Annotated in this window: 214 protein-coding genes, 21 pseudogenes, 3 riboswitches and 1 other annotated feature (2 of these 239 only partly in view); of the genes and pseudogenes, 178 read left to right on the plus strand and 57 right to left on the minus strand. The window is 34.8% G+C overall.

Going from position 1 to position 230686, the window contains the following annotated elements; translation table 11 throughout:
• Window positions 1–40, plus strand: a pseudogene (locus tag AC0OM3_RS08690) (hypothetical protein) (its annotated part extends 245 nt beyond the left edge of the window); the annotation flags it as partial.
• Between the two features lie 222 nt (window positions 41–262).
• On the opposite strand, the gene AC0OM3_RS08695 reads toward AC0OM3_RS08690, so the two are convergent.
• The 3 genes from AC0OM3_RS08695 to AC0OM3_RS08705 form a co-directional block, all read right to left on the minus strand.
• Window positions 263–1720: an FAD-dependent oxidoreductase gene (locus AC0OM3_RS08695; RefSeq protein ID WP_000371166.1), complete on the minus strand. Its 1458-nt coding sequence runs from the start codon at window positions 1718–1720 to the stop codon at window positions 263–265.
• A 321-nt stretch (window positions 1721–2041) separates the two neighbouring features.
• Window positions 2042–2257: a hypothetical protein gene (locus AC0OM3_RS08700; protein ID WP_157405320.1), complete on the minus strand. Its 216-nt coding sequence runs from the start codon at window positions 2255–2257 to the stop codon at window positions 2042–2044.
• A gap of 602 nt (window positions 2258–2859) precedes the next feature.
• Window positions 2860–3183 carry a winged helix-turn-helix transcriptional regulator gene (locus AC0OM3_RS08705; RefSeq protein ID WP_001072961.1) on the minus strand — a complete coding sequence of 108 codons (324 nt, stop codon included), beginning with the start codon at window positions 3181–3183 and terminating at the stop codon, window positions 2860–2862.
• Between the two features lie 124 nt (window positions 3184–3307).
• Here AC0OM3_RS08705 and AC0OM3_RS08710 point away from each other — a divergent pair, with 124 nt between their 5' ends.
• The 6 genes and pseudogenes from AC0OM3_RS08710 to AC0OM3_RS08735 all read left to right on the plus strand — a co-directional run bounded on the left by AC0OM3_RS08710 (window position 3308) and on the right by AC0OM3_RS08735 (window position 8570).
• Window positions 3308–3841: an NAD(P)H-dependent oxidoreductase gene (locus AC0OM3_RS08710; protein WP_000855231.1), complete on the plus strand. Its 534-nt coding sequence runs from the start codon at window positions 3308–3310 to the stop codon at window positions 3839–3841.
• A 143-nt stretch (window positions 3842–3984) separates the two neighbouring features.
• Entirely contained in the window at window positions 3985–5478 is a 1494-nt protein-coding gene (locus tag AC0OM3_RS08715) for a class I adenylate-forming enzyme family protein (RefSeq protein WP_003302073.1), read from the plus strand.
• 144 nt (window positions 5479–5622) lie between these two features.
• Window positions 5623–6185, plus strand: a pseudogene (locus tag AC0OM3_RS08720) (GNAT family N-acetyltransferase).
• A complete protein-coding gene (locus AC0OM3_RS08725; protein ID WP_474211455.1) occupies window positions 6182–6886 on the plus strand; it encodes an SDR family NAD(P)-dependent oxidoreductase in 705 nt (234 codons plus the stop codon). Before AC0OM3_RS08720 ends, AC0OM3_RS08725 begins: the two are co-directional and overlap by 4 nt.
• A complete protein-coding gene (locus AC0OM3_RS08730) occupies window positions 6883–7659 on the plus strand; it encodes a GNAT family N-acetyltransferase (RefSeq protein WP_002164109.1) in 777 nt (258 codons plus the stop codon). The genes AC0OM3_RS08725 and AC0OM3_RS08730 overlap by 4 nt, the downstream gene beginning before the upstream one ends.
• Before the next feature lie 11 nt (window positions 7660–7670).
• Window positions 7671–8570, plus strand: coding sequence for a PhzF family phenazine biosynthesis isomerase (locus AC0OM3_RS08735; protein ID WP_000849333.1), 900 nt, complete (start codon window positions 7671–7673; stop codon window positions 8568–8570).
• Between the two features lie 83 nt (window positions 8571–8653).
• Here the strand turns inward: AC0OM3_RS08735 and AC0OM3_RS08740 are convergent, their stop codons facing one another.
• Window positions 8654–8863 (minus strand): hypothetical protein, encoded by a 210-nt coding sequence (locus AC0OM3_RS08740; protein ID WP_000801650.1) that lies wholly within the window; start codon window positions 8861–8863, stop codon window positions 8654–8656.
• Between the two features lie 84 nt (window positions 8864–8947).
• Here AC0OM3_RS08740 and AC0OM3_RS08745 point away from each other — a divergent pair, with 84 nt between their 5' ends.
• The 6 genes and pseudogenes from AC0OM3_RS08745 to AC0OM3_RS08770 all read left to right on the plus strand — a co-directional run bounded on the left by AC0OM3_RS08745 (window position 8948) and on the right by AC0OM3_RS08770 (window position 14060).
• A complete protein-coding gene (locus AC0OM3_RS08745; RefSeq protein ID WP_001022436.1) occupies window positions 8948–9697 on the plus strand; it encodes a Nif3-like dinuclear metal center hexameric protein in 750 nt (249 codons plus the stop codon).
• A gap of 187 nt (window positions 9698–9884) precedes the next feature.
• Window positions 9885–10723, plus strand: a pseudogene (locus tag AC0OM3_RS08750) (aminoglycoside phosphotransferase family protein).
• A gap of 41 nt (window positions 10724–10764) precedes the next feature.
• Window positions 10765–10881: pseudogene (locus AC0OM3_RS08755) on the plus strand (DUF7010 family protein); the annotation flags it as partial.
• A gap of 28 nt (window positions 10882–10909) precedes the next feature.
• Window positions 10910–11734, plus strand: a complete 825-nt coding sequence (locus tag AC0OM3_RS08760; protein ID WP_000788155.1) for an MBL fold metallo-hydrolase — start codon at window positions 10910–10912, stop codon at window positions 11732–11734.
• 15 nt (window positions 11735–11749) lie between these two features.
• Window positions 11750–12316: an SGNH/GDSL hydrolase family protein gene (locus AC0OM3_RS08765; RefSeq protein WP_474211459.1), complete on the plus strand. Its 567-nt coding sequence runs from the start codon at window positions 11750–11752 to the stop codon at window positions 12314–12316.
• 367 nt (window positions 12317–12683) lie between these two features.
• Window positions 12684–14060, plus strand: a complete 1377-nt coding sequence (locus tag AC0OM3_RS08770) for a S8 family peptidase (RefSeq protein WP_046945742.1) — start codon at window positions 12684–12686, stop codon at window positions 14058–14060.
• Window positions 14061–14218: 158 nt separating this feature from the next.
• On the opposite strand, the gene AC0OM3_RS08775 is transcribed toward AC0OM3_RS08770, so the two are convergent.
• Window positions 14219–14635 (minus strand): SRPBCC family protein, encoded by a 417-nt coding sequence (locus tag AC0OM3_RS08775; protein WP_000332042.1) that lies wholly within the window; start codon window positions 14633–14635, stop codon window positions 14219–14221.
• 232 nt (window positions 14636–14867) lie between these two features.
• On the opposite strand from AC0OM3_RS08775, the gene AC0OM3_RS08780 reads away from it, so the two are divergent.
• From AC0OM3_RS08780 to AC0OM3_RS08815, 8 genes and pseudogenes are all read left to right on the plus strand, one after another.
• Window positions 14868–15929: an oxidoreductase gene (locus tag AC0OM3_RS08780; RefSeq protein WP_000176634.1), complete on the plus strand. Its 1062-nt coding sequence runs from the start codon at window positions 14868–14870 to the stop codon at window positions 15927–15929.
• A 32-nt stretch (window positions 15930–15961) separates the two neighbouring features.
• A complete protein-coding gene (locus AC0OM3_RS08785) occupies window positions 15962–16699 on the plus strand; it encodes a GntR family transcriptional regulator (protein ID WP_000146278.1) in 738 nt (245 codons plus the stop codon).
• 275 nt (window positions 16700–16974) lie between these two features.
• A complete protein-coding gene (spxA, locus tag AC0OM3_RS08790; protein ID WP_000236190.1) occupies window positions 16975–17370 on the plus strand; it encodes a transcriptional regulator SpxA in 396 nt (131 codons plus the stop codon).
• Window positions 17371–17417: 47 nt separating this feature from the next.
• Window positions 17418–17552, plus strand: a complete 135-nt coding sequence (locus AC0OM3_RS08795; protein ID WP_000573530.1) for a BA3454 family stress response protein — start codon at window positions 17418–17420, stop codon at window positions 17550–17552.
• Window positions 17553–17741: 189 nt separating this feature from the next.
• On the plus strand, window positions 17742–18155 hold the full coding sequence (saiR, locus tag AC0OM3_RS08800; RefSeq protein WP_001083465.1) for an Rrf2-family transcriptional regulator SaiR: 414 nt from the start codon (window positions 17742–17744) through the stop codon (window positions 18153–18155).
• A 125-nt stretch (window positions 18156–18280) separates the two neighbouring features.
• On the plus strand, window positions 18281–18616 hold the full coding sequence (locus tag AC0OM3_RS08805; protein ID WP_000987461.1) for an IDEAL domain-containing protein: 336 nt from the start codon (window positions 18281–18283) through the stop codon (window positions 18614–18616).
• A 7-nt stretch (window positions 18617–18623) separates the two neighbouring features.
• Window positions 18624–18761 (plus strand): annotated as a pseudogene (locus tag AC0OM3_RS08810) (DUF3888 domain-containing protein); the annotation flags it as partial.
• Window positions 18762–19717: 956 nt separating this feature from the next.
• A complete protein-coding gene (locus AC0OM3_RS08815) occupies window positions 19718–21037 on the plus strand; it encodes an aromatic amino acid transport family protein (protein ID WP_001014169.1) in 1320 nt (439 codons plus the stop codon).
• A 164-nt stretch (window positions 21038–21201) separates the two neighbouring features.
• Here the strand turns inward: AC0OM3_RS08815 and AC0OM3_RS08820 are convergent.
• Window positions 21202–21336, minus strand: a pseudogene (locus AC0OM3_RS08820) (VOC family protein); the annotation flags it as partial.
• A 482-nt stretch (window positions 21337–21818) separates the two neighbouring features.
• Between AC0OM3_RS08820 and AC0OM3_RS08825 the strand changes: the two are divergent.
• The 3 genes from AC0OM3_RS08825 to AC0OM3_RS08835 all read left to right on the plus strand — a co-directional run bounded on the left by AC0OM3_RS08825 (window position 21819) and on the right by AC0OM3_RS08835 (window position 24278).
• The gene (locus AC0OM3_RS08825; protein ID WP_000402471.1) at window positions 21819–22190 is read left to right on the plus strand and encodes a DUF1304 domain-containing protein; all 372 of its coding nucleotides are present in this window, start codon (window positions 21819–21821) and stop codon (window positions 22188–22190) included.
• 502 nt (window positions 22191–22692) lie between these two features.
• Window positions 22693–23208 (plus strand): heme-degrading domain-containing protein, encoded by a 516-nt coding sequence (locus tag AC0OM3_RS08830; RefSeq protein WP_116777641.1) that lies wholly within the window; start codon window positions 22693–22695, stop codon window positions 23206–23208.
• A 470-nt stretch (window positions 23209–23678) separates the two neighbouring features.
• A complete protein-coding gene (locus tag AC0OM3_RS08835) occupies window positions 23679–24278 on the plus strand; it encodes a nitroreductase family protein (RefSeq protein WP_000158943.1) in 600 nt (199 codons plus the stop codon).
• 331 nt (window positions 24279–24609) lie between these two features.
• On the opposite strand, the gene AC0OM3_RS08840 is transcribed toward AC0OM3_RS08835, so the two are convergent.
• A complete protein-coding gene (locus tag AC0OM3_RS08840; RefSeq protein ID WP_001000104.1) occupies window positions 24610–24927 on the minus strand; it encodes a winged helix-turn-helix transcriptional regulator in 318 nt (105 codons plus the stop codon).
• Between the two features lie 302 nt (window positions 24928–25229).
• Here AC0OM3_RS08840 and AC0OM3_RS08845 point away from each other — a divergent pair, with 302 nt between their 5' ends.
• The 15 genes and pseudogenes from AC0OM3_RS08845 (at window position 25230) to AC0OM3_RS08915 (ending at window position 45151) form a co-directional block, all read left to right on the plus strand.
• Window positions 25230–25967: a GTP cyclohydrolase II gene (locus AC0OM3_RS08845; protein WP_000258860.1), complete on the plus strand. Its 738-nt coding sequence runs from the start codon at window positions 25230–25232 to the stop codon at window positions 25965–25967.
• Window positions 25960–27063, plus strand: coding sequence for a bifunctional diaminohydroxyphosphoribosylaminopyrimidine deaminase/5-amino-6-(5-phosphoribosylamino)uracil reductase RibD (gene ribD / locus AC0OM3_RS08850; protein WP_474211468.1), 1104 nt, complete (start codon window positions 25960–25962; stop codon window positions 27061–27063). The genes AC0OM3_RS08845 and ribD overlap by 8 nt, the downstream gene beginning before the upstream one ends.
• A gap of 59 nt (window positions 27064–27122) precedes the next feature.
• Entirely contained in the window at window positions 27123–27716 is a 594-nt protein-coding gene (locus AC0OM3_RS08855) for a 5' nucleotidase, NT5C type (protein ID WP_151522588.1), read from the plus strand.
• A gap of 335 nt (window positions 27717–28051) precedes the next feature.
• Complete coding sequence (locus tag AC0OM3_RS08860; RefSeq protein WP_474211470.1) at window positions 28052–29479, plus strand: methyl-accepting chemotaxis protein; 1428 nt, start codon at window positions 28052–28054, stop codon at window positions 29477–29479.
• A 43-nt stretch (window positions 29480–29522) separates the two neighbouring features.
• Window positions 29523–29738, plus strand: a complete 216-nt coding sequence (locus AC0OM3_RS08865; RefSeq protein WP_002164104.1) for a hypothetical protein — start codon at window positions 29523–29525, stop codon at window positions 29736–29738.
• A 364-nt stretch (window positions 29739–30102) separates the two neighbouring features.
• Entirely contained in the window at window positions 30103–32331 is a 2229-nt protein-coding gene (locus AC0OM3_RS08870) for a putative mucin/carbohydrate-binding domain-containing protein (protein ID WP_474211473.1), read from the plus strand.
• A gap of 166 nt (window positions 32332–32497) precedes the next feature.
• Window positions 32498–34195 carry a M4 family metallopeptidase gene (locus AC0OM3_RS08875; RefSeq protein ID WP_474211474.1) on the plus strand — a complete coding sequence of 566 codons (1698 nt, stop codon included), beginning with the start codon at window positions 32498–32500 and terminating at the stop codon, window positions 34193–34195.
• 261 nt (window positions 34196–34456) lie between these two features.
• Window positions 34457–34914: pseudogene (locus tag AC0OM3_RS08880) on the plus strand (glucose-6-phosphate dehydrogenase).
• 381 nt (window positions 34915–35295) lie between these two features.
• The gene (zwf, locus tag AC0OM3_RS08885) at window positions 35296–36780 is read left to right on the plus strand and encodes a glucose-6-phosphate dehydrogenase (RefSeq protein ID WP_474211475.1); all 1485 of its coding nucleotides are present in this window, start codon (window positions 35296–35298) and stop codon (window positions 36778–36780) included.
• Between the two features lie 39 nt (window positions 36781–36819).
• Window positions 36820–38814 carry a transketolase gene (tkt, locus tag AC0OM3_RS08890; RefSeq protein ID WP_089149230.1) on the plus strand — a complete coding sequence of 665 codons (1995 nt, stop codon included), beginning with the start codon at window positions 36820–36822 and terminating at the stop codon, window positions 38812–38814.
• 112 nt (window positions 38815–38926) lie between these two features.
• Window positions 38927–39820 carry a phosphogluconate dehydrogenase (NAD(+)-dependent, decarboxylating) gene (gene gnd / locus AC0OM3_RS08895; protein ID WP_001195925.1) on the plus strand — a complete coding sequence of 298 codons (894 nt, stop codon included), beginning with the start codon at window positions 38927–38929 and terminating at the stop codon, window positions 39818–39820.
• 109 nt (window positions 39821–39929) lie between these two features.
• Window positions 39930–40598 (plus strand): fructose-6-phosphate aldolase, encoded by a 669-nt coding sequence (fsa, locus tag AC0OM3_RS08900; protein ID WP_000667679.1) that lies wholly within the window; start codon window positions 39930–39932, stop codon window positions 40596–40598.
• 388 nt (window positions 40599–40986) lie between these two features.
• A complete protein-coding gene (gene gntP, locus AC0OM3_RS08905; protein WP_001057596.1) occupies window positions 40987–42312 on the plus strand; it encodes a gluconate permease GntP in 1326 nt (441 codons plus the stop codon).
• Between the two features lie 109 nt (window positions 42313–42421).
• A complete protein-coding gene (gene gntK / locus AC0OM3_RS08910; protein ID WP_474211478.1) occupies window positions 42422–43963 on the plus strand; it encodes a gluconokinase in 1542 nt (513 codons plus the stop codon).
• Between the two features lie 120 nt (window positions 43964–44083).
• Window positions 44084–45151, plus strand: a complete 1068-nt coding sequence (locus tag AC0OM3_RS08915) for a lactonase family protein (protein WP_000782213.1) — start codon at window positions 44084–44086, stop codon at window positions 45149–45151.
• Between the two features lie 66 nt (window positions 45152–45217).
• Here AC0OM3_RS08915 and AC0OM3_RS08920 read toward each other — a convergent pair whose 3' ends face one another.
• Window positions 45218–45394, minus strand: a complete 177-nt coding sequence (locus tag AC0OM3_RS08920; RefSeq protein ID WP_001162791.1) for a DUF1272 domain-containing protein — start codon at window positions 45392–45394, stop codon at window positions 45218–45220.
• A 195-nt stretch (window positions 45395–45589) separates the two neighbouring features.
• Here AC0OM3_RS08920 and AC0OM3_RS08925 point away from each other — a divergent pair, with 195 nt between their 5' ends.
• Both AC0OM3_RS08925 and AC0OM3_RS08930 read left to right on the plus strand, forming a co-directional pair.
• Complete coding sequence (locus AC0OM3_RS08925; protein WP_000181433.1) at window positions 45590–46411, plus strand: pentapeptide repeat-containing protein; 822 nt, start codon at window positions 45590–45592, stop codon at window positions 46409–46411.
• 19 nt (window positions 46412–46430) lie between these two features.
• Window positions 46431–46967 (plus strand): hypothetical protein, encoded by a 537-nt coding sequence (locus AC0OM3_RS08930; protein WP_474211481.1) that lies wholly within the window; start codon window positions 46431–46433, stop codon window positions 46965–46967.
• 18 nt (window positions 46968–46985) lie between these two features.
• On the opposite strand, the gene AC0OM3_RS08935 is transcribed toward AC0OM3_RS08930, so the two are convergent.
• Window positions 46986–47870 carry a DMT family transporter gene (locus AC0OM3_RS08935; protein ID WP_000814728.1) on the minus strand — a complete coding sequence of 295 codons (885 nt, stop codon included), beginning with the start codon at window positions 47868–47870 and terminating at the stop codon, window positions 46986–46988.
• 321 nt (window positions 47871–48191) lie between these two features.
• On the opposite strand from AC0OM3_RS08935, the gene AC0OM3_RS08940 reads away from it, so the two are divergent.
• On the plus strand, window positions 48192–48977 hold the full coding sequence (locus tag AC0OM3_RS08940) for a glycosyltransferase family 2 protein (protein WP_071732485.1): 786 nt from the start codon (window positions 48192–48194) through the stop codon (window positions 48975–48977).
• On the opposite strand, the gene AC0OM3_RS08945 is transcribed toward AC0OM3_RS08940, so the two are convergent.
• From AC0OM3_RS08945 to AC0OM3_RS08965, 5 genes are all read right to left on the minus strand, one after another.
• Window positions 48946–49869 carry an NAD-dependent epimerase/dehydratase family protein gene (locus AC0OM3_RS08945; protein ID WP_000758366.1) on the minus strand — a complete coding sequence of 308 codons (924 nt, stop codon included), beginning with the start codon at window positions 49867–49869 and terminating at the stop codon, window positions 48946–48948. The genes AC0OM3_RS08940 and AC0OM3_RS08945 overlap by 32 nt on opposite strands.
• Window positions 49866–51089 carry a class I SAM-dependent methyltransferase gene (locus AC0OM3_RS08950; protein WP_000435767.1) on the minus strand — a complete coding sequence of 408 codons (1224 nt, stop codon included), beginning with the start codon at window positions 51087–51089 and terminating at the stop codon, window positions 49866–49868. Before AC0OM3_RS08950 ends, AC0OM3_RS08945 begins: the two co-directional genes overlap by 4 nt.
• A 12-nt stretch (window positions 51090–51101) precedes the next feature.
• Window positions 51102–52157 carry a CDP-glucose 4,6-dehydratase gene (rfbG, locus tag AC0OM3_RS08955; protein WP_474211485.1) on the minus strand — a complete coding sequence of 352 codons (1056 nt, stop codon included), beginning with the start codon at window positions 52155–52157 and terminating at the stop codon, window positions 51102–51104.
• A 1-nt stretch (window position 52158) separates the two neighbouring features.
• The gene (rfbF, locus tag AC0OM3_RS08960; protein ID WP_000648807.1) at window positions 52159–52926 is read right to left on the minus strand and encodes a glucose-1-phosphate cytidylyltransferase; all 768 of its coding nucleotides are present in this window, start codon (window positions 52924–52926) and stop codon (window positions 52159–52161) included.
• A 115-nt stretch (window positions 52927–53041) separates the two neighbouring features.
• A complete protein-coding gene (locus AC0OM3_RS08965) occupies window positions 53042–53815 on the minus strand; it encodes a glycosyltransferase family 2 protein (RefSeq protein WP_000750968.1) in 774 nt (257 codons plus the stop codon).
• Between the two features lie 256 nt (window positions 53816–54071).
• Between AC0OM3_RS08965 and AC0OM3_RS08970 the strand changes: the two genes are divergently transcribed.
• The 4 genes from AC0OM3_RS08970 to AC0OM3_RS08985 all read left to right on the plus strand — a co-directional run bounded on the left by AC0OM3_RS08970 (window position 54072) and on the right by AC0OM3_RS08985 (window position 57140).
• Entirely contained in the window at window positions 54072–54479 is a 408-nt protein-coding gene (locus tag AC0OM3_RS08970) for a MerR family transcriptional regulator (RefSeq protein WP_000285638.1), read from the plus strand.
• 119 nt (window positions 54480–54598) lie between these two features.
• Window positions 54599–55927 carry a hemolysin family protein gene (locus AC0OM3_RS08975; RefSeq protein ID WP_000402275.1) on the plus strand — a complete coding sequence of 443 codons (1329 nt, stop codon included), beginning with the start codon at window positions 54599–54601 and terminating at the stop codon, window positions 55925–55927.
• A gap of 52 nt (window positions 55928–55979) precedes the next feature.
• Window positions 55980–56393, plus strand: a complete 414-nt coding sequence (locus AC0OM3_RS08980; protein WP_000613879.1) for an ATP synthase subunit I — start codon at window positions 55980–55982, stop codon at window positions 56391–56393.
• A 198-nt stretch (window positions 56394–56591) separates the two neighbouring features.
• Entirely contained in the window at window positions 56592–57140 is a 549-nt protein-coding gene (locus tag AC0OM3_RS08985; RefSeq protein WP_000938438.1) for a DUF2179 domain-containing protein, read from the plus strand.
• Window positions 57141–57261: 121 nt separating this feature from the next.
• On the opposite strand, the gene AC0OM3_RS08990 is transcribed toward AC0OM3_RS08985, so the two are convergent.
• On the minus strand, window positions 57262–57501 hold the full coding sequence (locus AC0OM3_RS08990) for a DUF3923 family protein (protein WP_000747686.1): 240 nt from the start codon (window positions 57499–57501) through the stop codon (window positions 57262–57264).
• Between the two features lie 76 nt (window positions 57502–57577).
• Window positions 57578–57973, minus strand: coding sequence for a hypothetical protein (locus AC0OM3_RS08995; protein ID WP_074593361.1), 396 nt, complete (start codon window positions 57971–57973; stop codon window positions 57578–57580).
• 279 nt (window positions 57974–58252) lie between these two features.
• Here AC0OM3_RS08995 and AC0OM3_RS09000 point away from each other — a divergent pair, with 279 nt between their 5' ends.
• Window positions 58253–59167: a tetratricopeptide repeat protein gene (locus AC0OM3_RS09000; RefSeq protein ID WP_001024460.1), complete on the plus strand. Its 915-nt coding sequence runs from the start codon at window positions 58253–58255 to the stop codon at window positions 59165–59167.
• Between the two features lie 54 nt (window positions 59168–59221).
• Here the strand turns inward: AC0OM3_RS09000 and AC0OM3_RS09005 are convergent.
• Window positions 59222–60079: pseudogene (locus tag AC0OM3_RS09005) on the minus strand (IS3 family transposase).
• Between the two features lie 200 nt (window positions 60080–60279).
• Between AC0OM3_RS09005 and AC0OM3_RS09010 the strand changes: the two are divergent.
• Window positions 60280–62787, plus strand: a complete 2508-nt coding sequence (locus AC0OM3_RS09010) for a collagen-like protein (RefSeq protein WP_474211490.1) — start codon at window positions 60280–60282, stop codon at window positions 62785–62787.
• 20 nt (window positions 62788–62807) lie between these two features.
• The gene (locus AC0OM3_RS09015) at window positions 62808–64859 is read left to right on the plus strand and encodes a collagen-like protein (protein ID WP_474211493.1); all 2052 of its coding nucleotides are present in this window, start codon (window positions 62808–62810) and stop codon (window positions 64857–64859) included.
• A gap of 73 nt (window positions 64860–64932) precedes the next feature.
• Here AC0OM3_RS09015 and AC0OM3_RS09020 read toward each other — a convergent pair whose 3' ends face one another.
• Complete coding sequence (locus AC0OM3_RS09020; RefSeq protein ID WP_000945243.1) at window positions 64933–65076, minus strand: hypothetical protein; 144 nt, start codon at window positions 65074–65076, stop codon at window positions 64933–64935.
• A 96-nt stretch (window positions 65077–65172) separates the two neighbouring features.
• Window positions 65173–65315, minus strand: a riboswitch (cyclic di-AMP (ydaO/yuaA leader).
• Window positions 65316–65353: 38 nt separating this feature from the next.
• Window positions 65354–65815 carry a GNAT family N-acetyltransferase gene (locus AC0OM3_RS09025; protein ID WP_000601237.1) on the minus strand — a complete coding sequence of 154 codons (462 nt, stop codon included), beginning with the start codon at window positions 65813–65815 and terminating at the stop codon, window positions 65354–65356.
• A 209-nt stretch (window positions 65816–66024) separates the two neighbouring features.
• On the opposite strand from AC0OM3_RS09025, the gene AC0OM3_RS09030 reads away from it, so the two are divergent.
• Both AC0OM3_RS09030 and AC0OM3_RS09035 read left to right on the plus strand, forming a co-directional pair.
• Window positions 66025–66273: a GlsB/YeaQ/YmgE family stress response membrane protein gene (locus AC0OM3_RS09030; RefSeq protein ID WP_000539713.1), complete on the plus strand. Its 249-nt coding sequence runs from the start codon at window positions 66025–66027 to the stop codon at window positions 66271–66273.
• 63 nt (window positions 66274–66336) lie between these two features.
• A complete protein-coding gene (locus AC0OM3_RS09035; RefSeq protein WP_000411481.1) occupies window positions 66337–67458 on the plus strand; it encodes an AI-2E family transporter in 1122 nt (373 codons plus the stop codon).
• 29 nt (window positions 67459–67487) lie between these two features.
• Here AC0OM3_RS09035 and AC0OM3_RS09040 read toward each other — a convergent pair whose 3' ends face one another.
• Complete coding sequence (locus tag AC0OM3_RS09040) at window positions 67488–68645, minus strand: 1-deoxy-D-xylulose-5-phosphate reductoisomerase (protein WP_474211499.1); 1158 nt, start codon at window positions 68643–68645, stop codon at window positions 67488–67490.
• A gap of 137 nt (window positions 68646–68782) precedes the next feature.
• Window positions 68783–68996 (plus strand) — a binding site (T-box leader).
• 44 nt (window positions 68997–69040) lie between these two features.
• On the opposite strand from AC0OM3_RS09040, the gene AC0OM3_RS09045 reads away from it, so the two are divergent.
• A complete protein-coding gene (locus tag AC0OM3_RS09045) occupies window positions 69041–70039 on the plus strand; it encodes a tryptophan--tRNA ligase (RefSeq protein ID WP_474211501.1) in 999 nt (332 codons plus the stop codon).
• Between the two features lie 8 nt (window positions 70040–70047).
• On the opposite strand, the gene AC0OM3_RS09050 is transcribed toward AC0OM3_RS09045, so the two are convergent.
• A complete protein-coding gene (locus tag AC0OM3_RS09050) occupies window positions 70048–70494 on the minus strand; it encodes an NUDIX hydrolase (RefSeq protein WP_000540455.1) in 447 nt (148 codons plus the stop codon).
• A gap of 17 nt (window positions 70495–70511) precedes the next feature.
• A complete protein-coding gene (locus AC0OM3_RS09055) occupies window positions 70512–71351 on the minus strand; it encodes a DUF2785 domain-containing protein (RefSeq protein ID WP_000355446.1) in 840 nt (279 codons plus the stop codon).
• Between the two features lie 123 nt (window positions 71352–71474).
• On the opposite strand from AC0OM3_RS09055, the gene AC0OM3_RS09060 reads away from it, so the two are divergent.
• From AC0OM3_RS09060 to AC0OM3_RS09080, 5 genes are all read left to right on the plus strand, one after another.
• Entirely contained in the window at window positions 71475–72197 is a 723-nt protein-coding gene (locus AC0OM3_RS09060) for a GNAT family N-acetyltransferase (protein ID WP_474211502.1), read from the plus strand.
• Between the two features lie 48 nt (window positions 72198–72245).
• Window positions 72246–73085: a hypothetical protein gene (locus tag AC0OM3_RS09065; RefSeq protein ID WP_033673078.1), complete on the plus strand. Its 840-nt coding sequence runs from the start codon at window positions 72246–72248 to the stop codon at window positions 73083–73085.
• A 90-nt stretch (window positions 73086–73175) separates the two neighbouring features.
• Window positions 73176–74195: a tyrosine-protein phosphatase gene (locus AC0OM3_RS09070; RefSeq protein WP_000437783.1), complete on the plus strand. Its 1020-nt coding sequence runs from the start codon at window positions 73176–73178 to the stop codon at window positions 74193–74195.
• A gap of 325 nt (window positions 74196–74520) precedes the next feature.
• Entirely contained in the window at window positions 74521–75231 is a 711-nt protein-coding gene (locus tag AC0OM3_RS09075) for a YjjG family noncanonical pyrimidine nucleotidase (protein WP_000875941.1), read from the plus strand.
• A 287-nt stretch (window positions 75232–75518) separates the two neighbouring features.
• Window positions 75519–76484 carry a tubby C-terminal domain-like protein gene (locus tag AC0OM3_RS09080; RefSeq protein WP_000955116.1) on the plus strand — a complete coding sequence of 322 codons (966 nt, stop codon included), beginning with the start codon at window positions 75519–75521 and terminating at the stop codon, window positions 76482–76484.
• 78 nt (window positions 76485–76562) lie between these two features.
• On the opposite strand, the gene AC0OM3_RS09085 is transcribed toward AC0OM3_RS09080, so the two are convergent.
• On the minus strand, window positions 76563–76763 hold the full coding sequence (locus tag AC0OM3_RS09085) for a helix-turn-helix transcriptional regulator (RefSeq protein ID WP_000896301.1): 201 nt from the start codon (window positions 76761–76763) through the stop codon (window positions 76563–76565).
• Window positions 76751–77110, minus strand: a complete 360-nt coding sequence (locus tag AC0OM3_RS09090) for a DUF3796 domain-containing protein (protein WP_000859206.1) — start codon at window positions 77108–77110, stop codon at window positions 76751–76753. Before AC0OM3_RS09090 ends, AC0OM3_RS09085 begins: the two co-directional genes overlap by 13 nt.
• A gap of 179 nt (window positions 77111–77289) precedes the next feature.
• On the opposite strand from AC0OM3_RS09090, the gene AC0OM3_RS09095 reads away from it, so the two are divergent.
• From AC0OM3_RS09095 to AC0OM3_RS09115, 5 genes are all read left to right on the plus strand, one after another.
• Complete coding sequence (locus AC0OM3_RS09095) at window positions 77290–77484, plus strand: hypothetical protein (protein WP_000935864.1); 195 nt, start codon at window positions 77290–77292, stop codon at window positions 77482–77484.
• Between the two features lie 86 nt (window positions 77485–77570).
• Window positions 77571–78296 (plus strand): ABC transporter ATP-binding protein, encoded by a 726-nt coding sequence (locus tag AC0OM3_RS09100; protein ID WP_000570206.1) that lies wholly within the window; start codon window positions 77571–77573, stop codon window positions 78294–78296.
• Window positions 78289–79947 (plus strand): putative ABC transporter permease subunit, encoded by a 1659-nt coding sequence (locus tag AC0OM3_RS09105; RefSeq protein WP_000036868.1) that lies wholly within the window; start codon window positions 78289–78291, stop codon window positions 79945–79947. The genes AC0OM3_RS09100 and AC0OM3_RS09105 overlap by 8 nt, the downstream gene beginning before the upstream one ends.
• 57 nt (window positions 79948–80004) lie before the next feature.
• Window positions 80005–80763 (plus strand): SDR family oxidoreductase, encoded by a 759-nt coding sequence (locus tag AC0OM3_RS09110; protein ID WP_002164101.1) that lies wholly within the window; start codon window positions 80005–80007, stop codon window positions 80761–80763.
• A gap of 337 nt (window positions 80764–81100) precedes the next feature.
• Entirely contained in the window at window positions 81101–81829 is a 729-nt protein-coding gene (locus tag AC0OM3_RS09115) for a hypothetical protein (protein ID WP_000782526.1), read from the plus strand.
• A 63-nt stretch (window positions 81830–81892) separates the two neighbouring features.
• Here the strand turns inward: AC0OM3_RS09115 and AC0OM3_RS09120 are convergent, their stop codons facing one another.
• On the minus strand, window positions 81893–82831 hold the full coding sequence (locus tag AC0OM3_RS09120; RefSeq protein WP_000810166.1) for a hypothetical protein: 939 nt from the start codon (window positions 82829–82831) through the stop codon (window positions 81893–81895).
• A gap of 71 nt (window positions 82832–82902) precedes the next feature.
• Window positions 82903–83379: a hypothetical protein gene (locus tag AC0OM3_RS09125; RefSeq protein ID WP_001056360.1), complete on the minus strand. Its 477-nt coding sequence runs from the start codon at window positions 83377–83379 to the stop codon at window positions 82903–82905.
• A gap of 281 nt (window positions 83380–83660) precedes the next feature.
• Here AC0OM3_RS09125 and AC0OM3_RS09130 point away from each other — a divergent pair, with 281 nt between their 5' ends.
• Entirely contained in the window at window positions 83661–84719 is a 1059-nt protein-coding gene (locus AC0OM3_RS09130) for a pyruvate kinase (RefSeq protein ID WP_000151072.1), read from the plus strand.
• Between the two features lie 50 nt (window positions 84720–84769).
• On the opposite strand, the gene AC0OM3_RS09135 is transcribed toward AC0OM3_RS09130, so the two are convergent.
• Window positions 84770–85051, minus strand: a complete 282-nt coding sequence (locus AC0OM3_RS09135) for a DUF1292 domain-containing protein (protein WP_003301955.1) — start codon at window positions 85049–85051, stop codon at window positions 84770–84772.
• A 154-nt stretch (window positions 85052–85205) separates the two neighbouring features.
• Window positions 85206–85889, minus strand: a complete 684-nt coding sequence (locus AC0OM3_RS09140) for an NAD(P)H-dependent oxidoreductase (RefSeq protein ID WP_000185710.1) — start codon at window positions 85887–85889, stop codon at window positions 85206–85208.
• Between the two features lie 129 nt (window positions 85890–86018).
• On the opposite strand from AC0OM3_RS09140, the gene AC0OM3_RS09145 reads away from it, so the two are divergent.
• On the plus strand, window positions 86019–86399 hold the full coding sequence (locus AC0OM3_RS09145) for a winged helix-turn-helix transcriptional regulator (RefSeq protein ID WP_000340575.1): 381 nt from the start codon (window positions 86019–86021) through the stop codon (window positions 86397–86399).
• Between the two features lie 92 nt (window positions 86400–86491).
• Here the strand turns inward: AC0OM3_RS09145 and AC0OM3_RS09150 are convergent, their stop codons facing one another.
• The 3 genes from AC0OM3_RS09150 to AC0OM3_RS09160 all read right to left on the minus strand — a co-directional run bounded on the left by AC0OM3_RS09150 (window position 86492) and on the right by AC0OM3_RS09160 (window position 89063).
• Window positions 86492–87091: a hypothetical protein gene (locus AC0OM3_RS09150; protein ID WP_000914246.1), complete on the minus strand. Its 600-nt coding sequence runs from the start codon at window positions 87089–87091 to the stop codon at window positions 86492–86494.
• Window positions 87092–87312: 221 nt separating this feature from the next.
• A complete protein-coding gene (locus AC0OM3_RS09155; protein WP_000870307.1) occupies window positions 87313–87624 on the minus strand; it encodes a hypothetical protein in 312 nt (103 codons plus the stop codon).
• A 161-nt stretch (window positions 87625–87785) separates the two neighbouring features.
• Window positions 87786–89063 (minus strand): histidine--tRNA ligase, encoded by a 1278-nt coding sequence (locus tag AC0OM3_RS09160; protein WP_000425969.1) that lies wholly within the window; start codon window positions 89061–89063, stop codon window positions 87786–87788.
• 345 nt (window positions 89064–89408) lie between these two features.
• Between AC0OM3_RS09160 and ybaK the strand changes: the two genes are divergently transcribed.
• Complete coding sequence (gene ybaK, locus AC0OM3_RS09165) at window positions 89409–89885, plus strand: Cys-tRNA(Pro) deacylase (protein ID WP_000710851.1); 477 nt, start codon at window positions 89409–89411, stop codon at window positions 89883–89885.
• A 467-nt stretch (window positions 89886–90352) separates the two neighbouring features.
• Window positions 90353–91180 carry an endonuclease I family protein gene (locus AC0OM3_RS09170; RefSeq protein WP_000672179.1) on the plus strand — a complete coding sequence of 276 codons (828 nt, stop codon included), beginning with the start codon at window positions 90353–90355 and terminating at the stop codon, window positions 91178–91180.
• Between the two features lie 146 nt (window positions 91181–91326).
• Here the strand turns inward: AC0OM3_RS09170 and AC0OM3_RS09175 are convergent, their stop codons facing one another.
• Entirely contained in the window at window positions 91327–92757 is a 1431-nt protein-coding gene (locus AC0OM3_RS09175; RefSeq protein WP_001166982.1) for a YfcC family protein, read from the minus strand.
• 199 nt (window positions 92758–92956) lie between these two features.
• Between AC0OM3_RS09175 and rraA the strand changes: the two genes are divergently transcribed.
• The 7 genes from rraA to AC0OM3_RS09210 all read left to right on the plus strand — a co-directional run bounded on the left by rraA (window position 92957) and on the right by AC0OM3_RS09210 (window position 100643).
• Window positions 92957–93436, plus strand: coding sequence for a ribonuclease E activity regulator RraA (gene rraA / locus AC0OM3_RS09180; RefSeq protein ID WP_000266038.1), 480 nt, complete (start codon window positions 92957–92959; stop codon window positions 93434–93436).
• A gap of 339 nt (window positions 93437–93775) precedes the next feature.
• Complete coding sequence (locus AC0OM3_RS09185) at window positions 93776–95638, plus strand: DUF4430 domain-containing protein (RefSeq protein ID WP_001241050.1); 1863 nt, start codon at window positions 93776–93778, stop codon at window positions 95636–95638.
• 57 nt (window positions 95639–95695) lie between these two features.
• A complete protein-coding gene (locus tag AC0OM3_RS09190) occupies window positions 95696–96529 on the plus strand; it encodes a DUF4430 domain-containing protein (protein ID WP_474211517.1) in 834 nt (277 codons plus the stop codon).
• A gap of 22 nt (window positions 96530–96551) precedes the next feature.
• A complete protein-coding gene (locus AC0OM3_RS09195; RefSeq protein WP_002164100.1) occupies window positions 96552–97430 on the plus strand; it encodes an energy-coupling factor transporter transmembrane component T in 879 nt (292 codons plus the stop codon).
• On the plus strand, window positions 97403–99064 hold the full coding sequence (locus tag AC0OM3_RS09200; protein ID WP_033672705.1) for an ABC transporter ATP-binding protein: 1662 nt from the start codon (window positions 97403–97405) through the stop codon (window positions 99062–99064). The genes AC0OM3_RS09195 and AC0OM3_RS09200 overlap by 28 nt, the downstream gene beginning before the upstream one ends.
• Entirely contained in the window at window positions 99037–99738 is a 702-nt protein-coding gene (locus tag AC0OM3_RS09205; protein WP_000044903.1) for an ECF transporter S component, read from the plus strand. The genes AC0OM3_RS09200 and AC0OM3_RS09205 overlap by 28 nt, the downstream gene beginning before the upstream one ends.
• A 182-nt stretch (window positions 99739–99920) precedes the next feature.
• Window positions 99921–100643, plus strand: coding sequence for a YwiC-like family protein (locus AC0OM3_RS09210; protein WP_000779974.1), 723 nt, complete (start codon window positions 99921–99923; stop codon window positions 100641–100643).
• A gap of 30 nt (window positions 100644–100673) precedes the next feature.
• Here AC0OM3_RS09210 and AC0OM3_RS09215 read toward each other — a convergent pair whose 3' ends face one another.
• A complete protein-coding gene (locus tag AC0OM3_RS09215) occupies window positions 100674–100865 on the minus strand; it encodes a hypothetical protein (protein WP_000554032.1) in 192 nt (63 codons plus the stop codon).
• Between the two features lie 131 nt (window positions 100866–100996).
• Window positions 100997–101095: riboswitch (SAM riboswitch) on the plus strand.
• A 100-nt stretch (window positions 101096–101195) separates the two neighbouring features.
• Between AC0OM3_RS09215 and AC0OM3_RS09220 the strand changes: the two genes are divergently transcribed.
• The 4 genes from AC0OM3_RS09220 (at window position 101196) to AC0OM3_RS09235 (ending at window position 103056) form a co-directional block, all read left to right on the plus strand.
• Window positions 101196–101453, plus strand: a complete 258-nt coding sequence (locus AC0OM3_RS09220; protein ID WP_000171476.1) for a hypothetical protein — start codon at window positions 101196–101198, stop codon at window positions 101451–101453.
• A gap of 264 nt (window positions 101454–101717) precedes the next feature.
• Window positions 101718–102107 (plus strand): SWIM zinc finger family protein, encoded by a 390-nt coding sequence (locus tag AC0OM3_RS09225; protein WP_474211521.1) that lies wholly within the window; start codon window positions 101718–101720, stop codon window positions 102105–102107.
• Between the two features lie 23 nt (window positions 102108–102130).
• The gene (locus AC0OM3_RS09230; RefSeq protein ID WP_001101654.1) at window positions 102131–102706 is read left to right on the plus strand and encodes an NAD(P)H-dependent oxidoreductase; all 576 of its coding nucleotides are present in this window, start codon (window positions 102131–102133) and stop codon (window positions 102704–102706) included.
• Window positions 102703–103056 (plus strand): hypothetical protein, encoded by a 354-nt coding sequence (locus AC0OM3_RS09235; RefSeq protein ID WP_001006484.1) that lies wholly within the window; start codon window positions 102703–102705, stop codon window positions 103054–103056. The genes AC0OM3_RS09230 and AC0OM3_RS09235 overlap by 4 nt, the downstream gene beginning before the upstream one ends.
• A 40-nt stretch (window positions 103057–103096) precedes the next feature.
• On the opposite strand, the pseudogene AC0OM3_RS09240 reads toward AC0OM3_RS09235, so the two are convergent.
• Window positions 103097–103223 (minus strand): annotated as a pseudogene (locus tag AC0OM3_RS09240) (TIGR00366 family protein); the annotation flags it as partial.
• A 123-nt stretch (window positions 103224–103346) separates the two neighbouring features.
• Between AC0OM3_RS09240 and AC0OM3_RS09245 the strand changes: the two are divergent.
• Window positions 103347–104714, plus strand: coding sequence for a short-chain fatty acid transporter (locus tag AC0OM3_RS09245; RefSeq protein ID WP_000682890.1), 1368 nt, complete (start codon window positions 103347–103349; stop codon window positions 104712–104714).
• Between the two features lie 147 nt (window positions 104715–104861).
• Window positions 104862–105010, plus strand: a pseudogene (locus tag AC0OM3_RS09250) (IS4 family transposase); the annotation flags it as partial.
• A 443-nt stretch (window positions 105011–105453) separates the two neighbouring features.
• On the opposite strand, the gene AC0OM3_RS09255 reads toward AC0OM3_RS09250, so the two are convergent.
• From AC0OM3_RS09255 to AC0OM3_RS09265, 3 genes are all read right to left on the minus strand, one after another.
• On the minus strand, window positions 105454–106713 hold the full coding sequence (locus tag AC0OM3_RS09255; RefSeq protein WP_000768745.1) for a serine hydrolase domain-containing protein: 1260 nt from the start codon (window positions 106711–106713) through the stop codon (window positions 105454–105456).
• Window positions 106714–106813: 100 nt separating this feature from the next.
• Window positions 106814–108013, minus strand: coding sequence for an MFS transporter (locus AC0OM3_RS09260; RefSeq protein ID WP_001190318.1), 1200 nt, complete (start codon window positions 108011–108013; stop codon window positions 106814–106816).
• Between the two features lie 15 nt (window positions 108014–108028).
• Window positions 108029–108445, minus strand: a complete 417-nt coding sequence (locus tag AC0OM3_RS09265; protein ID WP_000343675.1) for a MarR family winged helix-turn-helix transcriptional regulator — start codon at window positions 108443–108445, stop codon at window positions 108029–108031.
• 189 nt (window positions 108446–108634) lie between these two features.
• Here AC0OM3_RS09265 and phaZ point away from each other — a divergent pair, with 189 nt between their 5' ends.
• The 24 genes and pseudogenes from phaZ (at window position 108635) to AC0OM3_RS09385 (ending at window position 124710) form a co-directional block, all read left to right on the plus strand.
• Entirely contained in the window at window positions 108635–109537 is a 903-nt protein-coding gene (phaZ, locus tag AC0OM3_RS09270) for an intracellular short-chain-length polyhydroxyalkanoate depolymerase (protein ID WP_000594871.1), read from the plus strand.
• 61 nt (window positions 109538–109598) lie between these two features.
• A complete protein-coding gene (locus AC0OM3_RS09275; protein WP_000549500.1) occupies window positions 109599–109826 on the plus strand; it encodes a hypothetical protein in 228 nt (75 codons plus the stop codon).
• 112 nt (window positions 109827–109938) lie between these two features.
• Window positions 109939–111135, plus strand: a complete 1197-nt coding sequence (locus AC0OM3_RS09280) for an MFS transporter (RefSeq protein ID WP_000062798.1) — start codon at window positions 109939–109941, stop codon at window positions 111133–111135.
• Window positions 111119–111319, plus strand: coding sequence for an NETI motif-containing protein (locus AC0OM3_RS09285; protein WP_000166303.1), 201 nt, complete (start codon window positions 111119–111121; stop codon window positions 111317–111319). The genes AC0OM3_RS09280 and AC0OM3_RS09285 overlap by 17 nt, the downstream gene beginning before the upstream one ends.
• 598 nt (window positions 111320–111917) lie before the next feature.
• Window positions 111918–113153 carry a CapA family protein gene (locus tag AC0OM3_RS09290; RefSeq protein WP_000887606.1) on the plus strand — a complete coding sequence of 412 codons (1236 nt, stop codon included), beginning with the start codon at window positions 111918–111920 and terminating at the stop codon, window positions 113151–113153.
• Window positions 113154–113201: 48 nt separating this feature from the next.
• A complete protein-coding gene (locus tag AC0OM3_RS09295; protein ID WP_000241985.1) occupies window positions 113202–113933 on the plus strand; it encodes a M15 family metallopeptidase in 732 nt (243 codons plus the stop codon).
• Window positions 113934–114534: 601 nt separating this feature from the next.
• Window positions 114535–114957: a hypothetical protein gene (locus AC0OM3_RS09300; RefSeq protein ID WP_000883461.1), complete on the plus strand. Its 423-nt coding sequence runs from the start codon at window positions 114535–114537 to the stop codon at window positions 114955–114957.
• Window positions 114958–114983: 26 nt separating this feature from the next.
• Window positions 114984–115289, plus strand: coding sequence for a WXG100 family type VII secretion target (locus tag AC0OM3_RS09305; RefSeq protein WP_000014535.1), 306 nt, complete (start codon window positions 114984–114986; stop codon window positions 115287–115289).
• Window positions 115290–115311: 22 nt separating this feature from the next.
• Complete coding sequence (locus AC0OM3_RS09310; RefSeq protein ID WP_000514127.1) at window positions 115312–116031, plus strand: DUF5081 family protein; 720 nt, start codon at window positions 115312–115314, stop codon at window positions 116029–116031.
• Window positions 116031–116357, plus strand: a complete 327-nt coding sequence (locus tag AC0OM3_RS09315) for a hypothetical protein (protein ID WP_001198196.1) — start codon at window positions 116031–116033, stop codon at window positions 116355–116357. The genes AC0OM3_RS09310 and AC0OM3_RS09315 overlap by 1 nt, the downstream gene beginning before the upstream one ends.
• 32 nt (window positions 116358–116389) lie before the next feature.
• A complete protein-coding gene (locus AC0OM3_RS09320; protein ID WP_000382716.1) occupies window positions 116390–118018 on the plus strand; it encodes a hypothetical protein in 1629 nt (542 codons plus the stop codon).
• 7 nt (window positions 118019–118025) lie between these two features.
• Window positions 118026–118418 (plus strand): immunity 22 family protein, encoded by a 393-nt coding sequence (locus AC0OM3_RS09325; protein WP_000997785.1) that lies wholly within the window; start codon window positions 118026–118028, stop codon window positions 118416–118418.
• Window positions 118419–118533: 115 nt separating this feature from the next.
• Complete coding sequence (locus AC0OM3_RS09330) at window positions 118534–118716, plus strand: hypothetical protein (RefSeq protein WP_014481648.1); 183 nt, start codon at window positions 118534–118536, stop codon at window positions 118714–118716.
• 67 nt (window positions 118717–118783) lie between these two features.
• Window positions 118784–119158, plus strand: a complete 375-nt coding sequence (locus AC0OM3_RS09335; RefSeq protein ID WP_033672702.1) for an immunity 22 family protein — start codon at window positions 118784–118786, stop codon at window positions 119156–119158.
• Between the two features lie 588 nt (window positions 119159–119746).
• Window positions 119747–119884 carry a hypothetical protein gene (locus tag AC0OM3_RS09340; protein WP_074625239.1) on the plus strand — a complete coding sequence of 46 codons (138 nt, stop codon included), beginning with the start codon at window positions 119747–119749 and terminating at the stop codon, window positions 119882–119884.
• On the plus strand, window positions 119869–120654 hold the full coding sequence (locus tag AC0OM3_RS09345; protein WP_000391698.1) for a recombinase family protein: 786 nt from the start codon (window positions 119869–119871) through the stop codon (window positions 120652–120654). The genes AC0OM3_RS09340 and AC0OM3_RS09345 overlap by 16 nt, the downstream gene beginning before the upstream one ends.
• A gap of 155 nt (window positions 120655–120809) precedes the next feature.
• A pseudogene (locus AC0OM3_RS09350) lies at window positions 120810–121352 on the plus strand (IS110 family transposase); the annotation flags it as partial.
• Window positions 121353–121706: 354 nt separating this feature from the next.
• Window positions 121707–121835, plus strand: a complete 129-nt coding sequence (locus AC0OM3_RS09355) for a hypothetical protein (RefSeq protein WP_000517810.1) — start codon at window positions 121707–121709, stop codon at window positions 121833–121835.
• A gap of 3 nt (window positions 121836–121838) precedes the next feature.
• The gene (locus AC0OM3_RS09360) at window positions 121839–122357 is read left to right on the plus strand and encodes an SMI1/KNR4 family protein (protein WP_098205079.1); all 519 of its coding nucleotides are present in this window, start codon (window positions 121839–121841) and stop codon (window positions 122355–122357) included.
• A gap of 80 nt (window positions 122358–122437) precedes the next feature.
• Entirely contained in the window at window positions 122438–122617 is a 180-nt protein-coding gene (locus AC0OM3_RS09365; RefSeq protein WP_050551993.1) for a hypothetical protein, read from the plus strand.
• A pseudogene (locus AC0OM3_RS09370) lies at window positions 122581–122798 on the plus strand (DNA/RNA non-specific endonuclease); the annotation flags it as partial. The gene AC0OM3_RS09365 and the pseudogene AC0OM3_RS09370, both read left to right, overlap by 37 nt.
• A 12-nt stretch (window positions 122799–122810) precedes the next feature.
• Window positions 122811–123206, plus strand: a complete 396-nt coding sequence (locus tag AC0OM3_RS09375; protein ID WP_000673073.1) for an HNH endonuclease — start codon at window positions 122811–122813, stop codon at window positions 123204–123206.
• 15 nt (window positions 123207–123221) lie between these two features.
• The gene (locus AC0OM3_RS09380; RefSeq protein WP_001052205.1) at window positions 123222–123662 is read left to right on the plus strand and encodes an SMI1/KNR4 family protein; all 441 of its coding nucleotides are present in this window, start codon (window positions 123222–123224) and stop codon (window positions 123660–123662) included.
• A 721-nt stretch (window positions 123663–124383) separates the two neighbouring features.
• The gene (locus AC0OM3_RS09385) at window positions 124384–124710 is read left to right on the plus strand and encodes a DUF3895 domain-containing protein (RefSeq protein WP_001071901.1); all 327 of its coding nucleotides are present in this window, start codon (window positions 124384–124386) and stop codon (window positions 124708–124710) included.
• A 110-nt stretch (window positions 124711–124820) separates the two neighbouring features.
• Here the strand turns inward: AC0OM3_RS09385 and AC0OM3_RS09390 are convergent, their stop codons facing one another.
• A complete protein-coding gene (locus AC0OM3_RS09390) occupies window positions 124821–125528 on the minus strand; it encodes a DNA alkylation repair protein (protein WP_474211530.1) in 708 nt (235 codons plus the stop codon).
• Window positions 125529–125731: 203 nt separating this feature from the next.
• On the opposite strand from AC0OM3_RS09390, the gene AC0OM3_RS09395 reads away from it, so the two are divergent.
• From AC0OM3_RS09395 to AC0OM3_RS09480, 18 genes and pseudogenes are all read left to right on the plus strand, one after another.
• Window positions 125732–126220, plus strand: a complete 489-nt coding sequence (locus AC0OM3_RS09395) for an antitoxin YezG family protein (RefSeq protein WP_474211789.1) — start codon at window positions 125732–125734, stop codon at window positions 126218–126220.
• A 103-nt stretch (window positions 126221–126323) separates the two neighbouring features.
• The gene (locus AC0OM3_RS09400; RefSeq protein WP_000451796.1) at window positions 126324–126698 is read left to right on the plus strand and encodes an immunity 22 family protein; all 375 of its coding nucleotides are present in this window, start codon (window positions 126324–126326) and stop codon (window positions 126696–126698) included.
• 127 nt (window positions 126699–126825) lie between these two features.
• Window positions 126826–127164, plus strand: a complete 339-nt coding sequence (locus AC0OM3_RS09405) for a DUF4064 domain-containing protein (protein WP_000831724.1) — start codon at window positions 126826–126828, stop codon at window positions 127162–127164.
• Window positions 127165–127265: 101 nt separating this feature from the next.
• The gene (locus AC0OM3_RS09410; RefSeq protein ID WP_000587855.1) at window positions 127266–127595 is read left to right on the plus strand and encodes a hypothetical protein; all 330 of its coding nucleotides are present in this window, start codon (window positions 127266–127268) and stop codon (window positions 127593–127595) included.
• A 56-nt stretch (window positions 127596–127651) separates the two neighbouring features.
• A pseudogene (locus AC0OM3_RS09415) lies at window positions 127652–128609 on the plus strand (DUF3994 domain-containing protein).
• A 155-nt stretch (window positions 128610–128764) separates the two neighbouring features.
• Window positions 128765–129223 carry a hypothetical protein gene (locus AC0OM3_RS09420; RefSeq protein ID WP_474211531.1) on the plus strand — a complete coding sequence of 153 codons (459 nt, stop codon included), beginning with the start codon at window positions 128765–128767 and terminating at the stop codon, window positions 129221–129223.
• A 338-nt stretch (window positions 129224–129561) separates the two neighbouring features.
• Entirely contained in the window at window positions 129562–131361 is a 1800-nt protein-coding gene (locus AC0OM3_RS09425; RefSeq protein WP_033690217.1) for an S-layer homology domain-containing protein, read from the plus strand.
• Window positions 131362–131718: 357 nt separating this feature from the next.
• The gene (locus tag AC0OM3_RS09430) at window positions 131719–132567 is read left to right on the plus strand and encodes a DnaD domain-containing protein (RefSeq protein WP_157405318.1); all 849 of its coding nucleotides are present in this window, start codon (window positions 131719–131721) and stop codon (window positions 132565–132567) included.
• A 75-nt stretch (window positions 132568–132642) separates the two neighbouring features.
• Complete coding sequence (locus AC0OM3_RS09435; protein WP_474211533.1) at window positions 132643–135033, plus strand: penicillin acylase family protein; 2391 nt, start codon at window positions 132643–132645, stop codon at window positions 135031–135033.
• Between the two features lie 553 nt (window positions 135034–135586).
• Complete coding sequence (locus tag AC0OM3_RS09440) at window positions 135587–136414, plus strand: helix-turn-helix transcriptional regulator (protein WP_000762816.1); 828 nt, start codon at window positions 135587–135589, stop codon at window positions 136412–136414.
• A gap of 293 nt (window positions 136415–136707) precedes the next feature.
• Window positions 136708–136947, plus strand: coding sequence for a cupin domain-containing protein (locus AC0OM3_RS09445; RefSeq protein WP_000997182.1), 240 nt, complete (start codon window positions 136708–136710; stop codon window positions 136945–136947).
• Between the two features lie 201 nt (window positions 136948–137148).
• Window positions 137149–138216, plus strand: coding sequence for a glycoside hydrolase family 113 (locus AC0OM3_RS09450; RefSeq protein WP_000739766.1), 1068 nt, complete (start codon window positions 137149–137151; stop codon window positions 138214–138216).
• A gap of 89 nt (window positions 138217–138305) precedes the next feature.
• The gene (locus tag AC0OM3_RS09455; protein WP_000670803.1) at window positions 138306–138497 is read left to right on the plus strand and encodes a DUF378 domain-containing protein; all 192 of its coding nucleotides are present in this window, start codon (window positions 138306–138308) and stop codon (window positions 138495–138497) included.
• A gap of 211 nt (window positions 138498–138708) precedes the next feature.
• On the plus strand, window positions 138709–139791 hold the full coding sequence (gene serC / locus AC0OM3_RS09460; protein ID WP_033690219.1) for a 3-phosphoserine/phosphohydroxythreonine transaminase: 1083 nt from the start codon (window positions 138709–138711) through the stop codon (window positions 139789–139791).
• A gap of 12 nt (window positions 139792–139803) precedes the next feature.
• On the plus strand, window positions 139804–140976 hold the full coding sequence (locus AC0OM3_RS09465) for a 3-phosphoglycerate dehydrogenase family protein (protein WP_000490256.1): 1173 nt from the start codon (window positions 139804–139806) through the stop codon (window positions 140974–140976).
• Window positions 140977–140989: 13 nt separating this feature from the next.
• Window positions 140990–142237: a DUF1015 domain-containing protein gene (locus AC0OM3_RS09470; protein WP_474211537.1), complete on the plus strand. Its 1248-nt coding sequence runs from the start codon at window positions 140990–140992 to the stop codon at window positions 142235–142237.
• 144 nt (window positions 142238–142381) lie between these two features.
• Window positions 142382–142891 carry a DUF4303 domain-containing protein gene (locus AC0OM3_RS09475; RefSeq protein ID WP_002164097.1) on the plus strand — a complete coding sequence of 170 codons (510 nt, stop codon included), beginning with the start codon at window positions 142382–142384 and terminating at the stop codon, window positions 142889–142891.
• Window positions 142892–142963: 72 nt separating this feature from the next.
• A pseudogene (locus AC0OM3_RS09480) lies at window positions 142964–143101 on the plus strand (enoyl-CoA hydratase); the annotation flags it as partial.
• A 213-nt stretch (window positions 143102–143314) separates the two neighbouring features.
• Here the strand turns inward: AC0OM3_RS09480 and AC0OM3_RS09485 are convergent.
• On the minus strand, window positions 143315–143710 hold the full coding sequence (locus AC0OM3_RS09485) for a DUF3224 domain-containing protein (protein WP_000454095.1): 396 nt from the start codon (window positions 143708–143710) through the stop codon (window positions 143315–143317).
• Between the two features lie 473 nt (window positions 143711–144183).
• Between AC0OM3_RS09485 and AC0OM3_RS09490 the strand changes: the two genes are divergently transcribed.
• The 4 genes from AC0OM3_RS09490 to AC0OM3_RS09505 all read left to right on the plus strand — a co-directional run bounded on the left by AC0OM3_RS09490 (window position 144184) and on the right by AC0OM3_RS09505 (window position 148204).
• On the plus strand, window positions 144184–144825 hold the full coding sequence (locus AC0OM3_RS09490; protein WP_046946107.1) for an ATP F0F1 synthase subunit alpha: 642 nt from the start codon (window positions 144184–144186) through the stop codon (window positions 144823–144825).
• Window positions 144826–145156: 331 nt separating this feature from the next.
• Window positions 145157–145996 (plus strand): YitT family protein, encoded by an 840-nt coding sequence (locus AC0OM3_RS09495; protein ID WP_000747488.1) that lies wholly within the window; start codon window positions 145157–145159, stop codon window positions 145994–145996.
• A gap of 152 nt (window positions 145997–146148) precedes the next feature.
• Entirely contained in the window at window positions 146149–146826 is a 678-nt protein-coding gene (locus tag AC0OM3_RS09500) for a response regulator transcription factor (RefSeq protein WP_000781961.1), read from the plus strand.
• Window position 146827: 1 nt separating this feature from the next.
• The gene (locus AC0OM3_RS09505; RefSeq protein ID WP_000839516.1) at window positions 146828–148204 is read left to right on the plus strand and encodes a sensor histidine kinase; all 1377 of its coding nucleotides are present in this window, start codon (window positions 146828–146830) and stop codon (window positions 148202–148204) included.
• Between the two features lie 98 nt (window positions 148205–148302).
• On the opposite strand, the gene AC0OM3_RS09510 is transcribed toward AC0OM3_RS09505, so the two are convergent.
• Window positions 148303–149562 carry an MFS transporter gene (locus AC0OM3_RS09510; RefSeq protein ID WP_000353364.1) on the minus strand — a complete coding sequence of 420 codons (1260 nt, stop codon included), beginning with the start codon at window positions 149560–149562 and terminating at the stop codon, window positions 148303–148305.
• 69 nt (window positions 149563–149631) lie between these two features.
• Window positions 149632–150255 (minus strand): ArsR/SmtB family transcription factor, encoded by a 624-nt coding sequence (locus AC0OM3_RS09515; RefSeq protein ID WP_014895296.1) that lies wholly within the window; start codon window positions 150253–150255, stop codon window positions 149632–149634.
• 185 nt (window positions 150256–150440) lie between these two features.
• Between AC0OM3_RS09515 and AC0OM3_RS09520 the strand changes: the two genes are divergently transcribed.
• Both AC0OM3_RS09520 and AC0OM3_RS09525 read left to right on the plus strand, forming a co-directional pair.
• Window positions 150441–151505: an ABC transporter permease gene (locus AC0OM3_RS09520; protein ID WP_000477754.1), complete on the plus strand. Its 1065-nt coding sequence runs from the start codon at window positions 150441–150443 to the stop codon at window positions 151503–151505.
• A complete protein-coding gene (locus AC0OM3_RS09525; RefSeq protein ID WP_000202593.1) occupies window positions 151505–152176 on the plus strand; it encodes an ABC transporter ATP-binding protein in 672 nt (223 codons plus the stop codon). Before AC0OM3_RS09520 ends, AC0OM3_RS09525 begins: the two co-directional genes overlap by 1 nt.
• A gap of 48 nt (window positions 152177–152224) precedes the next feature.
• Here the strand turns inward: AC0OM3_RS09525 and AC0OM3_RS09530 are convergent, their stop codons facing one another.
• On the minus strand, window positions 152225–153337 hold the full coding sequence (locus AC0OM3_RS09530; protein WP_474211544.1) for an LPXTG cell wall anchor domain-containing protein: 1113 nt from the start codon (window positions 153335–153337) through the stop codon (window positions 152225–152227).
• 150 nt (window positions 153338–153487) lie between these two features.
• A complete protein-coding gene (locus tag AC0OM3_RS09535) occupies window positions 153488–154069 on the minus strand; it encodes an ATP-binding protein (protein ID WP_000826986.1) in 582 nt (193 codons plus the stop codon).
• A gap of 215 nt (window positions 154070–154284) precedes the next feature.
• Between AC0OM3_RS09535 and AC0OM3_RS09540 the strand changes: the two genes are divergently transcribed.
• The 5 genes from AC0OM3_RS09540 to AC0OM3_RS09560 all read left to right on the plus strand — a co-directional run bounded on the left by AC0OM3_RS09540 (window position 154285) and on the right by AC0OM3_RS09560 (window position 160552).
• On the plus strand, window positions 154285–155205 hold the full coding sequence (locus AC0OM3_RS09540; RefSeq protein WP_002164096.1) for a class I SAM-dependent methyltransferase: 921 nt from the start codon (window positions 154285–154287) through the stop codon (window positions 155203–155205).
• Between the two features lie 209 nt (window positions 155206–155414).
• Complete coding sequence (locus AC0OM3_RS09545) at window positions 155415–156956, plus strand: serine hydrolase domain-containing protein (protein WP_000797426.1); 1542 nt, start codon at window positions 155415–155417, stop codon at window positions 156954–156956.
• A 195-nt stretch (window positions 156957–157151) separates the two neighbouring features.
• Window positions 157152–158384, plus strand: coding sequence for a DUF4073 domain-containing protein (locus AC0OM3_RS09550; protein WP_000754275.1), 1233 nt, complete (start codon window positions 157152–157154; stop codon window positions 158382–158384).
• Between the two features lie 356 nt (window positions 158385–158740).
• Window positions 158741–159736: a D-cysteate sulfo-lyase gene (cuyA, locus tag AC0OM3_RS09555; protein WP_001046608.1), complete on the plus strand. Its 996-nt coding sequence runs from the start codon at window positions 158741–158743 to the stop codon at window positions 159734–159736.
• A gap of 261 nt (window positions 159737–159997) precedes the next feature.
• A complete protein-coding gene (locus AC0OM3_RS09560) occupies window positions 159998–160552 on the plus strand; it encodes a hypothetical protein (RefSeq protein WP_001201801.1) in 555 nt (184 codons plus the stop codon).
• A gap of 130 nt (window positions 160553–160682) precedes the next feature.
• Here the strand turns inward: AC0OM3_RS09560 and AC0OM3_RS09565 are convergent, their stop codons facing one another.
• The gene (locus tag AC0OM3_RS09565; protein WP_000373143.1) at window positions 160683–161276 is read right to left on the minus strand and encodes a hypothetical protein; all 594 of its coding nucleotides are present in this window, start codon (window positions 161274–161276) and stop codon (window positions 160683–160685) included.
• Between the two features lie 427 nt (window positions 161277–161703).
• Here AC0OM3_RS09565 and AC0OM3_RS09570 point away from each other — a divergent pair, with 427 nt between their 5' ends.
• Entirely contained in the window at window positions 161704–163182 is a 1479-nt protein-coding gene (locus tag AC0OM3_RS09570) for a DHA2 family efflux MFS transporter permease subunit (protein WP_000005138.1), read from the plus strand.
• Window positions 163183–163916: 734 nt separating this feature from the next.
• Complete coding sequence (gene cypD / locus AC0OM3_RS09575) at window positions 163917–167114, plus strand: bifunctional P-450/NADPH--P450 reductase (protein WP_131250133.1); 3198 nt, start codon at window positions 163917–163919, stop codon at window positions 167112–167114.
• A gap of 211 nt (window positions 167115–167325) precedes the next feature.
• Here cypD and AC0OM3_RS09580 read toward each other — a convergent pair whose 3' ends face one another.
• Window positions 167326–169437 carry a TerD family protein gene (locus AC0OM3_RS09580; RefSeq protein ID WP_474211554.1) on the minus strand — a complete coding sequence of 704 codons (2112 nt, stop codon included), beginning with the start codon at window positions 169435–169437 and terminating at the stop codon, window positions 167326–167328.
• 673 nt (window positions 169438–170110) lie between these two features.
• Here AC0OM3_RS09580 and AC0OM3_RS09585 point away from each other — a divergent pair.
• From AC0OM3_RS09585 to AC0OM3_RS09595, 3 genes and pseudogenes are all read left to right on the plus strand, one after another.
• On the plus strand, window positions 170111–170539 hold the full coding sequence (locus AC0OM3_RS09585) for a DUF5412 domain-containing protein (protein ID WP_000022535.1): 429 nt from the start codon (window positions 170111–170113) through the stop codon (window positions 170537–170539).
• 430 nt (window positions 170540–170969) lie between these two features.
• The gene (bla, locus tag AC0OM3_RS09590; protein ID WP_000636470.1) at window positions 170970–171920 is read left to right on the plus strand and encodes a class A beta-lactamase; all 951 of its coding nucleotides are present in this window, start codon (window positions 170970–170972) and stop codon (window positions 171918–171920) included.
• Between the two features lie 45 nt (window positions 171921–171965).
• Window positions 171966–172301: pseudogene (locus AC0OM3_RS09595) on the plus strand (ABC transporter permease); the annotation flags it as partial.
• Between the two features lie 242 nt (window positions 172302–172543).
• Here the strand turns inward: AC0OM3_RS09595 and AC0OM3_RS09600 are convergent.
• From AC0OM3_RS09600 to AC0OM3_RS09610, 3 genes are all read right to left on the minus strand, one after another.
• Window positions 172544–174325, minus strand: a complete 1782-nt coding sequence (locus AC0OM3_RS09600) for a helix-turn-helix transcriptional regulator (protein WP_000886409.1) — start codon at window positions 174323–174325, stop codon at window positions 172544–172546.
• A 115-nt stretch (window positions 174326–174440) separates the two neighbouring features.
• On the minus strand, window positions 174441–175019 hold the full coding sequence (locus AC0OM3_RS09605; protein WP_000836847.1) for a sensor domain-containing protein: 579 nt from the start codon (window positions 175017–175019) through the stop codon (window positions 174441–174443).
• 307 nt (window positions 175020–175326) lie between these two features.
• On the minus strand, window positions 175327–176664 hold the full coding sequence (locus tag AC0OM3_RS09610) for an erythromycin esterase family protein (RefSeq protein WP_463713447.1): 1338 nt from the start codon (window positions 176662–176664) through the stop codon (window positions 175327–175329).
• A gap of 360 nt (window positions 176665–177024) precedes the next feature.
• Here AC0OM3_RS09610 and AC0OM3_RS09615 point away from each other — a divergent pair, with 360 nt between their 5' ends.
• The 3 genes from AC0OM3_RS09615 (at window position 177025) to AC0OM3_RS09625 (ending at window position 180531) form a co-directional block, all read left to right on the plus strand.
• Window positions 177025–177903: a CPBP family intramembrane glutamic endopeptidase gene (locus AC0OM3_RS09615; RefSeq protein WP_000924285.1), complete on the plus strand. Its 879-nt coding sequence runs from the start codon at window positions 177025–177027 to the stop codon at window positions 177901–177903.
• Window positions 177904–178523: 620 nt separating this feature from the next.
• Window positions 178524–179969 (plus strand): L,D-transpeptidase family protein, encoded by a 1446-nt coding sequence (locus AC0OM3_RS09620; RefSeq protein ID WP_001064078.1) that lies wholly within the window; start codon window positions 178524–178526, stop codon window positions 179967–179969.
• 346 nt (window positions 179970–180315) lie between these two features.
• On the plus strand, window positions 180316–180531 hold the full coding sequence (locus AC0OM3_RS09625) for a hypothetical protein (protein WP_001104104.1): 216 nt from the start codon (window positions 180316–180318) through the stop codon (window positions 180529–180531).
• Window positions 180532–180724: 193 nt separating this feature from the next.
• Here AC0OM3_RS09625 and AC0OM3_RS09630 read toward each other — a convergent pair whose 3' ends face one another.
• Both AC0OM3_RS09630 and AC0OM3_RS09635 read right to left on the minus strand, forming a co-directional pair.
• Entirely contained in the window at window positions 180725–182098 is a 1374-nt protein-coding gene (locus tag AC0OM3_RS09630; RefSeq protein WP_002164094.1) for a sensor histidine kinase, read from the minus strand.
• Window positions 182095–182769, minus strand: coding sequence for a response regulator transcription factor (locus tag AC0OM3_RS09635; RefSeq protein ID WP_001264528.1), 675 nt, complete (start codon window positions 182767–182769; stop codon window positions 182095–182097). Before AC0OM3_RS09635 ends, AC0OM3_RS09630 begins: the two co-directional genes overlap by 4 nt.
• A gap of 270 nt (window positions 182770–183039) precedes the next feature.
• Here AC0OM3_RS09635 and AC0OM3_RS09640 point away from each other — a divergent pair, with 270 nt between their 5' ends.
• From AC0OM3_RS09640 to AC0OM3_RS09650, 3 genes are all read left to right on the plus strand, one after another.
• Window positions 183040–183510, plus strand: a complete 471-nt coding sequence (locus AC0OM3_RS09640) for a SadB/YajI family lipoprotein (RefSeq protein WP_001233661.1) — start codon at window positions 183040–183042, stop codon at window positions 183508–183510.
• Between the two features lie 20 nt (window positions 183511–183530).
• A complete protein-coding gene (locus AC0OM3_RS09645; RefSeq protein WP_000912127.1) occupies window positions 183531–183854 on the plus strand; it encodes a PepSY domain-containing protein in 324 nt (107 codons plus the stop codon).
• 1026 nt (window positions 183855–184880) lie between these two features.
• On the plus strand, window positions 184881–186956 hold the full coding sequence (locus AC0OM3_RS09650) for a serine hydrolase domain-containing protein (protein WP_474211568.1): 2076 nt from the start codon (window positions 184881–184883) through the stop codon (window positions 186954–186956).
• 314 nt (window positions 186957–187270) lie between these two features.
• Here AC0OM3_RS09650 and AC0OM3_RS09655 read toward each other — a convergent pair whose 3' ends face one another.
• Both AC0OM3_RS09655 and AC0OM3_RS09660 read right to left on the minus strand, forming a co-directional pair.
• The gene (locus AC0OM3_RS09655) at window positions 187271–187594 is read right to left on the minus strand and encodes a hypothetical protein (protein ID WP_000528641.1); all 324 of its coding nucleotides are present in this window, start codon (window positions 187592–187594) and stop codon (window positions 187271–187273) included.
• 135 nt (window positions 187595–187729) lie between these two features.
• Entirely contained in the window at window positions 187730–188122 is a 393-nt protein-coding gene (locus AC0OM3_RS09660; RefSeq protein ID WP_046946095.1) for a VOC family protein, read from the minus strand.
• Between the two features lie 111 nt (window positions 188123–188233).
• On the opposite strand from AC0OM3_RS09660, the gene AC0OM3_RS09665 reads away from it, so the two are divergent.
• The 14 genes and pseudogenes from AC0OM3_RS09665 (at window position 188234) to menA (ending at window position 203198) form a co-directional block, all read left to right on the plus strand.
• Complete coding sequence (locus AC0OM3_RS09665) at window positions 188234–190543, plus strand: AAA domain-containing protein (protein WP_474211571.1); 2310 nt, start codon at window positions 188234–188236, stop codon at window positions 190541–190543.
• A 75-nt stretch (window positions 190544–190618) separates the two neighbouring features.
• Window positions 190619–190720: riboswitch (SAM riboswitch) on the plus strand.
• Between the two features lie 88 nt (window positions 190721–190808).
• Window positions 190809–192014: a M20 family metallopeptidase gene (locus AC0OM3_RS09670; RefSeq protein WP_151522532.1), complete on the plus strand. Its 1206-nt coding sequence runs from the start codon at window positions 190809–190811 to the stop codon at window positions 192012–192014.
• Window positions 192015–192338: 324 nt separating this feature from the next.
• Window positions 192339–193595 (plus strand): MDR family MFS transporter, encoded by a 1257-nt coding sequence (locus tag AC0OM3_RS09675; protein WP_196477541.1) that lies wholly within the window; start codon window positions 192339–192341, stop codon window positions 193593–193595.
• A 167-nt stretch (window positions 193596–193762) separates the two neighbouring features.
• Window positions 193763–194068, plus strand: coding sequence for an arsenical resistance operon transcriptional regulator ArsR (arsR, locus tag AC0OM3_RS09680; RefSeq protein ID WP_000046013.1), 306 nt, complete (start codon window positions 193763–193765; stop codon window positions 194066–194068).
• 60 nt (window positions 194069–194128) lie between these two features.
• Window positions 194129–194566 (plus strand): ArsI/CadI family heavy metal resistance metalloenzyme, encoded by a 438-nt coding sequence (locus AC0OM3_RS09685; RefSeq protein ID WP_001270988.1) that lies wholly within the window; start codon window positions 194129–194131, stop codon window positions 194564–194566.
• 18 nt (window positions 194567–194584) lie between these two features.
• Complete coding sequence (arsB, locus tag AC0OM3_RS09690; protein WP_000826587.1) at window positions 194585–195625, plus strand: ACR3 family arsenite efflux transporter; 1041 nt, start codon at window positions 194585–194587, stop codon at window positions 195623–195625.
• A 25-nt stretch (window positions 195626–195650) separates the two neighbouring features.
• Window positions 195651–196055: an arsenate reductase (thioredoxin) gene (arsC, locus tag AC0OM3_RS09695; protein WP_474211577.1), complete on the plus strand. Its 405-nt coding sequence runs from the start codon at window positions 195651–195653 to the stop codon at window positions 196053–196055.
• Between the two features lie 311 nt (window positions 196056–196366).
• A pseudogene (locus AC0OM3_RS09700) lies at window positions 196367–197022 on the plus strand (uridine kinase family protein).
• Between the two features lie 321 nt (window positions 197023–197343).
• Window positions 197344–198327, plus strand: a complete 984-nt coding sequence (locus AC0OM3_RS09705) for a phosphotransferase (protein WP_474211578.1) — start codon at window positions 197344–197346, stop codon at window positions 198325–198327.
• 55 nt (window positions 198328–198382) lie between these two features.
• The gene (locus tag AC0OM3_RS09710) at window positions 198383–198982 is read left to right on the plus strand and encodes a DJ-1/PfpI family protein (protein WP_089149284.1); all 600 of its coding nucleotides are present in this window, start codon (window positions 198383–198385) and stop codon (window positions 198980–198982) included.
• Window positions 198983–199349: 367 nt separating this feature from the next.
• A complete protein-coding gene (locus AC0OM3_RS09715) occupies window positions 199350–200099 on the plus strand; it encodes a metal ABC transporter ATP-binding protein (RefSeq protein WP_000343000.1) in 750 nt (249 codons plus the stop codon).
• Window positions 200096–200962, plus strand: coding sequence for a metal ABC transporter permease (locus tag AC0OM3_RS09720; protein WP_474211581.1), 867 nt, complete (start codon window positions 200096–200098; stop codon window positions 200960–200962). Before AC0OM3_RS09715 ends, AC0OM3_RS09720 begins: the two co-directional genes overlap by 4 nt.
• Window positions 200963–200979: 17 nt before the next feature.
• The gene (gene mntA, locus AC0OM3_RS09725; protein WP_000769183.1) at window positions 200980–201915 is read left to right on the plus strand and encodes a manganese ABC transporter substrate-binding protein/adhesin MntA; all 936 of its coding nucleotides are present in this window, start codon (window positions 200980–200982) and stop codon (window positions 201913–201915) included.
• A 371-nt stretch (window positions 201916–202286) separates the two neighbouring features.
• Window positions 202287–203198: a 1,4-dihydroxy-2-naphthoate polyprenyltransferase gene (menA, locus tag AC0OM3_RS09730; protein WP_000526084.1), complete on the plus strand. Its 912-nt coding sequence runs from the start codon at window positions 202287–202289 to the stop codon at window positions 203196–203198.
• Window positions 203199–203296: 98 nt separating this feature from the next.
• Here the strand turns inward: menA and satA are convergent, their stop codons facing one another.
• Entirely contained in the window at window positions 203297–203854 is a 558-nt protein-coding gene (gene satA / locus AC0OM3_RS09735) for a streptothricin N-acetyltransferase SatA (RefSeq protein WP_001050463.1), read from the minus strand.
• Window positions 203855–204249: 395 nt separating this feature from the next.
• Here satA and AC0OM3_RS09740 point away from each other — a divergent pair, with 395 nt between their 5' ends.
• The 9 genes from AC0OM3_RS09740 to AC0OM3_RS09780 all read left to right on the plus strand — a co-directional run bounded on the left by AC0OM3_RS09740 (window position 204250) and on the right by AC0OM3_RS09780 (window position 217099).
• Complete coding sequence (locus AC0OM3_RS09740; RefSeq protein ID WP_474211592.1) at window positions 204250–205092, plus strand: polysaccharide deacetylase family protein; 843 nt, start codon at window positions 204250–204252, stop codon at window positions 205090–205092.
• A gap of 348 nt (window positions 205093–205440) precedes the next feature.
• Window positions 205441–207033 carry a spore germination protein gene (locus tag AC0OM3_RS09745; protein WP_474211594.1) on the plus strand — a complete coding sequence of 531 codons (1593 nt, stop codon included), beginning with the start codon at window positions 205441–205443 and terminating at the stop codon, window positions 207031–207033.
• Window positions 207030–208217, plus strand: coding sequence for a Ger(x)C family spore germination protein (locus AC0OM3_RS09750; protein ID WP_000052108.1), 1188 nt, complete (start codon window positions 207030–207032; stop codon window positions 208215–208217). Before AC0OM3_RS09745 ends, AC0OM3_RS09750 begins: the two co-directional genes overlap by 4 nt.
• A gap of 27 nt (window positions 208218–208244) precedes the next feature.
• Window positions 208245–209333 carry a GerAB/ArcD/ProY family transporter gene (locus AC0OM3_RS09755; protein ID WP_033690224.1) on the plus strand — a complete coding sequence of 363 codons (1089 nt, stop codon included), beginning with the start codon at window positions 208245–208247 and terminating at the stop codon, window positions 209331–209333.
• A 365-nt stretch (window positions 209334–209698) separates the two neighbouring features.
• Entirely contained in the window at window positions 209699–210061 is a 363-nt protein-coding gene (locus tag AC0OM3_RS09760; protein WP_474211596.1) for a Na-translocating system protein MpsC family protein, read from the plus strand.
• Window positions 210062–210706: 645 nt separating this feature from the next.
• Window positions 210707–212239, plus strand: a complete 1533-nt coding sequence (locus AC0OM3_RS09765) for an NADH dehydrogenase subunit 5 (protein ID WP_474211598.1) — start codon at window positions 210707–210709, stop codon at window positions 212237–212239.
• Complete coding sequence (locus AC0OM3_RS09770) at window positions 212239–214845, plus strand: DUF2309 domain-containing protein (RefSeq protein ID WP_474211600.1); 2607 nt, start codon at window positions 212239–212241, stop codon at window positions 214843–214845. The genes AC0OM3_RS09765 and AC0OM3_RS09770 overlap by 1 nt, the downstream gene beginning before the upstream one ends.
• A gap of 63 nt (window positions 214846–214908) precedes the next feature.
• Complete coding sequence (locus AC0OM3_RS09775) at window positions 214909–215430, plus strand: carbonic anhydrase (protein ID WP_001086240.1); 522 nt, start codon at window positions 214909–214911, stop codon at window positions 215428–215430.
• Between the two features lie 451 nt (window positions 215431–215881).
• Window positions 215882–217099 carry an NAD(P)/FAD-dependent oxidoreductase gene (locus AC0OM3_RS09780; RefSeq protein WP_208905662.1) on the plus strand — a complete coding sequence of 406 codons (1218 nt, stop codon included), beginning with the start codon at window positions 215882–215884 and terminating at the stop codon, window positions 217097–217099.
• Between the two features lie 76 nt (window positions 217100–217175).
• Here the strand turns inward: AC0OM3_RS09780 and AC0OM3_RS09785 are convergent, their stop codons facing one another.
• Complete coding sequence (locus AC0OM3_RS09785) at window positions 217176–217745, minus strand: DUF3841 domain-containing protein (protein WP_208905661.1); 570 nt, start codon at window positions 217743–217745, stop codon at window positions 217176–217178.
• Window positions 217746–218055: 310 nt separating this feature from the next.
• Between AC0OM3_RS09785 and AC0OM3_RS09790 the strand changes: the two genes are divergently transcribed.
• The 5 genes and pseudogenes from AC0OM3_RS09790 to AC0OM3_RS09810 all read left to right on the plus strand — a co-directional run bounded on the left by AC0OM3_RS09790 (window position 218056) and on the right by AC0OM3_RS09810 (window position 222229).
• Entirely contained in the window at window positions 218056–218481 is a 426-nt protein-coding gene (locus tag AC0OM3_RS09790; RefSeq protein ID WP_001061039.1) for a MarR family winged helix-turn-helix transcriptional regulator, read from the plus strand.
• Window positions 218482–218486: 5 nt separating this feature from the next.
• Window positions 218487–219308 (plus strand): annotated as a pseudogene (locus AC0OM3_RS09795) (SDR family oxidoreductase).
• 72 nt (window positions 219309–219380) lie between these two features.
• Window positions 219381–220812 (plus strand): annotated as a pseudogene (locus AC0OM3_RS09800) (cryptochrome/photolyase family protein).
• 147 nt (window positions 220813–220959) lie between these two features.
• Window positions 220960–221415: a TspO/MBR family protein gene (locus AC0OM3_RS09805; protein WP_000749728.1), complete on the plus strand. Its 456-nt coding sequence runs from the start codon at window positions 220960–220962 to the stop codon at window positions 221413–221415.
• Between the two features lie 103 nt (window positions 221416–221518).
• A complete protein-coding gene (locus tag AC0OM3_RS09810; RefSeq protein WP_061884352.1) occupies window positions 221519–222229 on the plus strand; it encodes an alpha/beta hydrolase in 711 nt (236 codons plus the stop codon).
• A gap of 88 nt (window positions 222230–222317) precedes the next feature.
• Here the strand turns inward: AC0OM3_RS09810 and AC0OM3_RS09815 are convergent, their stop codons facing one another.
• A complete protein-coding gene (locus AC0OM3_RS09815; protein WP_061884351.1) occupies window positions 222318–222683 on the minus strand; it encodes a YxeA family protein in 366 nt (121 codons plus the stop codon).
• Window positions 222684–223237: 554 nt separating this feature from the next.
• Between AC0OM3_RS09815 and AC0OM3_RS09820 the strand changes: the two genes are divergently transcribed.
• Window positions 223238–224776, plus strand: a complete 1539-nt coding sequence (locus tag AC0OM3_RS09820) for an alpha/beta hydrolase (protein WP_000516855.1) — start codon at window positions 223238–223240, stop codon at window positions 224774–224776.
• 116 nt (window positions 224777–224892) lie between these two features.
• Here AC0OM3_RS09820 and AC0OM3_RS09825 read toward each other — a convergent pair.
• A pseudogene (locus tag AC0OM3_RS09825) lies at window positions 224893–225045 on the minus strand (acyl dehydratase).
• Between the two features lie 112 nt (window positions 225046–225157).
• Here AC0OM3_RS09825 and AC0OM3_RS09830 point away from each other — a divergent pair.
• The 6 genes and pseudogenes from AC0OM3_RS09830 (at window position 225158) to AC0OM3_RS09855 (ending at window position 230261) form a co-directional block, all read left to right on the plus strand.
• Window positions 225158–225544 (plus strand): YflT domain-containing protein, encoded by a 387-nt coding sequence (locus AC0OM3_RS09830; RefSeq protein ID WP_000277579.1) that lies wholly within the window; start codon window positions 225158–225160, stop codon window positions 225542–225544.
• Window positions 225545–225629: 85 nt separating this feature from the next.
• Window positions 225630–226031 (plus strand): hypothetical protein, encoded by a 402-nt coding sequence (locus tag AC0OM3_RS09835; protein ID WP_000683207.1) that lies wholly within the window; start codon window positions 225630–225632, stop codon window positions 226029–226031.
• Between the two features lie 35 nt (window positions 226032–226066).
• Window positions 226067–227092, plus strand: coding sequence for a ParM/StbA family protein (locus tag AC0OM3_RS09840; RefSeq protein WP_000839438.1), 1026 nt, complete (start codon window positions 226067–226069; stop codon window positions 227090–227092).
• A 291-nt stretch (window positions 227093–227383) separates the two neighbouring features.
• Window positions 227384–228334 (plus strand): magnesium transporter CorA family protein, encoded by a 951-nt coding sequence (locus AC0OM3_RS09845; RefSeq protein WP_000388920.1) that lies wholly within the window; start codon window positions 227384–227386, stop codon window positions 228332–228334.
• A 459-nt stretch (window positions 228335–228793) separates the two neighbouring features.
• Window positions 228794–229163: pseudogene (locus AC0OM3_RS09850) on the plus strand (MarR family transcriptional regulator).
• Window positions 229164–229382: 219 nt separating this feature from the next.
• The gene (locus AC0OM3_RS09855) at window positions 229383–230261 is read left to right on the plus strand and encodes a LysR family transcriptional regulator (protein ID WP_474211610.1); all 879 of its coding nucleotides are present in this window, start codon (window positions 229383–229385) and stop codon (window positions 230259–230261) included.
• 317 nt (window positions 230262–230578) lie between these two features.
• Here AC0OM3_RS09855 and AC0OM3_RS09860 read toward each other — a convergent pair.
• A pseudogene (locus AC0OM3_RS09860) lies at window positions 230579–230686 on the minus strand (amidohydrolase family protein); its annotated part runs 570 nt beyond the window's last position; the annotation flags it as partial.

The raw sequence follows: 230686 nt of genomic DNA on the forward strand, positions 1-230686 counted from the left end.
TTTATCTTTATGGATGCTTATCATACTTTATATGAAATAGAGAAAAATATTTTTGATTATGAGAGTATGTAGGTGGGAGTTTTTTGTAGTACATCAGAGCGGAATTTTATAGTTAACTGTAAGTTTAATATTTTTCCCTTGTGGACATGTTTTTATAAATAGTGAGATGGGCAAAACGAAAAGAATCCTAAATAAATAGGATTCTTTTCGTTTTATAAAAGTGAATTTATATTGTATCACTAATACGGTTGATAATCGTTTTTCAGGAATATTCCCAGTTATCTATCTTGGTATACTCAATGTCGGCAATGTGACCATCTGGTCGAATCAAAATGGTATCTATATTTTTTAACTCAGAATCTTGTATTTCTCCTACAACTACCTTTATGTGCGAATCAATATTCATTTTATTTATCTTATCTATATAAGAAGGGTGTATTAATAAAATAAAGTTACCATCTTTCATTAATTCAAAGAGTTTATAACTTTTCTTATTTAGAGAAGAAATAGTGAGATTTGTACATCTTTTTCCTATCAATGGATGTCTTTCTGTATCGTGCATCGATGAATACATTACCCCTAACCCACTTACTCTTTCAGATAAATCGTGATTTATCTCGGGATATGTAAGTAAGTGCGAAAATAAATCCCTTAATTCCATTCCTGCGTTTGAAAAGTTTATCATTAATTGTTCTTGCGCTTGTACTTCCTTGAAAAATTGTTTTCCCACAGCATGTCTTTCAATATGATAACTTTCTAATAGACTTTCATATTTTTTTTGTTTTATTGCGAGCCCTAATTTCCAGCCTATATTAAAAGCATCTTGTAGGCCTACATTCAAACCTTGTCCTCCAGCAGGGAAATGAATATGTGCTGCATCCCCTGCTAAGAATACACGCTTATGTTGATAAGTATTTGCTAGTTTGGTTGCATTGCCAAAACGAGAAAGCCATATTGTGCTCTTAATTTGAAGATGTTCACCTGTAATACTATAAATACTATCTATAAACTCTTTTTCTGTAACAGCAACATGAACGGGTATTGTCTGATTCTTAGGATCAACAATTGCAAAACGAAATACATCAGGTGTAATAGGTACCATCATTAATATCCCATTTATATTAGAAGTAGATAAAAATGGAGTATCTGGTATATTTTCTAAAATAACATCACCTAATATAGCAGTAGTTGTTGTGTTTGTTCCATTAAACGGTATATTTGATAATTCACGAACTTTACTTCTTGCTCCATCAGCTCCTATTACATATGGAACTTCTATTTTATATATTGTTTCTCTTTGTTCTATTTCTAGTTGTACGAATGTTTCATATTGTTTTAAGTCTTTCAGAGTATGCCCACGTTTAATGACTACACCTAATTCTAATGCACGTTCTTCTAATATTTCTTCTGTAATAGATTGGGGAATAAAAAGTGTATACGGAAAATCAGTATTTAAATTTTTAAAGTTTAATCTTGTATCTAAGGCAGCAAAATGACTTGTATTTAATTTCTTGCCTCTAGCTAAAAATCGATCTGCAATACCTCTCATAGCCATCAATTCTAAGGAGCGGGGGTGTAGTGTGAGTGCTCTAGAATTTCGTACCCGGTCTAATCTTCTCTCTAAAACAACAACTTTTACGCCTTGAATAGCTAATTCACATGCTGCCATAAGCCCAACTGGACCACCACCAACTACCGCTACATCATAATAATTGTCCATATCATGCCCTCCATTTATTTAATTGTTTAAGAGCTAATGTAAAAAATTGTAAATAGATTTATAAATGCTATCTATTGTACATATATAATTATACTTCATTTTAGTTTCCTTGGAAACTAAAATGAAGTTCCTAGGAGAAGTCTACATAGTTGTAGTTAAAGCTATATAGCGTGTCTGCAGCAGTAGCCATTGGGTAGCATTGATATGTAATGGCGTTTGCATTAAAGGCTGTAGCTTCTTATGCTTGTGCTATTTTTACTAAAAATGCTACTGCTATAGTTCCATGTGGGAGTTGTAAAGGTCTTTCCGCTATTCGTAGTTTTAATGAGGTAGTAGTGGTTTTAACTCGACTTCAAATAATTCACTTTCCATTTCATTAAGTGCATACATTGATACAGGATGTGGAGAGGTATTAGATAAGATTTGTGATGAAAGAAGTTCTCCTGATGATGAGTAAAATGTAACAAACACTTGTGAAAATGGAGGGACCATAATGATTACACGGTCAGTTTTTTGTAACGTATTAACCAACTCCAAAATAATATAGTTTTATAAAAAATAATAGATAAATATAAAGATATTATTATGGGTACTTTTCTGATAGTGAATTAAGAAAATTAATAAACTCTTTATTTTATTGTAAATAATTTAAGAGCACACAAATATGCGCGCTCTTAGAGTAGAAAGGTAGTTTTCTATGAGTAGGGAGTCCCCATATAATAAAATATGCTTGTACAATTCAAATGTGAGAAGTTTTTTATAAAAATGCTATTTGGTAAGTCTATGTGAAAAATCAGCTTGTACAGGAATTCTTTGCAAAGTATTTTGTGTGCAGTCATGATTATTAAAGTTGATGAGAACTGTTATTCGACTAATAAAACCACATCTCAAATTGTTGACTATATGTCTAACAACTAGGATGCGGTTCAATTAATAAAAAATGTCCGAGTAAAATATAAGGTGAAAAGTATAGGATACTTTTGTTATAAAGATATAGATGAATGTTATTGTTTTTTACTTCTGAAAGATTTGGGGTTCTAAATTACGAGTTGTTGGAGTCCCTCTAATATAAAATTTCAGTAGAAATATTGAACTACTAATATGAATGTAGAATATTTAATAAAGACGGTAATGTTTTTTTAGTCATGTAATCTTTTCATTTGATGATCTTTCCCCCATTCACATAATTCATCCATAATTTGCATTAAAGATTTTCCGTATTCACTTAGTGTGTACTCAACCTTTGGTGGAACTTCTTGATATGCAGTACGATGGATAATACCATCAGCTTCAAGTTGCCGAAGTTGTTGTGTAAGAACTTTTTGCGTAATGTTTGGAATTTCTCGTCGGATTTCATTTGTTCGCATTTTTCCATCTATTAAGACACATAAAATATGAACTTTCCATTTTCCACCGATTACATCGAGTGTAGTTGCAATTGGGCAGTCATCATTTTGATTCATATAACACCTCCACAGGTACTTTAAGGTTCCTATAGCACTTTAAAGTACGTACTTTTCAATTATATGTGACTCATTCATACTAATACGTAAAGGGTTGAATAATTTATAAAGGGGATGAAAAAAGATGAAAACACTTGTAATTGTAGCACATCCTGATATTGAAAAATCAAAAATTAATAAAAGATGGATTGAAGAACTTGAGAAATATTCGGATGAAATTACGGTGCATGAATTGTATAAAGTGGCACCGAATTGGGAGTTTAATATTGAAGAAGAGCAAAAGTTATTAGTAGAACATGACAGATATATATTTCAATTTCCGCTTTACTGGTACAGCTCACCACCATTATTAAAAAAATGGTTCGATGATGTATTAACATATGGATTTGCGTACGGATCTAAAGGAGATAAAGTGAAGGGGAAAGAATTTGGTGTAGCTATTTCTATAGGTGGATTAGAAAAAGACTATGAAAATAGTGGAATTACAATGGATGAGTTGACGAAACCATTCCAAGCTACATGCTTATACACAGGTATGGAATTTATACCTTCCTTTTATTTATATGGTGCAGAATATAAACTAAGTGATGAAGAGATTGATAAAAGTGCACCTGAGTATGTGCAATATGTGATGAACAAGAAGTATTCTAATATATAATGGGAAATAGCCATTTACTTGTAAAGTAAATGGCTATTTTATATTCTTCTTATATTCACTAAGTGTAATCTTTAGTAAATTAATAGTTAATCTGGTAAAATAAAAAACCTAACATATATAAAGGGGAGTTTTACTTGAGAACGATGCGACAATTATTACAAAAGAGAGCAATGCAATCACCAAGTTTGGAAGCGCTTGTAGGGGGGAAGAAAAGATATTCGTTTCAGCAATATAATGAACGAGTAAATCAGTTTGCACATTATTTGTTACATAATGGTGTGCAAAGAGGAGATCGTATAGGAATACTATGCAAAAATAATCACCCATTTCCAAGCGTTATGATGGCAAGTTTAAAAATTGGAGCGGTATTTATTCCGCTAAATCATCAGCTGACTGTTTATGAATTAGAAACGATTGTAAAAGAAGCGAAATTAAAAGTGTTAGTTATTGATGAAGAATTTAGTGAAGTGTTATTAAAGGTTGATGCTGTTAAAGAAATTCCTTATGTAATTCAAACGACAAAAGAAGGCTTTGGTTCATTTGAATTAGAGTTGCAAAAACAGCCAACGACAGAACCGAACGTAGAAGTTCATGAAGAAGACGATGCCATTTACTTGTTTACATCAGGAACGACTGGACAGGCGAAAGCATGTGTAATTGGACATAAAAACTTACATCATTATTTTGCTGAAATTGCGGGACAAAGAGAAATCCCAGCAGGTGAACGCTTTTTATCTGTGCATCCATTGTTTCATATGAGTGGCGTGCTTTCTATTTTAAATTGTATTTATCATGGCGTTACGATGATCTTCTTAGCTGATTCGAATCCTGCTCTTATTTGGGATAAGATTGAAGAAGAGAAAATTACTACGATGCTTGCTTTCCCAGCCGTTTATAGCTACATGCTTGATGAACTACATAAAAAAGAACGTAACATTTCAACCTTTAAAGTAGCACAAAGCGGTGGTACAAAAGTGCCAGAAACACTCATTCAAAAATATATGGAAAAAGGCATATATATGGTGCAAGGCTATGGTAGTACAGAAGGTTGGGTTGTAACCTCATGGCATCCAATGATGGGAAAAGAAAAGATGTCTTCTGTAGGAAAGACCTTGAAAAATGTAGAGGTGAAAATTGTTCATCCGGAAACAGGACATGAACTAACAACAAATGAAGTTGGAGAGATTCATGTGAAAAGTCCATACATGTTTAAAGGATATTGGAATAATGAAAAGGCGACAAAGAAGGTAGTAAAAGATAACTGGTTTAACATGGGTGATGCTGGCATGATAGATGATGATGGATTCCTGCATATTATGGGAAGATATAAAGACGTTATTATACGCGGTGGTGACAACGTATATCCAGATCAGGTAGAAGATGTTATTCATGAAATACATGGTGTTTTAGAAGTTGCAGTAGTTGGAGTTCCAGATGACTTTTGGGGAGAGGTTCCAAGAGCTTATCTTGTGAAGGATAGCGAAACAACATTAACAGAAGAAAGTATTCTTCAGTATTGCAAAGAGAAATTAGCAAGTTATAAAATACCAGAAGTAGTATTCATAGATGAGTTGCCGAAAAACGCTTTAGGAAAAGTGTTGAAGAGGGAATTACGAGATGCAGTTCTTGTGAAATAGAAAATTATGAAACGATGGAGAACCCAGTTATGTATAAAGCATGACTGGTTTTTTATGTATCAAAAACATAATAATTTACTAGATTTTGTATTTTGTGTAAGATGATAAAGAATATTCAATTAATAATTCGAGGGATGAAATTAAATGAAGCTACCGTTATTAGAAGTAGAGACGGATAGACTCATTATTCGTCCATTTCAAAAAGGTGATTATGAAAGTTGGTTAGATGGATTTAACAAGAGACTGCCATCGCAGTATAAATATGACGATTGCTATCAAGTTCTGGCATCATCAACAAAAGCATGGTTCACGGAATGGGTAAGAGGTTTTGATGAAGCAGCACATAGAGATGAGATGTATGTATTAGGCATTTTTCGTAAAGAAGACGGAGCTAAATTGGAAAGCTAGAGCTAATAAAAATTTTACGTATGGACTATCAATGGGCGATGATGGGATACTCGATACATAATCAATATTGGAGAAATGGATATGGTGTTGAAAGTGTGAAAGCTGCGTTACCGTTATTTTTTAGTAGCCTTGATTTTCATAGAATCGAATTACATATATGTGTTGATAATGAGCCATCAGTGCGTCTTGCGGAAAGAGCAGGCTTTTCATTTGAATGCAAGAGAGAGGCGTTTTCATTAGAGAATGGTAAGTGGATGGATTTTCTTATTTATTATAAAAATAAGGAGATGAATATATGAGAGTGTTTATTACAGGTGGCAGCCGCGGGTTAGGATTACAGTTAGTAAAAGTATCTTATGAAAATGGGCATATCGTTTATCCATTAGTTAGAACTGAGGTTGCGGTAACGCAATTGAAGCAAATATTTAGTGGTAGATGTTTTCCTATAATGGCAGACTTATCGGCTGATGAGAGTACGGAGCAAATTAAGAAGCAGCTTGAGGAATATACAGAGTATGTTGATCTAGTTATAAATAACGCTGGCATTACTGGGAAGGAGACTGAGATTTTACATACAAATTCAGAAGAGTTAACGAACTTATTTAATATTCATTGCTTAGGTGTAATTCGGGCTGTAAAAGGTACATATGTGGCGTTGGCTAAATCGAATCATCCGAGAATAATAAATGTGTCCTCTCGATTAGGATCATTACATAAAATGGCGAACAAAAAGTTTCCGCAAGGCCAGTTCTCATATTCATATCGAATTGCTAAAGCTGCACAAAATATGTTAACACTCTGCTTACAACAAGGGTTTGAGAATAAAGGAATTCGTGTAACTGCCATTCACCCAGGAAAATTAAAAACTGATATTGGTGCCTTTGATGCGAATATGACTCCGGCTGAAGGAGCAAAAAATATATATGATTGGGTAATAGATTCAAATGAGGATATTTCAGGAAAGTTTATTAAGCCTGGTGTGGGGGAATTGAAGTGGTGATATACGATCTTGCAATCATTCAGAATCTATTTGGCCCTTCTAAAAAAGTATTAAATGGCTTACCAAATGCAGTAACGATTGAAGAGATAGAAGAGAATGTTCTTTATGATGTACAAACTTATAAAGAAAAGATAAGTAGATTTGAAGAAGTTTGTTTTAATTGGGAGTTAAAAAGAGCGAGTATTGTATTAAACAAAAGGTTTAGTAGTTATAAATCAAGTGTGAGAGTGTTACTTGATGCCGGTTTTTCTTTGTATGCCGCAAAGATAGAAGTATGTAGAGAATTGAACAATGTAGAAGGACCTGAAAGACAATATACATATCGATCAATAGCAGAAGGAACGTTAGCGGAAAAAGAATTTAAATATATTTGGGAACAATGTATGTCGGGTTCAGGGAATCAAACTTCAATTTTAACTATCGATGAGCATTTTTATTCAGTGCAAACAGAGTTAGGTACGGGCTGGGAAAAGTCATGTATTGTTTTTTATGATAAAAATGAGCCGATTGGTATGTCCATACCGCATATAGAAACTGGAACAGAAAGTGAAGGACGATTATTTTATTTTGGGGTAATGCCTTATTATCGCGGGAAAGGAATTGCTTCCCATATGCATCTTCAATCGTTGCATATGTTAAAGGAAATGGGGGCTACTTATTACATTGGAAGCACACATACTTCAAATGAAAAGATGCAGAGGATATTTTGGAGAAATAATTGTTCGTTGAAAACGAAGATAGAGCTTTATTATAAAATCTTTAAAGAAGGTTAGGAGAAAAGAAAATGAAGACTATAAACGTATTTCATTACGACGCATTTACGAATAAACCAAATAAGGGAAATCCAGCAGGTATTGTATTAGAAGCAGGTGGGTTAACGGAAGAGGAAATGCAAATTATTGCTGAAAAAGTTGGATATAACGAAACAACTTTTGTTCTTTTCTCAGAAGTAGGAGATATAAGAATGCGCTATTTTACACCTGGTTTTGAAATGGATTTATGTGGTCATGGGACAGTAGGGACGATATTTGCCTTGCGCGAAAAAGGTTTATTAGAAGAGAAAAGTAACCTTACGATTGAAACGAAGGCTGGGATTTTACCGATACAAATAGGTGTAAATGAAAATGGAGAAACCTTTATTAAAATGAGACAGGCAGCACCTCAGTTTAAAGAGTTTACAGGTTCAAAAGAAGAATTAGCTCAAAGTATCGGTTTAGAAGTAAATGATTTAGATGTAAGTTTACCGATTGTATATGGAAGTACTGGTAATTGGACTGTAATTGTACCGATTAAAAATCTTAATGCATGTGAGAGAATGACACCTAATAATGCTGCATTTCCATCAGTATTAAAAGAAATACCTAATGCTTCTATTCACCCCATTTGTCTAGAAACTTATGATGAACTAGCACAAATGCACGGCCGTCATTTTTCATCAGCTTACGCTGGGACGACTGAAGATCCAGTGACAGGAACAGCTTCAGGTGTAATGGGAGCGTATTATGCGGAGTATTTAGAGAAAGATTTTGAACATGAATTGGGTTTAATCGTTGAGCAAGGACAGGAAATAAATAAAGATGGTCGTGTAACTGTTTATGTAACGAAAGGGATAGAAAACGAAAAGTTACAAATAGATATTGCTGGAACAGCGGTGTATGTAAAAGAGTTTGAAATTTCGATATAAAGTGAAACTTTAATCAGTGGGGGTCTTACTGCTCGGTGAATAGCGCGATAAAAAAGAAAGCCCGGAATACATCCGGACTTTCATTATCTGTTCAATACTTCAATGTACGAAGCATCTCCAGTTGTTCTTAAAGCGGAGCGGAAATTATTATTTTCTAACGCCTTAGCAACTTGTTGTAACTGCTGTGCATCATCATGATGAATAAGTAAGCTGTCAGCACCGCTTTCCTCTATATGAATGTGTTCGACATTTCCGATTGCATCATGTACAGCTTTTAAAAATTCAGGTTTCATATTGTCCTCCTATATGTATGTAACGTTGTAATTTAGTATTTCCTTATTTATGAAATATAAAAGTAAATGAAAGGAGAAATAAAAATGAATATAAAGCAGTTTAAAGAACATATAACATCACTATTTGGAGAGCATCTTCATAAATATGGCGATGATGAATATGGTTTTACTTATATAAGTAAAGAAGAGTTTCACAAAATCGGTTACACAACAAATTTAACGTTAGAAACTATTGAAGAAGCGTATCGAAATGGAGTCGATATGATAGTTACACATCATGCGCCGTGGAGTTTTTTATTTGGTATGGAAGAGGCTTGTATTGAGAAATTGAAGCAATATGAAATGAATCATTTTTGGATTCATTTGCCGTTAGATTTTGTAAAGTTTGGCACGTGTACATCGTTATTTAACGAAATTGGGATAGATACAATACTGGAATATTCAACCTATGAGGAAGAAGAACTACCGGGAATAGGAGAATATAAAGAAGCGATTCCTTTTTCAAACTTAGTTGGAAAACTTGAAGAAAAAATGGAAGAGAAAGTGAAGAGCTGGAGAAATCACGATAAACTAGTAAAACGGATTGCGATTTTAACCGGTGCAGGAAACAACACAAATTTGATTGAGCGTGCATTAGAGAAAGGGTGTGACACGTACATAACCGGTGAAAAAACATTATATACAGTTCAACATGCGAAATTTAAAGGAATTAATTTAATTGTAGGCAGTCATACGTTTACAGAAGTGTTTGGTGTAGAAAGTTTGGCTCATAAGTTAAAAGAAAGAGATAATTCAATAGAAATTACTAGATTAAATGAAGATCATTTGGAGTGAAGAAATCACATCGCATTACCATAAATGGAATGAACTATATAATGGAATATTGAAGGAAGCAGTTGCAATGAAATAAAATTATTTTTTGTTATATTAAGATTTTTAGGGGGAATTCCCTTATGTTTGTCAAATAATAGTAAAGTTGTCTTTTGAATTAAGGGAATATTCGGAGTTGAAGGGTGAGAGAATGGACATTTCAATAATCACTGCACAACTAGTTAAGGAAAAAGTTGTTTCACATTATCCAAATAGCGTAAAAGCATTAAACGGGGGAACGACAAGTACTATATATTTGTTAGATGAACAAACGTTATAAAGTTGAATGAATCGGATGTCATACGTGAAGAAGCTTATTTTCTTCAGTTTTATAAAAAGGACGAATTATTTCCAAAGCTTTTATATAAGGAACCTTTAAATCGCTATATTGTTTACTCATTCCTTGAGGGCACAACTTCTTGCAAACTAGGCCATAAACGGAGTGTTCTTTGTAAACTTGTAAAGAAAGTTATCAATAAGTATGAAGTAGCTACAGAGGTTGATGGCTGGGGATGGAAAGAAAATCCGGTTCAATCTTGGAATGAATTTTTAACAACAAATGTGATAGAAGCTCATGAAAATGTAAGATGTTACATAAGTGAAGAAGAGTATAGAACGGTTCTTAAGTTAGCAAATAGGGACGCTGGAATAAATCAGCCGTTTTTATTACATGGTGATCTTGGATTTCATAACTTTATATTTAAAGAGAATGAGCTGCATGGTGTAATTGATCCTTTACCATTGTTAGGAAATCCTATATATGATTTAATTTATGCGTTCTGTTCAACCCCGGAAGATTTAACAAAAGAAACAATCGATTATGCGATGAAACAATGTGTATTTCATAAAAAAGACCGTGATTTATATGAAGAAATAGTCATAGGATTATATTTGCGTATAGATACATGTTTACGGCACCACCCGAAAGATTTAGAAGATTATTTAGAAGCTTGGCGTTATTGGATGGGTGAGGTTGAGGTGACTTTATAGTACAAATATTTTGGGGGAGATAGTGAGATGAATGTTGCAGAAGCGAAAAAGGATTTACTGTAATGCCATTATTGGTTACAGTTGTCTATTTACTTACTTTTATAAGTTTATTAATTGAAAATAAAAAAGTAGATCATTATCAACAAAAATCAGCTTAATAAAAATATAGGGATAGGGGAAATTATTATGAAAAATTTCGTTTGTACAACGTGCGGTGTGCAGTATGCAGCGAGTGTAGATGAACCGGTGAGTTGTCATATTTGTGATGAAGAAAGGCAGTATGTGAATCCGAAAGGGCAGTCTTGGACGACTTTAGAAAATTTGCAAACAGATGATACATATAAAAATGAAATAATCAAAGAGGAAAATGGACTTTATAGTATTACGACAAAACCAGGATTTGCGATCGGTCAAACGGCATTTATAGTGAAAACAGAGTCATATCGTTTACTATGGGACTGCATTACGTATTTAGATGAAACGACAATTGCGAAAATAAAAGAGCTTGGTGGATTAGATGCAATTGCATTGTCTCATCCTCATTATTATTCAACGCAAGTAGAATGGGCAGAGACATTTGATGTACCAATTTATATACATGAAGATGATAAAGAATGGGTGATGCGCCCAAGTAGTCGTATTATTTATTGGTCTGGTGAGTCTTTACAATTAGCGGATGGGATTACTGTACATCGTCTTGGAGGACATTTTAGTGGTGGTTCTGTATTGCATTGGGAAGAAGGTAATGATGGAAAAGGGATTTTGTTAACAGGTGATATTATTCAAGTCGTAGCAGATGAGAAGTGGGTAAGCTTTATGTACAGCTATCCAAACTTAATTCCATTACCAGCGAGAAAAGTGGAAGAAATGGTGAACCGAGTGAAGCCGTTACAGTTTAATCGTTTATACAACGCTTTTCATCGAGTAGTAAAAGAAAATGCAAATGGGGCAGTTGAACGTTCTGCTGAAAGATATATAAAAGCAATAGAAGGAAAGTTGTTTCATACGTAAAAGGAGAGTAGCTTAATGAAAACGTTAGTATGTTTTGGAGATAGTATTACAGCTGATGAAACATTTTTTGATGGAATGCCGAGATTAACACCACGTTTGCAAGAGATGTTTCCGAAATGGAAAGTAGTGAATGCAGGTGTTCCAGGGGATAATACATTGGATGCGTTAAATAGGATTGAAGAAGATGTAATATCATATAAACCAGATTTCGTAACAGTTTTTCTTGGTACGAATGATGCAGTTTCTTTTTCTCAAGTGTCATTACAAGCATATAAAGAAAACTTAGAGAAGATTGTGAACCATATTTCATCAGATAAAGTACTACTGATTAGTCCTGCACCAGTTGATGAAGAAAGACAGCGTAATAGAACAAATAGAGTGCTGGGTCAGTATGCAGACGTGGTGGAGAAAGTGGCGAGGGAAACAGGAAGTTATTTTCTAAACGTATTCGCTGAAATGATTCAAGAACGGGATTATAAAAGATTTGTAGAAAATGATGAAAAAGATGGATTACACTTTGGACCAGAAGGCTATGAGTATGTAGCGAGGTTAATTGGTGAAAAGTTAAAAGGAATGTTATAAGGAGCAAAGCACTTAGTGCTTTGCTTTTTCGTATTTCTTTCGCAGTCCATAAACTTATTGATCGCTGTAATTTGGACAGATATTTTGCTTTTTTATGTGCGTAAAAGGCTAATGCTGTTTTAAAGTAATATAAATTTATTTTTTAAAATTTATATTTCGTAGTTGAAAATCAATAAATGTGTAACTATAATGGTTACAGTGAGTTTGTTGTTTTGAAATATACACATTGAATTACAAGAATGAAAGGAGTTTTTATGTAAATCAAAAAGTTATAAAATCTATTAATTTTTATAATAAGATAAAAAGCATTTCGGTTCATACACATTATTAAATATGTTAATTCTAATAGAAAACTAGAGGTGGAAAGATGAAAAATTTTAAAGGTATGTTGATATCATCACTTGCAATTACAACTTTTGCTGGAGTAGGTACGACATTTGTAACAAATACAGTACATGCTGCTAATAACGATTCTAGTAAAATACAAGTTCGTTCTAATAAGAGTATAAACACAACGCCTAGCTCGAGATTGCCTGTATTATCAGTGAATCCTTATGATGATCGTAGATTTTCGAGACAGGGATATCTTGAAGAGGCACCTTTAGGAATTAATGCTCCTTATGCTTGGGGAATTAAAGGAGGAGATGGTCAAGGAGCAACCTTTGTAGATTTGGAAGAAGGCTGGTTATTAAATCATGAAGATTTAGTCGGTCAAAATATTGAATTTATGTCTGGAAAAATGAGTAATGATCTTTCTCACGGTACTTCAGTTCTAGGTGTTGTTTCTGCAGCTGACAATGGGATTGGGAACATTGGGATTGCACCAAAAGCAAAGGCAAAAGTAATTTCAGTGATTCGAGATAATGGGAGAATCGATGTAAGAGATGCTATTTTAAGTGCCGTAGATTCTTTACAGGCTGGAGATGTTTTATTAATAGAAGAATCCTTTAAATATGATGGATATGGAGATGACCCTTTACCAGTAGAAGTATACCCGAGTATATTTAACGCAATTCGCAAAGGTACAGATAAAGGCATTATTATTGTAGAAGCAGCTGGTAATGGTGGGATTGATTTAGATGAATTTAAAGACCGTAATGGTAAACAGATTTTAAATCGAAATAGTCCAGACTTTAAAGATTCAGGAGCTATTATAGTTGGAGCATCTACTGCAAGAGTTCCTCATAAACGTTTAGGTTTCTCTAACTATGGTAGTAGAATTGATGTATATGGTTGGGGAGAGTATGTTGATACATTAGATACATATCAAAATCAAAATAGTAAAGGACAAAAAGTTACAGATCAGAATATAATGAATCGTTATACTTCTAACTTCCGTGGTACTTCTAGCGCTTCGCCTATAATTGCTGGGGCTGCTGTATCAATTCAAGGGATTGCTAAAGAACATTTAGGTAAGGCATATACACCAAAAGAATTGAGAGCAATTTTAAGTAATCCTAATACAGGCACAAAGTCTAATAACCCATCATCTGATAAAATAGGGGTTTTACCAGATTTAAAAGCGATTTTGTCTAACCTTGGATTTCATAGTGATTTGACTACCAATGATCCTATGGTATTTCCAGATAACGTAGAAAAAAATGAAGGAAAAGAAAATTCAACTTTCGTATTTCCAGGTGAAGAAACAAAACGAACCGGGGATAAAAATTCAACTGTAAACTTCCCAGAAGAAGATTTAAAACAGGAGGAAAAAGAAGAGGGATTAATTGTTTTTCCGGATTAATAAAAATACTACCTTCCATTTGGAGGTAGTATTTTTTATTTCGTGTAATTAACAAGAGTGCATGAAATTTGTATTTGTTTATCTTTCATAATGAATTTAACCACAAAATCGAATATTTGACTGTTAATTAACTTTCTCGTCTCAATCAATTACATGAATTAATCTAGAAATGCTTGCTGCAATGCTTTCAGTCCATCGCTGTAGATACCATGAAACAGATTTATTGCCTCTTCAACACTAACCTCAACAGGAGTGAACGTACCAGACCACTCTACTAATGATGTGTTACTTTCAGTACCTTCTTTAACTTGGATTGTAGATAAATAATTAGTGACCGGGAACGGTGCATTCATGATTGAATACATGTAGTAGCGTTCCTTATCATTGAATACTTCTAAGCGTTCTATAATTGTTTCACCCTCTGGATTAGCTAGATGACGTACACGACCGCCTTCGGTTAATTTACTACTAGGTATATAAGGTAACCAGTCTGGAAGGGAGTTGAAACCTCCGATTAATTGCCATACTTGTTCAGGTGATCCAAAAATTTCCATAGATATAGTAGTATATGCCATGTTCATTACGCTCCTTTTCATCCCGGTATTTACGGGTAAATAATCAGTAGGGGATAAACCGCCCCACTGATTAAAGTTTCACTTTATAGGTCCATAACTTATAGTGAGAATGAATTTTATCGTGGATTTTTTATTTAATATATAATTATAAAGTTAAAACTATATACTTTTAATGATTAAATTATATAATAAATATAGAAACGAAAATTTATGAGCAAGGAAGTTGAAAAATATGACATTAACAATGGGCTTTATTGGATTTGGAAAGTCAGCTAACCGCTATCACTTACCTTATGTAAACACACGTAATAATATAAAAATAAAAACGATTTTTGTACGGCAAATAAATGAAAAATTAGCGGCTCCATATGAGGAAAAAGGTGTTTACTTCACTACTGATTTGGATGAATTGTTGAATGACAAAGAAATTCAAGTGGTGACGGTCTGTACGCCAGCACATACGCATTACGAATTAGCGAAAAAAGTTATACTTGCTGGAAAATCAGTTATCGTTGAAAAACCATTTTGCGATACAGTGGAACATGCGAAAGAATTATTAGCTTTAGGACGAGAAAAAGGTGTAGTAGTTATGCCTTATCAAAACCGCCGTTTTGATGGTGATTTTTTAGCTGTGAAGCAAGTAGTTGAACAAGGATTCCTTGGTGATATTATTGAGATTGAATCACATATTGATTATTTCCGTCCTGGTTCAATCACTCATGAAGCTCCAAAAGAAGAAGGTTCATTTTATAGTTTAGGTATTCATACGATGGACCGCATGATTTCACTATTCGGCCGTCCAGATACGGTGACATACGATATTCGTAATAATGAAATGGAAGGTGCGGTTGATAACTATTTCGATGTTGGTTTACATTACGGAAATCAGTTGAAGATTAAGCTGAAAACAAACCATGTCGTAGCAAAAGATTATCCACGCTTTATCGTCCATGGAACAAATGGATCATTTATTAAATACGGTGAAGATCAGCAGGAAAATGATTTGAAAGCGGGGATTATGCCTGAGAGTGCAGGGTTTGGTGAAGATTCACCGATGTACTATGGAGTTGCTAAGTATCGTAATGCAAATGGTGACTGGATTGAAAAACAAATTAAAACGCCACTTGGTGATTACGGTCGTTTCTATGATGCCGCGTATGAAACAATTATAAATGGTGCACCAAAACTTGTGAAAGACGAAGAAGTGGTAACGAATATTGAAATCTTAGAAAATGGATTTGCTGCCCCATCACCTTCAGTTTACAAACTTGAGGCTTTACATTTGAATGAATAGAAGAGAGTTTGCAGTATAAAGGAGGTATGGAAATGGCAAGCGGATCAACACAAGTAAAATACCTCGGCATTTATCAAAAGATTAAACAGCAAATTTTAGACGGTGAATATAAAATCAACGAAAAAATTCCGAGTAGCCCCGTCCTTGCTGAAGAATTTGGTGTTTCAGCCCTTACTATTAAGAAAGCGCTGGATCTATTAGTTAGAGATGGCTACATTATCCGCCGGCGCGGAAGTGGAACAGTGGTGCAAGATTGGCGTCAACAGGAAAAGGCACGAATGATTCAAACTTTAACGGGTACGAAAGCTGTATACGGCAGTGAGGTAGAAAGTAAAATTATCGAGTTTGCGATTGTTGGGGCTGATGAAGTAGTTGCTGAGAAATTGGGAGTTTCAATCGGTGATTTCGTCTATAAAATCATTCGCCTCCGCATCATTCACAGCATTCCGACGATTATGGAGCATACATGGATGCCAATTTCGGTTATCCCAGGTGTTGAGGCTTCTGTTTTAGAGGAGTCGATATACTCACATATTCAAAATAAACTTGGTCTTGAAGTAGGGACATCTGTTGTCAGGGTTAAAGGAATTCGCCCAGATGATAGGGAAAAGCAGTTTATGAACTTAACAAATCAGGATTTCCTAATGCGAGTTGAACAAGTAGCTTATTTAACGGATGGACGAACTTTTGAATATTCTTATGCAGATCATCTACCCGAAACCTTTGAGTTTGAAACAGTCATTACTGCAAAAAATTATAAAGAGATATAAAAATCGGTTGAGGCAAGTATTGTCTCAACTGCTCCTATTATAAGTTAATAGAATGAATCCAAGACTTAACATTTGATTTATAGAACTGTAAAGTTTAAAATTACAGTATAGTTTTTAGAAGTGAGTTGTTATCGTCTGTAAAATGTAGATAAATTAAATATTCTCGAATAAATAATATTGCTTGTATTTGATTCTAAACTGTAATTTTTTTTAATACATTTCAATAAACGATGTTTAAAATGTACGTTTCATAACATTAAAGGAGTGAGTTAAATATGGTAATTCTATATACAACAGCAAGCTGTGCCTCATGCCGAAAAGCGAAAGCATGGCTTGAAGAGCATCAAATTGATTATATTGAAAAAAACATCGTATCAAATTCTATGACAGTTGATGAGCTTAAATCAATTCTTCGTTTAACTGAAGAGGGGGCTACTGAAATTATTTCAACTAGATCGAAAACTTTTCAGGACTTAAATATAAATATTGAGGAGCTCTCGCTCAATGAATTTTATACATTAATAATTGAGCATCCACTAATGTTACGTCGCCCAATTATGCTGGACGAGAAAAGATTGCAGATTGGTTTTAATGAGGAAGAAATTCGTAAATTTTTACCACGTAGCGTTCGAACGTTTTTGAACATTGAATTGCAAAAATTGGCCAATTAATAAGTAGTATTTTTTAGAAAAAGTTTTTTGAAAGGAGGAAGCAGAAGATGATTGAAGTATGTGTTACAGTTAATTATAATGATAGAAATTATCAAACAAATGTTATTGTGAGTAAAGATACGATTTGGACAAAAATTGAACAGTTGGCAGAAGAACAAGTGAAGAAACAGTGGAGTGTTTAATTTTATTTTCAACTTAAAAAGCTAAATGAAGTTATCAGATATAGGTGGGACCGGATAGAATATAAGAGAATTAATTTTTTATGGCAAGAAGTATTCTATATGTTTTAACGTTCTAACCTATCTGTAATATTTATGGCTACAGTATGTTAATATATGAAAAACAATATTTTGAATCGTAGGAGGAAAATCATGAACAGCGACTTTACCTTGGCCATTCACAGTTTAACTTATTTAGCTTTACAGCCAGACCGGATGTCAACAAGTAATGCTATTTCAGAAAGTGCAGGTGTACATCCAGTACGTATTCGTAAAGTGCTAAGTTTGTTAAAAAAACATAAATTTATACAATCGAAAGAGGGAACTGGTGGAGGTTTTATTTTCGCTCGCGATTTAGATGAAATTAATCTTTGGCATATTTATCAGATAACCTCTGAAGGTGCTTTGCAGCCGAAGTGTCCGGAATCAAACAATCAGTGTGTTGTAGGTTCGAACATGCGAAAAGTTCTTTTCGCTATTTTCTTAGGTGCTGAAGAACATCTAGGTGAATACTTAAAGAATTATACAATGAAAGAAGTTGTTGACCTTATCAATCAAGAGCGTTAAGGGGGCTTAATTATTATATAGCCGTGAGTTCTTAACACTTAAATGTAATGAAAAATATTACAGTATAATTTGTTTTTATATCTTTTTTATCGTCACAAAAAATATTTATAAGAAGGTGAAACGGTATGATGTCAAATAATAATCATGTTTTAAAAGTAGGAGATTGGGTTCGTGGAATATCAAATGAAGGTGAATTAATAGTTGGTTATATTGTATCACTTGATGATGTGGAGGATATAGTTACAGTTAGTATTGTGAAACGTGACGGCAAGTACACAATAAACGAAGCGATTTTACTCTTTAGTAAACACGTTAACAAACTCCCTGAATCAAAGGTAATAAATAAGGAACAAATCCTTTATCTTATAGATCTTGCATTATTAACAGGGGATGAAGAATGGTTTATCGAGCTTTCTTCAAAATTAAACTCGATAAAAGAGCTAGTTAATGAGGGATTTTAAAATTTAAACTTTTGAGGGTGCACACAATCCGCCTTATGGAGAGGACGCAATTACTTTTCGCATAAAGGGAAACGATGTAAAAACGATTCATTACAAACATAGAGATATTCCTGAAGAAGAGCCGAACAAATTACAATTAAGATGATATTGAATTGATTTGTTTGTGTATTCCTGATAACGATAATTATGTAAATGAGCTGTCCATATGGGGCAGCTTTTTTGTTTTTTGCTCAGTGTAGCTTTTTAAATTGTATATGAATTCAATATTGATAATATATATCCTGAAATTTGGTTTATGTATTTTTGGTTTTTTTCTTTTTACCTACATTAATTATTTATTACAATATCTTTTATGTTTAAAATAAAATTTTTTGATAAAAGTGGATATAAGTATCTTTATAATAAATCACCTAGAAAGATAATGTATTATTGTATTTTTTTACTAACTAATTCAGCTTTAAGCTATAAAAACAATGGCTACATGCTAACTGTAAAATATTATCTGTATAAAATTATTCCACTTTAATATTTCTGAAAATATAAAAATATTAATTTTATAAATATACACGTTATAATGAGGGCGTCGAGAGAAATTTTATTATCTCTGGAGAAAATATAAAAAATGCGATTCTTAGTAAGAAAGGTGTGTGATTAGAGGCGAAATGTATGTAATGTGCTTCAGTGGCTTGTGTAAGCAATATCATCAGTGCTACCGAAGTTATGAAGGTAATGTATAGAATTGAGAAAGAAATGCCTCGCAAATTAAGAGAGGCCGGTTTAGCTAAAATTACTGTTAAAAGTAAAAAAGAGAAACCATTAAAGTAATACACTGTTATTAGAAATGTTGCAACGTATTTATGAAGTCTATTCTATATTGTTCTCTTAAGGGGTCTTTATATAAAGAGCGGATATTACGAGTAAACTTTTTTGTGAACGCTAACAATTATATTAGGACGCTAATTAGTGAATGTTTCAATTTGGATTCATTATGATGAAGGACATACAATGTGGGGCAACTTGTAAGGAATTCATTTTCCAGAAAGGGAATATTTGTTAGATGCAAAGAGAGATGCAGGAATAGATACAAGGGGGAGTTATTATATGAACGGGAATACTGCAAAGAAAATAGAAGTTCAAGCTGAAAATACCGCACTAAAAAATGAGCAATATGCAGATCCGAAAAAGTGGCATAAGCAGGATACTACATGGGCACTGAGTCTATTTGGAACTGCAATTGGAGCAGGGGTGCTCTTTTTACCGATTAATGCAGGTTCAGGTGGTTTATTATCTTTACTACTAATTACATTACTTGCATATCCAGTTATGTACTACTCACATAGGGCGCTTGCTAAAATGATATACGCTTCTAATTCTGCTGATGAGGGGATCACAGGTACAATTAGAGAGTATTTCGGAAATAAAGCGAGTATCATTTTTAACATCGTATATTTCGGTTCAATTTATACAATCGTGCTAATGTATTCGGTTGCGCTTACAAACACTGCAAGTAGTTTTATCGTGCATCAATTGCACATGCCAGAACCTCCAAGAGCTATTTTATCACTTGTATTAGTTCTTGGTCTTATCGCTATACTGAATTTTGGTCAAGATATTACTGTAAAGGTAATGAGTATGTTAGTGTATCCTTTCATAGTTTCTCTACTTTTTATCGCAATATCTTTAATTCCACAGTGGAATACGTCAATGCTTAGTTTTTCAGCTGTTTCAACTGCTTCAACAGGAACAGGCTATTTTGGGACGATATTGATGATTCTACCAATCATCGTATTCTCATTTAATCATTCACCTATGATTTCATCATTTGTTGTGAAACAGAGAGCTACGTATGGAATCGAAGCCACTGATGCTAAATGTGCGCAAATACAAAAGGTTTGTTATATCATGACATTCGCTGTTGTTATGTTCTTCGTTTGGAGTAGCGCATTGAGCTTGACTCCAGATGATATAAAAATGGCAAAAGAACAAAACTTATCAATTCTTTCATATCTTGCTAATGAGCTTAATTCGCCTGTAATCACTATTGCAGCTCCAATTATTGCTTTTGTGGCTATTACAAAGTCTTTCCTTGGCCATTATATCGGAGCATTTGAAGTAATGCGTGACATGATTATTAAGTTTGGTAAATCACGTGGAAAAGATATTGAAGAAAAAACAATTAAGACAGTAATCCTTACTTTTGTTGTATTATCATGCTGGTTTGTTGCTTATACAAATCCAAGTATTCTTGGACTTATTGATTCTCTAAGCGGTCCTTTAGTTGCTGCTATCTTATGTCTATTACCGATGTATGCGATTCAAAAAGTGCCAGTACTAGCTAAATACAAAGGGAAAATGAGCAACGTATTTGTTATTATTGTAGGTGTACTTACTGTCTTAGCAAGTATTAAGTCATTATTCTAATTCATTATTATTCGTATTAGTGTAAAAATAGTTAACATGAAAAACTTTTTGGACAAACTTCTCACATTGGAGAGTTTGTCCTTTTTTAGTCATTCTATCAACTTGCCGACAAACAGCCACCTTCCAGGCAGAAGGTGGCTTGTTTCGGTATTAATTTATTTTAACTATTCATGTCTGAATGGCCTTTTTGGAGCAATTAGCTCTAAATTAGTACCATCTGGATCGGGGAAGTAGGCAACTCCCCTACCAAATCCAGTTTTCTAGCCGTCTTCTTGAAAGATAATTGGTTCGTCATCTGGGTGCTATCCTATGCCCATCAAGCTAACAAAATGGATTGCTTCTGAAACAAAAAATGATTTTTATTACTATAAAAAACGTAAAGTATCTGTTTTTAGAAAAAATTAATTTTTATAAATTGATGGAGATATAACTCAATTCTTTTATATATTTAGTTAAATATGATTGTTAGAATGAACTTAAAGTAATTATGATTTCTAGAAATGCAAACTGATGTTTTGAATTGGTTTAAAGTTGCTGGAACAAAATAAAACCAATTGAGCAAAAAAACTTGCAAAAATAAAAAGAGAGGTGTATATTAATTGATGTATCAATAATTGATATATCAATTAATGTTTTGACAAGAAAGAAAAGGAACATTTTATGAAGGAAATGTTCGTAAATATCAGTGGAGAAGAACGCAAAATACTTATTCATGTTCTATTACAGATGCAAAAAAATGTGGAGAATATTAAAGAATAGAGAGTGTAGGGGGCAGAATAGTGTGGAAATAATCGCAGCTATTTTAGTCGGGATCGTAGCATTAGAACATTTGTTTATCATGATCCTTGAAATGTTTTTTATTGATTCAAAAGTAGCAAAACGTGCTTTCAAATTACCGAAGCATTTAGAAGGAGATCGAAACGTAGCCATTATGTTTGCAAACCAAGGTTTATATAATGGATTTTTAGCGGCTGGTCTCATTTGGGGACTTGTACTTGGGCTCAATCCAATTGGTTATATGGTCCAATTATTTTTCGTGATTTGTGTGGTGATAGCAGCTATTTTCGGAGGTTTCACATCTAATAAATCAATTATTGTGAAACAAGGACTTCCAGCTGTTTTAGCACTGGTTGCCCTTTTATGTATAATATAGAATCAAATTTTCTCAATAAAAGAAATCATTTTTGAAAAGAATACGCTATTCTTTCTTTAGAATTATAGGAAAGGATGGCGTTTTTTGTATGTCTATTTCTATATGTAGTGAATTATAACTATTCTCTCAAGGGACTCAACTGCTTTTCAGCTTTTGGATATATTTTCATCCATCTTTGTTTCCTCCTATTGTTGGATAGTGTAATAATTGATAAAAATTTTGATGAAATTGGATTATAACGATTGATCAAAAAAGTTAGTGATTAAAAATATTATTCTTTAGTACATACATTTTTAAGATGTTAAATATATTTCATAATAGTCTCTGTAAGATAGGGATAAGTAGAATAGTACTTTTTATAACTTTGAATGTCATTCATAATAGCACCAGTAAGAAGAAAACAAGCTTTACGGTACTACTAGTTACCAAAGATGTTACAGTAGTTTATTTAGAATCAAATTGATTGAAAGGTTGTACCATATGGCCTAATAATTTCGAAAAAATGTCGGTGTGGCATAAAACAATTATGGAGGTTAAAGATATGAGTACTTCAAATTTGAATGAAATAAGTAAACAAATTTTAAAAGAGGAGGAAACACTTCAATTTTCCTCTTTTACAAATGAAGATGCCTTGCAAATAGGTTTATTTATCGTTGAAACAGCGAAGAAAGAGGGGAAATTGATTGCTGTTGATATAACGAAAAATGGTGTGCAATTATTTCATTTCAAGATGACAGGGACAAATGAGGAAAATACGAAATGGATTGAGCGTAAAAAACGAGTCGTTTCCCTACATGATCGTAGTTCGTATTATATGCAGATACAAAGTGAAATAACTGGAATTTCATATAATGAAAAATATCTTTTAGATACTTCGGAATATGCTGCGTTTGGTGGATGCTTTCCTATCAGAATAAAAAACGTAGGGGTTATTGGAATGATAACAGTTTCAGGATTACCACCAGAAGAAGATCATGAATTGGTTATAAGAGCGGTGAAAAATCAGTTGAATCAGTAATGAAAGTATTTTTATACTTTCATATTAGATAATGGAGTATTATAAGCAATTACTAATATGCAAATCCTTATGAGATGTTAATTATTAAATAAGTGACCAGTATGGTTTCTACTACAGTTCGTTAGTAATATTTAGTTAAATTTAAAATGTAAAAAGCCAGGTAATGCATTATTCATGCTACCTGGCTTTTTAACTATCAATTTAAGCTTATTTTCATGTTTGTGTAAATATGAAACAAGCAGGATACATGAATAGAGAATGGGTAAAATAATACCGAATGATGATTAGATTTTATGAATGATGTTATAAGGCTTTTTTAGGGAAACTGAAGGAAGCAGTGTGTTTAGATTTAGAATGACTGGCAATGGGTGATAGGAAGTTCAATGATTCAAAAATGAACTCATTTAAACGCATATTATCTTTGAGATGTATCCTTTTGAAGAATATTAAAACTTAGGAGGAATGGAATTATGACAAAAGATTTCTATACTGCACTGAAAGAAAGACGTACTTACTATGGAATTAACAAAGAGGTACAAGTATCGGATGAAAAAATTAAAGAAATTGTGGAGTTTGCTGTGAAATATACTCCATCAGCTTTCAATTCTCAAACTGCGCGATTAGTTGTATTATTTGGTGAAGCTCATGATAAATTATGGGATATTACAACTGAAACATTAAGAAAAGTAGTTGGAGATGGAGAATTCTCAGGAACGCAACAAAAAATGGATTCTTTTAAAGCTGGTTATGGAACAGTACTATTCTTTGAAGATGAGGCTATCGTTAAATCGCTTCAAGAAAAATTTGTTGCATATGCTGAAAACTTCCCAATTTGGTCACACCAAGCATCAGGTATGCACCAATTAGTCGTGTGGACAGGTTTAGAAGCAGAGGGATTAGGGGCATCTTTACAACATTATAATCCATTAATTGACGATGAGGTAAAACAAGAATGGAATGTCCCTGCTAATTGGAAACTAATTGCACAAATGCCATTTGGTAATCCAACAGCTGCACCAGGTGAAAAAGAATTCCAACCACTTGAAGAGCGTGTGAAATTTCATAAGTAATATTCGAATGTAATAAAATAGAAATTTAATCAGTGGTGGTCTTACTGTCCGCAAATAGCAGGAGAAGCTAACTGTATTGTAAAAATAAAACTGTTTAGTAATAAAAAAACTTATTCGTTTTTTTATTAATCGAGTATGTATGAATAAAAGATTTTAAAACACTATTTTAATCTGTAAGGTAACAAGGTGATCGTTTTGATCACCTTGCTTTATTTCTTACATTTTATTTATTAAAAAACGCTAGCTTTTCATAAATGCTTGAAAAATTAGCGTTTTAATAATAGGTATCTGTAATTTGATACTTAAAACTATATACGAAAAAGCTTTTATGTTATTCCTCAAGTTCTATCCATTCCTGTGACCATTCTTCTATTCCGCGAATAATAGCTTCTAAAGCAAATCCTTTTTGAGTTAAAGAATATTCTATACGAACTGGTGTCTCAGGAAAGACTTTACGTTCGACAATTCCTTCTAGTTCTAATTCTTTCAATCTTTCTGAAAGTAATCTTCCGCTAACAGGAAGAGAAGATTCAAGCGTACAAAAGCGCTGAGATCCAGAAAAAAGTTGATAAATAATTAGTGCTGTCCATCGTTGACTAAAAAATTTCATTCCTTTTTCAAAGCGAGGGCATAATGTAGAATCATTCATTTTCCTTCACCTCCTAAAATAAATTATATAACATCTTACTATTAGTAACAAATGTTTTTATAATTAATTACTTGACGTAAATTAATTACGAATGTATACTCACTTACATAAAGTAACTAAGTTGTTTTATGTAACTAAAACTCTTTTCTTTAAATGGCCAAAGTTGTAATGATACATATTGCATATAAGCTGAGAGAAAAAAGAATAGCATCTGTAAAAACACTTACGTTGTGTAAGTTAAACAATAAAAAATATAACAATGGAAGAGAATTTTAGAGATTCTCTATACTAGGAGGTACCTAATGGTTACAACAGATACAATTCATATGTTAGAAGATAAAATTCAATTTATACATCAAGATGGAAAGGATATTTATTTAGTAGGCCCTATCAAATTGCCAATTAATTTATATGGGGAGACTAAAGTTTTTCAATGGTATTCTTGGTTACAATGTAGTGAGGGTACAAATAGTGTAGAAGGAATTATCGAAAAACTCTCATCTATTAATTTAGCTGATATGCAGCAATCTAGTGTACTTGTATATGGTGATTTTGAGAATTCTGAAGATGCCCTAATTCGTATGCATAGTATTTGTCACACCGGTGATATCTTTGGTAGTAAACGTTGTGACTGTGGATTCCAATTAAAGCAGTCTTTACAAATGATTACAGAACATGGTTCAGGCGCATTATTTTACTTAGCGAATCATGAAGGAAGAGGAATTGGCTTGTTTAGTAAAGCTATGACGTACCTCTTGCAAGAAAATGGGTTAGATACAGTAGAAGCTAATCTGAACCTAGGTTTTGAAGATGATGTTCGAAACTATGATGATACAATTGAAGTATTAAAAGCGCTACGCTCAAAACCTGTAAAACTTATTACAAATAATCCGAAAAAATTAGAAGCGTTACAAAAAGCTGGATTAAATGTTACGAGTCGTGAACCGTTATGGGGTGATGTCTCAGAGTTTAATGAGAAATATTTGCAAACGAAGATTCAGCGTTCTGGACATTTTGAAGGGGGACACTTACATGCTTGAGCATGAATTGTATATGAAGCTAGCACTAGAAAATGCCAAGGCTATGAAGGGACAAACGACTCCAAATCCATTGGTTGGATCTGTAATTGTAAATGATAACCGAATTGTAGGGGTCGGAGCACATATGAAGGCTGGAGAACCACATGCTGAAATACATGCGATACGTATGGCGGAAGAACAGGCGCGTGGTGGTACAATCTATGTAACTCTTGAACCTTGTTCTCATCATGGAAGAACAGGGCCTTGTGCAGAAGCAATTGTACAAGCAGGAATTAAGAAGGTAGTAGTTGCTACACTTGATCCAAACCCGCTTGTTTCTGGACGTGGAATTAAAATTCTACAAGATGCAGGTATTGAAGTACTTGTAGGAGTGTGTGAAGAAGAATCTAAAAAGATGAATGAAGTCTTTAATAAATATATTTTGACAAAGCGCCCATTTGTAACGATTAAATCAGGAGTTACATTAGATGGGAAAATTGCTACTTCTTTATCGGATAGTAAGTGGATCACATCTACAGAAGCGAGACAGGAAGTACACCAAATACGAAATGAAAATGCAGCCATTTTAGTAGGAGCAAATACTGTACAAGAGGATAATCCATCATTGACAACGCGTATTCCAAATGGGCGAAATCCAATTCGAGTAATATTGGACTCAACATTACGCATACCAATGGAAGCTAACGTTATTACAGATGGAGAAGCTCCTACCTGGATATTTACAACAAGTAATCATGCAGCGGAAAAAAAGAAAGCATTAGAAAATGCAGGAGTCAAAGTATTTGTTACTAGCGGAGAAAAGCATATAAACTTATATGAAATGCTTGATGTTTTAGGGGGAAAAGGAGTTTCCTCCCTGCTTATTGAAGGTGGTGGAGAGGTAAATGCTTCGTTTATTGAAAATAAATTAATAGATAAACTGATTTTATATATTGCACCTAAAATGATTGGGGGTAGAATGGCGCCTAGCTTTGTAGAGGGGGCTGGTATTACTAAAATGCAAGATGCAATTGAATTTAAGGATATATCATTTACCCAGGTTGGAAAAGATTATAGATTTATTGGTTACCCAGAATATCAGAAAGGTGAGAAATAAGGAGAATAAAAACTACTTATATTTTCCGATAAATGGATTGCAGAAAGGAGCGATGAAGAGTGAAGTTTGGATTTGATATCGATGATACGTTAATTGATTTAAGGCAGCATGCTTTTCATTTATATAATAAAAAATTAAACAAAAAAGTAGGATTGGATGTATTTCATTCTTTAAAAACAATTGAAATTCATGAAGCATTTGGCATGACTTCGGAGGAAGGTAGTCATATGTGGAATAGTTTGCTGGATGAGATTTATTATACTTCTTGTTCACCGTTTCCATATGCAGTAGAGACATTGCAAGAATTAGAAAGACAGGGACATGAAATATACTATATAACAGCGCGACCTAAAGAGCATGGAGAGCAAACAAAAAAATGGTTAATAGAAAAAGGTTTTCCGGTACATGAAGATCGCTTTTTCTATGGAATGAAGGATGAAGAAAAAATACACTTCATACAAGAAATAAAATTAAACTATTTCTTTGATGATAAGCCGGCAGTCTTAGAAACGTTAATAGGAAAACCGATAAATGTGTATGCAAAAACTACTTCTTACAATCAACATCTCAATATCCCGCGAATTACAAGTTGGACGGAGTTAGGAAATATTATAAAGAAAGAAATGCGAGGATTTAACTGGAAAATCAAATAGAGCCAAGAGCATATTGAGTGTTACAATTTTAGAGGAAAGACATAGGTGTTATGTCTTTCCTTATTTTTTTAATACTATCGTTTTTATTAGTGTGATGTGCTAGAAGTACTTCTAATAGAGAGGAAATAGAAAAATGAGCAATAAGAAAAATATTTTTAAGCTAGTCTTGTATGGAAGTATAATTTATATATCAATGATAGGTTCCCCTGGTGCCACAATATTTGTGGATATTTTGGATGAGAAGTTCAAGATTTAATGGGGTGTGCTCATAATCATGAATTTTTGGATTCTTATTATAAAATACATTATTTAAACTATATATTAGAATGAAAAATATGAAATTGGAATTATTAAGAAACAGTAAGGTTGGTACAAAACTAAACATATTAATAACGATATCAAGTATTGCATGTATAGTATTATCCCTAATAGGGTTTTGGGGATTAGAAAGAGGGAAAAGTACTTCCTCTAATATGTATGAGGATAATTTACTACCAATTGAGTGGATTGGGATTGTAGAATCTAATTTTTATCACGTTAATATGAACTTTATGGAAATAATGTTATCAAAAGATGAAAAAAGAATGAACGAATTAATAAGAGAAATGGATGGAATTCGTAAAGAAAATGATCATCTTTTAAAGCAGTTTGAGGCTAAACTTATTTCTACTAAAGAAAAAGAATTATATAACACGTTTCATGAAACATTTAATGAATTAAGGACTCAAATGAAGAAAGCACAAGAATTAGGAAAATCTAATAATGAAGAAGCATATGCATATTACCTAAAAGAGATTGAACCTAATATGCAAAAATCAATAAAATCAATTTGTGAATTGATTTTATATAATAGTAATAATGCAGAGCTTTTACAGAAGGAAAATAATAATAGTGCTCAAAATACAATGATAATGTTTGTTAGTATTTCGATTTTAGTAATTTTAATAATTATATTAATTGGATATATTATTAAATTAACTATCCGAAAACCACTTGCATTACTACAAAATGATATGGAGAAAGTAGCAGCTGGAGATTTAACAACACGTACTCCTTATAAAGCAAATAATGAATTAGGGCATATTGTTCAGTCTTTTAATAGTATGTTAGATAACCTTCAACAATTAATTGAGAATGTTAAGATGACAACACAAGAGGTTATTTTTCCTACGGAGGGCGTAGTACAAGATACAAATCGAGCGTCTAGTATTTCAAATGAGGTTGTACAGACTGTTCTAGAAGTAAAAACAAAAATAGAAGGACAGGTAACTAGTATTCAGGAGAGCCCATCCTCAATGGAAGAAATTACAACCGGGGTGCAAACTGTAGCTGAATCTTCAGCAGTAGTCGCTGAGGTAGCAGTAACGACTACAGAACGAATAAATATCGGTAGTGAAGTGATAAATCACTCTATTCTTCAAATGAAGAGTGTGCATGATGTTGTCGAGGAAACATCAAAAGTAATAAATAAACTTGTTACACGTACACAACAGATTGATACAGCTCTCGCTGCAATTACTAATATTGCCGAACAAACGAACCTTCTTGCCTTAAATGCCGCTATTGAAGCGGCACGTGCTGGAGAGAATGGGAAAGGATTTGCAGTGGTTGCCGCAGAAGTTCGAGACTTGGCTGAGCAATCTAAAGAATCTGCAAAAGAAGTTAATCATTTAATAAAATCGATTCAAAAAGATACCCAAGATACAGTTAATGTCATGCAAAAAGGACAACAAAAGGCAGTAGAAGGAAAAGAAGCTGCTTAAGATTACAGGTCAAATTCAAGAAGTATCCGCAGCGACAGAAGAGATGTCTGCTGGTACAGAAGAAGTAAATGCTTCTCTTTCGCTAGTTTCTGAAACTGCTACGGATGTGAAAAAGGAGACTCTTCAAACAGTAAATTCAATTCAATCACAGGCCGTATCAATTGAACAAATATCAATCCAATCCAACAAAATGAAAGAAAAGGTGGAAGAATTAACGGAATTGGTTTCAAAATTTAATATTACAGAACAAAAAGGATGAGTAAATCATAAAAGTTTACGTATGGCTATTAGCCTAAAAATAATTGATTTTTTACGATTAAAAAGATTTTAGTAATTAATTCAATTACAAGTGTAATAACATGTATAAAAAACATGAAGACTTAAGAGTCTTCGTGTTTTTTTATTGAATAATGTCTGAAAAAATATTGATAATTATACGATATTTTGGAACTTTTCACAAAATATTCATATATGCAAAATTACATACGTTTAATGATTGATAATCACGAGTTAATGTAACTATAATAATTACACTGATAAGTAACTTATTGACGACAGTTATAAGTGAAGAAGGAGGGTTTTATTGTATTTTGTATATAAAAAATAGAGAAGGAGATATGTAAATGAAAAGGTTACTTGTTATAGGCATAATGTATACAATGTTTTTCCTCATAGGAAATATACACTTACATGCTGATGAACGGACAAATGTAAAAGAAATTACTAGTTTAGAAGAGCCTACTTGGATATTTCAGGCGGGCATAAGTAAGGGGAAATATCACGATCGACAAGATTTAGGGCTTATTTTGCAGAGAAATACACCACTAAAGGTAAGACAAACGAATCCTAATTTTAAAGACAAATTAACATTACGTTTATTGTCTAATGACTCAAAAAATGAAAAATCCATACAAGTAGGAAATGAATGGGTTACCATTCAAGGTGATACGCCTTTAGTTCCTTTCATAGATACTCCGTATGGTGAAGAGCACGCTGTACTTGAGTACCAAGTAGGGAATGAAAGTGCTACTAAGCCTCTTCCCATTTATAAACAACAAGAAAGTGTATCTCAATTTTTTAGTACATGGGATCAATTTGATGGAGAGTATGCGTTAATTCAAGGGGAGAGTTTTCAATTATTTGTACCTAAAAAAGATAAAGAGTTAGTAAGATCTTTAAAAGATTTTCAATCGTTGGATGAGTTAATTGCGTATTATGAAGATATTTTTGCGATGTATGATTCAATTATTGGTTTAGATGGTTCAGCGTTTGAAAATAAAAAAAGTCAAAATCGTTATTTTTTAAAAGCAGATATATCTGGTGCTGGCGGTGCTTATTATGGCACAAATTGGACAGCGAATAGTTCAGATAGTACAAAAATGTGGTTAGATAAACTGAGTTGGGGAACTTTACATGAAATCGCTCATGGATACCAAGCTGGTTTTGATAATCAAGGAATATTTACAGGAGAAGTTTCTAATAATCTATTTGGTGTTCAATATCAATATAGTAAATACGGCAAAAAAGCAGATCAAGTTGGTTGGTTGTTTAATTTCGGGAAAAAGGAACAGGTAGAACGGAATTTATATAATGCTTTAATGAAAGAAAATAAAAATTATGATGATTTAGATTTACGACAAAAACTTATTCTTTTAACGATGGCGAAACAAAAAGCTGGCGATGAAGCATTTGCAAAAATGTATCAAGGTTATCGAAAACTAGCTAGCAATGCTGCTTTCAAAAAAGGTGACCATTCTTTACCAGATTTAATGAATCAGTATTATAGTGAGAATGGACAAGTTGATTTTACACCTGTTTTTGAAAGGTGGGGCTTTAAGCTTAATCACAAACAAATAGAGATGAATAGGGCGAAAGGTTTTCCGGCTGTTACTTCTTTAGCTTATATAGTGCCTGAATCACAATTAGCGAAAGCAAGAGCTATAGTTGATCCTGATATTCCGATAAACTCCAACTTCGAAATAGTTACGAATCAGCAAATTGCTCCACTTGGGCTAAAAGGGAATTTGCATATCCATTTAAATACAAATGAAATAGATACATTAAAAGGAGGAAAAATTAAATTAAAAGAAGGGAATACAGTTATTCAAGAGAAAACAATTGAAACAACAGATATCAATTTACAAGACGTACCAAATGGAGTGTATACGGTTGAAATTTCAGGTGGGAAAACGAATAGTATGTACCATTTCAGTTCGTATTATGCCTATGTAAAAGAAAAAGATAATAGTCTAACTATTGATGTTAACGAAATGAAAGTGGGCAAGTTGGTAAATCAAACGATCCAATTCCTAGGGTTAGGAGATGACCAGTTTGCCGTATTAAATACAGACTTAGAGCAAAATCGAGCTATTTTTACGGTTACTACTAAAACGCCTCATAGCTATTATGCAGGTGAAAAATATGCATCGATAGAGGTCTTTAATGAAAAAGGTGAAAAAATTTATACGAAGGAAATGGAAGGAACAAATGTAACAATTGTAAAAGATATCATTCCACTAAAAGAGGGATATAGAATTAAAATCTATCATGATGAAATAAAAAAACGATTAACTAGTAAAGCTACTATTATTAATCCTATGAATAAAACGAATGAATTTATAATAACAAAATGGGGATTGAAAAATACTTCTTTGCAAAATAATCCAGAAGAAAATCTTATACAAAGAATTGATGAAGAAATGGAAGCGATTATAGGTAATCAGTTTTTAAAAGAGATACCAATGCAAAAATTAGAAATGAAAAAGAATGTGTGGATGGCAATAAATATGTTATCAGAACCACAAAAAATAACGTATATAAATAAATATAAAGATAGCTTATATAATGAGTAATTTTTGAGAAATGAATTGAATCTAAAAAAGTAGCAAACCAATCTATTAACCTATATATGTAGAGGTATGTAAAAACGATTGGCTATAGTTAAAATTTTTTATCTATGCTTAAAATTCTAAAATACATTTTTTAAATTTGATAATACGATTATAAAGGAGTAAAAATATGAATAATTTCGTAAAGGTAGGTTTAACTACAGGAGTGGTGTTATCGGCGATTATGCCTTATGGAGGAGTACATGCGGAAACAGAAGATTTAAAAGTGGAAACAAAGGAAGATACGTTCCGAACAGGTAATTTAACAGCACCTTCTCAAAATTCGGCAGAAAATGTAGCAAAGGATGCGCTAAAAGGAAAAACAGAACAAGCATTATCATCAAAGCAAGTTAATACTGAATCCAAAGTTAATTATAATGTTACGCAAAGTCGTAAATCTTATGATGGTACTACATTGGTACGTCTTCAACAAACATATGAAGGACGTGATGTATACGGATATCAATTAACAGCACATATTAATGATGATGGTGTACTTACGAGTGTTTCGGGGGATAGCGCCCAAAATCTACAACAACAGGAAGATTTGAAACAACCTATTACTCTATCAGAAGAAGATGCAAAGAAACAGCTCTTTAACATTTATGGGAATAATCTCACATTTGTTGAAGAACCAGAAATTAAACAAGTAGTATATGTAGATGAAAATACAAGTAAAGCTACAAACGCATATCAAATTACTTTTAGTGCATCTACACCTGAATATGTATCGGGTACAGTATTAATTGATGCTTTTGGTGGTAATCTATTAAAAGAACTCGTTCAAAAATTGGGTATACAAGTAGATAGTAGTATTGTCCAATCTGCGACAGCAAATAAATCACAAGATCCTTCAAAATTAACAGGTACAGGAAAAGATGACTTAGGTATTAATCGTACGTTTGGAGTTACGCAGCGAAGTGATGGAACGTACATGCTTGCAGATTATTCTCGTGGTAAGGGAATTGAAACATACACTGCTAATTATAAAGATTATAATAATTATAGAAGAAATGTATGGGGTTATCTCGATGATTTAGTAACAAGTAATTCTACAAATTTTACTGATCCTAAAGCAGTTAGTGCCCATTATTTAGCAACGAAAGTATATGATTTTTATCAAGAAAAATATGGGCGTAACAGCTTTGATAATAACGGACAAAAAGTAATTTCTGTCGTTCATGGCTGGAATACAAATGGTACGAATAAAGGAAATCCTAAGCAGTGGTTTAATGCATTTAGTAATGGAGCTATGCTAGTATACGGAGATCCAATTGTTAGAGCATTTGATGTGGCAGGACATGAATTTACACACGCGGTTACAAGAAATGAGTCTGGACTTGAGTACGCAGGAGAAGCTGGTGCAATTAATGAGGCTCTATCTGATATTTTAGGAGTAGCAGTTGAAAAGTATGCCAATAACGGAAAGTTCAATTGGACAATGGGAGAACAATCAGGTCGTATTTTTAGAGATATGAAAAACCCATCATCTATCTCTTCTAGATATCCGGAGGACTATAGACATTATAATAACTTACCTATTGATGCTGACCACGATCATGGTGGTGTACACACGAACTCTAGCATTATTAATAAAGTAGCTTACTTGATTGCTAGTGGTGGAAACCATAATGGAGTAAACGTACATGGCATTGGAGAAGATAAAATGTTTGATATTTTCTATTATGCAAATACGGATGAATTAAATATGACTTCTGACTTTAAAGAATTAAAAGAAGCTTGTATTCGTGTAGCAACGAACTTATATGGTAAAGACTCATTAGAAGTACAAGCTGTCCAACAAGCCTTTAAAGCAGCTTATATTTAATAGTATTGTGATGAATTATAAACTCTTTTATTTTAATATAGTGATTAATTTGTATGTATAGACAAAAACCTTGTAGAATTTTTCTGCAAGGTTTTTTTGAATGTTATCCCGCTTTTTGCCGGGCAGTAAGACCCCCGCCTCAAAATTCAGCGAAAGCAAAGAAGTTAGGTGGGAGTTGGGCTGCTTGTAAAAGCCAGATTGGTAAGGGCTAATTAAAGTTTCACTTTATTCGGAGCGACAGAGGATTTAGCGAAACGCAAAATTTACCATGCTTTATACAAACTAATTAGTAATCAACATATACCGCAATCTATTTCAATTATCGGTATTGGTAGAGGGGGAATGTCAGATGTGGAATTTCAAACAAAGGTAGAACAATCCATTGCTACATTTTCTAGAAGATCTACTGATGACGAATCAGGAGTAGAAGGATTTATTAGCACATTTCGTTATTGTCAATTAAATACAGCGAATGTAGAGGACTATCAAGATTTGTTGAGTCTTGTAAAGAGGCGTGAAACAGAATTAAATATTCCTGAAAACCGTATGTTTTACCTATCTGTTATACCAGAAGTATTTGATGTCATTGCTTTAAATATTAAGGAAAGTGGATTGTGGGCTACAAAAGGATTAAATCGTCTTATTATAGAGAAGCCTTTTGATTATAATGTAACGTCTGCTCGTGAGTTTAACAAAAAATAATTGAATGTTTTGATTAAACTGATATTTATCGTATCGATCATTATCTTTGAAAATGAATGGTAACTAGGAATACACTTAGAAAAGTATTACGAAATAAATCGTATGTAATTCAAGACATTTTTATTGACGATAATAATTTATGTGGTTAATATATTAGACATAAGATTATCTAATTACTAAAAGTAATTAGATATAAAATATTCCGTTAAATTCTATAAATAAGTAAGTTGTGGTAGAAATGCTTTGAATTGCCACTATTAATATTGGGGACAATTAAAAAGCGAAAGGCATAAAAAGAATTGGAATTTGATAACTCTTTGTTTTTATAAAACATGAGCTTCTGTACAATTCATTTTTAAAATATTGACAAGGATTATACAACAAGAGGGGGACTAAAATTGGAATCAATGACCTTTGTTTTATTTGGAGCGACAGGGGACTTAGCGAAACGCAAAATTTACCCCGCACTATATAACTTATATAGAGATCAAAAACTTCCAAAGCAAATATCCGTTATCGGGCTTGGGAGACGTCAAGTATCTCATGTAGATTTTCAAGGAAGAATAAAAGAATCAATAGAGACGTTTTCCCGTCATAGAGAAGAAGGTACTCCAGAACTGGAAGGTTTTTTAGATAATTTTCGCTATTGTCCATTAGATGTGAGTAAGCCGGAAGACTATGAGAGGTTATTACAAGTCGTTCGTGAAAGGGAAGAAGAATTACATATAAAAGGAAATAGAATGTTTTATCTTTCCGTTGCTCCTGAATTTTTCGAGACCATTGCTTTAAATATTAAGGAAAGCGGACTTGATAAAACGGATGGATGGAAACGTCTGATGATTGAGAAACCATTCGGGCACGACCTTACATCTGCTCGTGAGCTTAACGATAAGCTTAGTCACACGTTTGAAGAAGACGAGATATACCGTATCGATCATTATTTAGGTAAACCGATGATTCAAAATCTTGAAGCATTAGAATTTGCAAATCCTGTTCTCCAATCAATTTGGAATAAAGAACATATAGCGAATGTACAAATCACAGCGAGTGAAACAGTTGGGGTTGAAGAAAGGGCAGGATATTATGACCAGGCAGGGGCCATTCGAGATATGGTTCAAAATCATATGTTACAAATATTAATGATGACTGCTATGAATCTGCCGGAAAAGGTTAATGCATGTGAAATTCGAGAGGAAAAGCGAAAGGTAATGGAAACGCTTCGTAAAGTGAAAAAAGAAGACGTTCAAAGCCATATCATTCGCGGACAATACGCTGCAGGTGAGATAAAAGGCGGGCAAGTTGTAGCATACAAAGAGGAGCCAGGAGTAAATCCTTCTTCTAACATAGACACATTTGTTGCTGCTCGCCTGTGGATCGATAATCCATTTTGGACTGGCGTTCCCTTCTATATACGAACAGGCAAACGAATGAAAGAAAAGTCTACTCGTATTGTAATTGAATTTAAAAATACGTTAAAACAGCAATATCAAGATAGTAATCCAAATGCAGCACCTAACTTGTTAATAATTGAAATTAGTCCAGGTGAGAACGTTTCATTACAGTTAAACAGTAAAAATCCATTGAAAAATGGAGAAATTGAACCGATGCGTATTAACTTTACTTGTGAGCAAGCGGATGTGGGAGTACCTGAAGCGTATGAAAGACTCATTCATGATGCTGTGAGTGGAGACGCTACATTCTTTGCACATTGGAGAGAAGTTGAATTGTCATGGGAATGGGTACAACCAATTCTTGAAGCGTTCGAGGAAAACTTATTACCGCTTTATGAATATGAGTCTGGTTCATATGGTCCAGAAGCGTCTAATGAACTGTTGCAAGAAAGTGGATTTAAATGGTGGTTAGATCAAGAGACGGAAAAATAAGCACTTTCTTTAATGAAAGCATTTAGGGGGACGATTACTATGACACAAAACATAAATCAATTAGCAGTGAATACACTTCGTACGTTATCGATTGATGCTATTAATGCGGCAAACTCAGGTCATCCAGGTCTTCCGATGGGAGCAGCACCAATGGCTTATGCATTATGGGCGAATCATTTAAATTACAATCCTAATCACCCAGAATGGTTTAACCGTGATCGTTTCGTTTTATCGGCGGGACATGGATCTAGTCTGTTATATAGTCTACTTCATTTAGCTGGATATGATGTTTCAATTGATGACTTGAAAAACTTCAGAAAGTTAAATAGTAAAACACCAGGACATCCTGAGTTTGGTCATACTCCTGGAGTTGAAGCGACTACAGGCCCGTTAGGACAAGGGATTGCTAATGCTGTCGGAATGGCAATGGCAGAAGCTCATTTAGCAGCAAAGTTTAATAAGGGTGGTCACTCTATTATAGATCACAATACGTATGCTTTAGTCGGAGATGGTGACTTAATGGAGGGTGTCGCTTATGAAGCGATGTCAATGGCAGGACATATGAAACTTGGCAAGTTAATTGTACTGTATGATTCAAATGAAATTTCACTTGATGGTGAATTAGGCATTGCTTTCTCTGAAGATATTCAGAAAAGGGTAGAATCTGTACATTGGCAATATGTAAGAGTTGAAGATGGAAACGATGTCGATGCTATTACAAAAGCTATTACATTAGCGAAAGAAAATACGGATCAACCTACTCTTATAGAAATTAGAACCATTATAGGTTATGGAAGTCCAAAAGTTGCTGGAACGAACAAAGCACATGGTAATCCGCTTGGAGTAGAAGAGGCAACAGCGACAAAACAAGTGTATGGTTGGGGTTATAAGGAAGATTTCTTTGTACCTGAAGAAGTAAAGGCTCATTTTAATGCACTAAAACAAAAAGGTATTGAAAAAGACAATGACTGGAATGAGCAGTTCAACTTATACAGAGAAGCGAATCCTACACTGGCAGATGAATTAGAAAAAGCGATTACAGGTGAGGTTTTAATTGAAGCGAAAGACATTCTATCCTTTGATACTGAAAAAACAATTTCTACTCGTGTTGCAAGTGGGGAAGCTATTAATCATTATGTGAAATCGATTCCTTCTATTTTCGGTGGAAGTGCGGATCTTTCTCATTCTACGATGACAGATATAAAAGGTGAAGCAGTATATGCAGTAGAATCGTATGCTGGACGAAATATATATTTCGGTGTACGTGAACATGCAATGGGCGCTGCAGCGAATGGATTGGCGCTTCATGGAGGCGTAAAACCTTTCGTAAGTACATTCTTTGTATTTAATGATTATCTTCGTCCGTCCATTCGACTGGCTGCACTGCAAAAGTTACCTGTTACTTACGTATTTACACATGATTCGATTGCTGTAGGAGAAGATGGTCCAACGCATGAACCAATTGAACAATTGGCAGCTCTTCGAGCAATTCCTGGTCTAACAGTTATCCGTCCGTCAGATGCAAATGAAACAGCAAGTGCTTGGGCGTATGCTTTACAGCAAACGGATGGTCCAGTCGTTTTAGTACTGAGCCGTCAAAATTTACCGGTGTTTAATGAAACGAAAGCGAACATAGAGAATCTCTCTAAAGGAGCTTACGTATTAACACAAACGAATGAAAATCCGGATGTAATTTTAATTGCGACAGGTTCTGAAGTATCCTTAGCTGCTAGTGCGAAAGCAAAATTAGAAGAAGATCAAGTTTCTGTTCGCATCGTTGCAATGCCGAGCTGGGAGCTATTCGATCACCAATCGAACGAATATAAAGAATCCGTTCTTCCGTCTTCTATAACGAAACGAGTATCTCTTGAGATGGGTGTATCTCTTGGTTGGGAACGTTATGTAGGACAAGAAGGAAAAGTACTATCAATTGAAACATTTGGAGCTTCAGGTACTGGAGCTGAAGTCATGAATCTATTTGGATTTACGCCAGAAAATGTTGTTCAAATTACAAAAAATGTGTTGAATTCTTAAGCTATGATTGTGAATACCTTTCTGTACATACTAACATTTCAGTGCTGAAAGGTATTCCAGATTGTAGTGATATGGATTTTTAATAAAAGATGATTTGAGGAGGAATTATATTATGCAAGTAGGATTAATTGGGTTAGGTAAAATGGGATTAAATTTAGGGAAAAATTTAATGGATCATAAACATGAAGTAGTAGCATTTGATTTAAATACGAGCGCAGTAGAAGAAATGAAAGAGTACGGGGCAACAGGTACATCTAGTTTAAGTGAACTTGTTCAGTCATTACAATCACCAAGAATTCTTTGGGTAATGGTACCACACGCTGTTGTTGATTCTGTTATTGATGAGGTTACACCACTTTTATCAAAAGGAGATATTTTAATTGAAGCTGGTAATTCACATTATAAAGAGTCTATCCGCCGATATGAGCAATTAAAGAAAGATGGCATTCACTTTATGGATGCAGGAACTTCTGGTGGAATGGAAGGAGCTCGTAATGGTGCTTGTTACATGATCGGAGGAGATCAAGAAGCTTGGGACATCGTTGAACCTATCTTCCGCGATACTGCTGTAGAAAATGGATTCTTATATGCTGGAAAAGCTGGTAGTGGTCACTTCTTAAAAATGGTTCATAACGGAATTGAATACGGTATGATGGCTGCTATTGGTGAAGGATTTGAGATTCTAGAGAAAAGTGAATTTGACTACGATTATGAAAAAGTATCAAGAGTATGGAACAACGGTTCAGTCATTCGTTCTTGGTTAATGGAATTAACAGAAAATGCATTTTCTAAAGATGCAAAACTGGATGAGATTAAGGGTGTTATGCATTCTTCTGGTGAAGGAAAATGGACAGTAGAAACAGCATTAGACCTTCAAACAGCAACTCCTGTTATCGCAATGTCTCTATTAATGCGCTACCGCTCATTAGACAATGATACATTTACAGGAAAAGTTGTAGCAGCTCTGCGCAATGAATTTGGCGGACATGCAGTAGAAAAGAAATAAAGTGAAACTTTAATAAGTAGGGGCTTCATTCCACACCAATCGGGCTTTTACGGGATAAGCATATTAAACATGTAACTCATCAACGTTTAAAAACTGGAGGGAATTAATCATGAAATTTTTTATTGATACTGCAAATCTTGAGGATATAAAAAAAGCATATAAACTTGGAGTTTTAGCTGGTGTTACAACGAATCCTTCTTTAGTAGCAAAAGAGGGCATTAAATTTGAAGACCGTATTGCAGAAATTTGTCAGGCAGTTCCTAAAGTTGAATCTGTTTCGGCAGAAGTAACGCCAGATGCTGTTACAGCTGAAGAGATGATCGCCCAAGCAGAAGAACTGATTAAAATTAACGGTGGCGATGAAAAAGTTACAGTTAAACTTCCGATGACGTTAGCTGGATTAGAAGCTTGTCGCTACCTTACTGAAAAAGGTGTGAAAACGAATGTTACACTTATTTTCACAGTGAACCAAGCACTTTTAGCTGCTCGAGCAGGTGCAACGTACGTTTCTCCATTTTTAGGACGCTTAGATGATATTTCTGAAGATGGCGTATTATTAGTTGCTAAAATTGCTGAATTATTCGATGTTCATCAACTAGATACACAAATTATTGCGGCTTCTGTTAGACATCCAGATCATGTAACTCGTGTAGCGATGGCAGGTGCTCACATTGCAACAATTCCTTATAAAGTAATTGAACAACTTGCTATGCACCCATTAACAGACCAAGGTATTGAGAAATTTGCTGCTGATTGGGCGAAAGCGCCTAAATTATAATGTATGAAAGCGAAGGTGCTTTCCGAAAATTGTTTTTCATGAGAGGACAAATCTTAAGTAACTTCATCGTTTAAACTGGATCCTGAGTTTGTAGTCTTACTACGTGAAAACAGCAAGAGAAGAAAGTGTCATTCACTTTTGAAGAAGGAAAATATGCTCGTATGAAGCATGTATAAAATAACATTATAATTATGAAAGAGAAATCCCCTTATCAGAGAGAGTAGTTAACATGTATCTCTGATAAGGGAGATTCTTTTTGTATAAATTATTATTTTGTGAAGATGATTTGTATATCGATATATAAATTCTTACTCATGAAAGAACTATATAGGTGCTCTTAATTGTATAGTAATTTTGAAAGGGTTTACATAAAGGGGTGAAATTGCGTATGAATATGTACCTTTTAATTATTACATTATTATCAATTGTAATTGTTATTTTAGGGGTATCGTGGTGGAGATGGCATGCGTTTATTAGTTTAACGATTGCAAGTTTGTTTTTAGCAATTATGTCTGGAATGCCAATGGATAAAATAGTGAGTGCTTATGAAATGGGAGTCGGAAGTGTTCTCGGGCATTTAGTAGGTATTTTAGTATTGGGTACAATTTTAGGGAAAATGATGGCAGAGTCAGGTGCTGGAATGCAAGTGGCAGAGTTCTTTATTAAATCCTTTGGGATAAAAAACTTACCATGGGCTATGTTAATTGCAGGTTTTATTATTGGAATCCCGGTGTTTTTTGAAGTAGGCATTTTAATATTACTGCCGTTAGTAATTTCAATTCATAAAACAACGAAACAAAATATTTTATTGATAGCATTACCAGCAATTGCTGGGCTATCTGTCGTACACGGTCTTGTTCCTCCGCATCCAGGGGCCATAGTTGCAATTGGTATTTATAAAGCGAATCTTGGAAAGGTACTAATGTATTCACTCATTATTACATTTTTTGCAGCGATTATTGCAGGTCCTATATTCGCTAAGTGGATTCACAAACGTGTAATTCCTGAAAATGAGCCAGAATTGATTCGTGTAAATACAAAATCAACGAAATTACCAGGAATAGGAGTTTCATTTTTAGTTATATTGTTACCTGTTATGTTAATGGTTTTAGCTGCAGCAGCTCCTTATGTGCCTCTTTCTAATACTTTGATGAAGATTGTCACATTAATCGGTAGTCCTATAATTGCACTATTGATTGCATGTTTTGCGGCGTTCTATTTTCTTGGATTTCGTCAAGGTATCGATAAAAAAGCTATTAAGAAGATAACAGAAGATAGCTTATTACCAATCGGTTCAATTGTTGCGATTATTGGTGCCGGCGGGGGATTTAAGCAAATTCTCATCGATAGTGGGGTAGGGAATGCTATTGCTCAAATGTCTGAGCATTTAGCTCTATCTCCAATTGTATTAGCATTTATAGTAGCTGGGTTAATTCGAATTGCGACAGGTTCAGCGACAGTCGCTTTAACAACAGCAGCGGGTATCGTTTCGCCAATCGTTGAAAATACGACAGGTGTGAACTTAGAGTTACTCGTTATTGCAACAGGTGCAGGAGCGTTAATGTTTTCTCACGTAAACGATGCTGGGTTCTGGATGGTAAAAGAATACCTAGGCTTAACAGTGAAAGAAACATTTAAAACATGGACAGTATTAGAAACGTTACTTTCATTTATCGCTTTTGGAGGCGTTTTACTACTCGATATGTTTGTTTAAGATAAAGATGTTTCTATTTAGATAATTGTGGCATACAACGTTATCAATAGATAAAAGGAATGTATTTTTATGGTGGGATACTGTAGCAATTTTTTGTTAGGAGGAAGAGATGGTGAGCTCAAAATATATGATTGGTGTAGATATTGGGACAACTAGTACAAAATCAGTTCTATTTTCTACTGATGGATCTGTTATGGCTAGTCATGGAATTGAATATCCTTTATATTCTCCTACACCTGAAACAGCAGAACAAGACCCAGAAGAAATCTTTCATGCAGTAATAAATACGATTAAAGAAACTGTACGAATAAGTAGTGTACAGCCGAATGATATTCTTTGTGTCTCTTTTAGTTCGGCAATGCATAGTATCATTGCTGTAGATGAAAAGGGAAAGCCGTTAACGAGATGTATCACTTGGGCAGATAATAGAAGTGCAAACTGGGCAGAGAAAATAAAGAATGATATGAATGGTCATGAAATTTACCTTCGTACTGGGACACCAATTCATCCGATGTCACCACTTTCGAAATTAGTTTGGCTACAGAATGAGCAGGCAGAGTTATTCGCAAAAAGTTATAAATTCATTTCTATTAAAGAATATGTTTTTTACAAGTTATATAAAGAGTATGTAGTTGATTATTCTATAGCATCAGCGACAGGAATGTTCAATTTAAAATCTTTAAAGTGGGATGAAGAGGCTTTACATGTAGCAGGAATTACAGATGAAAAGCTTTCAAAGCTTGTTCCAACAACGCACAGTTTAACAGGATTAGATGAAGAGTTTGCCAAAGAGATGAATGTACTTGTTTCTACGCCTTTTGTAGTAGGAGCGAGTGATGGAGTACTATCTAATTTAGGTGTAAATGCAATAGATCCTGGCGTTGTGGCTGTTACAATTGGTACAAGCGGTGCGATACGTGCTGTAACAAATCGTCCTGTAACAGATCCAAAAGGTAGAATTTTTTGTTATGCATTAACTGAAGACCATTGGGTAATCGGTGGACCAGTTAATAACGGCGGTATGATTTTCAGGTGGGCTCGTGACCAATTGGGCACTTCAGAGATTGAACTTGCAAAGCGCTTAGGAAAAGATCCATATGAGGTGCTTACTGAAATAGCAGCAAAAGTGAATCCGGGATCTGACGGTTTATTATTTCACCCGTATTTAGCGGGGGAAAGAGCTCCTTTATGGAATGCAAATGCGCGAGGATCTTTCTTTGGACTCGGATTGCATCATAAGAAAGAACATCTGATACGTGCTGTTTTAGAAGGAGTAATTTATAACTTATATACAGTTCTTCTCGCTTTAAAAGAACTCATTGGCGAACCGAAAAAAATTCAAGCGACAGGCGGTTTTGCAAGGTCGGAACTTTGGAGACAGATGATGGCGGATATTTTCCATCAAGACGTATATGTTCCTGAAAGTTTCGAAAGCTCTTGCTTAGGAGCTGCCATCCTCGGTTTATATAGTTTAGGTGAAGTAGATACGTTACATGTAGTTTCTGAAATGGTAGGTGCAGATTTTCATCATGAGCCAAACATGGAAAGTGTGGAAAAATATAAAGATTTAACGCCAATCTATATCCGTTTGTCCCGTCAATTGGAAGAAGAATATGAAAGTATAGCAGCGTATCAAAAAAAGTGGGTTTAAAAGCTATTTACCAAGAAAATATGGTAACGTATAAAGAGGTACTCCGATTTTTTAGGATACTCTTTCAACATAAAATATTTTAAGAAGTATGATGAATGAAAAATATAGGGAGAGAGGGTTATGAAAATGAAGGATAACAAAGAGTTTATCGGATATGTTGGAACATACACGAAAGAAAATAGTGAAGGAATATATAAGTTTATTTTAGACACGGAAGCAAAAAAAATTGGTAATGTAACACTTGCCGCTAAGTTGGATAACCCTACATATGTAACGATTAACCGAAATAATGAATATCTCTATTCCGTTGTTAAGGAAGGCGAATCTGGCGGTGTAGCTGCTTATTCCATTGATAGTCATACTGGAGAACTAAAAGCGAAAAATAGACAAGTAGTAGAAGGGGCTTCTCCTTGTCATATTAGTGTTGATAGTGGAAATCATACAGTAGTTACAGCAAATTACCATAAAGGAACGATTGAGTCTTTTGAAATAAATGAAGAAAATGGAACTGTAAATCCTGCTGCATCTATTATGGCGCATGAAGGTTCAGGTCCGAATAAAGAAAGACAAGAAAAACCACACGCACATTACGCGGGGTACACTCCTGATGAAAAATATGTGATAGGTGTTGATTTAGGGATAGATAAATTAATTACGTATGAAATAAAAGATAGTACATTAATAGAAGTGAATAGCCTGTCTGTGAATCCGGGAAGTGGACCAAGACACATTGCTTTTCATCCAAATGGAAAATACGCTTATGTAATGACGGAGCTTAGTTCAGAGGTTATTGCGTTAACATATAACTCGGAAGAAGGCTCCTTTACAGAATTACAGTATATTTCTACTCTTCCAGAACAATTTGATGAAAATAGTCAAGGCAGTGCTATCCATATTTCTTCTGAAGGCCGCTTTGTATATGCAGGTAATCGTGGTCATAATAGTATTGCTGTTTTCAGTGTGGATCAAAACTCAGGTGAGCTTGCATTTGTGGAACATACATCTACAGAAGGAAATTGGCCGAGGGATTTTGTATTAGATCCTACTGAAAAGTTTCTTGTTGCTACAAATGAAAAGTCACATAATCTTGTGCTATTTTCAAGAGATGAATCTACAGGAAAGTTAACACTTTTACAATCTGATGTTGCTGTGCCAGAGCCTGTTTGTGTGAAGTTTTTAAATGTTTAAGTTGTGTTCGATATAATTTCATATACTCAGAAAACAATAAAAAGCAAAGCGATATCGCTTTGCTTTTTATTGTTTCTTTTTCGGCCTACGTACTAATTCGCCGCCGCAGTTTGGACAAACGTTTTGTCTTTCTTCTGTACATGGTGCGCAAAATGTACATTCATATACACAAATGTATGCTTCAGAATCTTGTTCGAGCGATTGATCACAAATTTGACAGTTTGTTTTCATTTCTAGTGCCATAATAAGTCTCCTTTTAGTTAGAAAATTTATAATTTAATTATAATTCAATGAATAGAAATAGTCCTTTTCAATTGAAAGGAAATCGAATGATAAAGTTATGAATTGAAACGAAAGATGCCGGTTTATTTTAAAATTGATTATTTATTACAGTTGGAATATTATGAAATAGTCAAAAGACAACAGGGGGTATAGATTTTGACTAATCATAATGATCATTTAAAAGCAAACTGCGAAAAATGCTTCGGTCTATGTTGCGTTGCATTACCGTTCGCAGCATCGGTAGATTTTGCAGTGAATAAAGATGGTGGTAAACCATGTTCCAACTTACAATCAGATTTTAAATGTAGTATACATAAAAATCTTAGAGGAAAAGGTTATAAAGGTTGTACAGTATTTGAGTGTTTCGGTGCTGGGCAGAAGATTTCTCAGGGTACGTTTAAAGGGATTGATTGGAGGAAAGATGCAAAGCATGCAAGAAAAATGTACGATGCTTTTCCGGTTATGCATCAACTTCATGAAATGCTTTGGTATTTGAATGAAGCGATTCTTTTAAAGGCAACACAGCCAATTCATAAAGAGCTGGAGACCGCAATTGAGGAGACAGAGCGACTTTCGAATTTAAATCCAGGTGAGTTAATGAAAATAAATGTTCCAATGCATAGGGCAGAGGTGAACATTCTTCTTTTAGAAACGAGCGAATTAGTATGGAAGGAAATGAATACTGCGCGTAAGAAACGAATCATTCACCGCGGAGCAGACCTTATGGGAGCGAATCTGAAAAAGAAAGATTTACAAGGTGCAAATTTAAGAGGAGCTTACTTAATTGCGGCAAACTTAAATGGAGCAGACTTACGAGGGGCAGATCTCATTGGAGCAGATTTACGAGATGCAGATATTCGCGGAGCAGACTTTACAAATTGTATTTTTCTTACGCAAGTTCAAATTAATGCGGCGAAAGGGGATAAGCATACGAAATTGCCGAAATTGTTGTCCCGTCCATCGCATTGGAGTGCGTAAAGAGTGAGGAGTGTTTAGTGTGGATATATTTCAGTATTTAGAAGAGATGCAAGAGGATGTCTTTTCGTTAGCAGTAGAGCAAATAGAAGCGAAGTATTATGATATTTGTTGCATGTTGGCATCTACAGAATATGCAGAACGAATTAAAGCAATTGATTTAGAGTCATATAAGGAAAGTATTCGAGTAGGTTTGGATGCAGCTGTAGAAATGGCTACTAACGAAGAAGCAAAAGTGATTTATTTTGAGTATGACCTTGATAACGAATGGGATAGTCAGTTTTATATTTGTGAGGAGTATTTTCCAATGGAAGAAGAGGATGACGATTGGGCATCTGAATGGACATATAATATTGAGGGGCCGGGGGCTGTAGAATTAGCAGATATGTATAATGAAAATGGCTTTGATACAAGTGAAAAAGCAATCAGTATAACTTTATATTTAATTGCTAAAACGCTGTGTAGTTTTATAAGTGTACGTAGTGAAGTGCAAAGTAATATACCGATTTGTATTGGTTTTCACGACCAAGATCCAATTATGCGAACAGGCAGAGACTAAGAATCTCTGCCTGTTTTGTTATTTCTTTTCAAAAGTAGTAATGAAAACGCTACATATAATGAGCATACCACCAATGAAAAAGTTACTATTTAATGTCTCATTTAATAAGAGCCAACCAAGTAATGATCCAACGATAGGTTGGAAGAAGAAAAATAAGGAACCGATGCTTGCATCCATTAAGTCTAATCCTTTATTCCAAAGGAAAAAGGCACCTGCTGTTGAGACGATTCCTAAGTATAATACGCCTAATATGACGTACGTATTTACTGTTCCGATAGAGGATGTTTGTAGTTCCCCTATCATAAAAGGTGTAATAAAAAAGAGTGAAAAGAATATGGCATACGTTGTAATAACTAAGGATGAAAATTGGATTGAAGCGATTTTTACATAAATAGATAGTAAAGCCCACGTAATAGCGGCTCCAACTAAAATGATTGTTCCGATAAAATAGGAGCCAATTTCAATATCCCACCCGATTACGATAATGACACCGATTGTCGCTATGATAGTAGATAAAAGTCTACGAGCGGTTAGTTTTTCTTTCAAAATGAGCGCTGCAAATATAGCCATAAATGCAGGTGTAGCTGATGTTACTAATGAGCCTGTATGAGCGTCGGATAATTTTGTTCCGATAAATTGACATGTGATTGAAATAAAATATCCGATAAATCCAATCCAAGCGAATAGGAGCCAATCTTTTTTGCGAATGGTTACTTTTTTCTTTTGCTTTTTCTCAGCTAGTTTTAAAATGCCATACAAAACAACAAAAGCGATAATAAAGCGTAGCCAAACGAGTGTTAGTGGTGGGATAAAATCGAGTACGTATTTGCTAACAACATACATACCGCCCCATATACTTGCTGCTAGTGATAAGCATATAGCTCCTAAAATTGTTTGTTTCATTTGAAGTACCTCCGTCTATTTTTAGGGTAATATGAGTTCCCTAAGACGAGGCATAGTGTATGTGTTACAAGCCCGCCTTAGTTTATAGACGGCCTACAGGTTGATCGTTTTCGAATGAAGTGTTGTAGTACATGGGTGCATTCCTCCTTCATATTTTATAATGATATTATAACTTAATTTTCAGTTTATTGGGATGTTTCTTTAGGAAATAGTGGCTGTCTAAGAAAGTGTAGTATATGGTAGAAAAACATATTTTTAAAATAAGAGAAACCAATGACATAGCAGATAAGTATATTAAGAGTAGGATGAAACAGTAGATTAATAGAGAAAGAGGAGGAGATTGTTATAACTACAACTGTTATTTCTCATTTTTATAACGAAGAGTATTTATTGCCGTGGTGGCTTATACATCATACGAAACTGTTTGATCATGGCATTTTAATTAATAAAGGTTCTAAGGATCGTTCGGTTGAGATTTGTAAAAAATTCGCACCGCATTGGGAGGTGCGAGATTCTGTAAATCCAGAGTTTGATGCATATGCGACAGATCATGAAGTGATGAGGATAGAACAAGAAGTACAAGGATGGAAAATGATTTTAAATACGACTGAGTTTCTTTGCGTGCAAGATAAAAATCAGTTTTGGAAATCGCTAAATGAATTGGGGGGGAGGATGTATTGGCTGGACGGGCTTATTATGGTTGATGATCCTAACTACAACTATCCGGACCTTAACTTTGGAATACCTTTAATGAAACAGCGGTTTCATGGTTATTTACCAGAAGATTGGCCGTTATGGAGAAGAGGTAGATTTATTCATAATCATGAGCATGGAAGTTATACGGTTGGAAGACATTTATCTGCGCATGAATCGATGATTTATCCACCTCTTGCCTGTATATTATGGTTTGGGTTTAGTCCGTGGAACGATGCGATGAGAAAGAGAAAGTTACAAATTGGTCCGACTCTTTCTGAAGCTAGTAAGCATGGGGGAATGGGGACGCATCATATTGTTACGCCGGAAAGATTAGAAGGATGGTATAAGGAATTAGCGAGAGGAACGAAGGATTTACGTTTTAATGATGCATATCGTTATGTTTTTGTATAAATGATTTCCACCATAAAATTGTTTCTTCAATTCCTGTATTTAGATCGTATGTTGGTTTCCAGTTTACTTCAGTTTTTAAACGTTCTACATTAACCCCGACAAATAAAGGTTCATCTTTAGAGAAAGGGATTGCACCTAGTTTAATTAAATGTTCTTTTCCTATCTTTTTAGCAATGATAGAAGCTAACTCTTTAATTTGTACAGATTGACCAGAAGCGATATTGATGGTGCCTGTAACGCTGTGTTCTAATATTGTTACGAGAGCGTCAGCGACGTCACTCACATGGAGGAAATCTCTCGATTGTTTTCCATGTGTACATAGTGCTTCCTCGTTTTTTAATAAGGAAGTGATAATGTTAGAAACGAGCCGATTACCTTGTTCGTGAGGTCCATACATATGAAAAATGCGGCCCCAACACATGCTGAGGCCTGTTTGTTGTGCATACGTTTCTAGCCAGGAGTGCAGTGCATTTTTACATAAAGAATACGGGGTTTTATAGGAAAGGAGCGGTGAATCTTCAAATAATACGCCGTTAAACCATTCGTACTCTGCGCCAGTACCTGCAACGACAACACGCTTTCCACCGCATGTTGTAAAGTGTTGAATCAATGAAATACTAGACTTTAGCCAATAGTAATTATTAATAGATACATAGCATGCTGGTGGCACTGCTTCCCAAGCAAGGTGAATGAGATGGCTAGGCTGAACGTCGTAAATGAATTGTTTTACTTCGTCATCGCGAAGCAAGTTTACTTTATGCCAATGGCAAGGGAGGTGAGAGGGGTTATTTTTATTATACATGGCGTGCACTTCGTATCCCTTTTGTATAAGTGAATGTACAACATATTTACCTATCCAGCCACTACCACCTGTTACAACAACTTTCTTCATGGCTCGATCACCTCAATTTCTGGAACCGTCACTAAAAATTTACCGCCCCATTCACGAATGAAAGAGCATTCTTTCATAATTTCGTCTTTCAAATTCCAAGGAAGTATAAGAATGTAATCTGGTTTTGTACGTTTAATTTCTGCTGGAGATTTTATTGGAATACGAGTTCCTGGTAAAAGGAGATTTTGTTTGTGAGGATTTTTATCTACTGTATAAGCTAGAAATTCTTTACCTATCCCGCAATAATTCAAAAGGGTGTTTCCTTTAGCTGGAGCACCGTAACCGATAATTTGTTTGTTTAAAGCTTTCGCTTCAATAAAAAACTTTAAAATATTTATTTTCAATTGTTCGATGCGTTTAGAAAAAAGGAGATAGCAATCTAAAGTATCTAACCCGTGGTCGACTTCTTTTTGAATTAATTTTGTAACATTGGAATGGATAGTTGATTGGGCACTTAGATGGTTTACAAAAATCCGTAAGGAACCACCATGCGTTGAAAGTTCTTCTACATCAACAATTTGTAAATGATGATAACTTAAAACTTTTTGAAGGCTTATAAGTGAGAAGTAGGAAAAGTGCTCATGGTAGATAGTATCGAACTGTTTAAAGGATATGAGGTTTAATAAGTGTGGGAATTCAATTGTTATCGTGCCATCACGTTTTAATAGTGTTTTTAAACCAGCGACAAAATCATGCAAGTTCGGAACGTGTGCTAATACGTTATTTGCGACGATTAAATCAGCTTGTGGCAATTTTTTTGCTAAGTCATTACTGAAAAAATTCACATGAGTAGGAATTCCTTTTTTGATAGCAATTTCTGCTACGTTTTTCGCGGGTTCAATTCCCAATGTCTCGATATTTTCTTTTTTAAAGTATTGTAATAAGTACCCATCGTTACTTGCGATTTCAATCACTTTTGAATGTTTCGTTAAGTTGAAACGCTTAATCGCCATTTCTACATATTGTTTAGCGTGTAGCAGCCAGCTTGAGGAGTAAGAGCTGAAGTATAAGTAGTCATGAAAAATATTGTGCGGAGATTCAAATTCATCTAGCTGTACGAGTAAACAAGAGTGACAAACAAATGTGTGCAGCGGATAAAATGGTTCCATTTTATATGAATTTTCAGGAGCTACAAATGAATTAGCAAGAGGAGAAACGCCCAAATCTAAAAAAGTGTTGGTTAGTAATGAGTGGCAAAAACGGCATTTTTTCTGTTCCATTTTATAGTCCCCTTATAAATTTTTGAATGCATCGATTTGTTGTCGCGTGAAAGATTCTATATTTTCACCGGATGCATATTTTTTGTACCAATCAACAGTCCAAGCAATAGAATCATCTGTTGATAACTTAGGGGTCCAGCCGAGTTTGTTTACTGCTTTTGTACTGTTGAGTGTTAAAATTGGTGATTCATAAGGAGTTTTCGTAGAGGGAGAATGGATGGTGAGTCGTTTATTCCATAATTTCGTTACGGATTGAATGACATCATTTACGGTTCTGCTAGGTTCATTAATCGGTCCGAAATTCCATGCTTCTGCATATTTAGCATCATTCCAAAGTTTCTCAGCTAGAAGGATATAGCCATGTAGAGGATCTAAAACATGTTGCCACGGACGGACGGCATATTTGTTTCGAATACACAAAGTATGATTGTGCAAATATGCCCGAATGATATCAGGGAATAATCGATCTTCTGCCCAATCACCACCGCCGATGACGTTACCAGCTCTGACTGAGGCGAGTTTCTGGGTATTAGTGCGGAAGAATGATTTTTGATAGGATGTTGCCACTATTTCAGCGCAAGCTTTGCTAGCGCTATAAGGGTCGAAACCTCCTAGTCGGTCATTTTCCACGAACGCTCGGTCGCCACTACCGTCATTCTCATAACATTTATCGCTTGTCACATTAATAATGGCACGTACGCTTTCGATGGACTTTGCTGCTTCTAGCACGTGGACAGTACCTAAAACATTCGTTTTGAATGTATCGATAGGATTTTTGTATGAAGTGGTGACGATTGGCTGAGCTGCTAAATGAAATATTATGTCGGGATTATGTTGTTTTAGGGCGTGGAATAAAGAGTCGTAATCAGTAATATCGCCATGAATTGTCATACACTCTTTTGCTACGTTACCTTGTTCAAAAAGATTAGGAATGGATGGGGGATGAGAAGAAAAGCCCACTATTTCTGCCCCTAAAGAACTTAAGAAAAGGGTGAGCCAGGAGCCTTTAAATCCAGTATGTCCCGTAATAAATACTTTTTTCTTATTCCAAAAAGATGATGAAGCCATATTACCAAACCTTCCATGGAGCGTTATTACTTTCCCATAGCTCGACTAATTTATTTTTATCACGCAATGTATCCATTGGATGCCAAAAACCAGAATGTTGATATGCGGCCAATTCGTTTTTGTTTACTAACTGAACTAAAGTGTCTGTTTCAAAAACAGACTTATCTCCACTAATGTAATTGAAAACTTCAGGATTTAAAACGAAAAATCCACCGTTAACCCATCCGCCATCACCTAATGGCTTTTCTTGAAAAGATGTTACAGACTGTTTATCTAATATGAGAGAACCAAATCTACCAGGAGGTTGTACGGCAGTAACAGTAGCCATTTTTCCATGTTTTTTATGGAATGTAATAAGTTCTTTTATATTTACATTACTTAATCCATCACCATAAGTGAGGCAGAAAGGTTCGTCTCCGACATAATTTTGAATCTTTTTCACTCGGCCACCCGTTTCGGTATTTACACCAGTATCGATTAGTGTAACTTTCCACGGTTCTACACGATGAGAATGGCTAGTAATTGTATTATCGTTTAACTGTATTGTGAAATCAGACATGTGTAAGTTGTAATTTAGAAAGAACTCTTTAATTGCATATCCTTTATAGCCTAAGCAAATAATAAACTCAGTAATCCCGTAATGACTATACAAACTCATAATGTGCCATAGAATGGGTTTTGTTCCAATTTCAATCATAGGTTTCGGTTTTAAATGTGTTTCTTCCCCAATTCTTGTACCGTACCCACCAGCAAGAATAACAGCTTTCATTTTTTCCTCCTAAAATAAAAATTTATTATTTATACAGTATTCATGTTTTATGCAAATGAGATTGTTTTTGATTAAGCGAATGAAAATGTTTGAGGCGATGACGATGCAGAAAATATTACGGTTTGAATTTTGGGAATAATTCTTGGTATTCAGGGTTATGACGGAGGTCTTGTGTTAGGTTACTAAGCTCTAAAAAACGTATGTCCAGTACTTCAGGAGATTGACCGTAATGTGTTTGAAGCCCCATTTGAACACCCCTTTTTGAAAGGGTAGGTGTAATTTGTAATTTTCTTGCCTTTGACTGTTCATTCCAAGGGCTAAAATAAAATTTTAAAATAAATGAAGGATAGTCATAAATTATATATCCGTGCCGCGAGTGATGTCTACCAGGTAAATATGCACCATCTAGATGATTGTGAATAAATCTCCAAGCACATCCGAGTTGTGGGTTGTAAGGGAAGACACCGTGGTATCGCTGTTCTACTAAGGGGATAGAATATCTAGGCTTTGAATAATTATAATTGTGATTATCTATCATTAAAATCATTCTAATCGCATACATGTTTTGGCCTAGTGTATGAAGAGATGAAAAAAAATCTTCAGTATTATTACAACAAAAGAATTCAGTAGTATTTAAAACGATTTTCCAACCTGAAACTTCTCTTTCAATTTCCATCACTTCAATATCAGTATTAGTTGGATCAAACTCAAGAAATCTGGAATTTCGTACTTCCCAGTGGGGTGCTAATAGTTTACAAATCTCTACGGAACGATCTGTAGACCCTCTATTAATTAAAATGCCGTGATCGAATATTTTCGTGTGATGCATAAGCCACCATGGGAGTAGGTATTCTTCATTATAAAAATGAGAAATGATTGTCTTTTTCATGTTAATTTCCTCCTATACAAGCAATCATTATTAGTAGAATATGCTTTTAAATAAGAAAGGTTAAAAGGTACAGACAATGTAGTGATTAGGTAATAGTTTAGTAATTTTATTGTATGAGTGATTTGTATTGGATAATAGTAGGGTGGAGCTTGGAATTTGGTATAAATTGTGAATAATAAACCGTCACGTTTGACTGTACAGTTTATGTATTGTATCATGTAAGTAATATAAACAAGGGGGGAAGATCGTTGGGAAGGTGTATCGAATCGGACAGTTGGCTCTCATGGCTCACGTGTCGAAACGAACGATTGATTATTATACGAATCTAGGTATCTTAAAAGCGGAGCGATCTCAATCTAATTATCGCTATTACGACGAAACAGCATTTGAGACATTACAATTTATTGAGAAGTGCAAAGAAATGCATATGCCGCTTTGTGAGATTAAAGAGAAAATCGAGGAGAAGAAGAAGCTGCTCGGTATCAATGAACACGTTTCGAAACAAGTGAATGAAGTGACAGACCATATTCATCGATTAGAAGCAGAGTTAACAGAGTTAAAGCCGCTTTTAGATGGATTGACTGATTCACAACGTGAAAAAATATCGAAATCTTTATCTGGTCAAACGACAGCTTTAATACAGACACTTGTTCTATTATTATAGAAAAAGTGAAATCTGACCTCTTTAATTTTTGTATAGGGCTATGTTTTCTAAGAAACAAATAAGAAAACATTATAGTATACAGGAGGTGGACACCTTAGTTTTTTAACTAAGGGGATTCATTGGAAATATTTAATTTAGTCATGGTTGCGATTTTAATCGCATTTACTGGATTTTTCGTAGCAGCTGAGTTTGCGATTGTAAAAGTACGTTCAAGTCGTATTGATCAGCTTGTTGCAGAAGGAAAACGCGGTGCTTTAGCAGCGAAAAAGGTAACAACAAATTTAGATGAATATTTATCTGCTTGTCAATTAGGTATTACAGTGACAGCTATGGGATTAGGTTGGTTAGGTGAACCGACAATTGAAAAGTTATTACACCCATTATTTGAGAAATGGAACTTAAATCCTTCTATTTCATCAGTATTAACATTTGGTCTTGCTTTTATGTTAATGACGTATTTACACGTTGTAGTAGGGGAATTGGCTCCGAAAACGATGGCAATTCAAAAGGCTGAAAAAGTAACATTATTATTTGCAGCTCCACTAATGATGTTCTATAAAGTAATGTATCCATTTATTTGGGTATTGAATGGTTCAGCTCGTGTGATAACTGGTTTATTCGGTTTAAAACCGGCTTCTGAACATGAAGTAGCTCATACCGAAGAAGAATTACGCCTTATTCTTTCAGATAGCTATGAAAGTGGCGAAATTAATCAAGCCGAATACAAGTATGTAAATAACATTTTTGAATTTGATAATCGTATTGCAAAAGAGATTATGGTACCGCGAACAGAAATCGTTGGTTTCTACCTGGAAGATTCAGTAGAAGAACACATGAAAGTGATCCAAAATGAGAGATACACACGTTATCCAATTTTTGGAGAGGATAAAGATGATATTATCGGTATGGTCAACGTAAAAGATTTCTTTATTCGATATATGACCGAGGATCAAAAAGATTTATCATCTATTCGCTCGTATATGCGTCCGATTATTGAAGTGATGGAAACGACTCCAATTCACGATTTATTACTTCAAATGCAGAAGAAGCGAATTCCGATGGCTGTTTTATATGATGAGTACGGAGGAACAGCCGGAATTGTAACGCTTGAAGATATCTTGGAGGAAATCGTCGGCGAAATTCGTGACGAATATGATGAAGATGAAGCACCACCAATTCAACATGTGAACGAGCAACATATCATTGTTGATGGAAAAGTGCTTATCTCAGAAGTGAAAGATTTATTTGGATTACACATCGAAGAAGATGATGTGGATACAATCGGTGGATGGATTATGATGCAAAATCATGAAATCGAAGAAGGACAACACGTTGAGGCAGAAGGTTATGAATTTAAAGTGTTAGAAAAAGACGCTTACCAAATTAAACGTGTTGAAATTCGTAAGATGGAACAAGAACAAGAAGAAGAGAAAGCAGCAACTGTGTAAGTTGCTGCTTTTCTTCTAAAGTACAAAAAATGAGAACTTAGGAGCGGATATTTTGATTCAAGAAGCCTTACGTGTATATCGATTACAATTGTATGTGATCTTTAGTGGTTTACTACTTATGTGGACGATTACTCCGTTTGGAAAACAAGTGACAGGGTTTGGTATTGGATTAGCAGTAAGCGCCTATTGTCTTTGGTTATTAGCTCGCAGAGTGGAGAAACTCGGAAAAAGTATCGTAATGAAGGAAAAGTCTCCTGGATTAGGAGTTTTAAACCGATTTGCAGCTGCTATTTTAGGAGCTATAATCATGTATGAAATTGAGCATGAAATGGAAATTTGGGCATTCGGTACAGGTATTTTAGGTGGTCACTTTTTAATGATTGCAAATTTAGCGTATGCAAATATGCAGTTAGTGAAAGAAGAAGAGAAGCAAAGGGAACATGCTTCGAAAAACATAGAGCTATGATGAAAGGGACCTAATTTGGTTCCTTTTTTAGTTTAGCGATATGATACAAGTAATCAAATTAACGACAAATATGATACGCTTCTTTTTTGCGTTTTTCAATAGTATGAAAAATAATAAAAAAATTTTAAAAAACCCATCGATTTCTAAAGGTTATGTATGTTATTATGACAAAAGACTTTTTGAAAGAGGTGGATACCAATGTTACAAGCGCTACTTATTTTTGTGCTACAAATTATTTACGTTCCAATTTTAACAATTCGTACGATTTTGCTTGTAAAGAATCAAACAAGATCCGCTGCTGGTGTTGGATTGTTAGAAGGAGCTATTTACATTGTCAGTTTAGGTATTGTGTTTCAAGATTTATCAAATTGGATGAACATCGTTGCCTATGTCATTGGCTTTAGTGCGGGACTGTTATTAGGCGGTTATATAGAGAATAAATTAGCAATTGGTTATATTACGTATCAAGTTAGTTTACTAGACCGTTGTAATGAATTAGTAGATGAGTTACGTCACTCTGGATTTGGCGTTACAGTATTTGAAGGCGAAGGTATTAATTCTATACGTTATCGCTTAGATATCGTCGCAAAGCGTTCTAGAGAGAAAGAGCTTTTAGAAATTATTAATGAAATTGCACCGAAAGCGTTTATGTCTTCGTATGAAATTCGTTCGTTTAAAGGTGGATATTTAACGAAAGCGATGAAGAAAAGAGCGTTAATGAAGAAGAAAGATGAACATGCATCGTAAAAAAGAGGAGTAGTGCTGCAGTAAAAGCGCAGTATAAGTCCAAATGTAAAAGGGAGGAATCTATTTTGATGTAGATTCCTCTCTTTTTTATGAAAAATATTCATCTGTTAATTCAAAAAAACTAAATCGTATAATTATTTTTTTTACTCATTCTCAAATTAATGATTAGCCATATAATTTGAAAAAATACCGGTATGATAAACGTAATTAATAAAACGATAAGTGATATTGATTTAATTTCAGGTGTTTGAATAACACCAGCACCATCAAAATCTCGTAGCCAAATGATAGTGGCCCATATTCCAAAAACGATAATCCAAAATATGTTACCAATCCACCAAGAAATCCATCGTTTTTTCATGTTAGCACCCCTTACATGTATCTACTGTTAAAAGTATATTTTCATTCGTTACATTTATAATGAAACAACTTTAAAATCAGTTTTTAACTGTATATCTAACTTGTTTGAAGGTTACTATTTCTCCACCATCATCATCATCTTTCGTTTGCAAAAGTTGAACTTTTGGTTTGTAGTCTGTCCTATGAGCATGTTCGATATCTTTAATGTTAAGCTTGTAGGATTCACCATTCTTTAGCTTTTGTTCCAACACTTTTTTATTAGCAACATAAATAAAGGTCACTTTATTTTCATCAATGCCCTCGGTCTTAATTTCTAATTCATTATCTTTTGTTGTAATGGTTGGTGTTAATAATTCCATACTGCCGTTTCCAGTTTCTAAAGAATTTCCTGGAATAGCTGAACATCCGGATAATATGATTCCGGTGAATAGAAGAACAGCTAATTTCTGTTTCATAACATCCCTCAATTCCATGTGAATTTTGATTTTGGTATTGCTAGATTACTAGTGTGGAGCGTAAATGTTTAGTTAGTACCCTTTTAATTGTACCATAATATGTAAATTAAAACAGGGTGTATATCCAATTTAAGGGAGATTGAAAAATTTACTGATTGTTGTAAATTCGTGTGTTTTAGCTTCTATTTCAATCGAAATGTAGACGAGAGAAAGAAATTTTTTTATAGAAATTATAATTTTTACATTTTACTATAATGATAGGGAATAGATGAATTCATTTACTTCGGAGGTATTTATTTGAACATTAATGAGAAGGCAATTGAAATGTTTGAACAAAATAAATATGAGGAAGCAATGGAACTGTTTCAACAAGCAGTACATGAATCTAGAGACGTACAATCTCTCAATAATCTGGCTTGGATGTACTTTTATGAGGAAGAGAATGATGATAAAGCTCTTGAATTAATAAGAGAAGTTGTTAAGTTGAATCCTTCTTCATACTTTCCTTATAACATCTTAGGGGACATTTACATGAAACAAGAAAAATGGACAGAAGCGAAAGAAGCATTACAAAAGTCTATTTCGATTCAACCATCAGATGAAGCATATCATAATGTAGCTGTAGCACATTATAACCTTGGAGAGCTGGAAAAAGCTTCAGAATTTTTCTTGCGAGTTGCAGGGGATTCGGACTATATCATGTATAGCTATGTAAAATGTTTAATTGATTTAGAACGAATGACAGAAGCAAAAGAGAAGTTAGATACTTTTAACAGGGAATCTGATAATTTTTTAGGGGAAATTAAGGTAGCAGATTTATATGTTGAGTTGAATTGCTATAAAGAAGCAATTGAATGGTTCGAAAAGGGATATAAAGAATGCTGGAAAAGTCCTAATTGGATTGGTAGATTTGTGTATGCTCTATATAAAACGAATAATTTCTCCCGTATAAATGAAGTTATACGGGAATCTATCGAAGCGAAAACAGCAGAAATAGAAGATGTTCAGAATGAAGAAGTAGAAGAAAACTGGACAGAAAATGATAAGAAAGAGTTAATTGAGGAATATACAGAAGAGAATAATTGTTATAAAACATTGGTAGAACGTATCAAATCTGGATACGTTCCAGGATTAGAGTTTGAAACTGATTATATAGGGGCTTGCTATTTATTTGGTTGTAAAAGACATAATCACCTTGAATATGAAAAATAAAAAGATTCGACTGTTGGTCATCTCCCTGTCAAGTAGACAGTAATAAAAAGAGTATTATGCCACGGCCTTTTCCCAATATTCTATCGGGGAAAGGCCGTGAAGTTTTTCTTGGAACCTTTCTGTATTATAGAATTGAATATATTCTTGAATTGCTCGATAGACCATTTCATATGTTTTTGGGCGCACTAAATACAACTTCTCTGTTTTTAAATGTGAGAAGAATGATTCGATACACGCATTATCAAAACAGTTTCTTCAAATGATTTTTAAATATCACAGATGTTTTTCTTCCATAAAACGGACATTTTTTTCGAATGATAGATTGAATATCCAGCTCTCTCATGAGACGACGAACAAGTTTATGATTCATTACCACTCCTTCTCGAGCTAAAGCACGAGTCATGCGTTTATACCCATAATAAGGGTGCTGACGATGAATAGATAAAATATGTTCTTTATGCCACCTATCCCTTTTCTGACGTAAACGCTGTACGTTATGATATTTCCGCCATTTATAGTAGCCAGCCTTAGAAACTTCCGCGATTTGAAACAGCCATCGAAGTGGCTAGGCTTGGCGTAATGAATCGATAAGAGAAAATCGTTCTTTCTTTAGGACCATTCCTTCCCGTTTAGATTTGGATTGCGCTTTTTTAAATACTCAACCTGTGCCTCCAAATAAGCATTTTCTTCTTCTAGACTATTAAAATTCTTTCGATTCCAGACGCCACGTTGATCATCAAAGGACTCCCCCTGTTGCGCACGTTTTACCCACTCAATAATCTGAGCATCTCTCTTCACACCGAGTTGTTCTCGAATTTCTCGCAATGATTTTCTCTCTTCTAATCGAAGACGAACTGCTTCTCGCTTTAGTTCTTCTGTATATTTTTGAAATGATTGTCCCTTTCTTGCCATAAAAAAATCTCCTCCAGATAAAACAGTATTGAGTCCATCATATCAGATGGACTCTTTTTTTACTGTCTACCTATAGGGGATAATACCAAGATGAAATGATAGGCTTCTTTATTTTAAAAAAATGAGGTCAAAGGTGTACTTTTCTTATAAAAATGCATTTCATATAAAAGGTGTAATGATTTTAGGGAAGGGGGATTGTTGTGCGTCATCATAGAAATTGCAAAAAATTCGGAGTGGCACTGCCTCTTCCGCTTATAGGAGCAACTGGTCCGACAGGTAATAGTGGTCCAATCGGTCCAACTGGAGGGCATGAAGGTCCTGTTGGTCCTACAGGGGTGACTGGACCGACGGGAGCAACTGGGCCCCAAGGTCCTCAAGGTATCAGGGGAATACAAGGTCCCCGAGGGACAACAGGAGCACAAGGAATACAAGGAGCTATTGGTGGTACAGGAGAGCAAGGTATAACTGGCCCGACTGGTCTCCAAGGTGCTCAAGGATTAATCGGTAACCAAGGTCTAATTGGTGATATTGGAGTACAAGGGTTAGAAGGAATACAAGGAGCTACGGGTCCTGCTGGTAGTCAAGGTATACAAGGCATACAGGGAATACAAGGGGAAATAGGTGAGCGAGGACAAACAGGAGGACAAGGAATGCAAGGAGAGAGAGGCATAACTGGACTCTCGGGTGTAACTGGTTCACAAGGTCCTCAAGGTGTTCAAGGAATACAAGGAGAGCAAGGGGCTACTGGTATACAAGGAGAAGACGGCTTCCAAGGGATACAAGGAATTACTGGGGAGGAAGGCCCGCAAGGAGCACAAGGAATACAAGGTGAAGTGGGTCCAACTGGTTCTACTGGAATGCAAGGTGCCCAAGGTATAAGTGGAATAAAGGGGATAACAGGTGCAATAGGTTTACAAGGACCACAAGGTGTGCAAGGAATACAAGGTATAACGGGAGCAACAGGTTTTCAAGGGATAAAAGGAATAAGAGGTATAACGGGAGCGACGGGTAGCATTGGTATTCAAGGCTCAGAAGGACCGCCGGGCGGTCCGACGGGAACAACAGGTCCAATTGGTCCATCTAGTGGGGTGACTGGACCAGCTGGCCCACCCGGTCCACCAGGAGGTCCAACCGGTCCGACGGGTGCGACTGGTTCAACAGGCGTAAGCGGAGGGATAGGACCAATTGGAGCGCAAGGAGTGCAAGGTATAACAGGTCCAACCGGTCCTCAAGGTGTAAGGGGAGCACAAGGTTCACAAGGTGTAGTTGGAGCAGTTGGAGTACAAGGGGCACAAGGTCCTCAAGGTAACCAAGGAATAACAGGTCCAACGGGTGCAGAAGGTTCTCAAGGAATACAAGGTACGCGTGGAGTAACTGGTCCAACAGGTGCAGAAGGCTCTAAAGGTATTCAAGGTATTCAAGGTGTAATAGGCCCAACAGGAGCACAAGGAATGGTGGGAATACAAGGGATAGCCGGTCCAGCTGGTGTTACAGGAGCGGAAGGAGCTCAAGGTGCACAAGGAATCCGAGGAGCAACCGGTCCTGCTAGAGCACAAGGTATACAAGGAGTGCAAGGAATACAAGGAGAAACAGGAGCAGCTGGAATACAAGGTCCTCAAGGTGTTCAAGGGATACAAGGGACTACCGGATTGACAGGCACACAAGGTGCACAAGGTCCTCAAGGAGTGCAAGGAATAATAGGACCGACTGGAGCTATTGGCTTGCAAGGTCCTCAAGGATTACAAGGAATAATGGGTCCAACAGGAGCGCAAGGAGTGCAAGGAATACAAGGAGAGCAAGGAATTATCGGTCCAACAGGTGCGCAAGGAATTAGAGGTCCCCAAGGAAATACAGGGGAAGTCGGTATAACAGGCCCTCAAGGAGTCCAAGGGGCGCAAGGTAGTCAAGGCCCACAAGGCCCACAAGGGAATGTTGGAATTACTGGTGCAATGGGTGAAACTGGAGCTACTGGAGCAACCGGGGCAACTGGACCACAAGGTTTGCAAGGTTTTCAAGGGATTACGGGAATACAAGGAATAACGGGAACGACCGGCAATACAGGTGCAACGGGTCCGCAAGGAATACAAGGTATACAAGGGGTTCAAGGATTGCAAGGCCCAAGTGGAGTAAGTGGGGTGATAGGTGCTAGTGGTAGTATAGGCCCAGTTGGAGCACAAGGTAGTCAGGGCCCGAGTGGCGTGGTGGGACCGACAGGAGCAACTGGTAGTGCAGGTTCAATAGGTTTCTTGGGAATAGCGGGAGCGACAGGAGCGACTGGCTTACCTAGCGGGAGCGGTTATTTCTTTTCTACTTCAACGAGTACAATTGCAGCGAATGCGTTAATACCAATTAATTCTGGATCTACAATTTTTGGATCAGGAGTTAGTTTAACAAATGCGACAACTATAACGTTAAGTACGCCAGGGATATATTTGATAAGTTATTATTTTCAAGGTGATGCAATTTTTGGGAATGAAACAATTTCAGTAAGTCTTGTGTTAAACGGAACGCAAGTCGCAGGGAGTTTTATTTTTTATGTTACAAAAGGTAATTTTATATTAGAACCAGCGATTTCCAATACGATGGTAATCGAAGTTACTTCTCTAAATTCCACTTTGTCATTACAAAATGGTCCATTAGCTATTGGGCATGTAACGACATTAGCGGGAGTAATAACAGCTAGTTTAAATATATTGAAAATAGTTTGATGCGTTACAAACGGGAGGAGATGCTTGTGAAGAATCAAGATAAGTGTAGTAAGTTTCAAGCACCTATTCCTTTTCCGCCGCCAGATATTACGGGGCCTACTGGACCAACCGGTCCGACAGGTTCTTTAGGTGGACCAACTGGCCCTCAAGGAATACAAGGCGTACAAGGTCCAATCGGTCCAACCGGGCCTCAAGGAATACAAGGGGTGCAAGGGGTGCAAGGAGAAAATGGTCCAACCGGCCCAACTGGTTTAACTGGACCACAAGGTTTTCAAGGTAATCAAGGACCTATGGGAGAACGAGGCCCACAGGGAATACAAGGTGTTCAAGGAATACAAGGCGAAAGAGGTCCGACTGGTCCAACTGGTATTCAAGGGATACAAGGAATTCCTGGTCCAATCGGTCCAACCGGTCCAACAGGAATACAAGGGATACAAGGCGTACAAGGTCCAATCGGTCCAATCGGCCCGACAGGAATACAAGGTATACAAGGGGTGCAAGGAGAAAATGGTCCAACCGGTCCAACTGGAAATACTGGTATACAAGGTGTTCAAGGTAATTTAGGAGGTAGTGGTTTACAAGGTGTAACAGGAATACAAGGACTACAGGGTCCGATTGGTCCAACAGGGCCAACTGGTTCTCAAGGAATTCAAGGGGAGCAAGGGCCAATGGGGCCACAAGGGGAGACTGGTGTTCAAGGTTTACAAGGTCCCCAGGGAGAAATGGGGCAGGTAGGTCCAACAGGAATACAAGGGATACAAGGAGTGCAAGGTGTAATTGGTCCGACCGGTCCAACCGGTCCACCAGGAGGTCCAACCGGTCCAACCGGTCCAGCAGGATCACCAGGGGGTCCAACCGGTCCGACCGGAACAACAGGGGCTACAGGGGCGACCGGAGCAACAGGAGCAACTGGAATCCAAGGAGTGCAAGGGATACAGGGTCCAACAGGAGCAACTGGTTTAACAGGTTTGCAAGGGGTACAGGGACCGATGGGGGCAACTGGTCCAACGGGTGACCAAGGCATTCAAGGTCCACAAGGGATACAAGGAGTAACCGGCCCAACCGGTCCGCAAGGTCTACAAGGAATACAAGGCTCAATCGGTCCAACCGGCCCACAAGGGGTTCAAGGTATACAAGGTGAGCAAGGAGTAAGGGGAGCGACAGGTCCAACTGGTTTACAGGGTCTACAAGGAATCCAAGGTCCGAGTGGTTCAACTGGTCCTCAAGGAGTGCAAGGCGTGCAAGGTCCGAGTGGCATAACAGGTCCAACCGGTCCTCAAGGAATACAAGGTATTCAAGGACCACAAGGGGAAACTGGTCCAACGGGAGCAATCGGCCAGACTGGAGTAACCGGTCCTCAAGGAATCCAGGGAATCCAGGGTCCCCAAGGGATAACCGGTCAGGCGGGAGCAACCGGACCGACTGGAGAAACGGGTCCCCAAGGCCCACAAGGAATCCAAGGTCCCCAAGGGATAACCGGTCCAACAGGTGCAACCGGCCAGACGGGAGTGACTGGTGCAACTGGACCGACCGGAATACAAGGCATACAAGGAATGACTGGAGCAACAGGGGTAACGGGGGGAACGGGCCCAACAGGTGCTACGGGTCCAACTGGCTTGACAGGAGCAACAGGATCATCTGCTATATCGACAGGTGGCGGATATTTCTTTTCTACATCAACAAGTACAATTGCAGCAAATGCCAACATCCCAATTAATTCTGGATCCACTGTATATGGAACTGGTGTATCTTTAACTAGTGCTACGACAGTCACAGTAGCGACGCCAGGAATATATTTAGTAAGCTACTATTTCCAAGGGGACGCGACTGGTGGGAATGAGACAGTATCTGTTAGGTTGCTATTAAATGGAACGCAACTAACAGGGAGTTTTATACAAAACGTAACGACATCAACTGTAGTAATCGAACCAGCCATTTCAAATACACTTCTTGTGAATGTGACGAGTGCCAATTCAACATTAATATTACAAAATGGCCCGTTAGGTGTAGGTCATGTGACTACTATAGCAGGTGCGATTACAGCAAGTTTAAATGTAGTGAGAATTTTATAAAGAATATAAAAAACACAAGGAATGTCTTTGTAAGACACACCTTGTGTTTTTTAATATTAAATAAACATTTTCTTCATCTTTTCGGTTGGAAAATATGCTGAAAGAAGTATTTGTGATGTAAGTTATCTACAACTTTATTTGCTTGATATGTGCGTTGTTTTTCAATTCGGAGTCTTTGCTCCATCATTTTTATTGCGTGATCAGATAAACGTAACATAATACATTCTCCTTTTCTATAAATATAGGTGACTATTTGATATCGATCCCATATTTATAATTAAGGAGGCAAAATGTGTAACATAGGCAAAAAGCACCTTCCTCTCCCATTACGCTTACGAGGTTAGCTGTCGGACTCGGGAAGTGAGAGTTTCCCTACTTAAAAAAGATTCGCCCCAAGTAGCATAGCTACAAAAATGGTTCCCCCGCTCCAAAATTTGGACTCAGCAAAAGGTTTTATAAAGTAAAAAATAACATAAAGGAGCGAACAAGTCAAATTATTTTGTGTATTCTGTCTTTTTAAATTGCGTAAGAATCATACCGTCAGGAAGTATTGTATCTGATACTGTAATGAATCCGTGTTTTTTATATAAAGTAATAGCAGGGGTATTCGCTTTACCTGTTTGTACAATGTATGTCATTGAAGAGGGAAACATGTTAAATATATGAATTAGGAGTTTCGTTGCGATTCCTTTTTGAAAAAAATCGGGCGATACAACTAACCTGTGGATATCGATTAGTTTTTCTTCTTGTACAAAAGAAATAAAACCGACAAGTTTATTTTCAGAAAAATATCCATAGAATGTTTCACCACAACTTTGAATATCGTTTACAGTATCATATAAACGAGGTATGGCAGTACTATTTAAGTAGTCTGCTTCAACTTTATAAGCTGGAATTTGAACCTGTAAAATGGATGTTGCTACTTTAATAGAAGTGGAATTTAACTTAAGAATCATAGATAATGAAGCCTCCTTTGAATATGGTATATGAATATAATTGCTTTATGAGTGAGTTTGACAATATTTTTCTTTTTTGCATATAATATATGTATCTCCATATGTAAAATAGTAGTAAATATATTTCTATAGTGAAATATGATTAGCAATGATAAATACATATGTTTGTATTGAATCATACAAACTATAATAGAAATGGAGGACTAAAAATGGGATGGATTATCACATTTTTAGTTGGTGCTATTATAGGTGCAATTGCTAGTTCTATAACAGGTAAAAATTTCCCAGGTGGTATGTTCGGAAATATTATCGCAGGTTTATTAGGTGCTTCGTTAGGTGGTAGATTATTTGGATCCTTTGGGCCATCATTTGGTGGGATTCATGTCATGCCAGCATTATTAGGTGCAATCGTGTTAATTTTTATTGTATCATTTGTAGTGAAAGCTGCAAAGAAATAGATATATAGATTATGATGAAGAGCCCTGAATAAGGGCTTTTCATCATTCGAAGAGGTGGTTTCATTGGAGAAAATAAATATAAGAAAAAGAGATAAGTTAAGAAAGTTTTTTAGAGAACAAAATTATTTGGCGGTATTACTTGGATTTGCGTTATTGTTCATTAATATTTTATTGCTAACAAAAATATCATTTGTTTTTACACCGTTTATCGTATTTTTAAAAACAATTTTCTTCCCAGTACTATTAGCAGGCGTGCTATTCTATATTTTACATCCATTCGTTTCGCTTTTAGAAAAGAAAGGTGTTTCAAGAATTGTATCGATAGCTTCCATATATTTAATCGTACTAGGATTATTTGTATTTTTAGTTGTAACGGTTATCCCTATTATTAAAGATCAAATTGATGCATTAATTGATAACTTACCTTATTTTGGTCATGAGATTGAACAAGCAGCACGTAGATTCGGGGAAAGTAATTTACTCGGTAAAATTCAGGAGAATTTAAATATTAATGTTGCGAATATGGTAAAAGACTACACAGTTGATTTTACGAAATCTTTATCATCAGTAACAGGAAATGTAACTGGATTTTTGAGTACTGTTACAGAGGTTGTTTTAACATTTGTAATGGTTCCATTTATATTGTTCTATCTTTTAAAAGATGGTGAGCAATTGCCGAATCACTTTTTAAAGTTTATTTCAGAGCAAAGACAACCAGCAGCAATGAGAATACTAGACGATATGCATTATGCGATTAGTTCGTACATTAGAGGGCAAATTATCGTGAGCTTGTTTATCGGTATTATGCTATTAATCGGTTACCTTATTATCGGTATAAAATATGCGGTATTACTTGCGATTTTAGCGATGATTGTAAATATCGTTCCGTACGTAGGACCAATTATCGCGATTACACCAGCGTTAATTATCGCATTTATCGACTCGCCAGCAATGGTGTTAAAAGTAATTATCGTTATGATGGTTGTACAATTAGCAGAAGGTAAATTTATTTCTCCGCAAGTTATGGGGAAAAAGTTAGACATTCATCCGATTACTATCATTTTTATTATTTTAACTGCCGGAAATTTATTTGGGATTATGGGCATTATTTTAGCGATTCCAGGGTATGCGATATTAAAAGTGTTAGTAACGCACGGTTATAGATTTGTTAAGTTGAATACGTGAAAAAAAGAGCTAAAACAGTGGGAACTGTTTTAGCTCTTTTTTATTAACAATTCATTTGCATATTGGCGCGCCCATTGATCCGCTTCTAATATAGCATCTAGTGAAGGATCTTTTACGTTATGATGAGCTTCAACTGTTTTGTAAATTGTTTTTTCAATATCGAAAAAGGCAATTTCATTTTTTAAGAATAGTGCATTTGCAATTTCATTTGCTGCATTTAATACAGCGGGAGTAGTACCACCGATTTTGCCACATTCATATGCGTATTGTAGACAAGGGAACTTCTCTAAATCTGGTTTTTCAAAATGTAAACTACCAATTTCTAATAAATTTAATTTTTCATAGGAAGAAGATAGCCGAGTAGGGTAGTGAAACGCATATTGAATTGGCATTCTCATATCAGGAGCACCGAGCTGCGCAATAACTGATCCATCAATAAACTCTACTAAAGAATGAATAATACTTTCTTTATGAATCATTACATCAATTTTTTCATAAGGAATATCAAATAGCCATCTTGCTTCCATTACTTCGAACCCTTTATTCATTAATGTGGCAGAATCAATCGTTAGTTTTGCCCCCATTAACCAGTTTGGGTGCTTTAAAGCATCTTTTGCTTGTAATGTTTGCATTTCATCACGTGTTTTATCACGGAATGCACCGCCAGAAGCTGTAACGATTAATTTGTCAATTTCTTTATTATTTTCTCCGTTTAAACATTGGAAAATAGCTGAATGTTCGCTATCGACTGGAATTAAACGACATCCGTTTTGCTTGGCCAGTTCAGTTACGATATGACCAGCTGCAACTAACGTTTCTTTATTAGCGATGGCAATATCTTTCTTCGCTTTTAATGCTTCAATTGTTGGAAGTAACCCTGAAACACCAATGACGGAACTTAATAAAAGATTTGAATCAGGGTGAGTAGCTACCGCAATTAAGCCATCTGTTCCGTATGTAATTTTTACGTTGGTTGAAATACGCGTACGAAGCGTGTCTGCTAATTCTTTTGTCGCAACGCTTACAATGCGAGGTTGAAACGTTTCGATTTGTTGCTCAAGAAGATCAATATTATAATTTGCGGTTAAACCGACGATTTTGAAATGTTCAGGATGAGCTGAAACGACATCTAATGCAGATGTGCCGATAGATCCTGTTGAACCTAAAATAGATATATATTTTACCATGAAAAAACCTCCAAAGTTGTTTCGAGTATTTCTGCAAACCTATATGGTATTAGACAATTGAAGTGGAAATTCCTGCTATATAAAGTAGAAAATTTTGGTTTGTTTAGAAGTGAAATGTGATAAACTGTAAAAAATAATGAAAAGCGATGAAAGAGAAGAGTACATATTCGAAACTTTTCAGAGAGCTGATGTATGATATGGTGGGAATCAGTAAGGGATGAATGTGGAATGGGCTCTGGAGCTTCTAACTGAAATGAGTAAGTAAAGACGGTTGCTTCACGTTAAGAAGTTGAAGTGAGCTATTCATGATAGCTAATTAAGGTGGTACCGCGGGAGTCTCTCGTCCTTTTTTAAGGATGAGGGGCTCTTTTTATTTTGAGAAAGGAGGAGTTAGGATGAGTGACAAAATAATGTTAACAGGAATTAAGCCGACAGGTTATCCGCATTTAGGAAATTATATTGGTGCGATTAAACCTGCATTACAAATGTCAAAGAATAATGAAGGAAAAGCATTGTACTTTATAGCTGATTATCATGCATTAAATGCTGTGCATGATCCGAGTCAGTTTAGTAGTTATACGAAAGAGGTAGCAGCTACTTGGCTATCGCTTGGACTTGGAGAAGATGTGATTTTTTATCGACAAACGGAAGTGCCGGAGATTCTAGAATTAGCTTGGATTTTAGCTTGCCTAACTCCGAAAGGTCTTATGAACCGTGCTCATGCATATAAAGCGAAGGTGGAGCAAAATAAAGAAGCAGGGTTAGAGGTCGATGCGGGAGTGAATATGGGGTTATACACGTACCCGATTTTAATGGCAGCTGACATATTATTATTTCAAGCTACTCATGTACCAGTTGGAAAAGACCAAATTCAGCATATTGAAATTGCTCGTGATATTGCGACGTATTTTAATCATACATTTGGCACGACATTTACACTTCCAGAGTATGTCATACAAGAAGAAGGAGCTATTTTACCTGGTCTTGACGGAAGGAAGATGAGTAAAAATTACGGAAATGTGATCCCATTATTTGCAGAGCAAGAAAAACTACGAAAATTAATATTTAAAATCAAAACAGATTCTTCACTTCCAAATGAACCGAAAGAACTAGAAACCTTATTTACAATTTATAAAGAATTTGCGACAGAAGACGAAGTACAGTCATTACGTGAAAAATATGAGACTGGAATCGGATGGGGCGATGTTAAAAAAGAGTTATTTCGCGTTGTAGATCGTGAGTTAGCTGGACCTCGGGAGAAATACGCAATGTATATGAATGAGCCAAATTTATTATATGAAGCGTTAGAAAAAGGTGCTGAGCGGGCACGTGCTATTGCGAAGGTAAATTTAGAGGAAATTAAAAAGCAGATTGGATTTGAGAGGGAACGTTAAGCGTTCCCTTATTTTTTTAGATAATCTGTAATAATCCTCTCAATAACAGGAGGAAGATTATTAGGTAATTTATCAAGTGAAAAGAAGCGTAGTTCTTTTGATTCACTTTGATCGCATACAAGTTCACCATGAAATTCTCGGCAAATATAAACAACGAGTACACCGTGTACTTGATCGCCGTTTGGATAGATTTGAAAGAAGTCTGGCCCTGAGTATGTACGGAATAGTTCTGGATTTTTAATAATAAGTCCAGTTTCTTCAAACACTTCTCGTTTTAAAGCATCTTCTAACGTTTCGTTATATTCTAGGGCACCACCAATAATGCCCCAGCGTTTAAAATCTGTACGGAGTTGCAGCAATACTTCATCTTTTTCATTTAATATAATGGCGTGTGATCCTATTAAAATAAGTGGATGATTTCCTACTAGATTTCTCATATCTTCAATATAACCCATGTCATTGCTCCTTGTATTTAATAATAGTTAGGAAGTTCTTTTAACATTCTTTCTGTTTTACGTGCTGTAAAGGCTAAGTTATGGTCATCTTTTGTTCTGAAAAATAATGTGCGTAAAAAGGTTTTAATATTGGCACATAAAATACAATACTCATTAAGCGAAAGGCGTTTTCTAATTTGAGGAAGCCTTTTTATTTTTTTATGAATAATAGAAATTAACTCGTTTTGAGGAAAATCATGATACAGCATTGCTAGTAATGGCGTAACAATGCGTTCATCTTCGTTATTATGAAAAAGGTCAGATGGAATAAAGATTTTATTTAATAAACAATGAATTAATTCTTCGTACCATTCAAAAGTTGTATACGTATTATGAACAATTTCAGTAAAGGCATCAGATACATGAGCAAGACAATGAGCCCATCCTTTATTTTCAATATAGCCTCGAAAATCCGTTTCTAAGTTTGTATATGTAATGAGTTTATTTTTTATTTCCTCGATATCCTCCTCTGTAAAAAAGTAGTGCGAGTTAGCGAATTGGAGTATTAACGCAATTAACGAAACAGTGTAAGAACGTGTGAAAACCCCATCTGAATGCGGGGAGTAAATGTCACAATATAAATACTCATCACTTAAACAAGTATGTAAAAGCAATTTCAGCTGATCATCCATAAGAAATTCATGATGAATAAAATGTACAAAACATTTATATATAAGTTGATAACGAACGTAACTATCAGTCGTTCCGATATACTGAAGCATGTTCAAAGTTAATTCATTAATATCTATATGTTGTAGTTGCGTATAGTCATTTTGTTGTATAAGCTCTAACTGTTGTTGCAATGCTGTAATATCCACTGGAGAACCTCCTCCGCACTTTAAAGATGCGATCTTTTCTAGTATTCTATATATTCAAGGACAATCCTGCTCATGCAAGGAGAACGATTACAAATTCGAGTATGATATAGATGAGGGAAGAATATGGCGACGATAGAACAGTTAGAAAAACATTTTAAAATAAGAAGAAGTGCTTCTTCTATTATGATAAAAGAAAATAATGCAGAGGTTTTTACAGAAGAGCAATTAGAGGGAATGATGCAGTATTGCGTTGCCGAAGCTGAAAAAGATGGATTAGAAAAATTACATTTTGAAATTTCTTCAAAAAGCCCAAATTATGATGTGTATAAAAAATGTTTTGAAACGTATTCATTTGAATATGTTACGGAAAGCATGATTGTATTTAAAGATATATACGAAGTAGAAGATATAGAAAGTGAAGTTGATTTTAAGTTAATTGAAGAAGTAGGGGAAGAGGCTTTTTATTCACTGTGGAATGAAGCGACGGGAGAACCAGTCGTTCATGATCAATTTGTGCATATGATGCTACAAGAAATTGGTGAGCAATGGAAAGAACATTGCTTAACAGCGAATGTCGATGAAAAGCCGATAGGAATTGTAATCCCGCATATTGAAAGAGGTACGTTAGAAGAAGGGAAACTTATGTACTTCGCAGTTACTCCAAATATGCGTAATAAGGGATATGAAGCTGCATTATTTGCAGGTGCGTTGTTTGTCTTAAAGGAAATAGGTGCTTCTTATTATATTGGTGAGACAAATGTACAAAATGAGTGGATGAAGGATGTTTTTGAAAAGAACGGATGTCAGCTGCTTAGTTGTACTGAGCGGTATGTGAGGAAGTTTTAAAGGATGAATGATGTACTTTCCCGAACTTATTTAGCGGGAGGGGTGAAAATGTTAAAACAATCCATGCATTCATTCGTTTTACTGTATCCAAATGTATTGTTAGAAGGGTGGAGGATTGAAAAAGTTTCAGAACGTTATGAAGGTGAAAAGTGGGGGACTTTTTGGCTTCAGGTTGTTACTCCAACTGGAATGTTTCGGGTAAAGGAATTTTTTCTCGATATAATGGAGCCGGTATTTCCGGACACTTGTATCTCTCAAGCAAAAGGAGATTGTTTTCAATATAAAGCACTTGTGTATTGGAAAGGTGTAAATTATAAAGGAAAAGATAGTTATGTTACATCTAAATGGAAAACACAAATTGAAATTTCAATTGATCGTGGATATGTAAAGCAAGATGAAATGGGAAAATTTCTATTTGGGTTACAGCCACTACATACGGAGTTTGCGAAAATGATATTATATACACCATTTCACTTATTAAGCTTTCAAGCGAAGAGAGGTGGAATGGGTGAGATAGGAAGATGTCGTGAGTGGAATGCTCCAGATGACGTATCCTATGTAAATTTGTCAATTCATGAAAAGGTAAGTTGGAAACTTGAATCGGTCGGTTTTGGAAATGACGAAACGCAGTATGTATACTGGGACGAAGTTAATAAACTATATGCACTTTGGGTTTGTAGACATAAAAACAAAGCGTATTATCCTGTTTCTTCATGGATAATGAACTATGGCCCAAAACAAATTATAAACGGGTTAGAGTTTTATTCGCACCCTGATCGCGGAACAGTTGTATATGAAAATCTCGGTAATGAACAAATCGCATACGTATTTCGAGGGAATCCATGTACAAATTTTGAACAAGTAAAAGAACTTTTTGTCTCTTTGTAAGATAAAAAGAAAAATGAGAACGACAAAGTAGATATTCCTATAATAAAATAGAGAAGGATTAGACTATACGAAGAAAGCGTTGGTGAAAGAATGGAGCAGCAAAGACATGGGCTACAAGCAACTGTAGAAAGAAATGAAACGAATACGTTACATATAAAGTGGGAAGATAATATAGAAGAAGTTCGCATTTATTGGAGTACTTCACCAGATCATATTGAAGAAAATGGGGAGTTACTTGCAATGGTAAATGGAGAATCATCATATACAATTGGAAATTTAAGTGAAAATGAGCGTCCATATTTTAGACTAATAGGTAGTAATGGACAAGCAGTGACAGTAGCTGAGCGTAGACTGCCATTACAAGGCGCGTTTAACTTCCGTGATATGGGAGGGTATGAAACGCTTGAAGGCCGTAAAGTAAAATGGGGCAAGTTGTACCGTTCTGAAGAGTTAGCAGGATTAACAGAGTGGGATATTGAGTATTTACAAAAGTCTGGCTTAAAGTTAATTTGTGATTACCGTACAGACTTCGAAGTGAAGCATAAGCCAAACCCTGAGATTACAGGAGCTCGTCAAGTGTGCTTACCAGTTATGCAAGATTTAGCGAAAGACTTGAATATAAATGAGTTTTTCCAAGTTGGTGACCTTTCTATGTTAGGGAAACCAGGCGAATACCTTGTAAAAATGAATCAAGATTTCGTAAGTGGTAACGAGGCGTTCGTAAGCTTCTTAAACTTAGCGCAAAACCCGGAAAACTTACCGTTAGTAAACCACTGTACAGCTGGAAAAGACCGTACTGGATTTGGATCAGCATTATTATTACTTTTACTAGGTGTACCAGAGAAAACAGTAATGGAAGATTATTTACTAAGTAACGGTTTCCGTGAAAAGTTAAACGAGAAAATGATGGCCTTTTTAGGTGCAAAACTACAAAACGATGAGAGTAGAGCGATATTAGGTGCGATGTTCGAAGCTCGTGCTGAGTATTTACAAGCTGCGATTGATGAAGTGAAAAAGCAATATGGTTCAGTTGAAGCGTATGCTGAAAAAGCACTTGGCTTTACGAAAGAGTCGTTAGAGGAAATGAAAGTGTTATTACTAGAAGATTAATAAGTAAAAGGAGGCTGAGCAGATTAGCCTCCTTTTACTTATAGCGTAGTTGAAAATAGAAGATAATGGTGTATTCAATAAAGAGCAGGTTAAGCGCCTCATAATGAAATATATAAACTTATATTACTATCGTGTTATTATGTTAAGTGACGGTAAAGTGGTGTAATTTAACATGCCTACTTTAATAATGATTATAAGTTATTAAACGCAGAGGTGTAATTTTAGTTATATAAAAATTGAATTAAAGTGTGCTTTAGTTAAAAGAATTAAATAAATTTTAAGCAATGAGAACGAAGCTTTTAAAATAGGAGTTGAGGAGAACATCATGAAATACAAAGTTATATTATTCGACGTAGATGATACATTATTAGATTTCCCTGAAACGGAAAGATACGCACTACATAATGCGTTTGTACAGTTTGGTATGCCTACAGGGTATAATGATCATCTTGCAAGTTATAAAGAGATTAGTAATGGATTATGGAGAGATTTAGAAAATAAAATGATTACGCTAAGTGAATTAGCCGTAGAGCGATTTAGACAATTATTTGCACTTCATAATATAGACGTAGATGCGCAGCAATTTAGTGATGCATATCTTGAAAACTTAGGGAAAGAAGTACATCTTATAGAAGGTGCAGTGCAATTATGTGAAAATCTACAAGATTGCAAGTTAGGTATTATTACGAATGGATATACGAAGGTGCAACAATCAAGAATCGGAAATTCACCTTTATGTAATTTCTTTGATCACATTATTATTTCTGAAGAAGTTGGTCATCAAAAACCAGCGCGTGAGATTTTTGATTATGCGTTTGAAAAGTTTGGGATTACTGATAAATCAAGTGTACTAATAGTTGGAGATTCGTTAACTTCTGATATGAAAGGCGGAGAAGATTACGGCATTGATACGTGTTGGTATAATCCTAGTTTGAAAGAGAATAAGACGAGTGTTAATCCGACTTATGAAGTGGAGAGTCTGCTACAAATTTTAGAAATTGTAGAAATGGCGGAAGAAAAGGTAGCTTCATTTTAATTGTGCTGATATTTGTCGAAAAATCGATATATTGAAAAAATCGTTGATATATTGTGAGTTGTGATAGATATATTGAAAAAATCGTTGATATATTGTGAGTTGTGATAGATATATTTGAAAAATCGATGATATAAGTTCATATACTAAGATATAGAACAAAAAATAACGCTACTATACAAGGTCATTCACGTGTTATAATGCGTGAATTAAATATACGTATATAAATAGTTTCTCAGAGTGATGCGATGTCATGTATGATTAGTGTAACAACTAGAGGTGAATAAAGGATGTTAACGTTTTTATTTGAGTTAGACAAGAATCTCCCGCAGAAGGATGAGTCACGGTATGATGCTTATTCAAAGGGTTTTATCGAAGGAGATGTAACGATTTGCGCGAGTGACAGCGTATTTTTTCAAAAATCATGTATAAAGGTTGCAGAGCTGGGCATTTATTTAGGTCAGTGGATGGAACAAGTTCAACATGGGCAGAACGTGCCTATGAAATATGAAACGGCTAACCGTGAAGAGGTAATTCTTAGTTTCTTCTATGAAGAGGATCATAATCAATGGAATGTTTCTTCCAGCTGGCAAGAATTTGAACTGCAAGAGCGTATAGCTACTACAACATTAATAGAGAGTGTTCAACGCTATTTGTATGAGCTAAATAAAGAACTGCGCATGATGGAATATCCTGTGACATTTGATCAGTACTTAAGAGGAGAGCGAATGATGCAGCTCTCTTACAAACGACCGTGTGACAGCAAAGCAGATACGACGCCGATAGAGGTTTATAATGGAAGCGAGCAAGTAGGCGTAGTACGGGGCTATTATAAAAATACGTTGATGAGAGTGCTGGATTTTATTCCGAAAATTGGTAGTAATATCATTTATGAAATAAAGGATAGTAAGGGAAATATTCGCGTCATTGCAAAGGATGTAAGTAGGCAGCGCCAAAGAAGGATTTTAGTAACGTACAAAGATAATAATGATGTAGAGCATGAAATACTTGTATGTGACGGAAAGTTATTGGATGCAAATTTCTTATTTACCTTTACATATAAGGCAGAAGAATATGTTGTTCATAAAACTTCATTTGGAATGGGAAAGTTATTACGAAAAGGCTATGTAATTGCAGATTGGAATATTCGTCTTGAGGAAGATATGTATTACATTGAGATGAAAGTATATGATGAAGATTACATGCAGGATCAATACTTACTATTAGGCATATTTCATGCGGTTTTATATGGATAATCAATGAGAAATACCGTCATTCGTCTTGGAAAGAATGACGGTATTTTTTATGTGATTCTTGTGACTGGATGCCTTTAATCAATCCTCAAAAATAAAAATCTCATCAATCGTACTATGTAGTGCCTTCGCTATATCGTGAGCAAGTTGTAAGGAAGGATTGTATTTACCTTTTTCGAGATGACTAATTGTTTCACGTCGCACACCAACGCTCTTCGCTAAATCTTCTTGTGTCATGTTCAATTTGGCCCGGTATTCTTTTATTTTCGTTACGAACGCCATGGTGCATCTTCCATTTCATCAACAGGTTTATCATAAAAGAACATAGAAAAACCGAATGTAAGAATGAGTGTGGCGAAAATAAGAGCGATATCAATTTCTTGTAGCGTCGGGTTTAGAAATAACATTTCAATAAATATAATGATTGCAGTAGTTAGTAACGTAACGATAAATGCATTGCGGCACGATTTATTGACAATTTGTTCAAACAGTTCATCGTGTTGAACTGTTCTATACGATGTGAAAAAGGAGAAGAAACAGAACATAGTAAACAATCCTTTTTCATAAAAAAAGCCAAGAAAACCGAAGAAACCAAGAAATCCTAAATATTTTATCCAAGTTGTTTTCATGATAGTTCCTCCTTATTATGTTATAAATAAATCACGTTATGTTATAAATATATCACGTATGGATAGGAATGGTAATAATAGTTTTCCAGTTTGCTTCATAATAATAGTAAAAAGAGGAAATATACTGCGAAATAAAGAGGATAATATTGTAAAATGGTTGTAAGGAGGGGGAGGAAGGTATGCTAAATTGGATTATGATCGTTGTATTACTTGTAGTGATTACTGTAGTCGCGACGGTGTTAATTGGGCGAAAGGGTGATGCAAATTATAGTAAATCTACAAAGGGGAATATTAGAAGACTTACGATGATTTATATTATACTAGCTGTCGTTTTAATCGTTGGGTTAGGTCTGTATATTTATTTTAAAGGTTAAAAACTGAAAAATACAAAAATCTAAAAATATAAGTATGCTATAATGTTAATATAGTTATTTGGTAATTAAGGAAAGGATTGGATGGAATGATTGAAATTACGAATGTGTCAAAAAGTTATAATGGTTCTACCTATGCAGTAAAAGATTTAAGTTTATCTGTGCCTAGCGGAGAAATCTTTGGATTTTTAGGACCGAATGGTGCCGGTAAATCAACGACAATTAAGATGATTACTGGTATTCATGGGGTGGACAAAGGGACTATTACGATTAACGGAAAAAATATTATGGAAGAGCCGATGGAAGCGAAGAAGACGTTTGGTTATGTGCCGGATAGTCCAGATATGTTTTTACGTTTAAAAGGAATTGAATATTTAAACTTTATGGCTGATATGTATGAAGTGCCGAAAGAAGTAAGACAAGAACGAATAGAATCTTTAGCAAAGAAGTTTGATCTTTATAATGCTTTATCTGATCAAATTCAAAGTTATTCGCACGGTATGAGACAAAAAATCGTTATTATTGGTGTGCTCGTGCATGAGCCAGATGTATGGATTTTAGATGAACCATTAACAGGACTTGATCCGAAATCTGCATATATTTTAAAAGAAATGATGAGAGAGCATGCGGATAAAGGAAAGATTGTATTTTTCTCTACACACGTATTAGAAGTGGCAGAAAAATTATGTGACCGCGTCGCGATTATTAATAAGGGGAATTTGCAGTTCAAAGGGAATTTAGATGAAATGAGAGATCATTTTAAATCCAATGAATCACTTGAAAAAATGTTCTTGGAGATGACGGGCAATGAGTAAAATTTGGACGTTAACGAAAGTATTATTGAAATTAAATTATGCAGATTTTATAACAGATAAGAAGAAGCGATGGGCGTATGTATTTTCATTTGCAGCTATTTTATTTGTCGGCTTTTTACTGTTTGGTTCTATCACGCATGCAATGTATGAGGGAATGATACATTTAGGGCAAGATCCAGGAATGATTATCGCAATGGGACTTGCGATTGCGAGTATATGGGTATTTTTAATGAGTATTACGAACATTTTAACTGTATTTTACTACAGCAATGACATTGAAATGTTACTTCCGTTACCATTAAAACCAGCGCAAATTATTTCGGCAAAATTTTTAACGGTATTAATTACACAATACGTAATGAGTTCATTTATTTTATTACCAATCTTCATTACATACGGTTTAAAAAGTGGCGCATTTATTACATATTACATATATATGATTTTTATTTACTTACTCTTCCCAATCGTGCCGTTAGTATTAGCTTCGTTACTGATGACAATTATTATGAGGTATACAAATATAGCGAAAAATAAAGATCGAGGAAATATATTTATTGGAATCGTAAGTATATTATTTATTGTAGGAATTAACGTATTTATGCAGTGGAGAAATAAAAGTGCGTTTTCTGGAGACGGGGCTGCGGAATATCTTGTAAATAATCAATCTTCTCTTTTAGTACAAATGACAAATTATTTTCCAACTACATATTTTGGAGCAGTGGCATTAGTAGAAAATGCAAATTGGAAGGGACCTTTATATGTAATAATCTTTGCAGTTATTTCATTTGTCTTCTTTGTGTTGTTTTATTACATTGCAGAGCGTACATATTTAAAAGGGGTTATTGGACTTTCAACGAGTACAGCAAAGAAACAAGTTATTTCCGCGGAAGGTTTACAGAAATCAACAGTACAAAGTTCGCATTTAAAAGCGTATGTGAAAAAAGAATTTAAAACGTTATTCCGTACACCACAATTTTTCTTAAATTGCATTGTACAAACTTTCGTTATGCCAATTATGTTGTTCTTTATTTTATTTGTGCAAGATGGAAATTTAAAGTTTATTACAGAGTATATTAACAATCCAGAGACAACGGGATTTGCAATTGGTGTTGGCCTTTGTGCATCTTTATTTTTAATGGGTAGTAACGTCATTGCAACAACGTCATTTTCGCGAGATGGAAGCTCTTGGTTTGTGAATCGTTATTTACCAGTAAAGGCTTCGGATATCTTTTTTGCGAAAGCAATCACTGCTTGGTTAATTAATGTAATTATTTTAGCAGTATTCGGTATTACGATGGCAGTTGTAGCGGGAATTTCTCCAGTATTTATGGTTCTTTGGTTCTTATTAAGTGCGAACGGTTTATTGTTAATTAATTTAATCGGAACACGCTGGGACGCACAAACTGCAGATATTCATTGGGATACAGAGCAGAAATTATTTAAAAGTCGATATACAACTTTGTGGAATTTTTTAGTTAATATTTTAATAGCTTTAATTATTGTGGGGGGAGTAAGTGTATTATACTTCTTCCTTCATGTCGGACTGTGGGTTATGTTTATCGTTTTATTTGTAATGTTTACGATTGTAAATTATATTTTTATTAAAATGTTAAAATTAGGTGCTGAACGTATACTGTCAAATATTCAATAAGAAGATAGATCCTCTGTATTCATGCAGGGGATCTGTGTATAGATGGAGGAGAAAAAGGTGAAGAAAATAGCAATTGTAACAGGGGCAACTCGTCTGAATGGAATTGGTGCAGCTGTATGCAAGGTGCTTGCTCAAAAGGGGATAGACATTTTTTTCACGTACTGGCCAAAGTATGATAAAGCGATGCCATGGGGAATGAGTGATCAAGAACCCTTTTTGCTGAAAGAGGAAATTGAAAGTTACGATGTTCGATGTGAAATGGCAGAAATCAATTTATCGCAGTCTTATTCGCCAAATCGTTTGTTTTATATGGTATCAGAACGGTTAGGTGATCCATCTATTCTAGTTAATAATGCAGTATATTCTATTCATACGAGAATTGAGGAATTAGATGTAGAGCAGTTGGATAAACATTATACAGTTAATGTTCGGGCTACTATGTTATTAAGCTCATTGTTTATAAAACATTATTCACTTAAAACGGGCGGGAGTATTATTAATCTTACTTCAGGACAGTCAGTAGGTCCAATGCCAGATGAACTAGCATATGCAGCAACGAAAGGGGCAATTGAAGCATTTACAAAGTCAGTAGCACCAGTTGCGATGGAGAAGGGGATTACAGTGAATGCTGTAGATCCAGGACCGACGAATACAGGATGGATTACAGAGGAGCTGAAGCATCATTTAGTATGGAAGTTCCCGCAAGGTAGAGTTGGAGAAACAATGGATGCTGCGCGCTTAATTTCTTTTTTAGTAAGTGAAGAAGCGAAATGGGTTACTGGGCAAGTCATTCACTCGAATGGTGGTTATTCATAAAAATATTATGTTAACAAATGTTGAGAAACAAAAAACGAAAGAAAATTTTATTTTTTTGTATAAATAAAATGTCAAGAAAGATAAAAATTTGATAGAAGAGTATATCGTCATATGAAGATAGTAATTCTTAATGTGACAATATACTCTTTTTCTTTTACTTACGAGCAGAAAAATGAAGTAGAAGAAACTCGAATATTCGAATTGATTTATCAGTTTTTGTACGTATTATTATGAAGATTACTGTCGGAAAGATGGTAATTCGTATGAAAAGGGATTTTTTAAGGGGAAATCGAATCGTAAAGGGGAGGATAAATAAAGTAAACATAGGGGGATTTATATGAAAATGAAAAAGGTCGCTATCGCATCGATAACAATTGGTACAATGCTTACTATGGCAGCTTGTAGTCCATCAGCAGATAAAGAGGCAGAAAAGAAAGAGCAAGTAACAGCGCAAAATGAAGGAGAAGCAAAAACGACAAGTGCAGATGAAGCGTCCAAAACAACGAAAGATACTGAAAAAGAAACAAATACTTCTTCAAATGAAAAAACAGATAAAGATGCAAAAAATACGAAAGAATCATCAGGAACAGAAAGTAACGGTAAAACATCAACTCAAAATGAGAATGTGAAAACAAAAGAAAAAGAAACGACAGGAAAAACGAATGACCAAACGACTAGCGGGAAAACAGCAGATCAAAGCACAAGTACAAGCTCAAACACAAACACAAACAATAACGAAAAGACAACGAAAGATCCGAAGAAAAGTGTTGCTGTGAAAACGAACGTTAAAGAAGTGGTGGCATTAATTGATAGCTTGGATAAGCAGTTAGCTGCTAATCCAAAATTGGAAACAGTGAATAAGCTTGGCAAACAAATTAATGAAAAGTGGGACGTGATTGAAAAAGAGCTAGAAGCATCACATCCGACGGATTCTAAAACAATCGGTCAAAGCATGTATCCGTTAATTGTAGGAGCGGAGAAAGAAAAAATCGATATTAATAAAATGAAATCATTAACGACGAAAACGAAAAAAGATTTAAATCAGTTATTGACGAAACTTTCATAGTTTCAAAAGCCTACTCGTGTGAGTAGGCCTTTTTTTAGGTTGTTGTAATGTGCACAGTATAACTTATTTATTTTCATTTTCAATTACGATGCGAAAGGAACTGAATGCTTGTTGACTGATATAATCTTCTTCGCTAACTTTAAAAGGAAATGGAAAAGCAACGAGTTGAAAATTACTTTCCTGATCCACTGAAGGCAATGTGAAATTAAAGATTTGTCTTGTTTCAGGTGCAACCTTAGTATAAACGACTTTTCTATTGTTAAATATTTCAACTTGTTTCCAATCTTTAAAAGCCACGATTGCGTAAGTCATTTCATCATTTGTTTCATTACCGTTTGATAGAATTAATTGCTTGCCTTCCTTTTCAAAGAAGACAGTTTGTAAGTTCTCTTCACGGTTCGTAACAAATAATGGTTCGTAAAGACCATCTTTTAAAATAGCATCTGGATCTATAAGGGAGAGTTTTATTTTTTCGCTTTCTTTCTGAAGAGGATGCATTGAATATCGCATACTTAGAATATCTTCTAAAATAGCTGCTTTATTTAAGTTATTATCTTTTAATTTGTATTCAGGTTTTTTAATTATTAAAAAGGTTAATTCACTTGCATTAGGAGAGGTGTGTAAAGAGATTTTCGTAGTAATTGAACTGTTTGGTTTCATATCAAAAAAATAGTGTGATATTTCATTAGTAGTATCTTCTATTTTAAAAGGTTTTTGTTCGTAATCTTCTAGAACAATTAATCCATATTTTCGGTTTTCGTTAATAGTATGTACGAATGATAATGATACATTAATTTTATTATCCTCACTAGTAATTGTACTACCATTGTTAATATGTTGGCCTTGATTATCCTTCAATCCGTAAGAAATAGTATTGGTTTGTTGCTCTCGTTTATTTTCTATGGAAGGTGGATGAGGTTGTATGATTGAAGTATTGAACAAAATATAAATTGTAAGTAATGAAATAAGTAAAACACCGCTAATAATATATATTTGTTTCATAAATAGCACCTCAATATATGTAAAATATTAGAGAAAAAAGATATGCAAGATGCATATCTTTTTTCTCTTTCTTACCAGAAAGCTTTTGTTTCGTGATTCACATCATTATAACCACTTAATTTATAGGTATGATTACCGATAGCGTAATCATCTCCATAATAAATGCTTGTGTTGGTCGCTGTAGCACTTACAAAGGATGATTTTTTTGCACTATTACTTTTCGTATTTACTAATGAGCCATCGCCATTGAAAGTTCTTGCTTTTGCATAAACATAGTCTTCGGTCGTAGTTGATTTCGATTTAGCAACTGCATATGGGTTACCAAAAAAGGGAGTATATACGCTAATGTTAGAGTCATTCTTAGGTGCAGCTGCAACAGTCAAACTAGGAACACTAGATGTTTTTGTTGATTGAATTGTATCAAAGTCAACTAAAACGGGCTGCCTGTCTACAGTATCGACCTCTGAAGCACTTGCGTTATTAGTAAAACCAAAACCTAAAACCGCTAACCCTAAAGTTGTCACCGATAAAGATTTTTTCATATTCACTAATTTTCCCACCTTTTTAAATTTTTGAGTTCGAACTCAATTCATACAATATATGAAAATTTCGAAACTCTCAATGGTTTATCCCATACTTAACTTTTTTTTACTTTCGATTCAACATGTCTTCATTTGGAAAAAAGCGAATATATCTTCTAATGCTTAGCCAGCAAGGAATACAGGTTTAACCTTATGAATTTCGTGTAAATTTAAATCTATTCATGTCATAATCTCTGTTATTTTTAAGTTCATATGGGAAACGTATTAAAAAAAGGATGGTGACAAAAATGACAATTGATCGAATTTGTACAATTGGACCCGCAAGTAATAATAAAGAAACGTTAGCACAGTTAATAAAGAATGGTATGAAAATTGTTCGACTAAATTTATCGCATGGCACGCATGAAAGTCATAAAGATATCATTCGTTTAGTGAAATCATTAGATGACTCTATTAAATTTTTGGGTGATGTACAAGGTCCTAAAATAAGATTAGGTGAAGTGAAGGGAGAGCAAATTACACTTCAGGCAGGAGATCCTTTTATTTTACATACACAACTAGTTACAGGGAGTAATATAGAAGCAAGCGTTGATTATGAAGGAATTGCGAATGATGTGAAAGTAGACAGTAGAATTTTGATTAATGATGGAGAAGTTGAATTAATTGTTGAAAAGATAAGTACGGACAAAATAGAAACAAAGGTCAAAACAGGTGGCAATATCTCATCCCATAAAGGAGTTAATTTACCAGGTGCGGCTGTTCGTTTACCAGCTATTACAGAGAAAGATAAAAAAGATATTCAGTTTCTTTTAGAAGAGAATGTTGATTTTATCGCGTGTTCTTTCGTAAGAAAACCTAGTCATATAAAAGAAATACGAGATTTTATACAACAGTATAAAGAAACGTCACCTAATGTAATTGCAAAAATAGAAACGATGGAAGCAATCGAGAATTTTCAAGATATATGTAAAGAAGCAGATGGAATTATGATTGCAAGGGGCGATTTAGGAGTAGAGTTACCGTATCAATGCATTCCGCTTTTACAGAAAATGATGATTCAGGAATGTAATCGAACGAATACATATGTCATTACAGCAACACAAATGCTTCAATCTATGGTAGATCATTCTATTCCAACAAGGGCAGAGGTGACTGATGTGTTTCAAGCTGTACTGGACGGGACGAATGCAGTTATGCTTTCAGCTGAAAGTGCATCAGGAGAGCATCCAATCGAAAGTGTGAGAACATTACGTCTCGTTTCAGAATTTGCGGAGCATGTTAAAAAAGGTGGACCTTTTGCGATGAAAGATGTACTGCAATTACTGCGTGAGTCTCTGGATGAGTAATAAATAAAAAGAGGGCGGATATGCATCCGCTCTCGTGTTTTTCATTCATACTATTCTTGCTCTTGCTCATCCAAAATCTTTTCAAACGCAGCAGATACTTTATCAAACTCTTCATCATTTTCAATGTATGAAAACTCATTATCTTCTTCTACTTTTAAAAAGAAAATATCAATGTCTTCCTCAGTTTCTGTTTGGATATCTTCAACAAAGGCAACTGCAATATACTCTGCGCCTTCGACATCCATCACTCCAAGTACTTCTACTTCTTGCTCTTCGTTATTCTCATCACTAAGAGTAAACACTTCGCCAACTTCAATATCAGACATATTCATTCTCCTCCTGTTCGACTCTAAAAATAGAGCGCTCAAACTGTATACATACTAATATATCTTTCCATGAAAAACCAAATTCATACATAAGAAAAACGACTGATAGTTCTTTAGTATAAGTATCCAGCTATTAGGAGCATTATTTGTCTGTGCTATATTACTTAATCCATTCAACAATTGTATCCATAGTCTGTCTTGTTTTATCACGCTTTGGCTCTTCTTTACGGTAACCAAAGGCAACCATAACTGATACTTCAAGATTATCGCCTTGTATAATGCCTTCTTGACGAAGTAAAGTATCTACTTCCTCTTTATCAAATCCTTCTATTGGACAAGAATCAATACCGATTTGAGCTGCGCTCGTCATCATATTACCTAAAGCAATATAAGTTTGTTTAGATGCCCAATCAAATACAGCACGATCGGATTGTAATAAGTTAAAATCTGATTCCTGGAACTTTTTGAAGAATTCATATCTAATTTTTTGAGTGTCTTCAGGCAATCCAATAATATCGTTCATCATATATTTAATATACTCTGCATCATAGTGCATATCTTTAATGTTTCTTGAAAGAACAATGACGAAGTGGCTTGCTGTTGCAAGTTGCCCACCAGCGCCCCATGAATATGGTTGTAGTTTTTCTCTTAATTCTTTATTTTGTACGACAATAAATTTCCAAGGTTCATATCCAAAAGAAGAAGGAGATAATCTGCCTGTTTCTAAAATGAATTTAAAATCCTCTTCTGAAATTTTGTGCATAGGATCGAACTCTTTACATGCATGTCTGAAATGAAAAGCCTCCATAATCTTTTCTTTTGTAATTTCGTTTGTATTTGTCATAAAAGTTCCTCTTTTCATAAATTTATTTTTGTAAGTAAATTATATTTTTAAAGTAACATAGATACAAGTACGCACATTTATGTGGTATAGTATCAAAAAAGATACTATTGATAAGGGAAGGGATTTATTATGGATTGTCCAAACGAAAATAATATAAATTACCCATTTTTAAACAAATATTCTTGTCCAGTTGAAGCGATGGTTGAGGTTATTGGTGGAAAATGGAAAGGTGTTATTTTGTATCATTTATTAGATGGGAAAAAGAGGTTTAATGAATTAAAAAGATTAAAACCTAATATCACACAAAGAATGTTAACACTTCAGCTTAGAGAACTTGAAGCAGATGGCATCATACATCGCGAAGTATACCGTGAAGTGCCGCCAAAAGTAGAATATTCATTAACTGAGCTTGGGGAATCTCTTCGTCCAGTAATTCTATTAATGATGGAATGGGCAACCCATAATATGGAGAAAGTCATGGAGAGTAGGAATACGAAAAATAATAATTAAGAGTTGAAATTGGTATAGACGAGATATGTGAAATAGTTGTAGAAATAAAAGGTGTTTTCCATATGTGAAGACACCTTTTATTTTCATGTTTTTTACTTTTTAACATCAATTGCTGAAATTGCGAAGTCATTCAAGTTTACAGTTTTGCCATACCAATCAGCGTGTTTAAAAACAACACCTTTTCCATATCCTTCAGTTGAAGTATGTTCCCATAGCGTTGTTGAATAGCTAGCAGTAGGGGATGCTGTACTTATGGAAGAAATTCTATTTTGCCAACTAGGAGGCAAATTTTTAAAACCACTGCTATGAGAAAAATACTCGCCACCTTTATTTGCATGTTCATAGAAGTCTGTACTATTAGGTCCGCTCCCGCCAACCCCAAGGGGAGTAATTGTATTATTCAATCTTTGTTTATCTTTTTCAATAAAAGACTCTAAACTTTCTTTGCTCGAAAATCCATAAGATAACCAGTCTCCATTTTGATTTTGTTTCGGTAGTACTAACGTTATTTTTATGTCTTCCTTTAATGGCGCACTCAATTTGTTAAACGAATCTACAGTCTTTTCATCTACAGTTACATATTCAAAAGAGGTAATCGAATAATCCTTTTCGGTACTAGCTGATACTAATCCCACTCCTCCAGTTAACGACGAAACAGTTAATAATGCACCTGCTATCAACTTTTTCAGCATGGATTCATCTCCTTAAAACTTAGATTTTTTTCATAACTAAAATGTATGTTAATTTGAATGTATTATAAATATTTAGAAATTTATAAAGATTAAACAGAATATTCTTTTATTATTCTGGAGTAAGGAAAGTAATTAAAAATGAAAAAAGGTTTACTTAAAAAGTAAATCCTTTTTGCTGACCTATTTCAAAATTCAATGGATTAAAGTTTCATTTTATCCATCTATGAATCATAAACTTCTTTTGCATTCGTAGAAGCAGCATCTAATAAAAGTAAAATGGCTGCTATCATATGTAGAACGAGGTCTATATAAGGGAAAAAGGCAACTAGAGTAACGATAATACCGATATAATGAGGGCACGTATTCATGTCTTCTTTTTTAGCTAATAAAAAAGTAGTGATATGTAAAGCAATCAATAGTAGTAAAATTATCCCATCTAAGTTAACAAGTTCCTGAAATAAATAATAACAAGGAAGTAATAAAAGATGAGAGATCCCTGTGGTCCACTTTAGTGCTTGTATGTAGACTTTCAAAATAAATCCTCCTAAAATAATTAATATCTGTATATCACCAAAAATAATAGGTAATTGGATATTATATATTTTTAGTTTTAAGTAGCTTGTAATTATTTTATGTAAACTAATTATTGATTATCTATAAAATAGGAAAGCCACCCAAACGAGGGTGGTTTGTATTATAAATAACTGCTTAAAGAAGAAAGGGAGACCTTTACTTCACTACCTTCTTTCATATTTCTTAGCATAACGGTTTCTGTACTAAGTTCTTCTTCACCAATAATAAGCACATAAGGGATATTCTCTTTATTGGCATAATTAAGGGCACGTTTTAATTTGCGTCCTGCTAGTTCTAGTTCGATTTTTAACGAAGTAGTGGTGCGTAATTGCTGGGCAATTTGTAAGCATTGTAACTCTGTCCCGAGTGGGATGATAAATAGATCCGCTGTAGATGGGTTTGTTTCTTTCTGCGATAGTGCTGTATAAATAACGTCTAAACCGAATGAAATACCGACTGTTGGATAGTTCATATTATCACCACGGAATGCTCCGATAATGTTATCGTAACGGCCGCCGCTACCGATGCTGGATGTAATCGATCCATCTTTTAAAAAGATTTCATATACGGTGCCAGTATACATTGTGAGTCCTCTTGCTAAAAACGGATTGAATATCGTATTTTCATTTATTCTGAGAGCGATTAAATATTGCTGTAATTGTTGCAATTCGTTTACTCCATCGGCAACGAGTTGGTTATTGAAAGCTTCTTTAAAGTCGGCAATTGAAAGTTTTAGACAAGATAATACGGTATTACATATCGTATCAGCCATTTCTTCAGAAATTCCGCGTTCTAATACATCTTTTCGTACACCATCAATCCCAATCTTTTCGATTTTATCTAATGATAAAATGACGTCACTCGTTAACTCAGTAGGGATGTTAATGAACTCGAGAATACCGTTTAACAATTTTCGGTTATTATATTGGATCGTTACTTCTAAGTTTAATATTCGGAACAGCTCAAACGCCATGCTCATGAGTTCCGCTTCAGCCATGACTGATTCTACACCGACTATATCAACGTCGCATTGTATAAATTCACGAAATCTTCCTTGTTTAATTGGCCCATCTCGAAATACTTTCCCAATTTCATAACGTTTAAACGGAAGGCGGATATTCTGATTCATTGCCACAACTTTTGCGAATGGAATAGTTAAATCGTATCGTAACGCAAGGTCACGTTTTCCTTGATCCTCAAGTTTATATATTTCTTTTAATATTTCATCGCCACCACCGTACTTGTAAGACATAAGCTCATACATATTTAACGTTGGTGTCTCTAACGGCTTGCATCCGTATCGTTCAAACGTATCTTCACAAGCCCTTTTAATTTTATTTCGCAGCACTTGCTCCTCTGGTAAATAGTCTTTCGTTCCTTTTACATTTCTCATTTCCATCATAATCACTCCTTTTTTAAATTAAAAAAAGCTATGCAGGTATAAAAATACCCACATAGCTTTATGAACGCTTCGTGGGTCAACAGGAAAAGCCCTGTACCCACGAAGAAAAATTTTTCTTCGGATACACGGCGTTACGTATGATGATGAAGTTGGAAAGAAGTATTAAAATTTCTCATTACAAATCTCTCCTTAACATAAGTTTTTCCAAATTATATCAGATGATTTTTCAATTATCAATATTTTTAGTTTTGAAAAATACGTGAAGTTATGTAGGAGAAATGGAAAAGGGTGTATAATAAAAGCAAAATTAATGTTATGAAATGACTTTTTAAGGAGAAACCCATGAAAAAAGATAAAACAAATGCGATGCGAATATTAGATAAAGAGAAAATTGAATATTCGATGATGTCATATGATCCAGATGATGGGAAAATTGATGGCGTATCAGTAGCCGAGAAAATTGGAAGAGAAGTGAAAGAAGTATATAAAACGTTAATCGCTCAAGGGAATAGTAAAAATTATCATGTGTTTATCATCCCGGTAGATGAGGAACTAAATTTAAAAGCTGCGGCAAAATCAGTAAGTGAAAAAAAGATTGAAATGATTCCTGTTAAAGATATTACGAAAGTGTCAGGGTATATTCGCGGTGGTTGTTCGCCAGTCGGAATGAAAAAGCTATTTTCTACATGTATCGATGAAAGCGCCCAATCACTTGAAACGATGATAGTAAGCGGCGGGAAAATCGGTATACAAATTGAGCTTAAAGTTGATGACTTGGTGAAAGTGACGAGAGCGCAGTTTGGTGAGATAACGAAATAAATAGTAAGGCTTGAAGGGATATAGAATCCTTTTACAAATGGGAATGAAAAAAGGGATGTGTGAGACACATTCTTTTTTTATTTGTAGAGAAAAGAATTCATATTAGCATCGGATTTTTAATTTCTATATTAAATTTTATATATTTGAGCACAGTTTTCTTTAAATGCTTTTGAACAAATTATCAAATATGTATTATTGCATAAATAAATTACAATTTATAAGTTAATATTAAACTACTTTTAAATTGTAAAGAATATTTTAATAATCTTTATAAGAGAAGGATATTCCTTGTAAAAAGTGAAATTGTTTGGAATGTGAATAAACAAAAAGTTTAGAAGTGATACAGACTGGATAGAGTCTTGTATTAAATAAACAGAAAAGGGGTATGGGTTTCTAAAAGGTTTCGGGGGTTAGAAAGCGCTTTTTAGTTAATAGCTTCAAATTATATTTTAAAGGGGAATGGGTATATGAAGTTTCGAAATACAAAGATTGCTATGATTACACTATCTTCATTTTTTATTTTAGGTTCTGCATCTCTATCATTCACAGATACTATACACGGTGAAGTAGCTCCTGCATCAGCACAAGAGATTATTGTAAAAAGTTATGACGATACATATTATAATAACGCAATAGGAAAAACGGGCTTAGAATTAAAGAAGGAACTGCATAATATTATTGATAATCATACAAAGTTATCATACAGTGCGGTTTGGGAAGCACTAAGAGATACTGATGAAGATCCAAATAATAAAAATAATGTGATACTCTTATATACTGGTCGTTCGCAAGGGAAGCTTACGAATGGATCAGGAGTAAATAACTGGAACCGTGAGCATGTTTGGGCAAAATCTCACGGTGACTTTGGAACGACTGCAGGACCTGGAACAGATCTACATCATTTAAGAGCGACGGATGTATCTGTAAATAGTTCACGTGGAAATCTGGATTTTGATAACGGTGGTGTAAATCATTCTGAAGCGACAGAATGTAAATATGATAGTGATTCTTGGGAACCTCGTGATAGTGTAAAAGGAGATATTGCTAGAATGCTGTTTTATATGGCTGTTCGTTACGAGGGGGACAACGGCGAAATAGATTTAGAACTAAATGAAAAAGTGAATAACAATAAAGATGCATACATGGGGAAACTATCTGTTTTATTAAAATGGAATGAACAAGACCCGGTCGATGATTTAGAGCGAAAGCGTAATGAAGTGATTTTTACAAAATATCAACATAACCGCAATCCTTTTATTGATCATCCTGAATGGGTAAATAAAATTTGGAACTAAGATTTTTAAAGGTATTATATTTTGATAAAAGGGATTGATCATTATGATCAATCCCTTCTTATATGTTTACTAGAATAAATGATTTTTATAGGATTGAAGAGGAGAATAGGATAGATATTTTATCAAGTTAAGTATATATGGGTATTTTAGTACGGTCCCCACTCAATATTCACCCCAACAATAAGAAAAACAAGTCCAATGATAAACCAAATGAATGCAAGTGGAGCCATGAATCGAATCCATTTGCCGTAAGAAATGCCGCTTGCTGCGAGAACGCCCATTAAAACACCGGAAGTTGGATTTAAGCAGTTGACTACACCTTCTCCAAGCATAACAGCCTGTACTGTAACTTGGCGTGTAATGTGCATGAAATCAGCTAATGGAGCTAATATCGGAATAAAAATAACCGATTCTCCTGTCCCGGATGAAATAAGGAAATGTAATGCGGCACTACTCACATACATGCCGATAACACCAAATACAGGGCTTTGTCCTTCGAGAGTTTGTGCGAGTTGGTTAACAATCGTATCAAGCAATTTTCCTTGTTCTAAAATGACTGAAATACAACGAGCCATTCCAACGATTAAAGCACCGTATATGAGATTTTGGCAACCTGCTAGAAAAGTAGAAGCGATATCGTTTGCTTTCATACCACCTATTATTCCCGCTATAATTGCTATGAAAATAAAAGTAGCAGTCATTTCTGCGTCCGTCCAATGTAGACGAAAAGCGCCTATTAAAAATGCAATTAATGATAAAGCTGAAACGATTAAAATTAATTTATGACGTATCGTCCAAGGAACTTCTTTTTTCTCTGTTTCTTTTTCGCTTGAAAGAGCGTTACTTGGAAACCAGTTATCGCCAAGAATGCTTCCTTTATTCGATTTTTTCAAGCGCTTTACATACCAATTTATATAAAGGATAGTGGCAAGTAAAAAAGATATATAGATTGCGGTGCGTAAACCAATTCCGGAAAACATCGGAAGTTCTGCAATCTTTTGTGAAATGCCTAAAGGTGAGGGAGATAAAATAGTAGCATTAAAGCCAGCATAAGTACCTAAATAAATAATTGCTACACCGACGATAGCGTCCCATTTTAATGTGCGTGCAACGATGATGCCGATGGGGATAAAACCGATAACTGAATTAACGATAATGCCAGTCGTTCCAAGAATAGAAAAAAGTGCGGCAACTATACAAATGAAAAGTAATTGCTGATTACGAAATTTGTTAATAACATGATAGATTAAACCGTCAAGGGCACCTGTTTTTTCAAGAATTGCAATAGCCCCGCCCGTAAATAAAATTAGAAAGATAATAGGAGCAGCAAGTGTCATTCCTTTTTCAATAGCGGTAAAAAAAGAGACAAATCCTACAGGTGATTGCGGAACAGAATGGTAGCTACCTGGTATTGTTGTTGTAACGGTCCCGTTTGTAACCCTTTTAAATTCTCCAGCAGGAACGAAATACGTAGCAATGGCGCAAAGTAAAGCAATAAAAAATAGTAGTACGTACGCATCGGGCATTTTAAACTTTTGTTTACTAGATTGTTTTTTTGTCTCAGTTTGTATTTGCATAAAATCCCTCCTTCTTCACTTAGTTAATTTTTAATATTCTGAATTTAATCCGTGAAATAGATTATAATAAAGGTAGCTTCTTAAGGCAATAGTTTTTGTATCCTTTCCCGTACATACAAATTATTGCAATATTAGACAGGGAAACGAAAATAAGCCCAGAATATGTTATGTAGAAAGAAAAAGGAAAAGAGGGAACAAGATGTGGAAAACTACAGATCTATGTGATGAATTTGAAAAGGAATTACAAATATGTCGCCAGTCTTTTCGGTCTTTTGGGAAGAAAGAACAATTCCACGGAAAAATTGCAACTGTAAAAGTGAAAGATGATAATGTACTAGTGAAGGAAGGATTGCAAACATTACCAGAAGGAACAGTATTAGTTGTTGATGGCGGAGCGTCTACTAATTGTGCGTTACTTGGTGATAATTTGGCAGCTATTGCTGAAGAAAGAAAGCTAGCAGGAATTATTGTGAATGGGTATGTTCGTGATTCTAGTGAACTAAAGAATATTAATATTGGTATTTTAGCGTTAGGGACAATGCCAAATAGAAGTGTGAAAGAAGGAAAAGGAGAACGAAATATTTCATTGCATTTTGGACAAGTGGATTGGAATCCAAATGAATATGTTTATGCGGATGAAGATGGCGTCATTATTAGTGAAAAGAGTTTACATAGTTAAGAGTTAATAAGTTATTATTCTTAGAAAATAAATCCGATAAAGCATGGACAAAATTCTTTGTCAATAGTAAAATAATACAGAAATTTAAAATTTACAGAATGTATAGGTTTATCGTTTTACGATAACTTAAATGGAAGTAAGTTGTGCCGAGAAAAGTGAATGTTATCACAATGATACGTTCATAAACAAAATTATTTTTCCTATACAAATATAGCCGCGAATAATGCGGGTAGGAGGTGTTGTACATTTTTGTTCGACACTTACAAAAAGAGAGTGTCAATCGCACGCCCTTGAAGGGCCTTTTTTTGTGTAAATGGTAGTAAGGGAGGAAATTTTGGGATGGCAATGTTGAAAAAGTGGCTGCTTACGTCGTTAATGGCAGTGACACTTGTATTTGTTTCTTTTGCGAATACAGTACATATTACGTTTGCTGAAGAAAATACAGCAAAACTTGCAATTATTGGGGAATCACAAAAAGGCATTATGTTATGTCCGAAAGAAGAGCAAATTAAAGATGGGGAAACAGCTTTAAGTTTGCTGCAAAAGGTCATGGGGGACAAAGTAGAATCTGAAACGATGTCGTTTGGAACATATGTAAAAGGAATCGATGGTTTAATGGCCGGAGCTACAAGTGCTTGGCTGTATGATGTAAATGATAAGTCTGCAGAAGTCGGAGCAGATAGTTATAAATTAGAGTCTGGTGATGTTGTTGTATTCCGTTTTGTTTCAGACTGGAGCAATATGAGCCAGGAAACATTGAAAGAAACGTTAGATAAGTTCGGGACTTGTAAAACAGAAGAACCTAACGGTGGCAAAACAGAAGAACCAAAATCAGAAGGTCAAGATGATAAAACGCCAGATGGGAAAAACCAAGGCGACCAAGACGGTAAAATGCCAGATGGGAAAAATCAAGGTGACCAAGACGGTGAAAAACCAGATGGAAAAAACCAAGGTGACCAAGACGGTAAAACGCCAGATGAGAAAAACCAAGGTGATCAAGACGGTAAAACGCCAGATGGGAAAAAAACAGAACAACCAAAGCAAGAGAACATTCAAGATCCAAGTGCACAATTAAACGAAGCCATTTCTAAAACATCAGATAAGATGTTACAAGATGGAATTGAAAGTGACTGGGTAGCTGTAGCGCTTTCTCGTTCTGGAAAGAATGTGCCAATTGAGGCAAAATTAAATTATGTTAAGTCAGTAACTGAAAAAGTAGAAAAGCGCATTAATCGTTTTTCAGCGACAGATTTAGCTAGAACAATTATTATGATGAATGCAATGAGTGCAGACCCTAAAAATGTAGGTGGACATAATTTAGTTCAAAAATTGTATGAGTCAGATAAAGTGAATTCTGTTACAGGTTATGCATTTGCTTTACTTGCATTTGATACGAAGAAGTATGAGATTCCAGTTGAATCAAAATGGAACAGAGTTGCTCTAGTGGAAGCACTGTTAAATAATCAGCATACAGACGGTGGATGGACTTATAATAGTTCAGGTAGTAAAGATAGTGCTAGTAGTGTTGATGTAACAGGTATGGTTTTATCAGCATTAGCTCCTTATCAAGAGCGATCAGATGTGAAACCAGCTATACAAAAAGCTGTTGCGTATTTATATAACGAACAGCTGCAAAATGGCGGTTTTTCAGCTGATGGACAAGAAAATTCAAATAGTACTGCGCAAGCAATTATTGGATTATCGCTTGTTAAAGATGTAGATCAAAATCGTTTTCATAAGGCAATGCAAAACCTATTATCATATCAACTTTCAAATGGTGAATTTAAATGGTTACCAAGTGATCAAAATGGTAACGGAATGGCTACAGAACAGGCTCTTTTAGCATTACTTCAATTTAAGGAAATGGGAAAATCTATTTATGATTGGTCTAATGTAGACGATGGTAATGTAATTAAGCCAAAACCGATTGAAGAGCCAGAAAAGGTCGTTGAACCAGAAAATAATGTAGTAGAAAAAGAAGTTATTGAAGAACCGAAAGAACAAAAACAAGTACAACAAGAAACAAAAGATGAAAATCTAAAAGTAGTTGTAGATAACGAACCGGTTAAGAATAAAAAAATCGGAAACGGTAACAGTCTACCAAAAACAGGAGCATCTTCTCATAGTGCAGCAACAGAAGTAGGTATGGGTGTATTATGTATTGCTTCTGCATATGTATTATGGAGACGTAAAGCAGCTTAACAAAAAATTAGGAGCAATTATTTGCTCCTAATTTTCGTATGAAAGGTGAGAGATAGGATGAGTAAGGTGAAATGGTTCATTTCTTTACTGCTTTCGCTCGGGCTACTTGCCGGATGTGAAGAGGCAGCTGTAAAGCCTGAGAAGAAGGTAGAACCGAAGCAAGAAGAGGTAGCGAAACAAGAAGAACAAAAAGATGAAGCGAAGCCGGAAGAAAAAACAGAAGAAAAGCAAGCTGAATCAGAGCAAAAGCAGCAAGAAGAGCAGAAAGAGAAACAAGAACAAAAAGTAGAAGAGAAGCCGAAAGAGGAAAAGCCGCAGGCACAACCAGAGGTAAAGAAAGAAGAGAAACAACAGGAACAACCGAAAGAACAGCCGGCTGTAAATAAGCAACCAGAGCAGCAACCAGCACAAGAAGAGAAACAACAACCGAAAGCACCAGAAGTAAAAGAAGAAGCAAAGGTTGTGAATCAGACGAAAGAAACACCGAAGCAGGAGCAAAAAGTTGATCCGAATAAAGCGGAGAAAACGATACCGACTCCGGCAGTACCAAAACCTGAACCACCAAAACCAGATCCAGTACCGAAACCGCAAGCAAAACAAGTAACAATCTCGGTAAAAGGAAATAACGGATATATAATGGGTGCGAAAAAGATGGATGTACAAGAAGGCGATACAGTGTATAAAGTATTGCAACGTACAGGATTAGATGTTGATGCAAGCGGATCTAGAGATAGTATTTATGTAAAAGGTATTAATGATTTATATGAAAAAGATATTGCGGATACTAGTGGATGGAAATATCGTGTGAACGGTGCTTTTCCAAACCATAGTGCTGGTGTAGCTACGGTAAAACCAGGAGATACAATTGAGTGGGTATACGTATTACAATAAGAAAGGCATTCGGTAAAGGGCTATGAAAATAAGTTTTTCTTCTTTACATCCTTTTGTGAATTTTTTCTATTATATCGGGGTGATGATACTATGTATGATGTGTCTTCATCCTCTTTTTTTAATTGGAGCAATAGTATTAATTATTATGTTAAATGTGATGCAAGGAAATAGCGAAAAGATAAGAAAGATGCTACCGAGCACAATTGTTTTCTTCTTTGTGGTAATTTTATTTAATTCGTTATTAACGCATAGAGGTCGAACTACGTTATTTTGGTTAGGTGATAGCCGTATTAAGCTTGAGGCGATTATGTTTGGAATAGTAATGGGGTTATTACTAGTTGCAGTTATGTTTACGTTTGCGTCATACAATGATATTATTTCCAGTCATAAATTTTTATATTTGTTTTCAAGAATTTCACCGAAAGTTGCATTGTTAACGATGATTACAGTGAGATTTGTTCCTTTGTTTATAAGGCGATTAAAGAAAATCACACTCGTTCAAAAGACGAAAGGTGTGCAGGTAGATTCAGGTTCGATAATTGAACGCGTCAAAAATGGTATGCAATTGCTGCAAGTATTATTAATTTGTTCATTAGAAGATGCACTGCAAACGGCAGATTCTATGCAAGCTCGTGGATTTGGTGTAACGAAGCGTACGACGTATATTCGCTATAGAATGGAAAGGCGTGACTGGTATACGCTCAGTTATTTAATCATTTTATTTATAGCTGCTATTGTATGTAGTAATTACGGCGGAGGGAAATTGATTATTTATCCGAAAGTCGAATCGATTCTATTTCAGCAATACGACGGGATGATGTTTGTCGTATTTTCGATGTTTATTAGTTTACCAATCATAATGGAAGGGAGAGAATGGATATGGTGGCGCATGCAGAAATAAACAATTTATCATTTGTATATGCTGATGAAAATGAAAAAGCGTTACAGCATATTTCTCTTTCTGTTCAAAAAAGTGAGTTTATTGCACTTGCTGGAGGATCGGGATCTGGGAAGACGACGTTATTAAAACATTTTAAAAAGGAGTTACTTCCAATTGGTACGCGTTCTGGAGAGATATTTTATGAGGGTGTTTTAATAGAGGAAGTAGCTGATTTGTTATCTGCCCAAGAAATTGGGATGGTATTTCAAAACCCAGAAAACCAGATCGTTATGGATACAGTGATTCAAGAATTAGCATTTTCTTTAGAAAATATCGGATTACCATCACATATTATTCAAAAAAGAATAGCAGAGCTTATTAGCTTTTTAGGATTTCAAGATTTATTGCATCAATCTGTTCATACGTTATCTGGTGGGCAGAAGCAGCTTGTCAATTTAGCTGCGGTATTAGTTATGCAGCCGAAATTGCTATTATTAGATGAACCGACAGCGCAGTTAGATCCAATCGCTGCAAAAGAGTTTTTAGGATTATTAAAACGGATTAATGAAGAACTTGGAATTACGATTATTTTAAGTGAACATCGTTTAGATGAAGTTATCCCGCTTGCAACACGCGTTGTTTGTATGGATAATGGCCGTATTATGTATGATGGTAGTCCTAAAATTGTTATTACGGATATGTGGGGAGTAGAAACATTCCGTCCATTTATTCCGCAAATTCCAAGGCTATTTTTAGAGTGGAATGTGAGAGATATTCCGTTTACAGTGCGAGAGGCGCAAATGAAAATGAATGATTTTGCAGCGATATCATATGTAAATGACCTAATAGCACAAAGTGAAAAGCAAGAGGTAATTTTAAGCGCAGAGCATATTTCGTTCCAATATGAAAAAAATAGTCCGCTTATTTTACGTGATTTATCAGTTTCAATTGAAAAAGGAAAATGGGTAGCGCTCGTTGGGAAGAACGGTACAGGTAAGTCTACACTGTTAACGATTTTAGCAGGATTACAAAAAGCGAGAAGAGGAAAAGTAAAGTGGAACGGAAAAGTGATACATAAAATCGATTCGAAAGAACGGTTTAAAAGTATTGGGTATGTATCGCAGCATCCGTATTACCATTTTACATTTGATACAGTATGGGACGAGGTTTATGAACGTGCGCGTGAATTATATGGAGAACAAGGAAAAGAAATAGCAGAAGATACGCTAAAACAGTTTTGGTTGTACTCGCTTAAAGAACGCCATCCGCATGATTGTAGCGGAGGGGAGCAACAATTACTTGCGTTATGTACGACGTTATTATCAAAGCCAACGTTATTATTACTTGATGAACCGACAAAGGGATTGGATCCATGGAAGAAAGAAAGAGTAGGAGAACTATTTAGGAAGCTGCAAAAAGAAGGTACAACAATTGTAATGGCAACGCATGATATTGAGTTTGCAGCGAAATATGTGGATCAATGTATGATGTTATTTGATGGAACAGTCATTATGAATGATGCACCGAAAGAATTTTTTAGCGGCAACTTCTTTTATACAACATCTATTAACCGATTCATTCGAAAAGAATTGCCATATGCATTAACGTGGGAGGATGTGTACGAAGCTTGTCCAAACGATATGTTGCATTCATAATATGTATCTTTGCAGTAATTATCGGCACATTACTCTTTACGACACTTGTCATGGACGGTTATTACATGTTAAGTAGTTTGTTTATATTAGCGGTTATTATGTTACCTTTCTATATCCGTTTTGAAAGAAAGGTGTTTGTTTCACGTGAAATTGTTCTCGTTGCTGTATTAGCGGCAATTGCAGCAGTAAGCCGGGTGCCATTTTCTATTTTACCAAGTGTACAACCAACTTCTTTTGTCATTATCGTTTCTGCAATTGTATTTGGAAGTGAAACTGGTTTTATGATTGGTGCTACAGCAGCAATCGTATCCAATATTTTTTTAGGACAAGGTCCATGGACACCGTGGCAAATGTTTTCGTGGGGTATGATTGGTTTTATAGCAGGTCTACTTCGTAATACATTTTTTATGAAAAAGCTATGGGGAAGACTTCTTTACGGAGTAATTGTTGGCTTTTTATTTGGCTGGATTATGAATTTCTGGGGCCTTCTCGGTTTTATACGAGAAGCAACGTGGGAAACTGTCATTTCGTATTATATCGCAAGTTTTTACTTTGATTTGAGCCATGCGATTTCGAATGTTATTTTCTTACTACTATTTAGTACATCTTGGATTACGATTCTTACAAGATTTAAAAAGAAATACGGTATATTAGATGAGCATAACGTGACATAGAAAAGCATACTCATATAAGGTAGGGTCGCGACTTACATATTCGTTTGCCTCTTTCATGCTTCTTACATATTGTAAGGAGCATTTTTTTGTCAAAAAATTGATTTAATATGCATCCGTTATTATATAAAATTATTTGTATAATGGTAGGTGAGAACTTTTTTCAAAAGTGAGGTGTATAGTTAATGAAGTTAGTTATTCCGAAGCAACATGGTGCATGGGCCATGCTTGTTATTCCTTTTTTATTAAGTGTCATACTTGGGAAACCTACTATTTATCATATTCCATTGTTTTTAGCGTGGTTTTTTATCTATTTAGCCACGTATCCATTTCTTACGTACATAAAGCAAAGACGAAAAAAAGAGTTTTTACAAGCTGCCATTGTTTATTTCATTATTGCGTTCCTATTTGGGATGATTTCTTTATTATATGAGTGGCGAATTCTTTTATTCGTAATAGTAATGATTCCATTATTTATAGTGAATATGTATTACGCCCGTCAAAAAAATGAAAGAGCACTATTAAATGATATTTGTGCAATCATTGTGTTTTGTATCGGTGGGTTAATTAGTTATTACTTTTCAATGAAGCAAATCGATCATACAGCTTTATTCATTGCACTTATTTCATTTTTATACTTTTTAGGTAGTACGTTCTATGTGAAAACGATGATTCGTGAAAAAAATAACCCGAAGTATCGTCTTATATCTTGGGGATATCATATCTTATTAACGATAATTGTATTTGCGATTAATCCGTGGTGTTCTCTTATTTTTATACCAAGTGTCATTCGAGCAATTGTGTTGTATGGCAAAAAAATTTCTATTATAAAAGTAGGAATTTTAGAAATTGCTAATTCTGTATATTTTTTAATCATAACGGCAATAATTATGAAGTATGCCATTTGAAAAAACTTCCCATCAATTGATGGGAAGTTTTTAATCTTTTTCTAAAATGTGAACGGTGTACTCGCAACGTTGAATAGCTTGTTCAACAGCATAAAGTGATTGTTCAATACGAGCGCGATTAAAATCTTTTTCAACTGTTTCGAGCGCTTCTTCTAAACAATTTTTAGCTTCTTGTAATGATTGAAAAGAATCTTGTACATATCCGCGAGCATTTTGATGCATTTCATAATCCTCCTTGCATGTTCGTATATGGGTAGTATGAACAGTAAGGAAGAAAATATAATTTGTTATATTTATTATATTTGTTTGACAATTAAAGTGGAATTACGTATAGTAAGAATTAAGTGAATATTTTCTTATCCAGAGAGGTGGAGGGACTGGCCCGATGAAACCCAGCAACCGCGATGCAGGTGCTAATTCCAGCAGAACATATTTGTTCTGGGAGATAAGACGAAGATATATACGTAACTTCTTCTTATCGGAGAGGTTTTTTTATTGCAAAAAAACCGATTACGAAAATTTATATTAAGAAGAAAGGGGTTGCGCATTACTGTGACACTCGAAAAATACGTAAAACTGCGTAGTACAGTTTATGAATATATGATAGAGCAAGATAAGCCGATATCATTGTTAGATATTCAAGAACATATCGTTTCGCATCATGAAGGAAAATTCACGAAAAAGATGTTGCATCAATTTTATTTATCAAGATTATTAGACGAACTAAAACTGGATGGGAAAATTACATTAGCTGATGAATATCTCTATGCTGAAAAAGGGGTATTGTATAAGGCGAGAAAAGGGAGCTAAGCTCTCTTTTTTTTCTTAAAATAACGGAGTATGTAGAGTAAAAGACTGCTAAAGCAGCCTGATACAGGGAATGGTGTTGAGTGTGTAGTGTCAAAAATTGAATGTGCCTGAAAGAGGCAATTCATATCGGCTGCAAATGAAAAGAGACACCTTCGCCGAATAGGTGTCAGTCATTTTGTCATATAGACTTGCTATTTGACAGTTATTAGAATAACATGCAGGGGCTCTAGAAGTCAAAAGGGAATTAAAGGAAGAGGTGTTGTTATGTATGCTTATTTAATAAAAGAACTATATAGGCATATTCCGAAATATATTATTGATAGAGGATATGAATATTATGAAGATGGACATGTAGAAGATGTTGAAGTACATGCTAATAAAGTATTTGCTTTTGTGAATGGTAATGCAGGAAATTATGAAGTCGTTATCGACCTCAAAGATTTTTCAGAAAGTAACTGTGAGTGTCCCTATGAAAATTATTGTAAACGTATGGCGGCAGTTGTTTATGATATTCAAGGCACTGGTGAGAGTGCAGTTAAAGAGAAACTGAAAGATTTAGAAAAGGAAGAGTTACTTACTGTATTAAACCGTTTATTACAAAGTTCGAAAAACGTGCAAATTGTAGAGAAGTTGTTAAAGAAGGGGAAACTTTAACTTATAGAGGGAGTTGTTATGTAGTGAATGTACTAATTGTATACGCTCATCCTAATCCTTCAAGTTTTAACGCGGCGATTTTAAATCATGTGCAAAAAGGACTACAGGAAACAAATCATTCAGTTACCGTACTTGATTTATACAAAGAACAATTTGATCCAGTCCTCGTATTTCATGAAGAGAAGAAAAGACGTGATTTAGTAAATGAAGAAGAAACAGCTCGGTACAGAACGTTAGTAGAAGAAGCAGATACACTTTTATTCATCTATCCAATATGGTGGTGGGGGATGCCAGCAATTTTAAAAGGATTTATCGATCGTATTTTCGTAGCTGGATTTGCTTATAAATATGAAGGGGTTCTGCCGAAAGGATTATTGCAAGGGAAAAAAGCGTGGGTTATTAATACGTTAGACTCGCCTCTATGGTACGTCGCATTGTTATATCGATCAGCAGATTGGATTATGATGAAGAGAGGTGTTTTACGTTTTTGTGGCATTCGCGATATAAAACGGTCAGTGTTTCAATCTGTGAAAACGAGTAAAGTATCAAAGCGTGAAAAATGGTTATTACAAATAGAAGAAAAGGCTCGTACATTATGAATGAAGTCGACCGTATTATAAACTGTGTTCAGTATGATGGCGAACTTTTTCGGAAGTATGTTACGCGTTTACTTCAATTGAAAAAATGCAGCGATACATTTCAACAAATTCAAATTGAGTTAAGAAATGACTACTTGATAAAAGGAATTTGTGAAAGAGAAGTTGATGAGGTAGTACGGGGAAGTAAAGAATATGAAATGCATTTTCTTCCTAAAGTATTACAGTGGAATTTTTTGAGGGAAAATCCATATCTAATTGAAAAAGTGTGTGAAGATTTTTTTGCGTTTGAGGCATTACATCTTAAGGACGTAGAGTGGAATACAGTTATAAATTGCATGGGAAATAAATGATTTATTATGTAAAAAAACTAGTATAAAACTAGCTTTTCGTTTAAATAAATAAGAAGTATAGACTAAATGATAAAACCCGCATATAGTAAGTTCACAACACAAAATCCCATAATGTCACGAGCACCTAAACCAGCTATCGCTAATGCTGGTAATGCCCAGAAAGGTTGAAAGAAACGGTATTTGAATATTGATCTAGTTGATTAATATGCAGCAAGTGCAAAAGGATTTTATTTTCTTTTGTGGAATGTTATTTATATTTACCTTATTAAAATTTAGAAAGGAGAATATTTATGAAACATTCCTTAATGGAGACAAATTCAGAACCAGAAAAGAAAGAATCGTTGCTTACACGATGTGCAAATATATTTTCGAGATGGTCTCAGAAATATGTCCCGGATGCCTTTGTTATTGCAGTGCTGCTCACTTTATTTACTTTCATTATAGCTTTGTTGATGAATCCCTCAAATCCGTACAAAATCGTAAAATCTTGGGGGGATGGGTTTTGGACTTATTTAACGTTTACAATGCAAATGGTATTGCTAATGGTTACAGGGATGACGTTAGCTTCTGTCCCGTTTATTAATAGAGCCTTGCAGTCTGTTGCAAAGTTAGCCGATACACCTCAAAAGGCCTATACGATGACATTTTTGATCAGTGCAATTGCATACTATATCAATTGGGGTCTAGCCGTAGTTGTGGGAGCTATCATTGCAAAGGAAGTAGCAAAAAAGAATGCGAATGCACATTTTCCATTACTTGTAGCAGCTGCTTATGCTCCGACAGCCTTATATAGCGCAGGTCTCTCCAGTTCTATTGGCCTGACAATTGCCACAAAGGATCATTTTCTTGTAGATATGATTGGAATTATTCCTACCTCACAAACAATCTTTAGTTACTCTACTTTAATTATTTTTTTCACTCTATTCATCACGATGCCAATTATTATTGTACTTATGGCTCCCAAAAGTGGGATTATCAGCTATAAAGCAATCGAAACTGATACAAATTCTTTTGTAAAACCTCCTCAAAAAAGTTTAACTCCTGCGGAAAAACTGGAATGGACACCAGTTTTAGGAATAATATTAGGCGCAATCGGCACGTTGTATTGTGTTTATGAATTCATGAACGGTCATAGTTTAGATTTAAATATCATTAATTTGTTTTTCTTGTCACTTGGTTTGCTCCTACATGGTTCTCTTGGTAACTTTGCACAAGGATTCAAAGAATCTGCGCAATCCATTTCTCCAATTATCTTACAGTTTCCATTTTATGCAGGGATTATTGCTGTTTTAGGTAGTTCAGGTTTGGGAAGCTCAATCATTGAATGGATGGCATCCATTGCGTCAAAGGATACATTTGATATATTTACATATTGGTCAGCCGGGTTGGTAAACTTATTGGCGCCATCTGGCGGGGGGCAATGGGCTTTACAAGGACCACTGCAGGTCCCGGCAGGATTGAAGTTAGGTGTAGATCCGGCTACTATCGCTATGGCGGTAGGTTGGGGGGACGCATGGACAAATTTGATTCAGCCGTTCTGGGCATTACCTCTTTTAGGTGTGCTGGGATTGAAAATTAAAGACATTATGGGTTATTGTTTCATTCTTTGCATTTGGGTTGGCATAGTTACAAGTTTATTGATGTTATTTGTATATTAGCTTTAATAGGAATGCCAATACTATCAAGTAATACTATTAAAATGAAAAAACCTATTCTTTCTATAAATATATAGGAAAGGATAGCGTTTTTTTATGTCTATTCTTGTATCTGATGAATTACAATTATTTGCTTAAGAATTTTAAAGATTGTTATCTCCAAATATCTTACGAGAGATTACTAGGGATGTTGGTTTTGTGCAACAAACAGATAGGTACCAAGCAAGTATTTAGTTACTTTATATGCTTGGATGAGTCAAAATACCACTAAAACTTCTTTCACATGTATGGAATGTACGGTTTTTTTATCCACAAGCTGTTCTTTATCAAGCTCAGCATGATGATCACCATTAACATTATGGTTGAAAGTATACAATATGGTATGGCAGAACCGAGAGTGTTGGAAGTACTACGAGAACTGTTGGACATTATTAATAAGCGACAATAAAAATTTTTTCCTGAACGCAAGAGGAGTTTTTTATTGGGAATAGTAAGGATGAGGGGAGGTGCATTACATATGGGAAAAGGTAGAAGTAATAATGCAGGTAAAAAGCAACCAAATTTCGATGATTCATCTAATTTCGCTAAACAAAGCCAACCGACAGAAAAGAAGAAGAAATAAAAAAAAAGGATCTCTCTATATCAAGAGAGATCCTTTTTTACTATATTGACGTTTTAGCACAACAGATCGAGTGTTCAATTGAATAGTCATAACTGTGCAAGGTTTAAACTCCTGCTTCCACTACTGTGGAAGCTTTTCTAAATGATGTGCAATATCAATATACATATTTGAATAAACCGAATGTATTTCATTACTTGGCGTTGCGTTAGAAGAGAAATGAACGATTACCATATTTGCTTTCGGATCGATGTAAAGTGTTTGTCCGTAACTACCTAACACTTCGAAAGCGCCTTGTTCATTGTGGGGAATCCACCATTGATTATGATAAGAAATAGAAGCGCCACTACTAATTTCAAGTTCACCTTCTTGTACATTTTTTACACTTTCTGTAATAGAAGAAGGGAGAATTTGTTTTCCGTTATATTCCCCGTTGTTTAATAGTAATTGCCCAAATCTCGCCATATCTCTAGCAGTTGCATTTAATCCAGCACTAGCTTGTTCTACTTTTGTTTCATCTGTAACGTAATACGCGTTTTCTTCCATACCAATTTGAGACCAAATTCGTTCACTTACATTTTCAGCTAGTGATTTACCAGTAATAGTTCTAATAATCCAAGCGAGCGTTTCTGTTGATCCGTTATTGTAAGAAAAGGAAGAACCAGGCGGTGCAGTTTCTTCGGCTTCTCGTAACATATCATAAATTTTCATCGGACCGTCGTAATTTTTACCGCGGGGTAAAATATTGCTAGCTAAATATAATTGTGCATCTTGATTTTCTAGCCCAGGTTGCTCATATCCATGAGTAGGGTATTCAGCTGAAACTTGCATGTCCATTAATTGCTGAAGTGTGGCATTACCGAACGGTGTGTTTTTTAATTCTTTTATGTAAGTGTCAGCTGTTTTTTCTAAGTCAATACGTTTTTCTTCAGCGAGAGATTGTATAATTGCCCCGGTAAAGACTTTTGCTAATGATGCCATACCATGAGGTTCATTCTGTTTGTACTCATTGAAATATCGTTCATAAACAAGTTGTCCATTATGTACAACGACAAAAGCATCTGTTTTGTTATCGTCTAAAAGTTTTTTTAGAGGAGTTGTATTTCCGAATCTACGCTCCACAGCAAAATCGTCTAAGTTTTGCAATGCGGAAGGGAAGTGAGCAATTTGGTCAGGGTTGTTTTTTACGTTATTAACTAAAGTGAATTCTTTCATATGTGTATACGACCAACGTAAGTAAGGGTCATTTAACCAGTTTTCTTTTGTCACATTATGTTTTGATGGGGTCGTTTTATTTTGTTTGAAGTAAGTAAACCCAAGCCCTGTAATTACAAATATGAATGTTAGTATAAGTAAGAGTAGGGGAGATTTTTTTAGTTTCATATATGGCCCTCCTTTTTATTTCTACTATAAGTATACGCTCGTCTTGAAAGAAATACAAAATAAGGAAAGTAAACGGGGAAGTTTACTTTCCTTATTAACGTTAAGCGGAAATTTTTCCGTCTGTAGGTTGTTTCTTGAATTTTTGTTTTCGTCCGTGTAATCCATAATATAAAAGTAAAGTGAACGCAACGATAATAGCTGCGATAAAATACATATTATGATAACTGGATTTCGCTGCGACAATACCTAAAATGAAAGAACCAAAACCAATACCACTATCAAAGAATGAGAAATACGTAGCTGTCGCAGAACCACGTCTATGGTTTGGAGCGGCAGAAATCGCAATCGTTTGGAAACTCGGAATTAATGTTCCATAACCTAAACCGATTAGCATACCTGCGCCAAGGAACCAAAATGAAGTTTGTGCTTGGCTTAATATGAACATTCCGATTGTGAAAATAATGATTGCAGGGTAAACGAGTACATTTTCACCGAAGCGATCAAAAATCTTTCCTGTAAATGGACGAGAAATGACAACAACAAGTGCGTATAAAATAAAGAAGTAACTTGCAATTTCACTTAAACCGAGTTCTTTCGCATAAATAGGAATAAAGGATAAAATACCACTATAAGAAAAGGCTAAAACAAATCCTGTAAGTGCAATTGGAATAGAAGATGGTTCGATTAAGTCTTTCCATTTCATTTTTTCACGTTTTTGTTTGCTAACAGGTGCTTCGTGAGGAATATCGACAAGTAGCCCTAATAAAAATGCAAGTAATGAAAATACGGAACAAACGATAAATAACACAGTAAACGAAAAATGAGAAATAATTGTTAAACCTAAAAAAGGACCAATTACCATCGGTAGACTCATAAATACGCCGAAATATGCAAGTGCTTCGCCTCGTCGATGAGCTGGCGCAACATCAGTTACGATCGTACCAGTAGCTGTCGTTGCCATCCCGAACCCAATACCGTGTAAGAAGCGAAGGGCAAGTAATAAGAATAAACTTTGCGCACCGAAATACATAACAGTAGCGGCTAAAAATAATGAAAGTGAAATAAATAATATTTTCTTTCTTCCTAAATCATCGAGCCATTTTCCTGTGAATGGTCTACATAAAACAGAAGAAATAAGAAACACAGTTGCAACTAAACCAATTTCCTCAGGTTTTCCTTTTAGGCCGTCTATTACATAGACAGGCAGAGTAGTCATAAGCATGTAAAACGTTAAGAAGAGAAATAGACTACTAAAACAAGTTCCGAGGAAATCCTTCGTCCAAAGTTTCTCACTTTGCATCGTCATCCCTCCAATTTAATCTAAATTTTTAATAATTTGTTGTAACACTTGAAATGCTTGATGTAAATCATCTTCGTTAATACCTTCTAGCGTTTTTTCTTCGAAAGTATCAACTTCTTCTTGCCATATTGGAATCATCTTTATCGCTGTTTCGGATAAAGAAATGAGCTTCTCACGGCGATCTTTACCTTCTGTACGAATAATCCATCCCATCGTTTCCATACGTGTTAACGTACGAGTCATCGTTGGTGATTCAACATTTAAATACTGGCACAATTCTGTTTGCGTACAAGAACCAGTTTGATTAATGCGGAAAATAACAGCCCATTGCGCACTAAATAACCCTGTTGGAGATACACGTTCATTAAATTTCTTCGTAAACTTTCGAGAAGTCTGGCTGACGATGTGAAAAAAATGTTGTTTTTCGTCCATGTATTTTGATCCTTTCAAATTAGTTACCTAGCTAACTATATACTTTTTTATAATAATTGTCTAGTAATAGACATGTTGATTTATGTAAAAAATTCTTATAGGTTTTATGTTGCGAACGTACATTCTACGTGCTATTCTTTAATTAAGTAAAGAATTTTCTTTCTATTAAATAGAATGGGGGAACTTGTGATGATTAAGCCTGCAACAATGGAGTTTGTTTCACTATCGAACGGAGAAACGATTGCATATCAGGAAGTTGGAAGGCGAAATACAGATATTCTTTTACTCATTCACGGGAACATGACATCGTCACAACATTGGGATTTAGTTATTGAAAAGTTGCAAGATCAATACCATATTTACGCTCTTGATTTAAGAGGGTTTGGACAATCAACGTATAATCAGTCCATAGATTCATTACAAGACTTTGTAGAAGATATAAAATTATTTATCGACGAGTTAAAGCTAGAGAAATTCTCATTAATGGGCTGGTCAATGGGCGGTGGCGTTGCGATGCAATTTACAGCGAACCACCCAACTTTTGTAGAAAAGTTAATTTTAGTAGAATCAGTAGGAATGAAAGGATACCCAATCTTTAAAAAAGATACGAATGGGCAGCCGATTGTATCAAGTTTAGTAAAGACGAAAGAAGAAATTGCGCAAGATCCAGTACAAATCGCTCCAGTATTAGACGCGATAAAAAATATGAACAAACTATATTACCGTACAGTATGGAATCTATTAATATATACACATAATCAACCTGAACCGGACCGTTATGAAAAGTATTTAGATGATATGTTAACGCAACGTAATTTCGTAGATGTGAATTATGCGCTCATTACATTTAATATTTCAGATGAACATAACGGGGTTGTAGAGGGAAGTAAGCAAATTCATCGTATTAAAGCGCCAACACTCGTCATACAAGGTGATAGAGATTATGTCGTACCGCAAGTAGTCGGTGAGGAATTAGCGAAACATTTGCCAAATGCAGAGTTGAATGTATTAGAAGATTGCGGACACTCGCCGTTTATTGATTGTTTAGATGTATTTATAAAACATGTAGAGGATTGGTTAGAACAGAAATAATCCCCGAAATGAGAAGTGTTGCATATACTATAACATTTGTATGTATAAGGGGAGATTATCAATGCATAAACCATCCTTAATCGCTTATTCGCCATATAATCATCATATCTATACAAAAATAATGATAGATCCGATGTATATGCAAGTTTCACCAGCTGTAGTTCCTTTACAGATGCAGCAGCCACTAACAGCTCATATGCAACATTACTTATATGGACCTTCATTTTATGAAAATCCATATTTTAAACACTTTCATTACAATGTGAAAGCGCAAGTTTGGGAAGGATAGGAAGCTAAAAGGTTCATTCTTTTAGCTTCTTTTTTATTATGAATATTCGTACACGCATTTGCAAAAACAGTTTATAATGAAAAGTGGAAGCGTGAGAAGGAGAGGGAAAGGGATGTCAATGCGTTTTACTTTTTGGATTATGGTTGGGATTGTAGCAATCTCGGGTTTATCACAAGGAATGCTCTTACCTGCCATTGCAATGATTTTTGAACAAGAAGGGGTTAGTTCAAGTATTAATGGTATTCATGCGACGGCATTGTACATTGGGATATTAGTCATTTCGCCGTTTCTTGAAAAACCGATGCAAAGGTTTGGAATGAAGCCGATTATTGTTATAGGTGGGTTTCTCGTTATTATTTCATTATTCTTTTTTACACAAACATTTTCGTTTTGGGTATGGTTTATCCTTAGATTTCTAGTTGGAGTCGGAGATCATATGCTTCATGTCGGAACACAAACATGGATCACGACAACATCAGACCCAAGTAAAATAGGGAGACAAGTATCGATATATGGTGTATTCTTCGGAATTGGTTTTGCCGTTGGTCCGTATTTAGCAAGCACTGTGCAGTACGGTCTTGCAACACCATTTATTATATCTACTATACTTTGTCTAATAGGTTGGCTTTTACTACTTCCAACAAAAAATGCATTCCCAGCGCAAGATGAAAGAGAAGTGAAGAGTGAATCATCATTTTCTCGTTATAAACAAGTTGTTGGATTAGGATGGATTGCATTGCTAGGTCCACTTGCATATGGCGTACTTGAAGCGATGTTAAACAGTAACTTACCAGTATACGCACTTCGTAAAGGGTGGTCTGTTTCAGATGTATCCTTCTTATTACCAGCATTTGCAGTTGGGGGTATTATTACACAAATTCCGCTCGGTATATTAAGTGACAAATACGGAAGGGACCGTATATTAACGTGGACGTTTAGCATAAGTACGGGCATTTTTCTACTTGCCGCCGTATTTGATCAATATTACTGGATCGTCTTTGCCTGCATGCTTTTAGCGGGTATGGTTATTGGATCGTGCTTCTCTTTAGGGCTTGGATTTATGACTGATTTATTACCGAGACACTTACTACCAGCAGGTAATATATTATCCGGAATCGCTTTTAGTTTAGGAAGTATTATGGGACCTGTATTAGGCGGCGTATTTATAGAAAAAATACAGTATACAAGCTTTTTTATTGCGGTTATGATTATAATGGGAATTCTCGCAATGTTATATATGGTCTACATGAAAAATCAATTCGCATCAAGAAAAATAGAAAGTAGGTTAGGGCATGACAAAACAACCTAATAAAAAGAAATTTGAAGTACTTGAAAATGAAACAATTACAGACTGCTTAGCACGTATGGAACAAGAAGGCTACGCTCCGTCTCGTCGTATGGAAGAGCCAATCTTTCATGAAGTAAAGAAAGACGGCAAAACAGTAGTTGAGCCGTGCGGTAGGAAGATTGTTTTTGAAGGGAAATTGAAGTAATCCAATAACAAATTCTCTTTATAGTATAGAGCCATCCAATAGTTGGGTGGCTTGTTTTTTTATTAATCAATGAAGGAATTGAATAGAATGAATCTCTCGTTCATTTCTCCTAATTGGCTTCTTTATATGGGGCAAAAGATTGCTACTTTTTTCGTATATTGGTAAAATAAGTTCTTGGGTCTTACTTATTGTTATCGGTATAATGTTTGTCGCTTGAATGAAAGAAATTAGTTACAAAAATTTCGCACTATGTAAAGGGGTACAGCAACGATCCCTTTTTTGGAGGCACCTTAAACATAAAGCGAGAGAAGAGGCTATATGAACGATTCTCCTATCTTGTTTAAATATTAAACGAGTTATTGCAATTGGAATAGGTATATCAAACTAGTCGACATCCTGATGGATTATGTTTTTCTAGTAATCTATTACTTCTGATGGAATCGATAGATTGCTAGAAAGCGGAAAACAATTATTAGTATATTCCGAAGCAGGTGTAACAGAGTGTCCTTCCATAATTAAGGGTAAAACCAAAATACGTTTTTTTAAAGAATGATTTGTTAGAACTAGTTATAAGGAATAAAACAGAAAAGAGGATCACATGTTAGATACTTTACAGAGAAGTAAAAAGTTTTTTTTAGTATGTCTTATTTTTTTAGTGCTTTTAACCGCTTGTGGTAATACTGATGTTAAGACATCTAAAGCTTCATTACCACCGGCTGAATCCAATATAGATACATCATTAAAAGCACCAAATTGGGTAGAGAAAAGTCCTATCCAACAGTCTCCTAATTTTACGGAAGATAAAAAAGTACAATCGGTTGTGAATTTAATAGCTACGGGTGATAATTTATATCATGACGCAGTAATTAAAGATGGCAAACAAAAAGACGGTTCATATGATTATAATTATATTTATGAAAATATCAAAAAAGCTGTTAAATCAAGTGATCTTGCTATAGTGAACCAGGAGACTCCGATTGCCGGAAATAATTTAAAAGTACAGGGATATCCGACTTTCAATACACCTGAAGAAGTAGGCCAATCTTTAGTGGACACTGGATTCAATATAGTGACGCAAGCGACAAATCACGCTATGGATATGGGTATTAAAGGTGTTGCGAATACAAGAGAATACTGGAAGAAATATCCAGATGTTATCCCGGTAGGTATTAATGAGAGTAAAAACGAGCGTAATGAAATAAAAACGATTACAAAAAATGGTATTCGTTTTGCGTTACTAAATTATACATATGGTACGAATGGAATTAAAATTCCAGCTGATAAGTCTTGGGCTTTAAATTTAATTGATAAAAAAGCGATACAAAATGATGTGGAAAAGGCAAAGAGTAGCTCTGATATGGTGATTGTTATGGTGCATTGGGGAGTAGAATATACCTCAACACCTTCAAAGCAACAAAAAGAAGTTGCTCAATATTTAACAGATTTAGGTGTAGATGTAGTAATTGGAAATCATCCACATGTAATTCAACCAATTGAGTGGAAACAAAATAAAGATGGACATGAAACGCTAATCTATTATTCTCTTGGAAATCTTATTTCTGCGCAAGAAAAATTAGAAACATTAGTTGGAGGATTATCTTATGTACAATTTGTTAAGTATGAAGATAAAACTTTTGGTATACGACAAGCGGCAATCGTACCGACAGTAACCGACTATGCCGATGGTAAGAAACAATTTAAAATTCAATTTTTAAAAGATTATTCGGATGAAAATTCTAAAAAACATGGAATTAAAAAATTTGTCGGCCCCGTTTCTTTGAAGGATTTCAAGGAGATTCCTAGAGACGTGTTGGGAAATTGGTATAAAGACTAATAAACAAAAAGGGAATGAGATACAATTAAAAAATTTATAATTTTAGCATTGGTATTAGCAATGGGATGGAGTCTTGCTGCTTGTAGTGGAAAGCAAACATCTCAGGCAACTACTAATAATAACGATAAAAATAAAAATGAAATACATGCGAAGAAAAAAGATGTTTTACCTATCTCTGATGTTAATGATTGGAGAATTATCCTTGTAAATAGAGAGCATATGTTATCAAAGGAACTAGGAATTGAATTAACAAGTATCACCCAAAATGCGAAGCCAAATATGAAAATAGATAGTAGAATTGCAACTTCCTATCAGGATATGGTAGCAGCTGCAAAAAAAGAGGGAATCAATCTTTATTTAAGATCAGGTTATCGAGCTATAAAATTACAACAAACTTATTATGATGCTTCAGTTAAAAGCTATAAATCTCAAGGCTTGTCGGATAAAGAGGCTAGTGCTAAGGCATTGGAATATCTTCAGTATCCTGGTGCAAGTGAACATCATACTGGATTAGCGTTAGACATTATTTCAGTTGAATGGCAGAATACTGTAGAAGATTTAAATGCAAAATTTGAAACTACCGATGCATTCAAATGGTTAGATAAGAATGCTGCAGAATATGGATTTATTCTCCGCTATCCAAAAGATAAAGAGAATATTACTGGCATTAAGTATGAGCCATGGCACTATCGTTATGTAGGGAAAGAAGTTGCTGTTTATCTAAAAGAAAAAGGGTTAACTTTAGAAGAATATAACGAAAAAATTAAGTCTGATAAGTAAAAATATGCTTTAATTTTATTAAATATTATGCACTGCTACAAGAAAAGGTGAATCTAAGGATTTGTTAACCTTCCGCCTAGTATTGTAAAAACTGAGTATGATAATTTGAGCACGTACGAACCAGTTATCGTGTAAAAAGATGTATGTATTAAGAAATTAAAGTTAAGGATCTGATATTCATATCAGATCCTTTTTCTATCGTTCTTTTAAGAGCGACTGAGCCAAAATATTGGAATGAATATAGAAATAAAACAGCCAAAGGAATAGTAAAACGAATCAGGGAGTCTACTCGTACGCTTCATTGGGATTATCCAGAAATAGTTGTTGATGAAAATAAGAAAGAACTGGTCTTACTCTCAAGCAAGGATTTAATATGAATGAATTGGATAAAAGGAAATAATAAATACATAGTCATATTGATTAAAGTTTCACTTTATTGAAGAAAAATGCGAAAGCCATTCATAAAATATGGAAATGTTAAAATCCCTTTGATAAAATAGCAATATGTAAAAAAAATATTTGTTAATTCTTAATGTAATGAATATTCATGTTTAAATATAAGGATTTAACTACATAGTTATTGTGCTAAAGGGGGAGAAAGATGTTAGATGAATTGTATAATGCTTTTTTAAATGCGTCTGGTTTTACAGAAAGTGCGAGGAAACGAGATCGGTATGATGATTTACATGATTATTTAAAAGATAAAGAAAGAGAGTTAAAGCAATTCATTCAAGAGGCTGAATCAGCGAAGAGAGAGTATGAGAGTAAAAGTAATGGCTTAGAAGCTAATAAAATTCCGGCAGTTGAATTTGAACAAAAACGTCATGAAAAGGATGAAGACTTACATACAGTATTATCCTATTTTAAAAGTGCATTAAGCGATATTGGATCTGCAAAAAGTACAGCTTATGCAAAGTATTTGGAATATAAAGCGAAAGCAGAATCGGAGAAAGCGTCAGCATACGCCGCAGCGACCAAGGCTTTTGAAGAAAAGAAAAAGGAAATTGAAAAACTTATCCATTAAGTATACAAAGAATGGAGGGAACGAACATGAGTGGTAAAGAGGTTGAAATTATAGGAAGTAACACTGCAAGTGCCATTTCTTACGCACAAAACATTGAAAATGGTATGAAGGATTCTTTAAATCAAGCGAAAGACTTAAAAGCATATGTCACAGGTGCGAAATGGAATGGAAAAACGAGAGATGCATTTTTAAGTTATCTTGATTTGATCATTCAATATAATTCAGAAATGGTAGAGGCATTTGAAGGACATACGAAAGCTTTGAAAGAGTTAGATAAAAGCATTCAAACGTACGGAGATAAATCGGAAGTAAGGGCGATAAAACAATTGTGATGGAGAAACGAGGGATAAAAGAATGGGGAAAGAAATGAGTTTTGCACCTGCTGAATTATATGTTCTCGCAGGTGCAGCTGGGGTTACCGATATATTTGGATTGCCAAACCGTGACGCAATTATTTTACTTGATGAAGAATGTGTCACGAAAGCAACTACGAGTTTAAAAGAAAAAGGCCTACTTACAAGTGAAAATGGAATTACCCCTGCAGCTTTTCAAATAATTGAACTATTAAAGGAATATGAAAATTGTCATGAATACACGAGAATGAATAATGTATTAATTGGCTTTTTAAAAGAGGATAAAGACCGAGTGGCTGTATTAACAGAAATAGAACCAAATAAAAAATACGAGATCGACTACATACCAAAACCGGACGTATATTTTTCCTTATTAACACGCATCCCTTTCTTATTGAGAGAACCGAGGGACATAGAAGATACATTTTTCTCAAAGAGAATGACAGAAACAGAACAACAAACATTTGAGGAAAAAGATTTATCAAATAAAGACGTTATAGCGATGGAAACGTATACGAGGCCTCGTAGTAATAGAGGAGGAAAATGGGAATGTTTCTTATATTTCACTGAAGGAGAAGATTACGTTCAAATAGATGTAGAACGTAATCGATATGACTGGGTGAGCCTCTATGCGGTAAATAAGAAATTGTATGACGTGTTAAAAATGCCGTATAAAAAATTAATTGACCCGAGACAATTTTCGTTAGGAGGTATTGAATAATGCAAGTATCAATGGGAGACGGTGGTTCTGGTGGTGGAGAAGAAGTATTAGTTAATTTTCAAGAACTACTTGATATAGTAATGAAATTAGAAAATATATATAAAATCCATTTAGACGTCATTGGAACGAATATTGAGAGTTTATTAAGTAGTGATTTTTATCAAAAAGGTGAAGCAATGAGAGTAATTGAAAAATACCCTGATATATTACACAAAACACTTGAATTGTCTGAACACTATTATAGGTCGGCGACAGTTGTAAGGGACGCATGTGTAGAAATGTTTGAAAAGGACGAACAATTACGTGAAATATTAAGTAAGTTGTAGAAATCACCATACGGCTGGGGGATGAAAACGAAATGGATGTGAAATATAGACCTGAACCATGGCAAAACATGGGAGATGGTATGAATAGAATTACAAAAGATGCACTCATAAAATTACAGCGCGCAAATGAATTATTGAAAAAAATTGATGGAAGAATACGAGATTTAGACTCAGATGGCAGTATACATTTTAACCCAAAAGATCAATCGCAAAAAATAGGAGAATTACTTGATAGCTATTCGACATTACAAAAATATTGCGGAGAAGCCGGGCGATTGGTCTCTGAACATATAGATAAACCTTTTTTAGTAGAAATGGATAAATTCGCTCAAAAAATGAGAGATACATCTATTCTCAGTTTCAAAACAGATAACCGAATTGGCTCCACAACAACGACAGTATTACCAGGTGCGCATGCAGGCTACGGAAGTGTACCACAAACAATACAGAAGAAGAAAGATAAAATAACAGTAGAAGATATTTTTAAAGATTCACCTGCATTTGATAAAGTACTGAGAGGGGAATACAAAGAACTAAAAAAACAAAATCCAGATGCAAAATTAAATTATGAAGAATACAAGAAAGTAGTCCCATCCACACGAGGATTTGAATACAAATCGATAGAAGATGAACAGAAAAAACTAGAAATGGTGCGAGACATAGGAATAGGCGTAGGAATCATCATCACAACAATCCTTTGTCCACCACTCGGGGCCGCTGCCGCAGTAGTATACGGAGGTGTACAAATAAAAAGCGGTATCGACGGAGAAGACTGGGGAACACATAGGAAATTGAGCCAAGAAGAGCGGGTAGGAAACATCATTTTTGGCGGATTAGATGCAATCCCAGTTGTTGGAGCAGTAGGAAAAGGAGTAAAAGCATTCAAAGGGACGAGTGAATTAGCTGATTTAGCCAAATTATTAAAATTCAAAGAAGGAATGCCTGGTTTTAATCCAAATTTGGGTAAAAATGTGGTACAATCGCTAAAGGAAAATAAGACTTTAAAAAATGCACTAGATGCTATGAAAAATACTCCTATTCCAGTAGCAGTTAGGATGGTGGATACTGGAATAGGAATGAGGCTTCCTTATATAGAATCTTCAACTGTTGGAGAAGTAGCTGGAAAGTTTTCAAAAGCAAGTACGGCAGCTAAGGATGACGCTTATCAACTTGCTAAGGGTAGTGGTGGTTCAGGAGTTAGTAAGGAAGGTAGTGTGGCTAAGGGTACGGGTGAAGCTATAGGGAAAATAACTATTCCTTCTATTAGGAATGGAGAGTTCAATAAATGGTTTGACGAGTTATCTTCAAAGGAGTTTAATAAAATGTGGGAGAACCCTAAGTTAAGAAAAAGGATTGAAGATAGAATTCGAAGACCGGGAGGATATCATGAGTGGCATTTGGTGGCAAGAACTCCAAAGTTTAAAGAGTGGGGAATATCAATGAATGATATAAAAGAAATGAGAACTTTAACAAAAGATGTAAAATTTGTTAATCCACCTGGTGTTCATGGTGGCGAAGGTTCTACAGTAGCTCATAATCAAATTCTAAGAATTATAGATACATCAAAAGATTATGAAACCTTTGTAAAAAGATTAAATAATTGGGCAGAAGATAGATTGGAAAGCGGAAAGATGGGATTACCAATTGAATTAAGGAGGTAGTAAAATTATGAATGACCATGTATCAATATGGATTGGGAATTTTGAGAATGAGGAAGAGTTAATGAATTATACAAATATTGAGTATACAGAAGATGGAGACAGTATTTCTTCAACTTTCGAAAAAGACTTTAACTTAGATTATTATGATCGCGATTTAATTGAAAAGAAATGGATTAGTAAATCGACAAACAGTGTGAAGGATTTATTAGATGGATTTTCTTACTCCGATCAATTTTTAGAACAGTTTGATACTATAAGATATAGTGAAGAATTTAATGCTGCTATTCTAATTTACAATTTGGAATATGATGCTCAAAAAACAAAAGGTAAATTTAAAAATAGTGATTTGAAGTTTATCGGTGTGGCACAATATACAATTACTGTAGATGATAGATGGTAATTTTTTAACTTTATGAAAGTATATGAGTTAAATTAAGCGTATTAAAAACCTTGAGTGGCTGATTGCCTTTCAAGGTTTTTTTACTTTAGTTTAAATTAAATAAGCTAATATTTGAGTGGGACAATTTGTTAATCCAATAGGTAAACATGGTGATATAGGTTCTACTACAACACATAATGAGTTGTTAAAAATTATTGATAGTTCTTTAGATTATAGTACATTTAAAAGAAGATTAAAAAATTGGGCACATTTTAGATTGAAAGGTGGAATAAATTCATTACCTGAAGGCTTAAGATAAGTGATGTTACTATAATTTATATATAGGGGGATTCATTATGGAAAAACCGGGCGTAATGTCTTTATAGATAGGTAATTTTAGAACTAAGCAAAGTCTAAAAGAATATGTTGAAATTAAGTTTGATGAAGTTGGGGACAGAATTCAATCTAAATTCATGAGAGACTTTAATATTGATTTTATTGATTATAACCAAGATTTATTAGAGAGTATCTTGATAGAGGGCTCCACTACATCGTTGACTACCCTTTTAAGTGGTTCCTCTTACGAAGCGGAAATTTTATCACAATTTGTGGAACATTATGGGGAAGAATTGCCAGAAACCTATGATTCTGTTATTAGATTATATGATTTTGAGTACGATGGAGATATAGATGAAGTTAAATTTAAAAGTGGAAATTTAATTTATATGGGGTCAGTTGTATATGAGGAATGGGATGAATAGTTTGTGATTTAGTGAAGGAAACCAATACAATTAGCTATAGTAACTGCCTAAGTATTTATTACAGGACTTATAGGTTATATACTAGAGTGATAAAGCATGTGGTACTAAAATTTGTATACACAGTCAGGTAAGGCATGAGAACGAAAAAGAATAGGCTGTTAAAAAGTAAAGACCTCATGATGGTTGTACCATCATAGAGTGTTATGTGCAATGATAGAATAGAAAATAAAGTACGAGCTTAGGCGAGATGACATTTTACCGGGCGATAAATATAAACACATGGAATGTATATTAAACTAACGAACTCGTACAAACTCGTAAGTTTTAACGTAGTAGTTGTCACGACATATAAAAGGTGTCATACTGTTACTACAAAACTTACAAATTTACGCGACTTAAAAACATATGAACTTAAAGCACTTGATTGTCAATTAAAGACAACAAGTGCTTTTTTGCGTTTTAGCGTAGAAATTTAAAAGAGCACTATAATTTTATAAGTGCATTAAGTGTTAAATTTTTATTGTTGTTTTATAGACTGTAGTGGCTGTGAACAGTGTACGACGATAGTAGAGGAAAAAATAAAGGGTTGTGTTACTTTTTGAAGTCATCGTAAAGTACGTTTTAACGGATGGACGTTATGCACACGTTATCCGCAAAAAACGGGTAAACGTTACAGGGACTTTAATTGCTGTAACGGGAGAGGAATCAATATGGAAGAGAAAGTAGTTGGTTATGTACGAGTTTCAACAGAAGGACAAGTGCGTGAAGGTTATAGCTTAACGTATCAAGTAGAAGAAATCGAACGTTATTGTATGGAAAATAACTTACAATTGCTTCATGTATATGAAGATAGAGGACTAAGTGGCGCAACTGTTGATGAAAATGGATTAACAGTTGAACGTGAAGGCTTACAAGAACTATTGTCAGATATGGCATATCAACAAGTGAGGCGCGTGATTGTATTAAATACATCTCGGTTATGGCGCTCTGATATGGCAAAAGTATTAATACAACGAGAGCTAAAGAAACATAAGGTTGATGTGAAAGCGATTGAACAACCCAATTATAGTATATACACGCATGACCCAAATGATTTTTTAGTAAATGGCATGTTAGAACTACTAGATCAATATCAACGTCTCGAGATTGCATTGAAGCTGAGTAGAGGCAGAAAGAAGAAAGCGGAACAAGGTGGATATGCGGGTGGCGGTGTGATGTTTGGGTACACAGTCAAGAAAGGACAAAAAGTGTTAGAAGTAGATGCAGAAAAAGCAGTGGTTGTACGTAGACTATTTGAGTTACGACACTTTTTTAGGCAGTGGTCGCTGACTCAATTGGCAGAACGACTGAATGCAGAAGGCTATCGTACAGAGAAAGGGAAACGGTTTACGAAAGTACAAGTGAAACGCATGTTAGACCGGGAGAGCTTTTATCGAGGGATATACACATATGGTCAAATACAGACAAATGGGAAACATTCAGCAATTATTTTATAAACTCACTTAAAAAATTAGCTCATTTTACTATACATACTACTAGAGTGATGAAAATGGCTAGGCTTGCGTACCTATGCGCATCGGAAGATGAACGCTCGAACTAAGGTTGCCGACATTTTTATATATGACTAAATCATTGAATAGAGGGATGAGTTATGCATCATAGGCAGAACTATTTGTATGTAGGAGTAGATTTACATAAAGAGCAGCATACGGCTGTTATTATTAATTGTTGGCAAGAGAAACTAGGAGAAATACAATTTGAGAATAAACCATCTGCATTTTCGAAGTTCTTATTAGAAGTAGAGACATATGTGTGTGATGGGATAACTGTTGTATTTGGTTTAGAAGATGTTGGTGGTTATGGAAGAGCGTTAGCGAAATATTTAGTAGACCATGAACGAGTTGTGAAAGAAGTAAATCCAGCTTTATCATTTTTAGAGCGAAAGAGCCAAGTGATGATACAAAAAAATGATAGTTGGGATGCGGAATGTGTAGCACGCATACTGATAAACAAATTTAATCAACTGCCAGATGCAAAGCCAAACGATTTATTTTGGTCGATACAACAACTAGTTTCAAGAAGGAATGCATTAGTAAAAGCACAAAGTGCATTAAAGAACCAACTACATATTCAATTAAACCATCATTATCCAAGCTATAAAAAGTTTTTTTCAGAGTTAGATGGGAAAACAGCTTATGAATTGCCGGTAGTGGAAGAAAAAGAAGTAGTTTAATAAGGTTTTACATGGTTTGCTTTTTTATTGTGAGAGTTTAAGATTACAACATAGGGTACGGGTAAAACTGGGGGACCTGTTGAAGTCAAAGCACCACCAGGAGCGACAGATGAACAGATAGCACAAGTTAAGGCTTATGTTGAGGGATCTAATAAAGCTTTAGAAGCGGGTGCTTTATCACCAACAGGAAGAGTATCAACTAAAGGTAAATTAAGACAAGAAGCTTCACGTGCGGCAAGACTAGAAGGCAAGCGTGCTGCCGATAATGGAGAAGCATACAAGGGACATGTTGGTCATGTTCCCGATACAACTTGGATGGGGAAACCGGATCCTCATAGTTGGTTAGACCTTGACCCAAAAGTTAATATGAGCATAGGTGGACAGGCTAATAAATATCCAATTGGTTATAAACCTACAAAATTTAAGTTTGTAGAGGAGGAGTAGACGGTGAATAATTGGAAAGATAAGATAGCTACAATGATTTTAGTGAAGCAGGAGCTAATGAAACAAGATGTAGAAAAAATATGGCCACACCATTTTCCAGAGGTAGGAGCAAATGGAAAATCTATTTGCACTATTGAACAAGAATTGGGATATAAACTTGATTCAATGTATCGAGAATTTCTTCAATATGCCAATGGTTGGGCAGGTTTTTATCAAACGGTGGATTTATTTGGTACGGAGCAATTAAAGGAATCTTCTATAATGGATTATGCTCAGATGCTATTAAAAGCTATAGATGATGTTGTTTTAGAGGGTAGTGGTGTTTTAAGACATGAGCTACTACCAATTGCAGTTTCGAAATTTGATAGGGATTTATTTGTTTTATGTCTACCTTCTTCTTCTAGACCAGGAGAGATTATTTGGTTTGCGGGCGAAGAAATAGATAGATTTGAGAACTTTGACGAGTACTTTTTAGCAATGATTGACTATAATAGAGAAGAAATATTAGCTTTAAAGGGGTAGTTTATACAATTATGCTTGTTTTAAGTGTATTTTACTGTACATCTATAAAAACATAAATACTGATAAATCTATAGCAAAATATATTTGAAGTGGACAGAAAACAAAATAGATATATTGTTACTACAAAACTTACAAATTTATGCTACTTAAAAACATATGAACTTAAAGCACTTGATTGTCAATTAAAGGCAACGAGTGCTTTTTTGCGTTTTAGCGTAGAAATAATGTGGTACAATCGCTTAAGGAAAATAACACTTTAAAGAATACACTAGATGCTATGAAAAATACTCCTATTCCAGTAGCAGTTAGGACGGTGGATACTGGAATAGGAATGAAGCTTCCTTATATAGAATCTTCAACTGTTGGAGAAGTAGCTGGAAAGTTTTCAAAGGCAAGTACGGCAGCTATGACGCTTATCAACTTGCTAAGGGTACGGGTAAAAATCCAGAAATAGTGAAATTTACAGAGGAACAATTATCTACTAAACCCTTATATTCTAGAAATCCTGAAAAATGGCAGAAAAAAGGTGGGAAAATCGAAATTAGTGAGGAAGGAATATGGACTTATATTGATTGGGAGATTCCTCCAAATCGAGTTTCTTATCCTGGAGGTTTTCCCAACTTTAAATCTGCTGGGTTGGTAAGACAAGAAGTTCCGATAGGTGAATTTAATAGATATGACATTGATTTTGCTAAAGCTGATGAATTAGCTCCAAATGGACCAAAATTAGATGAAAACACATGGCACCATCATCAAGATTTAACAACAATGCAAGAAGTTAGTAAAGAGATACACAGAAGATTTCGACATATGGGTGGAATGTCATTAGCTAAGAAGTTAAAAGATTAAATAGGAGTGAAATAAATGAATTTAAATGCTTTTGGTAAAGCAACTGAAGAATCAATTGAAGAATTAGAAGAGTTTTTAGGATTTTTACTTCCGGAAGATTATAAAAAATTTTTAAGTGAATATAACGGAGGGACTTCGAAAGTTAGGTATAGTAAATTTTTTGTTAAAGAATTAAATCAGGAAATCCCTTTAGATGTTTTGTATGGTATAGGTGTAACAAAAACTTTTGATTTAAGTGAATGCTATGAAGAGTTTGAAGAAGATATGTTACCGACCAGTTTAATCATAGGAGATGATCCGAATTCAGGGTTAATTGTACTTATTACAGATACTGAAAACCATGGTGTATATTATTGGGATCACTCTTTTTATTTTCCACAGTCTAGTGAAGAAGAAAATACGTATAAAATAGCTGATAGCTTTAAGGATTTTATTAATGGATTGAAGAATCCTTAATTACCAGATTTTGTATGTTGTAATTAATAATTTAAGATATTAAGCAAATATACGAAATGGGTTACAGTAACTTTATAAATGCTAAAACTATACTTTATACATGAGAATGCTAAAAAATGTGGTGCTTGGCTAAAGATAACAATCATATATGTAGATGAATAGAAAATAAAGTGTATTTGCAGTGGAAAAAAAGATTAGGCTATTAAAAAGTGCATACTTCAAAACACATGGAATGCATATTAAACTAACGAACTGATAGAAACTCGTAAGTTTTAACGTAGTAGTTGTTACCACATATAAAAGTCGTTATACTGTTACTATAAAACTTACAAATTTATGCTATTTAAAAAAGATGAAACTTAAAGCACTTGATTGTCTATTTGAGGCAACAAGTGCTTTTTTGCGTTTTAGCGTAGAAATCTAAAAGATCACTATAATTTTATTATGTAAACTTTTTCTGTTTTTTTACATAGTTTTTTATACAACTAACGAGAAGAAAAATGTTTACTATTACTTTCATTCCTGTAATAACGAATTCTACAATAGAAGACAGAACGTATATTTGGTATAATCAAAATATACTATATGAAATGATGTACATGAGTTTGAAATTCATGCAACGAGGTAAGCACTACATAACAATAGCTAATATTTAAAGTTCTTGTACCTATAGAATTCAATTCATGTTATATAAATCAATTGTTAGAAAGGAACAGGTGTAATGAATCAAATTTCATTTGAAGATTTATTTGAAGAAGAAAAAGAAAAGGTGGAGGTAGCTGAGATATGTAAGGTACCAGCCCCTTTATCACCATTACAAAAAGATATTTTAGAATTAATTGATTGTGAAGAAATAAGTGCGCTTGAGCTATGTGAACGATTAATAAGATCTGGTAAAATACCCGATGAAAGATTCACTACGAATAAGCCTAAAGCATATGGACAAGTATGTTTACTATTAGAAGGTTTTGTTACAGAAGGAAAACTTATTTTTATCAAAGATGATGAGAAAAGAGATAGGGTATATAAATTGAAAGAAGAAGTTTGAGATGTATAGTGGGAGATGAATGATTGGTTCCCTTTAATTTGCAGCTCCGTTAGTCTAGTAATGTCCACAAAAAAGGTGTCAATCTCTCCTACATTGACACCTTCATACTTTTAACACCTTACATACTTACGTTTAAAACCAAGTCTTCCTCTATCAAGTTCTTTCTGAATACTCTCTGTAGCATTTAACAAACTGCTTTTTTTATTATCACGTTTGACTTCAACTATACCAACTTCTTTTGCAATCTCGACTGCTTTTTCGTGTAGTGGTACATATGAAATTGCCACGGTGTTTAGGAAATTATTCATAGCGGATTTTGTTCGTTCTGGAGAATGATGAATTGTATCTTTCACCATTTCAAGCATATCGGAAATTTTACTTTCGGAAAACTCATTGTCTTTGCGATTTCCTAAAAGCCAACAGTAGCAACTCCAGCCTGCAGACATTTTAAGCTCGTCCCCACTTGCAATCCATTTATCAGCAACGTCTTGTGCAATATTTGACTCCGATAAAGTTACGGCTACAACATAATCAGATAGCATATAAAAATAAGCCCCATCTATCCAACGATCAAAATCAGACTCACTCATAGCTTTCGGATCCGCAATAATGCCTGCAAAGTACATAGCATCGTAATTACCTGTCGCATAAAGTTCTTCAGCTAACTCTTGGTTTAATTTTATTTGTTTGGCGATTGGTTTCATAGCACCTGTAGCTACTCCGAATACTGGCTCATGCGCACCGTTAGATATGTATATTTTTTTCGTTCGTTCCTTACCTAGAGCCTCAAGTTCTTGCATAACTGTTTTAAAATCCATAGCTGTGCACTTCCTTCCTTCATGTAAGAGCCTTTTTAAGTCTTTCATATTTCTTATTTTAATACTAATTGTATTTAAGAGGTATGTCTACTTTCTAAAGGCATCGAAACTTGGTTTGAATTTTAGATGAAATAAAGAGCTAATTAAAAGGGTGGTATAATATAGAAAAAGTGAATGATGAAAATCAAATAGGGGGTATTCAATTGGAAATAAAATTGAATCGATTATATAGAGAGATAGCGGAAACGGTTCATGCCATGATTCCAGAAGAATGGGAGAAATTTTATTTTTATGCACAAATATCAGAAGCTGGAGGGGGAACTTACTTTTTCTATAACAACTTCAGAAATAAACAAAATTATAAGTATAGTGTAGAAATTCCTTTTAAATACGAAGTTAATGAAGAGGAGTTTGAAAGGAAAGAAGATTCTTTATATGAATTGAGTAAGGAATTAAGAGATGTTTTTAAAGATAATCAGCAAGAGCTTTGGTACTCTTTTACAATGTCTCTGGAACATAGTGGGGAATTTAACATGCATTTCGATTATACCAATTGGCTCGAAACAGAATATAGTTTTAGTGATCAAATGATTATTTGGAAACATAAATACTTAGGTGAAGTACCAATTAATGAAAATGATAAAGCGTTAATTAATAAGTATGATAATGAATTTCCGAATAACCCCATTTAACTAAATGGAAAGAAGAAATGTTTTTTATAAAAATTATGTATTTTAAAGTAGTCGGTAAGTTATAAAATTGGTTCTGCAAGATAAAAAATAAAGGAGAACTACAATGGAAGTACATGGAATGGTTTCAATATGGATAGGTAATATGAAAACGCAAGATCAGTTAGATGCATATATCGATGTTACATATGATGAAGAAGGAGATGCTATACCAGCGAGTTTTTTTGTTGATTTTAATATAGATATGATTGATGTAGATGAGGATTTTATTGAAAAGGAAGTGTTAGAAGAAGCAAGTGATGACATTTCTATGTTATTAACGGGATGTTCATATGATGACAAAATACTTTCTCGAATTAACGAAGAAGTTAAATTAAAGAAATCCTACAATTCTATCATATTAATTTATAATTTTCAGTATGACAATTCGGTTAGTAATTTTGAAGGTTTTGATTTTGTGACTGCTACAAGCTATCTATAATGGTAAGAAGGTCACTGTAAGGTAAGGAAGAATGAAAAGTATGTATAGTTTTTCCAATGAATATTTGGTATGATGGTGAATGGGAAAAATATACAAGCAGTTAGTGGTTCATAAAAGGGGGATTGAATTGAAAAGAACGCCTGAATTTGTATTAGGTTTAATTGGTGGCATTTTGGGAATTATTATTTCCATAATATTAATAGTTGTAGCGTTTAATATTATGGAAGGGGTTGATTACGAACTTTTAGCTTATTACTCTATTATTTTAACGGTTCAAATAGGGTTGTTCATTTTATCGTGTTTAGTAAACAAGGTTAATAATAAAGTTTATGGAGTTTGTATGATTGTGATTCCTATAGTTATGTTGTTTATGTCATTATTCTTTTTACTTATTCCGACAATTTTACAAATTATATCTGGTTCATTTGCATTTAGAACATTAAAGTTAGAATCGAATGTAAGCTAAATATAATTATTAACGTCTGAATATTCGGTTTTTTAAACATTTTCGTTTGCAGTTCAAATTAACATAAAGTACAAAGTTGTACGCTTTAGGAGGAGAAATAAATGATTATTTGGTCTGGTTGGGGTTTTTTAGTCGCAATTATTGTAATTATTAATACTCTTTTGGGTAAGGCTATCTTTGGATCTATAACGGGGGACGCTACATATTTTCAAGATCATAGTTGGCCAATGGCGGTAATGTTTATTATATCAGGGGTTATGTCTTGGTATTTAGGTAAATATATTAATAAGCCAGATGGGAAAGTTTATATAGATACCGAAACTGGTGAAAAAGTTATGTTTAACAAAAAGCACTCATTATTTTTTATAAAAATGGAATATTGGGGACCGATTCTAGGAGTTATTGCGATTGTAACTTTAATTACAAGATAAAAAAAGAGGATGGGTATAGCAAGAGTAATCTATTCAAGTAAAAGGAGAAATCAGTCATGAATACAAAGAAACTACTAGGGGTAGCAGTTCCGGTCATGTTGTTATTTGGTTGTGGAGTTTCTGAGAAAACGAACACTTCTAAACAGGAGAAAACAGAAGAGTCTAAAGTAAAAGAATCGAAGTCTAATAGTAAGAAAGAAAAAGTTTCAAAGGAAGACTATCCTAATAAAGTGTATAAATTAGGGATAGAGTTTGATAAGTTGTTTGCGGAGCATAACAATATTACAAGAGAGGTTTTTGATGGTAAGAAAAAGAAATCAGATATAGTAGATAGTGTGAAAGAATTAAATAAAACGTTAGATAAATTCGAGTCGATAGATCCCCCTGCAGAGTATGTAAATCAACAAAAGGATTTTGAAAAAGCAATTAGTTATTTTAGAGAGTCTTTTTCTTTAATCAATGAAGTATTCACCCGAAAAGAAAAAAAGAGAAAAAGGCGATAAGACTGATAAAGAGTTAATGGAGAAATCCGAAAAGTTAGTGAAAGAAGGAGATATTTACTGGCTTAAGGCATTCAAAGACCTTGAAGGGGATATTAAAATCGGTGACGGTACAGTATCTGTGAAAGATTTGAAAGAGTTAGATAAGAAAGCTGGAATTAATACGGATAACGTTATGAAGAATGTGAAGGATGGTACGGAATTAATTGGTAATTGGGGATTCAAAGGAACAGACGGTTTCATTATGTCACTTATTTTAAAAGGTGATAAGACATTTGAAACGTATGGTAAAGGTGAGTATCCAAATAAAAAGAATTATATTGAAGGCACTTGGGAATATGATAAGGAAGCTTTTACAATCTATTTACATCTCAATAAACGTTTAGTAGACGGTGTAGAAGATACAATTCAAAAAAAGAAAATAGCATATAAAGTTCAAGATTATGATGGGGAAAACTTGCAATTATTTAATGAGACGTCATTTCATACAATTAAGTATGTGAAGCAAAGTTAAAGTTATGTAGGACTAGGTTTAAATGGCCTGGTCCTTCATTAAAGTGCGAGTATGTAAATAATATGTTATCTTTCGTTCTGTTTACTTAGTATCATGTTATTCTTTAATAGAGTAATAAATGGAGTTTTACATTAAATATATGAGGTTGGTTACAAATGATAAAGAAATTCACTAGGTTAGTATTAATAGTGGTTATGCCAATCAGTCTTATTACAGGTTGTGGGGCTACTGAAAAAACTGAAGCACAAAAGCCGAAAGCGGTACAAACGGAGAAAAAGGACTATATGGATTATTCATATGGTAGCAAAGGTATATTAGTAAGTAGCAAAGCGAAAGAACGGCAACAATACGAGATTGGATATATGGATGATAATAAGTTAATTGGGATTGACGAAAATATTGAAGACTGCATTATTTTAGATAATAAAGATGAAGCAGGCCTCATTTGGAAACAAATAGAGCGTGGATTTATTATTGAAGTGCAATACGGTAAGGATCGCAATGATATCGTAGGCGTGCAATTCGTAGGAGATCGTGAGCCATACGAAATTAGTGATAAGTTTGATCGAAATACGATAAACGAAATTGTTGAAAACGTTAAAGGGAATTTGTAATAAATGTATTTCGATAGTATAGGATCTCTTATTATGAAATTGTATGTCAGTTATTTGCCTAAGTTTAAATTGATTATTTTGACGGTAGTTGTAATTAGTTGTAAAATAATGTTTGTTGACGGATTTTGTAAAAAGTATGTTAGATGAAATTCATCTGTAGGGATGACATATAAATATTTTCTTAATGGTTATAAAATATAATTATTTAAATATGTAAATAAAAAGAAGTCATATTAGAAGTACATAGTAGATTCATATTTTAACAAATTAATGTGAGAATAAAGGGAGGTTGAGATACATACACGGCGGGAATGTGTATGTATCTATCTATTATAATAATGAATAAGACAATCAAACAACAAGTAATCGCACTATCAACAAGTCTAGTGATTTTAGGGAGCGTACCTTTATCAGCATCAGCAAAAGAGTTGAACAAATCTCAAACTGATCAACTTAATATTGCCCAGGGAGAAAATGGAACGAGCGGATTAAATTATTCTAATTTCAAGTTGGAAGTTCCTGATCATGTACAAGTTAACGAAGCAGAAGTATCTGAAAATGAAAAAATTCTTTTAGAAGAATATAAGCATAAACATGATGAAACAGAAGAATTAAACAAAATGCAAGATGCTAAGAAGGGGCAAGTAGCAGAAAAGGAAGCTATTTCAAACATTGAAAAGGCATTTGAATCTGTAGATGGTCGAAATGATGGATCTGATCGTCAAATGAAACCTGTTGCAAAGCCAAGAGGTATTCAATATAGTGCACAGAGTACGAAGAAATATGGAACACTTGCAGGAGTTCCATTTGTGGAGTGGATTGTTCCAGCAGGAAATCCTGATATTCGTCCTGCAAATCCGATGAAAGCACGTTACATTACAATTCATGAGACCGCAAATACAGCCGCTGGTGCTAATGCTGAAAATCATGCGAAATATTTATACAAGCAAGCAACTGAAGGCACTTTCCGAACAGCTTCATGGCATTTTACTGTAGATGATAAACAAATTTATCAACACTTACCAACAAACGAAAATGGTTGGCATGCAGGAGATGGAGATGGTTCAGGAAACAGGGAGTCTATCGGTATCGAGATTGCGGTTAACCAAGACGGTGATTACAATAAAGCGTTAGAAAATGCAAAACGACTTGCAGGTTATTTAATGAACAAAGAAGGAATTGGTGCAGATCATATTTACAAGCATCAACAATGGAGCGGGAAAAAATGTCCTGACATTTTAATTTCACGTGGTAATTGGGCTGGTTTCGTACAAGGAATTCAGTGGTATGCAAATATAAATGCGCAGATTGATACGCCTTTACAAGATAAAAATGACTCATTTAATCCAAATGAAAATAATCCAGCTGAACCTAGCATGGAACTAGTGGTAAATGGTAGTGGCATCAATGTACGTAGTGATGCGGGTATTGAACATCGTGTTGTACGTAAAGCTTCAAACGGAGATCGTTACAAAGTATTAGCCGTTAAAAATGGTTGGTATAAAGTAGGTAATGGAGAATGGATTTTCTATGACCCAAGTTGGATTAAAATTAACTACAATGTACCAAAGGAAGAAGTACAAAAGCCTAAGGAAGAAGTACAAAAACCAAAAGATGATATTACAGGTGGCTGGTTTGAAGGGCATATTCGTAAATTAAACAGTCTAGGTATTATGCAAGGCGAAGGTAATGGTGTATTTGCGCCATATCGAAATGTAACGAGAGCGGAGTTTGCGAAATTAATCTCGAATGCTCTTAAACTACCAGAGGGAAATAAGTCATTTGTAGATATTAATGAGGCACATCCATCACTTCATGACGGTATTAAACGTTGTGCAAGTGCAGGAATTATTAATGGTCGTGGTGAAGGGATTTTTGATCCTAACTCACCAATTACTCGTGAAGAAGTATCTATTATGATTGACAAAGCATTACGATATAAAGGAATTACAGGAGAGTTAGTAGCATTACCATTTACAGATAAGCATTTAATAACATACAAAGAATCGGTTCAACGATTATACAGTCTAAAGGTAGTTAATGGTATTGGAAATAATGAGTTTGATCCCCGAGGTACAGCAACTCGTGGTCAGGCAGCTGCCTTTATTGTGAAGATGTTAGATTCAATGCAAAAATAAAATGAAACTTTAATCAGTGAGGGCCACTCGCATTGCAATCGAGCAGTTTATTCACCGAATTTTGAAATGAGAGTTTTACTGCCCGCAAATAGCAGAATAAATGGTATGTAGAAGCTGACATTGGTAGAAGTAAAAATAAGAAGAATTTGAAAGGAGCTATCCAAAATAATAATTTGGATAGCTCCTATTTAGTAGGAAGAACAAATTGTATTTCATAGATTGTAATGTAGAATGCCCTTCCAAGCCCCTTATAAGCCCCTACCAAGTAATAAATCACTAAGAAAAAACAAGAACAAGAACAAAACAAGCGCGAAAAAATGAAACCGGCGTTGTAGTAGTAAAAAAATTGTAATTCGAATGCCAAAACCATTCCCGCATGCCTATCTTTATAATGAAGGATTAAAATTTTCCTATTTACTAGCAAAGAGTGGAGGGAAACATATGGCGGTATACCGTAATGTGCAGGTGAACTTTTGGCAAGATGAATTCATATTAGATTTAACGCCAGAGGAGCGTTATTTTTACATATATTTGTTAACTGGTACGAAAACGAAGCAATGTGGTATTTACATATTACCGAAGCGTGTGGCAGAGCTTGAAACAGGGTATAGTATGGAGACTGTTGAGAAGTTGCTAAACAGGTTTGTTGAGTATGGAAAGATTCTATATGATACGGAAACGAAAGAGGTATTCATAATAAACTGGTTACACTATAACCCTATTTCAAATACGAATGTGGAGAAGTGCGTATTACGTGAGTTAAAGACTATAAAAAGTAATGAGTTCATACATATATTTTTACGTAAATGCCTTGAAGAAGAATACAAGATTCCATTATTATTGCAGCATTTTGGTATGCCAAAAGAAGAGGATAATAGTAGTTCACAAGTAGTTATTGAAGAGAAAGAAGAAGCGGAAGAGATAGAGGTGGAAACCATAGAAGAGGACGTTCCAAATAGTGAAGTTTATAAGTTTTATGAACAAAATATTAGTAGTTTATCCCCATATATTGTGAAGGAATTGAAGAATTGGATACAAAGACTTTCTGGAGAGAAAGTGTTAGAGGCACTTAAAATTGCGTTTGAAAATAATAAGAAAACGTTAGCTTATGTGAAGGGGATTTTGAGGAATTGGTGTAAGAAAGGACGAGTAGATTTTAGTGAAGGAATGCATAGGAGAGAAGTATTTGGTTTGTATGATCCATAGTTTGGATAAGGATTTTTTCTAGTCTAAAAGGTTCTTTTACTATAGAAGCGAATAGTGTGAGAAAGGGGTGGTTATATGGAAGTCGTTATAAAGAAGAAACGAAAAAAGGGAAAAAGAATTTTTATTTGGGCTAGTAGTATCGTTCCTTTGTTAGTTATTTCCGCTGTGATTTTTTTGAACATATATACGCTGAAATCTATGCCAAAGATAGATGGAACGATAAAGCTAGAGGATTTACAACAGGCTGTTACGGTGAAGCGTGATAGTAAAGGTGTACCGCATATTAAATCGGAAAATGCACATGATTTATATTTTTCACAAGGATATGTGCAAGCGCAAGATCGTTTGTTTCAAATGGATTTAAGTAGAAGACAAGCGTCTGGTATGTTAAGTGAAGTTGTTGGGGAAGCAGCTGTTGATCGAGATAAATTGTTTCGAACACTCGGTTTACGGCGAGCGGCCGAAGCTTCAGTTAGTCAATATGATGGAGAAGCGAAATATGCCCTGCAGTCATTTGCTGATGGGGTGAACGCTTTTATACGTGAGGCGAAAGAGGAAAAGAAATTACCAGTTGAGTTTACTATATTAGGTTATGAACCTGCTGAGTGGTCAATTGTTGATACTTTAACGATCGGGAAGTATATGGCGTTTGACTTAGGAGGACATTGGCACGGACAGGCATTTCGATATTGGGCCCTGAAAAATCTTCCCAAAGAGCAAGCGAATGAGCTATTTCCTGCATATCCGAAAGATGCCCCTAGATTGCTAACTGAACTGAAAAATACAAATGTGGACGTAGCACAAAGTTTTTCAAAAACGATAATTCCGCCGGAGTTTAACGGTAGTAATAACTGGGTTGTGAGCGGTGAGAAGAGTGCGTCAGGTAAGCCAATTTTAGCAGATGATCCTCATTTATCTCTTGCGACGCCTTCTATTTGGTATCAAACGCGACTTGAAATGAAAGGTTTGAATGTGAGTGGCGTTATTTTTGCCGGAGTACCAGGTGTTATATTAGGACACAATGACAAAATAGCGTGGGGCGTTACGAATACGGGGCCTGATGTGCAAGATTTATATATTGAGAAGAGAAATCCTAATAATGAAAATGAATTTCTGTATAACGATAAATGGGAGAAAGCTACCGTTGTAGACGAGTCGATTAAAGTAAAAGGCAGGAAGACAATTCCTTATAACGTTACGATTACGAGACATGGGCCAGTAATTTCAGAGTTTGCGGATAAGGGAAAGGAAAAAAACAAAACCGTATTCTCTTTAAAGTGGACAGCTTTAGAACCGTCAGCTGAGTTAAAAGCTGTATTAAATATGAATAAAGCAAAAGACTGGAATGAGTTTGAAACCGCTCTTCAAGATTTTCATACACCAACCCAAAACTTTTTGTTTGCATCAAACGATGGCACAATTGCTTATAAAGCGAATGGAAATATACCAGTGCGTAAAAAAGGAGATGGTAGCTTACCTGTTCCAGGATGGACAGATGAATATGAATGGGAAGGGTATATCCTGTTTGATCAACTTCCAAAAGTAATCAATCCAAAACAAGGGTTTATTTCAACTGCGAATAATAAAATTGTTGATGATGATTATCCGTATCATATTAGCAATACGTGGGCGCAGCCATATAGGCAAATGCGTATTCAAGAATTTTTGCACGAGAAGGAAAAGTATACGGTGAAAGATTTAGAAGAGTTACAGATGGATCAAAAGAATTTATACGGGAAAGAGTTTACTCCTATATTTTTAAAAGAGTTAAATAAAGCATCTTTAAATGAGGTAGAGGAAGAAGGCGTAAACCAATTAACAAAGTGGAATTTTTACGATAGTAAAGATGAAGCGGCACCATTAATATTCCATTTGTTAATGAAAGAGATTTCAAATACGTTATTTTCAAAAGAAATACCGAAAGATGTAATGGAGTTATTTGAAGGGAAGTCACAAGTTGTTGATGAATTGATTCGAAAAGAAGTAGCGGGAGAAAATAGCGTTTGGTTTACGAAGTACGGAGGTTTCACAACAGTTGTGCATACATCGTACGAGAATGTAATGAAGAAATTGCAGAAGGAATATGGACCCGATGTTGGAGAGTGGAAGTGGGGCGATTACCATCAACTCGCTTTTACACATCCAATTTCGAAATCATCGAGTATGTTAGCATTACTCGCTTTTAATCGTGAGAAACCAGTTCCGATTGGTGGGAGCCAAGTTACCGTGCAAGCAGCGAGTTACGGCGAAAACGGCATTGTAAATCACGGGGCGTCTTGGAGATTCATTATTGATACGAAAGATATGTCAAACGGTTATCATATCGTAGGGCCAGGACAGTCGGGACATTTTAGAAGCGATTGGTATCATGATCAAATAGATGATTGGGTAAATGGCACGTATCATACGACTACATTGAATACGGAGGGGATAGAGGGGAAGGTGCTAAATTTAGAACCGAAGTGATAGGGTGTTTTTGTTTGTGGAGGGAACTAGTAATACTCTTTTTGATAATGAAAGCTTATCATTTAGAACATAACCCAGTTCTTAAATAATTTTAACAGCCAGCCTACTATCATTTAATTTGATAGTAGGCTGTTTCCATCTTCGAAATACGCTGTAGCAACTTCTTCAGGATTACGATTATTTCCACATGCTGCAAGTGCTGTAACTAATAAAGTCATTACAACTATTAACATGATCATTCCAGTTTTGAGGGGAATTAGTTAACAAAGACTAGGTATTATTTGCAACAGAACTGTTCCTCTATTCCCCTTGTTTCATCATTTTTCTAGGCCAGCCAACTTGACAAATGTTTTTTTATCAAACTACAATGAAAATCATTATCAATAATATAGGGAGGATACTTTGGTCAATAAATGAAAAATAATATATTTATAGGTTAATAACCAGATCTTGTTAAGTTGTATGTACTATTTTTAGTTTAGCGTTTCCCAGAATGTACACCAATTAATCTCGCGAATTACAAGAAAACTATTATTGAAATGAGGCGTGTATTGTGAAGTTGGACGTGAATGAGTTAGCAGAGTATCTTGCCAATACTCCTTTCCGAGTAGAAGGAGTATATCGTTATGCTAAAAATCCAGGTGTGCCTTTTGCTGAGTCTACAGATTCTTTCCCAGGATTTGTATTTCCAATTACAGGGAAGACGCAATTTCAATTTAATGGTACGCCGTATACTCTTTCCCCAGGAAAAGTTATACATGGGGGTGCAAAAATGACATTAGCCCATAAAATGCTTGGTGAAATGAACTGGGAATATATTCTTGTTTTATATCAGATAAGCAATTCAGAACGAGAAGACTCTGGCTTTACTCATCAGCATTTTGAATTATTAACAGGACAATCTCCTCGTCTTGTCGAATTACTTATGCGTCTTTGGGATGTATATAATCAGCGTGGAGGCATTTCGATGTTTCAGACCGAAATGCTGTTTCGCGAAGCGTTGAATGAAGCTTTATTAAGTGTTTTCAATAGAGAAAGCAATTATGAGTCGCATACTTTATTCGAACGAATATCTAGTTACGTTCGTAAATACTATTATAAGGATATTACAATTCATACGCTTACAGAACAAAATAATGTTAATCGAAATCGTCTTTCTTACGTGTTTAGAAAGCATGCAGGTATGGGGGCAACAGAATATTTATTGAACTATCGTATAAAGATGGCTCAAAAAATGTTATGTACAAGTGATGTGCCTGTACAACAAATTGCGCAGGCTGTTGGAATCGCAGACCCTTTTTATTTTAGTAGAGTTTTCAAGAAGCGAGTTGGCATTTCGCCTACTAAATATCGCGAGAAGTTCATCAATAATCCATACTAATGTCAACAGGGATCCATTCTTATTTGAAAATCACTGTTCTATACTTATGGAGAGTTAAAGGAAACATTGGATTGAAAGTACTTTCATTGAAATCACTCCTTTGTACTATCTGAATGAAAAGTTCTGGCCGGAGCATTTTCTTTTTAAGCGTAATAACGACTTTTTTACTTATATTACTGTAATATAGTGGAATTTGAAAGTGAGGAGGGATTATTATCCATTACCAACCTATTAAACTAAATGACGAGTTATCTAAAATTAACGATTATTGGTATCCACAAGTGATTGGTGAAATGAATGACGATCAAATTCAGCTTTTTAAAGCTAATGGAGATTTTATATGGCATGAGCACCCTAATACGGATAAGCTATTTATTGTGCTTGAAGGGGAGATGTTCATCGATTTTCGTGATGGACAGGTGAAAATTTCTAAAGGCGAGATGTTTATTGTCCCGAGAGGCGTTGAGCATAAACCTTTCACTGAAAAGGAATCTCATATCATGTTGGTAGAGCCTAAAAGGGAAATGGATTGATAATTGTAAAAAGATAAAAAAGGAGCGGAAATCCGTTCCTTTTTTATTTATCTTACTATTTTTAGGAGCTTAGTATGAGTAAGATGTGAATAAAGGATGAATAGCATTTTTATCAATAAAAATTTATTGGATTTTTTGTGGAATATATATGAAACGTTGTATAAAATAATCAAGAAAGCCAAAAATTATAGGGGGAAAGTTGTGAAGAAAAATAAGAGTTTAATAAGTTTTTTAGGAGTGTTTATTATGTTGTTTTCTTTTTGTTTTCAAGGAAATGTACAGGCAGATGTAAATACTGTTCAATCTGGAAAAATCAAATCAGGAAACGTAACAGTATGGGAAGTTGGAAATGTAGCGAAAGTATTAGCGGATGTGGAGCGCTTAAATTTAAATACAGTAAATGTACCGATTCAAGTAGATATCCCAAATGTGACTTCTACTAACATGGTAATTAATCAAGCGCAAAAGCAACAAGCTATTATTTTAATTCAAGAATTATTAAAGCGTAATATTCAAGTTATAGTGGAACCGTTCCCGTATATTCAGCAGGGGAATGTTGGAGAGACAGAATGGAACCCAAGTAACATTAATGATTTCTTCTGGAATTGGAAGACGGTTATTCTGCAAGATATTTTTAATTCCATTACAAGTAAATACAATGTGTATGGACTAAAGATTGCTTCTAATTTCGTGAATATGGAGTATGCAGAAGGATACTGGAGCGATACAATTGATTTTGTTCGTAATCAGTATAAAGGAAATGTTTTGTATCAAATGAACTGGTGGTTAACAGCAAGCTGGGACCCTTCTTATGAAGCGAAGTTTAAAGAGAAAATCAATCGCCCGTATTTAAAAAAGGTGGATATTGTTAGCATAGACAGTTGGTTTGAAGTTTCAGGAAAAAGAAATCCATCATACGAAGAAGTGAAGCAAAGTTTATTTGCGACGACAGTATATAATCGTGGGCAAAATGTTGTTCAGCAACTAGAACAATTACATAAAGCAACAGGAAAGCCTGTTTATTTTGGTGGATTTAATGTTCCAGCGCGTGAACTTGGACTGCAAAATCCGTGGAATCCAGATGTTTCTAATGTGTTTTCAAAAGACGTACAATTAAACGGATGGCGCGCTTACCGTGACGTATTAGAACCAAAACCATATTTTAAAGGTTTTTCAATTTGGTTTATTGGATCTAATGATAGTACGCATGCGTATCAAATACATAGTAAAGAAGCAGAGGCAGTTATTAGCGGGTGGTACCGAAAATAAATTTTATAAAATAGGTAAGTTTTAAAGTTTACTACATATATTTCTAGTGAAAGGCCTTTCACCATCTTATCACCTAGGGGGCAATCATAATGAAATTTTTGTCTTACCTTACAGTAATTTTGGTGATTCTTGGCGGTTTGAATTGGTTGTTTGTAGCGTTAGATTACAATGTAGTTGAGAAATGGTTTGGTTCTATGCCGGCGCTTGTGGACACTATTTATTGGCTCATTGGTCTTTCTGCAATTTATCAAATTTTTGATCGGTTCTTTACGGACAATTAGCTATTATTCTTTCATTACTAGAGTGTTAAGTACGATTATGTACTTAACACTTTTTTGTATGTTTATAAAAAAAGGTTTGCACTTGCAAGCGATTCCATTGCGTCTTACGCCATAATAGTGGAAAACAAATTGACCGTATATTATATTTTAGGTTATAATTCAGAAAGTTTAAAAATTAATAAAAATGAGAAATAGGGGGGTTATCATGGTGATGGAGAGAGTGTATAATTTTTCAGCAGGACCATCAATACTCCCTTTGCCAGTTTTAGAAAAAGTGCAAAAGGAGCTTGTAAATTATAACGGGACAGGCATGTCTATTATGGAAATGAGTCATCGATCTTCATATTTTCAAAGTATTATAGATGAAGCGAGTAACCTACTTCGTGAATTAATGAACATTCCTAATGAATATGATGTATTGTTTTTACAAGGCGGTGCGTCATTACAATTCTCTATGATACCGTTAAATGTAATGAATACGTATAAAAAAGCAGGGTACGTATTGACTGGCTCATGGTCAAAAAAGGCGATGCAAGAAGCTGAAAAAGTAGGGGAAGTACAAGTGATTGCTTCGTCTGAACAAGCGAAGTTTACTACAATTCCTAAATTGGATGGTTTACTGAGCGATGAAAAACTAGATTATGTACATATTACAACGAATAATACAATTGAGGGGACGAAATATGTAGAAGTTCCACATTTAGATAAAGTACCGCTCGTTGCGGATATGTCCTCAAATATTTTATCAGAACAATATGATGTTACGAAGTTTGGCCTTATATATGCGGGAGCGCAAAAGAATTTAGGGCCAGCGGGCTTAACGATTGCAATTATAAAAAGAGATTTAATTGGAGGAGCAGATCGCTCTTGTCCGACAATGTTAAATTATGAAACTTACAGTAAAAATAACTCCTTATATAATACACCGCCATCCTTTAGTATTTACGTAACAAAACTTGTACTAGAGTGGTTGAAAGAGCAAGGCGGAGTATCTGCGATTGAAGAACAGAATAGAATGAAATCTTCACTTATTTATCATTTTTTAGATGAATCTAAATTGTTTACTTCACCAGTTGACCCTGCGTATCGATCACTTATGAATATTCCGTTTACAACACCGTCAGAAGAGCTGAACAATGAGTTTTTACAAAAAACGAAAGAACGCGGCCTTGTTACGTTAAAAGGACATCGCTCAGTCGGTGGTATGCGTGCAAGTATTTACAATGCGATGCCAGTACACGGTGTACAGCAATTAGTAGATTATATGAAGGAATTTGAGCTTGAGAATAGATAGGGAGATGGGGATATGTTTCGTGTTCAAACGTTAAATCAAATTGCGGAAAAAGGTTTACAAGTTCTTAGCGGAGAGCGTTATGAAGTAGGGGAGAGAATGGATCACCCAGATGGTATTTTACTTCGCAGCTATTCTTTACATCAAGAAGATTTTTCAAAAGACTTAAAGGCGATTGCAAGAGCTGGTGCTGGTGTAAATAATATTCCTGTCGAGCGCTGTACAGAAAAAGGGATTGTAGTATTTAATACACCAGGAGCGAATGCAAATGCAGTGAAGGAACTTATTATCGCCAGCCTTATTATGTCTTCACGTAATATTATTAACGGAGTAAGCTGGACGAAAAATTTAGAGGGTGAAGAAGTACCACAGCTTGTTGAATCAGGGAAAAAACAATTCGTTGGATCAGAGATTGCAGGGAAACGTCTAGGGGTTATCGGACTTGGCGCAATTGGTGCTTTAGTTGCGAACGATGCGTTAGCTTTAGGGATGGACGTCGTCGGATATGATCCTTACATTTCAGTTGAAACAGCTTGGCGCCTTTCTACACATGTGCAAAGAGCATTTAGCCTTGATGAAATTTTTGCAACGTGTGATTATATTACACTGCATATTCCTCTTACCAATCAAACGAAGGGGCTTATTGGTGAACACGCTATAGAGAAGATGAAAAAAGGAATGCGTTTATTCAATTTCTCAAGAGGAGAACTTGTAGATGAAAAAGTTCTTCAAAAAGCGTTAGAAGAAGATGTTATTGCGCATTACGTAACTGACTTCCCGAATGAAAATGTGATTAAAATGAAAAACGTAACAGCGACGCCTCACCTCGGTGCATCTACGTCTGAATCAGAAGAAAATTGTGCAGTAATGGCAGCGCGCCAATTACGTGAATATTTAGAGACAGGAAATATTCGTAATTCAGTAAACTATCCAAACGTAGAATTACCGTATATCGGAAAAAAACGAATTACGATTATGCATCAAAACGTTCCGAACATGGTAGGACAAATTACAGGATGTTTAGCAGAACATCATATTAATATTGCTGATATGATTAATCGTAGTAAACATTCTTGGGCATACACAATGATTGATATCGATAACGGAATTGATGATATAATAAAAGAGAACATTGTGGAAAATATAAGCAAAATTACAGGTGTTGTAGCCGTTCGAATGATTGTGTAAAGGAGAGAGGAATTTGGCAAAAATCCGACCGTTTCGGGCCATTCGTCCAGTAGAAGAAAAAGCAGTGGAAGTCGCTGCTTTACCGTATGACGTATTAAATAGTGAAGAAGCAAGAGAGGTTGTAAAAGGGAATCCGTATTCTTTCTTACACGTTGATAAAGCAGAAATTGATTTAGACCCGGCACTTTCACCGTACGATGATCGCGTATATGAAAAAGCGGGTGAAAATTTAAATCGATTTATACGAGAAGAAGTGTTTATTCAAGACGAAGAGCCAGCACTATATATTTATGAACTGACGATGCAAGGAAGAACGCAGTCAGGTCTTGTCGTTTGTACATCTATTGATGAGTATGAAGATGATACAATTAAAAAACATGAAAGAACGCGTCATGAAAAAGAACTTGATCGCATTCGCCACGTAGATGTGTGTGACGCAAATACAGGTCCTATCTTTTTAACGTATCGTACAAAAGAAGAGATAAAGCGTTTTGTTGCCAGCTGGAAAGAAGAACATGCGCCAATCTATACATTTACAGCAGAAGACGGCGTTAAGCATGTTGCCTGGAAAATAGCTGATGAAGAAGTAATTGCAAGTTTAGTAAACGTATTTGAAGATATTCCTAATCTTTATATTGCAGATGGGCATCACCGCTCCGCATCAGCTGCAAAAGTAGGGCTCATGCGAAGAGAACAATATCCGAATTACACAGGAGAAGAAGAGTTTAATTTCTTCTTATCTGTTTTATTCCCTCACGATGAGTTATCTATTTGGGACTATAACCGAGTTGTAAAAGACTTAAACGGTTTATCAGAAGAACAGTTTTTAAAACAAATCACGCAATACTTTTATGTAGAAGAAGCGGCTGTTTCTCCGTATAAACCAAATGAGCCAAAAACATTTGGTATGTATGTAAATGAGAAGTGGTATAAGCTTACTGTGAAAGAAGAAACATTTGATGCGAATGATCTTGTTAGAGGTTTAGATGTATCTATCCTGCAAGATCATTTATTAAGCCAAGTACTTGAAATACACGATCCGCGATCTGATTCACGCGTTGATTTTGTCGGAGGAATCCGCGGGTTAGAAGAACTAGAACGCCTTGTAAATAGCGGTGAATATAAAGCAGCGTTCTCACTATATCCGACATCAATGGAATCGTTATTAGCAATCGCAGACGCTGGAGAAATTATGCCGCCAAAGTCAACGTGGTTTGAACCGAAACTGCGCAGCGGGTTGTTTGTACATTCTTTAAAGTAAATATAGACTTCTACAGTTTTGAAAAACCGAAATGATTATAGTTTCGGTTTTTCTTATTTTGGCTCAGTTAACGTTTCATGTTGATTTTGATGTTAAGATTGAAATATGTAACGACAGATCGCTACAAAAAACGGAGGAAATACGATGAAAATGCAACTGCAAGAACGTTTTTATGTTGAGTTGAAAAATGCAATTCGTTGTCATTATAACGAACTTATAACTAGGTGCGGTGTTGACACGATATATGGGTACTCCATATTAACAGACGATTGTGTCAATAGCATTGGACCAGTGGCTAATAAAGAAAGACTAATCAAAGTTAATAAGTCGGACCCTTTATACAATTATTATAGATACGGAGCTGTTGAGTGGAGCGAATGGGACGATTTTGGAATGTTTGATGAAGTGAACAAAATTATTAACAAATATCATGATATCGTCGAAGATGACTTTAACATACGAGTAAATACACTGTTGAAAGAAACGTTAAATGTGTTAATGGAACTTAAATCAGAAGGCTTGTTTGGAGACGGAGATGATAATCGATTTATTATCATTTGTGTAACTGATTCATCGAACGAAATCATGATTGAATCAGTTCGATTGCTTAATACATTAAAGACATACGAAGAATATGCCTCAGAATTTGCATAAGAATGAATATAAGTAAAACTGCGCTCTATAAGAGGCGATTTTCATTTAATCGAAAGTCACCAATTAATAGTAACTATTCATTGTGACGTAACCATTGAACAATTTGAGCCCGATGAAAAAAATCGTACAAAAATTATTGCGATGTTTATATGTAGGAATCAAATTGAAAAGGAAGTTATGAAGGGGAGTTTTTCTGGGATTATTCTTTAGTTAGTAGAGAAAGTAATGAATAGGTGGGCCATGTCACTCGGGCTTAGATTTTTAATTCCCCCCATAACGAAAATTTTATGTATCATTGAATACTGTTAATAAGAAGTTATGTAATATATTCTGTTCATTTTTAACTTGAATAAGCTCGTCAACAAAAAGGACATTCCTAGTATTACAAGAAGTGTCCTTTCCACTAAATTATAGGATATTTTGCTAACATTCAAACTCTAAAATTAGTTTACTGGTTTGACCTGTAAATTGATAATTATAGGATCCTTTTAGATTTTCTAAGTTACCGGTAGCTTTAATAATTGTTCCTGGGGAATCTAAATTTTCTTTATCAAATATTTCTTGCTCTATAGCTGTAAATGTCCCTTGTTGCCCCTTATAAATTCCTTCAAAGTGTAAAAATCCAGAAATTTTAGAAGTAGCTAAGTGACCATCATTTATATTTGAGTCTAAATAATATAAGAAGTATTCAATAAAAGCTTTTCCTTTTAATTCACCATCAATATCATATTCGACATGTGCAATATTAATAGGGAAATCTTTTTTAGTATCATCGATTGGTTTTTCATCCCATTTACTTACTGTAAATGTTACTTCCATACATGTAAATCCCCCTTTATCATTTGAAAAGTACTAATTCACAGTCATATCTTATAGGGGTGTTTTTATTTATTTGAGCCCTGTCATATCGTTATCTTATCTCAGAATTACCTGCGCCTCCTCATGAAGGACTTACTGTCGCCAGGATATCTCCTGCTTGTAACCTCTTTGGTTTTATTAACATGTTAACTCCGCTGCTACATAATGTAATGGACTACGATTATACAAACTGTATCATTGAAAAACATGATGTATGAAATTAGTTTCTTCATCATTAATCCGTTTACCTGCTGGGATTCAAGAATTCAGTCTTAGTGTTGAATATAGGAATAATCAATTTACATTTGAAAATTACAGTATGCAACATTGCATGAGGAAAACGGTTGTTATTTTTATGACTTGTAACTATAATGATTACAGGTTGGTCGATACCAATCAAACAAATACAATCATCATGAATGGAGATGTTACATATGGGTATGAAAAAAATAATTTTAGCAGGTGCTTTAGGTATCGCAGCATTATCAGGAACAAATGTACCAGGGTTAGAACTAACAAAAGCGAGTGCCGCTTCTATTGAATCGAACTTCTCGACGTTAGAAGGACGAGTAGTAGAGGTAGATAACGGTGTAATTGTTGTAAAATCTCAGCAATATGAGGAACCTGTTAGTGTGTATATTGATTCACTTTCAAACGTTAAAGTAGGAGATGAAGTAAAAGCTACTGGATCTATGATGCGTAATTTTACAGAATATATGGTTGCAACTGCAGTTGAAAATACAACAAACAAGTTAGGTATGCACATGAAAGAAGATGGCTCACCTAATTATGTAATTGGAGAAGTATCAAAAGTAGGAACGATGGAAGATGAGGGAGACGGTGCTACTAAATATGTTGTAGTTGAGTATCCATCGCTAAATGGGAAGAAAGATATTATTGATGTTTTCTTAACAAAGGGACAAGTATTTAATGTGGGTGAGAAAGTGAAAATTGATATGGAGTATGTGGGCTGGGGTGGTATTTCTATTAACTGGAACACAGTTGATCATATTGAAAAAGTTCATGAAGCAAAGACGAACGCTGAAAATAATGATGATGTATGGATTTGGTCTTAATAAGGCGAGTATAGGTCGTTATTTGCAATTTTCTCCAAACAATACATGTAAAAACTAAATGTATCATGCAGTACCCATCTAATTCTCATTGCGTATGAGAATTAGATGGGTACTTTTTTATTTGAAATTTGTGCAAGTCAATGTTTAGCATTTCTTTTTAAGAGTAAATTACGGTTGAAATCAAAACTTTATTTGCAGTACATAATAAATAATGTTGATTTTTTATCTTATATTAAAATAAAAACAAACCACTGTTCGATTTGAATATTCCACGATATAATGGTGAGAGTTTATGGCAGAATAAATATTTACATAAGAAGTGAGGTACTGTATGAAAAAAAGAACGACAGACATTATTTTTATTATTATTGGTGCATTTCTTTTTGCGTTAGGTGTCAATTTGTTTGTTATCCCGAACGAGTTTGGTGAGGGTGGGGTAACAGGTATCACGATTATTACGTATTATTTATTTGAATGGTCACCGGGCTTAGTTAACTTAATTTTAAATGCAATTTTGTTAATAGCCGGTTATAAATTTTTAAATAAGATAACAACAATTTATACGATTATCGCTGTAGTTACGAACTCGCTATTCCTTCATTTGACAGAAGGATGGACGATTGCTTCGGATGAAATGCTCGTAAATGCCATTTTCGGAGGAATATTTATTGGATGCGGGATTGGTCTTATCATTCGCGTTGGCGGAACAACTGCAGGTACTACCATCTTAGCAAGGATGACGCATAAGTATTTAGGATGGAGCATTAGCTACGGTCTACTGTTCTTCGATTTAATCGTTGCGTTTTCATCTTATTTCATCATTGGTGCAGAAAAACTGATGATAACAATTATTATGCTATATGTAGCAACGAAAGTGATGGAGTTTGTAATTGAAGGTTTAAATCCGAAGAAAGCCATTACAATTATTTCTGATAACCCGAATGAAATTGCCGGGAAGGTAACTACGTTAATGGGCAGAGGGGTTACCGTGTATTCAGGTCATGGCTATTACACGAAAACTCCGAAGGAAATTCTTTATGTTGTTATCAATAAGCAAGAAGTAGTGAAGCTAAAGAGGATTGTTCAAACTACAGATCCGGCTGCATTCATCGCTATACATGATGTTCGTGACGTATTTGGAGAAGGATTCGTTGATATTTCTAAAGCTTAGAACTTATTTTTTATTAAAATAATCTTAATACTAAAACGTAAGAATCTATTTTGAATCATCTTTTTTCAAAATAGATTCTTTTTCTTTTTCTTGCAAAAAATTCAATTGTTTCTTAAGGTAAGGATGTAGAAGGATGAACAAGAGAGGGTTTAATGAAGATGATACATATTTTATTAGCTGATGATGATAAGCATATTAGAGAGTTGTTGCATTACCATTTGCAAAAAGAGGGGTTTAAAGTTTTTGAAGCAGAAGATGGAAAGGTAGCACAAGACGTTTTAGAGAAGGAAAATATTCATCTTGCGATCGTAGACATTATGATGCCGTTCGTTGATGGCTATACGTTATGTGAAGAAATCCGGAAGTATCATGATATACCGGTTATTTTATTAACTGCGAAAGACCAGTTAGTGGATAAAGAAAAAGGATTCATTTCTGGTACAGATGATTATATCGTAAAACCATTTGAACCAGCTGAAGTGATTTTCCGTATGAAAGCTTTATTACGCCGTTATCAAATGCTGAGTGCAGATATTATTACGTTGCACGGAACGACAATTGATCGAAAAGGTGTAGAAGTAAAGTGTAACGGTCAAACAATTTTACTTCCTTTAAAGGAATTTGAGTTATTATCACAATTAGCTAGTTATCCTGGAAGAACATTTTCAAGAGAAGAATTAATTGAATTAGTATGGGGAATGGATTTTGAAGGAGATGAACGAACAGTTGATGTTCATGTGAAAAGGCTCCGAGATCGTTTCTCAAAACGAACGGATGATTTTCAAATTACGACAGTGCGCGGCCTCGGGTATAAGTTGGAGTTGAAATAAGATGAAATCACTATATTCTAGATTTGTATTTATGACGGTCGGCATTATGCTACTTAGTAGTATTATCGGCTTTTTATTAACGAACGTATATTATCAAGTGAAGTTAAAACCGTATAATAGTGAAAAGATTTTAAAGTATGCGGAAGAAGTTAAATCGTTATATGAAAAGCAAAGTGAAGAAAATCAAGAGACGTATTTGCATTCTATTGCAAAGTTAGGGTATGAAATTTATATTGTCGATGATCAAAAGAATGGGAAGCGTATTGGTAATGCGTTTCGTAAGACGTCTATTAGCGATGCTACTGTTCATAAAGTATTGCAAGGAGAAACGTTTAATGGTGTTTCTACGTATCCAACGCGTCTTTTTATTACAGGATTTTTCGATAATGAATTAATAAATAGTGTTGGTGTACCGGTAAAGCACGGTGATAAACAGTACGCGTTATTTATTCGTCCTGACATTCAGAACCAATTTGGCGAGATGCGAATTTTCTTAGCGGTATTACTTGGGTTTATCGTACTATTAAGTATTATCTTTATAGCGATTGCAGCAGGTTATATCGTTCGCCCAATCCGTAAATTTACGAAGGCTACGCAAAAAATTGCGAGTGGGGAATATGAAATTGAATTAGATGTAAAACGAAAAGATGAAATAGGAACGTTATCTACAAGCTTCCAAAAGATGACGAAGAGTATTAAAGAACTAGATGAAATGAGACAAGAATTCGTTTCGAACGTTTCACATGAATTTCAGTCGCCACTTTCTTCCATACAAGGTTTTTCAAAAACGTTGCAAACAGAAAAGATGAGTGAGGAAGAAAGAAATCATTACTTACAAATTATTGAGGGTGAAAGCAAGCGAATGTCTAGTTTATGTAAACAGTTACTTACGCTCGCTTCATTAGATAAAGAGGAAAAGGTTCTACAAATAAGAGAATTCAATCTGCAGAAGCAAATTAAAGACGTCATTTTTATGCTTGAGTGGAAATGGCGCGAGAAAGATATTGCCGTTGAATTTGATGTGCCGGATATCACTATAAAAGGTGATGAAAACTTACTTCATCAAGTATGGAGTAATATCTTTACGAATAGTATAAAGTTTTCAAACGATGGTGGGACCATTGAGTTTTTTGTCGAAGAGTTAGAGTCTAGCGTTATAATCTCTATATCCGATAACGGAATCGGCATGGAAAAAGAAGAAATGGAGCGTATTTTTGATCGTTTTTATAAGGTAGATACAGCAAGGGCAAGAAATGTAGAAGGTAGCGGTTTAGGGTTATCGATCGTGCAGAAGATTGTTGAACTGCATCATGGAAACGTTTCAGTGTATAGTACGAAGGGAGAAGGGACGACCGTTCGGGTTGAGCTTCCTAAATAGATGAAAGAGGCTGTTTTCGGAACGGCCTCTTTTTTTGTCGGTAAGTCGATATAATCGAAAAATCGCCGATATAAATTTCACGTACCCTCTCACTGCAGCTATAAAGCCGCACCTTTCCCACGTTCTACTTTAAACCGAACCCCAAAAGTATCCGCAGTAATTTCATCAGCTTTTGGCAATGCTCGTAATTTCGGATGAAGCAGCCATACGAGAGAAATAAATAAAATTCCGATGCTAGCGAGCGCGAAAATGAGTTGGCTACTAAATACATTTGCAGCATATCCACCAATTAAAGAACCGAACGGCATAGCAATTGTGCCCATACTTCGCATGACTGAATTGATGCGCCCGATATATTGATTTGGAATTACAATTTGACTAATTGTCGCAAATAATATGTTGGTCGCACCAATTGGAATCCAGGCTAGGCCGAATAAGAAAATAGATAGCCATTGAAACGGTACAATCGTAGAGAGAAACCAAAAGATAGCGCCGGTCGCAAAGCTAATAATGGAGACACGGCCAACATTACGTTTGCCAACCCATGAACTGAATAATGCACCGATAAGACTACCTGCTGATATAGCAGCTAAGAAGAACCCATATGATTTCACACCTCCTAAAGAATCAGCGAAAGAAGGGAGTATCGCCATCGTCATACCGATTGAAAAATTAGCGACTACTGAACCGATTAAGAATACGCCCATTAATGAACGAAAGACGATCGAAAAACCTTCTTTTAAATCAGTGAAATATTGTTTAGTTGATAGCGATGTATTGGTTTCTGTTTGCTTTGGCATTTTTAGTGAAAAGAACAAAAGGGCAGTAATCGCGAATGTAAAAGAGTCGATTACATATAAAGTAATTGCGCCAAATAGTGCTACTAATATTCCAGAAAGAGTCGTACAAATTAAATCAATGCCTTGATATGCAAATGAAAAGAGTGAGTTTCCTTTTAATAATTGTGTTTTATGCAGTAGAAGTGGTAAAGCTTTCGATTGTGCGGGATAGGCGAATTGTTCGATAAAAGCTACGATGGGCATGATGATGAGTAGTAGGTGGACTGTTAGTAGGTCGAAGTAGTGTGTAATTGGAATGATTAAAATAAGAATGCATTGCAAAACTTGTGTGATGACGAGGGTGTTTTTTATTGACCATCTATCGACGAATGGACCAGTAAGAAATTGTAATGCAGAAGGTAATAACGTAAGGAAACCAGCCAATCCAGAATAAAAAGGATTACCACTTAATTTGTATACGAGCCACATTGCTGCTACATAATACAAGCTATCTCCTATGTTTGTAAAAATTCTCCCTAAAAATAATAAGAGGAAATTCCGGTTTTTTAATATGTCCACTTTATCTACTCCTTTATAATAATTTTATTCGGTAAAATAAAATTGACCGTCTCGGTAAAAAAAATCGTATTACGATTTTTCTTCTTTTTTAATAAATTGCTGCATTGTTCTCTCAGCGATTTGAAGTGCAGTAGTAGAAATATAATAAGGTTTGCTATTCGGATCTTTATCTGCACCTTTTGTGATTTCGTTTAATTCAGCCATTAATTCATAAAACTTTTTCACCCACACTTGAAATTGTTCTGGCGTAGCATCAAATTCCCAGCAGGATGAAACGTAATTCCACTTAGCTGGATCTTCACTTGCATTTTGTAATGTAAAAGCTTCTTCTGGTGCAGCGAGAATTTGGCTTTTCGTTCTTTCTATCATTTGTAAAAAGATTTGGCGACCTGATTCGCTTAATATTTCTAAATGAGGTAATAGATCTGCGGCAGGGGTGAAGCCTTTAGCGACAGATTGATAAAACTTTTGAACAATCCCATTCTTTTCTTCTGTATAAACGATCTCTATAAGCCCATTCTTTTCTAATTCTTTTAAATGATAATGAATTTTCGCCCTTGAAATGCCGAATTTCTCAGATAGTAATTGTCCAGTATAAGGACGTTCGCATAGACGTATCATCATTTCGGCACGTAATGGATCGCTTAATGCTTTTAGTTGGCTATAAGTAGTTAGTGTTAATACGGGCTTCAACATGATCAACTCCTTGAATTAAATTACTCGGTCAATATTATTTGACTGAATTGTATCAAGGATTTTATTTATTTTCAATACTTTCTGAAAATTAAATCTTACTCTCTGTAATCTTCTGTTCATATTCCGTTCATATTTCTTTTTTATGATTAGTGCATAGAAAGAAAGAGGAAGGAGCGAGCGAAATGTTTTTAGCTCTGCGTGAATTGAAACAATCAAAATTAAGATACGGATTAATCGGACTGATTATGGTGTTATTATCATTTTTAGTTCTTGTTATTTCAGGATTAGCAAATGGACTATCATATGATAATGCTTCATCGATTCAAAATATGGAGGCGAATAAGTTCGTTTTAGCAGATGATGCGGAAAATAAATTACTTCGTTCACAAATTAAGAAAGACGATGTAGATAACGTAGTAAATCAAGTAGGCGAGAAAGAAGCCGTTCCGTTTCGTGTGAAAGTTTCAACATATGAAAAGAAAGATAGTTCGAAAAAGGTTGATATCGCTATTTTCTCAAGTGAACGGGATTCATTTTTAGAACCGAACATTGTAAAAGGGGAGAAATTAGGTACAGCAAATAACGAAATGGTTGCTGATGAATCAATTAAAGAAAAAGGAATCGATATTGGGGATACAATTATCGATCCTGTTTCAAAGAAAGAATTTACAATCGTCGGATTTACGAAAGATCAAATGTTTAGCCATACACCAGTCGTTTATGTAAATGAAGACGTATGGGGTGCTATTTCACAACCAAACCAAAAAGATTATAGTGCAATTGCACTTAACACAGATAAAGAGATTAAAAATGCACACGTAATTGACAAAAAAGAAGTGCTACAAAGTATTCCAGGATTTAAAGAAGAACAAGGAACATTAACGATGATCATTGCGTTCTTACTTGTTATCGCTGCATTACTAATCGGTGTATTCTTCTACGTTATTACACTGCAAAAAACACAGCAATTAGGTGTATTAAAAGCAATCGGTACAAAGAACTCGTATTTAGCAAATAGCTTAGTCGTGCAGGCGTTATTCTTATCAGTCGTTGCGATGGTAATCAGTATCGTTCTTGTACAAGGGTTAGAACAAATTTTACCAGCAGGTATGCCGTTCTTATTAACAACACCGATGATTGCGCAATATGCAGCAATCTTTATCGTAATTAGTATTTTAGGAACACTTATTTCGTTATACCAAGTATTAAAAGTTGATGCATTAGAAGCAATTGGAGGCGGGATGTAATGACTTCATTATTAAAATTAGACAAAGTAAGTAAAGTGTACGGAGAAGGGAATACGGAAGTAACAGCCCTTCATCCGATATCGCTTGATGTGAAAGCCGGAGAATTTATCGGAATCGTCGGTCCTTCTGGATCAGGGAAAAGTACGTTATTATCAATCGCGGGTGCATTATTATCACCATCAAAAGGGGATATTTACATTCGTGAGCAAAATATTACACAGTTATCAGAAAAGGAAATGACAGACATTCGTTTGAAAAAAATCGGCTTCATTTTCCAGTTTGCAAACCTTGTTCCATATTTAAATGTGAAAGAACAGTTACTTTACATTGCAAAGCTAAAAAAAGAAAGTAAACAAGAATCCGAAAAGCGTGCAGATCATTTATTAGCGGCATTTGGATTAGGAGAAAGAAAGAATCATTATCCAAATCAACTATCTGGCGGGGAAAAACAAAGGGTAGCAATCGCTCGTGCGTTCATGAACAACCCAGATTTAATATTAGCGGATGAGCCAACGGCAAGCTTAGACTCAAAACGCGCACGTGAAGTTGTTGAAATGATGAAACGCGAAGTGAAAGAGAGCCAAAAAGCAGCAATTATGATTACACATGATGAAAGAATGCTTGATGTATGTGATCGTATATTGAAGCTTCGAGATGGACAGTTAATATAAAAAAAGGAAAACCGTACATGTATGTGCGGTTTTCTTTTTTTAATGGACTTATTTAGAGAATAACGTTTTAATTTTATTACGAGTAAGTAATAAAACACCGCCTAATACAGATAGCATTCCTAGAGCCATATTGTTTGATTGCTCGCTACCAGCGTTAGGAAGTTCTTTAGCGTTATTGTTTTTAGTACCATTATCTGCTTGCGTTTGTTTAGACTGTGATACTTCATTAATCTTGTTATCAACATTTTGCTTCGTTGTATGTAACTCAGCTAATTTGTCGTCAATTTTTTTCTCAGTATGCTTAAAGTCGTTGATTTTAATATCTAAGTCTTGTTTTTTCTTTGATAAATCATCTGAAACAGTTTGTTTCGATTGTTTAATTTTGTTAATTTTATTAATTAAATCTTGTCTAGCTTCTTGTAAAACAGCTAGTTTATTTTTTACATCTTGTTTAGCTAATTCTAAGTTAGCGGAAAGACTGTCTAAATTGCCTTTAATTTTCTTAAGTTCCTCTAACGTGTTACCAGTATTCGGCTTGTTTTCTTTTAGTTCAGCGAGTTTGTCCTCAGCAGTTTGTTTCGCTTTCTTTAACTCAGCTAATTTTTCATCTACTTGTTTTTTAACTTCCTTAAGTTCATTAACCTTTTGATCAATGTTCTCTTTATGTCGCTTCATTTCATTCACTTTTTCATCGACAGTTTGTTTATGTTCTTTAATCTCATCCACTTTGTTATAGATATTTTGCTTATGTTCTTTTACTTCAGCAACTTTATCTTCTACTTGTTTTTTATGCTCTTTAATTTCAGCGATTTTATCTTCGGCGATTTGTTTGTCTTGCTGCAGTTTTGCATCTAGTTCTTGTTTATGCTGTTTAACTTCGTTAATTTTTTCATCAGCAACTTGTTTACGTTCATGTAGTTCATTCACCTTCGTATCAACATTTTCCTTAACCTTGTTAAGTTCATTTAATGTTTGATCCACGTTTTCTTTGTGTTGCTGCAATTTTGCATCTAACTCTTGTTTATGTTGCTTAATTTCAGCTAATCGATCTCCCGTACTTTGCTGAGGAGTAGCATCATTTACTTCCGCATGAGCAGAGTTCGCGCCAGCAATCATTGCTAAAGCTAGTGTAGACGCAGCAATTGTTTTTTTTGTTTTCATATTTTTGTACCTCTTTTCTTTCATATGCATGAACTGTTTTGTGTAAAAATGAGCATATAGAAGTAGATTCTTCCATCATTATATACCATCTGCGCCGTCTAGAGGAAGTATTTGCATAATAATCTATGATTATGTAATTTTTATAATCTCTTATTTTGGAGTAGGGGATAAATCTTTAGCTAGATGAACAATTTCTTCAATAGTAAAGCTTATATCTTTATTATTGCGAATAACAAACAAATAATCAGCCTCATTTTCTATAGGATCTACCACATCATCGTGAAGTGATTCAGTTTGTTGTCGATCAAATACTTCTTTGAAACTAGAATATCCACCTCTAAAAATATTGGTACTTCGCGTGCTTCGAGCCACTCTTTCGTAAAGTACATCATCTGGAATGTCAAAATGAACGAGTATGCGTACATATTCATTCTGTGGAAATAATTCGTTTAGTAAATATAACCTTCCATTTTTACTGCGATTGGAGTTACTAATAATAAGGTGTAAATTTGAATGTTCTTTCGCATAATCAACAATGAATTTTGAAAGACCGTGCTTAAATGTATTAGGGCCTTTAGCCGGCTGTAATTTTTCGTAATGCGTGTTAATAAATTCAGCTTGATTATCTTGATCCATAACGAAAGAGTGGGGTAACTCTTTTTCTAATGCTCTTGCAAATGTAGTTTTTCCACTGTGTGTTTTTCCAACTGTAATGATGACTAATCTTTTCATGACGCCCTCCATTTGTATTGTTATGAACTGGAATATTCGGTGTAGATCGAAATCTTCCTGCTAGAGATTACACAAATTATTGGAGCGTTAGTAGGCTGAAAACTTGACAAAAAAACTTATTTATGCTATAATTTACCAATATAAAAATAAGGTGTATAATAGGGTTCTCCTGGCCAGGGGAACCCTATTTTTGTTGTGAAAATGAAGGAGAGTGTATGTGCGTGAAACAAGGTGAAGCAAGTGTAACGTCGTTAGTATCAGCATTCGGAAGGGCGTATCATAGTGAATTTGATAGTCCTAAAATCTTTAATGATTATGTAGCTAAAGATTTCATTTCACAAAAAGAACGTAACAATATTGAAACGAACATGGTTCAAGGGATTCACTTTTTCAATACAGACATTGCAGAGCAGTTTCAAGACAATCCAAAAGAAATATTAAAATGGATTACACAAGTTCAGTTATCACCAACACCTTTAGCACGTGCCGCATATTGTGAAAGAGTATTACTACATGAAATTACATTAGGAGCGAAACAATACGTCATACTCGGTGCAGGCTTAGATACGTTCAGTTTTAGAAACCGAGAGTTAGAGAATAAAATAGAAATATTTGAAGTGGATCATCCTTCTACGCAGGCGTTTAAGAAGGAAAGAATAAAAGAAGTAGAACTTGAAGTTCCAAATAACCTTCATTTTGTTTCGATGGATTTCACGAAAGGATTTTTCTATGAGCAGTTACGGAATGAAGGATTTGAAAATAAAAAGACGTTCTTTAGTCTATTAGGTGTAACGTACTATTTAACGAAAGAGGAACTTTCTAGTTTAATAGAATGTTTATTTGAGGTGGTTCCGGCAGGAAGTTCTATCGTTTTCGATTATCCCGATGAAAACTTGTTTACGGAAAAGGGACTGTCCAATCGAGTTGAAAATATGGTAAAAATGGCTGCGGTAGGCGGAGAACCGATGAAATCATGTTTTTCTTATGCCGAAATGGAAGCACTGTTAGAGAAGGCGGGCTTACTCATTTATGAACATTTATCGCCAGAAGACATAAATAAATTATATTTTGAAGGACGAAACGATTATTTGAAAGCTTTTGAGACAGTGCATTATGTGCATGCGGTGAAAAGGTAGGAAATTAGTAGGCATGGGGAGGAATCTCTGTGTCTTTTTTGTATTACATTCACTGCCCTTGAATAAAGAACATTAAAACCCCTAAGTATGTAGAACTTTGATTTTTATTACAATTTTGTAAGGTTAAGTAATAAAAATCGATAGAACTAGATAAATGAATGGGATATTCTGAGTGACGGAAAGAATATTCTGAAAAAGGGGCAAAGCAAATGAAGAATAGACAAAAGGCATCGATAATATGCAAAAGTATTTTATGTTTCATCATTTGTATATTCATTACGAATGAAGCATTGTTTACAAATGTGGTGAGGACAGAATCGAGTAAGTTGACTGATAGGGGTATAGAGGATTTCAAAAAAAAGCTGGATGAACAGGTACCAAAATGGCAGGAGAATTATGAGGTACCAGGGGTTGCAATAGGGATTGTACATGAGGGGCGTATTGCTTATACACTAAACTACGGTTATGTAGATAAAAAGACAAAAAAAGCGTTGAGTGATGATACTGTATTTCAAGCTGGTTCCATATCTAAAAGCCTTACAGCGTGGGGAGTCTTGCATCTTGTAGATGAAGGGCGTTTATCACTAGATGATCCAGTTGAAAAATATCTGACCAAATGGAAATTATCTAATTCAGAGTTTCATAATAATGAAGTCACAATAAGAAGATTATTAAGTCATACAGCAGGGCTGTCTGCACATAAAGGATACCTTGGGGTTGCACCAGGAAAACATCTTGATTCTATCGAGGAGTCTTTGTCTGGAAAAGGATGGCTTAATGAACCAGTGGAGGTTACTAATAAACCAGGTTCAGAAACAATATACTCTGGTGGAGGATATACAATTTTACAACTTGTAATGGAAGAGGTTACTGGAATACCGTTTAATCGTTATATGGAAGAACAAATTATGAAACCTTTGGGAATGAACTCTAGTTCATTTTTACAAAATCCTGAAAACCCTAACCTTTCGAAAGGCTATGGATATTTTGGAGAGGAGCTCCCTAGTTACCAATTTACCGAACAGGCTGCTGCAGGCCTCAAGACAAATGTTACGGATATGATGACATTGATACTTGCAAGCATGGATGCAAATAATAAAGGGAGTGGTGTCATCAAAAGTGAACGTGTTGAAGAAATGCAAAAGCCAGTATTAGGGGAGAATGGTTTAGGTATATTTGAAAAAAAACTATCTAATCAATGGAAATTACTTTATCATTCTGGTGACAATCGAGGCTGGCATTCTTTTTATGGTTTCATTCCTAATACAAAGGATGGATTGGTAATTCTTACGAATAGTGAAGGTGGTATAGACTTACGACAGGATATTTACCACGCATGGATTGAATATGAAACGGGAAAATTACCTGAAAGTTACTTTGCTCTAGCTGAGCAGAGAAAAAATAACTTCATTACATCAATTGTTATTGGAGCCGCACTTGGTGTATACTTGCTACTATTTGTAATTAGATTGTACAAAGGTGGAAGAACTTTCATTTTTAAGCAAGAGAAGAAATCCTACATCGGATTAGTAGTTAGGACATTTTTACTTATTATTACTGCTATTCTCGTTTTTTGTGCTGCCTATTTGTGGAGGGTTTTCAGCTTGAATTCCGGTAATACAATAAATTTTATTCTAATAATGGTATGGATTATAACATTATTAATTAGTGGATTTTTCCCGAAAATTAGAAGTAATAAAAAACAACGTATGAAAATAAAAGATTTAACATCAAAATTTACATGTATGTAATGTAAAAGACTAGAAAGCTATATTGGCGCGAATTGCTAATTGTGGAGTGTGAAAAAAGACAAAATCTCTTAAAAAACACTTAATTTTTTATTCCATTAATCTTTACAATCTCCCCCTATAATATGAATTGGACAAGCACCTAAGAGAAGCAGAACATGTCAGTTGGTACATTCTATTATTAGGGGGAGAATTTGTATGAAAAAGACAGTTGCTTCGTTAGCAGTTATGGCGGCATTATTACCGACATTTTCAGCACATGCGGAAGGGAAAGAGCAAGTTCGAAAATCAGCTACAACTTTTAATGTTATTAGTGACATTCAAGGTGATTTAGGAGATTTTGATCACGTATTAAAAGATATGAATAAAGTAACGCCACTTTCTAGAGCGCTTATTATGAATGGGGATATAACGCCGACTGGACAACAGTCACAATATGATGATGTAAAGCGTGTGTTAAATAAAAATAAGCATCCAGAAAATGTATGGTCTACTGTTGGGAATCATGAGTTTTATGCTGGTAAATGGACAGCAGATGGGAAACTCTCTCAAAGTACATGGCCAAATGGTGTAACTGAGGAAACTTTATTTAACCGCTATCTGAAATTTAGTGGACAAGAAAAGGTATATCATAAAAAAGAATTAGACGGTTATCCGCTTCTATTTTTAGGAACTGAAAAATATATGAAATACCACGATTCAAAAATGTGGGATGAAGTATATATGAGTGATGAGCAATTAGGTTGGTTAAAACAAAATTTAGAAGAGTACAGTCAAAAAGATAAAAATAAGCCAATCTTCATTTTCTCTCATCACGTTTTACCTGATACAGTATCGGGATCAAGACAATCACCATATTTACAAGATTATTTAAACGTGGATAAATTGTACGATATATTAAAAGACTATCCGCAAGTTGTTTTCTTCACGAGCCATACGCATTGGGATTTAAACTTACCTGACTGGGCTGGTAAAAAGAAAATTAAAGGTGGAGATGAAAAAGGTTTCACTGTTGTAAATACGGGCGGTATTGAAACAGGCTGGATGTCAGCAGGGCCAAATGGAGGAGAGAAAACTGCTCCAGATGGCTATTCATTTAAACAAGGGTTACAAGTGAAAGCATATGGTAACGATGTAATTGTGACAGCTTACGATTACAAACGTGATAAGGATATAAAGAAGTTATTAATTAGTGATTCAAAAATTGCGCAGATGGCACCAAATGTAACGGCAGATGATCGTAAAAATATAATTGTCGGTGCAACTGAATATATGGAGTATTCTATAGAAGGAACGAATGAGTGGCATACGTATAGTAAAGCAAATCCTCCGAAATTTGATGGAGATAAAGTCGTATACGTACGCCATAAAGGTGAAATGAATTTAGAGCCGGGATTAACACAGTTACTTCGTTTTTCGGTAAATAAGTGATTGGAGGGAGTCTGCATTTGAATGTGTAGGCTCTTTTTTTGTTGATGAGAAAGGGGTTGCCTGTCTGTCGTTTTTTGTCGATAGATCGATATATTAAGAAAATCGTTGATATATTGCAAGTTACGATAGATATATTTGAAAAATCGTTGATATATTGTAAGGAATGAACGATATATTTAAAAAATCGTTGATATAAATTTCATGTACCGTAATTAAGTTAAAATCATTAATACGGTTTTACTTATCAAAACGAAATTCTAATACATTTTTAACCCAGAAAGATGACTTCACCATTTTTACGTGTAATAATAGTAACGTTACATATATTGTGAAAGAAGTACAAAAGGAGCGTTACAATGAATTTAGCTAAATTCCCGAGAAAAAAATATACAGAATCATATACACCAATTGAAAAGTTAAACAACTTTTCTGAAGCACTTGGTGGCCCGACTATTTATTTTAAACGAGATGATTTACTTGGTTTAACAGCTGGTGGCAATAAGACGAGAAAGTTAGAATTTTTAGTTGCAGATGCACAGGAAAAGGGTGCAGATACGTTAATTACAGCTGGTGGTATTCAGTCAAATCATTGCCGCCTGACACTTGCTGCTGCAGTAAAAGAAAAAATGAAATGTATTCTTGTATTAGAGGAAGGGCTTGAGCCAGAAGAGAAGAGAGACTTTAACGGAAACTATTTCTTATATCACTTATTAGGTGCTGAAAACGTCATTGTTGTACCGAACGGAGCAGACCTGATGGAAGAGATGAATAAAGTAGCGAAAGAAGTAAGTGAAAAAGGTAGTACACCATATGTAATTCCAGTTGGTGGATCAAACCCTACGGGCGCAATGGGATACGTTGCTTGTGCGCAAGAAATTATGGCGCAATCATTTGAGCAAGGAATTGATTTCAGTTCAGTTGTTTGTGTAAGTGGTAGCGGCGGTATGCATGCTGGTTTAATTACTGGTTTTTCTGGAACACAAAGCCATATTCCTGTAATCGGGATTAATGTAAGTAGAGGAAAAGCTGAGCAAGAAGAGAAAGTAGCAAAACTTGTAGATGAAACTTCAGCACATGTTGGTATTCCAAACTTTATCTCGCGCGACGCTGTTACGTGCTTTGATGAATATGTAGGACCAGGCTATGCGTTACCAACGCCGGAAATGGTAGAGGCAGTTCAGTTACTTGCGAAAACAGAAGGTATTTTACTTGATCCAGTGTATACAGGTAAGGCAGTAGCGGGATTAATCGACTTAATTAGAAAAGGTAAATTTAATAAGGAAGACAATATTTTATTCGTACATTCAGGTGGTTCACCAGCTTTATATGCGAATACTTCTTTATTTGCGTAAGTGTAAAAAGCATTGGGTATCCAATGCTTTTTTTGTTATATACTGGAATTACCGAGAGGTAGGAGGATGATATGAATTCAAATTTAAAATGGATTATATATACGGCACTCGGCATTTCTATTCTATTAATCTTATTTGTGGCTTATGGGGTGTATTCTTATTTTACATTTTAAAAGCGTAATGGAAGTGAACCATAATGTAATGTATGTTATAGTTTGATATGTTAATTACTTACAATACTTTCTACAAGGAGAATACATAATGAGAGCAAAGAAACTAGTAACGTTAGCAGTTCCATTTATGCTGTTAGTCGGATGCGAGGTAGGAGATAAAGATTCTACTCATAAGACTGAGCAAACTAGTAAAGCAATAACGAAAACAGTAATTTCTGAACAACAGTATCCGTACTACATATGTGAGCAAGTGGTAGAGTTCCAATTTAAGAAGGATGAACTATTACTAAACTTAGGAGAATCCTTAAAGGACAAAGAAAAAGCAAAAGCTGTTTTAAAAACATCAAACGAGATAGATAAAATTTTAGACAATATGGAACACATAAAAGTACCTGATACATACAAAGACATTCACAAATCCATACAAGAAGGGGTAACAGAGGCAAGAAAAGCAACGAAGTTAATTAAGGATGCTGGTAAAGAAGATAAACAGAAGATTCAAGAAGCTACAATGAAAGGTACTGAATTTTTATCAGGTGTAGACGGAGAGCATTGGAAAAAAGCAATTTATGAGTTATCACAGGAAAACAAAGATGCTTATAGTAAGGCACTTGATAAGAAAGTAAAGGAGCACTCAAAGTAAAACGGTAACTTGTAACAATACATATCTACCTAAAATTTCCGCGAATGCTATGCTAGGAAGTTAGGTGGGAGATTACTGTCCTTAAATGTGGTTGATTAAAGCTACAGCCACATTCTCCTGTTCTAATTAACTAAAAGAAGAACTTCCCCATCCCGATTAGACTACTGATCATTCCTATTCCACTCATGGTGCCTTTTCCTGCTGTAAGTAAGTTTCCAAGCATTCCTAGCTGACCGTTACCTCCGTTATTTCCCCATCCCATTGGGGCCCACGGACCACCCCATCCTGGAGGGTTTCCAAAAACACCCGAGTTATTGGTATTGAAATGAAAAGGCTTGGCTGGCGGCGATAGTAAAGCTGCAAGATGACCTTGTGCGAACATCCCTGTATGATTGAATGGTTGTGCCCAGGGGAAGGGAGGTTTTTGAAAATTAAAACCTGCATGACTTGGTAATGGAGTCCAATTAGCAGGATGACCTTGGGGCATTATCCCTGCATAATTAATTGGCTGCCCCCAAGAGAAGAGAGGGGGGTGGGGATTGAACCCCGTATAATTGGCTGATGAATCCCAACTAACTGGATAGACTCGGTAACTCCAATTCTCAGGAATCTTCAAATCATTCATTACCTCAGATGTAGTTATTTCGGACTGTGAATATAATGAAATTTGGTTATTATATTGTTGCCCATTTCCCTGTGAATTCAAATACCAATATTGGTCCATACGCTTATTCTCCTCACTTTAAAAATGTAATGTTAGACTTAGCCTATGTAATATTCCTTTTTATGGATGGTTACATAACTAGATCTACAAGCCTGTATTTAAAGGAATGGGTGCGTGGTCTTTTTGGTTTTTCTCGCTGCCTGTAAAATTCCCATTGATTTAAAGCTTCACTTTATTTTAGAAGGGGATTTTCAGTTGCTTATTTTGTGTATTTCAGCCTAATTTAAATTCCGTTAACAAACATTTTTATAAAGGTTTAATCAACAAAAAGATTTTAAAATGGTATGTTGAGCAAGTGGAATTGCTAAAAAGAGAATATCCATTCGAAGAGTTTGGCAAAATACTGCAAGGGTAATATTTTCTTGTGCAAATATGTAAACGATTTAAACGAATCAATGAAATTTATAATGAAGGGGCAATTAAATATATGAGTGAAACATTACATAAAAGAAAACCGCCATATGTAATGCTTGTAATCCTTTTTATTGGGGCATTTGTTTCATTTCTAAATAACTCCCTTTTAAATGTAGCCTTGCCATCAATAATGAAAGATTTAAACATTCAAGATTATTCAACGATCCAGTGGCTTTCTACAGGGTATATGCTTGTAAGTGGTATATTAATTCCGGCCTCAGCATTTTTAATAACGCGTTTCTCCAATAGGAGCCTATTTATTACATCTATGGTGATTTTTATTCTTGGTACTGCCTTAGCGGCTGTAGCACCTAACTTTGGTTTATTACTTACTGGTCGGATGGTTCAAGCGGCAGGCTCTTCAGTTATGGGACCTTTGTTAATGAATATTATGCTAGTAAGCTTTCCAAGAGAAAAAAGGGGAACAGCAATGGGGATTTTTGGACTAGTTATGATTACAGCTCCAGCAATTGGGCCGACACTATCAGGTTATATTGTAGAGTATTATGACTGGCGTTTGCTTTTTGAAATGATTTTACCGTTAGCAATCATTAGCTTACTGTTAGGGATTTGGAAATCTGAGAATGTCATGAAACAAAACAAAAATGCAAAACTTGATTATCTCTCATTACTATTATCTTCTGTCGGTTTTGGCGGTTTGTTATATGGATTCAGTTCTGCAAGCTCCGATGGCTGGACGAATAAAGTTGTCTTAACAACCTTAATCATAGGCGCTATTGCCCTAATTGCTTTCATTATTCGTCAATTAAAAATGGATGAGCCGTTATTGGATTTACGTGTTTACAAGTACCCAATGTTTGCACTTGCGTCTGTAATTGCAATTGTCAACGCGGTGGCCATGTTTTCGGGTATGATTTTAACACCAGCTTATGTACAAAACGTCCGTGGTATTTCGCCGCTGAGCTCTGGGCTGATGATGCTTCCAGGTGCGGTAATAATGGGGATTATGTCACCAATTACAGGTAAACTATTTGATAAATATGGTCCTCGGATTCTTGGCATAGTGGGGCTTTCCATTACAGCTGTTTCAACGTATATGTTGGCAAGTCTGCAAATTGACTCTAGTCACACACATATTATTCTTATCTACACACTGCGGATGTTTGGGATGGCGATGGTTATGATGCCACTTATGACAAATGGTCTTAATCAATTGCCAACTCGCTTAAATCCGCACGGTACAGCTGTTAATAATACAGCTCAACAAGTGTCCGGTTCGATTGGTACTGCTATTCTTGTTACGATTATGAATTCTGTAACAAAAACGAAAGCTGAAAGTTTAATGTCTCATATAGATCCAACAACCTTCACAGAAACTACGAAGGCAATAGTAACTCAGAAAGCTTTATTATCTGGAATTCAATATTCATTTTATGTAGCGCTTGGCATGAATGTTGTTGCACTACTACTAGTTTTTTTCGTTAAACGTGTAGATACAAGTGCGGAAGCTGTCGAGAAGTTAAATCGGTAGAGAAGAATAAAACCTTAGATAATGATTCCTACAAGTTTTTTACTGCTAAGGCGCCAGTATTTAAAATGGGAAAAGAACTGAAAGAAGCAGTGACATAATTATGTAGTGAAAGAGGACCTGATGTTCATATCAGGTCCTCTTTCACTAGTAACACGGTATATTTGCTTATCGTATTGCTTTAACTAAACTACTGATTTTTCGAATACTACAATCTTAAGAGTGTCAACTTCTTTGTTTTGGGGTGTTTTAGAAGAAAATGAATCAAAATAATCGTTTTTATAAACAAATACAAGAGATGAGATCCATTTGCAATTTTTCATAAACATTACAAGTTTAGATTATCTTTTAACCTCAACATTAAAAGGCTCCAACTATATTTATTCGCTTCATTTTAATTTAGTATTTTTCTACAAGTTATAAATCTAATTGCCAAGCTTATACGTAATATCATAATCATGAATAGTTAGGGAAAAGATAAAATAAGGTAATCAATTACATATCTTTATCCCAGGCGATTAGTTGCTATTTCCTCTTTATTAAATGGGATATGCTATCCCGCATTAACGGGCAGTAAGACCCCCACCTCAAAATTTAGCGGAAGCAAAGAAGTTAGGTGGGGGACCAACTGCCCGTAAAAGCCCGATTGGTTCAACTAATAATCAGTGGGGGATGAACAAAACCCCCACTGATTAAAGTTTCACTTTATTTCATGCTTTTTTGAAAGGGTGTTTTAAATGGAAAAAAAAGTATCTGCCATTCCCCAGCCGAAAACATATGGACCGCTGGGTAATCTCCCATTAATCAATAAAGATAAACCGACTCTATCGTTTATTAAGCTGGCGGAAGAGTATGGTCCCATTTTTCGAATTCAAACTTTAAGTGATGCCATAATTGTCGTTTCTGGACATGAACTGGTAGCAGAAGTTTGTGACGAAACGCGGTTCGATAAAAGCATAGAGGGTGCTTTAGCGAAAGTTCGTGCTTTTGCTGGAGACGGATTATTTACTAGCGAGACTCACGAGCCTAACTGGAAAAAAGCTCATAATATTTTGATGCCTACATTTAGCCAACGGGCAATGAAAGATTACCATGCCATGATGGTCGATATTGCTGTACAACTCGTTCAAAAATGGGCAAGACTGAATCCGAACGAAAACGTAGATGTTCCAGAGGATATGACTCGCCTTACGTTAGATACAATTGGTCTATGTGGTTTTAATTACCGATTTAATAGCTTTTATCGTGAGACACCTCATCCTTTTATTACTAGCATGACCCGTGCTCTAGATGAGGCGATGCACCAATTGCAGCGGCTGGATATAGAAGACAAACTTATGTGGAGAACGAAACGTCAATTTCAGCATGATATCCAATCTATGTTTTCTTTAGTAGATAATATTATTGCTGAACGTAAAAGTAGTGGAGATCAGGAAGAAAATGATTTACTTTCCCGTATGTTAAATGTGCCAGATCCGGAAACTGGTGAAAAATTAGATGATGAAAACATTCGTTTCCAAATTATCACTTTTTTAATAGCTGGGCATGAGACAACAAGTGGATTGTTATCTTTTTCAATTTACTTTTTATTAAAGAATCCGGATAAATTGAAAAAAGCCTATGAAGAAGTAGACCGTGTTTTGACAGATGCTACTCCAACATACCAACAAGTTATGAAACTGAAGTATATACGGATGATTTTAAATGAATCACTGCGTCTATGGCCTACCGCTCCAGCATTCAGTCTCTATGCAAAAGAAGATACAGTGATTGGCGGGAAATACCCAATTAAGAAAGGAGAAGATCGTATTTCTGTTCTTATTCCACAGCTACATAGGGATAAAGATGCATGGGGAGACAATGTGGAAGAATTCCAACCTGAACGATTTGAAGAGCTGGATAAGGTTCCTCATCATGCTTATAAGCCATTTGGAAATGGCCAGAGAGCATGTATCGGTATGCAATTTGCACTTCATGAAGCCACTCTTGTAATGGGAATGCTTCTTCAACATTTTGAATTAATCGATTATCAAAACTATCAGCTGGAAGTAAAACAAACATTAACGCTAAAGCCCGGCGATTTTAAGATTAGGATTCTACCCCGAAAACAAACTATTAGCCATCCTACTGTTCTTGCACCTACAGAGGACAAGCTGAAAAACGATGAAATTAAGCAGCACGTTCAGAAGACACCTTCTATTATTGGGGCCGATAATCTTTCACTTCTTGTTCTGTACGGCTCGGATACAGGTGTAGCAGAAGGTATTGCAAGAGAATTAGCGGATACAGCTAGTTTAGAAGGAGTTCAAACGGAAGTGGTAGCTCTTAACGATCGAATTGGAAGTTTGCCAAAAGAAGGAGCGGTACTTATTGTGACTTCTTCTTATAATGGAAAACCGCCAAGTAATGCAGGGCAGTTTGTGCAATGGTTGGAGGAACTAAAACCGGATGAGCTAAAAGGGGTTCAATACGCAGTTTTTGGTTGTGGAGATCATAATTGGGCTAGTACCTATCAACGGATTCCAAGATATATTGATGAGCAGATGGCTCAAAAAGGAGCAACAAGATTTTCTAAACGCGGAGAAGCAGATGCAAGTGGTGATTTCGAGGAACAGCTCGAGCAATGGAAACAAAGTATGTGGTCTGATGCAATGAAGGCATTTGGATTGGAGCTCAACAAAAATATGGAAAAAGAGCGCAGTACTTTGAGTTTGCAATTTGTCAGTCGTCTTGGAGGATCTCCTCTTGCACGAACATATGAAGCAGTTTATGCATCTATACTAGAAAATCGTGAACTCCAATCATCCAGTAGTGATAGAAGTACACGACATATCGAGGTATCCTTGCCAGAAGGCGCTACATATAAAGAAGGAGACCACCTTGGAGTGCTGCCAGTTAATAGCGAGAAAAATATCAACCGAATTTTAAAACGTTTTGGATTAAATGGGAAGGATCAAGTTATACTGAGTGCAAGTGGACGAAGTATAAATCACATACCTTTAGACAGTCCTGTTAGTTTATTGGACCTTCTTAGTTATAGTGTCGAAGTTCAAGAAGCAGCCACTCGTGCACAAATACGAGAAATGGTAACATTCACAGCATGTCCTCCTCATAAAAAAGAATTGGAAGCATTGTTAGAAGAAGGAGTTTACCATGAACAAATATTAAAGAAACGGATTTCAATGTTGGACCTTCTTGAAAAGTATGAGGCTTGTGAAATCCGATTTGAACGCTTTTTAGAACTTCTTCCTGCGCTCAAACCGCGTTACTATTCTATTTCAAGCTCTCCACTCGTTGCACACAATCGTCTGAGCATTACGGTCGGTGTTGTTAATGCGCCTGCATGGAGTGGGGAAGGGACATATGAAGGAGTCGCTTCTAATTACTTAGCTCAGCGTCATAATAAAGATGAGATTATCTGTTTCATTCGAACGCCACAATCAAACTTTGAATTACCTAAAGATCCAGAAACACCAATTATTATGGTTGGGCCAGGTACTGGAATTGCACCATTCCGTGGATTCTTGCAAGCGCGTCGTGTTCAAAAGCAAAAAGGTATGAACTTAGGACAAGCGCATCTATATTTTGGTTGTCGTCATCCTGAAAAAGATTATCTTTATCGTACAGAACTAGAAAATGATGAAAGAGATGGATTAATCTCTTTACACACAGCTTTTTCTCGTCTAGAGGGACATCCAAAAACATATGTACAGCATTTAATAAAACAAGATAGAATCAATTTAATTTCGTTATTAGATAATGGAGCTCACCTTTATATATGTGGTGATGGAAGTAAAATGGCTCCGGATGTAGAAGATACCCTTTGTCAAGCATATCAAGAAATTCATGAAGTCAGTGAACAAGAAGCAAGAAATTGGTTGGATCGTGTGCAAGATGAAGGGCGATATGGAAAAGATGTTTGGGCTGGTATATGAATGTTTCTTAATTAGATACATATTAACTAATGAAATTCTTTCGAATAAATTTCAATTTATTAGTATAGTGTATTTAGATGAATAGTGATTAACCGGACTATTTAGTATCTACTAAATAAAAAACAGGACCTGATATGCATCTATCAGGTCCTGTTTCACATAGACATTATACATGGATATTTTCCACACATTATCAATGTTTGTAATGTAGTTAGCCTTGTGGATCAGCCATAAAATCAGATATTATTTTTTCGATATCGAAAGGAGTAATCCCTTTATCCAAAGAAAAAATGCTTTCTGCTTCTTCGATGTCTTGAACGAGTTCACCTCTAGCTTCTATATGTAATCGGAACAAGTCATATAAATTCGGTTTAACTAAATTAGTTAAAGCCTTTCCAATAAGTATCATACCTTTTTGATTAGCCTCGATGGTATTATCATAAGTTAGATCTCTTATAAGAGACAAATCTGTCCAAATCAATTTTCGTTCCTTTAAGTCTAAAATAACTGGAATAGAGATTTGGGTGTCGGCAGTAATATCCACTTTATCTTGAACAGTAGAAGGTTCAAATATTTCACCTGAACCAGGATATTGACGAACCATCCAACCAGTAAAGCATTCTGGTAAATCTTTATATGGTTGGTCTGTGTAAGAAAGCAAAGTCATGACTACATAGCGTCCACCATATTTCAGCACAGACGGAATATCGAAATCAATGAATTCAGATGCTCCCTTTGGTGCAGAAGTAATATCTCCGCTATGGTAAGCTTTGAAATTTTTTGAACGTAAGTTCGTGAAGGATACATGTTCTTTGTATTGCCAATCTTCGTCGTACATTGCAGCAGATAAATCAATGTCAACACGCCCTGTATGTCGTCCATTCACATAGCCTTCTTTCCACCATAGGAAAAAACGAATCGTATCTCCTTCGGGCAAATCTACTTTACTTCCTCGAGATAATGTGCGAAGCGCTTTGCTGGCTGAACGTTGAGAGAAGGGAACTAAGTGATTTTTTAACTGTTCATCCAAAAATACTTTTCCGAGACTTGGAAGTTCTGCGAAGCGATTTTTTAAAGTATCTTCACACATTTTTACAATCATTAAACAAATATCCTCTGAGATAAATGGAAGTGTATTTTCAATACCTATAGCTTTTGCTACATTTCCCTTTGGAAAAAAGGTACGAAATTCATTTTTATCATTTCGATGCTTAAAATGAGCCGTGAGTTGAAGTAATACAGGAGTAGAAACGTTTCCTATTATACTTAGAAAATCTTCGAGAATATTGAAAACATCTGTTGACTTATCACTACATAAACGGATTAAATGATCCAAGCGTCTGGCAAATTCCCCCGGGCGAGTTTTTAAAAGATTTTTCGCTGTCATGATATCACGATTCAACAAAGCTGCTTCTATTTTTCCATTAAATGTTTCAACTTTAATGTTGTTGCGAAGAATCTCAAATGCTCGGTGGGTTTTTGGGAAACGAGTATGATATTCTGCTGGATGAAGAATTTCACCTAAACGAATCCAACGTTTTTTGTATCGAAGCATATCTTCGGTAATGTTTCCGCATTGCTCTAACAATCCTAAAAGGAAGCGTCTTTCTGCTCGGTTAAACTTCTTGAATCGGACGGAGGATGCTAAACTCACATCGCCTTCAGATAAAGCAACTGCAAGGCGAAGAACATCAGTTGCTGTTTTAAAATACTTTGCAGCAGCATCGGCTGATATTTTTCTGTTTATTAATAAAACCCCAATTATAAAAGACATATTTTCCTTATGAGGAATTACATTAGGCAGAAAACAGGAAACATCTTCAGTGTGTGTAATAGCCCATTCTATATCTGTCTTATCAGTTGAGGAAATAGAGCTATTTGCACTAATCAATTGAGAAATCATTTTATTGAAATCTTCTTCACTTCCTAAGTCAATAACTTTCAAATCAACGCTATCTAAAAGAGGAAGTCGTTCTTCTATTTTTGATACAGGTAGGCGCAACGTCACATAATGAATAACGGCATTGATGTATAAATCAGCGTCACTTAAATCCATCATTTGTTGCGGAAAGTTTGGATACATAGGAGCAAACTGAATATGTGCACCAACCATTTCTTTTAAATGTTTTACCAACTCTTTGTAAAACGATGTGAATGCATCAATCGAAAGTGTTTGCAACTCTTCTATTAAAGGCTCGGAAAAAGTAAATCCTAAACTTTCCAAGTTTTTTAAAACAGTGGCTAAATAAATGTTCGGTAGTTTATTTTCTTCTCTTTTTATAATTACTTTCAAACTTCTTCTTATATAAATAGAATTTTTCATGAGAACGCCATCTATTCACGCCTTATAAAAGAGGGGAATAGTCTGACTGTCCTCCTTTCAGTGGTAGATTTTTATTTTTATATGTATAAACACAATAATTGTAGAAAAATGCACAGAGGGTACATAGCTATTTTTTAGTGAAAAATTAGGGGTATAACATTTAGTTGTTAAGTGGTAATTGGTTAATTAAGAAAAGAAAACCTCTACATCAATGGTTGATAAACTAAAGTTTATGCAATCCCAAAGAAGAAAGAGGTTTTATAGTCTAATTATTTTTCATAGGGAATTGACAACTCTAAAACAATTTGAAATTTCTACAAAGAAGGAAGAATTGTCATAGCCTATGTGTTTAGCAGGAAAGTAACATCCCTATTTCGCCAAAGAAGTTAGAAGGAAGGAACGTCATAGCCTGCTTTATTAGTATATTCTCTTGCGAAGAGCAATTCAAGTATACTGTCTGATTTTTTATATTTTTCTTAAAGGGGAATTTTCATGATTATCCCGCATTAACGGGTAGCCCGATTAGTGAGGGTGATTAAAGTTTCACTTTATAAATAGGGAGACCATCACATGCCTTTTTTATAATACTATTACGGGAGGATTTTTATTTTTGATATATTATACCATTTATTTAATGGTATAATATGGTGTTAGTTCTATGGAATGGAGTTGAATGAGTATTATAAATACAAAAGGTGAAATTAAAAAAACAAAAAGAAAAGTATTACTAACTATAATTACTATGTTAGTAATTATAATTGGGTTTGGATATTGGAAATTTTTTAGTTTGCAAGGTGTTCCAAAAGGGGAATTCATTCGAACAGTGAAATCTCCAGATGGAAAATATCTCATCAAGACTTATTTTCATAATGCAGGATCATTAAGTGCGGATGCTGTTAGGGGTGAATTAGTTAACCTTGATACAGATTCAGAGAAAAATATATATTGGAATTATCCAGATACCGATCCATATATTGAATGGGTAAATAAGAATATTGTTAGAATTGGAGATCAAACTTTAGATATTTCACAGAAAGAAACCTATGATTGGCGTGATGATGATAAGCACGTTAAAGAAATGCCTAAACAGTTTAGTAGATAAAACAAGAAAATTTAAATTTATTTAATCTTATTCGTTTAACTATAGATAGGATTATATGAGTGAAAAAGTCCATTTAGATCTTCTAAATGGACTTTTTTAGGTTTCTAGATACGACTACTGATAAAAATGGAACAAACTTGTTACTTAAGTTGTCTATTAAGTATACGTATAAAACAGGTGTTCATGATAATTCGCTCATTTTATCCCGCTATTTGCCAGGAAGTAAGATCCCCACCACAAAATTCAGCGAAAGTAAAGAAGTTAGGTGGGGGCCCTGCTGCCCGTAAAAGCCCGATTGGTGAGGGCTGATTAAAGTTTCACTTTATGGAAAGTGAGATGCAAGAAGAGTGATATCCGATAGACTTTTTCATTGTGTCGGTATGTATAACACCTAGAAAAACTATATATTCTTGAAAGAGGTTGAAAATGTATGATAGTCTTAAACAAGTTTTTTAACATTTTACATTACAAAAAGATGGTACCTGTAGTATTTCTTTCATGTGCAACGCTTATAGGCTGTTCCGATGGTAATACTCAATCTGAATCATCTAAACAAACAAAACAAACAAATCAAACCAAACAAGAAACTACCGGTAATGATTCTTTTGTTAAACTTGAAAAAGAATTTGATGCTAAACTCGGTATTTATGCATTGGACACTGATACGAATCAAACCGTTACTTATCAATCAGATGAACGGTTTGCATACGCATCTACCCACAAAGCTTTAGCTGTGGGAGTACTTTTACAAAAGAAATCAATAGAAGATCTAAATCAAAGAGTTTTGTATACCCGTGAAGATCTTGTTAATTATAATCCAATTACAGAAAAGTATGTTGATAGTGGTATGACCCTGAAAGAGCTTGCAGATGCTTCTCTTCGATATAGTGATAATACTGCACAAAATCTTATTCTTAAACAATTAGGTGGACCTAGTGAATTCAAAAAATCACTAAGAGAAGTAGGAGACACCGTTACAAATCCTGAACGTTTTGAACCAGAATTAAACGAAGTACATCCAGGAGACGTACATGATACTAGTACCCCAAAGGCATTAGCTACTAGTCTTCAGGCTTTTACGCTAGGAGATGTACTTTCAACTGAGAAACGGGATTTATTAATAGATTGGATGAAAAGGAATACTACGGGAGACAACTTAATTCGTGCTGGAGTTCCAGGAGGATGGGAAGTAGCTGATAAGACGGGATCGGGATCTTATGGAACCAGAAATGATATCGCAATTATTTGGCCACCAAATAAAAAGCCAATTGTTCTTGCGATACTTTCTAATCATGATAAAGAGGATGCTAAATACGATGATAAGCTTATTGCAGAAGCAACCAAGATAGTGTTAGATGCTTTAAAAGTGACAAATAAATAATAATAGTAACTAGTTATTATTATTTTCCCGGTTTTTCGTCACAATATTGTGAGTCATGATTTTGCTAGCGGATTAATGTTTATGGTGTTCTTCGTTGGAATTGCATTTTTAGCAATAATGGCAAGTTGCTTAATGTTTAAAGTTCTGTCGGGAGCATCAAAAGATGTGGCTCGTTATCAAATGCTTCGTAAAATTGTTGTCCGCCGAGAATTATTAACAAAATCAATCTATAAAGAGTTATTCTTCATATTTTTATTCCCAGCAATTATAGGGATTACTCATATATCAGTTGGTATGAACATGTTTAGCCCTCTTTTAATCGATCCGTACTCTCGCATTTGGTTACCACTTGTTATTTTTGTAGTAATTTACTCGATTTAGTACTTAACTACAGTTCAATTATATAAAGGAATAGTACTCCCGAAAAAAGATTAATGTAATGATGCTATTTGCCGGACAGTAAGCCCCCCCACCTCAAAATTCAGCGGAAGCAAAGAAGTTAGGTGGGGGCGGGCTGCCCGTAAAAAACCGATTGGTGAGGGCTGATTAAAGTTTCACTTTATCCTTTACTGTATCTTGTAATTACATTTTACCTTGCTATAGAGAAACAAAAAACATTTTTCTTATTCAATAATTCCAATTTCTAGAGCCTTTTGAACAGCTTCTTCTTTGTTACGGACTCCTAGCTTTGTATAAGCTGTAGAAGCATAATTTCTGACCGTACCATTTGACAAATATAACCTTGATGCTATGGTAGTGTATCGAAGTCCCTTTGCTACTAGCTGTAATATTTCTATCTCTCTAGCTGTTAGCTCATAAGCGGTTGCTTGTGGTGTCTCTTTTTGCTTATCAAACTTCTCAAATATTTTTTGAGACATTCCCTGATCAATCAGTGTCCCACCTTTGTGAATAAGTCGGATCGTATTAGCTAGCTCCAACGTTTCAATAGATTTGAGTAAAAAACCATCCGCACCGTTGCGAAGCGATTCCAACGCCTGTTTGGTATCTTGAAACGTTGTAAAAATCAATATGCGGATATGTGGCCATTGTTGCTTAATCTTTTTGGTTGCTTCGACTCCATCCATTTGCTGCATATCTAAATCCATAAGGATAACATGGGGTTGAAGGCGCCCGCACAAATCTATGGCTTGATTGCCATTCTCGGCCAAACCCACTACATTTAAATCTTCATATCTATCGAGTAGTGTCCTCAAACTTTCTCGAACAAACGGCTGGTCGTCTACAATTAACAAACGAATAAGTCCATCTTTTATTTCAGTTTGTCGCGGTACGGTACATGTAACAAGCATTCCTTCATCCGGCTTTGTATATACAGACAATTGACCTTGCAAATTCATTGCTCGTTCTTTCATCGCATTCATACCGAAGCCTTCCTGCCATTCTACATTTCCTTTTCCATTATCTTGAACTTCTAATCTCGTATATTGTTGTTCAAACTGTAATGAAACTATAATTTCAGTTCCTTGACCATGACGTACTGCATTTGTAAGGGACTCTTGTAAGCAACGAATGAACGCTATCTTCGCTTGCCGAGACAATTCATATTCCTCTCCGTATGCCCGAAAACTTACATTAACTTGAGCGTGCTCCTGAAATTCGACTCCAAGATTTTGGAGAGATTGAATTAAGGAAGGCGATTGACACGGAGACTCCATTTGATGTAGGTAACCTCTCACGTCCTCGATGCTTTTACGTCCCATTTCAAGCAGAGAATCTAGCCTCTGTATACCCATTTCAGTAGCAAGTTCGGTGCGCAACGTTTCCATTCCCATAATAATAGAAGTATAAGCGTGACCAACTGTATCATGAAGCTCACTCGACAGTCTGTTTCGTTCTTCCGCCAGTGTAATGCGTTCAATCTGAGACATATATTGCTCAAGTACCGCGTTTTGTTTACGAATTGATTCATTTTGCTTATGATTGACGATTAATAAATGAAAAGCGAAGCCCATTACATATGCGAATCCATAATAGGTGACCATAACCCAATAGCTATTACTTGGCGCAACCGCATAGAAAATTCCAGTCGTTATAAAAACTGTTATTGGAGCTGTCCAATAATAGGACAAATGCTTACTATTTGCAGCAATTAGAAACACCGATATAAGAAATGTGTTGTAAGCTTCCGGAAATAATGAGGTTAAATATATACATAGTCCACCATATAGCAGTATTTCTGTGAACAAATAATATTTATAATTGAATAGTAAGGCTACCCATGGAATTGAGAAGGCAATAATTTCCCAAAGAATAATAATCCAAAGTGGTAATGTTAAACCATTTTGAAAATTTAATGTAGCTAGGATGATAGATACACTAGTAAGTAGACGAATCCCTAACATAATCCAATCATACCAAAACCAATACTTAACCATATCTAACAAGTCATTTACCCCCTAAATAGCCTGCCTTTTTACTTCCTATATTATAATTTAATCTTTCATGTCTTATTATACTTTTTAATTTAAAACTGTGATACTACTCACAGACTGTAAACCTCTATTGATTTAGTTGCCGAATCATACTACGTGTATAGCCCCCGATTTTCTTTGTCAAACCATCTACTATTCTAATACTTATGGCGGTAAATACTATACCCATAAACATTACAAAGAGTGATTTGGCAAAAGTATCTATCTGTATGAATATAATATTCATATCGATGTATCGATACAGTAGTGGTGCCAACAGGAACATAAGTGGCATTACATAAAAAATGATTGCACTAATGAGACTGAAAATGCCAATCACAAATTTCTGCATTAACCAATAGACAGCACACCAAGTGCGACGATCTGCAAGCACTAATTTCACCTGAGCCCAGTTCGATGTATCCATTGCTATACTTCTATCGTAAGAGTCTGTTGAAACATCTGTATAAATTTTCGTCTGTATGCGTTCGAATTGGATAAAGGGTGTGGTAGTCTGTAGTACGCGCATAATTAATGGAATCCCAACAACAGTAAATGAAAGGGTTAAACTAAATAGCAGAGCTATTAGATAAAAACAAAAATAAAACAATCCTGTAATGAAAGTTAGCAATAAAAAATAACCATTCTGGATGAATTTTGATTTCATAAAGTTCATCGCTCCTATCTATGTAATAACCGAATCATACTGCTTTTTTTGTCATTCTCACTAGTGTAAAAGTGTCATATGACAGTTTTAAATGAGATTGAAAAGGGGGGAGAACAGCTTACTTCTAGTTAAAAAAGATCCTTTTATCCCGCTATTTGCCGGGCAGTAAGACCCCCACCTCAAAATTCAGTGGAAGCAAATAAGTTAGGTGGGGGATGAATAAAATCCCGACTGATTAAAGTTTCACTTTATTAATCCTCCACAAAAAAACCGTTTTTGCATCTGCAAGAACGGTTTTTTTGTACTTTTATTTAATATGAGATGGACTTGTTTTTCGAATATGAAAAATAATATCAAATTGCTCAAGCAATGAAGTATTAAAGTATACCGAACTGTTCGGGAGGATTTGTCCTCCTATACTTAGTAATGGTCTTTTTGCTTTAACCCATTTCTCTGCTTGTCCTTTAAGGTGACGGTTATCCAATAAAAACATTTTATAGGGCACTTTTCCGAGAGTATAATTGAAACTTTTTACATCTTGTGGAATAGCGTCTGTTGTAATCTTACCTCCGGTGGAAGGATTATATTCGCTATATAAGGTGAAATTCCCCTCCGTAGTTGTACTACCAATTGTGACATAATTATTGTCTAAACGTTCCTTTAAAAACTGCCCCGCAACATCAGGATATAATTGTTCATCGATAATTCCTTTAGCTATATGAATATTGTGTCCCCATACCATCGTTTTACCACCAAATGTCTCTTGTGCCCACATTGCATGATCGGCCAAGTATTGCTCATGTAGCTTTATTATACTTGGATAGTCGTTAGGAAGTAGCATTGTAGTAAATTTCTCTATTGCACTTGCCGTTGCTTTTACCCACATGTACTCAGGTGAAACTATTTCTGTGTTGGCTTGCTCATTCTCATCATTTAGTAATCGGGCTACTCTCTCAGCGTTTGCTTTGAACTTCTCTTTCAATTCAGGAGTAAGTTTCATATATTCTTGTATACTTCCAGTAAAAGACGATAATTCTTTATAATTTTCTTCTACTTCTGCAAGCAAATTTGGTCGATGTACCCTTACATAATCAATTACTTTATTAAAGCTACCTTGGTCCAACGTTTTTAAGTCGATTCCAATAAATTGGATTTTCTTTTTATTGGATGGATCAGCATTATAATCTTTCATCCACTCAATCATGGCTATAATTTCATCAGTAGGATATAACAAATTTAAAAATTCCCTAGGGTTTCCTTTTCCTGTTTGGATATATTCATTTAGCTTTAAGCCGTTTCCCCAATCTTCTTCCATTGTGAAATTTGTAAAGCCCATCTCAGTAACCAAATATTTCACAAGGCGAAACTTCATAGTGAAAATTTCAGAGCTTCCATGAGTATTCTCTCCTAATCCTACATATTGTGCGCTCCCAATCATTTTCTTAAGTGGTTTTAAATCTTCAAATGGTTTTGACGGTTCTATCGTTTTTAATGGGTTAGCCTGTGATTGTATTGATTTAACTATATTTTTTTGGATTGATTGACCTGAGTTTTCGACTGCTACAGTTTGAGCATTTCCTACTTCCCCACATCCTGTGACTAATAAAGCTGTACTAACCATTGCAATCATTTTTTTCTTATTCATTTTTGCTCACCTCAATTGAATTATTTGTAAAAGCAAGATTGATTCATGTACTTACACGAATTAATTGCCTTAATTCAATTCTTATTTATTCCAGATCATATTTTCTAGTTACATATTGTCATAAGGTTAATTGACACAAGTCATAGGCTAATCATTACACTTTTGTACTATCGGCTATGACACCTTATAAATAATAATTACATTGTTGAGCCGCAAGTAAGATTAGATTATGAATTTGGGAGGAATTGTAAAGATGAATGAATCTGTATGCCAAAATATTTTTATTCTAAGTTGTAGCTGTTGAAATGACAGGAAGTAAATTTAATAAACAAATGAATAAAAGGGGAAGGGCGGATTACAATGTTGTTACACGGAGAAGCATTCCATAATAAAGATAAAATCCAACGTGCTAAAATAGGACTTCGACTCTTTCTAAGTATCTTAACCATTACTTCCATTATCCTAAATGTAGTAGTAATGGTTACTAACAGTATGCCGCTTATTGTGGTATATATGTTTACCCCAGCATTTTCTTCTATTTTGACTCGCATAATACTGAAAGAAGGGTTTAAAGATGTATCTTTTAGTCTCGGTAACTTAAAGGTATGGAAGGGGATTGGTTTTGCTCTGTTAATACCTATGATTATTTGTGGAATTACTTATTCTATAGCCTGGTTGAGCGGAATTGCGAGGTTTCGGCATCCCGAAGGTGGTATGTTAGAACCAATCTACAATATACTTGGACTTCAGTATGTAACGGCACCATTCAGTTTCATTTATCTAGTAGTATTGAGCGGCATTTTAGGAAGTTTGCTTAACTTAATCCCAGTTTTTGGAGAAGAAATGGGGTGGCGAGGTTACATGCTTATAAGGCTAATCGATGCAGAGTTTTCACGCCCCATCCTTATTAGTGGATTGATTTGGGCAACGTGGCATGTTCCAATTGTTATCGCTGGTCTGTATGTAGAGGGATCATCTGTCTTTCTCTCAGTACTTGGCATCTATTTATGTATTGTGCCATTCAGTTATATTACAGCTTATTTACGACTTATCACAGGTAGCGTTTGGCCTTCGGTTATCATCCATACCACTTGGAATGCCATTATTCAAGGACCTTTCGCACGTGCAAGTACAGGATATCAAACTGAGATTTGGATTGGAGAATCTGGCTTGATAACCGCTATTATTATCTTGATTACTGCAATAATTACGTCTCGAATCGTAAATTTTACTAAATAGCATATGGATGTGTTTTAAATTTAATTAGTGAAATATGACAAGGTGAAATAAGATGCTCCTAAAAATATTAGAAAAAATCTAGTTGAACAGACTCTTACTTAATCTTAGGCTGCTGGATATGTGGGGGACATCAAGCTAAGAAAATAAACTTGGTTGCCATAAAAAACATAATGTTTTCATTTAAAGGCTATGAGATGAAATTTCATCATCTTCATCAAGTTTGACCTTCAGGAAATAAAAAGTTAAACGATTATACAAATACTCTAACTGAAAAAACGATAGTCCTTCTACATTTTAGATAGAAGGACTATCGTTTTTTTTTGACAAAATTAGGAGGTGATGTTCATAAAACGGATAATATAATTCGTATTTTACGTAAAGAGAAAAAGTTTTCCAAAGAAGATGTAGTTAATTCCCTTGGTATAACGGTTGATTGAAATTTCATTTTATAACTTGTAAAGGGCTGTGCAATGCATCGTACTATTAAAAAATCTAAATTTAATCATTAAATTGCGATAAAATGTGGTCGGAAATAATGAAATTTTAGGAAAAATAAGGTACACTAGTCTATGATTTTAATTGAAAATCGTTTGACGTTAATACATACGGGGGAAAGATTGATGAACAACAATACAACAAATGAATCAGTTGAAGAAATTGATCAAAAACGAGTAAGATCAAACAAACGTTATACAAATTGGAAGTTTATCGCAGCGGGTATTGGTGTAATTGCACTTCTTATTGGGGGAATGAGTTATTACCAGGCAACTCACTTCAATTCGAATGTTACAATTAATGACACAAAAGTTGGTGGTCTGAGCGCTGATCAAGCAATACAAAAATTAAAGACATCTGGACTAGCAAACAAAGTCTATGTTGATCAACAACAAATTTTAGATGAAAAAGATACAAAAACGGAACTTACGGAAAAAGATTTGCCTCAAATTAAGAAACTATTAAAAAGCCAGTGGACATTTTTCCCTTCTTCAAAGGGGAAAAATTATTCATTGCTACCAGAGAAGGCAGATCAGTATCGTAGTGAAACGATGAAAAAACTTGTGGAAGAAAAGCTCATCTCTATGAATGAGAAATTAAAAGCGCCTCAAGATGCTATGGCGAAGCTAGAACAAGGGAAAATTGTTATTTCGAAAAGTGTGGAAGGAAAACAGTATGATGTTACTAGTCTACTGAAAGATTATGATAAGCAAAAATATAAAAGCGAAATTCATCTGAAGTCTGCATACATAAAACCTATTAAAGAAGACGATCCGATTGTCAAAAAAGAGGAGAAAGCACTACAGAATCTTCTTGGGCAGTCTGTTGAGTATAAAGTGCAGGATGAAGTTTATCCTTTAAAAGCGAAAGATTTAATTCAAAATGCCTCTATGTCAAAGGATATGAAAGTTACAATTGATGCGAGTGACATTAAGAAGAAAATTACTGAAATTAATAATGCCAAATCAACATTAAATAAAGATTTCTCATTTAAAACTCATTCCGGTTCAGTCATATCAGTAAAAGGACAAGGATACGGCTGGGCACTAGATGTTGAAAAAGAAACTAAACAAGTTCAACAAGCCTTTGAGAAAGGCGAAAAATCGCTTTCTGCTTCTAATATTCACGGAAATGGTTGGGAGAAGGAAGGTATCGGTTATAAAACAACATCGAATAATGGCATCGGAGACACGTATGCAGAAGTTTCAATTGCAGAGCAACAAATTTGGATTTACAAAGATGGAAAATTAGTTGTTACAACAAATGTAGTAACTGGTAAACATAGTACTGGTGAAGATACATCACCAGGTGTGTGGTACGTTCTATATAAACGAACACCATACACGCTAAGAGGTAGCGCAGTAGGAAAAGCTGATTATGCGGTTAAAGTAGATTACTGGGTTCCATTCACAAATAGTGGTCAAGGATTCCACGATGCTGGCTGGCGAAAAGACTGGGGAAATAACGCTTATTTAACAGGAGGATCAGGTGGATGTGTGAACCTTCTTCCTAATGTTGCAAAAACTGTATATGATAGTTTGAACACTTATGATCCAGTTATCGTGTACTAAAAAATAGCTACGTATCAAGAAATAAACAAAGCAGGAAATCTTACCTGATGGTATATGAAAAAACACCTCTTGCATTCGCATACTAAGTGTGCAAATGCAATGGAGGTGTTTTTGTTTGAATACAAGAGTGTATTTCTTATAAGAAACAAAGTAGGAAGAGGTTAAGAATAAGTATTCAAATAGTCAATAAAATTGACAATGAATATCATTTTTACTTAATATAGAATCGTCGCATTTAATTAGACATGAATTTTTTGTTAATATAATAGATTTCTATTAAGTTGTCACATGTAAGAACTATCATTAAATCTTTTAAGAATTTAAATGTAGGAAAGGGTAATATAAAATGAACTGGAAAAAAGGCGGATTATGGGTTATTATTTTTTTCGTTGTAAAAGGCACAATTTCTACACTTTTAATCGTTACAGGTGCTAAATATTTTGATCTATCATTTATGCAACTTATCTTATTAATTCTGACCTTATTAGTGATTTCTCTAATAAGCCGAAAATTGCTGTATAGACATAAACAAAACAAAAAGCAAAAAGAGCTAAATATATAATGGAGCCCCAGAGACCGTTGGATTTCTGGGGTTTTATTTCGATAGTTTTTTCGCATGTATATCAATTTAACAGAATAGGTTGTCCAAAATGATAAAATCGATGATGTTTAAAATGCGTCAGTTATTTTTACATAAGGATTGTAGAGAGCCTTTAAATATCAATCTTTATTTTGAAGCGACAGACGCGCATGAATTATGCTCTTTTTTCAATTGGTAGTTTAAATGTAAAAGTACTGCCTTCTCCTAATTCACTTTCAACTGTAATTTCTCCTCCGTGTAGTTCGACAATCCATTTTACCATAGACAATCCTAAACCTGTGTTTCCGATGTTTGAAGATGTTCGTGCTGCGTCAACTCGATAGAAGCGGTCCCATATTTTAGTAATATGTTGCTCGCTGATGCCTATACCATTATCAGAGACTTTACCTATTATGTTGGTTTCATCACGGAATAGTTGCATATTCACAGTTCCACTCGCTTTGCTATATGCAATTGCATTCGTTAGTAAATTCATTAATAAACGCATCATCAATGTTTGATCTGCTTTTATAAACAGGTTTTCCTCTATATTAGTTGTTATATCAATCGAAGCCTCTTGCACCATTAATGAGAGCTCTTCTACGACGATTTCCGTTAATTCACTCATATTGATACATTCAAATTGGAAAGTATTATGTTTTCCTTGGTCAGCTCTTGCTAATAATAAGAGTTGGGAGAGTAGAGCGGACATTTTACGTGATTGCTTCAAAATGACTTCTAACGATTCTTCCATTTCTTTCGGATTATTCCTCTGTGATAAAGCGTATTCGCATTGCGAAATAATAACAGATGTTGGTGTTCTTAATTCATGAGATGCGTCAGATGTAAATTGTTTTTCACTTTCAAATGATGTCTCCAATCGCTCGAACATTTTGTCAAAGGTTTGGGCTAAATGATACATTTCATCTTTTGGTGAACCTTGTAAATGAATTCTTTTCGAAAGGTCTTTACCATCACCAATTTTACTAGCTGAATCACTCATTTGTTGCACAGGTCGAAACGCTCTTTGCGTAATAAAATATCCTCCCGCTGCCGCAATGAGAATAAGTAATGGGAATGAGATGAGTGTTATGACAATAAGTGTATTCATCGTTGAAGATAATTGGCTCATGGTCATTATTCCACGAATCCAGACTTGCTCATCGTCGCCTCCATTATGGAGAAAATCATATACAATCCATTCTTTATTACCGTCTTTAATGGTTTGTATTTCATCGGATTTAAGCGATACCTTTTTATTAAAGTTTGTAGGACTATTTCCTGCTAGCAGCTCACCTTGTTTATTATAAATACTTATATTTACGCCATCTTCTAAGGCTTCAAAATCATCGTCCATCTTTAAGTGTCCATGCTTATATTCGATATCTTCCATGCTTTCTTTTACTGTGCTCTTCAATTTATCTTTCATATTAAAAAGCAAAACTTTATCTGAAGAAGTTAAAATAAAAGCTAACACGAGTGCCATAATAATTACAATTAACCCCGTATACCACAGGGTTACTCTCATTTTTATTGATAGTCTTTTCATGATTCTACTCGCAATACGTAACCAGTTCCTCGCACTGTATGAATTAACTTCGTTTCAAACTGGCTATCAATTTTTTTACGAAGATAGCGGACGTAAACATCAATAATATTCGAGCCACCTTCATAATCGTAATTCCACACATGTTGCTCAATTTTATCTCGTGTCAGCACAACTTCTTTATTACGAATCATATATTCTAAAATAGCAAATTCTTTACTGGAAAGAGTGATAACTTGGTCTCCTCTTGTTACTTTATGCATATTGCAATCTACCACTAGGTCAGCGATTTCAAACACATTAGATGTATTTCCTGTTTTTCTTCGCATTAACACTCGAATTCTTGCTAACAGTTCATCAAAAGCAAACGGCTTTACTAAATAATCATCCGCACCTAAGTCGAGTCCTGTTACGCGATCATCAATTGTATCTTTAGCTGTAAGAAGCAAGACAGGAGTTGCATTATTGTCCGCGCGTAATCTTTGTAATACGCGTAAACCATCTATTCCGGGAATCATAATGTCAAGGACAATCAAATCGTAGGTAGCCATGTTTATATAATCCAAGGCATCTTCTCCATTCCCACATGCATCGACACTATAATGTTCTGCATTTAATCGTTTCACCAATATATTTTGTAAGTCTTGTTCATCTTCGACAATAAGAACTCGCATTAACATTCTCCTTTTCTTCTTATTAATATGTATCACTATAATTCAAAAACATTAAAGAAAGATTAGAAACGATTTAATTATATCATTTTATCCAGCATTAACGGACAGTAAGACTCCTCCTTCAAAATTCGGCGAATGCGAGGGAGTTAGGGGAAGTCGGGCTACCCGTAAAAGTCTTCACTTTATTTTTTGTACATTAATCTTCCTTTAATGTTTGTTCAGTAATATAAAGGCAAGGATAAGGTGCACATGTAAAGGGAGGAAAACAGAATGCGAAAATGGATGCTGATTGGAGCGATATCTTGTGTATTGTTAACAGCTTGTTCTACTCAAGCTGATAACAATACAGAAGTGCAACAACTGAAAGTGGAAAATGATAAATTACAAAAAGAAGTTGCTCAACTACAACAAGAACCAAACAAAATAGGGCCCGCTACGAATGATACGAAGCAAACACAAGATTTCAAAAACGAAGTCACATCTATTGTAGAAAAGGCCAATAACACGAAACCAGTTGGAGCAAAAGAAGAAAAATTAAATACGTACTTAGCAGTAAAAAAAGAAATTGACCAATTGGATGACAAGATAGATCTATCTGATAATCGGCTAGAAGCAGATTATCACGCTGGAACGATAACGATTGAACAATATAAAGCGCAAGAAAAAGAATACGATATACTGGAAGATCAATTAGAACAAGCAGAAAAGGCACTTGAAGCAAGATTTGGAATAGAGGATTAATCAATAAGGAGTGGATGAAAATGTTAAAACATAAAAAGAAAATAATTATAAGTGTAATTGCTATTTTAGTAAGTGGTATTGCTATTATTGGTGGATATTATGGTATGGGTTACAATTATGCAAAAAAGAATGAAAACTACACAGAGAAACAAGTTCGTGAAATTTCTTTAGCTCATACAAATGGAGAAATTATTAATGTGAAAAAAGAATTTGAATTAGAAGATGACAACTTAGCACAATCAAAATTTGAATATGAAGTGGAAATTAAGACACCTAATAATCTGTTAAGTATTTTAAAGGTTAGTGCTAGAACGGGTACAATAGAAATCGATAATGAAGATTGAAAAAATATCGACAAATAAAATATTACGTACTTGATTTTTGTTATCGATAGCGAAGAAAAAGACGGTTCCCTAATTTTACAAGGGAATCGTCTTTTTTTTTGTTCTATGGATCTATGCATTTTTTATACTTTCCTATCCTGGTGCGGTTTTAGGGTTCTTGTCTGTTATTGGATTAACTGAAAAACTGTATAAAACCTTGTATACCCTTAGTGTGGTTTTTTCCGAAATACTGGCGGTACCCCGTCGCTATCAATCTAAGCTCATACAACGTCAATTATATTAGGGGGTGTTTCAGTTCTCGTTTTATCTTTTTACAATGATGAATATGAAATAATGACTTCCACTTATAAGAATGTGAAGAAGTGTTGATGCCAGTTGGAACTGTGGTAAAGGTTGAGGGAGGCATCCAAGGAAATATGAGAGATGTGCATGATGATTTGGCGCAGGGTTATGAATCCAACTTCTATGAAATTGTGGGATTATATAAGCATTTATTATCCTGGAGATTTTAAAATAAAATCTACCTAATTATAGAAGTGATTTGAACGTAAGGAAATTGTAAGAAATGCATAAGAAAAAAGAAATTTTTATTGTGTAGGATACAAATATAGAGAAGCGTAAAAGAGGGAGGGTAAATAGGATACATTTATACGAAAAACAAACTAGTAATAAGAGCATTCTATTGGTGGCAATTACTGAAAGAACAGAATACTCACTACAGTTCCTACAGGAAAGGGAAGAATCAATGGATATGGTCTAGGAATCTATGAAATTATATTTCCTAACGGTGTCCCGATATGGGAACATACAGATGTTATTCTAGGATTTGATACTTTTGCTGGAGGGGCATATGTTGACGGCAATTTGAACAGTATGGGTAGAGCCGAGAATACTGGGCTTTTTAAAAGTATTTTACTTGTTGAATATAGACAGTAGGGATAAAGCCAGAATAGTAGTTTATGTGATGTTTGTAATTGAACAAATAAAAGATGAAATCGATCATTTATCTAAGGAGGAATTTTTCTTATGGAAAATAAATTATCTGGAGTGTTAGCCGCTACCTTAGCTCTAACGATGAGTCTACCAACAGGAGCGATAGCGTCTTCTAGCAGTAAGACTCCGGTTGTATCTAGCCAAGAAGTTGCTAGCAAAGATTTGGAGAAGATTGCTGCAGAGAACGCTGCACTGCTCACGAAGTCCTATGAGACGACTAGTGTACAGTATGCGCTGATTGATAATGGTAAACTTATTTTGTCGGGTCAGACAGGTAAGAACGACATAGAAGGGAAAGAGCCACTAACTAAAGATACTCTATACGGAATTGGTTCAACCAGTAAAGTATATACAGCTGCGGCTGTTATGAAACTGGTAGACGAAGGAAAAGTTGATTTGGATGCTCCTGTTGCCCGCTATATTCCTGATTTCAAAATGAAAGATAAACGATATAAGCGTATTACACCGCGTATGCTGTTGAATCACTCCTCGGGTTTGCAAGGTTCGACGTTCAATAATGCATTTTTATTTAAAGATAATGATGCTTATGCCCATGATATCTTGTTGCAACAATTGTCCACCCAAAACTTGAAGGCAGACCCTGGTGCGTTCTCAGTATACTGTAATGACGGTTTTACACTGGCTGAGATCTTGGTAGAAAGAGTCAGCGGTATGAGTTTTACTGAATTTCTACATCAAAAGTTTACAGAGCCATTAAAACTGAATCATACGATAACATCGCAAGACAAATGGGAAGACGAAAAGCGGGCTGGACTGTATTCTCCGACATACCAGGGACAGCTACCAAGTGAAATGGTGAATCTAATTGGTACGGGAGGAATCTCTTCTACTGCAGAAGATGTGGTGCGATTCTCACAAATATTTATGGGACAGGGAAAAGAAATTCTCTCTAATAAAGCAGTCAAGGCGATGGAACAAGAAGAATATAAAAAAGGAATGTGGCCGGAAGATAGCGGAAATGTGTTCAACTATGGACTTGGCTGGGATAGTGTGAAACTATACCCATTCAGTGAATATGGGATAAAAGCGTTGACTAAGGGTGGGGATACGATACTGCAACATGCTACATTGGTCGTGCTTCCAGAACAGAAGATGGCAGCAGCTGTATTGTCCTCCGGCGGCAGCAGCATGACAAATCAACTGTTGGCAAATAAATTACTGCTAGCTAGGCTTAAAGAGAAAGGGACAATTAAGGATATAAAGCCAGATAAATCCTTCGGCAAGCCCGACAAGGCCAAAGTGCCTCAAGACGTGGTAAAAAAAGCAGGATTTTATGGAAATAGCTATAGCCATTTCAAAATAGAAATTACGAAGAAGGGAGAACTGTTTTTACCAACTAAACCGGAAGAAAAATATGTATATACGGCGGATGGAAGCTTTATAAATGAGAAGGGTACTTCCAAGCTTAACTTCGTCACAGAGAAGAATGGAAAAGTTTATTTGAGAGAGAGCACATATGAATTATCACCGGGATTGGGGCAAAATGTGCTGACTCACTATTTAGCCCAGAAATTAGAAAACAATGTGTTACCGAAGAAAACAGCTGCTGCATGGGCGAAGCGCGAGGGTGGCAAGTTCTATCTCGTTAACGAAAAATTTAATTCTATGAACTATCTAGGACAACTAATGCCTCTTAACACACAAATTACGATCAAGGATGGATATTGGGACGGCAAAAAAATTACAGGTCCGAATACGGCGACGCATCAAATTCAAATTCCTGTGATGAATGGGCGGGATACAAAGGAAGCCCATTTCTATACAGAGGATGGTACTGAATATATGGAGATGTCCAGCTTTTTATACGTCAGTGAATCTAACGTAAAACCCCTTGATACAGGTCAATTATCGAAAGTTACATTGCAAAAAAATGGGCATGCGAAATGGTTTACGGTCCCGCAAGAGGCAGCAGGGAAAACGATGAATGTGGAGTTGTCATCAGGAAGTTCATTCGCGGTGTATGATGAGAATGGAGTATGCGTCAATTTTACCGTCGTTAGTGATAATAACAAAGTGAAACTACCAGAAAACGGAACGGTTGTATTTGCTGGCGCACCGAACTCCGAATTTACAGTCGCATTGAACTAGCTACAACTCGGGATAGACTTCAATAAAACAGTGCGACATGGAAAAGATATTTTATTTGTATCTTAAGTATTACCTTAAATGATATTACACTTAAATTCTTACCTTAATAGCAATGGGATAGGACCACATGCCTATCAGCCTAAGAAAATAAATCAACCCCATGTCCATCAAGCTAGTAAAAAAAATACCCCAAAAATAGTAAAATTGACATCCCCAGAGTAAAAATGTAAAAAATTATTGTTTAGGGGCAGCGTAAAACATTAGTTTGATAGCGATATGGCGCTACTCATAAAAAAGAAATAGGAGAGAATATCCTATTTCTTTTTATTAATATAATAAAATGTAATGAATAGATCCAAAGTAATGATAATAATTAGAAGTAACAAGTGTATAAGTGCATCAGTTTTTCCGTTTAGTAAAGACTTTACAAAGAAATCCCATTCTGTTTCATAGGGAGGTTCTACCCAATTTCGTTGCAGACCTAATACCATTCCATTTATAAAATAGACAATACTTAATAGAATCCTTCCAACAAATAAGGCAGCTGTTTTTATATTCCAATCCTTTATCTTGATGACATAAAGGATTGGAAATAGTATCAGTATCCAAAAAACAAGAATAAAGACTGTATTTCCCATTCTCTCCTCCTAACAAAATGATTGTATTTTTAATCTTGGTAAATTCTTAGGTTGGAGGTATGTTTCATTGTTACTGGTTAAAAACAAGGACCGTAATTCCGGCTCCTTTTCTATTCCGCAAAATAAAGGTTTGCTTTATCTCTCGGTTTCAAAAAACTCAATCCATTCTCCATCAGGACCAGCGAAGAATAAGTAACGTGTTCCATCTGGTAATGTTTCAATTTCTTCTCCTAATAAAAAGGTTACGCCGTGTTGCTGTATTCTTTCGATTTCATCTTCTAATGAATCCACTTTAAAGCAAATGTGATGTACTTTTCCTTCTGCCGGAAGAGAAGAGTTGTAGCCTTCAATGAGTTCTAGTATCGTTTCCTTCGATTCTTCTACACCTAAAAAAGCGAGTTTTAAGTCTGGATTCGGGTGCCCCATACGTTTAATGAGCTGTAAGCCAACTACTTCTTCATAAAATGAAATAGATGTTTCTAAGTTTGCAACCATAAGTCCGACGTGTTCTATTCTTCTAACAGGCATGTAGATTCCTTCTTTCTGAAAATTATATACAATATAATATTGAAAATTAAGAAAATAAGCAAGATAAAAACCTTACAAATTTTAGCGTGTTATATGGTATAGTGAGAAAGTATGTTTGGGGAGAAGGAAGGAGATTATACGATGAATACACCTACTCAAACTCCTTCATTATCGGAAACGATGAAAGAGTGGCATTATGCATTAGCATATGAAATTAAACATTGGAAAACGATAGGTGGTAGTAAAATTTCTATCATGAATGGTCGTTTTTTATATACAGATTATGAAAGTACAGTATATGTATTTCAGCTTATTTCGGAAGTAAGCTTACCTGAAGGTTCACCGATTCGAATTGAGTTCGATGGTGAGGAAGCGACAGGGGAAGTATTATCTGTACACGGATTAGAAATAGAATTGAAATTAAATGATTATATACAAGGTGAAATACGAGAAGCTGTTTTATACAGTGAACCGTGGCAGCTTTTAGAGCAGCTGCAAGAGCGATTGAAAGAAGCACGTAAAGATAAGCTGAAACGTAATCGTATAAAGCGTCTTGTTGATGGGACGAGCAGTCCGAAACATATTGAGAAGATGAAAAATCCAAAAAATGAATTGGCGTATCGTTCATTTTACAATCCGACGACGTACGTGTGGGGACCACCTGGAACAGGGAAGTCTTACAATTTATCACGTATTATTTCGGCGCATTATCAAAAAGGAAAGTCGGTACTTGTGTTAGCACATAGTAATGCGGCAGTAGACGTATTAATGAGTGAAGTAACGAAACAAATTGAAAAGAAAAAGAAATGGACGCCTGGCGAAATTGTTCGTTACGGTTATAGTCAGCATGAACATATACGAAATCATGAAACGTTACTTGCGTCGAAGTTAGTTGAAACGACGAACGGATCTTGGGGAGAAGAAAGACTCTATTTAGAAGAAACACGACAAGATCTTCGCGAAAAGATTTTATCGCATAAAGCGACTTCTGCTGATAAGAAGCGTATACAAGAGATTGAAAGTGACCTTCGAAAGCAAAAAGCAAAAATTAAAGAAGTAGAAAAAGAATACATTGAAAATGCGAAAGTAATCGGCGCGACTTTATCGAAATGTGCCATTGATTCACTGATTTATGAGCGTACATTTGATTTAGTTGTCGTAGATGAAGTGAGTATGGCATATGTTCCGCAAATCGCATTAGCTGCTTCACTTGGAAAACGTATCGTCGTTTGTGGCGACTTTTTACAATTACCTCCAATTGCGATGGCGAACCATGAACTTGTTCGCAAATGGCTCGGGGAAGATATGTTTTACCATGCTGGGATTGTTGAGTCTGTTAATAAATCAGAAGCACATCCGAACCTATTTATGTTGCAGGAACAAAGACGTATGCATGCGGATATATCGAAGTTTACGAATTCGTTTATTTATAAAAATAGAGTATACGATCATCCGTCTGTTTCAGAGCGTAAAGAACTTGCGCAATTGCAGCCGTTCGCAAATGAGGCGAGTGTTTTATTCGATACGAGCTTAATGGGAGCCTTTTCTTTAAAAGACGCTGCATCTGGTTCACGTTTTAACATTATGTCTGGTTTAGTAGCAATGCAAATGATGTTAATCGGATTGTTAGATGGTGTTCAATCGATTGGTGTTGTGACACCTTACAGGGCGCAGTCACGCTTTTTATCGACGTGTATTAGAGAAATGTTGCAGAGAACGAAATATCAAAACATACCAGTATTAGCGGCAACAGTTCATAAGTTCCAAGGTTCTGAAAGAGATATGATGATCTTTGATACGGTTGACAGTTATCCGCAAGAACGACCTGGCGTATTATTCTTTGATCACAAAAACCATCGCCTCGTCAATGTAGCAGTGACAAGGGCGAGAGGGAAGTTCATTCAATTATCAGATTGCCATTATATGCGTAAAAACCTTTCGAGAAAACAAGCATTATCACAATTAACAGCTCATATAGAACGTCACGGAGATGTGTATGATCGCACGACATCAAGACAATTGTGGGAACGGAAAATTTCAAAACGTTTACGCTGGTTTATGGAAATGAATCTTGAGGAAACGAAAGGGTTATTAAAAGATATTTTAGCCGCAAAACGAAAAATTATTATTTCACTTCCAAGTACAAAACAAGTGGATAAGCGAGTATGGCAAGCGTTAATGCGTACAAATGCGCAAATAACAGTTTATAGTGATGGACCAGTTCCACTGAAAAATGTAAAGTTACAAAGACAAAATAAAGCATTCCCATTCTTAGTAATTGATGATGAAATCTTCTGGGCAGGTGCACCGCTTACATCTCAAATGATGTTTGAAGGTAGTACGGAATTTCCGTACGTATGTGCAAGACTGCAAGCACCAGAAACAATTGGTGTATTAAAAGGATTTTTAGATATTCGGTAAATTCGGATAGGAATTCCTTGACTTTTAATCGGAATGAACTTAGAATGAATGTAATTTAATATAATTTTATGAAAATTCTTATCACGAGAGGTTGAGGGACTGGCCCTATGACACCTCGGCAGCGGATTCGTTATGAATACTGTGCCAATTCCAGCAAGGTAACTTGAAAGATAAGAAAGAAGCTCATTTTGACTGTATATACAGAAGCCTCTTTCTATCTTTTAGAAAGAGGCTTTTTTATGTGAAAATAAAAGGAGGAAGAACAATGGGAGCGACAGGAGTAGCGTCACAAAGAAAAACAATTAAAGAGAGTATCGAAAGAAATAAGGAAAAGTACATAGACACAAGTCATGATATTCATGCGAATCCGGAGATTGGTAACCAAGAGTTTTATGCATCAAGAACGTTAAGTTTATTACTGGGTAGTGCAGGATTTCAACTGCAGCACAATATAGCTGGACATGAAACGGGATTTATCGCGCGAAAAAGCTCTGGAAAACAAGGAGCGGCAATCGCATTTTTAGCTGAGTATGACGCTTTACCAGGACTCGGTCATGCGTGTGGTCACAATTTAATCGGCACCATTAGCGTTGCAGCAGCGATCGCATTATCAGAAACGCTTGAAGAAATTGGCGGGGAAGTTGTCGTGTTTGGAACACCAGCTGAAGAAGGAGGGCCAAACGGTAGTGCGAAAGCGAGTTATGTAAAAGCTGGTTTATTTAAAGACATTGATGCGGCACTTATGATTCATCCGAGCGGAAAAACAGCGACAACAAGCCCTTCACTAGCAGTCGATCCACTTGATTTTCATTTTTACGGAAAAACAGCTCACGCCGCAGCTTCACCAGAAGAAGGAATTAACGCATTAGATGCGGTTATTCAGCTCTATAACGGTATTAACGCACTTCGCCAACAACTTCCGTCAGATGTGAAAATTCATGGCGTTATTACAGAAGGCGGAAAAGCACCTAACATTATTCCTGACTACGCCTCAGCAAGGTTCTTCATCCGTGCAGCAACGCGAAAAAGATGCGCGGAAGTAACAGAAAAAGTAAGAAACATTGCTGAGGGAGCAGCGTTAGCAACAGGTGCAAAAGTAAAAATCCATCAATTCCAAAATGAAATCGATGAATTACTCGTAACAAAAACATATAACGATATCGTAGCGGAAGAACTAGAACTATTAGGTGAAGATGTAAACCGTAAAGAAAGAGTAGGGATCGGTTCAACCGACGCAGGAAACGTAAGTCAAGTCGTACCGACAATTCATCCGTACATTAAAATCGGACCAGATGATTTAATTGCACATACGAATGAATTTAGAGAAGCAGCACGTTCAGAACTTGGAGATAAAGCATTAATTACATCGGCAAAAGCATTAGCAAATACGGCGTATCGATTAATTACGGAAGAAGGGTTGTTAGAGAAGGTGAAGGAGGAGTTTAGAGAGGCACAGAGGAATCAGGGGTAAGGCGCTTTTTCGAATATAAATCTAATTCATATGCAGAAATAATAGAAAAGAACATTGAAAAATCAATGTTCTTTTCTATTTATGAATCATTTATTTCTTTAGTGATATCTTGAATCTGGTCTAGTCTAGTTTAATAGTAACGGTGATCTGTGAGTTCAAATTGCATTAAAGGATAATAACTAGAGAATGTGTTGTAATTAAAATTTATATTTCTATATTAATTTGTAAAATAAATTCACTTTATGTTATTATATTTCCCTTGGACTGACAGTTTATAGAATGTATAGTGAATATTTGAAAAGTTAAAATAGGGGATGTATTACGTTGAAATGGTTATCTTGGGACAAAAATTTAAAAACTAGATTGATTGGCGAAACTATGTTCAATACATTGTTTTGGATGTATTTTCCGTTTATGGCAATATACTATAGCGATGCTTTTGGTAAAGCAATTGGCGGAATTTTAATGGCAATTATACCTCTTGTAGGCATAATAGGTAATTTGTTAGGTGGATATTTAGCTGATCGATTAGGGCGTCGACCTGTCATGCTATTAGGCACAATCATACAAGTAGCAATGTTTGCAGTTTTTGCTTTATCTCATTCACATTGGATTAATTATTTAGCCTATATCGGTATTGGAATTAGCGGGGCAATATACAGTCCAGCAAGTTCTGCAATGATAGCTGATATAGTGCCAGAAAAGGATAGAAGGGTGGTCTTTGCCACTTTTGTTACAGCAAATAATATTGGTGCTGTATTTGGACCAGTGTTAGGTTCATTTTTCTTCTTTCATTATCGAAGTGAATTGTTATGGACTTGTACAATTGTTACATTTATTTATTTTATAGCAATCTATTTCATAATTAGAGAAACGCTGCCCGAAGCTTCTAAAAATGATGGAGATAACAATCCAATATCAAAAATCTTTAAAGAACAATGGAATAATTATATGAAAATTTTTAGTGATAAAATTTTCTCTCTTTACATATTTGCGGGAGTTTTGATTATGATAGCTTTCATGCAGCTAGATCTTTATCTTGCATTATATGTAAAGGAATTTGTACCAACTCAATCTCTTTTCTCATGGAGTACTGGTTCATTCTCTTTGAGTAATACTGAAATTTTCGGATGGATGATGGGGTTAAATGGCATTTTGTTTGTTTTATGTTCTTTACCTGTTGCAAAATATTTTGAGAATTGGAGCGACCGAAACGTTTTAATTGTCTCTAATATATTATTTGGAATGGGTATGTTTTTAATAGGGTTAACAACGAATATATGGCTACTATTTGGCTTTATGGCAATATTAACTATTGGGGAATTGATTCGTTCGCCAGTTGTACATAGTTTTGTCAGTAGATATGCACCTGAAAATTCTAGAGGACAGTATATGGCAGCATCTAATTTACAATTTACCATTGGGCGTTTTATTGCACCAATAATGATTGTATTTTCTACATGGCTATCTCCAATTGTTGTGTTCGGAATTATATTACTTTGTACCCTTGTTAGTGCAGTTTTCTATGTGAAAGTATTTCGTATGATTTCAAATACAAACATACATAATTCTACAAAATAGCCCTGTTATGCAGGGCATTTTGTAATTTGATAACTTAAAAGTTCTGTTAAGGGAAAGAAGAGAAGAATATATTAATCAAAAAAATTGATTAATTAGTTGCATAAAGAGCTAAACTACATATATACTATAAACATCAAAAAAAATTGATGAAGGGAGAGGGGACTAAAATGGCACAAGATTTTCAGCTCTATGAGAAAAAATTTAAAGCATTAGCGGATCAAAAGCGTTTAGAGATTATGTATGAACTTTGCCAGCGAGGCCAGACTTGTGTATGTGATTTAGCAGAGATTTTTGAAATGACGCAATCTAAGTTGTCCTATCATTTAAAGATTTTATTAGATGCAGGTTTAATTGTAAAAGAAACAAAAGGTACGTGGAGTTATTATGATTTAAATGATGCGGAAGTAAATAATTTATTATCAGAAGAATTGTGCTGCATTTTTAGAAAAACAGGCAAAGGTAGTTGCTGTTAAAATTTTGTAGTATTAATCAAAAAAAATTGATTAATAACATATAAAGAGGAGGAATAAGTTATGAGATATGTTCATGTTGGTATAAATGTTACGGATTTAGAGAAGTCTATTGAATTTTACGAAAAAGTATTTGGTGAGTCACCAGTTAAGGTGAAAATGGATTATGCAAAATTTTTATTAGAGACGCCAGGACTTAACTTCACGCTGAACGTAAGAGATGAAGTGAAGGGAAACCAAGTAAATCATTTCGGTTTCCAAGTGGATACAGCTGAAGAGATTATGTTACATAAAGAAAGGTTAGAAAAAGAAGGTTTCTTTGCACGTGATGAGATGGATACAACTTGTTGCTATGCGGTTCAAGATAAGTTTTGGGTAACGGATCCTGATGGGAACGAGTGGGAATTCTTTTATACAAAAGCACAGAGTGATGTTCACAAAATAGAAGAGTCATCTTGTTGCACGACTTCTAACGTAGTAGAACAAAATTCTTGTTGTTAATAGGAGATGGAAAATAAAATGAAACGTTTATCTTTTCTAGATCGATATTTAACACTATGGATTTTTCTAGCTATGGCTGTTGGGATTGGTTTAGGGTATGTATTTCCTAGTGTAGTAGACGGACTAAATACATTACAAGTTGGAACGACGTCTATCCCGCTTGCTGTTGGTTTAATTGTCATGATGTATCCACCATTAGCAAAGGTTCGTTACGAGGAAATGGGCCGAGTATTTAAAGATGTAAAAGTATTGGTTTTATCTTTAGTACAAAACTGGATTATCGGACCTGTACTTATGTTTGTTTTAGCAATTATTTTTCTTCCTGATAAGCCAGAATATATGGTTGGTCTCATTATGATTGGGTTAGCACGTTGTATTGCGATGGTCATTGTTTGGAACGATCTTGCAGATGGGGATAAAGAGTATGCAGCAGGTTTAGTGGCTTTTAACTCAGTATTCCAAATGCTATTCTTCTCCGTTTATGCATACGTGTTTGTAACAGTCATTCCAGAATGGTTAGGAATTGAAGGGGCTATTGTCGATATTACAATGGTAGAAGTAGCGAAATCCGTGTTTATCTATTTGGGAATTCCTTTTATAGCAGGTATGTTGACGCGATTTGTACTCGTTAAGTTAAAAGGTAGACAGTGGTATGAAAAGGTATTTATACCGAAGATTAGTCCACTTACATTACTTGCATTACTATTTACAATCATCGTTATGTTCTCTTTAAAAGGGGAAATGATTGTTAGCGTACCATTAGATGTAGTAAGAATAGCGATTCCGTTATTAATCTATTTTATTGTAATGTTTTTTGTTTCTTTCTTTATGGGAAGAAAAATTGGTGCAAACTATCCGGTGACGACAACGTTAGCATTTACAGCAGGTAGTAATAACTTTGAGTTAGCGATTGCTGTAGCAGTTGGTGTGTTTGGTATTCATTCGGGCGCAGCATTTGCAGCTGTTATCGGGCCGTTAGTGGAAGTACCTGTAATGATTGCACTTGTAAACGTCGCTTTTTGGTTTAAGCGTAAATATTTTAATGATCAACCAGTATAATTTAAAAACAAAGGTGGAAAACAACATGGAAAACAAAAAGACAATCTATTTCTTATGCACAGGAAATTCATGCCGAAGCCAAATGGCAGAAGCGTGGGGCAAACAATATTTAGGTGATAAGTGGAATGTATATTCTGCAGGAATTGAAGCACATGGAGTAAATCCAAACGCAATTAAAGCAATGAATGAAGTAAATATTGATATAACAAATCAAACTTCGGATATGATTGATATAAATATTTTAAATAATGCTAATTTAGTCGTTACCCTTTGTAGTCATGCAGATTCTGTTTGTCCTTCGACACCTCCCCACGTAAATCGTGTTCACTGGGGATTTGATGACCCAGCAGGAAAAGAATGGTCTGAATTTCAACGTGTTCGCGATGAAATTGGAGAACGTATAAAGAGATTTTCTGATACAGGGGAGTAAATAAAGGAAAGAGCCAATCTTCTATTTTATAGGGATTGGCTCTTTTTTTATTGTACATAGTTATGACTGCATTGGTTCGCATAAATTACCGAAAAGCAGAGGATATTCTGTTGGGTTTATAAAGTTAGAAATATATTTAATCATGTAGGTGTTCATAAATAATAAAGTCATATAAAAGATAATAAAGTTGTTTAGAATTAGAGGTGGTATGATGAATAATCACACTACCTTTCCTTTGTTAAGTATAATTAAATGAAAGGATTTTTGGATATATAAATAAAGGGTAGTATATTAGCGCAAGGGGGAGAATGATGGATAAGTTGTTACAAGAAATTATAAATTGGTTAAAGATGAGAGATGAACAAATTGTTATCGGTATTTCAGGACATGGTGCAGCTGGAAAAACAACGTTTACTAATAGACTCGTAAAGCTACTAAATCAAAATGAAGTAAATTATATTAATACAGATCCTTACATTGTTAGTTCAGATATCCGCAAGCATGCAGTGATTCACTATACATATCAAAATGAAAATCATCGTTATAAAATGACAGCTTGTCATCCAGCGGCGCACCATTTGGCAGCTTTAGAAAGAGATATTCATATGGTTAGAGCGGGGCTAGATTTTTATACGATAGATACGCATTATATGAAAAGTAAGTTGATTTCTTCGGAAAATAAAGTAACGATTGTGGAAGGAATGAGCGCCGCATTTATTAATCCTGATTTATTTGATTTGAAAATTTATTTTTATACAGATGGCGAAACGGAACTAATGAGAAGATCAAGCCGGGATATAGCTGAAAGGGGAGCCGATATAAATTATTTAAGGCAGTCTCATGAAGAACGCCGGATTCAATATGAAGTATTTATGCATTCGTATAGTCAGCGTTTTGATATCATTATCAAAACCTCTGATGAAACAATATGTTTAGAAAAAATACATTTGAGTTTTATAAAGTTTAAATGAAAATCCTCAATTTGTTAATTGCATTATGACGCTTCATTTTTCTTATTTAGTACTTGTATTAAACAAATGTATTATTTAATCAATAATACATTCACTATGAAATAACTAGATTTTTAAAAAGATTTAGTAGCCTTCTTTCATCTACATATATAGAAGGCTATTGTAATTTTGGCGGCAAAATTACATAACTTTATTATTACTCCACAGTAGGATAGAATTCTTTATTTGAATACATTAGGTGTATCTTAAAAATCCTCACTTTAAAAGGTTTTTATTCGGAAGTACAAGAATGAATTTTTGCATGAAAGGGGAATAGGGTGAAACGCATAATAAGAAATGTAGTAATAAATTATTTTAAAGAAATTCATCCACTAATAGTGGAAGCAGAATTACATAAGAACAGTTGGCATACAGATTTACATTATAAAATCATCGTAAATGGAGACCGGTATTCCGCACGGTTTATGAATAGCGATCAAACAACTAATCCAGATTTTGGGACATTATCAAATGAACAATTGAAAGAGCAAGTACGATTTACGTATTATTTACGAGAGCATGGAATCCCATTTATGCAGATTAAGGAGAATCGGGCGGGAGGGTCATTTACATTTGTTACTTGGAATGATGAACAGTACCGGTTTGTATTGTCTACTTGGATTGAAGGGGAGCATATTACTCATTGTACAGAAACAATGGCAGAGATTTTTGGAAAGGAAGCAAAAAATATACATGATATTTCTAGTACATTTCAAAACTCGACTTTTCAAAAGAAATCGCATTTAGATGGATATGGTGAGTTTATAAAGCTATTAGAAAATAAAGGTGGTACATGTAAGGAATTGCGGGGGTATATAGAGCTCGCTAAGTGTCATATAGAATGTGCATATACGAATAATTTGGAGTTTATTGTACAAACCGATTTAAATCCTTTGAATGTTTTATGGGGATCAAGTCAAAAGGTAAAAGGAATTGTGGATTTTGAATCTATTAGTTATGTTGACCGCGTTGAAGGGTTAGCCTTTTTAATAAAGTGGTATTCCCGGACAGAAGGAATGGAGTCACATGTAGTATGTCCGAAAGTTGCTAGAGCATTTTTAGAAGGGTATGGAGCTAATAACATTTTAACTTTAAATGAGTATGAAAGACTTTCTTCGTTGCTATGGTTATCAGGTAGTTTAAATTGGAACTTTGTTAAAAAGACGATGAACCTAATGGGTGACGAGAGTGCATTAGTAGAACATTTGAGAGTTTATAAAGGAAGAGGAGAAAGACTGTCGTCATTGTTAATTGGTAGATAACATTTATTATTCTAATTTTGGATGCGAAAAAGAAAGCATATGGGGTGTTCAAAAAATGAAAATACAAATTGTATTGTTTGATGGTTTTGGAGAACTTGTCTCCTTTGCACCTTTTGAAGTATTGAAAAGAGCGATAGAAGAAGGGGCTCCATTTACGGTTGAACTCGTATCAAGTGTACAGAAACAAGAAGTTACTACTTCATTTGGAATTACGGTGAAACTACATGATTTTTTACGAATGGATAATCGCCCAGATTTATTAATTGTACCTGGTGGAGGCTGGAATCATAAAGCTGGGCACGGAGCACGAAAGGAAGCTGAGTTTGGTACTTTGACTAAAATGATTAGAGAGATGCACAACGAAGGAACGATTGTTGTGGGAGTTTGTACTGGAGGTATGTTACTAGCTGCATCCGGTATATTAAATGATAAAAAGGCGACAATGCATCATTTGGCGCAGAGTGAAATGAGTGAATATGGAGCAGAGTTTCTTCCTTACAGAATTGTAGATCAAGGCGATATTATTACTGTAAGAGGAGTTACTTCAGGAATTGATTTAGCTCTTTGGGTTATCGAAAAGTTCGCAAGTCCTAAAATTGCAGCCGCTGTTGAATATAGAATGGAATATGAGCGGCGAGGTGTTGTTTGGAAGTAATTTAATTATATTTTTTGCTGCAGAGCGTATCAAATATTGTAAAAGAGAAAGAGTCAACTCATACGAGTAGGTTCTTTCATTTATATACTATATTGCTTATTTTTCACAGTAATATCTTTTTCAAAAAATCATAAAATAGATAATATATTTTGTTCCACATTGATAATTATTTTCATCATATATTTATAAATTAGTAAAATTTAGTTTACAAATTTGCGTACAACTTATATAATTTGACTCATATAAAAAAGTTTCCTTAAGGAAACTTAAACACGGATTTACATTCGCTTTATATTTTTTTGCTTAAAAGTTGCCTTTACGCAAAATAATTATATATACGAAAAAAAGAAAGGGGAATGCATAAAAAATGGATGAGGCTATAATTGTTAAAGATTTGTTTGTATCGTATCAAGGGAATCAAGTAGTTCAAAATGTCTCCTTCGATATTGAGAAAGGGAAGCTCGTTGGAATTATTGGTCCAAATGGAGCGGGGAAATCTACTTTAATGAAAGCTGTATTAGATTTAATTCCAAATGATAAGGGATATGTCCAAATCCTTGGAGAGGATATTCGAAGCATTAGAAAGAGTGTTGCATATGTACCGCAAAGAAGTGATATAGATTGGGACTTTCCGATTACAGTTTTAGATGTCGTGCTAATTGGAACGTATCCATCTTTAGGTATGATGAAAAGACCGAAGAAAGAGCATCGGGATTGGGCGTTTGATTGCTTAAAAAAAGTCGGAATGGAAGAGTTTAAAAATCGCCAAATCGGTGAGCTGTCAGGTGGACAACAACAACGTGTCTTTTTGGCGAGAGCTTTAGCGCAAAAGGCGGAAATATTCTTCTTAGATGAGCCGTTTGTCGGAATTGATGTAACAAGTGAAGAGACAATCATTAAAATTCTTAGGGAACTACGTAAAGAAGGAAAAACGATTGTCGTTGTCCATCATGATTTAAGTAAAGCAGAATCGTATTTTGATAAATTACTATTAATGAATAAAAGCTTAATTCATTACGGAGAAGTACGCCAAGTATTAGAACCAACTGTTATGTCAAAAGCGTATGTGAATCAAGGAATATTGTTTAATAATGCAGCGGAGGTACATTCATCATGAAGATTGTAGAATTTATAGGTGCATTAACGCAGTATAGTTTTCTGCAGAAGGCGTTATTAACTTCCGTTATGGTAGGCGTTATTTGCGGCGTAATTGGCTGTTTTATTATTTTACGAGGTATGGCATTAATGGGTGATGCCATTTCACATGCTGTTCTTCCAGGAGTAGCGCTTTCTTATATGATTGGAATGAACTATTTTATAGGAGCGGTTTTAACAGGTGTTATTACTGCAGTAGGAATCGGATTTGTAAGTCAAAATAGTCGTATTAAACATGATATGGCGATAGGAATTATGTTTACATCTGTTTTCGCTGTAGGGATTATTTTAATTACCTTTATGAAGAGTAGTTCTGATTTGTATCATATTTTATTCGGGAATGTCTTATCCGTTCGTTCTTCTGATATGTGGATGACACTGATTATTGGAGTGGTCATTATTGGTCTTGTAATGTTGTTTTACAAAGAATTACTCGTATCCACGTTTGATCCAACGATGGCGCAAAGCTATGGATTACCGAATAAATGGATTCATTATGGCTTAATGATTCTCCTTACAATGGTTACAGTAGCTTCACTTCAAACTGTTGGAATTATTCTAGTTGTTGCCATGCTTATTACACCAGCGGCTACAGCGTATTTATTAACAAATCGTTTATGGGTCATGATTTATTTAGCGGCAGGAATTGGTGCACTTTCATCTGTAGTAGGGCTGTATTTTAGTTTCTCGTATAATCTTGCTTCAGGTGCAACAATCGTTCTCGTTGCAACATTCTTGTTCGCGCTGGCATTCTTTTTCTCACCGTCACAAGGTTTGTTTTGGAGAGCTATTAAAATTAGAAAAAATAGAGCAGAGTTGTCATAATTGATTGGAGGATAATGATGAAATTAAAAAATATTTTATTATCGGTAATTTGTATTTTCGTATTTGCGTTAACAGCGTGTTCTAGTAACACAAATGGGAAAGAAGAGGGTAGTGGAAAATTAAAAGTTGTAACAACATACTCCATTATATACGATATGGTGAAGCAAATTGGTGGAGATAAAGTTGAGATTCATAGTCTTGTTCCAATTGGAGCTAATCCACATGAATATGATCCACTACCGAAAGATGTTATGAAAATGACAGATGCAGATATGGTGTTTTACAATGGGCTAAACTTAGAAGAGGGCGGAGCATGGTTTAAAAAACTATTAAAAACGGCAAATAAATCAGAGAAAGATGCACCGGTTTATAAAGTAAGTGAAGGTGTAGAAGCTATTTATTTAGAAACAAAAGGATTAGAAAAAGAACCAGACCCACATGCTTGGATGAATATTAAAAATGGTATTGTATACGCTGAAAATGTGAAGAAAGCATTAATTAAAGAAGATCCTAAAAATAAAGAGTTCTATACTAAAAATGCGGATAAGTATGTAGCAGAACTTCAAAAATTACATGATGAGACAGTAAACAGAATTCATCAAATCCCTGAAGAAAAACGTTTCTTAATTTCTAGTGAAGGTGCTTTTAAATATTTTGGAAAAGCATATGGCATTAAGACGGGATACATTTGGGAAATCAACTCAGAAAATCAAGGTACACCAGATCAAATTCGAGATGTTGTAAGTTTAATTCAAACAAACAAAGTGCCAGCTTTATTTGTTGAAACAAGTGTAGATCGACGTAGTATGGAAACTGTTTCAAAAGAAACAAACGTACCAATTGCAGGGACAATTTTTACAGACTCACTAGGTAAATTAGGTGAGGATGGAGATACTTACTTAAAAATGATGAAATGGAATATAGATACCATTATTAATGGGCTAAAAAAGTAGGATCTATCTGTTTTTCAATGTAGCGTAACTATTGAATTTTTATAAAATAAGAGATGAAAGAGCTAGCTCATATGAGTTGGCTCTTTTATTTATCCCAATATTTGCGGGCGGATAAGATCCCCTCCTTAAAAATTCAGCGAATGGGAGGGAGGGCTGCCCGTAAAATCCCAATGAATATGTACTAATAATCAGTGGGGGTGACAAAACTTCTAATAATTAAAGTTTCATTTTATAATTTTTACTTTATTAAAAGTAGATTTGTTAGAAAGGATAATCATTTATTGATATAATGAATGGATGCGAAGCAGGAAATAGATAGAAAGATACTGCTAGTAATTTATACTAAAAATGTAGGGAGATTGAACAGAGTTATGGGGAATGAAAAAGAAATTAGTTCCGCTAAATTAATATGGAAGATGACGCGCCCACATACATTAACGGCGACGTTTTCACCTGTAATTTTAGGGACAGTGGCATCACTTTATGTTGCCGAAATTGATTGGCTTTTATTTATTGCGATGATGCTTGCATGTTTAGCGCTGCAAATAGCAACGAACTTATTTAATGAGTACTATGATTTTAAACGTGGACTAGACACTGCTGAATCCGTTGGCATCGGTGGCGGAATTGTCCGTCATGGATTGAAACCAAAAAATGTGTTAACAGTTGCGCTTTTATTATATGTAGTAGCAGCTTTTATTGGCATTTATATTTGTATGAATAGCAGCTGGTGGTTAGTTGTCATTGGTTTAATTGGGATGGCAGTTGGCTATTTATATACAGGCGGTCCATTACCAATTGCGTACACCCCGTTTGGAGAATTAGTTTCTGGATTGTTAATGGGGACATGTTTTGTACTCATTGCTTTCTTTATTCAAACGAATACTGTAACGATTGAAAGTGTATTGATTTCCATTCCAATTGGAATTTTAGTAGGTGCAATCAATATGTCGAATAACATCCGAGATATCGAAGAAGATATTAAAGGTGGAAGAAAGACATTAGTAATCCTCCTTGGGAGAGAGAAAGCTGTAGTAACACTAGCGGTAGCCTTTTTCATTGCGTATTTATGGATTGCCGTAATTGTATTAATGGGTTATATAAGCCCTTGGGCATTAGTTATGTTCCTAGGTTTGAGAAAGCCAATTTCTGCGATTCAAAGTTTCCAAAAAGGAGCAAAGGATCCTGGGTATATGCGCATGGCAATGAAATCAACAGCGATGACAAATACGATTTTTGGCTTCTTATTATCAGCAGGATTATTAATTAGTTATTTGTTTTAAATGAAAAATATTGTTAAATAGCTTAACCCCAATTTCTCAATTTTAATATAGAGAGATTGGGGTTTTTATTTTGACTTTGTTTAATGTTAAAAACAGTTTTATTTGAAATGAAAATACCAATAAATTGCAACTTCATCATTTTCAATATCCAAACCTTTATAAACAAGAAAATCAAACCCACCAATTACAAATCCACATTTTTCATAAAATTTACATGCTGTGACATTATTATTTTGCGTTTCAAGCATGATACCTGGCATATTGCCTTTTTTTGCCCACTGCTTTGCTTGATCAACTAATCTTTTACCAACTCCGAGTGAACGATATTTTTTATCCACTGTTATATCTTCTATGTAAGCATAGTGGTTCCAATTCTTTTTCAATACTATTAATCCGATGATTTGGTTATGTAACAGTGCTATGTAAATTACTTGATTAGGTTTATTTATATATTCATTGTAAGCCAGTTCTTCATTATCATCTTGATTTTGTAAATAACTTTTTTCATAACTCGGAACGTCTTCTACTGTATATTCTATACGTCTATTTACTTTGGAAAGAGAAAGAATTAACCGAGCATTCACTATAAAACTGTCATCGATCTTCGGGAAATTGTCTAAATCATTTTTTTCTAACTCTCTAATTAAAAGATTCATCGGAGCACCTCCACATAATAATATTTCTTCTAGTTCTTTATTTGATTCAAATTAATTCCAATTACAAAATTATAATAGAATTTCAATAGTATGGCTAACTCAGTATTTTATCTTTATAACAGCATGCTATTATCTTGATATAAAAATTTTGTTTAGAAAGAGTAGTATTTTTTATTTTGGATGTATATCCAGTTTTCAAATTTAACTGTATTAGAGAAAACAATATTTTTCTAAAGAGTGGATGCAATAAGTTATTCTTTAACTAATTTCGACATTATCTGCATTTTATCTTCACCTTCCTCTATTAATCTACTTATTGTAAATATCAACTGGAGTTAATGCTTAGCTGTATAAATAATGAATATGAAAATTAGTAGGGAAAGGATCGAAACATAATGAAAGAATCACAAAATAAGAAAAAAACAAATGTAGGAACTAAGGCAATACTATCTCTAGGAGTTGTTTTAGCAACGACCTTTTTCACGTTCTTTTTAATAGGAAAATGGAACTCTATTCCAGCGAAAGGAGTAGCTAATGAAAGTATTAAGCTAGCTAATACGCAACAACAAAAAAAGAAAGAGGACACATCACTGGCAAAACAGAAAAGACCTGATGGAAAACCGGTAGGAAAGGTTGTGTATTTAACATTCGATGACGGTCCTAGTGAATTAACTGGGAAATTTTTAGATGTACTAAAAGAACAAAATGTTGCCTCGACATTTTTTATGCAAGGTAGCAATTTACAAAATACAGGTTTTCAGGAAAATGTAAAAAGAGCGGTAAAAGAAGGACATTATATTGGTGCTCATAGTATGACACATAATAGTGATAAGCTATACAAAAAGGGACAATTTGTACCGGAGATGAAAGAAACGTTAGCTCTGATCCATAATATTACGGGTACAACTCCTAAACTAGTTCGTCCGCCATATGGATCTGCACCGGGATTAAAGGGTGAGGAAATTCGTAATCAAATTGTAGAAGCAGCAATAAAAGTTTGGGATTGGACAATAGATTCAAATGATTGGAAACTAAAAGGTAACCCACAGCAAATTATAGAAAATGTAAAGCGTACAACAACAGAAGATGTGGAAGTAGTTCTAATGCATGAAAAACCACAGACATTACAAGCGCTTCCGGAAACTATTAAATTTTATAAGGAAAAAGGGTATGAATTCGGGGTATACAATGAAGCGGATCATTTTCAACTAAATTTCCAGAAAGATCAACGTCTATAGTATCAAATAAATAAATTAAGAGCATGTTCTGATTCATCTTTCTTCAGGACATGCTTTTTTTGCTTGTTTCTATAACCTCATTATTACCAATTTAACAAAGCATCAGTTACAAGTTACTTTATGGATACCTCATTTTAAAATAACTAACTTATAGAAAAAATTGAATAATTTTCATGTGTAAGGAGATTTTAAGAAGGATATAGAGGAGATATTTTCCTTTTGTTTTCTAGATAAATGATTACTTACCCAAAACATTATAGTGGAACGGTTTCTAAAGCGTTTCTGTCAAGAAATCCTAACACTAAAGTTCAAGTATAAAAACATAAACCATTCGATAAATGGGGTAGTATGATGAAAAAACTTAGTAGAAAGCGTTTGAGAAAAGATATTCAGGAACTTGAGAGTGCAAGTATGCTACTCCAAAATGATCAAGAGTGCGAACTCAAGCAGAGTGTATCTGCGAATGAAGAAGTTTTGAGACAAGTTTTTGAAAATTGTTCCGATATTGTTTTTCGTCCAATAATCATAGATAGTCAAAATAAAATTCTTTTTATTTATATAGATGGATTAATTGACACTAAAGTTGTGGAACAAGTTGTTTTGAAACCAATGATGTTCGAAGGTCTGCCTAGTGGAGTAAAGAGTGTGGATTCGGTAGGAGAAATTATACAAAATCAGCTAATTGCGGTTTCTCAAGTAAAGACAATTTCAAAAGTTCGTGAGGTTATAGAAGCGGTATTGAAAGCGAATATCGTTATTTTAACAGAAAGAGAGAGTCAAGCTCTAGTCGCTGATTTAAAAGGTTTTGAAAAACGAGGTATTGAAGAGCCGGCTGCCGAGATCTCTGTTCGTGGCCCTCGGGACGGGTTTACGGAAACGATAAGGGTCAATACGAGCCTGATTCGCCGAAGAATTCGAAGCCAAAAACTAAAAATGGAACCTTATTCGATTGGGGAATTGTCACAGACAGATGTGGTAATTGCCTATATTGAGGGCATTGCACCTGATTTGGTTTTGGATGAAGTTCGCCAAAGGGTAAAGCGAATTCAAATTGATGGAGTGTTGGAGTCAGCTTTCATTGAAGAGTTTATTGAGGACCAACCCTTTTCGCCCTTTCCACAAATTCAAAATACTGAGCGGCCAGATGCGGTTTGTGCAAGTTTATTAGAGGGGAAAGTCGCTATTTTAGTCGATAACACACCTTTCGTTTTGATTGTTCCTATGACATTTTGGACAGGTCTGCAAGCAGCGGAGGATTATTATGAACGCTCCATCTACACAACTTTTGTTCGATGGATACGTTTAATATTAATTAATATTTCATTATTTCTTCCCTCTCTCTATGTTGCTATTACAACCTTTCATCCTAAATTAATTCCGACAAATTTGCTTATTAGTATTGCAGCTGCGAGAGAAGGCATTCCTTTCCCGGCTGTCATAGAAGCGCTAATGATGGAGTTTTTATTTGAAGGTTTGAGGGAAGCGGGGGTTCGGTTACCAAAACCTGTTGGATCCGCAGTTAGTATTGTTGGAGCACTTGTTATCGGGCAAGCTGCTGTGCAAGCAGGTATTATTTCGGCACCTTTGGTCATTGTTGTGGCGACGACCGGTATTGCGTCATTTGCGTTCCCACGCTACAACTTAGGAACGGCTTACCGGATGTTACGCTTTCCTATGCTGTTATTGGCAGGAATGCTCGGGCTATACGGTGTTGCAATAAGTACCCTTGCGATTTTGATTCATTTAACTAACATTCGTTCTTTTGGCATTCCGTATTTAAGTCCAGTTGCACCTCAGACTCCTCGTGATTTAAAGGATGTTTTTCTCCGAACACCTCGTTGGAATATGACCCACCGCCCAATAATGGTATCTGGTGAAGAGAAAGTCCGTTTTCCAGGTGGACAAAAGCCAGATGAGAAACGGGGAGGGGAAACAGAATGAGCCTGCACAAGGCACTCTGTATGATACTGGTCATTTCTTTATGCTTCTTGACGGGATGTTGGGATCGGACAGAATTAAATGATTTGGCAATAGAATTAGGATGGGGACTTGATCAAGCGAAGAACAATAAGATTGAAATTAGTGCTCAGTTTATTATTCCATCAAAAATGGGAATGGGACAGAGCGGAAGAAGTAATGCAGGAAAAGCGTTTTTTACAGAATCGGGAACGGGAAAGGATACACATGAAGCTATACAAATGATGCAAACAAAAATGTCGAGAGAAATTTTTCGAGGGCACCAGCGTGTAATATTGATTGGAGAAAAAATGGCTAAAAGTGGTCTTGCTCCAGTTTTAGATGCATATAGCCGCGATCCTGATATTCGATTACGAGTAGGTGTGTTCGTCATAAAAGGGAATACTGCAAAAGATTTTCTGAAAGCATCCATCCCTTTAGAGTCTATTCCGGCACTTGGGGCACTTAAAGAGCATATGCAAATAGAGGCAGCGGGAGATATGTCTTTGTTAAATTTTCTTATTGCTGGTACGAGTGATGGAATCACCCCGATTTTGCCCGTTATTAAACTAAATGTGTCTCCTAAAAAAGGTAAAACCGTGGTCAAAGGGTTTCAAATTGTAGGCGGTGCTATATTTAACAACGATTTCAAATTGGTAGGATACTTGAACATGCAGGAATGGTTAACTACTCTTTGGATAGTGAATCGTTTAAGTAAACAGACAGTTACAGCAACGGCCTCTAAAGGAAATGGTAGTGCAAGTTTATATATGACAAAGATCAATAGAAAAATCATACCTACTATACAAGGGGACACAATTAAGTGTGACATTGTTTTTTCTGGTGAAGGAACAATTCAGGAGAACAATACGAATTTAGATCTTTCGAAGCCAAAAAATCTTACTCTTTTAGAACATGTATTGGAAAAACAGTCCGATAAGGAAGCTCTCCAAACTATTAAAAAGGTTCAAAAACAATACGGAACCGATATCTTTGGATTTGGAGAAGCCATTCATCAAAAATATCCATCCGAATGGAAAGGGTTAAAAAAGAATTGGAGTAAACAATTTCGAAAAGTGGAGGTTTCTGTTCATACAAAGCTTACTATTCGGCGAGTAGGACTGACTGGACCACCGTTGCAGTTGAAGAAAAATGAAATGAAAAAATAAGGAGGAATATAGAGTGTGAGAAATTCGATGAAAATCTCTGGCAGGCAAATCTTTTGGATGATGTTCACATTTGAAGTGGGACAATCACTCCTTCTAGTTATTCCAGCGACGATTCGTACTGTCAAACAAGATGCGTGGATCTCGATTTTGATTGCAGGAGTGATAGGGGTTGCTCTTACTTTTTTGGCAACTACACTTGGTTCGCTTTATCCGAAACAAACTCTCATTGAATTTAGTCAAACTATTCTTGGTAAATGGCTAGGAAAGCTACTGATGATTCCTTACTTCTTTGGGTGGTACATGATAATTTGGATAACCGTCCGTGAATTTGGTGAATTCATTATTATCGCTTTGTTTCATAATACACCTTTGTGGGTCATTGTCTTTACTGCGATGTTATTGCTCATTTTTATCATTTACCAAGGAGGGGTGGAAGGTATTGGACGTTTAAGTGAAATCATAGGGCCAATTGTACTTTTAATGATAACGTTTGTAATCATTTTGAATGTTGGCAATATGAATTGGGATTATATGCGGCCTATTTATCACGATTCTGGCTGGCTTCCCATCCTTAAAGGTTCCTATACCCCTGTAGCCGCATTTTTTGGAGAGGCTGTTATGATGATGATGTTCGTTTTTTTTATGGATAAACCAGAGCAAGCGTCATCAAGGGCGATGTTGGGGGTAGGATTAGCCGTTTTCATGGTAACAATCGGAACATTAGCGGTCATTTTAACATTCGGTCCGAATTTATCTTCAAGTTTTTTGTATCCGGTTTACGATTTGAGCCGATACATATCTGTCATGGAGTTCATTCAAAATGTGGATATTTTGATAGTTATTATTTGGTTTTTTAGTATTTTTGTGAAATTGGCGTTATACATGTTTATCGCTTGTTATGGAACAGCACAAATATTTCATTTGAAGGATTGGCGAAAAGTAGCGTTAGTTCTTGCTCCTATTTCGTTTATCATAGCTGTGTCAGTTAAAAATATCCAGACATTTACCCATTATTACTACATATTTTTCGTAATTCCAATTGCATTTCCTATTTATGAGCTAGGGATTCCTTTACTGTTATTGGTGGTTGGCAAAATTCGAAGGAAATATGCATAAACCCAATCGGTAATATGTTTGGAGGGCAGGTATACTTTTAGGTTTTTGAATAATATAAAAAGAGAAAAATCCTACTCATAAGTGTAGGGTTTTTTGTTTGTATATTACGTTACAAGAGTTTCCTTATTTTCTTCGGAATGTCTTTTTTAGAAATCTATGCAACAGAGCCTTTATAGTAAGAGTATCTTGTTGGGGATAATCAAAAAACGCATATCGCAATATAAAAATTCACTTTAATACTAAAGGATACATGACAACGATTCGTATAAATTCTTCTCAATAATTGAAAATAAAATCAATCCAGATTATTATATTGTTATTGTAATTATAAATGTAATTACATTTTATTGAAGGAGGATACATAGATGAAAAACTCAAAAGGCTCGATTGAATCAGAGATAAGCAAAGCAATTACTCACTGGGAAAAGGACTACCTAGGACGCGGATCTATATCCGTTAAGACAGATATATTGCGGGATATGATTATCGTAAATTTACAAGGTATTTTAACGCCGGCTGAATATACTGTTTGCGAAACAAAAGACGGTATGCTAACGATAAAGAAAAATCGTTCGGAGCTAGTTGAATCTGGAATTGAAGAGTTAAAAGAGATTATACTAGAATTAACTGGAGAGAAAGTGAAAAGCTTTCATACGGATATAAGCTCCCGTACAGGCGAACGAGTAATGATTTTTAAATTGTTTCATAATCTTGAGGAGAAATTTTAAAAATTAAAACCACCTTAGGGTTTGTGGAAGATAAACTAAAAATGCATTGAGATAATTAAGACACCTACAAGTTGTGCACTTTATTTGATTTTATTAGTATGGTGATAATTAGAAAATGAGAAAACTTAAAATTATTTATGTATAATGAATTTTGATTCGGAAAATGGATAAAGAAATTGACAAACTGCTTAATATGGTTTATCTTATAATTGTTTTAAAAAATTGATAGATGCTCATTTTAACAGTTTGCTATAATTAAGGCTTTAGCATTTTTTTAATATGTAATATTGACTAAATGAAAAAGTTTCTTAATTGAAAGATAGCGCATAACATAAATTGATATATTGATTGCATAATCTAGGAGATCAGAGATATACTGTTATTTTTAATAGGAGTAATACATACATTACTATCCTCTATAAAATGGGAGCTCTTCAAAAAACTTTATTGAAGTTAGTTGAAGTGAAACCGACAATCTCCATAATTCAATGATGATATAAAATCATTGAATTATGGAAGTTGTCGGTTTTTTTTATGGGAAAAAACGATTCACTAAAAAGAGTGAATGAAAATTGAAATTTAAAAAATTATCTTAATTAAAAGGAATTTTTATAGGTTATTTTCGCTTAGAAGGGAGTATTTAACATGTTAATTTCGCTGAGTTCATCAACACTGTTAACATTATTTTTTATGGCGCTTAGTGCTTCTTGGCTAAGTGGATTATTGTTTTTAAATGCAAGGATGCCTTTACGTTTTGTTCATATCCATATTGGTATCGCTGCTTTGCCTTCATTGATTTCTTTACTCGCACTTGTTAATAACAATGGAGATAGAGTTGTAGGGCCTTGGCATCTAGATACTTTAGCTTGGTTAATGGCTTTCTTTGTTCTTACAATTGGTTTAATCATTCAGCGTTTTTCTGTACGTTACTTAATGGGAGACCGCTCATATCGAAAATACTTTGTACTTTTTACATTTACTACAGGTGTATCTTCGGTTGCATGGTTAAGTGATGATCTTCGCTTAATGCTCATTTTTTGGGGAGCAACGCTTATAGGATTGGTTCTACTCATAGGGCTAAATAAAGGGTGGAAAGTAGTTAGCGAAGCAACAAAAATCTCTGGCTATTTATTTACAATAAGTTGGATTGCGTTGCTATCAGCTATCATTTGGCTTTTTCAAGTAACAGGACAGTGGCAATTAACATCAGTTTTAACGAATGAAAATGTAGCGCTACATGGAACATTGGAGGGAACAGGAATTAACTTATTAATTATATTAACGGTAATGATTCCAGCAGCACAATGGCCTTTTCAAAGATGGTTAATTGAGTCTGCTGTTGCTCCAACTCCTGTTTCTGCTATTATGCATGCGGGTTTAGTAAATGCTGGTGGTATCATGTTAACTAGATTTTCGCCTCTTTTTCATGATGATATTGCACAAATCATTTTACTTATTTTCTCTAGTATTTCTGTCTTAATCGGAACAGGAATTAGTTTAGTCCAAGTTGATTATAAACGTCAGCTAGTAGGTTCAACTATTGCGCAAATGGGATTTATGCTTATTCAATGTGCATTAGGCGCCTATTTAGCGGCTGTTATTCATTTAATTTTACATGGTTTGTTTAAAGCTACACTGTTTTTACAAGCTGGTTCTTCAGTGCAACGTTTTGGGGTAGTGAATCAGTCTAATGAAAAAATGCCCAATTTATGGATTATATTCGGGCGTGTTTTAGGATTATTTATAGCAATTACTTTCTGGTTTATGACTTCTGGAGAGGGATATCAACTAGTTAGTGCGTTAATCTTAGGCTGGTCACTTTACTTTTCATGGAAACAGCTTGTTGTTTTTGGAGAGGGAAGAATGGGACGAATTGCTGGCTTAATTGTTTTGATTGGATTTTCTCTCATTTACTTTACTGTTCATAATTCTCTTTATAAATGGTTGCATACTGACATTTATCAAAGTGTTCAACCTTCAGTTCCAGCCGTTATCTTTGTTATATGTATTTTACTATTTAGTAGTGCTATTAGTACTTTCGTTACTCGTAATCAATCTTCTACTTTATTCGCTGTACTTTATCTTTGGTTAGTTCGAGTAGGTGAGGCGAGAAGAAAGTCAGTAGAAAGTCACCCAAGCTATCTGAAACATTATGTATCAAAGGGAGGTAATTCGTGATGAGCATAACGTCAATATTAAAGAAAAATACAAACATTGATATGCAAGAAAATAATATAAATGATTTAGTTGCATCTGCTAGCCGAGTGATTGCACCACTTTGGCCTATCTCTACGTTTGCAGCTCACCACCCTTGGATGGGACTTGAAAAGCAATCATTTGAACAAGTCGCAAATTGGTTAAAAGAAGCTCGTAATGTGGATATTTATCCTAGTGCCTCCATGATTCATTCGGCAAAAGCGAAAGGTGAGATTGAGGAATCATTTTTACAAAGTAGTTTGTCTCGTTGGCTGGATTCACAATCTTTTCATATTCCGCGAGAGAAAGCAGAGCGATTTTGCCAAGCAGCTTTAAAGTTAGAGAAATTACCTTCTAGTCTATTATCATCGCCAGAATTAAATAAACTGGCAGACGAAATGAGTTATATAAATACAGGGAGTATGAAAGCCTCTGTTATGCAGCCAATAAGTTCGCTTATAGAGAATCACAATAGTGAAAACCTATCTGATATTCTTAATTATCATATCATTAAATGGTGTAAATTATATCTTGATGACTCCGGATCAAGTTGGACGATGCCAAATCGAGAGAAAGGTTTTTATCGTGCATGGCAACACCTTATTAAATTTGATCCAGCGCTCAGTAAAAATGAGCGTAAAGTTTTAAAAGATTGGCCACAAGATGCCCAAGTAGCTTTAGCGAGAGCATTATTTGAACTAGGAATTTCTGAATCTAACATACAAGCTTACCTTGAAGGGCACTTACTTTCTTTGCCTGGGTGGGCAGGAATGATACGATGGCGCTCACAACAATCAATTCAGGAACAGGAACTCCTAATAGAATATTTAGCAGTTCGAATTTCTATGGAGCTGGCTATTGCAAAACCTTATTTACCTTTAAAACATCAAAAGGTTGAGAAAAAAGTTGCACTCGTCCCGCTTATAGCTTCTTGGATCTATTGGGGAGATATTTCAACACGGGAATGGTTACAAATGCCTGCTGCTGAACAAAGCGAATTGTTAGCATTTGCATATCGTTTTGATGAAAATATTCGCAGAAAACTTTGGCTCGAAGCTTGGGAACAGACGCATGCAGAGCAATTAAGGGAGAAGATTTCTTCTAAACAGCGTGTAACTAATGATAAAAAGCATGTATTAGCTCAATTAGCATTTTGTATTGATGTACGTTCAGAACCGTTTCGTCGCCACTTAGAAAAACTAGGTCCGTTTGAAACGTTTGGAATAGCTGGTTTCTTTGGATTACCAATTGCGACTAGTGAACTAGGTAGTAATGACAGCCATCCTTCTTTGCCAGTTATATTAAAACCGAAGCATCAAATAAAAGAGCTCACAGATGAAAACGAATTTAAATCTTATGAGCAACGTAAGAGGGTAGGCAGTTCGGTGCGTTATACATTTAAAACGATGAAACAGAACGTACTGACAAGTATGGCGCTACCTGAGTTAAGTGGTCCTTTACTTGGTCTACAGATGGTGACAAGAAGCTTTGTCCCAAGAGGAGTTGGTGGTTTCATTCGTAACCTTCGTAAAACTATGTTACAAAAACCTGATACAACATTCTCGCTTAATCATGTTCATGACACAAAGGGCGAGATACCTATCGGTTTTACGAAAGAAGAAAAAGTGAACTATGTGCGTCAAGCTTTAAAAATGGTGGGACTGACAGAAAAATTTGCTCCTTTAGTTGTAATGTGCGGACATAGTAGTCAAAGTACGAACAATCCTTATGCTGCAGCACTTGAGTGTGGTGCTTGTGGAGGAGCAGCAGGAGGATTCAATGCAAGAGTTTTCGCTACTTTATGTAATCTTCCAGAAGTAAGAGAGGCGTTGTCTGCTGAAGGCATTAAAATTCCTGAGGATACCATTTTTGCAGCAGCTGAACATAAAACAACAGTGGACGAATTGGAATGGATTTACGTCCCAGAACTTTCGAAAACTGCGCAAGAAGCATTTGATTGTATTGAGTCAATTATGCCAAATGTGAGCCAACATGCAAATAGAGAGCGTTTAATGCAATTACCTAATTTTAAAACGGAAATAAACAATCCTAGTAAAGAGGCACATCGATTTGCAGAAGATTGGAGTGAAATACGTCCAGAATGGGGATTAGCTCGTAATGCATCTTTTATTATCGGACAGCGTGAATTAACTCAAGATTGTGACTTAGAAGGCAGGGCTTTCCTTCATAATTATGATTGGAAACAGGATGAAAGTGGCGATATATTAGCTAACATTATTGCAGGACCAGGAACAGTTGCGCAGTGGATAAATCTACAATATTACGCATCAACTGTAGCTCCTCATTATTATGGTAGTGGAAATAAAACAACCCAAACCGTAACGGCGGGTCTCGGTGTTATGCAAGGGAATGCTAGTGACCTGTTGCCAGGCTTACCTTGGCAATCTGTTATGCAGTCAGATAGTGAGACGTATCATTCACCACTTCGTTTACTAATTGTCATTCAAGCACCTATTGAATATATAGAACGTTTGTTAAATAATGATTTCACATTTCGAGAAAAAGTTCAAAATGGATGGGTTAGACTTGCAAGTGTTGATCCAGAGGGACGCTGGAAAAACTGGTAACAATTATTATTGTTACTAGCTTAAAAGTTTCATAAATACAATAATGAAGAAGGAGTGCTCCATATGAATTCAAAGAATAAAAAAGTTTTATTATTAACAGACATTGAACACGGAATAGAGCCTAGTATCCAACAAGTAACTAACATTCACCAAGAAAACATGTTGACTATACACAGCTATGATTCTGTAATTGTACATCCTTATGGAGATATAATGAGATCTATTATTATTGCTATTTATCAAGAAAATGTTAAAGAAATTTTTGTTGTCGGAATAGAGGATAAAGAAACGTCTTCAGTTAATCTACAAACTCAACGTGATTTCATAAAAGATAATATAGAATTAGACTATCTCTTTAAAAATTGCATGCCTGAATTTTTAAGTGGTAGCCTTAATCAATGGCTGAGTGGACAAAAAAATGTTAGTGAAAATATTGAAAAGAGTATAGATATGATTCGTCATCATCCATTAGTACCTTCTGATATTGAAGTTCATGGTTTCATAATTGATAGAACGGGTGAAAAAGAAACGGTTGTTAAAGTTTCTGCTAATAAAGTAGTGAAACAAATGCATTCTTATGTGTAAGTTATCGATAGATAAGCAACTTTTATTTGGACTTGTGTCCTTTACAAAGAGCAAAAGAAATCTTCTATAAATGGAGATCTTTTGCTTTTTTTGTTTGGATTTTTAATGTGTTTTATACGAGACACTTAATACATAACAAAATAAAAATATATAAATTTTTGCATGAAAATTTAAATGCGGATTAGCAGGTGATAATAAAGTTAATCGTAAAATAGAAGTGTATATTGTGATTTATCCCGCTTTAACGGGCAGCCCTATTGGTGAGGGCTGATTAAAGTTTCACTTTATTTTAAGGTTATTATGAAAAAGAATGGAGATTCTTTTGTTATGAGAATAAAACAGTTAAAAACTAAAATGATATAAGAATAATTTTGATAAGAAGTATATAGTTAGAATGATTTGGAGATACAGATGGGGATATAACTATTTTATTTAGGATGGTGCACTTAAAATGGATTTACAGAAAGGGAAATTCTATTGGAACACAACTTTTTCTAATACACCTTCGTATCCTCGTTTGGACGAAGATATAAAATGTGACGTACTAATAATAGGAGCAGGAAGTTCAGGTGCTCAATCAGCATACTATTTGAGTGAATCAGATTTAAATATTGTTATCGTTGATAAAAGAAAGGTAGGACATGGAAGTAACCTTACAAATACAGCACTTATTCAATATTTAGGAGATAAGATGTTTTTTGAACTTGTAAATACATTTGGAGAAGAGTATGCAGTTAAGCATATGAAATTATGTGAACAAGCTATTAATGATATTGAATATGCTGATCAAAACTTGCCTTATTGCTCTGATTTTAAACGACGTGACAGTTTATATTATGCAAGTTATGAAGAGGATATAAAGAAATTAGAAAAAGAACTGTATTATTTACATAAGCATGATTTTAAAGCGACTTGGCTATCAGAGGAACAAATTGGACAGAGATATCCATTTAAAAAACGTGCAGCTATTTATACGTATAATGATGGTGAAATAAATCCTTATAAATTTACACATAGTTTATTAAAACAAGCTTCTAATAAAGGAGTTCAGATTTATGAAGATACAGAGATTGTTGGCAAAAAGTTAGAGAAAGAATGTGCTGTTTTTTATACAAAAGGGGGCAATTCTATTACTGCCAACAAAGTAATTGTGGCTGCAGGATATGAAGGTTTGGAATTTAAAAAGGAGAAGAACGCTACACTGATTAGCTCATATGCAATTGTGACTAATCCTGTGGAAGATTTATCTTCTTGGTATAAGCGTACTCTTATTTGGGAAACTGCGAGACCATATATTTATATGAGAACTACTGCAGATAACAGGATTATTATAGGTGGATTAGATGAAGATACAAACATTGCTCAAGAAAGAGATTCAAAATTAATTCATAAAAAAGAGAAATTAGTAAATGAATTTAATAAGCTCTTTCCAAATATAACAGTTGAACCTGAATTTTATTTAAGTGCTTTTTATGGTGGTACTCATGATGGTTTACCTATAATTGGAATGTATGAAGAGTTTCCAAATTGTCACTTTATCTATGCATATGGAGATAATGGATTAGTATATAGTATGGTACTTTCTAAAATTGTTCGAGATGTAATTATTAGCGGTTCAAGTCCGGATTTGAATTTATATTTACAAGCTAGACCAAAACTAAATGAGTAAGCTGCACGTATGCAAAATCATAGTATTTAGGGTACCATATAAAAAGCGCTATTTTAAATGCATTAGTTTAATGTGACTATTTGTTAAATCCATTCATCTTACTAAGTTCTGTTATTTGTATAATCCATTCTTTTTTTAGGTAGGGTAGAGTTGCTTGGATATTATGATATTCCCATTCTTCCTCAATGGTAGGATAAAGGTTAAATAAGTATTTTTCTTCATCATTTGTTACACTTGCTTTAGGATTGCCACTAAGTTTAAAATAAATGTCGCACCATCCGCTATAGTTTGTTAACATAAATAAAAAATTAGGACATGTGAATTCGATGAGGTATATTTCTTTCTCTAATTGAATATCTGATAGTAATTCCCTTGCAGTTTCAAAAGTAGGCTTCTTTTGGTAACCATTGCATGAATGCCATGCCCAAATGGGTAAATCTATAATAAAGTTAATACTATTCTGTTTCATATGTCTTACAATGTATTTATATGCTGTGATATCGTCTTTACTAACAAACATAGGATTGGCTATAAGCTTATCTTCATTCAAAAGTGTATTTATAGCATTTTGGTTTTGAAAAGTCCATAGGATTGTTGAATCAATAAATGTATTTAAGTTTGATTGTGTATCAAATTGTTTTCTCATCTTTCGCTCCATTTTCTTTTTTATTTTGCAGAATTAAGAATAAATATGACTAATCGTACAATAAGAAATACCTATGCTAGATACAATTGTAAATGCTTATTTAAAGTAACAGCAAGGAATAACCTTTTTATATAGAGTGTACAATACATGCAAAACAGGATTAAAGAAGATTTTAAATATAATATGAAATAGTACAAAATAAGAATTTGATATATCTTTTATATATAAACTATTAATTGAAGTTTGTAATTACACATTATAGTTAGTGTACTAACTATATAATTAGTGTGCTAACTATATTGGAGGTTATATGAATAATTTAGGCTATTTATTACACAAGGTAAGTATAATGACGAAAACAGAATTATCAAATCAATTAAAAGAATATAAAATAACAGCTCAGCAATGGTCTGTGTTAAAGGATATATCTCTTTATCCAAATGGAACCACCCCGGCTATGATTGCTGAAAGGCTCTTAGCAGACCGTCCAACAGTAACCGGAATTATACAAAGATTATTGCAAAAAGAATGGATTCTTATAAAACATAATCCTAAAGATAAACGGTCACATTTAATATTTTTAACAGATGAAACTAAGGCATTAATACAGGAGATAGAAAATGTAAGCGATGAAGTTATAAAAAATGCTACAGCTAGTATTCCTAAAGAGGAAGTAGAAAATACAGTTCGAGTTTTGCAAAGTATGATTCAAAATTTACAAAAAAATAAAGGGTGATTAAAATGATTTTAGTAACAGGTGCTACAGGGAATGTAGGAAAAGAGGTTGTAAAATGCCTAATAAAAAGAAATGCTACTTTCAAAGTCACAACGCGCAGTAGAGAAACTGAAGGAGTGTATTTTGATTTTGAAAACCCCTCATCTGTAAAGGTGGCTTTAACAGGTGTTACTAAAGTCTTTCTAATAAGACCACCACATCTAGCTGATGCAAAAAAGTATTTCCAGCCTGTTGTAGATGCTGCAAAAGAAATAGGTATAAAACACATTGTATTTTTATCTTTATTAGGTGTAGAAAAAAATCCGATAGTACCTCATGCTAAAATTGAAGCTATGATAAAGTCTTCTGGGATCCCTTACACATTCCTAAGACCGAGTTTTTTTATGCAAAATTTATTATCACAACATGGTGATGAATTAAGAAATGAAAAAATAATTGAAGTACCTGCTGGTAAAGGGGAAACAAGTTTTATAGATGTACGGGATATTGGAGAAGTTGCAGCTAAAATATTAACCGAAGAGGGACATTAATTTAAAGCCTATTCTTTAACGGGAAATGAGGCATTAACATATTATGAAGTTGCTGCTATTATTTCAAAAATAATAAATAAAGATATTACTTATACAAATCCAAGTATATTTAAATTTAGAAAAAGAATGATTCAAAAGGGACTTAACAGTGACTTTATTTGGGTTATGATTGGAATATATACAACTGCAAAATTAGGGTTAGCTAAAAAAGTCACATCAGATTTATCGAATTTACTAGATAGAAGTCCAATAACCATGGAAACGTTTGTTTATGATTACAAAGAATTATTAATATAATAATGCAAAAGCAAAAAAGAAGATTATTCACATAAAGAATCTATTATGTTTTAAGAGTAAGAAAGGATAGCCATGCAAAATAAAATTATCGTTATGTTTCAAAAAGATTTTCGCTTATATGATAACCCAGCTCTATTTGAAGCTGTTCAGTCTGGTGAAGGTTCTTCCTATATATATACAAGATGAAACTTTTTCAATAGGAAGTGCGGCAAAGTGGTGGTTGCACCATGCTATAATAGATATAAAGAAGCAACTTGAGGCATTGGGTTCTACTTTAATAATCCGCAAAGGAAATACACAGGAAGAAATACTTTCTCTCATAAAACAATTAGATATAACGGCTGTATATTGGAATAGTTGTTATGATCCAGACAGGTTAAAATCTAATCAAAAAATGAAAATGATATTAGAAGATAAAGGTATTATTTGTAAGGAATTTAATTCGCATTTATTATTAGAACCGTGGATTATAAAAAAGAAGGATAACACTGAATATAAGGTGTTTACACCTTTTTACAATGCATTTCAAAAGCAGGTAATACCTAAACCTACTAGCAAAGTGCAGAGTATAAAGTGGGGAAGCTCTTTACCAGCAAGCTTATCTGTTTCAGAATTACACTTGTTGCCGACTATACCGTGGACATCTCATATGGAAGCAATATGGGATCCGACAGAAGAAGGGGCATATAAAGTATTTAAGAAATTTTTCTCTAGCAAATTAGCCTTTTATAGTGAAGAAAGAGATTTTCCAAATCAAAATGCTCATTCGATGTTGGCGCCATATCTTTCATTTGGCCAAATATCAGTGAAGTTAATGTATCACTACTTAATAAATAAAAGTACCGAAAGACAATGTAGTCTTTTTGAAAAACAAGTGATTAGTTTTATACGCCAATTAATTTGGAGAGAGTTTTCTTATTATTTGCTATATCACTATCCGTTTACAGTATATAAACCTCTTAATAAAAACTTTGAACATTTTCCATGGAATAAGGAAGAGGAGTTATTAAGAGTATGGCAGAAAGGTGAAACTGGTTATCCGTTTATTGATGCGGGAATGCGGGAGCTTTGGCAAACAGGTTTTATGCATAATCGGGCAAGAATGGCTGTAGCCTCTTTTCTTGTAAAGCATTTGTTAATTTCGTGGCAGGAAGGAGCAAAATGGTTTATGGATACACTACTAGATGCGGATATTGCAAATAATACAATGGGATGGCAATGGGTTGCTGGAAGTGGAGCAGATGCATCACCGTACTTTCGTATTTTTAATCCTATCACACAAGGAGAAAAGTTTGATAAAAATGGAGAGTATATAAGAAAATGGGTACCAGAATTAAGAGATATGCCGAGTAAGTATATACATAAACCTTGGGAAGCACCTGAGCATATTTTGCAAAAAGCCAATATAAAACTTGGTCATACATATCCTTTGCCAGTTGTTGATCATAAGGCAGCACGGGAGAGAGCACTTTGTGCATATAAAAGTATGAAAGAACTTGTATAAAATAAATGAATCAATATAAATTTCATATGTAAAGGTTACAATGCAAAGTATAGGAATGTCTATTTACACATTAAAGTTTTATTCATTGAAAGAGCACACGAATCAAATAGAGTTTCTAAAACCTTCTATTAAAAAAGGAGAATGTTTATGAAAAAATCTAGTATTATAGTATTTTTACTAACATATGGTTTGTTTTATGTTTCTAGTATTTTATTTCCTATTGATCGTGCTTGGTATGATGCGTTAGAAAAGCCGTCTTGGACACCTCCTGGTATGACAATCGGCATAGTTTGGGCTGTATTATATGGACTCATTGCATTATCAGTTGCAATTATTTACAACAAATATGGATTTAAGCCAAAAACATTTTGGTTTATATTCCTTTTAAATTATATGTGCAATCAAGCGTTCAGCTATTTTCAATTCAGTCAAAAGAATTTGTTTTTAGCAACAGTAGATTGTTTACTTGTCGCTATTACTACGTTACTTCTCATAGCGGTTTCTTCCAAATTATCTAAAGTATCGACATGGTTGCTAATTCCGTATTTTTTATGGTCTGCATTTGCTACATATTTATCTTGGACAATTTATAGTATAAATTAAAGACGGAACTAAAAACTTGAGCATAATAAAAATGCTCGAGTTTTTATGTGTGTTAATGATAATCTAAAATATGGAATATATACATCTTAGGGAGGTCATCCTTGTGAAGAAATGGATAAAAATTACGCTGTACTCTTTACTAGCTATTTTAATTATAGGAAGTATTACTTTTTTGACTTGGTCTCAGTTTACTTATAAACCGACGAAAGAGGCTTTGTCGTTAGTAGATGATAAAAAAGATGAAGATCATATCGTTTTTGGAGCGAAAGATGCGAAAGTAGGGGTTATTTTTTATCAAGGAGCTAAAGTAGAAGCTGAGGCTTATAGTTACTTAGGAGAAGCTCTTGCAAAAAATGGGCACTTTGTAGTAATGCCTAAGTTACCATTAAATTTAGCGATACTTGGAATAAATGAGGTAGACAGTGTAATTGAAAAGTATCCGGAAGTTCAAAAATGGTATGTTGCAGGGCATTCAATGGGAGGAGCTATGATTTCTAAGTATGCCTTCCAACATGAAGACAAGGTAGACGGGATCATTTTCTTAGGTTCGTATCCTGCAGATGACTTTTCTACAAAATCGATTCCAATGTTATCAATTTATGGGGAAGTAGATGCTTTAGCAACTGTAGAAAAAATAGAGAACAATAAAAAGTTAATGTCGAAAAATAAAACTATGCACATGATAAAAGGGGGCAATCATGCTCATTTTGGCATGTATGGTGAGCAAAAAGGTGATAATGCTAGTTTAATTACGTCAAAAGCACAACGAGATGAAACAGTGAAAGTAATTGAAGAATGGTTATTGAAACAATGATAACAAATTTAATAAATCTACCGAAAGAATTTTCCCGACGGTAGATGGGAGAGTATAATAAAGAGCCAAAACGTACGAATTGGCTCTTTTATTTATTTGCTATCTCCAATTGTCCCCTTATTTTCTCCGGAATATCCTCTTTAGAAATAATATCGTAAGAATACACATACTTTCCTTTCACATGAATTTTTAAGTAAGTTTTTCTTATAAAATCATTAGGGGTGCTAGTTCCTACTGTATATTTTTTCTCATTCCCTGATTCATCAACACCTTTTATGGTGTACATAGCTCGTCCTTTATGATGATAATCTGGAACACCATATCCTTTCGCAACGGCGTATACATTTTTTTCTTCAGCAATCGGATTAAATCTGTCTAAATCCCCGCGTAATATGAAAGGTAGTAAGTATATAGGGAGGCCTATTCCTAATATGCAAATTACAAATTTTCTCATTATCGTTTCTCCTCTTGTTCATTTACATCATTCAGTATAGAAAAAAATTCTTATAAATATAGAGGGAAATTCCTTAAAGTTTTTTTAATAAAGTTTCACCTTGTGAAAAAAACTAAATAGAGCATTAAGCTTACGGAATGAATAACCAAATAACTTGTTTTCTTTATTTTTTGATATTTCTTAAGAACCTATCAAGAAATAAGTGAGTTTTAGTATTTAGAATAAATGTATCTTACAGTAATAAGAGAATTATCTAAATAAATGATAGTGAGAACAATTAAAGAAAACATCTAGTGGGGTGCTTTTTTCTTTTGAAACAGAGAATCTCATGGGTCGGTTACATGTAATTTAGTGCTGTGCTTCTAAGTCCTTGGAAAATTCAATGATAAAAAAGAGGGGGAAGGCATTTTTTATTGAAGTTTGTTAATGATAGATTTTTAATTAGTTAGGGGGGATCGTAAAATAGATTATTAATCTCTTTGATAATTTTTATTTTCCTTATAGTTGGCATACTGTATTAGAAATTTTAAATTTTGAAAGGAGAATCAATAAGTATGGGTAAGAAAAGAAGAATAAGTAATAAGTTATTACTTGTCGGTGCAATTTTTACAATAGCAATTCCCTCAGTTTCATATGCGGAGGAAGTAATTTCACCTGAAAATTTTAAGAGTTCTTCAAATTTGTATGAGGGACGGAATACGACAGTATTGAAAACAAGCTTATATCCTGATACATATAATTATCCGTTTAACCAACAATTTATTTCGAAATTAAAGGAAGCAAACACAACTATAAAAAAAGTAGACAAAAGAGATGATGAAAATCCTATTATATCTACTACTCTTTCATTTATTCGCCATATGAATAGTGAAGATTATAAATCTGCATTTGATTTAACCTCAAGGTCATTACAGAAAATAATATCCAAAGAATGGCTGAAGAGCTATTGGGAGGGACTCCCAGTGCAATTACAAGCAGGTTCTTTTATAGAAATTGGAGAGGTTACACAAAAAGAGACAAATCCTGTTCATACAAATGTGGAGATTCAATTAGTTTTTGAAAAAATGACTGTACCTTTACTAATTAAACTAGATCCATCTGGAAAAATAGACGATTTTCAACTCAGCATGTCGTTTAGTCCTGTTGCAGAGCGTCCATCATATAGTAAGCCTGAATCATTTGTTGATAAAGAAGTAGTAGTTGGAAGTGGTGCATTTCCATTACCAGGAACATTGTCGGTTCCAAAAGGAAATGGTCCTTTTCCAGCGGTTATTCTTGTTCAAGGATCAGGAGCAACTGATCAGGATGAAACAGCGTTTGCTTTAAAACCATTTCGCGATTTAGCTGAAGGTCTTGCATCGAAGGGAATTGCTGTCCTTCGCTATAATAAACGAACGTATGAACATGGGTTGAAAACACAATTCAGTCCCTTTTATACAGTTGATAAAGAGACAACAGATGATGCTCTTCTTGTAACTCAATTTCTTAAAAATGAGCCTCTAATAAATAAGAATCAAATATATATTCTTGGTCATAGTCAAGGTGGAATGATGCTTCCGAAAATGATTGAAAAAGACCAAAATAAAAATATTGCTGGAGCAATTGTAATGGGAGGGCCAGCTCGTACAATCCAAGACGTTGTTTTAGATCAATTTGAGTATCTTTTTTCTATTGGAGCAATGAACCTGGATCAATATAAATTCTACAAATCGCAATTTGAATTATTAAATGATCCCAATTTCTCTGGGCAGAATCCCCCAAAAGATTTTTACTTAGGATCAGCAGTATTTTGGGATTCTATTCGGAAAATTAAAGCAGCAGAAATGTCAAAAGAACAAAAGACACCACTTCTTATTATTCAAGGAGAAAGAGACTATCAAGTTCAATCAAAAATCGAAATTCCTCTTTGGAAAGAACAATTAAAAGAACGAGATAACGTTGATTATCAGCTATATCCAAAGTTAAATCATTTCTTTACAGAAGGTGATGGAGAAATAAGTAAACCAGATGAATATTATAGTCCTGCTAATATTCCTGAGTATGTTATAAATGATATTGCTGCTTGGGTGCAAGGAAAATCGCAATTAAATTAGTAACTATATGTTTTAATAAAGACTTTCTTTCTGTCATCAAACTAGAAACATTATTAGATTATATGTTTTTTAGCACTCTTTTTAAAAGAGTGTTTTTTTATTTTCCTTTGATTTAATTAACGAAAAAAAATATGTTGTACTCCTTTTGTAACGTTTTTTAAATAGAAATTTTCTATAAAACAATGGGCTTACCTTCCAAACAAAGCGTTATTTGTAACACTGTTATCAAAGCAAAGTGTTCGTGACATTTCTATGATATTCAAAAGCATTAATAACCTATTGTATGAAGTTTTTTGAAAATTTAGGTTTAACATCTTTAAAATAGGTGTATTACATATTACATAACAACTAAATAAAAAAATCTAAAGGAGGAAAGATACCATGTATAAGAATGAAAGAAAACCGGTGGTTTATGAATATCAAAATGAACAGGAAGTAGTTATGAAAGTAAAAGAGCTAGAATTGCAAGGGATTCACCAAGATGACATTTACGTCTTAACACATGAAAAACATATAACAAAAAAGATTGCAGATGATACAAACACAAATACGATTGGAGTAAAAGAACAAGGATTGGGCACAAGTATTATCAATTTTTTCTCCAAAAAAGGAGACGAACTTCGAAATCAAATGGAAGAAATGGGGTTGTCGAAGGAGGAAGCTAATTTATATGAAGAAAAATTAGATCAAGGGAAGATTTTACTCCTAGTAACAGCTGAAACACCAACGGCGAGTGATAGGCAGCTGCAAAACTATCATTCTCTCTAATAGCTTGCAACATCTGATAAATAGATAAGTTAATTGTTTTAGGTTGTAGCATGGAAGAAAATAAAAGTAGAGAAGGGTGAGAAAAATGAAACATACAATATTTAAGTATGCTGTGATTGGGATTACGACCGGAGTCATAGTCTCCCTATTAAAAAAAGAAAATCGGAAAGCTATACAAACAAAAGGAAAAAGCATAAAAGAAAAACTACAAGAAGGAAACATAAAGGAAACATTAGAGAAGGTAACTGAGACAAGTAAACAATTCTCTGCAACTGCAGCTAATGTTGCAAAACAATCATTACCACAATTGCTTACAGCCACACCAGTTGTCATTTCTACCATTAAAGACTTAACAGAGAACGAAAATAACAAAAAGAAAACAGATGAAAAGGATTACGAAATAAATGAAAATAGTAAGAACTTAGATGGGGAAAAAACGAAAAATGAAAAGAAATATGTGAAAGAAGGGAAAGAAGAGAGTGCCTAGATGTAACTCTAAAAATAGAAAGTGAGGAAAAAAGTATGAAATCTCTGTATGCAATTGATGTAGGAATTGGCTTTACCAAAAGGGCATATCGACAGGATGTAGATTCTGAGATGACGATCAAGAGTGAAGCTTCCACACTAGCCCCTGTACCTAATCATGCTGAAAGTGAAGATTTAACAAAGGTAAGTTTTATAGACTTAGATTTTGCATACTATATGGGAAATGAAGCACATCAATCTGACGCTTCGTTTCTTCCTCCATTTGACGAAGAAATAGAAAATTATTATGAAAGCGAACGATTTAAACAACAAATATTTGGTTGCATTGCAAAGGATTATAAAGAAAATGTCGTGTTACCTCTAGTTGTTACCGGGCTTCCCATCACTTGTTTTGGTAGTCAGCAGGAGCAATTACAACGTGCACTAAAAAAAGAAACTTCCGTGCAAATTGATGGGAAATTTATTAATATTACGGTGGAAAATGCTTTGATTCTTCAGCAACCGGTCGCTTTACATGCCTATTTCTTAAAAGAGGGAATCATTCAGGAACGAGATCGCATCTTAATTATTGATGGCGGATTTCGTACATTAGAAATGACAGATATGAAACAGAATCTCATTTTAAATCATTATGAGACGGAACTAGGATGTAGCAAGCCTTTGAAAAATATTAAGAATATCGTGCAGAATCATACGGATGAAAGTAATCAATTGCATATTAACGACATGCCAAACATATTAGAAAAAGGATATGAATGTCGAGAAGAAAATCATGAGACAAGTCAGGTTCATACTTTGATTCAAAAAGAGTTGGATGCACATTTCCAAGACGTCATGCGTGTATTACAAGAACAATTTAAGTTAGAACAGTATGATACTATTATTTGGACAGGAGGAATAGTAGATCTCCACAAAAAACGAATTGAAAAAATGCAAGGTGAAATTTCTTCTTTCCGTATGGTAGACGCTTCGAAAGAGGCTGCACTTCATGGATACTACATTATTGGGAGTCAAGTATTTGAAGACATCACAAATCAATCTGCATATGAATCCAAATTATAATAACGACTGAAATGGAGTTCGTTGAATAGACGTGCCAAATTATGTAGCTTCTTTTCCACATATAATAAATTATTTATAAGAAAAGATAAAAAGTGCTTGTATAGAGGAAATGTTTAAAATTGAGAATAAAAATAACTAATATATAGGGGGTCTTTCTTTTAAAAGAATAAGACCTCCTATGCCATTTATTATCTAAACACTTTTCCTCCAAGATATGAATACCTACATACAAATTTCATATTACGGATATGATTCGATCAAACATAAAACTATTTAGAAAGGAAGAATAATATGGAATGCATAAAAATGACGAAATGGAGTTGGTATCATGTGAAAACTAGTGAGCTTGAAAAACTTTCTTCTATAATCCCTCGTGATATAACATCTTATTTCTCTCAATTTGTAAAGAAAATAAGTTCTCCTTGTGAAAATGGATTATATGTTTATACGTTATCACCAAGTCAAACTTGTGTATATGGTTCGTTTTTATATGATCAAGATAAAAAGGAGGCCAAAATTCAAAAATTTCTTCATTATTTCGTAGCTCATGGAATACTGATAACAGTTCAGGAAAAAGAGGAAGAGGACTTCCAAAAATTAATACATAATTTCCCTATGGGTACAAAAAATTGTAACACTTCCGCTGAAGGATTATGTGCTATCTTATCAATGTTTATATCTCATTATTTGCGAAAGGTTGACTATTTTGAAAACAATTTCAGAAATGTATTATGGGATTTTTATCATCATAATAACATAGCAGTTTTAGAAAGGATTTATCATATTCGTCATGAATTATTTATGAACACACATGTGTTTCGCTTAATACAAGAAGTGTTACAAGGATTGGAGGAAGCTTGGTTAGAAAAACTAACAAGCACCCTTTGTTATAAACAAACACACGTAAAATTAGAGCGTGGATTACAACTTGTTAAAGAGTACCAAGAAGAATTAGACACGATGATTCATTTACAAGAAGTTGTTTCTTCTCATCGTGGGAATGAAATTATGAAAGCTCTTACTGTATTAACTGCTGTGAGTACGCCTTTGACAGCCTTAGGAGCATTATGGGGTATGAATTTTAAATACATGCCTGAACTAGAATGGAAATATAGCTATTTAATCGCTCTCTTATTTATTATTTTCACAACAGGGGGTATGTATTTGTATATGCGGGTAAAAGGATGGACAGGTGATTTATTACGAGTAAAGAAAAAAAAATCTTTTTTTAAATCAAATTAATCTTGTTTTATAAAACATATGATAGATATATGGTTAGTAATATTTATTAATTGGGGTAGTGCCATATCCTCACCAAGTTAAAATTTTGATGTCCCCGCAATGATAAAAATGGTGAATATTTATATGAAAGATTAGAGCTCTCCTTCTTGTAAGAGAGCTCTAATCTTTGTTTAAAAACTATATTATATACATAGGCAGACTCATCATCTGAAATTTGTTCCGATTCAATTTAGAATATGACAAAAGAGAACTTGCGTTAGACAACAAGCTCTCTTTAAAAGAAATAACGTAATTGAGATACTTATATAGTAACAATTGTTTTCTTCTAATTCCATATGTCTTATGTTGAGAAATAAATTATAAGTGGCTTGATAACGCTAAAATGAATGATTGACATAATATTTTGACGATAATATAATAAATCTCGAATTCAAGATAACTTGTAAAGGATTGGGAATTATGAGCGTGATTAACGATGAGAGCCTATATTTAAAGTTATTTGTTATATTATGAAGGGAATTACAGTCAATCACTAAATGTATTGCAAAGGATATAAAAAATTATGGACTTAATCCAACTGAATTTGCAGTGCGTGAGCTACTATACAGTAAAAGCGATCAGCTTATACAAAAACTTGGAGACAAAATATTACTTGCAAGTAGTAGTATCACGTACGCGTCAAATATTTCAGAAGGTATTGAATTAATGGACACTATTTTTCCTCAGCATAAAGGGGGATTCGGCAAATATTTGATAGTTTGGACTATATGGAGAAAAAATGATAATTAAACAGTTGAAAAAGTTAGGATGTTACACAAAGAAATTGTAAGTTTTTAGAGGTTATTTCTGCTTAGTAATATCCTAATTAAATATAAATTAAATAAATAGGAGGAAAAATTAATAAATAGTAGTAAATTTATTGTAATGCAAAGTAAATAAATTATGTAATTGCAATTGATATAGTAAGAAAGATAGTTGTTATGTTAACGATATATATATCGTCCTTTTCATTATAAATCTTTCATAAAGCGGAGAGTGGGTATCAAGAATGGAATTACGTCATTTAGAGTATTTTATTCAAGTTTGTAATAATAATAGTTTTACTAAAGCTGCGGAAGTTCTAGGTATTTCACAGCCGACTTTAAGCCAACAAATCCGTGTGTTAGAAGGTGAACTTGATACACCTTTGTTTCATCGAGTTGGAAGAGGTATCAAAATGACAGAAGCGGGTAAGCTGCTATTTGATAAAGGAAAATTTATCATGCAACAATTTGATGAAGTTTATAATGAAATTTTTGAATTAAAGGGTGTAAAAAGAGGGGTAATTACTATAGGTGGTTTATTAGAGGATCTCACTTATTTAACACCTTATATTATGAAGTTTCAACAACATTATCCCAACATCGTAGTGAAAATTATAGAATCCGAAGTTGCTGTAAATCAAATCGTTGATAAAAATATTGATATAGGCATCACACGTAGTGCTCAAATTCCAGAGACATTAACAAGCACCCTTTTGTATAGAGAAGAGCTTGTCCTTGTCATTCCAAAAAATCATCCTTTGAATGAAACAACATTTGTTTCTTTTCGAGAATTAGTAGGGCTCAGTAGAATAATGGTTTCATGTAGTTGTCGTGAATCTATTAAAATATATTGTGAGAGTTTAGGGTTATCTTTATCTGAAGCAAATATAGAAACAAAATCTTCTATTTCTCTATTGAGCCTTGTATACAATGGACATGGGGTTGCCATAATACCTCTTTCACTGGTTAACTTTGTTAATAATGATACTTTGAGCATAGTTCGTATTATTGACCCGACACCAAGTCAAGATATTAATCTTATCCACTTTGATGATAAATTTTTAAGTTTTGCAGCACGTATCTTTATGCAGAAGTTAAATAATCCTGAAAAAGCATTAGTATAATAGAAATAATAATGATTATAGTGTGAGGATTAAACATGATACATAATTCTTGGGAGAAGACCTAAATTACAGTCAAAGGGCATTGGCTTTATATGTGTGGTGTGATCGATTCAAATGGGAATATCATTGACTTTTACTTAAGGGAAAAAGGGCAGACTTTGCAATGAGAGAAGGCTGTTAAAAATAAGTCAAGTTAATTAATTAGCTCTTCGATTTTATCACATAGTAATAGATTCCATTAGGGAGATATTGCTATTTCTTTTTACATATCCTTATTGCATAAAGAATACCACCGGCATTATACCGGTGGTTTTGACTTAGAAAGCAAAGCAAGTACAACCAATACCCCATTTAGTTCCATCTTTTCCTATTACGGTATGAGTGTGTTGATGGAGAGGGTTACTGCAACTATGTAACTTGTGATC

This window comes from Bacillus sp. FAU20 (assembly GCF_056033865.1).

What these genes read in the sequence shown, in the direction of transcription:
- AC0OM3_RS08770 (WP_046945742.1), top strand. Translation starts at nt 12,684, where the DNA reads ATGAAAAATTTTAAAGGTATGTTGATATCATCACTTGCAATTACAACT.
- AC0OM3_RS09620 (WP_001064078.1), top strand. Translation starts at nt 178,524, where the DNA reads ATGAACAACAATACAACAAATGAATCAGTTGAAGAAATTGATCAAAAA.
- spxA (WP_000236190.1), top strand. Translation starts at nt 16,975, where the DNA reads ATGGTAATTCTATATACAACAGCAAGCTGTGCCTCATGCCGAAAAGCG.
- AC0OM3_RS09095 (WP_000935864.1), top strand. Translation starts at nt 77,290, where the DNA reads ATGCTAAATTGGATTATGATCGTTGTATTACTTGTAGTGATTACTGTA.
- AC0OM3_RS08990 (WP_000747686.1), bottom strand. Translation starts at nt 57,501, where the DNA reads ATGAAAAAACGATGGATTTCTTGGTGGATTGGTAACATATTTTGGATT.
- AC0OM3_RS09235 (WP_001006484.1), top strand. Translation starts at nt 102,703, where the DNA reads ATGAATGAAGTCGACCGTATTATAAACTGTGTTCAGTATGATGGCGAA.
- AC0OM3_RS09045 (WP_474211501.1), top strand. Translation starts at nt 69,041, where the DNA reads ATGAGTGACAAAATAATGTTAACAGGAATTAAGCCGACAGGTTATCCG.
- AC0OM3_RS09075 (WP_000875941.1), top strand. Translation starts at nt 74,521, where the DNA reads ATGAAATACAAAGTTATATTATTCGACGTAGATGATACATTATTAGAT.
- AC0OM3_RS09485 (WP_000454095.1), bottom strand. Translation starts at nt 143,710, where the DNA reads ATGGAAGTAACATTTACAGTAAGTAAATGGGATGAAAAACCAATCGAT.
- AC0OM3_RS08830 (WP_116777641.1), top strand. Translation starts at nt 22,693, where the DNA reads ATGTCGGTGTGGCATAAAACAATTATGGAGGTTAAAGATATGAGTACT.
- AC0OM3_RS09215 (WP_000554032.1), bottom strand. Translation starts at nt 100,865, where the DNA reads ATGCATCAAAATGCTCGCGGATATGTACAAGATTCTTTTCAATCATTA.
- AC0OM3_RS08920 (WP_001162791.1), bottom strand. Translation starts at nt 45,394, where the DNA reads ATGGCACTAGAAATGAAAACAAACTGTCAAATTTGTGATCAATCGCTC.
- AC0OM3_RS09195 (WP_002164100.1), top strand. Translation starts at nt 96,552, where the DNA reads ATGAAAATAAGTTTTTCTTCTTTACATCCTTTTGTGAATTTTTTCTAT.
- AC0OM3_RS09410 (WP_000587855.1), top strand. Translation starts at nt 127,266, where the DNA reads ATGATTATTTGGTCTGGTTGGGGTTTTTTAGTCGCAATTATTGTAATT.
- AC0OM3_RS09385 (WP_001071901.1), top strand. Translation starts at nt 124,384, where the DNA reads ATGAATCAAATTTCATTTGAAGATTTATTTGAAGAAGAAAAAGAAAAG.
- ybaK (WP_000710851.1), top strand. Translation starts at nt 89,409, where the DNA reads ATGAAAAAAGATAAAACAAATGCGATGCGAATATTAGATAAAGAGAAA.
- arsC (WP_474211577.1), top strand. Translation starts at nt 195,651, where the DNA reads ATGGAAAACAAAAAGACAATCTATTTCTTATGCACAGGAAATTCATGC.
- saiR (WP_001083465.1), top strand. Translation starts at nt 17,742, where the DNA reads ATGAACAGCGACTTTACCTTGGCCATTCACAGTTTAACTTATTTAGCT.
- AC0OM3_RS08785 (WP_000146278.1), top strand. Translation starts at nt 15,962, where the DNA reads ATGGCAAGCGGATCAACACAAGTAAAATACCTCGGCATTTATCAAAAG.
- mntA (WP_000769183.1), top strand. Translation starts at nt 200,980, where the DNA reads ATGAAATTAAAAAATATTTTATTATCGGTAATTTGTATTTTCGTATTT.
- AC0OM3_RS09625 (WP_001104104.1), top strand. Translation starts at nt 180,316, where the DNA reads ATGAACTGGAAAAAAGGCGGATTATGGGTTATTATTTTTTTCGTTGTA.
- AC0OM3_RS09560 (WP_001201801.1), top strand. Translation starts at nt 159,998, where the DNA reads ATGAGAGCAAAGAAACTAGTAACGTTAGCAGTTCCATTTATGCTGTTA.
- AC0OM3_RS09615 (WP_000924285.1), top strand. Translation starts at nt 177,025, where the DNA reads ATGTTGTTACACGGAGAAGCATTCCATAATAAAGATAAAATCCAACGT.
- bla (WP_000636470.1), top strand. Translation starts at nt 170,970, where the DNA reads ATGATAGTCTTAAACAAGTTTTTTAACATTTTACATTACAAAAAGATG.
- AC0OM3_RS09760 (WP_474211596.1), top strand. Translation starts at nt 209,699, where the DNA reads ATGAAAAACTCAAAAGGCTCGATTGAATCAGAGATAAGCAAAGCAATT.
- AC0OM3_RS09120 (WP_000810166.1), bottom strand. Translation starts at nt 82,831, where the DNA reads ATGAAACAAATATATATTATTAGCGGTGTTTTACTTATTTCATTACTT.
- AC0OM3_RS08710 (WP_000855231.1), top strand. Translation starts at nt 3,308, where the DNA reads ATGAAAACACTTGTAATTGTAGCACATCCTGATATTGAAAAATCAAAA.
- AC0OM3_RS09305 (WP_000014535.1), top strand. Translation starts at nt 114,984, where the DNA reads ATGAGTGGTAAAGAGGTTGAAATTATAGGAAGTAACACTGCAAGTGCC.
- AC0OM3_RS09420 (WP_474211531.1), top strand. Translation starts at nt 128,765, where the DNA reads ATGATAAAGAAATTCACTAGGTTAGTATTAATAGTGGTTATGCCAATC.
- AC0OM3_RS08695 (WP_000371166.1), bottom strand. Translation starts at nt 1,720, where the DNA reads ATGGACAATTATTATGATGTAGCGGTAGTTGGTGGTGGTCCAGTTGGG.
- AC0OM3_RS09530 (WP_474211544.1), bottom strand. Translation starts at nt 153,337, where the DNA reads ATGAAAACAAAAAAAACAATTGCTGCGTCTACACTAGCTTTAGCAATG.
- AC0OM3_RS09500 (WP_000781961.1), top strand. Translation starts at nt 146,149, where the DNA reads ATGAAGATGATACATATTTTATTAGCTGATGATGATAAGCATATTAGA.
- AC0OM3_RS09445 (WP_000997182.1), top strand. Translation starts at nt 136,708, where the DNA reads ATGAATGACGATCAAATTCAGCTTTTTAAAGCTAATGGAGATTTTATA.
- AC0OM3_RS09265 (WP_000343675.1), bottom strand. Translation starts at nt 108,445, where the DNA reads ATGGACGAAAAACAACATTTTTTTCACATCGTCAGCCAGACTTCTCGA.
- AC0OM3_RS08815 (WP_001014169.1), top strand. Translation starts at nt 19,718, where the DNA reads ATGAACGGGAATACTGCAAAGAAAATAGAAGTTCAAGCTGAAAATACC.
- AC0OM3_RS09525 (WP_000202593.1), top strand. Translation starts at nt 151,505, where the DNA reads ATGACTTCATTATTAAAATTAGACAAAGTAAGTAAAGTGTACGGAGAA.
- AC0OM3_RS08725 (WP_474211455.1), top strand. Translation starts at nt 6,182, where the DNA reads ATGAGAGTGTTTATTACAGGTGGCAGCCGCGGGTTAGGATTACAGTTA.
- AC0OM3_RS09015 (WP_474211493.1), top strand. Translation starts at nt 62,808, where the DNA reads ATGCTTGTGAAGAATCAAGATAAGTGTAGTAAGTTTCAAGCACCTATT.
- AC0OM3_RS09640 (WP_001233661.1), top strand. Translation starts at nt 183,040, where the DNA reads ATGCGAAAATGGATGCTGATTGGAGCGATATCTTGTGTATTGTTAACA.
- AC0OM3_RS09780 (WP_208905662.1), top strand. Translation starts at nt 215,882, where the DNA reads ATGGATTTACAGAAAGGGAAATTCTATTGGAACACAACTTTTTCTAAT.
- phaZ (WP_000594871.1), top strand. Translation starts at nt 108,635, where the DNA reads ATGATTAAGCCTGCAACAATGGAGTTTGTTTCACTATCGAACGGAGAA.
- AC0OM3_RS09665 (WP_474211571.1), top strand. Translation starts at nt 188,234, where the DNA reads ATGTTTGGGGAGAAGGAAGGAGATTATACGATGAATACACCTACTCAA.
- AC0OM3_RS09465 (WP_000490256.1), top strand. Translation starts at nt 139,804, where the DNA reads ATGTTTCGTGTTCAAACGTTAAATCAAATTGCGGAAAAAGGTTTACAA.
- AC0OM3_RS09345 (WP_000391698.1), top strand. Translation starts at nt 119,869, where the DNA reads ATGGAAGAGAAAGTAGTTGGTTATGTACGAGTTTCAACAGAAGGACAA.
- AC0OM3_RS09815 (WP_061884351.1), bottom strand. Translation starts at nt 222,683, where the DNA reads ATGAGAAAATTTGTAATTTGCATATTAGGAATAGGCCTCCCTATATAC.
- AC0OM3_RS09745 (WP_474211594.1), top strand. Translation starts at nt 205,441, where the DNA reads ATGATGAAAAAACTTAGTAGAAAGCGTTTGAGAAAAGATATTCAGGAA.
- AC0OM3_RS08835 (WP_000158943.1), top strand. Translation starts at nt 23,679, where the DNA reads ATGACAAAAGATTTCTATACTGCACTGAAAGAAAGACGTACTTACTAT.
- AC0OM3_RS09260 (WP_001190318.1), bottom strand. Translation starts at nt 108,013, where the DNA reads ATGCAAAGTGAGAAACTTTGGACGAAGGATTTCCTCGGAACTTGTTTT.
- AC0OM3_RS09685 (WP_001270988.1), top strand. Translation starts at nt 194,129, where the DNA reads ATGAGATATGTTCATGTTGGTATAAATGTTACGGATTTAGAGAAGTCT.
- AC0OM3_RS09245 (WP_000682890.1), top strand. Translation starts at nt 103,347, where the DNA reads ATGAAACATTCCTTAATGGAGACAAATTCAGAACCAGAAAAGAAAGAA.
- AC0OM3_RS09315 (WP_001198196.1), top strand. Translation starts at nt 116,031, where the DNA reads ATGCAAGTATCAATGGGAGACGGTGGTTCTGGTGGTGGAGAAGAAGTA.
- AC0OM3_RS09550 (WP_000754275.1), top strand. Translation starts at nt 157,152, where the DNA reads ATGAAAAAGACAGTTGCTTCGTTAGCAGTTATGGCGGCATTATTACCG.
- AC0OM3_RS09630 (WP_002164094.1), bottom strand. Translation starts at nt 182,098, where the DNA reads ATGAAAAGACTATCAATAAAAATGAGAGTAACCCTGTGGTATACGGGG.
- AC0OM3_RS08875 (WP_474211474.1), top strand. Translation starts at nt 32,498, where the DNA reads ATGAATAATTTCGTAAAGGTAGGTTTAACTACAGGAGTGGTGTTATCG.
- AC0OM3_RS09720 (WP_474211581.1), top strand. Translation starts at nt 200,096, where the DNA reads ATGAAGATTGTAGAATTTATAGGTGCATTAACGCAGTATAGTTTTCTG.
- AC0OM3_RS09495 (WP_000747488.1), top strand. Translation starts at nt 145,157, where the DNA reads ATGAAAAAAAGAACGACAGACATTATTTTTATTATTATTGGTGCATTT.
- AC0OM3_RS09140 (WP_000185710.1), bottom strand. Translation starts at nt 85,889, where the DNA reads ATGACAAATACAAACGAAATTACAAAAGAAAAGATTATGGAGGCTTTT.
- AC0OM3_RS09225 (WP_474211521.1), top strand. Translation starts at nt 101,718, where the DNA reads ATGTATGCTTATTTAATAAAAGAACTATATAGGCATATTCCGAAATAT.
- AC0OM3_RS09855 (WP_474211610.1), top strand. Translation starts at nt 229,383, where the DNA reads ATGGAATTACGTCATTTAGAGTATTTTATTCAAGTTTGTAATAATAAT.
- AC0OM3_RS09645 (WP_000912127.1), top strand. Translation starts at nt 183,531, where the DNA reads ATGTTAAAACATAAAAAGAAAATAATTATAAGTGTAATTGCTATTTTA.
- AC0OM3_RS09320 (WP_000382716.1), top strand. Translation starts at nt 116,390, where the DNA reads ATGGATGTGAAATATAGACCTGAACCATGGCAAAACATGGGAGATGGT.
- AC0OM3_RS09765 (WP_474211598.1), top strand. Translation starts at nt 210,707, where the DNA reads ATGTTAATTTCGCTGAGTTCATCAACACTGTTAACATTATTTTTTATG.
- AC0OM3_RS09580 (WP_474211554.1), bottom strand. Translation starts at nt 169,437, where the DNA reads ATGAAAAATTCTATTTATATAAGAAGAAGTTTGAAAGTAATTATAAAA.
- AC0OM3_RS09790 (WP_001061039.1), top strand. Translation starts at nt 218,056, where the DNA reads ATGAATAATTTAGGCTATTTATTACACAAGGTAAGTATAATGACGAAA.
- AC0OM3_RS09175 (WP_001166982.1), bottom strand. Translation starts at nt 92,757, where the DNA reads ATGCAAATACAAACTGAGACAAAAAAACAATCTAGTAAACAAAAGTTT.
- AC0OM3_RS09070 (WP_000437783.1), top strand. Translation starts at nt 73,176, where the DNA reads ATGGAGCAGCAAAGACATGGGCTACAAGCAACTGTAGAAAGAAATGAA.
- AC0OM3_RS09740 (WP_474211592.1), top strand. Translation starts at nt 204,250, where the DNA reads ATGAAAGAATCACAAAATAAGAAAAAAACAAATGTAGGAACTAAGGCA.
- fsa (WP_000667679.1), top strand. Translation starts at nt 39,930, where the DNA reads ATGAAATTTTTTATTGATACTGCAAATCTTGAGGATATAAAAAAAGCA.
- AC0OM3_RS08765 (WP_474211459.1), top strand. Translation starts at nt 11,750, where the DNA reads ATGAAAACGTTAGTATGTTTTGGAGATAGTATTACAGCTGATGAAACA.
- AC0OM3_RS09670 (WP_151522532.1), top strand. Translation starts at nt 190,809, where the DNA reads ATGGGAGCGACAGGAGTAGCGTCACAAAGAAAAACAATTAAAGAGAGT.
- menA (WP_000526084.1), top strand. Translation starts at nt 202,287, where the DNA reads ATGGGGAATGAAAAAGAAATTAGTTCCGCTAAATTAATATGGAAGATG.
- AC0OM3_RS09390 (WP_474211530.1), bottom strand. Translation starts at nt 125,528, where the DNA reads ATGGATTTTAAAACAGTTATGCAAGAACTTGAGGCTCTAGGTAAGGAA.
- rfbG (WP_474211485.1), bottom strand. Translation starts at nt 52,157, where the DNA reads ATGGCTTCATCATCTTTTTGGAATAAGAAAAAAGTATTTATTACGGGA.
- AC0OM3_RS09715 (WP_000343000.1), top strand. Translation starts at nt 199,350, where the DNA reads ATGGATGAGGCTATAATTGTTAAAGATTTGTTTGTATCGTATCAAGGG.
- AC0OM3_RS09710 (WP_089149284.1), top strand. Translation starts at nt 198,383, where the DNA reads ATGAAAATACAAATTGTATTGTTTGATGGTTTTGGAGAACTTGTCTCC.
- AC0OM3_RS09435 (WP_474211533.1), top strand. Translation starts at nt 132,643, where the DNA reads ATGGAAGTCGTTATAAAGAAGAAACGAAAAAAGGGAAAAAGAATTTTT.
- AC0OM3_RS09040 (WP_474211499.1), bottom strand. Translation starts at nt 68,645, where the DNA reads ATGGTAAAATATATATCTATTTTAGGTTCAACAGGATCTATCGGCACA.
- satA (WP_001050463.1), bottom strand. Translation starts at nt 203,854, where the DNA reads ATGAATCTTTTAATTAGAGAGTTAGAAAAAAATGATTTAGACAATTTC.
- AC0OM3_RS09570 (WP_000005138.1), top strand. Translation starts at nt 161,704, where the DNA reads ATGAGTGAAACATTACATAAAAGAAAACCGCCATATGTAATGCTTGTA.
- AC0OM3_RS08805 (WP_000987461.1), top strand. Translation starts at nt 18,281, where the DNA reads ATGATGTCAAATAATAATCATGTTTTAAAAGTAGGAGATTGGGTTCGT.
- rraA (WP_000266038.1), top strand. Translation starts at nt 92,957, where the DNA reads ATGTGGAAAACTACAGATCTATGTGATGAATTTGAAAAGGAATTACAA.
- serC (WP_033690219.1), top strand. Translation starts at nt 138,709, where the DNA reads ATGGAGAGAGTGTATAATTTTTCAGCAGGACCATCAATACTCCCTTTG.
- AC0OM3_RS09100 (WP_000570206.1), top strand. Translation starts at nt 77,571, where the DNA reads ATGATTGAAATTACGAATGTGTCAAAAAGTTATAATGGTTCTACCTAT.
- AC0OM3_RS09190 (WP_474211517.1), top strand. Translation starts at nt 95,696, where the DNA reads ATGAGTAAGGTGAAATGGTTCATTTCTTTACTGCTTTCGCTCGGGCTA.
- AC0OM3_RS08795 (WP_000573530.1), top strand. Translation starts at nt 17,418, where the DNA reads ATGATTGAAGTATGTGTTACAGTTAATTATAATGATAGAAATTATCAA.
- AC0OM3_RS09770 (WP_474211600.1), top strand. Translation starts at nt 212,239, where the DNA reads ATGAGCATAACGTCAATATTAAAGAAAAATACAAACATTGATATGCAA.
- AC0OM3_RS09750 (WP_000052108.1), top strand. Translation starts at nt 207,030, where the DNA reads ATGAGCCTGCACAAGGCACTCTGTATGATACTGGTCATTTCTTTATGC.
- AC0OM3_RS08950 (WP_000435767.1), bottom strand. Translation starts at nt 51,089, where the DNA reads ATGGAACAGAAAAAATGCCGTTTTTGCCACTCATTACTAACCAACACT.
- cuyA (WP_001046608.1), top strand. Translation starts at nt 158,741, where the DNA reads ATGAATTTAGCTAAATTCCCGAGAAAAAAATATACAGAATCATATACA.
- AC0OM3_RS09840 (WP_000839438.1), top strand. Translation starts at nt 226,067, where the DNA reads ATGAAATCTCTGTATGCAATTGATGTAGGAATTGGCTTTACCAAAAGG.
- AC0OM3_RS09290 (WP_000887606.1), top strand. Translation starts at nt 111,918, where the DNA reads ATGTTAGATACTTTACAGAGAAGTAAAAAGTTTTTTTTAGTATGTCTT.
- AC0OM3_RS09275 (WP_000549500.1), top strand. Translation starts at nt 109,599, where the DNA reads ATGCATAAACCATCCTTAATCGCTTATTCGCCATATAATCATCATATC.
- AC0OM3_RS09325 (WP_000997785.1), top strand. Translation starts at nt 118,026, where the DNA reads ATGAATGACCATGTATCAATATGGATTGGGAATTTTGAGAATGAGGAA.
- AC0OM3_RS08860 (WP_474211470.1), top strand. Translation starts at nt 28,052, where the DNA reads ATGAAATTGGAATTATTAAGAAACAGTAAGGTTGGTACAAAACTAAAC.
- AC0OM3_RS09105 (WP_000036868.1), top strand. Translation starts at nt 78,289, where the DNA reads ATGAGTAAAATTTGGACGTTAACGAAAGTATTATTGAAATTAAATTAT.
- AC0OM3_RS09610 (WP_463713447.1), bottom strand. Translation starts at nt 176,664, where the DNA reads ATGAATAAGAAAAAAATGATTGCAATGGTTAGTACAGCTTTATTAGTC.
- AC0OM3_RS09200 (WP_033672705.1), top strand. Translation starts at nt 97,403, where the DNA reads ATGGATATGGTGGCGCATGCAGAAATAAACAATTTATCATTTGTATAT.
- AC0OM3_RS09255 (WP_000768745.1), bottom strand. Translation starts at nt 106,713, where the DNA reads ATGAAACTAAAAAAATCTCCCCTACTCTTACTTATACTAACATTCATA.
- AC0OM3_RS09635 (WP_001264528.1), bottom strand. Translation starts at nt 182,769, where the DNA reads ATGCGAGTTCTTATTGTCGAAGATGAACAAGACTTACAAAATATATTG.
- AC0OM3_RS09505 (WP_000839516.1), top strand. Translation starts at nt 146,828, where the DNA reads ATGAAATCACTATATTCTAGATTTGTATTTATGACGGTCGGCATTATG.
- AC0OM3_RS09060 (WP_474211502.1), top strand. Translation starts at nt 71,475, where the DNA reads ATGGCGACGATAGAACAGTTAGAAAAACATTTTAAAATAAGAAGAAGT.
- AC0OM3_RS08865 (WP_002164104.1), top strand. Translation starts at nt 29,523, where the DNA reads ATGTCTGCTGGTACAGAAGAAGTAAATGCTTCTCTTTCGCTAGTTTCT.
- AC0OM3_RS09030 (WP_000539713.1), top strand. Translation starts at nt 66,025, where the DNA reads ATGGGATGGATTATCACATTTTTAGTTGGTGCTATTATAGGTGCAATT.
- AC0OM3_RS09830 (WP_000277579.1), top strand. Translation starts at nt 225,158, where the DNA reads ATGTATAAGAATGAAAGAAAACCGGTGGTTTATGAATATCAAAATGAA.
- AC0OM3_RS09355 (WP_000517810.1), top strand. Translation starts at nt 121,707, where the DNA reads ATGGGGAAACCGGATCCTCATAGTTGGTTAGACCTTGACCCAAAAGTT.
- AC0OM3_RS09430 (WP_157405318.1), top strand. Translation starts at nt 131,719, where the DNA reads ATGCCAAAACCATTCCCGCATGCCTATCTTTATAATGAAGGATTAAAA.
- AC0OM3_RS09085 (WP_000896301.1), bottom strand. Translation starts at nt 76,763, where the DNA reads ATGGCGTTCGTAACGAAAATAAAAGAATACCGGGCCAAATTGAACATG.
- AC0OM3_RS09535 (WP_000826986.1), bottom strand. Translation starts at nt 154,069, where the DNA reads ATGAAAAGATTAGTCATCATTACAGTTGGAAAAACACACAGTGGAAAA.
- cypD (WP_131250133.1), top strand. Translation starts at nt 163,917, where the DNA reads ATGGAAAAAAAAGTATCTGCCATTCCCCAGCCGAAAACATATGGACCG.
- AC0OM3_RS08840 (WP_001000104.1), bottom strand. Translation starts at nt 24,927, where the DNA reads ATGAATGATTCTACATTATGCCCTCGCTTTGAAAAAGGAATGAAATTT.
- AC0OM3_RS09400 (WP_000451796.1), top strand. Translation starts at nt 126,324, where the DNA reads ATGGAAGTACATGGAATGGTTTCAATATGGATAGGTAATATGAAAACG.
- AC0OM3_RS09660 (WP_046946095.1), bottom strand. Translation starts at nt 188,122, where the DNA reads ATGCCTGTTAGAAGAATAGAACACGTCGGACTTATGGTTGCAAACTTA.
- AC0OM3_RS09585 (WP_000022535.1), top strand. Translation starts at nt 170,111, where the DNA reads ATGAGTATTATAAATACAAAAGGTGAAATTAAAAAAACAAAAAGAAAA.
- AC0OM3_RS09300 (WP_000883461.1), top strand. Translation starts at nt 114,535, where the DNA reads ATGTTAGATGAATTGTATAATGCTTTTTTAAATGCGTCTGGTTTTACA.
- AC0OM3_RS09160 (WP_000425969.1), bottom strand. Translation starts at nt 89,063, where the DNA reads ATGGAAATGAGAAATGTAAAAGGAACGAAAGACTATTTACCAGAGGAG.
- AC0OM3_RS09025 (WP_000601237.1), bottom strand. Translation starts at nt 65,815, where the DNA reads ATGATTCTTAAGTTAAATTCCACTTCTATTAAAGTAGCAACATCCATT.
- AC0OM3_RS09540 (WP_002164096.1), top strand. Translation starts at nt 154,285, where the DNA reads ATGTGCGTGAAACAAGGTGAAGCAAGTGTAACGTCGTTAGTATCAGCA.
- AC0OM3_RS09655 (WP_000528641.1), bottom strand. Translation starts at nt 187,594, where the DNA reads ATGGGAAATACAGTCTTTATTCTTGTTTTTTGGATACTGATACTATTT.
- AC0OM3_RS09565 (WP_000373143.1), bottom strand. Translation starts at nt 161,276, where the DNA reads ATGGACCAATATTGGTATTTGAATTCACAGGGAAATGGGCAACAATAT.
- AC0OM3_RS09820 (WP_000516855.1), top strand. Translation starts at nt 223,238, where the DNA reads ATGGGTAAGAAAAGAAGAATAAGTAATAAGTTATTACTTGTCGGTGCA.
- AC0OM3_RS09520 (WP_000477754.1), top strand. Translation starts at nt 150,441, where the DNA reads ATGTTTTTAGCTCTGCGTGAATTGAAACAATCAAAATTAAGATACGGA.
- AC0OM3_RS08985 (WP_000938438.1), top strand. Translation starts at nt 56,592, where the DNA reads ATGTTACAAGCGCTACTTATTTTTGTGCTACAAATTATTTACGTTCCA.
- AC0OM3_RS09130 (WP_000151072.1), top strand. Translation starts at nt 83,661, where the DNA reads ATGACAATTGATCGAATTTGTACAATTGGACCCGCAAGTAATAATAAA.
- AC0OM3_RS09210 (WP_000779974.1), top strand. Translation starts at nt 99,921, where the DNA reads ATGAAGTTAGTTATTCCGAAGCAACATGGTGCATGGGCCATGCTTGTT.
- AC0OM3_RS08715 (WP_003302073.1), top strand. Translation starts at nt 3,985, where the DNA reads ATGCGACAATTATTACAAAAGAGAGCAATGCAATCACCAAGTTTGGAA.
- AC0OM3_RS08870 (WP_474211473.1), top strand. Translation starts at nt 30,103, where the DNA reads ATGAAAAGGTTACTTGTTATAGGCATAATGTATACAATGTTTTTCCTC.
- AC0OM3_RS09650 (WP_474211568.1), top strand. Translation starts at nt 184,881, where the DNA reads ATGGAAAATAAATTATCTGGAGTGTTAGCCGCTACCTTAGCTCTAACG.
- gnd (WP_001195925.1), top strand. Translation starts at nt 38,927, where the DNA reads ATGCAAGTAGGATTAATTGGGTTAGGTAAAATGGGATTAAATTTAGGG.
- AC0OM3_RS09065 (WP_033673078.1), top strand. Translation starts at nt 72,246, where the DNA reads ATGTTAAAACAATCCATGCATTCATTCGTTTTACTGTATCCAAATGTA.
- arsB (WP_000826587.1), top strand. Translation starts at nt 194,585, where the DNA reads ATGAAACGTTTATCTTTTCTAGATCGATATTTAACACTATGGATTTTT.
- rfbF (WP_000648807.1), bottom strand. Translation starts at nt 52,926, where the DNA reads ATGAAAGCTGTTATTCTTGCTGGTGGGTACGGTACAAGAATTGGGGAA.
- AC0OM3_RS08780 (WP_000176634.1), top strand. Translation starts at nt 14,868, where the DNA reads ATGACATTAACAATGGGCTTTATTGGATTTGGAAAGTCAGCTAACCGC.
- arsR (WP_000046013.1), top strand. Translation starts at nt 193,763, where the DNA reads ATGGCACAAGATTTTCAGCTCTATGAGAAAAAATTTAAAGCATTAGCG.
- AC0OM3_RS09755 (WP_033690224.1), top strand. Translation starts at nt 208,245, where the DNA reads ATGAAAATCTCTGGCAGGCAAATCTTTTGGATGATGTTCACATTTGAA.
- AC0OM3_RS09475 (WP_002164097.1), top strand. Translation starts at nt 142,382, where the DNA reads ATGAAAATGCAACTGCAAGAACGTTTTTATGTTGAGTTGAAAAATGCA.
- AC0OM3_RS09835 (WP_000683207.1), top strand. Translation starts at nt 225,630, where the DNA reads ATGAAACATACAATATTTAAGTATGCTGTGATTGGGATTACGACCGGA.
- AC0OM3_RS08845 (WP_000258860.1), top strand. Translation starts at nt 25,230, where the DNA reads ATGGTTACAACAGATACAATTCATATGTTAGAAGATAAAATTCAATTT.
- AC0OM3_RS09380 (WP_001052205.1), top strand. Translation starts at nt 123,222, where the DNA reads ATGAATTTAAATGCTTTTGGTAAAGCAACTGAAGAATCAATTGAAGAA.
- AC0OM3_RS09090 (WP_000859206.1), bottom strand. Translation starts at nt 77,110, where the DNA reads ATGAAAACAACTTGGATAAAATATTTAGGATTTCTTGGTTTCTTCGGT.
- AC0OM3_RS08995 (WP_074593361.1), bottom strand. Translation starts at nt 57,973, where the DNA reads ATGGAATTGAGGGATGTTATGAAACAGAAATTAGCTGTTCTTCTATTC.
- gntK (WP_474211478.1), top strand. Translation starts at nt 42,422, where the DNA reads ATGGTGAGCTCAAAATATATGATTGGTGTAGATATTGGGACAACTAGT.
- AC0OM3_RS09285 (WP_000166303.1), top strand. Translation starts at nt 111,119, where the DNA reads ATGACAAAACAACCTAATAAAAAGAAATTTGAAGTACTTGAAAATGAA.
- AC0OM3_RS09170 (WP_000672179.1), top strand. Translation starts at nt 90,353, where the DNA reads ATGAAGTTTCGAAATACAAAGATTGCTATGATTACACTATCTTCATTT.
- AC0OM3_RS08740 (WP_000801650.1), bottom strand. Translation starts at nt 8,863, where the DNA reads ATGAAACCTGAATTTTTAAAAGCTGTACATGATGCAATCGGAAATGTC.
- AC0OM3_RS09805 (WP_000749728.1), top strand. Translation starts at nt 220,960, where the DNA reads ATGAAAAAATCTAGTATTATAGTATTTTTACTAACATATGGTTTGTTT.
- AC0OM3_RS09845 (WP_000388920.1), top strand. Translation starts at nt 227,384, where the DNA reads ATGGAATGCATAAAAATGACGAAATGGAGTTGGTATCATGTGAAAACT.
- AC0OM3_RS09145 (WP_000340575.1), top strand. Translation starts at nt 86,019, where the DNA reads ATGGATTGTCCAAACGAAAATAATATAAATTACCCATTTTTAAACAAA.
- AC0OM3_RS09455 (WP_000670803.1), top strand. Translation starts at nt 138,306, where the DNA reads ATGAAATTTTTGTCTTACCTTACAGTAATTTTGGTGATTCTTGGCGGT.
- AC0OM3_RS08945 (WP_000758366.1), bottom strand. Translation starts at nt 49,869, where the DNA reads ATGAAGAAAGTTGTTGTAACAGGTGGTAGTGGCTGGATAGGTAAATAT.
- AC0OM3_RS08775 (WP_000332042.1), bottom strand. Translation starts at nt 14,635, where the DNA reads ATGGCATATACTACTATATCTATGGAAATTTTTGGATCACCTGAACAA.
- AC0OM3_RS09020 (WP_000945243.1), bottom strand. Translation starts at nt 65,076, where the DNA reads ATGTTACGTTTATCTGATCACGCAATAAAAATGATGGAGCAAAGACTC.
- AC0OM3_RS09280 (WP_000062798.1), top strand. Translation starts at nt 109,939, where the DNA reads ATGTCAATGCGTTTTACTTTTTGGATTATGGTTGGGATTGTAGCAATC.
- AC0OM3_RS09545 (WP_000797426.1), top strand. Translation starts at nt 155,415, where the DNA reads ATGAAGAATAGACAAAAGGCATCGATAATATGCAAAAGTATTTTATGT.
- AC0OM3_RS08760 (WP_000788155.1), top strand. Translation starts at nt 10,910, where the DNA reads ATGAAAAATTTCGTTTGTACAACGTGCGGTGTGCAGTATGCAGCGAGT.
- AC0OM3_RS08745 (WP_001022436.1), top strand. Translation starts at nt 8,948, where the DNA reads ATGAATATAAAGCAGTTTAAAGAACATATAACATCACTATTTGGAGAG.
- AC0OM3_RS08705 (WP_001072961.1), bottom strand. Translation starts at nt 3,183, where the DNA reads ATGAATCAAAATGATGACTGCCCAATTGCAACTACACTCGATGTAATC.
- AC0OM3_RS09775 (WP_001086240.1), top strand. Translation starts at nt 214,909, where the DNA reads ATGAATTCAAAGAATAAAAAAGTTTTATTATTAACAGACATTGAACAC.
- AC0OM3_RS08965 (WP_000750968.1), bottom strand. Translation starts at nt 53,815, where the DNA reads ATGAAAAAGACAATCATTTCTCATTTTTATAATGAAGAATACCTACTC.
- AC0OM3_RS09185 (WP_001241050.1), top strand. Translation starts at nt 93,776, where the DNA reads ATGGCAATGTTGAAAAAGTGGCTGCTTACGTCGTTAATGGCAGTGACA.
- AC0OM3_RS09115 (WP_000782526.1), top strand. Translation starts at nt 81,101, where the DNA reads ATGAAAATGAAAAAGGTCGCTATCGCATCGATAACAATTGGTACAATG.
- AC0OM3_RS08935 (WP_000814728.1), bottom strand. Translation starts at nt 47,870, where the DNA reads ATGAAACAAACAATTTTAGGAGCTATATGCTTATCACTAGCAGCAAGT.
- ribD (WP_474211468.1), top strand. Translation starts at nt 25,960, where the DNA reads ATGCTTGAGCATGAATTGTATATGAAGCTAGCACTAGAAAATGCCAAG.
- AC0OM3_RS09135 (WP_003301955.1), bottom strand. Translation starts at nt 85,051, where the DNA reads ATGAATATGTCTGATATTGAAGTTGGCGAAGTGTTTACTCTTAGTGAT.
- AC0OM3_RS09150 (WP_000914246.1), bottom strand. Translation starts at nt 87,091, where the DNA reads ATGCTGAAAAAGTTGATAGCAGGTGCATTATTAACTGTTTCGTCGTTA.
- AC0OM3_RS09425 (WP_033690217.1), top strand. Translation starts at nt 129,562, where the DNA reads ATGAATAAGACAATCAAACAACAAGTAATCGCACTATCAACAAGTCTA.
- AC0OM3_RS08735 (WP_000849333.1), top strand. Translation starts at nt 7,671, where the DNA reads ATGAAGACTATAAACGTATTTCATTACGACGCATTTACGAATAAACCA.
- tkt (WP_089149230.1), top strand. Translation starts at nt 36,820, where the DNA reads ATGACACAAAACATAAATCAATTAGCAGTGAATACACTTCGTACGTTA.
- AC0OM3_RS09080 (WP_000955116.1), top strand. Translation starts at nt 75,519, where the DNA reads ATGTTAACGTTTTTATTTGAGTTAGACAAGAATCTCCCGCAGAAGGAT.
- AC0OM3_RS09490 (WP_046946107.1), top strand. Translation starts at nt 144,184, where the DNA reads ATGGGTATGAAAAAAATAATTTTAGCAGGTGCTTTAGGTATCGCAGCA.
- AC0OM3_RS09050 (WP_000540455.1), bottom strand. Translation starts at nt 70,494, where the DNA reads ATGGGTTATATTGAAGATATGAGAAATCTAGTAGGAAATCATCCACTT.
- AC0OM3_RS09310 (WP_000514127.1), top strand. Translation starts at nt 115,312, where the DNA reads ATGGGGAAAGAAATGAGTTTTGCACCTGCTGAATTATATGTTCTCGCA.
- AC0OM3_RS09605 (WP_000836847.1), bottom strand. Translation starts at nt 175,019, where the DNA reads ATGAAATCAAAATTCATCCAGAATGGTTATTTTTTATTGCTAACTTTC.
- AC0OM3_RS08915 (WP_000782213.1), top strand. Translation starts at nt 44,084, where the DNA reads ATGAAAATGAAGGATAACAAAGAGTTTATCGGATATGTTGGAACATAC.
- gntP (WP_001057596.1), top strand. Translation starts at nt 40,987, where the DNA reads ATGAATATGTACCTTTTAATTATTACATTATTATCAATTGTAATTGTT.
- AC0OM3_RS09785 (WP_208905661.1), bottom strand. Translation starts at nt 217,745, where the DNA reads ATGAGAAAACAATTTGATACACAATCAAACTTAAATACATTTATTGAT.